The following is a 230,686-nucleotide window of genomic DNA, read 5'->3' on the forward strand; positions in this document are numbered from 1 at the left end:
GCGTGGTCCGAGCTTGGGGATGTATCTGCACCATCACGAAACCTCATCAGCAAGAGCAGCAAAGCGCCACGCGTGATCCGCGATAGCGCTCTTTACCATATCCCAATGATGTGTCGCAACCAGACAGCTAGAGCCGGTCGGGCGCGATCGGCCCCGTGGGTTCAGGCGGCGCTATTTCCCGGCACGACGCGCAGGAACAGGTTGCACGAGAGAATCTCGACATCGAGATGATAGCGATGACGCCTGGGCTGAAGCTGCGAGACGCGAAAGCCGCGTTCGGCGGCACAGCGTTGGGCGTTGGCTAGAACCTGCTGCGCCCATGGCAAGTCATCATCATCTGCGATGACCAGCAAGCTTTCGCCGCGATAATCGGTCGCTTCGAAACCACACCATTGTGCTCACCTCAGGGTGGATTGGTTTAGAAGCAATCATATCTGCCGGACTCGGGAAAGGGATCGAGCACGTTGCACCAGACGGCGTCGAGCACGCCGTCGATCCGTTCCTTTTCAGCAAAGCGTTTGACGGCGCTGACGATGCGCTCGTCGAAATCGAAGACGGTGACCTTCGAGGGGCCAAACGCGAGTATTTCGGGGCGGGATGACTGGCTCGCCGCCTTGCTCATAGATGAGATCATGCAGGCTGTCGGCGTCGTAGGCGCGATCAGCGAGCACTTTGTCGGCTGGGATGCCCCGGATGAGATCGCAAGCGGGAGCCATGTCGTTCTGCTGCCCGGGGCCGAGGAAGAAGCGGATCGGCAGTCCCAGCGCATCGACTACGCATGGACGTTGGTGCCGAACCCCCTCTCGCTCGGCCGAGAGCCTGGGCTTGAGCGCGCCCCCTTTTTACCCGTGCCCGGCGGCTTGAGCCTGAGCGCGGATCACAGTGGCATCGATCGCCAACCACTCTATGTCGGGATCATCCGACACATGGGGTAATCGCGGGAGCGAGTCGTTGAGATGCCTGTGCAAAGGAATTGAACAGGAGGTGGCTGCTCTCCGATAAGATGGAAGTACGGGCTCACGACTGGACGCCGGGCCCAAACATCTAGCGGAGAACAGCCATGGATGAGTATATCGGACTCGACGTTTCGATGAAAGAGACCGCCGTTTCTATCCGTAGTGAGGGCAAGCGGATTTGGCGCGGCAAGTGCGCGTCAAATCCCGCAGCTTTGGCAAAACTTGTTCGCAAGCGGGCGCCCTATGCGAAGCGAGTTGTGTTTGAGACCGGGCCGCTGTCGTATGGTTTTTCCATGCCTTGAAGTCCGAAGGGCTGCCAGCGATCTGTATCGATGTACGGCATGCCAAGGCGGCCCCCGACATGGCGCCGAACAAGACCGATGCTAACGATGCCGACGGGCTGGCACATCTGGCCCAAATCGGCATCGAGGCGCCCCTTATGCGCCCGACCGGGTGATGAGGATCGTCCCGTCGGCCAGCCGGGCGGAATAATTGCCGGCGGTCGCGGGCGCCAGGCCACGGGCATCCAGGCGGCGGCCGGCCTGGCAAGCGCATCCGCTGGATCAGGTAAATCAGGCACGGTGGCGGGCATATCCAGATCTGGAGAAAACCGCGGTTCGGCGCGGCGCCGGTCATCCCTGTCGGACGTCCCGGCTGGACAAGGGCGTTCGATGATCCTTCGATGACAAAGAACCATGGCGACCTTAGCGGGCGGAACGGAGGGCCGCAATCGGTCCTTTCACGACCCGGAGCGCGCGCAGCACGAAACGATCGGCGGCCGCGCGGCCATTCTCCCGTTCCGCCGGGCTCCGGCGACCGTGAAAACAGGCTTGCTCAACGCTTTATGAAATTATCTTGAGTGTCCTGCCGCATCCAGCGTCTAAGGAGAATGGACGGAGGCCAGCTTCATATAGGGATACGGAATGGAATATCGCACATTGGGACGCACCGGGATCGAGGTCAGCCTGATCTGCCTCGGCACCATGACATGGGGCTCGCAGAACAGCGAGGCGGAGGCGCATGAGCAGCTCGACCACGCGGTGGGCCACGGCGTCAACTTCATCGACACGGCGGAGGCCTATCCGGTGACGCCCGTATCCCGCGAGACGCAGTTCCTGACCGAAACCTATATCGGCAACTGGATCGCGGGCCGGAAGCGGCGGGACGACGTCATAGTCGCCACCAAGATCGCAGGTCCCACCCGCGACGCCGTGCGGGAATTTCGCGGCGGCAACAACCGGCTCGACCGGCGCAATGTCGAACAGGCGGTGGAGGACAGCCTGCGCCGACTGCGCACCGACTATATCGATCTTTACCAGGTGCACTGGCCCGACCGGCCGGTACCGTCCTTCGGCGCTCGCGGCCTCACGCGACTGGACGATACGCCCGACACCGTGCCCATAGAGGAAACGCTGGGCGCGCTGGCCGACCTGGTGCGGGCAGGAAAGATCCGCCATTTCGGCGTCTCCAACGAAACCCCCTGGGGCGTGTCCGAATATCTGCGCCTGTCGCGTGAGAAAGAATGGCCGCGCGTCGCATCGATCCAGAATGCCTATAATCTGCTCAACCGCACCTTCGAACATGGGTTGTCGGAATATGCGCTGCGCGAACAGGTGTCGCTGCTCGCCTATTCCCCTCTGGCCGGCGGCAATCTGACGGGAAAATATCTGGGCGGCCGCATTCCGGAGGGTTCGCGCAGGGACGTGAGCCGCCAGTTCGTGCGGTACGACCTGCCCGGACAACCGACCGCCAGCGCGCGCTATGTCGCCATCGCGCAGGCCCATGGCCTGCCCCCGGCGCAACTGGCGCTGGCCTTCGTCAACAGCCGGCCCTTCGTCACGTCGACGATCATCGGCGCCACATCGCTGGAGCAGCTCAAGATGGACCTCGCCAGCGTCGACGTCCGCCTGGATGCAGATGCGCTGGCCGCCATCGAAGCGATCCATCGCGAACTGCCCGATCCCTGCCCCTGATCGCGGGGATCGGCGGCGATCCTTTAGAAGGCGTGCCGACGGCGCGCTATCACCATATTCGTGCAAAATACCCCAAGCGGGGCGCGGCAGGAGCGATTCCGGCCAGGCGTTTCCCGCCATCAGTCCCACGACCCCTGCCGCGCCCGCTCGCGCATCGCCTCCAGGAACAGCCGCACAGCAGGCATTGCCGCGCGCCCGGCGTCGTAGAGCAGGCTCACCGGCACGGGCGGCGGCGCGTGGTCCTCCAGCAGCCGGACGAGCCGCCCGGCCGCGACCGCCTCCGCCGCCTGGTAGCTCAGGACATTGGCCACTCCCACCCCTGCCTCGGCCGCCGCGATCGTGCCGTCGATCGTATTGACGGCCAGGCGGGGAGCGACCTCGACCGTGCTTTCCGCCTTCCCGCCGAAACGCCAGGCGGCGCCGATCCTGATGCCGCTGCCGACGATGCAGCGATGGCCGGCCAGATCGGCCGGCGTCGCCGGAACGCCATGCGCAGCCAGATAGGCAGGGCTGGCCACGATGGTCTGCCGCACCGATCCGATGCTCATCACCCGCAGCGCGCTGTCGGCCAGCGGCCCGATCCGCACGGCCACGTCGATCCCTTCCTCGACGATGCGGACATTGCGGTCGATCAGCATCATGCGCGCGCTCAGCCCGTCATGAGCCGCCAGCAGCGCGCCGATGGCAGGCAGCACATGCAGTCGCCCGAACATCACCGGAGCGGTCACGTAAAGTCGGCCGCGCGGCGCCGACCGGCCGCCCATGACGATCTGCTCGGCCTCCCGCAGGTCGGACATGATCCGCCGCGCCCGGTCCAGAAAGGCCGCACCTTCGTCCGTCAGCGACACCGCGCGGGTGGAGCGGTGGAACAGCGTCACGCCCAGATGCCGCTCCAGCGCGGCGACGGCACGGGTGACGGCAGGCGGGGACATGCCCAGCTTGCGCGCTGCGGCGGCGAAGCCGCGCTGGTCGGCCACCGCGACGAAGGCGGACAGGGCATCGAACCGATCCATTATTCCCCGAACTGAAACAGTGAAAGCCAATCATCGACCATTATCATGCAGCGCGCAATGGCTTAGCTTGCCCGGCATGGCACAGGTCTATCTCCACACCATGTTCGGCAACGGCGCACGCGCCATGCAGGAAGCCGCCGGTTCGCGCGCTTCCTATGCGCGCATGGAGGCGAATGCGGGCGCGGCCGACATGCTCACCGACCGGGAGGCGGACTTCATCGCCGCCCGCGACAGCTTCTACATGGCCAGCGTCAGCGAGGATGGCTGGCCTTACGTCCAGCATCGCGGCGGCCCGGCCGGCTTCCTGCGGCGGATCGGGGACAACCGGATCGGCTTTGCCGATTATCGGGGCAACCGCCAATATCTCTCGGCCGCGAACCTCGCCGCCGACGACCGGGTGTCCCTGTTCCTGATGGACTATCCCAACCGCCGCCGCCTGAAGCTGATCGGCCATGCCCATGGCAGCGACGATCCGGCGACCATCGCGGCGCTGATGACGCCCGGCTATGGCGCCGAACCTGAGCGCGCCTTCCTGATCGATGTCGTGGGCTTCGACTGGAACTGTCCGCAACATATCACCCCGCGCTTCACGCAGAAGGAGATCGAGCGCCTCACCGCGCCCCTGGTGGACGAGCTCGACCGGCTTCGCGCACGCATTGCCGAACTGGAAGGATAGAAATCATGAAAGACAAACTCACGCGCGGCGTCCATCATGTCGGGCTGACGGTGCCCGATCTCGACCAGGCGCGGGCCTTCTTCTGCGGCCTGCTCGGCTTCGACGAGGTGGGCGGCGTTCCCGATTATCCCTCCATCTTCCTGTCGGACGGCGCGATCCTCCTCACCCTCTGGCGCGCCGCCGATCCGCTGAGCGCCCGGGCCTTCGACCGGCGGGCCAATATCGGGCTGCACCATCTCTCGCTCGCGGTGGCCGACGATGCAGCGCTGGACACCGCGTGGGAGAAGGTGCGCGCCCATCCGGAGGTGGTGGTCGACGCCCCGCCCGGCCCGATCCGCGCCGGATCGGCCACCCGGCACTTCCTGGTCTTCATTCCCGGGGGCATCCGCCTGGAATTCGCCACGCCCTTTTCCTGAACCGCCATCCTCCGACGTGCAAAGGGCTCCGGAGCATGCATGCTCCGGAGCCCTTCCCATGCGACCCGGCGAAGGGATTACATGCGGATGCGCAGGCCCACCGAAACCATGCGCCCGATCGGGTTCGACACGAAGCCGTTATAGCCCCATGCGCCGCCCAATATGCCGTTGGTGTTGCCGTTGTAGAAGGGCGGGTTCTTGTCGAAGATGTTCTGGGCGTCGACATAGATCTGCCATCCCCGGGCGAAGCTTTCACCCTGAAATTCATATTGCAGGTGCAGGTCGAACGTATCGTTGGCCTTGACCTTGTCGCCGCCGCCGATCGGGTTGCCGATCGAATTGACGATGATCGGTTCCACCGTCGTGCTGATCCAGTTGCGGTAGGAACCCGTATGGTTCCAGAACAGATCGGCGGACAGTCCATCCTTGGCCCAGCCCAGTTGTGCGCGGTTCTTGAACCGCACCGACGGGAAGGTGGTGTTGTAACCGGAAGTGTTGAGGATGCTGAAGTCCGTGCCGCCGCCGAAATTCTGCCGGAACTTCGTGAAGTAGGTGAAGCCCGTGCCGATCACGAAGCTGCCCAGTTCACCGATCTCCGTGCGATAGTTGAACTGCCCGTCGATCCCCTCCACCGTCAGGTTGAGCGCATTGCGGCTGCTCTGGTCGATCAGGAAATAGACTTGCGGCGGGATCGCGCCCGACACCGTCGCGCCATTGGCGATATTGGCGAACTCGTCGATCTGCGCCTGCGAACAGGTCTGCGGACAGATGGTCAGCAGGTTGCGCAGCCCCGCCGAGTTCACGATGGCGCTGGGGCTGGGAGAGGAGACGCCGCCGATGAACTTGTTGTGGAAATAGGTGAAGGCGGCGGTGAAGCCGGGCAGGAAGCGCGGCGCCAGGTCGATGCCCGCCGACCAGCTGCGGCCCTTTTGCGGGGTCATGTTGGAAAAGCCGCCGCCAAGCTGGCGCCGCATGCCCTGGATCGCCGGCGTGCCGATGGTGCAGGTGGTCGCATTGCACTGCACGCCGGGGATGTTCGCCACATCGGGATAGTTGGCGATGGGCACGGCGATCTGCGTGCCGTTCACGCCGACGCTGCCGGATGCGTAGAGATAGCCCTGCGTCGGATCGCCGATCACCGCGGTCGGCGGCGCCACGAAGGCGCGGGAATAGTTGCCGCGCAGCTTGACGCCCTCCACCGGCTCCCAGTTCGCGGCGAACTTCGGATTGGTGGTCGATCCCACGTCGCTATAGCTGTCGTAGCGGCCGGAGATGCTGAGGTCGAAACTGTGGACCAGCGGAATGCCCATATCCGGTGAAACGACCGGAATATAGAGTTCGGCGTAAAGCGACTTCACGTCGCGCTTGTAGTTATAGACGCGGAAGTTCGAACCGGTCGTGGTCGGGCCGGTATTGTTGGAGCCCGTGATCTTCTGGGTCTGTTCATACCAGAGATATTCGCCGCCGACCGCGATCTTGAGCTTGCCCGCGGGAAGATTGAACAGCGACCCGTTGAGGTCGAGCTTCATCTGGTTGAAGGTGTTGTAGTTCGTATTTTCGCTATTGTTGCGATAGAGCGAGCGGATGACCGCTTCGGAAGTCCGGTTGGTGCCGTCGAAGGGCCGCCAGACGTCCAGCGCGTTCGCCGCCGTCAGCGGCAGGTTGAGCGCGATGACGTTCTGGCCCGGAATGTCGGTCGCCGTGGTGCTGCCGCTCAACTGCGCGGTGCCGTTCAGCGCCAGCAGGGCGCAGGCGGAACAGAAGCCGTTGACGGTGTTGAGCGCCGAGCGGTTCCAGCCGAAGGCGTCGCTGAAGGTCAGCGTCCAGTCGTCATTGACATGATATTCCGCGACGGCGGTCGAATAGATCGAATCCGACTGGGATTCCTGTTCGCCATAATCCGCGTCGGGCAGCAGGGCGAGCCATGTGACCGTCTGCTGCGTGGCGCCGGGCGCGCCCGCGGGCGCCTGGTAGAAGGGGTTGATCTGGCCGCCCCGGCCCGATCCGGGACCGAATACGGTGGCGTTGGTCAGGCCGCCGGGTCCGGACGCATTATGCGTTTCCTGGCGGTTATAGTTCATCATCGCGGTGACGGTGAACTTGTCCGAAAAATCGTTCGTGACCTTGATCATCGCATTCGCGCGGAACTGCGAAGGCAGAAGATTGGCGTAGACCGAATTGTTGCAGGGCGCGTTCGCCTGAATATTGGGAACTGTCGTCGTCGCGCCGGGCGAAAGGAAGACGCCGCTGACCCCCGGCGCGATGATCGTCGCGGGGCTGCACTGATAGCTGTTGGTGTTGGTGCCGCCGACCGGACGATAATCGCCCAGGCTGGAAAAGCGGCGGTCCCTGTTCTTCAGTTCCGACTGGTCGGAATAGGAGCCCGCGACATAGACGCCGCCCGTGTCCCACTTCTTGCCCCAGATGAAGTTGAAGTTGGTATTGTGATAGCTGTCGGCAAAACCCGCCTGCGCATTCGCCTCGAACCCGTCGAAGGTCCGCCGGGTGATGAAGTTGACCACGCCCGCGACCGCGTCCGACCCGTAAACGGACGATGCGCCGTCGGCCAGCACCTCGACCCGCTGGATCGCGCTGACCGGGATGATGTTGGGGTCGGTCTGGGCGAACTGCGTGCCGCCGCCGGGCAGGCGCAGGCCGTCAAGGATCACCAGCGTGGTGTTGGACGACGATCCCGCAAGGCTGTGGATCTGCGGCGAATAATAGGAATAGGCATTCTCGCCCTGCGCGACCGAACCGGCCGTGGAAATGGACGGCACGGTGTTGACGAGTTGCGACACGTTGACGGGCGCGGTCTTCTCGATCGTATCCTGGCCCACCGAAATCAGGTTGGACCCGACGGGCGCCACGCCCCGAATGGCGGAACCGGTGACGACGATGTCGCTATCCGTTACCGACTGGCTGTTCTGGGGCGGCGGCGCGATCGTCGCATTGTCCTGGGCCAGCACGGGCTGGCCGGCCACCATCACCGCCGTGATCGCGATCAGCGAACTGTTCAATCGTGCAGGCAGATATTCTCCCAACATGGCTCTCTCCCTCATTATCATATACTATAGGATTTTTATGCGAGTTTATGGCTGTCCGGAGGCTGAAAGTCTCCGGATTCCGGGGTATTTGGCGATGGCCCCCCAAGGGGCGCGGTTCAGTGCGGCTGGAAGCTGTGCAAGCCGCGGGGATAAGGGTTGATCGCGACGCGCGTGGCCATCTGCCCCGGCTGCCCGCCGAAGCTGGCGCGATGCCACCGGCCCTGGGCGGCGGTCACGACGTCGCCGGGCGACGCGGTGAAGAACGGTACGCCTTCGATCTGGTAATCGACATTGCCTTCCATGATGAACCAGAATTCATCATAGCCGAAGTGGAAATGGCCAAGATCGCTGGTCGGCGGAGTCTTGATGCCCTTTCCGCGAATATTGTTCACGAACAGATGATCGCCGGCAATGAAGGCGCCGGCTCTTTGCCCGCCGGTCACCACATCCTTGTAATAATCGAGATAAGGCCGGTCGGCGGCGCCATAATGCCCGTCGCCGCCCATCAACGCGGCCTTCACATAGGTGAAGCCCGGCACGTCCCTGGGCTTGTCCGGCCTGGTCGCGGCGGGATAGAGCGGCACGTCGTCCGCGCCGTGCACCTCCAGCCACAGCGCCGGCTCGTCGCCCACGCTTTCCAGGGTGAAAGGCAGGCGGAAGGGAATATTGACCTCTCCGCCCTTGACCGCGACGAAGGGTTCCTGCCCCTTGATGCTGACCCGAAGCTGCCCGCCCCAGACGATGAGGGCGGTCGCATTGTCGGCATACATCAGCGGTTCGGTGCGCTGCCCGGCCGCCATCTGGTGCCAGTCCGCCTCCAGATCGCGGTTGCGGACGATGGCGTGCGTCCAGCTTTTCTGGCCCTTGTGCGCGGCAAGGATGTCGGCGAGCTTCCACCAGGGACGATTGGGCGCGTCATAGGCGCGCGGCGGCGTCCGCTTGGGCGACCAGGCATTTTCCATGGGCGGGCGGGCGGGCGGCGCAGACGGTGCCGGCGCAGATGTCTGGGCCGACGCCCCCAGGATGAGCAGGGCGGGCGAACACAGATAGAATGCGGCCTTTATGATTGCCATCAATCCTCCCCTTGAGCAGACTTTTGCGTCTTGCATTTGATCATATAGGATATGATGTTAGAGCATTAGTCAAACAAATTATGACATGAAAAGAGGAGAAGGGCGTGAAACACATCTGGAAACTGGCCGTGATCGGCGGGATTGCGTTGTTTCCGCAATGTGTCGCGCTGGCGCAGGAAGATGGCTGCGCGCGTCTGGACGACCCGTCGGAACGCCTGGCCTGCTATGATCGCCGGTCTGGCCGGGCCGCGCAGGACAGCCGCCCGATTCCCGTCCCCGCGCCGCCCGCCGCGGCATCGGCGGCTGCGATCAACAGCTATCAGGACCGTCGCGACGCCCTCAAGAGCCGCACGGATTTCGACAGCCGCTTGAAGGCGGCGATCCCGTTGCGGCACGGCTATCACCGGCTGGAGCTGGAGGACGGCACCGCCTACGACACGACGACCGTCGCGCCGCCGCCGCCCGTCGGGGCGGTGATCCATGTCCGCCGCACGCCGTTCGGCACCACCTTCTTCGACATGGAAGGGCGCAAGCCCTTCACCGTCAGGCTGTCGCGCCGCCAATAGGCGTCCGGGCGCCCTCCCCGGCCGGCTGCTCCAGCAGCCGGTTCGGGTCCACGATCACCCAGGCGAGCACGCCCGCCAGCACCACGGCGGCCCCCGCGATGAAGGCGGCGGTCCAGCCGAATTGCGCGGCGATCATCGGCGTCAGGGTGGAGGTCAGCGCCCCGCCGATCTGGCACCCCATGTTCATGAAGCCGGACACGACGCCGCTATGCGGGCCCGCTATGTCCGCCGTCACCGACCAGAAGGAGCTTTGCGAGAGGTAGATCGCCCCCGCCCCCCCGGCCAGGATCAGCACCGCGAGCCACGCATTGTCCACCATCGATCCGCTGGCGAGGAACAGGCCGGTCAGCACGAAGGAGAGCACCCCCAGCCCGGAGCGTCCCCAATAAAGGCCGTAGCGCGCCGACACCCGGTCGTTGATGACCCCGCCCAGCAGGCAGCCGAAGGTCATGCACAGGAAGGGCAGCATGGAGAAGACAGCGCTGGATTTGACATCCAGATGCCGCGCTTCGGCAAGATAGATGAAGAACCAGCTGAAGAAGATCCAGATCACATATCCGAAGGCGAAATAACTGACGAACAGGCCCCAGACATTGCGGCTGGAAAATATGGCGCCCCAGGGAATGGGTCCGGCCGACGCCGTTTTGGCCGGGGGCAGGCCCGCCTCGATATGCGCGAGTTCGGCCGCGTTCACCGACGGATGCTCCTGCGGCCGGTCCCGCGCGAGCCAGAACCAGACGGCGGCGGCGGCAAGGCCCATTGCCGCGCAGGCATAGAAGGATGCGCGCCAGCCGCCCCACAGGATGATCGCGGTGATCAGCGGCGGCGTGATGCCGGAGCCGGCGCCCACTCCGGCGAAGATCCACCCGTTCGCCTTGCCGCGCTCCTGCGCCGGTATCCAGCGCGACAGGAACTGGTTGCCGCACGGATAGACGACCGACTCGCCGATGCCGAGCGCGAAGCGGGTCAGCGCCAGCAGCAGCAGCGCGGCGCTGCCCTCCGGATGGATGAGCGCCGTCGCCGCGGTGAACACGCCCCACCAGAGCAGCGCGCCGGTCAGCACGATGCGGGGACCGTAGCGCGCAGCGAGCCAGCCCGCCGGCACCTGGAACAGCGCATAGCCGATCAGGAAGGCGCTGAAGACCCAGCCCAGCTGCACCTGGTCGATGGCATATTCCTTCCGCATCTCCACCCCCGCGACGGAGATGTTGGTGCGGTCGAGAAAAGCGATCGCACTGATGATGAACAACAGGAAGATCAGGCCCAGCCTGACCCTGGACCGCGCGGCTCCATTCATAACCATCCCTCCCGCTTGGCTTCTGCGCCAAACAATATACTATATGATTCGTGATAAGATGATGTATGTCGGCATAAGCAGGCAAGAGCAAGCATTGGAGAGGGGAAGATGGGCATGGGCACGCCGCGCATGGCGCTGGTCGCAGCGCTGATGGCCTTTGGCGGAACGGCCATGGCGCAGGGCGCGCCGCCGCTGGCGCAACGCATCGGCCACAGCGATCCGGACAAAATGCGGGGTGCGAACGGCGTCCATGGCGGTGCGGGATCGATGAAGTTCGGGCCGCTGCTCGGCACCAATGCGCTCAGCACCAACCTCATCTTCGTCCATCGCGGGACGATCGCGCCGAAAAGCGGCATCGGCCAGCATTTCCACAATGATTGCGAGGAGATGTTCATCATCCTCGACGGCGAGGCGGAGTTCACCATCGACGGCCGCACCTCGCGCCTGGCCGGGCCTGCCGGCGTGCCCGACCGCAAGGGGCATGCCCATGGCATCTACAATCCGACCGACAGGCCGCTGCAATGGCTGAACATCAATGTCGGCATGACCAAGAGCTATGACAATTTCGATCTGGGCGACCCGCGCACCGATGCGACGCTCGATCCCGTGCCGCAGTTCATCAGCATGCGGCTGGACCGCGCCCTCCTGAAGCCGGCGGCGGCTGCCTTGCCCGATGCGACCGGCGGCGTCCTCTTTCGCCGCGCGCTGGGACCGGCGGTCTTTTCGACGCCCTGGTCCTATGTCGATCATGTCCTGCTGCCCGCAAATGCGGCGCTCGGCCGCCGGGTGCAGGCGGATATGAGCGAGGTCTATTATGTGATCTCCGGCACGGGCGAAGTAACGCTGGACGGGGAAACCGCACCGATCAGCGCGGGCGACGCCGTGCCCGTCGACCTTGGCGAGGCGCGGGCGATCCGCCAGACGGGGGCGCAGCCGCTCGAACTGATGGTGATCGGCGTGGCGCGCGATCTGGCGGCGAAGGCCCGCTACCGCGCCGAAGCCGAAGCGCGCATCCAACCGCGGCGGTAACATCGCGCCGATCCTCCCGCGTCCCTCCTTTCGATCATCCAAGAAGGAACCAAAGCCATGTCATCCCGCCTTCGCGCCGCCCTGCTTGCCGCTGCGCTCTGCCCCCTGACCGCGCCATTGCTGGCGCAGGAACCCGCCGCACCGGCCGCCGCGCCATCCTTCGAGCGGCTGGACCCGGCGCTCGACGCGATCATAGCGCCGGGCACGCCGATCGAGCGGGTGGCGACCGGCTTCGGCTTTACGGAGGGGCCGCTATGGCATGAGGGCCGGCTCTGGTTCTCCGACGTCACCGGGGACAGGATGCGGGCCGTCAGCCCGGATGGAAAGGTGGAGGAACTGGTGGCCAATTCAGGCGGCCTGCCCAATCCCCCGGCGGGCGCCAGCATCGGCTCCAACGGCATGGCCCCCGCCCCCGACGGCACGGTGCTGATGACGCAGATGGGCGCTCGCCGCATCGTCAGGGTCGGCAAGGACGGCAGCCTGCAACCCTTCCTGTCGGAATATCAGGGCAAGCGGCTGAACAGCCCCAACGACCTCGTCTACGACAAGAGCGGCGCGCTCTGGTTCACCGATCCGCCCTTCGGCCTGTTCAACGGCATGGACAAGGACCCGGCCAAGGAACTGCCCTTCAACGCCGTGTTCCGCTATGCCGACGGCAGGCTGACGCCGGTCATCACCGACATGACGCTGCCCAACGGCATCGGTTTCTCCCCCGATTTCAAGACCCTCTATGTCGGCAATTACGGCCCCGAAATGTATATCCGCGCCTATGATGTGCGCCCGGACGGCAGCCTGTCCGCGCCGCGCGAGCTGATCCGCTTCCCCGGCGGTCGCGGCGGTCCGGACGGGCTGAAGGTCGACACGGCCGGCAATATCTGGATGACGGGCCCGGGCGGCATCCGCATCGTCACGCCGCAGGGCAAGGTGCTGGGGCAGATCAGGCTGCCGGAAACCGCGGCCAATCTGGCCTTCGCGGAGGATGGGCACATGGTCTATATCACCGGCAGCACCAGCATCTATCGCCTGCGCAGCAAGGTGAAGGGAATGCTGCCGCTCTACGCCGGGGGTCAATGAAGGGCAGCGGGCGGCGACGCGCCGCCCGCTTTGGCCGAACCGCGTTTAACGGCCGCCCGCGCCCGGCCCGGCACCGGGCGCGGGGGCGTAATTTTTCGCCAGATAGGCCGTGATCGTCTTGACCTCCTCCGGCGAGACCTCGGCCCCGCGATCCGCCATGCCCTGCACGGTCGCCGCCCATTCCGCCTCGCTCCGCCGCTTCTGGAAAACCTGCCCGGTCGTGTGGCAGAAACCGCAGCGTTCGTTGATCAGGTCCAGGCCAGGGCCGGGCGGCGGCGGCGCCACGGCTACGGTCGCAGGCGCCTGCTGGGCCAATGCCCCCGCCCCGATCAGGGGCAGGGTCAGGGCCATGATCATCAGTCCGACTTTACGCATGTCATGTCCTCAAGGAAGCGCATAGGCCACCACCTCGTCGCTGGTGGCCGGTGAAAAGGCGAAGCCCCCTGTCGCCACGACGGCGACCATCTGCCGTTTCCCCACGGCATAGGTCATCGGCGTTCCGTAGCTGGAACCGGGCAGTTCCGCCGTCCAGAGCAGCTTGCCCGTCTTCGTTTCGAACGCGCGGAAGCGCTGGTCCTTGGTCGCGCCGATGAAGGTCAGCCCGCCCGATGTCGTGAATGGCCCGCCCGCGCTGGTGATCCCCGCATCCTTGAGCGCGGGATGGCCGGTGTCGCCCAAGGGCCGGCGCCACGCCACCGTGCCCTTGGCGACATCTACGGCCACCAGCTCGCCCCATGGCGGCTTGTGACAGGGGAAGCCGGTTTCCATGTCCGCGAAATAGGCGTAGCCGCCCTTCATGCCCCAGCTTCCGTCGGGCTGCTGCTCCAACTGCTGTGGGCTGGCGAGTTCGTTGAGGTTGATGACGTAGAGGCCCAGATCGGGGTCGAACGCGCCCCCGCCCCAGTCCACGCCTCCCAGGCTGCCGGGAAAGAAATTGATCGCGCTGTCGGCGCGCAGCGGCTGGAACGGCTTGCTGGGGGTGATGTTCAGCTTCTTGACCAGCGCCTCGCACCGGGCCTTCAGCTCCGGCGTGACATCCAATATGTCCTCGGCATTATAGGACAGGCGGGTGAGCGGCGGCGGCGCGACCGGCATGGGCTGGGTCGGCCAGGGCTGCTCGCCCGGCACGTCGGTCTCGGTCGGAACCGGCACTTCGCGCACGTCGAACAGCGGCTTGCCGGTCACGCGGTCGAGGATGAACATGATCGCCGTCTTGTTCATCGCCACCAGCGCGGGCGTGACCCGCCCGCCGCGCTTGATGTCGACCAGCGTCAGCGTCGGCAGGTCGAGGTCCCAGATGTCGTGATGCACGGTCTGGAAATGCCAGAGATATTTGCCGGTCGCCGCGTCCACCGCGACCACCGAGTTGGAATAGAGATTGGCGCCCTTTCGGTCAGCGCCCCAGCGGTCGAAGGTCGGCGCGCCGACCGGCAGATAGGCGATGCCGCGCTTTTCATCGACCTGCACGAAGGTCCAGACATTGGTGCCCGATCGCGCCTTCGCGCTGTCGCCCTCCCAACTGTCCGCGCCCTTCTCCCCCGCCTGCGGGATGGTGTGGAAGGTCCAGACCAGCTTGCCCGTGCGCGCGTCCCAGGCCCGCACATCGCCCGCCGCGCCCTTGACCGGCATCTCCTGCACCCGCGATCCGGTGATGACCAGGTCCTTGTAGATGGCGGGCGGGCTGCTCATGCCCAGCGGCGCGGCGCGCAGGCCGTTCATCACCTCGGGCGTCTTCATGTTGACGATTCCCGCCTCCCCGAAAGCGGCGGCAGGCTGGCCGGTCGCGGCATCGAGCGCGATCAGCTTGCCGGACCGGGTGCCGAAGAAGATGCGCGCGCCCTTCCCCCTGGCTCCGGGCCAATAGGCGACGCCGCGAGTCGAGGGCTGGTCCTTGTTCGCGAGCGTATAGGCCCAGCGTTCCTTCCCCGTGGCGGCATCCAGCGCGACGACGCGATTATAGGGCGTGGCGAGATACATGACGCCGTCGACCACCAGCGGCGTCGCCTCCGACGCTGAGAATCCGGTGGCGAACTTGGCGCGCATGCCGTCCGGCATCGGTCCCACATCGGCCGTCACGCCGGGCGGGCGCATATGATATACCCAGGCCTGCCGCAGCGTGCCCACATTGGCGGTCGTGATCTGCCTGAGCGGCGAATGGCGCGCGCCGCCGGGATCGCGGCCATAGGCGGCCCAGTCGGCATCTGCCGACGGCGCCGCCGTGGCTGCGCCGTGCAAAGCGCCGGCGGCAACGGAAATCAGGGAAGCCAGCGCGATGGACCGGCGGAACGAAGATGTGATTTTCAACGACATGCCTCTCCTGAAGGCGGGGTTTGACCTTTGGTCGACAAGCCCGGTTGTTCTTTTGTCAGGGGAATGCTAGCAGAGGGTCAAATCATATACAATATGATCTGTGACCGAAAATCGGCGCCCCCATATGGCGCATAAGGGAGAAGGAATATGGCGACGCTGCCATTGGCGGGCATCAGGGTACTCGACATTTCGCAGGTCATGGCAGGCCCGTTCTGCTGCATGCTGCTGGGCGACATGGGCGCCGACGTCATCAAGATCGAACCGCCGGTTACGGGCGATTCGACCCGGCATTCGATGGGCTTCCGCCTGAAGGGGGATGACAGCCCCGGTTTCCTCGCGCTCAACCGCAACAAGCGCAGCATCGCCCTCAACCTGAAGGACGATGCCGATCGCGAAGTGCTCTATGCGCTGGTGAAGAGCGCCGACGTGCTGGTGGAAAATGCCCGCCCCGGCGTCGCGGCGCGGCTGGGCATCGACTATGACACGCTGGCGAAGATCAATCCGCGCCTCGTCTACGCCAGCATTTCCGGCTTCGGCCAGACCGGCCCATGGGCGCAGCGCCCCGGCTTCGACCTGATCGCGCAGGCGATGTCGGGGATTTTGAGCTCCAACGGCTTTCCCGGCATGGAACCGGCGAAGAACAGCATCGCCGTGGCCGATCTGGGGGCCGGTCTTTTCTCGGCCTATGCCATCCTCTCCGCCATTATCGGCCGGGAAAAGAGCGGGCAGGGCCAATATATCGACGCCTCCCTGCTGGAAGCGGCGCTGGGCCTTTCGATCTGGGAGACGACGGAGCTTTGGGGCACGGGCAAGTCGCCCACGCCCATCGGTTCGGCGAACCGCATGTCCGCCCCCTATCAGGCGATGCAGGCGTCGGACGGCTGGTTCGTCATCGGCGCGGCCAATCAGGGATTGTGGCTGACCTTCCTCGACGTCCTCGGGCGTCCGGAGCTTCAGCACGATCCGCGCTATTCCAGCAACGCCGCCCGCGTCGTCAACCGGCTCGCGCTGATCGATGATCTAGCGCCCACCTTCCTCACCCGCACGCGGCAGGAATGGATCGACGCCCTGCTGGCGGCGGGCGTTCCCGCCGCGCCGATCCTCGACTATGGCGAGGCGGTGACCAGCGAACAGGCCGTCGCGCGGGAGATGGTGATGCAGGTGCCCCATCCGGTGGAAGGCGAATTCAAGGCGCTGGGCTTCCCGGTGAAGATGCGGGGCACGCCGCAGGAGGTCCGCCTGCCCCCGCCGCTGCTCAACGAACATAGCGACCTGATCCGGCAGGAACTGGTGGAAAAGGGCCTGCTCGCCCCGCAGCGGGAAGCCGCGAAATGAGCGAGGCGCGCCTCATTTACGAGAAGCGGGGCAATCAGGCCCATATCCGCTTCGACAATCCCGCCGCCCATAATGCGCTGACCGGCGCGATGTGGCACGACCTGCGCGACGCGGCGCGGGACATAGCGGCCGACCCCTCCATCCGCGTCGCGGTGTTCCGCGGCGTCGGGGGGAAGGCGTTCATATCCGGCACCGACATTTCCAAATTCGCGGATTATACGACCGGCCGGCAGGGCGTCGATTATGAGCGCGACATCGACGAATGCATGGGCGCGGTCGACGCCATCCCCTGCACCACCATCGCGGTCGTGGAGGGTTGGGCCGTGGGCGGCGGCATCAACATCTCCTCCGCCTGCGATTTCCGGATCGCGACCCGCGATGCGCGCTTCGGCTCTCCCATTGGCCGCACCATAGGCAACTGCCTCTCCGCCGCCAGCGTCGCTCGGATCGGCGCGGCGGTCGGCGTGCAACGGGCGAAGCGCATGGTGCTGCTGGGCGAGATGCTGACGGCGGAGGAGCTGCTCGCCAGCGGTTTCCTGCTGCGGATCGTGGAGCGGGAGACGCTGGATGCGGAGGCCGACGCGCTGGCGCGGCGGGCCGCCGAAAATGCGCCGCTCACCACCCGCGCGACGAAGGAGACGATCCGGCGCATGGCCTTCGGGGCTTTGCCCGATGTCGAGGATCTGATTGCGGAAGTCTATGGCAGCGCCGATTTCCGGCGGGGCGTGTCCGATTTCCTGGCGCGCACGAAGAAAGTGCCGGACTGGACCGGCGCCTGATGGGGAGGCGGGCGGCGGGACGCCGCCCGGCCCTCATTTACCGCATTTGCATTCCGGCGCGGGCTTGGCCGGTTCGGGCCTTTGCGCCACGATCCTGACATTGGGCATCAGCGCCGCATTGGGCGGCAGTGCCAGGTCGCCGGCGGGAAAGCCGTTGGCTTCGAACATATAGGCTTCGATGTCCGCGACCTTCCGCCCGCCCAGGCTGCCCGGCGCGTTGAGCGGCATGGTCGCCTGGATGCGCGCGAACAGATCGCCGGCGGACGTGTTGTTCCAGTTGTTGAGGAAGGTCGGCCCGACCAGAGCGGGCGCGACGTCGATCCCGGCCAGCGTTTCGCCATGGCAGGCCGCGCAATTCTCCGCATAGGCGGCCTTGCCGCGCTCGGCCTGATCCTTCGTATAGACCCCGGTCCAGACATGGCGCTCGGGCGCCTGCGCGCGCGTCACGACCGCGCCGCCCGCAAGCAGCAGCGCGCCCGCCAGCCAATATCCCCGCGTCACCTTGCCCATCGAGCCACTCCTGCCATCAAGCCATTCCTGGAAGTCGGAACGCCACCAGTTCGGCGCTGTAATTGCCGCCGCCAATGGCGACGACGATATATTGGCGGTTGTTCAGCATATAGGTCATGGGCGATCCGCTCTGCGGCGCGGGCATGTAGACCGCGCCCTTCTCCTCGCCCGTGGCCTTGTCATAGGCGCGCAGCATCGCGCCCCTGATGCCATATTCATTGGTGTAGAAGCCCGCCTCGCCGCAGATCACCAGGCTCTTGGTGCACAGAGGCCCCAGATTGCCTGCCCGGCCGGTGCGGGGAATCTTCAGGCCCTTGAGCGCCGGGTGGTTGCGGACATTGTCCGGCGTCTCGCCATGGGCGACCTGCCATTTGAGGTCGCCCTTGCCAAGGTCGATGGCGGTGATGCGGCCATAGGGGGGCTTGAGCAGCGGCAGGCCCTGCACGGTCAGGAAACCGGGCGGCGGCCCCGAACCGGGCTTCGCCGCCGGGGGCCGCATGAAGGGCGTCGGCGCCGCCGCGCCCATCGCCACCTGCGGTCGCACTTCGGACCCGGCAATGCCGTGCACATGCGGAAATTCGGAGACGCTGGGGTCTTCGTTCGGGATGATGCCGATCACGGAGGGCTGGGTCTTCGAATAGACGAAGACGGTATGGCTTTCCGGATCGTAGCAGCCGCCCGGCCAGTTGGTCCCGCCCTGGATGCCGGGCGCGGATATGGTGCCCCAGCGGCCGGGCTTGCTGACCACGGGCGGCGTGTAGAGCGGCCCGATCTTGTACTGCTTCACCAGTTCCACCGCCTGCGCGCGCAGTTCCGGCGTGAAGTCGATGAGGTCGTCGATGCCGACGCCCTGCACGTCATAGGCGGGGGGCTTGGTCGGGAATGGCTGGGTCTTGGCATACCATTCGCCCGGCACGTCGCCCGCCTCCACCGGCCGCTCGACAATGGGCCAGATCGGCTGGCCGTTGGTGCGGTCCAGCACATAGAGGAAGCATTGCTTGGTCGGCTGCGCCAGCGCCTTCACCGTCCTGCCGTTCACCGGAATGTCGCACAGGATCGGCGCGCAGGGGATGTCCCGGTCCCACAGGCCGTGATGGACGAGCTGATAATGCCAGCGCCGCACGCCCGTCTCCAGGTCCAGCGCGACCAGCGACTCCCCGAACAGGGCGTTGCCGCGCCGGAACATGCCCATCTCGTCGCCGGTGGGCAGCTCCACCGGCACATAGACCAGCCCCAGTTCCTCGTCGGCGGACATTTCCGCCCAGACGCCGCCATTGCCGGCTTCGTCGGCGTCGCCGTTCAGCCAGCTGTCATAGCCATATTCGCCCTTTTTCGGGATGGTGTGGAATATCCACTTGCGCTTGCCGGTGCGCACGTCGAAGCCGCGCACATAGCCCTTCACATTCTTGCGCACCGCCGGCACGTCGCCCGCCGTATGCGCCGCGCCCACCACCACCGTGTCGCGGGCGACGAGCGGCGTCGCGTGCAGCCCGACATCGGCGGTTTCCGGATCGATCTCCTGATCGAAATCCTTCTTGAGGTCGACCACGCCGTTCACGCCAAAGGCCGGATCGGGGATGCCGGTCGCCGCATCCAGCGAGACGAGCTGATAGCCGATGGTTACGAACAGGATGCGCTCCTGCTTGCCGTCGGTCCAATAGGAGCAACCATGGCCCGAAAGCTGGCGCGGGGAATTGAGCGCGCGCTGCCCCTCGTCCTTGCGGAACATCCAGAGCAGTTCGCCCGTCGCCGCGTCGATGCAGACGCAGTCGCGGCGCGACCCGGCGGTCAGGAACAGCCGCCCCTTGACCAGCAGCGGCGTCGGTTCGAACTGATATTCCTTGCGCGCCCCCAATATGTCCGTCTTGAAGCTCCAGGCCACCTGAAGATCGCTGAAATTATCGGCGTTGATCTGGTCGAGCGGCGAATAGCGCGTATTGGCCTGGTCGGCGGCATAATGGCGCCATTCGGTGTCCGGCCCGCCGGGCAGATCCTGCGCCATGGCGCGCCGCATCGGGGCCGTGCCGATGCTTGCGGCGACGGCGACCGTCCCGCCCAACAGCCTGCGTCGGGTCATCTTGAACATCGCGCTTTCGGCCCCTTCCCTCTCTCTTTTCCGTGCCGTCGACCGGCTGCGGCTTACCAGCTCACCGCGATATATTTCGCCTCGCAATATTCGAGCAGGCCGTGATGTCCGCCCTCCCGCCCGAGGCCGCTCTGCTTGACGCCGCCGAAGGGCGCCGCGGCGTCCGACACCAGGCCGCGATTGACCGCCACCATGCCGGCCTCGATCCGCTCGGCCAGTTGCAGCCCCCGCTTGAGGTCGGCGGTATAGACATAGGCGGCCAGGCCATATTCGGTCGCATTGGCCAGCGCCACCGCCTCCGCCGGATCGTCGAACGGGATCACCGCCGCGACCGGGCCGAACACTTCCGTCGTCAATATCTCCGACCCCGGCTGGACGTTCGCGATCACCGAGGGCGGGTAGAAGAAGCCCGCACCCTCCGGCGTCCGGCCGCCCAGCCTGACCTCCGCGCCGCGCGCCACGGCATCCGCCACCAGATGCTCGATCTTGTCGATCGCCTGCCGGTTGATCATCGCGCCGCACTGGGTCGCGCTCTCCAGGCCGGGGCCCATCTTCATCGCGCCCATGCGCTCTGCCAGCTTCGCGACGAAGGCGTCATGGATGCCGCGCTGGACATAGAAGCGGTTGGCCGCCGTGCACGCTTCCCCCGCATTGCGCATCTTGGCGACCATCGCACCCTCGATCGCCTCTTCGATGTCGGCATCGTCCAGCACCAGGAAGGGCGCGTTGCCGCCCAGTTCCATGGAGGAGCTGATGACCTGGTCCGCCGCCTGGCGCAGCAGGATGCGGCCGACCTCGGTCGATCCGGTGAAGGACAGCTTGCGCACGCGCGGGTCGTGCAGGATGCCGCTGCACAGCGGGCCCGGATCGCTGCTGTTGACGACATTGACCACGCCCGCGGGCACGCCCGCCCGGCGCATGATCTCCGCCACGGCGAGCGCCGTCAGCGGCGTTTCCTCGGCCGGTTTCAGGATGCAGGTGCATCCCGCCGCCAGCGCCGGGGCGATCTTGCGCGTCGCCATCGCCGCCGGGAAGTTCCAGGGCGTGATCAGCAGGGCGATGCCGATGGGCTGATATTGCACCATGATGCGGTTCGCGCCGGAGGGCGAGACGGCCAGCTCCCCGTTGATGCGCACCGCTTCCTCCGCATACCAGCGGAAGAATTCGGCGGCATAGGCCACCTCCCCCCGCGCGTCGGGCAGCGCCTTGCCATTTTCCAGCGATATGAGCTGCGCCAGCCATTCCTGCTCCGCCATCATCGCATGGAAGCAGGCGAGCAATATGTCGGCGCGCTTGCGCGGCGGGGTCGCGGCCCAGGCCGCCGCTGCGGCGGCGGCGGCGTCGACAGCGGCGATGCCCTCGGCCGGGCTTGCGTCCGCGACGGAGGTCAACACCGCCTCCGTCGCGGGATTGAGGATGTCGATGCGCTTGCCGCTGGCGGCGGGCACCCATGCTTCCCCGATCAGCAGGTCGGTCGGGATGGCGAAGGGACCGGCATGGCCGTCGGTCGTCGTGCAGCTATAGCTTTGCGTCGTCATGGGAAACCTTGTTCGAGAAGTCAGGCGGACTTGAGCGCCGCCCGCTCGCCGGAAAAGGCGGCGCGGGTGATGCTCTGCATAGCCGGGAGATCGAGGGGACGGGGATTGTTCTTGACCAGCCGGGCGGCGTTCAGGGCGTTTTCCGCCACGAAGTCCTGCTGGTCGGCCTTCAGCCCCAGCGCCGCGAGCGAGGGTGGAATGTTGACGCGGCCAAGCAGGTCCGCGACCGCATCGATGAACGCCTGCGACATGTCCTCTTCCGCCGCATCGGACAGCCCCACCGTCCGCGCCAGTTCGGCGAAGGCGGGGGCGCAGAAGGGCCGGTTGAACTGCATGACATAGGGCAGCAGCGTCGCCACCCCGTCGCCATGCGCGGTGTGCGTCAGGTTGCCGACCGGATATTGCAGCGCATGCGCCGCCGCCGTACCCGCCGTACCGAAGGCGCAGCCCGCCGCCAGCGCCGCCAGCATCAGCCCTTCGCGCGCTTCCATGTCGCTGCCGTCGCGATAGGCCCGCTCCAGGAAGCGGAAGATGTTGTCGACCGCCAGCCGCGCGAAATGATCCGACAGCAGGTTCTTGCCCACGAACACATGATCCTGCGTCAGCATCGGGTCGGCGGGGCGCGCCAGCGTCGTATAGGCCTCCACCGCATGGGTCAGCGCATCGGCGCCGGAACAGGCGGTCAGGGCGGGCGGGCAGGTGGCGGTAAGTTCCGGATCGCAGATCGCGACCAGCGGGATCAGATGCGGGCTGGCGATGCCGACCTTCACCCCGCGCTCGTCGTCGGACACCACCGCGACCGGCGTCACTTCCGATCCGGTGCCCGCCGTCGTCGGCATGGCGATCAGCGGCATGACCGGGCCGGGCACGGCGAATTCGCCATAATAGGACCGGATGTCGCCGCCATGGGTCAGCAGCACGGCGACGACCTTGGCCATGTCCATCGAACTGCCGCCGCCGATGCCGACCACCAGATTGGGGGCGAAGCCGCGCATCTCCTCGACACAGGCGTTGATCGATCCGATCGGCAGGTCGGGGATCGTCCGGTCGAAGACCCGGACCTCCAGCCCATGGGCCTGGAGGTCCGCGACCATGGCGTGGAATTCAGGCTGGGCGGCCTGCCGTTCGTCGGTGCAGAGCAGGGCGCGCTTGCCCAGCTTGCCGGCGGCGGAGCCGAGCGCGTGGCGCTGCCCGCGTCCGAACAGGACGGAGCGGGGCAGGCGCAGCGCGCCGAAGGCGGGAGGGAGGTCGCTCACTTCTTGCCACCATCCGCGCCATATTGTTTCAGATAGGCGATGATGTCGGCGCGATCCTGCGCGGCGGCCATGCCGGGGAAGATCATCTTGGTGCCCGGAACCAGCTTCGACGGACCTTGCAGCAGCTTGTCGATGCTGGCCTCGTCCCATCTGATGCCCGACGCCTTCATCGCGGGCGAATAGCCATAGCCGCCTTGACTGCCCGCCACGCGGCCGACGACGCCGTTCAGCGAAGGCCCCATGGAGCGCGCCGGGTTCGGCCCGACCTTGTGGCACGCGGCGCAGCGCGCGAAAAGCTGCTGCCCATGCGCGGCATTTCCCTTCGGCACGGGGGCGGCGACCGCCGTGCCGGCGATGACCGCGCCGATGCCCACAGCGAATATCCAAGTCTTCACCTAAACAACCTCCTGTCGTGCGCGCCATGCGCGCGATGTCCGAACCGAAGCGCCGGGGCGCTGCGGATGATTTCCGGCGATGGCATCACGCCTGGGCCCCCTGCCCGTCACGCAGCTTGCGCGAGGCGTCGATGCGCAGGAACAGCGCCGCCGCGATCAGGCAGAGGACGGAGAGGACCGCGAAGGCGGCGAACCAGCCGCTCATGCTGACGATATAGCCGGTGACCGCCGCCGCGACCGCCGCGCCGCTGTTGCCGAGCGTGTTCATGACCGCCGATACCGAGCCCGCATATTCGCCGCCAATGTCGAGCGTCACCGCCCAGGATACGCCGACCGTCAACTCCAGCCCGAACAGCGCGATGCAGAAGCAGAGGATGCTCGCCACATGCCCGTCCATGGCGGCCGCCAGCGGGATCATCGCCGCGGCCGTCAGGAAGCCGACCACCGCGACCGAGCGGCGCGCCATCTTCAACCCCGCGCCGCGCTTCACCAACAGGTCGGACGCCCATCCGCCCATCAGGTCGCCCACCACGCCCGCCATCAGCGGCAGGCTGGCGAACAGGCCCATCATGGCAATGTCGAACCCGCGCGCATCGTGCAGATATTTGGGGAACCAGGTCAGGAAGATGTTGATGCAATAGGCGTAGCAGAAATACATGGCCGACAGCACCCAGAGCTGCGAATTGGCCAGCAGGTGCCGCCATGGCACGCTCACCCGCGCCCGGCCCGCGCCCAGCGCGCCCTCGATCATCGCCAGTTCGGCGCTGTTGACCGAAGGATGCTCGCGCGGCGTGTCGCGATAATAGAAGAACCACAGGGCCGCCCAGCCGATGCCGACCAGCGCGAAGGCCATGAAGGGCATGCGCCAGCCGAACTGGACGATGAGCAGCGCGACGAACACCGGCGTCACCGCCCCGCCCAGCCGCGCCCCCGCATGGGTGAGGCCCTGCGCCCAGCCCCGTTCCGACGGCAGCATCCAGCGCGAGAGCGATCGGGTGGCGATGGGAAAGGCCCCCGCCTCCCCCATGCCGAAGAGGAAGCGGCACACCATCATCGACCCGGCCGACCAGGTCAGCGCCGTCGCGGCGGTGAAGGTCGACCACCAGAGCACCACGCCGGTCAGCGCCCGGCGCGGCCCGAACCGGTCGCCCAGCCAGCCCCCCGGAATCTGGAACAGCGCATAGGCGATGGAGAAGGACGCGAAGATCCAGCCCATCGTCACCGGCGAGAAGCCATATTCCTTCTCGATCACCGGGGCCGCCGTGGCGATCACGACGCGATCCATATAGGTGATGAGATAGGCGAGCACCGTCAGCCACAGCACGACATGGCGCGCCCGCGTCGGGCGCGCCGCACCGGCTCCGGCGGCCGCGTCGCGCGGTTCTGCGACGCCTGCCTCGCCGGTCACGGGCGGGGCCCGCAGGCATCGGCCGCGCGGCCGGTGCAGGTCTGCCAGATGGTCGGCACCTTGTTGCCGGCGATATAGACGGCGTCGATGGCGCGGGTGTTGCGGATGTCCGCCGTGGGATCGCGGTCCAGCACCAGTAGGTCGGCCCATTTGCCCGGCGCGACGGTGCCGATGTCCCTGGCGCCCATGAACTCCGCATTGGCGCTGGTCGCGGCCGTGATCGCCTGCATCGGCGTCACCCCGGCCTTCACCATCAGTTCCAGTTCCCAATGCGCGAAATAGCCGGGAAAGCGCGCCGTCGGGCCGCTGTCCGTGCCCATGCCGTAGCGGATGCCCGCCTTCGCCTCCCGCGCGAAATTGTCCATCGCATATTGCAGGGTCGGCGCATATTTGGGGAAATTGGGCGCCGCGCCCAGCTTCGCCGCCCGCTCCGGACTGGCCAGTTCCTTCAGCACGGCGGGCGTCACCCCCCGCGCGAAGAAGGGATCGTCCAGGAAGGGCAGCGTCCTGTAGGTGAAGGACGCCTCGCGGCTCAGCGTCGCCGCCATCTGCCACACGCCCTTCGCCTTCATCTGGCCGAGCAGCGCGTCGTCCACGGCGCGGTCGCGCACGGAATGGGCGAAGGCGTCCACCCCTTCCCGCGTCAGTTCGGCGGCGTTGGAATAATAGAAGATGTGGGCGACGGTCTTCTTCCCGTCCTTGTGCGCCTGGTCGATCACGGCGCTGCTGATCCGGGGCGGCATGCGTTCCTCCAGCATGCCGAATTCGTCGTCGACCCACAGCTTGATGAGGTCTGCGCCCTTCGACGCCTCCTTGTCCACCATCGCCCGCGCCTCTTCCGCCGTGGCGACCGACTGGTCGAGGCCGGGGACGCCGCCATAGCTGCCCTTGAAGACCACGCCCTGCCCGACGGTATAGACCCGTGACATCGCCGTGGGCCCCTTGCGCCTCTGCTGGATCGGGAAGATCAGGTCCTTCTCCGTCCCCAGCGTCTGGACGGTGGTGACGCCATAGGCGGCGTAGATGCGAAGCTGCTTCTCGATATTCTCAGCCGTCTGATATTGCAGGTCCTGGGTGATGCCGTCGACCAGCCCCAGATGGACATGGCTGTCGATCAGGCCGGGCATCAGATATTTGCCCTTCAGCCTTTCGACCTTCGCCCCGGCCGGCGCCTTCAGCTTCGCGGACGGCCCGACCCAGTCGATCCGCCCATCCGTCATGACCAGCGCCTGGTTCGCCGCCGGCGCCTTGCCGGTGCCGTCGATCAGCGTGAAGTCGCGCAGCACCCTGGTTTCGGCCAGCGCCGCCGCCGGAAGTCCGGCAAGCATCGCAACCGTCAGGCTGACAAGTGAAAAACCGGCTTTCATGGCTGACCGCATTACCCATCCTCTCCAGGATCTATTTCATATCCTATATGATCCTGTGCGACCGTGGTAGGTGGTTGCCGCGGGCCCGTCAAGGGGCTTTCCCACGTCGTTGAACGTTCGGCCAACACGTGATGCCTCCCCCATCCGGGGGTTGCGCGATCAGCGTCGAGACGTGCCGTTCGCCCGGTCCATCCGCTGTTGCGAACAGGTGAGATGGTCGCGCACCGACTGCTCGGCCGCGACGGGATCATGCGCCAGCAGGGCGGCGATGATCGCCTGATGCTCCCGCGCGGCCACTTCGGGCGCATTGGGCTGGGCGCTGTTCTGGTAGAGCGATCGGAATATCTGGAGATGCGCGTGCAGCCGCTCGATCGTCTCCTCGATCAGGCGGTTCCCGCTGCCCTTCGCGATCAGCCGGTGGAGCTGCGCATCCGCTTCCGCAAAACGGGCATAGGCCTGCTCGTCGCGCTCGACCACGGCGTCCATGTCGGCTTGGATCGACTGCAGGACGGAAAGCGTCTCATCGTCGATCTGCTCGGCTGCCCGGGCGGCGGCATAGGGTTCGATCAGCAGGCGCAGCGTATAAAGGTCGTGCACCTCCTCCGGCGTCATCTGCGGGCTGGCGCGGTAGCCGACATTGGTGGTCTTGTAGACCAGCTTCTCCGCCTCCAGCTGGCTCAGCGCCTCGCGAATCGGCGTCTGCGAGATGCCGAGCTGGCGCGCGACGGTGTCGATGGGAATGCGTTCGCCCGGCGCGATCTTCACCGTCATCAGCATGGAGAGAAGATGCTCATAGGCACGCTCCACCAGCGTCGGTCCGGAGGCGGCGCGTGCCGGGGAACCAAGGGCGCCCGCGGGCTGTGACATGTTGTGAAGGTCGGACATGGAGGCCGCTTATAAGGTCAGATGCGGAACATATAGGATATTTTCGTCGCAATGGCGATGGCCATCTTGCAGGAGACAGGGCCGGCGCGACGATCCGTAACCGTCCTGCTACAATGAAGGTGCAATATCGATTATGCTCCATTGGACCAGCCGGCCGCTTAGGCTGTTCTAGAATTTGGAACGAATAGGTAGATTTTATACGCCTGTTTCGCAGAAGCGAGGGAAAGTAGACCGACATCAGCCCGAACGACGGGCCCCTGCACTTTCAAGGAAGGAGACCCGCCATGTCGATCACCGCCATTCCCACCCCCGCCGATGCGCTGCTGTCCCCCGACGACCACGCCCTGATCCTGATCGACTTCCAGTCGCAGATGGCCTTCGCCACCAAGTCGATCGCGCCCGAAATATTGCGCAACAATGCCGCCCTGGTCTCCAATGCCGCGGCCGGATTCCACGTCCCCACCATCCTCACCACCGTTGCGGAGAAGAGCTTTTCCGGCCCGATGTTCAGCGAGATCGCCGACGCCTTTGGCGACCAGCCGATGATCGACCGCACCAGCATGAACAGTTGGGAAGACGCCGCCGTGATCGGGGAGGTGAACCGCATCGGCAAGGACCGCCTGGTCATCGCCGGACTGTGGACCAGCGTCTGCATCGTCGGCCCGGTGCTCTCCGCGCTCGAACAGGGTTTCGAGGTCTATGTCATCACCGACGCCAGCGGCGACATTTCCGAGGAAGCCCATGACCGCGCCGTGGAACGCATGATCCAGGCGGGCGCGCGCCCGATCACGGCGCTGCAATATCTGCTCGAACTGCAACGCGACTGGGCGCGCGCCGAAACCTATGCGCTTACCACCGGCATCGCCCGCCAGTGGGGCGGCGCCTATGGACTGGGCATCACTTATGCCAGCACCATGTTCGGCGCCTCCGAAGGCGGCCACTGATCCCCCCTTCCCCACAGCCGGGCCGCCCCTTTGGCCCGGCTGCCCCTTCTCCCGCACCCCCAAGCCAGAGCGATGAAAGGATTTCCCGATGAGCAATTTCGTCACCACCCCGGACGGCGTCGACATCTTCTACAAGGATTGGGGCAGCAAGGATGCCCAACCGATCATGTTCCATCATGGCTGGCCGCTTTCCGCCGACGACTGGGACACGCAGATGCTGTTCTTCCTTGCCCGGGGCTATCGCGTCATCGCCCATGACCGGCGTGGCCATGGCCGCTCGCAACAGGTCGATTCCGGCCATGACATGGCCCATTATGCCGCCGACGCGGCCGCCGTGGCCCGGCATCTCGATCTGCGCGACGCCATCCACATCGGCCATTCGACCGGCGGCGGCGAAGTGGCCGCCTATGTCGCCCGCCACGGCCTGCCCGAAGGGCGCGTCGCCAGGGCGGTGCTGGTCAGCGCCGTGCCGCCGATCATGGTGAAGACGGACCGCTATCCCGGCGGCCTGCCGATCGATGTGTTCGACGGGCTGCGCGCGGGCCTTGCCGCCAACCGCGCGCAATTCTTCCATGAGGTTGCGGCCGGCCCCTTCTACGGCTTCAACCGCGAAGGGGCGGAGGTGAAGCCCGCCGTCGTCGACAATTGGTGGCGGCAGGGGATGATGGGCAGCGCGCTCGCCCATTATGAAGGGATCAAGGCCTTTTCCGAAACCGACCAGACCGACGATCTGAAGGCGATCACCGTCCCCACGCTCGTCCTGCACGGCGACGACGATCAGGTCGTGCCCTACAGGAATGCAGGCCTGCTCCAGGCCGAAATCCTGCCCAACGCCACGCTGAAAATCTATGAGGGCTATTCGCACGGCATGCTGACGGTGAACGCCGATGTCCTCAACGCCGACATTCTGGCGTTCATCAAGGCCTGACGCAGCGAAGGAACGGACCCATGAAAGCCTATATATTCTCGCTGGGCGCCGGGCTGCTGGTCGGCATCGTCTACAGCCTGCTTGGGTTCCGTTCCCCAGCCCCGCCGGTCATCGCGCTGGTCGGGCTGGCAGGCATCCTCGCCGGCGAACGGGTCGTGCCGGTCGCCGGCAGCCTGTTGCGCGGCAAGCCTTTCACCCCCGCGCAACAAAGCGCCGCCGCCCTGCCGCCAAAGCCGGAGCAGGAGCAGTGATCACCCGCCGCCGGGCGCTTGCCGGCGCCGGCGCCACCACCCTGTTCACCGCCACGGAAAGCTTCGCCATGACCGCCAGGGACGTCATCATCATCAATGCCAGGGTCACGACGCTGGACCGGGAAAATCCGGTAGCGCAGGCCGTGGCGATCCGCGACGGCACATTCCTGTCCGTCGGCGGCGAAGGCGAAGTCCGCGCCGCCGCCTCCCCCGACGCGCAGGTCATCGACGCCGGGGGCCGCCGCCTCATCCCCGGCCTGATCGACAGCCACATCCATGTCATCCGGGGCGGCCTCAACTATAATATGGAATTGCGCTGGGAAGGCGTTCCGACATTGGCCGACGCCATGGCGATGCTGAAGCGCCAGGCGGAAATCACGCCGCCGCCGCAATGGGTGCGCGTCGTCGGCGGCTTCACCGAGCATCAGTTCGCGGAAAAGCGCCTGCCGACCCTTGAAGAGATCAACGCCGCGGCGCCCGACACGCCGGTCTTCATCCTCCATCTCTATGACCGCGCGTTGCTGAACGCGGCGGCGCTGCGGGCGGTGGGCTATGCGAAGGATACGCCCAACCCGCCGGGCGGCGAGATCGTCCGCGACGCGCAGGGCAATCCGACCGGCCTTTTGCTGGCGCAGCCCAATGCGACCATCCTCTACGCGACGCTGGCGAAGGGCCCGAAGCTGCCGCCCGAATATCAGCTCAATTCGACCCGGCATTTCATGCGGGAACTGAATTCGCTGGGCGTCACCAGCGTGATAGACGCAGGCGGCGGCTCGCAAAACTATCCCGACGATTATGAGATCGTCGAGAAGCTGCACAGGGACGGCGATCTCACCCTGCGCATCGCCTATAATCTCTTCACCCAGAAACCGAAGGAGGAGCTCAGGGACTTCGCCAACTGGTCGACGAAGATCAGGCCCGGCGACGGCGACGACAGCTACCGCCACAACGGCGCGGGCGAGATGCTGGTCTATTCGGCCGCGGATTTCGAGGATTTCCGCGTCGCCCGCCCGGACATGCCGCCGGAAATGGAAGGCGATCTGGAACCTGTCATCCGCCTGCTGGCCGAACGCCGCTGGCCCTGGCGCCTGCACGCCACCTACGACCAGACCATCGGCCGCGCGCTCGACGTGTTCGAGAAGGTGAACAGGGATATTCCGCTGCAGGGCCTCAACTGGTTCTTCGACCATGCCGAAACGATCAGCGACCGCAATATAGACCGGATCGCGGCGCTGGGCGGCGGCATCGCCGTGCAGCACCGCATGGCGTTCCAGGGCGAATATTTCGTGGACCGCTACGGCGCGAAAGCCGCAGAGGCCACGCCGCCGATCAAGCGCATGATGGCGGCGGGCCTGCCGGTCGGCGCGGGCACCGACGCGACCCGCGTCGCCAGCTACAATCCCTGGGTGTCGCTGTCCTGGCTGGTGACGTCGAAGACGGTCGGCGGGCTGGCGCTTTATCCGGTGCGCAACCGGCTGGACCGCGAGACGGCGTTACGGCTGTGGACGGAGAAGAACACATGGTTTTCCAATGAAGTCGGCAAGAAGGGGCAGATCAAGGCCGGGCAACTGGCCGACCTGGCGCTGCTGTCCGACGATTATTTCACCGTGCCGGAGGATGAGATCGCCCATCTGCGGTCGGTGCTGACCGTGCTGGGCGGCAGGATCGTCTATGGCGAGGGCGATTATGGCCCGCTTGCCCCGGCCGCGCCCAAAGCGATGCCCGACTGGTCGCCGGTCGCGACCTTCGGCGGCCATTACCGGAAGGATGCGACGGCCAGGAAGATGGCGTCGGCCTGCGGTTGCCATTCCGCCTGCGCCGTCCACGGTCATGACCATGCAGCGGCGCTGGGCGCATCGGTTCCCGCCGCCGATGTCCAGAGCTTCTGGGGCGCGCTCGGCTGCGGCTGCTGGGCAGTGTGATTTCGCCTGCCGACCGGATAAACGCGCCCAGCCCCCTTTAACAGCCAAGCGATTCGAGGACATCATGACCGCTCCCAACGGCCCCGCCGCGCCGCTGCCCTGGCTGCTCCTCCTGCTCTCCGTCACCACAGGCCTGGTCGACGCGATCAGCGTGCTGGGCCTGGGCAAGGTGTTCACCGCCAATATGACCGGCAATATCGTCTTCCTGGGCTTCGCCGCCGTGGGTACGCCGGGGTTCCACGCGCTCTCCTATCTGGCCGCCATCGCCGCCTTCCTAATCGGGGCGCTGGTGGCGGGGCGCGTGGGCAGGCATCATGTCGGGCTGCCGCTGCGCCGCTGGCTGATGGTGGCCGCACTGGTAGAGGCTGTGCTGCTCTGGATCGCGGCGGGCGTCGCCACCGGCTTCGACATCGCCAGCCAGTCGCCCGGCAGCGCGCTCTATGCGATCATCGCGCTGACCGGCCTTGCCATGGGCTTCCGCAACGCGACCGTCCGCCAGCTCAAGGTGCCGGACCTCACCACCACGGTTCTCACCCTCACGCTCACCGGGCTGGCGGCGGATTCGGCGCTGGCGGGCGGCAGCAGCCCCAATCGCGGCCGCCGCATCGGCGGCGTCGCCGCCATCCTGCTGGGCGCGGCCATCGGGGCCTTGCTGGTCAATCGCGCCGGTCTCGTCGCGCCGCTGATCCTCTCGGGCGCGCTGGTCCTCTTCGGCACCGCCGCCTGCGCCCTGCACCCGGACGCCAAGGCGCCCGCCTGATCAGATGTCGCCCATGCCCTCCACATCCCGGTCCAGCGCGCCCAGCGCCACGAACTGATCGAGCAGCCAGGAGGCGGCCGGCCCCGGCGGCGTGTCGCGCCGCCAGATGGCGGAGAAACGGTACATGCCCCCGTCATGGTCGGGCATGGCGAGCCGCACCAACGTCCCCGCGACCAGATCCGGCTCGATCATCGGCAGCGGCATATTGCCCCATCCGATGCCTTCCCGCAGCAGCGCATGCTTGGCGCTGAGGTCGGCAAGGCGCCAGGTCTTGGGGCTGCGCACCGAATAATCCCGCCCCTCCGTAAATCGCGAACGGTCCGTCAGCACCAGCTGTATATGGTCGCGTCCGGCGCCCGGCGCGATGGCCTCCATCCGTCCCAGCGGATGATCGGGCGCGGCGACCGGCACCATCGCCACTGCTCCCGCCGTCCGGCTCTCGATCCCCTCGACCCCTGCGGACAACGGCCCGGATATGCCGACCACCGCCGCGCGGTCCAGCACCATGGCGGTGATCGCGCCCAGCGCCTCGGCATGCAGGCGAAGCTGGACCGTCGGGAATTCGCGGGCGAAGGCGCGCAGCACGCGGCCCAGGCGCTCCGACGGCAGCATCACGTCGACCGCCAGGTCGACCTCCGCCTCCAGCCCGTCGAGCAGCCCCTTCACCTTCGCGCGCAGGCCGTCCACGCCGTCGGCGATGCTGCGCGCCTCCGCCAGCAGGGCGCGGCCGGCGACGGTGAGTTGCGGTTTGCGCGTCCCCTCCCGGTCGAACAGCGTCAGGCCAAGCTGCGCCTCCAGATTGGCGATGCCATAGCTGATGACGGACACGGCGCGGTTCAGCCTGCGCCCCGCCGCCGCGAAACTGCCGCTGTCCACGATCGTCAGGAAGATGCGGAGCTGGTCGAAGGTCGGCATGCCCGGATTGTTCACTGTTCCATTTCCTCGAACGGTTCGATGCAATTTATCCCACTGAACGGGAAAGCCGCACGCCTGTAAAGAGATGTTCAACAGGGCAAGGCCATTTCCGGCCCCCGCCCGATGAGGAGACAAGACATGATCGAACTGCGTCCCTTCGACAGCCTCGGCGGCGCCAATCACGGCTGGCTCGATGCCAAGCATCATTTTTCCTTCGCCGGCTATCACGATCCCGCCCGCATGCACTGGGGCAATCTGCGCGTCTGGAACGACGACACCATCGCGCCCCAGACGGGCTTTCCGCCGCACCCGCACCGCGACATGGAAATCATCACCTATGTCCGCGAAGGCGCGATCACGCATCAGGACAGCCTGGGCAACAAGGGCCGGACAGAGGCCGGCGACGTCCAGGTGATGAGCGCGGGCACCGGCATCCGCCATTCGGAATATAATCTGGAGGATGTGACGACCCGGATCTTCCAGATCTGGATTCTGCCCACCCGCGACGGCGAAGCGCCAAGCTGGGGCGCCCGGCCCTTCCCCAAGGGCGACCGCGCCGGTCAGTTCGTCACCCTTGCCTCCGGCTACGACAATGACAATGACGCCCTGCCGATCCGCACCGATGCGCGGGTGGTGGCGGCGACGCTGAAGGCCGGGGAGAGCGCGGAATATCCGATCGGCCGCGACCGCAAGGCCTATCTGGTGCCGGCGACCGGCGCGATCCGGATCGACGACGTGCGCGTCAACGCCCGCGACGGCGCGGCGATCAGCGACATGGACGTGATCCGCGTCACCGCGATCGAGGACAGCGAGATCGTCCTGGTGGACGCGGCATAACGAAAGCAGGAGCGGACGCGGCCCTTGGGCCGCGTCCCTTCACCCTGCGCAAGAGGAGGACGACCATGCTGAATATCGCCCCGCCCGAGCTCAGCCCCGCAGAATGGCACGATGTGAAGGCTGCCCTGATCGCGGTGGCCGATTGCGGCTGCGGTGATCCGGCGCCCGCCGGACCGCTGCGCGCGCGCCTTTCCCATGCGCTGAACGCGATCATCGGCGCGCCCCGGACCGCCCGCACGCCGCCCGCCGATCTTCTGCCCCTGCGCGATTTCCTGTGCGAGACCGGCCGCACGCGGCAGATTGCCGAACGGCACATGCCCGCCCTTTACGAAAGAGGCTTTTCCCGGCGGCAGATCGATGCGCTGGCGCTCCTGGGCGCCTGATTTCGTCGCAACGGCCCACAGCGGGAGCGCGGTCGAACCGGCGATGAAAAGCGCGTCCGAGCGATAGAGACACAACGCGGCCCCCAGATGAGAGGGGTGGCCGCGACGAAGCCGTTGCGGCTGCCCTTCAAGCCGATCCTGCGATGCACCGGCGAAACGCCCTGCCCTGTCACGCCGCAACGACGCCGCCCGCATGGCGGCGGACACCCGGCGCAACCGCTTGCGAAAAATGCATTGACATGCACTTTTTATGCTTCTAGCGAATTATGCATCACAGTATATATTTGAATAACAAACCCTTCCAGCGAGAGGAGACTTGGGATGAAGCTGTCCGTTGCGTCCGCCACATGCGTCGGTGTGAGCTTGCTGGCACTTGTCGCTCCGGCCATGGCGCAGACCGCTCCCCAGGTCGACGGCGCCCAGCTCCGGTCGGAAGACCCGGCCGACGCCGGCACGGACGCCGGCGCCAGCGACATCATCGTCACCGGATCGCGCATCGTGCGCGACGGCTATACCGCGCCCACCCCCGTGACGGTCGCCACGACGGAGGATCTGGTCAAGGCGACGCCCACCAACGTGCCCGATGCGCTCAACAAGCTGCCGCAGTTCCAGAACAGCTCCAGCCCCTCGCGCAGTTCCCACAACTTCGCCAACAGCGCCAGCCATGGCAATGTCCTCAACCTGCGCGGCGTCGGCGGCAACCGCACGCTGATCCTGTTCGACGGCATGCGCGTGCCGCCCACCACCTATCAGGGCACGGTCGACACCAATGTCATCCCCAACGCCCTGCTCCAGCGCGTCGACATCGTGACGGCGGGCGCATCGGCCGCTTATGGGTCGGACGCCGTGGCGGGCGTCGTCAACTTCGTCCTCAACCGCAAGTTCACCGGCCTCACCGGCAGCGTCCAGGCCGGCGTGTCGCAGCGCGGGGACAATGGCAATCAGCGCATCAGCCTGGCCGGCGGCATGGACCTGTTCGGCGGGCGCGGCCATCTGCTTCTGTCGGGCGAATATTATAATAATGACGGCATGCTGCGGTCCGACCGCAAGGGCGGCAACGCCAATTACGTCTATGTCGGCAGCGTTCCGGGCAGCACAGCGGCGCCGGGCTCCAACGCCAATCCACGCATCCTTCAGGACAATATCCACCTGATCTTCGCCAGCGACAACGGCAAGATACTGGACGGCCCCTTCGCCAATTACCAGATCAACGGCGACGGCACGATCCGGCCCTTCGACAACGGCACGCCGACCGGAACGGCGGCGTTCAACATCGGCGGCGACGGCTTCGTCATCCCGTCGGACGTCCATGCGGTCGCGCCGCTGCGCACCTACCAGACCTTCGGCCGGTTCAGCTACGATGTGACGGACGACATCAATGTCTTCGTGCAGGGCAATTTCACCCGCAGCGAACTCAGCTATATCAGCCAGTCCAATGCCTGGGTCGGTACGCAGAACGCCCCCGTCTTCCAGGGCAACCCCTTCATCCCCGCCCGGATCGAGGCGGCGCTGACCCCCGGCCAGCAGTTCAACATCGGCAAATATTCGGGCGACAGCGCGAAAAAGCCCTTCACCCAGGAACGCACCGATTTCTGGATGGCGACGGCGGGCCTCGAAGGCAATCTGGGCGACGGCTGGAAATGGTCGGTCAACTATACCCATGGCAGTTCCAGGCACAGCGTCGACCAGCATGGCCTCTATGACTATCAGAAGGCCTATGCCGCGCTGGACGCCGTGCGCGACACCAACGGCAATATCGTCTGCCGCCCGACGCTGAGCGCCGATCCCGTCATCCGGGCGCGCTTCGCCGGATGCCAGCCGCTCAACATCTTCCTGACCGGCGACGCCTATACCAACCAGCCGGGCTATGATTATGCGACCGGCACCATGTCCTATGACGCGCGGATCAAGCATGACGCCGCCGCGCTGCAGTTCCAGGGTTCGCCCTTCGAACTGCCGGGCGGTCCGGTAGACATCGTGGTCGGCGGCGAATGGCGCAAGCAGTCGCTGGACCTCACCAGCAACAGCGACCCCTCGCGGCTCGACACCGCCGCTGAACGCAGCGAATATTTCGCCGGCCTGCGCGGCGTGTCCTCGACCTCCCTCTTCTACTGGCTGACCAATGTGGGCCAGGCGCAGGGCAGCGTGACGGTCAAGGAAGCCTTCGGTGAAATCAACCTGCCGATCGTCAGGGACATGCCGTTCCTCAACTCGCTGGAACTGAACGGCGCGGGCCGCATCACCGACTACAGCACGTCGGGCCAGGTCGAAACGTGGAAGGTCGGCCTCACCTGGAAGCCGGTACAGGACATATTGCTGCGCGGCACCATCTCCCGCGACATCCGCGCGCCCACCTTGTTCGACCTGTTCGCGGGCGACCAGAGCGGCATCGGGCTGCTGACCGATCCGGTGTCGGGCCAGAGCGGGAACGTCTCCACCGTGTCGGGCGGCAACCGCCTGCTCGATCCGGAAAAGGCGAAGACCAGAACCTTCGGTTTCGTGCTGACGCCGCGCTTCCTGCCCGGCTTCAGCCTGTCGGCAGACTATTTCAACCTGAAGATCGACGGCGCCATCGGCACGCTCGACACCACGCGGATCGTGCAGAACTGCGTCGCCAATGCCTCTGCGCCCGAATGCGCGCTGATCACCCGGCCAAGCCCGACCGCCTTCCCCAGCCTGGTCCGCATCGCGGCCGCCAATATCGCCAGGCTGGAAACGGCGGGCGTCGACATCGACGCCAGCTATGCGACGCGCCTTGGCAACGGCAATTTCAGCGCCCGCGCCTATGTGAGCTGGCTCGACAAATATGTGACGCGGCAGAGCGCGGCGGTGCCCGCCTATGACTCCGCGGGCTACGGCATCAACAATGGTCCCATCGCCCGGCCGAAATGGCGCGGCACGCTGAACCTCAACTATGTCAGCGACGGCGGGCTCACCATCTTCGTCTCCGAACAATATACCGGTCCGGTGAAGGTGGGATCGCGCGAACCGAACAACAATTATTCCGGGGCGAAGGCGCCTTCGGTCTGGTACACCGACCTCACCATCAGCCAGAAGATCGAGGGTTGGGGCGGCAGCCTGGAACCGTTCATCACGATCAACAATCTGTTCGACCGCGATCCGCCGCTGGTGGCCGCCGATATTCCGGGCGTGAACCTGCCGACGATCATCTCCACCTATGACACGGTGGGACGGGCGTTCACCGCCGGCGTCCGGTTCAAATTCTGATCACGGGGCGGGCGGCGCACCGAAGGGACGCCGCCCGCCCTTCATGGGGAGAGATGGGGTGAAGGCAGCAGCATTTCTGGCGGGCGCCGCCTGCCTTTCGCTGGTCGGCGGCAGCCTGGTCGCGGCGGCTCCGGCAGGTCCGGTGGTGGCGACCGCATCCGGACCCGTGCGCGGCGTGGCGCAGGGCGAAGGCGGCGTCTTCAAGGGCATCCCCTTCGCCCGGACGACCGGCGGCGACCATCGCTGGACGCCGCCGCACCCTGCCGCCCCCTGGACCACCCCTCGCGACGCCTCCCGCTTCGGCCCGATCTGCCCGCAGCCCGAGACCCCCCATGAACGCGGCGCTCCGCAAAGCGAGGACTGCCTGTCGATCAATGTCGCCACCCCCTCGTTCGACGGCAGGATGCCGGTTCTGGTGCTGATCCATGGCGGCGCCTTCTTCGTGGGTTCCGGCGCGGAACTGTTCGACGATGCCGCCCGGATCTATAACCGGCGCGGCATATTGGTGGTGTCGCTCAACTATCGGCTGGGGCGGCTCGGCTTCTTCTCGCACCCCGGCCTGCGCGCGGAGCAGCCGGGGGCGCCGACCGGCAATTACTGGCTGATGGACCAGGTCGCCGGTCTGAACTGGGTGCGCGACAATATCGCGCGCTTCGGCGGCGATCCGGACAAGGTCACGATCATGGGCTGCTCGGCGGGCGGCTCCAGCATCAACGCGCTGGTCGCCTCGCCCCAATCGCGCGGCCTGTTCGCCCGCGCCAGCGCGCATAGCGGCGGCGGCATCAACAATGCGACCCGTCTGCAGGCGCAGGCGGAGCGGGAGGGGGTCGCCTTCGCCGCGCGCGCGGGCGTGACCGGCGAGGGCAAAGAGGCCATCGCCGCCCTGCGCAGGCTCGATCCGGCGGCAGTCATGGCGGCCGATCCCGGCCCCCCCAATTTCGGCGCGGTGGTCGACGGCGAGATGATCCCGGAGGAAACCGCCATCGCCTTCGCCAGGGGGCATATCGCCCGCGTCCCCTATATCGCCGGCTCCACCAGCAATGAAGCGAGCATCTTCGGCCTGATGGGCTTTGACGAAAGGGTGCTGAAGGACCGCTTCGGCATCGACATGGCGGCGGTGCGGAAGGTCTATGATCCGCAGGGCAGGCTGCCCCCGGCGGAACTGCTGCGGCAGGTGCAGACCGACTTCATCTTCACCGCGGCGGCGACCGCGACGGCGGCTCTCGCGGGGCGCTGGCAGCCAAGCTGGTCCTATCATTTCGCCTATGTCCCGCCCGCCGAGCGCGGCAAGGCGGCGGGCGCGCCGCATTGCGCCGATTTCGGCTATACGCTGGGCGCGGCCAAGGCGTCGCAGGGCGCCGAAAATGCGCGTCTGGCCGCGATGATGCAGGATTATTGGGCGCATTTCATCAAGGACGGCGACCCCAACGGCCTTGGGTCGGGCAACAGGGCTCTGCCGCGCTGGACGGAATATGAAGGCCCTCATCGCGGCCCGCTGCTGATCGACCGCAGGACCGCCGTCGCCCCCGATTTCCGGGCTGGGCAGATCGCCTATTGGTGGCGACTCTGGGCCGACCGCACCGGCCAGACCCTGCCCTGAGCGAAGGAAGACGATGGCGCGTCGTCCGATCTGACGCAGCGTCCTCCTGGCCTCAGCCAATGGGTCCGATGCGGACGGACCCGCCGGTGGCAGGAGCCGCGCCAAGGCCGCGATAGTCGACAATGGCGGGATGCGGGGTCTCCATCGGCCGGTGATGGGTCGCGGTGACGACCAGGATGCTTGCGCCCGCACGCTCCGCCGCCATGATCCCCGCCACCGAATCCTCGATCACCAGACAGCGGTCCGCCGTCGTTCCCAGACGCTCGGCGGCCAGATGGAAGCAGTCCGGGGCGGGCTTGCCGCGTTCCACATCCTCCGCCGCGATCAGCAGCGGCGGAACGGGCAGCCCAGCGGCCAGGATGCGGCGCAGCGCAAGCTGCCGCGGGGCTGAGGTGACGACGGCCCAGCGGCAATCGGCCAGCGCCGCGAGAAACGCCGCCGCGCCCTCGATCGCCTCGATCCCGTCGACCGTATCGATCTCCGCCTGGGTGACGAGCGCCGCCTCCGCCACCGGATCGACGCCGGGCAGGCCCAGCCGCCCGATCGTCTCCACCGACTGCACGCCATGGACGGTCGGCAGGAAAGCGTCGACATCCAGTCCATGGCGCAGCGCCCATTCGCCCCAGACCCGTTCCGCCACCTTGATGGAGTTCAGGATCGTGCCGTCCATGTCGAGCAGAACCGCATCCACGGACCTGTGTTCCATCGGCACCGCCATCCTTGCGAAAAGACCATGCGGGCGGACCGGCATCCGCCCCCCGACCGCCTCCTACACAGGACCGCCGCGAAACGCACGCCCGTTTCGATCCGGCGGCTCGCCGCCGGATCGCCAGGTCACTTCGCCGTCGTCTCGACCCTGGCGTGGCTGCCCTCCTCGCTCGGGCGTATCCTGCCGCCGAACAGCATCTTGAGCTTTCCGGTCAGCGACACGTCCGCCTCCCACAACTCCGCCTCGTCGATGTCGAAGCGCAGCAGGGCCAGATTGGGGTCCGACCTGCCGCCCGGAAACCACGCTTCGACCGTCGTCGACCACAGCTTGTCGATCATCGCCGGATCATTGTCGATGCGCGCGCGACCGGCGAAACAGGCGAAGAAATCGTGCCCCTTGGAAACGAACTGGCCCATCGCCGCGCCGCCGCCGGCCAGACGGTTGTCCTTGCCCACGAAGAACCACAGCGTATCCACCTGGTCCTTGTCCAACTGGACGGTCAGCGGCTCGCTATGCTGCCCGCTGCCGGTCAGGCCCAGCATCATGAAGGGGCTGTCCGACATGCGATCCCACAGATGTTCCTTCAGCTTATGCGCATCGCTCATGATCATCATCTCCCGATTATGGAACGGACTATACGAATGGCGGGCGCGAAGGGTCCGCCCGCGCGGCGGGATGAAGCCGATCCGCCGCCCGGGCGTTGTCCCTCCAATGCAGGGAAGAAGGGAAGGAGAAGAAGTCAGATGACGATCCGCTGGCCCGCCCAATTGATCATCGCGCGCCATGGCCAGAGCGCTGGCAATGTCGCGCGGGACGCCGCTCATGAAGCGGCGGCCGACCGCATCGCCCTGTCCATCCGCGATGCCGACGTGCCGCTGAGCGATCTGGGGCGGGAACAGGCCGCTTCGCTCGGCCGCTGGTTCGCGCGCCAGCCAGAGGATTGCCGTCCGGATGTGCTGCTGTCCTCCCCCTATTTGCGCGCCTGCCAGACCGCCCGGCTCTTCCGCGACCATGGCGGCGCGGCGGGGGAGGAGCCGATCTGCTTCGACGAGCGGCTTCGCGAAAAGGAGTTCGGCATATTGGACGGCCTCACCACCGGCGGCATCCGCAACATCTTCCCCGACCAGGCCGAATTCCGCCGCCTGCTGGGAAAATTCTATCATCGCCCGCCCGGCGGAGAGAGCTGGTGCGACGTCATCCTTCGCCTGCGGTCGGTGATGGACACCATCTCGCTCCACTATGCCGGGCGGCGGGTGATGATCTTCAGCCATCAGGTCGTGGTGCTGTGCATGCGCTATATATTGGAGAGCCTCACGGAAACCGAGATTCTCGCCATCGACGCGAAGGGTGACGTCGCGAACTGCGCCGTGACCGATTATCGGCTGGAGGCGGATGCGGGCCGCGACGGCCGGCTGGTCCTTCAGCGCTACAATGTCACCGCGCCGATGGAGGAGGACCGCACGCCCGTCACCAAGGCGCCCGACGCCATTGCGGGAGCGCGCGGATGAGCCCGCCACGGATCGATCGCCGCTGGCTGCGCGACCATCCGCTGCCGGGGCTCGCGGACGCATCGGACAAGAATGAGCGCGGCCGCGTGGTTGTGATCGGCGGCGCCGAATTCGTCCCCGGCGCCCTGCGCCTGACGGGGGAGGCAGCGCTCAGGGCGGGGGCCGGCAAGGTGCAGCTGGCGACGGTCCAGTCGGTCGCGACCGCGCTGGGCGTGCTGGTGCCCGAGGCGTCGATGCTGGCGCTGCCGTCCGACCGCAATGGCGAGATCGCCGCCCAGGCCGTGGCCATGCTGGAGGACCATGTCGGACGATGCGACGCCATGGTCCTGGGACCGGGGATGAGCGTCAGCGACCGCACCGACACGCTGGTGGCGCGCCTGCTCGCGTCCCCGCGCCAGGGCCTTGGCGTCGTGCTGGATGCGGCGGCGCTGACCTCCGCCCGCGACCTGGCCCCCGTCATCGCCAGCCATGAGGGCCGCGTGATCATGACGCCCCATCGCGGGGAGATGGCGATCTTCGCGGGGATGGATGAAGCCGCCGTCGCCGCCGATCCCGAAGGCGTCGCAGCCGACATGGCCGGCCGCTTCCGGTCGGTCATCCTGCTCAAGGGGCAGGAAAGCATATTGGCCGATCCGTCCGGCCGGCTGCTCCGCTTCGACGGGGGCTGCGTAGGCCTGGCCACGGCGGGATCGGGCGATGTTCTGGCGGGCATCATCGGCGGCCTGCTGGCGCGTGGGGCCGATCCGTTCCGCGCCGCGGCCTGGGGCTGCTGGCTGCACGGGGCGGCGGGACGGGCGCTGTCGGAAGAGATCGGCAGGATCGGTTTCCTGGCGCGCGAACTCGCCGCCGTCGTCCCCCGCCTGCTGGATGAGACGATGACCGCGCCGCAGAATAGGTGAGACGGAAGCGGACTTCGCTTCGCTGCCGCCGTCCCGCCTCATCCCGGCCGGGCCATGGGACCAAAGGCCGGAGAGAAGAGGCTGGCCGCCGGCAGGCCCTGCTGATAAGCCATTGGCCGGGCCTCCATGCCCTGGGGAGACATGCTGCCGATGATCTTTGCCGACTTCCTCCGCAATCGTCGCCGCGAGCAATTGTCGGATCAGGATCTCGCGGCGCTGGAGGCCAGCGTCAGCCAAGTCCGCAAGACCCATGCGCGCCAGCTGCTCGCCCATGCGGGCGAACCGATCGCATGCAGCACTTACCTGATGGAAGGGTTCATCTGCCGCTACATGGACGACCGCAACGGCCTACGCCAGCTCGTCGCCGTCCACGTCCCCGGCGATTTCGTCGACCTCCACGGCTATCCGCTGGGGCGGCTGGACCATGATGTCGCGACCCTCAGCGCTTCCAAGATCGCCATGGTCCCGCATGAGGCGCTGGACGGCCTGCTGGCCCAGCGGCCCAATCTGACGAAGCTGCTGTGGTTCAGCACGCTGCTGGACGCCGCCATGCACCGGGAATGGATATTCCGCCTCGGCCGGCTCGACGCCGTCGCGCGGATCGCGCATTTCTTCTGCGAGATCGAGGCGAAGCTGCGCGCCGTGGGGCTGAGCGACGGCAGCCGGTTCGCGCTGCCGCTGACCCAGGCCGATCTGGGCGAGGCGTGCGGCATGACGTCGGTGCACATCAATCGCATGTTGCGGGAACTCCGGGAACGGGAACTGCTCCAGGTCCAGCGCGGCAGGGTCACCATCTCCGATCTCGCCGCGCTGCGGCGGCTGTGCGATTACGACCCATCCTACCTGTTCATCGGCGGCTGAGGGAACCGCATCCGTCTGCGGAGCGTCCTTCCCACATGAACGGAAGAGGATGGTCCATGCCCCGAGACGGCGTTTTCGATGAATCCGGCAAGGCCTATGCAGAGGAAGGACAGGTGATGCTCGACGGCCCGGACGGTGTCGCCATCAGCATGACGCCGGATGCCGCGGAAGAGACGGCGAACGAACTCATCAGGGCAGCGTCGGAGGCGCGGCAACAGATCGACGACAGGGAAAGCGGCGCGTCCGGCTCGTGACGCGCATCGGATAGGCCTGACTTGATCGAAGTCAATCTGCGACGCATTCAGGGCGGCCGCTTCCCATGGTAATCGCCGATGCTCCTGCCCTGAAAGGAGATGACGTGGAGACCTATTCGACCGAACAGGCCCTGGCGGGGGTGGATGGCCTTGACGACATTCTCTCCGGCGGGCTGACCCGCGGCCGGGTCTTCCTGCTGGAAGGCAGTCCGGGCACGGGCAAGACCACCATCGCGATGCAGTTCCTGATCGAGGGCGCCCGGCGCGGCGAACGCTGCCTCTACATCACCCTGTCCGAAACCGAGGACGAGATGCGCGAGAGCGCGGCATCGCATGGCTGGACGCTGGAGGGGGTGGACCTGTTCGAACTGGTGCCGCCCGAAAGCCTGCTGGACGAGCAGCAGCAGCAAAGCCTGCTCTATTCGTCCGACCTGGAACTGGGCGAGACCACCCGCCGCATCTTCGATGCGTTCGAGCGGGTCCGGCCGGACCGGGTGGTGCTGGACAGCCTGTCGGAAATCCGCCTGCTGGCGCAAAGCTCGCTGCGCTACCGCCGCCAGATACTGGCGCTCAAGCACTTCTTCTCGAAACAGAATGCGACGGTGCTGATGCTGGACGACCTGACGGCGGAGGTGGCGGACAAGACCGTGCACAGCGTCGCCCATGGCGTCATCCGGCTGGAGGAACTGTCGCCCGGCTACGGCCCGGAGCGCCGCCGGATGCGCATCATCAAATATCGCGGCCGGCATTTTCGCGGCGGCTTCCACGATTTCGTCATCGAGAAGGGCGGCGTCCGTGTCTTTCCCCGGCTGGTGTCGGCCGAACACAAGACCAGCTTCGTTCGCGACGTGCTGAAAAGCGATTCCGGCGAACTCGACGCCCTGCTGGGCGGCGGGATCGAGCGGGGCTCCAGCGTGCTCGTCCTCGGCCCGGCGGGCACCGGCAAATCCCTGCTCGCCCTCACCTTCGTCACGGCGGCGATCCGGCGCGGGGAAAAGGCGGCGATGTTCGTCTTCGACGAGGAGATGGGCCTGCTCTTCAACCGCGCCCTGGGCCTTGGCATCGACATGCAGGCCATGGCCGGGAGCGGCGACCTGATCGTCGAGCAGGTGGACGCGGCCGAACTGTCCCCCGGCGAATTTGCCCAGCGGGTGCGCAACTGCGTGGAACGGCATGGCGTGAGGACCGTCGTCATCGACAGCCTGAACGGCTATCAGTCCGCCATGCCGGAAGAAAATGCGCTGGTCCTGCACATGCATGAGCTGCTGCAATATCTGAACCGGCAGGGGGCCACCACCTTTCTGACGGTCGCGCAGCATGGGCTGGTGGGCGACATGAAGACGCCGGTCGATGTCACCTATCTGGCCGACACGGTCATCCTGCTGCGCTATTTCGAAGCGCTGGGCCGGGTGCGCCGCGCCATGTCGATCATCAAGAAGCGGACCGGATCGCATGAGGACACGATCCGCGAATTCCGCATCGGGTCTTACGGCATTCGCCTGGGCGAACCGCTGGTGGGCTTCCAGGGCGTGCTGCGCGGGGTTCCGCATTTCGTCGGCAGCGCGCCGGCGCTGCTCGAAGACGAGAAGGCGTGATACCGCATCTTTCCGAACGGGCGCTGATCCTCGCTCCCGTCGGGCGCGATGCGGAGATCGCCGCATCGATGCTGGCCGAGGCGGGATTGCGGTCGCAGATCTGCCGGGATCTTCCCGCCCTGCTGAACGGCATCGACCATGGCGCCGGCTTCGCGCTGGTGACGGAGGAGGCGCTGCACAATCGCGACCTGCACCCGCTGGTCGGCTGGTTGCAGGATCAGCCGGAATGGTCGGACTTCCCCTTCATCCTGTTGACCCGCCGCGGCGGCGGGCTGGAACGCAACCCGTCGGCGTCGCGCTATCTGGAGATGCTGGGCAACGTCAATTTCCTGGAGCGGCCCTTCCACCCCACCACGCTGATCAGCCTCGCCCGTTCGGCGCTGCGCGGCCGCCGGCGGCAATATGACGCCCGCGCGAGGCTGGAGGAACTGCATCGCGGCGCGGAGAAATATCGCACCCTGTTCGATTCGATCGAGGCGGGCTTCTGCATCATAGAGATGATCTTCGACGAGGCGGGGAAGCCGGTCGACTATCTCTTCATAGAGACCAATCCCGCCTTTGCGCGCCATACCGGGCTCAGCGATGCGGTGGGAAAGCGGATGCGCTCGCTCGTGCCGGAGCATGAACAGCATTGGTTCGACATTTACGGCCAGGTCGCCTGCACCGGCGAGGCCGTCCGCTTCGAGGACGCGGCCGATGCGCTGGGCGGCTATTGGTACGACGTCTATGCCTTTCGCGTGGGCGACCCCAGGGCGCCCCAGATCGCCGTGCTGTTCAACGACATCACCGAACGCCGCCGCATGGAGGCAGCGCTTCGCCAGAGCGAGGAGCGCCTGCGCGCGCTCAACGAAACGCTGGAGGAGCGAGTGCAGCAGCGCTCGCATGAACTGGAACTGGCGCAGGAGGCGCTGCGCCAGTCGCAGAAGCTGGAATCCATGGGCCAGTTGACCGGCGGCGTCGCCCATGATTTCAACAACCTGCTGACGCCGATCGTCGGCAGCCTCGACCTGCTCCACCGCCGCGGCCTGGGCACCGATCGGGAGCGGCGACTGATCGAAGGCGCCCTGCAATCGGCCGACCGGGCGAAGATGCTGGTGCAAAGGCTGCTCGCCTTCGCGCGGCGGCAGCCCCTGCAACCCACCGCCATCGACATTGGGGGATTGGTGCGGGACATGCGCGACCTGATCGTCAGCACGTCGGGCCCGCGCGTGCAGGTCGAACTGGCGGTGGCGGACGACCTGCCGGCCGCCCATGCCGACGCCAACCAGATCGAAATGGCGTTGCTGAACCTGGCGGTGAATGCGCGCGACGCGATGCCGGACGGCGGGCAGCTTCGCATCGGCGTGAACTGCGACAGCATGGCGGCCGACAACCGGCTGCATCTGCGGGAGGGGCGATATGTAAGGCTGTCGGTGGCCGACACCGGCATCGGCATGGACCAGCAGACAGCTGAAAAGGCGATAGAGCCCTTCTTCACGACCAAGGGCGTGGGCCAGGGGACCGGCCTTGGCCTGTCGATGGTGCATGGCCTGGCCGCGCAGCTGGGCGGCGGCCTCACCATCGAAAGCGCCGTGGGCCATGGCACGACGATCAGCCTCTGGCTGCCGACCAGCGAGATCGAGGCCGGGAAGGAAGCCGCCGGGCCGGACATCGCCCCGGTCAAGCTGGACCATGGCATGGCGCTGGTGGTGGATGATGAGGAACTGGTGCGCGCCAGCACCGTGCACATGCTGCGCGAACTGGGATATGACGTGCTGGAGGCCAGCTCCGCCGAACATGCGCTCGCGATCATGAGGACAGAGCCGGGCATCGACGTGCTGGTCACCGACCATCTGATGCCCGGCACGACCGGCACCGACCTGATCGAGCAGGCGAGGGCGCTGAAGCCGGAGATCAGGGCGCTGCTGATTTCCGGCTATGCCGAAAATGCCGGAATTTCGGCGGAACTGCCACGGTTGACCAAGCCTTTCAAGCAGATCGATCTGGCCAAGAGCCTTGCGGCCCTGTGAAGGCGGCGTGCGGCTGCCGGCGTCCGACCGTGGGTTTCAGGCACATTATGCATGGAATTGCGGAGGTTGGCGTGGAACTTTTCTGACGCGGCTGCGTAACGACTCCACGATGCGCGGGCGATCCTCGCGCCGGGGGCAAGCGCAATGGGCAGCGCAGGGGGATGAACGAAAATGGCATGGGCTTTTGGCGGCGCGGCGTTCGGCGGAGTGGCCGTGGGCCTTCTGTCCCTATACGGTACGGCCGCCCAGGCGCAGAGCATCGAAGAACTGCGCGACATGCCGATCGCCGCGCTGTCGAAGCTGGACGTCACGTCCGTCACCCGGTCGGCGGCTTCGCTGGCCGACTCCCCGGCATCCATCTATGTCATCACCCATGACGACATCGTCCGTTCAGGCACGCTGACGCTGCCCGGCATTCTCCGGCTCGCCCCCAATCTGCAGGTCATGCGCGGCGGCCCCAACGATACGGTCGTCGCCGCCCGCGGGCTTGGCGGCAACGACGCCGCTCAGAATTTCTCCAACAAGCTGCTCGTGCTGATCGACGGGCGCAGCGTCTATTCGCCGCTTTATTCCGGCGTCTATTGGGACATGCAGGACATATTGCCGGAGGATGTCGACCGCATAGAGGTGATCTCCGGCCCCGGCGCCACGCTCTGGGGATCGAACGCCGTCAATGGCGTGATCAACATCATCACCCGCGACGCAGGGGCGACACAGGGCCTGTACGGCACCGGCGTGGTCGGCAACAGCACCTATGATCTGGGGCTGCGCTATGGCGGCCATGCCGGCGGCAACGCCAGCTATCGCCTGTTCGTGAAGCGCCATGAGAATTTCGAAAGCGCGTCGAACGCGGACGACGGCAACCGCCGGACCCAGGGCGGCTTCCGCTTCGACTGGAACGCGACCCCCGCCGACGCGCTGATGGTGCAGGGGGACGGCTATTACGGCTCCCGCTCGCGGGGGACCGCGTCCGACGAGAGCCTGCACGGCTACGACCTGCTTGCCCGCTGGCGCCATGGCGCGGCGTCCGGCGCGACGCTCCAGCTCCAGGCCTATTACGACCACACCGCCCGCAAGATCGAGGATGACGGCGGCCGCTTCGCGCTCGACACCTTCGATGTGGAGGGGCAGCACAGCTTCACCCTGGGGCGCAACCACAGCATCGTCTGGGGCGGCGGGGCGCGCCTCGGCCGCTATGTGATCCGCGACATTCCCGGCCTGGACTTCGTGCCCGAGCGGCGAAACCTTTTCGTCGGCAATCTGTTCGCGCAGGACAGCATCGCCCTGACGCCGTCCATCACGGGCACGGTCGGGGCCAAGCTGGAGCAGCGCAGCTACATGGACCTGACCTTCCTCCCCAGCGTTCGCCTGTCCTGGAAGCCCGACCCCGGAACCCTGGTCTGGGGCGCGGTCTCCCGCGCGGTGCGTTCCCCCACCCCCTTCGACGAGGATGTGGTCGAATCCATCGAAGGCACCGTCTTCCTGACCGCCCTTCCAAGCTTCCGCTCCGAAAAGCTGACCGCCTTCGAACTGGGCACGCGGCTGATGCTCTCGCCCCGCGCGTCGCTTTCGGTCTCGGCCTTCTACAATGTCTATGACGACCTGCGGACGGTGGAGCCGGCGCCGGAGGGGCTGCTGCCGCTGCGCTGGGGCAATGGGATAAAGGGCGACAGCTATGGCTTCGACGCCTGGGCCGACATCCGTCTGGCAAGCTGGTGGCGGCTCAAGCCCGGCTACAGCCTGCTGATCCAGAAGTTCCGCTTCAAGCCGGACTCGGTGCCCCTGCTCGGCGTGTCGCAGGTCGGCAACGATCCCAAACACCGCGCGACGCTGCGCTCTTCCATGGACATCGGGCCGGAGGTCAATGTCGATTTCGACCTGCGCTATGTGTCCGCCCTGCCCGACCCCCATGTGCCGGGCTATGTGGAGCTGGGGGCAAGACTGGGCTGGCAATTCGATGAGCGCGCCGAACTGTCGGTATCGGGCTTCAACCTGCTGCACCGCCGCCACCGTGAGCTTCCCGCTTCGCAGGCGACGCCGCTCCGCCGCAGCGTGTTCGTGGCGCTCAAATGGACGATCTGAACCCTTCACCGCGCGGCAGGCGGGCACGACGCCGGCGATGGGCCGCCCTGTCCTGTCTCGCGGCGGCCGCGATCGTCGTTCCGGCGCCGGTGCCGGCCAATTCGCCGACGACGCTGGAACGCGCGATCCAGGCGAATTTCCTGTTCAAGTTCGCGCCCTTCGTGGAATGGCCCCCGGCGGCATTTTCCGGGACGGAAAGGAATTTCGTCATCTGCGTCGTCGGAGAGGACCCGTTCGGCACCCTGCTCAACGAGGTGGTGCGAGGCCAGAAGATGGTCGGCCGGCCGGTGGTGGTGCGGCGTGCTGGCGGCGAAGCGGGCCCGACCGGCTGCCACATCCTGTTCGCCGGACACTCGACCGATCCCGGCTATGCGCCCTTCGCGACGACAGAGGGGCAGCCGGTGCTGACGGTCGCGGACAAGAGCGCGGGGCCCAGCGGCGCGATGATCGAATTCGTGCGGCAGAGCGGCCGGGTGCGGTTCCAGATCGATGACGGCGCGGCCCGGGCCAACGGCCTCAAGATCAGTTCCAAATTGCTGGGCCTTGCCATCGCGGTGAACCGGAAATGAAGCAAGCGACCCCAAGCCGGCTCAGCCTGGGCAAAGTCGTCGGACAGATGGCGACGCCCCTTTCCGCCGTCCTGATCGCCTTCCTGCTGCTGGCCGCGGGGCTGGCCGCCGCCATCCAGCTCGAACAGCTCGGCCGCGTCGAAAAGCTGCGGCAGACGACCGTCCAGGCGCAGGTTCTGGCCAATGGGATCGCCGCCCCGCTGGCGTTCGAGGACGATGTCGCGCTCCAGGAATATCTGAACGCGCTGAAGGCCGATCCCCAGATCGTCGCGGTCGCCGCCTATGACGGCAAGGGCGCCTTCGCCGCCGGCTTCGCGCGCCCTCCCGCCCGGCTGCCCAAGCGGGCGGAGGAGGCCAGCCGGGACGCGCCGCCCGCCGCGCTCGCCGTCACCGTCCCGGTGAAGCAGGGCGGCACGCGGCTCGGCTCCGTCTATCTCCAATCCACCATGGACAGCCTGTCGCGCCGCCTGACCCGCTATCTGGGCATCGCCGTCATCGTCATCGCGGCGGCGGTGCTGATCGTGATGCTCGCCGCCTCCTATTCCTCGCTGCGCCGCGCGCACCAGGCTCTCCAGGCGGAAATCGCCAGCCGCCAGCAGGCCGAAGAGGCGCTGCGCCAGTCGCAGAAGATGGAGGCGATGGGCCAGTTGACCGGCGGCGTCGCGCATGATTTCAACAATCTGCTGATGGTCGCTTCCGGCGGTCTCGACCTCATGGAACGCACCCAGGACGCGGCCAGGCTGGAGAAGCTGCGCGCCGGGATACGCCAGGCGCTGGACCGGGGCGCGAAACTGACGCGGCAACTGCTCGCCTTCTCCCGCCGCACCCCGCTCAACCCGGAGGTCGTCGACCTGCGGGAGCGGATCAGGGGCATGGATGCGCTGCTCGAACGATCGCTGGGCGAAAGCATAGGGGTGACCATGCACCTTCCCGCGGACCTCTGGCCGGTGGAGGTGGATGCGTCGGAACTGGAGGTGGCGATCCTCAACATCGCCCTCAACGCCCGGGACGCCATGCAGAAGGGCGGCACCATCGTCATCGAAGGCGCGAACCGCCCGGTCCATGGCGACCTGCCCGACCGGGTGCAGATCGCGGTGACGGACAGCGGCGCCGGCATCGCGCCGGAACTGGTCAACAAGATCTTCGAACCCTTCTACACGACCAAGGCGGTCGGTCAGGGCACGGGGCTTGGCCTCAGCCAGGTCTACGGCTTCGCGCGGGCGTCGGGCGGGGAGGTGCTGGTCGACAGCATCGTCGGTAGGGGGACGACCATCACCCTGCTGCTGCCGCGATCCCTGCTCGCGCCCCGGGAAAGCGACAGGCCGGCCGAACCCGTCGGCGCCTCCGGCAGGCAGCGCATCCTGCTGGTGGAGGATGACGACACGGTGGCCGACACGGTGGGCGGCATGCTGACGACGCTGGGCTATGAGATGGAGCGGGTCGACAATGGCGACGCGGCGCTGCGCCGGCTGGAGCGAGCGGACGATTTCTCCCTGATCCTTTCCGACATGATCATGCCGGGCGAGGTCGGCGGCATGGAGCTGGCGCTGCGGATCAGGAAGCACTGGCCGCATCTGGGCACGATGCTGATGACGGGCTACAGCGCCGCGGCGGCCTCCGCCGCGAAGGAGGGCGTGCCGCTGCTGGCCAAGCCGTTCACGATCCAGGACCTGTCGGTCCACCTGATGGCGGCGCTGGACCACAGCAAGGCGTGACCGCCGTCCCGCCACAAGCCGCGCCCTCACCCCCCTCAGCCCGGCAGCTTGGCCAGGATGATCGCGCAAATCGCGATCACCAGTCCGAACGACAGCGTCGCCAGAAAGACGACATCCAGCGATTGCCTGACCCGATCCACCATCGACATCTTGTTTCTCCCTCATCGAAAACCCGCTTCGCGCCGCCATTCTGGAGCGCGCCGCGGTGAACCGGACGCAAGATCGCGCGCGCCGGATCTTTATCGCCGCATCCCTTCAGGCGGAAAGCCGGTTGCCGCCTTCGACCGGCTCAGGGCGTGATCAGGACCTTCAAGGCCTGGGTCTTCGCCGCCCGCCCGAAAACGTCATAGGCGTCCAATATGGCGTCCAGCGAAAAGCGGTGGGTGACGAGCTGCCCGGCGTCGATCTTCTCCGCAGCCACCGTCTTCAGCAGCATCGGCGTGGTCACCGTGTCCACCAGCCGGGTCGTCACCGTGATATTGTGCGACCAGAGCCGTTCGAGATGCAGGTCTGCCTTCCTGCCATGCACGCCGATATTGGCGATCACCCCGCCCGGCGCGACAAGGTCCTGGCAAAGCTCGAATGTGGCAGGGACGCCGACGGCCTCTATGGCTGCGTCGACGCCCTGTCCGTCCGTCAGGCCCCTGACGATCTCCACCGGGTCTTCGGACCGGCTGTCGATGGTGCGTGTGGCGCCGAACCGCCGCGCCACGGCCAGCCGGTTGGCGTCCATGTCGATCATGATGATCTGCGCCGGAGTATAGAATTGCGCGGTCAGCAGCACCGCCAGCCCGATCGGCCCCGCGCCCACGATCGCGACGCTGCTTCCGGGCGCGACCTTGCCGTTGAGCACGCCGCATTCGAAGCCGGTCGGCAGGATGTCGCTCAGCATCACCAGCGCTTCCTCGTCCATCCCCGCCGGAATGGGATAGAGGCTGGTGTCGGCATGGGGTATGCGGACATATTCCGCCTGCGTCCCGTCGATCTCGTTGCCCAGCAGCCAGCCGCCGGTCCTGCAATGGGAATAGATGCCGCGCCGGCAATAGTCGCACCGTCCGCAGGCAGTGATGCAGGAAATGAGGACATGGTCGCCGGGCGTGAAGTTGGTGACGGCAGGCCCGACGGAATCGATCACCCCGACGCCTTCATGCCCCAATATGCGGCCGGGCGCGCAACCCGGCACATCGCCCTTCAGGATATGAAGATCGGTGCCGCAGATGGTGGTGTGCGTCACGCGGACGATCGCGTCGCCGCCCTCCGCGATCTGCGGCTTGGCCCTTTCGCCCAGGCTCTTCTCGCCCGGTCCTCCATAGATCAAGGCTTTCACGATGGCCGATCCCTTCCAGATGGTTCGCCTCAGTGGCGATCCCCCGGAAGTTCCTCTCACCGGCCCTTCATTCCTATCCGTAGATTCCCGGACGGCGCCTGCCTGAACGCGCAAGCGGTCCTTGCCTCATCCTCTTGCCCGCCGGCCCGTGCCTAGAAGGCGACATTGTCGGCGCCCTTGAGGTCAAGGATGGCGCGGGTCTCCTCCGCCGTCGCGACCTCCAGCGACAGAAGTTCGAGGATGGACCGGATCAGCGCGACCTGCTCCGCATTGGATGTCGCCAATTTCCCCTTCCCTGCGAACAGCGAATCCTCCAGCCCCACCCGGACATTGGCGCCGTTCAGCGCCCCCATGGTGACGAACGGCAATTGAGCCGCCCGCTCGCCATCACATCTTCCGCTATGGCGGGCGCTTCCTGACGGACAACTTCCCCTGTTCCCGAATCCGGATCGTGCCGCTGGACCGCGACCGGATGGTGGGGCTTTTCAACCTCGGCATCGAAATACCGTTAGCGCCCTTCTTCGGCAGCATGGGCGTGGCGCGGCCGACCGCACGCGGCAGGGTCGATTCCTCGCCGCCCGCCATCCATCGTGGTAATATGGACAGCCACGCCACGCGCAAGGCGCTTCGCAACATGATCGACTTTCTGGGCGAGGCAGCGTTGCGGGCGATGGCTCGTCGACCGCAACAAGGGCGTGCATGTCGTGCTGCCGAAACGGTTGTTCGCGCAGTAGCGGCCGCTTCCCTGCGCGACAGGGCCGCTCCCTACAACGCCCGCAAGGCGCGGGCCGGCCGCACCGACATCAGCGGGATCGACCCCAACAGCCCGATCCCCAGTGTAAGCACCGCCCCCGCGCCCAGGGTCGAGAGTACGAGCAGCCAATCCGGCGCCCAGTGGAAATCGAATATCCGCACGATCACGAACCAGCCCGCGCCAAGGCCAAGGCCAAGCGCCACCAGCGCCAGCACACCGGCCAGCAGCGCATATTCAATGCCCTGCGCGCCCAATATCTGCCAGCGGGTCGCGCCCAGCGTCTTCAGGATCACACTGTCATAGGCCCGCGCCTGGCGCGACGCCGCAATCGCCCCGATCAGCACCGCGATCCCTGCCAGGATCGCGACCGATCCCGCCAGCACGATGGCCGTGGACATCTGCCCCAGCAGCACCGTGACCTGCGCCACCACCTCGCCCACGGCGATGATCGAGACGGAGGGGAAGGCCGCCAGCAGCGTGCGCGTCATCGCCCCTTCCGACGCGCCCTTCATCGTGATCGTCGCCGACAGGCTGTGCGGCGCGCTGCGCAGCGTGTTGGGGGAGAAGACCATGATGTAGTTGAAACCCATCGTCTCCCAATTGACCTGCCGCAGGGAGGCGATGCGCGCCTCGATCTCGCGCCCCAGCACGGACACGGTGAGCGTGTCGCCGATGCCGACGCCCATCACCTCCGCCGCCTCGCGGTCGAGCGAGACGAGCGGCGGCCCGGCATAGTCGCGGGGCCACCATTGCCCTTCGACCAGTTCCGACCCCTCGGGCAGAGCCTCGCTATAGGTGACGCCCCGCTCACCGCGCAGGAACCAGGCGCCCTCGGGCAGTTCCTTGAGGTCCGCCACCCGCTGCCCGCCATAGGCGACGATCGTCCCGCGTAGGGTCGGCACCATATTGACCTTGGCACCCGGCGCCTCCCTGCCGACCAGCGCAAGGAACCTGTCCCTGGCGGCGATGGGGATGTCCAGCACGAACTGGTCCGGCGCGGTGCGGGGCACGGTGTTGCGGATTTCGGCGCTGAGGCTCGACTGGATCGCCGCCAGCGTCACGAACAGCGTCAGGCCCAGCCCCAGCGCCACCACCAGCGCCGACGTCTGCGCACCGGGCCGATGGAGATTGGCGACCGCCAGCCGGGCAAGCGGACGACGCGGCGCGGGCAGCCGACGCGCGACGCGCCGGACCAATAGGCCGATGCCGGTCAGCAGCGCCAGCATGGCCGCGACCGCGCCCAGCATCGCCGCCGCGAACCAGGGCTCCCGCGCCGAGCCCAGCGCCAGCGCCACGGCGGCCGCCCCCGCCGCGCCCACCGCGATCATGCTCAGCCGATCGACCCCGCGCCGCCGGTCGACCGTTTCGCGGAACAGGGCAGCGGCGGGCAGGGTCCGTGCCCGCGCCAGTGGCGGCACGGTGAAGATGAAGGCGATCAGCAGTCCGTAAAGCGCGCTGGTGACGAGCGGCCAGGGCGCGATGGCGAAACCGGGCTGCACCGGCAATATGTCCCGCATCGCCGTCACCAGACCCAGCGGCAGCACGACCCCCGCCGCCAGCCCGCAGCCGATGGCCAGCACGGCCACCGCGCCGATCTGCATCAGATAGATGCGGGCGATGTCGGCGGAGGAAGCGCCCAATATCTTCAGCGTCGCAATGCCATTGCGCTTGATCGCCAGATAGGAGGCTACCCCGTTGCTGACCCCGATCCCCGCTATGGCGAGCGCCGCGAGGCCGATCAGCGACAGGAATTGCCCCATCCGCTCCAGGAAACGGCTGGTCCCCGGCGCCGCGCCGTCGCGGTCCTTGATCTCGAAACCGGCAGAGGGGAAGGCGCGCTTCAGCCGCTCGCTCTCAGCCCCGGCATCCCTGCCTGCGTCCAGGCGGATGCGATATTTGCTCTCATACAGGCTGCCCGGCTGGATCAGGCCGCTGCGCCTGATGCCCTCTATGGAGGTGAGCGCGACCGGCCCCAGGGTGAAGCCCTCCCCCACCCGGTCCGGCTCCTCCGCGATGATGTCGCGGATGCGGAAGGTCGCCGCGCCATAGCGCAGGCCATCGCCCGGCTTCACGTCCAGCCGGTCCGCCAGCGCCTGTCCGATGACCAGCTCGTCGGCGCGCATAGGCCCGGCCCGCCCGCCTTTCAGCGCCAGCGCGCCATAAAGCGGGTAGGCCCCGTCCACGCCCTTGAGTTCGGTCAGCACGGCGGAGGGTCCGGCGCCCTCCCCCACCCGCTGCGCCATGGCCCGCAGTCTGATCGTCTCGCTCAGCACGCCCTCGCGCCGGAAGGCCGCCTTCTCCGCCGCGCTGGCCTCGCGCTGGGACATCGCCACCTCGACGTCGCCGCCCAGCAACACCTGCCCCTTGCTCGCAATCTCGCCGGTGATCGCGGCGGTCAGCCCGCCGATGGTCGCCAGCGTCGCCACGCCCAGGAACAGGCAGATGAACAGCAGCCGCAAACCCCGGAAGCCGCGATGCAGGTCGCGTTGGGCGATCCGCCAGCAGCCGCGCCAGCCCAGCGCAGTTTCGGGCCCCGTCACAGCCTCCGGTCCGCGACAATCAGCCCATCCCGCATCTCCACGACTCGGTCGCACCGCTCCGCCAGTCCGGGGTCATGGGTGATGATCACCAATGTCGCGCCATTCGCTTCCCGCCGGGCGAACAGCAGTTCGACGATCGCCCCGCTGGTCGCGCCGTCCAGATTGCCCGTCGGCTCGTCCGCGAAGATGATGTCCGGCCCCGGCGCGACGGCGCGGGCGATGGCCACGCGCTGCTGCTCGCCGCCCGAAAGCTGGGCCGGATAATGGTGCAGCCGGTGCCCAAGTCCCACCGCCTCCAGCTCGCTCGCCGCGCGCGCGAAGGCATCCCCGAAGCCCGCCAGTTCCAGCGGCACGGCGACATTCTCCACCGCCGTCATGGTCGGCAGCAGGTGGAAGCTCTGCAACACGATGCCCACGCGCCCGCGCCTCGCCCGCGCCAGCGCATCCTCGTCCAGCGGCCCATAATCGATCCCGGCAACCCGAACCTCCCCGCCGCTGGCGCGCTCCAGTCCCGACAATATCGCCATCAATGACGACTTGCCCGATCCCGACGGCCCGAGGATCGCCAGACTCTCGCCCTTTGGGATGGAGAGGTCGACGCCCTTCAAAATCAGCGTCGGCGCCTCGCGCGTGCCAAGCGAAAGGGTGACATTGCGCGCTTCAATCGCAATATGGGCAAGGGAGGACGAGCCGTGCATCAGCGAAAGGAACCCCATGAAGGCGGGAAGATGGTCGATATATGTGGGCGCCATGGCGATTGTGCAATTGCTCACCGCCTGTTCGGGCGAACCCGCCGCCAACAATAGCGCCGCGCCGACGGCCGAGGTCCGGAACGCCGCAGCCCCGATGGCCGACGGCAAGCTGGTCCTCGCCTTCGGGGACAGCCTCTATGCCGGCTATGGCGTGGCCCAGAATGAAAGCTTCCCCTTCCGCCTCGAACAGGCGCTGAAGGCAAAGGGACTGGCGGTTCAGGTCCGCAATGCCGGGGTTTCGGGCGAAACCTCTCTGGGCGGCATGCAGCGTCTCGCCTTCACGCTCGACGGCCTGCCGCGCAAGCCCGACCTGCTGCTGCTCGACCTGGGCGGCAACGACATGCTGCGCGGCCTCCCGCCGGAGGACAGCGAGAAGAACCTGCGCGCCATATTGGACCAGCTCAGGCAGCGGCAGATCCCCGTGCTGCTCACCGGCATGATGGCCGCGCCCAATATGGGCAAGGATTATGGCGCGAAGTTCGACGCCATCTATCCCCGGCTGGCGAAGGATTACGGCCTGCCGCTCTACCCCTTCTTCCTCGACGGGGTGATCGGGAATCCCAGGCTGATGCAGGCCGATTCCATCCATCCCAATCCGGCCGGAGTGAACATCATCGTCGGCAAGATCGCGCCGGTCGTGACGGGCTTGCTGAAGAAAAGCTGAGCGTGACCTGCTCCTGCGAAGGCGCGCTTTAGCCTCTTACCCGATCATCATCAGGCTGGCATTGCCCCCCGCAGCGGTCGTGTTGATGGAGGTCGACACCTCCTCCAGCAGCCAATCGAGCGGGTACCCCCCATCCGCCCCCGCCGCATGGACGCTGACGACCGGCCCCGGCATGACTGCCACGTCCCGAACCACCGCACCGATCTGCGCGGCATCGCCCTCGACCAGCACCGCCCCAAGCAGCCCATCCGCCTGCGATGTGAAATGCGCCGCAATATGCGCGGGCAACCCCAGCGGCAGTTCCATGTCCCACAGCACCCCGCGATTGCCCGTCGCCAGTACCGCCGCCATCTGCTGCAACAACCCCTGCCGCGTCGCGGGCCGCATCCCGATCAGTCCTCGCGGATGCAGCGCATAGAGGTTGCGCTCCCCCACCGGCCCGGGCAGGGTCATCTCAACGCCCAGCGCCGAGGCATCGCCACAGCGCCGCGCCATGGCCGAAGCCTCCGCCTCGCCCTTCGCCGCCAGCCAGTCGGCAAAATCGCTGAGCGGCGACCGGAGCGAACCGGCCCGCTCCGCAAAGACCGGCGGCACCGCCACCAGCCGCCCCAGATAAAGCGGCCCGCCCGCCTTCGGCCCGGTGCCCGACAGGCCCCGCCCGCCAAAGGGCTGTACGCCCACGATGGCGCCGATCACATTGCGGTTCACATAGAGATTGCCCGCCTTCACCCGCCCCGTCACCTGCGCGACGGTATCGTCCAGCCGCGTATGCAAACCGAAGGTCAGGCCATAGCCGGTCGCGTTGATCGCATCGACCAGCGCGTTCAACTCGGTGCGAGGGAAACGGATGACGTGCAGCACCGGCCCGAACACCTCGCGCCGCAATTGCGCGATGTCGTCGATCTCGATGATCGTCGGCGGCACGAAGCTGCCATGCGCGGTTTCCTGCGGCAGCGGCTGCTGCTCCACCGCGCAGCCCAGCGCCCGCATCGCCTCTATATGCCGTTCTATCCCTTCCTTCGCCTCGTCCGTGATGACCGGCCCGATGTCGACCGCCAGCCGGTCGGTCCGCCCGATCTGCAATTCCCTGAGCGCCCCCTTCAGCATCGCCAGCGTCCGGTCCGCCACATCCTCCTGCAGGCAGAGGATGCGCAGCGCCGAACAGCGCTGCCCCGCGCTGTCGAAGGCGGATGCGATGACATCCGCCACCACCTGCTCCGCCAGCGCGGAGCTGTCGACGATCATCGCATTCTGCCCGCCCGTCTCCGCGATCAGCGGAATGGGCCTGCCCGAAGCAGAGAGGCGGGCGGCCAATTGCCGCTGGATCAGCCGCGCCACCTCGGTCGATCCGGTGAACAGCACCCCGGCGGTCTGCGGCGCCGCCACCAGCGCCGCACCGATCTCCCCAGCGCCGGGCACAAGCTGCAACGCATCGCCCGGCGCCCCAGCCTCATGCAGCAGCCGCACCGCCTCCGCCGCGATCAGCGGGGTCTCCTCAGCGGGCTTGGCCAGCACCGCATTGCCCGCGACCAGCGCCGCCGCGACCTGCCCGGTGAAGATCGCCAGCGGGAAATTCCAGGGCGAAATGCACACGACCGGCCCCAGGGCGGTCTGCGCCGCGCCGAAAGCCGCCCGCGCCTGCGCCGCATAATAGCGCAGGAAATCGATCGCCTCCCGCACTTCGGCTATGGCGTTGGGCAGCGACTTGCCCGCTTCCCGCACGATCAGCCCCAACAGGATCGGCATGCGCGCCTGCATCGCGTCGGCGGCCCGCTCCAGCATCGCGGCGCGCTCCGCTACCGGCACCAGCGCCCAGCCGCTTCCCTCCGCGCGCAGGACCGCCGCCCGCGCATGGTCCGCCGACGCCTCGAACACCGTCCCCACGACATCGCGCCGATTGGCGGGGTTCAGCACCAGCCGCGCCGTGCCTTCCTCGCCCTGCGGCGCCGCCGTCCAATTGATTTGCGCGCTTTCCGCCAGCGTCTGCGCCAGCATCGCCAGCGCATTCTCGTCGCTAAGGTCGATCCCGTCCGAATTGCGCCGGTCCGGATACAGTTCGGATGGCAGCGCGATCTCCGCATGCCGCGCGCCCGGATGCGGCATCGCCAGCACCTGCTCGACCGGGTCCGCGATCATCTCCTCCACCGGCACCGCCGGATCGGCAATACGGTGCACGAAGGAACTGTTCGCGCCATTTTCCAGCAGCCGCCGCACCAGATAGGCGAGCAGCGTCTCATGCGTGCCGACCGGCGCATAGATGCGGCAGGGACGGTCCAGATTCCCCGTCCCCACCACCTGCTCATAGAGCGGCTCGCCCATGCCGTGCAGGCACTGAAACTCATAGTCGCCCAGCGTGAAACCCGGCTCCGCCAGATGATGGACCGTAGCCAGAGTCTGCGCATTATGCGTCGCGAATTGCGGGAACACCCGGTCACGCGCCGCCAGCAGCTTCTTCGCGCAGGCGATATAGGCGACGTCCGTATGCACCTTCCGCGTATAGACCGGGAAGTCGGCCATCCCATCGACCTGCGCCCGCTTGATCTCCGCGTCCCAATAGGCGCCCTTGACCAGCCGCACCATGATCCGCCGCCCGGCGCGCTGGGCCAGATCGACGATCCAGTCGATGACGAAGGGACAGCGCTTGCCATAGGCCTGCACCACGAAGCCCAGCCCGTTCCACCCCGCAAGCTCCGGGTCCAGCGCCAGACTCTCCAGCAGATCGAGCGACAATTCCAGCCGATCCGCCTCCTCCGCGTCGATATTGAGGCCGATGTCATAGCTTTTGGCGAGCAGCGCCAGCTCCTTCACCCGGGGCAGCAATTCCCCCATGACCCGCTCCGCCTGGGCGCGGGAATAGCGCGGATGCAGCGCCGACAGCTTGATCGAGATGCCCGGCCCGGCATAGACGCCGCGCCCATCCGACGCCCGCCCGATGGCGTGGATCGCCTGCCGGTAATCCTCCAGATAGCGGGCCGCGTCCGCCGCCGTCGCCGCCGCCTCCCCCAGCATGTCATAGCTGTACTGGAAACCCTTTGCCTCCTCCGTCCGCGCCCGCTTCAGCGCTTCCCCGATGGTCTCGCCGGTCACGAACTGCTCGCCCATCATCCGCATGGCGAGGTCCACGCCGCGCCGGATCACCGGCTCGCCCAGCCGCGCCACCAGCCGGGTCAGCGCCGCGCCCAAACCCCGGTCGTCCACGCTGCCGACCAGCTTGCCCGTCACCACCAGCCCCCAGGTCGCCGCATTGACGAACAGCGACTTGCCGCCGCCCAGATGCCCGCCCCAGTCGCCGTCAGCGATCTTGTCGCGGATCAGCGCGTCGCGGGTCGCATCGTCGGGAATGCGCAGCAACGCCTCAGCCAGGCACATCAGCGCCACGCCCTCCTGGCTGGAGAGCGAATATTCCTGCACCAGCGCCTCGACCCCGCTGCCCTTGCCGTTGGCGCGTAGCGTCGTCACCAGCCTGCGCGCCATGTCACGCACCCCCTGCCGCATGGCGTCGGGCAGCGCGGCGGCTTCCAGCAGGGGCGCCATGCACTCTGCTTCATCGCGGCGATAGGCGGCCGTAATGGCCCGGCGGAGCGGCGATTGCGGCCGGATGGCGGGGGCGAAATCGGTGAAGGGGGGCGGGTTCGTCATGTGCGCCATGATAGGGAAATCATGGCATGCAATCCGACTTATAAACAGCTCATATTAAGGCAATCTGCCTTATTAATTGCGATTATCCAGTCAAATCATCCACCGTATCCACCCCAAAAGGGCGAAAATCCGCCTGCCGTCAATCCGCGTCGATCAGGATGCGCACAGCCGCTCCATCCGTATCCTCGAACTGGCCATTGCCCAGCGCCCAGAAAAAGGCCGCCAGCCCCAGCAGCCCCAGCCCAAGCGCAATCGGAATCAACAGGCTGAGACCGGTCATTTCACGACTCCTTTCAGACGCAGGGCATTGGCGATGACGATCAGCGAGGATGTCGACATCGCCACCGCCGCGACCAGCGGCGTCACCTTCCCCGCTATGGCCAGCGGCACCGCCAGCACATTATAGCCGATCGCCAGCGCGAAATTCTGCTTCACCACCGCGACCGTCCGCCGCGCCGCATGCACGGTCAGCGCCACTGGCGCCAGCCTGTCGCCCAGGAATACGGCGTCGGCGGTAAGCTGGCTCGCATCGCTGGCGGAGGCGGGCGCCATGCTGGCATGACCCGCCGCCAGCGCCGGGCCGTCGTTCAGCCCGTCCCCGATCATCAGCACCTTCTCGCCCCTGGCCTTCAGCCGGTCGATCAGCGCCAGCTTGTCGGCGGGGCGCAGATGGCCGATGGCGGTAGTGCGGGTTTCGCGGGCAATCTCCTCCAGCGCTTCGGGCCGGTCGCCGCTGGCGATCAATATCTTCATCCCCATGCCGCGCAGCACGTCCAGCGTTTCCGCCGCATCGGGCCGCAACGCGTCGGTGAAGCCCAGCAGCAAGGCCTGATCCCCGCGCCGATATTCCGCCGCCAGCCCGAACAGGTTGATCAGGCTGCGCGGACGCGCCAGCGACACGGCCACGCCTTCATAGTCCGCGAACACGCCCTCCCCCGCCACTTCGCGTACATTGTCGAGCGCGGCGGGCGTCGCCCCCCGCGCCTCCAGCGCCTGCCGCAAGGCGACGCTCAGCGGATGGCGAGACGCCCGCGACAGGGACAGCAGGATCGACCGGTCGTCGCGCCACAGACGGCGCAAGCCCTGCGGCACCGGACGGCCCAGCGTCAGCGTGCCGGTCTTGTCGAACACCGCTTCGCTGACCTCCGCCAGCCGTTCCAGCGCCGACCCGTCCTTGACCAGCACGCCCCGCCGCATCAACGCGCCGCAGGCGACGATCTGCGCCGCGGGCACCGCCAGCCCCAAGGCGCAAGGACAGGTGATCAGCAACACCGCCACCGCGATCAGCAACGCCTGATGCACCCCCGCCCCGGCGATCATCCACCCCGCGAAGGACAGCGCCGCCAGCAGATGGACGCAGGGCGCATAGAGCCGCGCCGCCCGGTCGGCCAGCCGCACATAGCGCGACTTGCCCTGCCCCGCCTCCTCCATCAGCCGGGCGATGTCGGCAATAACGGTGTCGGCCCCCGCCGCCGTCACCTCCACCCGGATCGGCCCGTCGATATTGAGCGCGCCCGCCTGCACATCGTCGCCGGGATGCACCCGCACCGGCGCGCTTTCCCCGGTCAGGAAGGCGATGTCGAGCCCGCTTTCCCCCTCCGTCACACGCCCGTCGGCGGCCAGCCTTTCGCCCGCCGCCGCCAATATCGTCATGCCGGGGCGCAGCACGTCGGCCCGCGTCCACCGGCTGCTCCCGTCCGCCTCCAGCACCAGCGCGCCCGGTGCGGTCTGCTTCAGCAGCGCCGCCACGCCCGCCCGCGCCCGCCCACGCATCATGCTATCGAGCGAACGCCCCGCCAGCAGGAAGAACAGCAACATCACCGCCCCGTCGAACCAGGCATGCGCCCCACTGGTGACGGTCTCATAGAGACTCATCCCGGTCGTCAGCAGCACGCCGATGCTGATCGGCACGTCCATATTGGTCCGCCCCTGCCGCAACGCCGCCCAGGCCGAACGGAAGAAGGGCTGGCCCGCATAGGCCACCGTCGGCAGGGCGATCAGGGCGGAGAGCCAGTGGAACATCTCCCGCGTCGCCCCCGCCGCCCCGGACCAGACAGACACCGACAGCAGCATGATGTTCATCGCCGCGAAGCCCGCCACCACCAGCGCCCGCGTCAGCCGCCGGCTTTCGGCCGCCGCCACGTCCAGCCCCGCATCGGCCAGCGGCTCCGCCTCGAACCCCAGCGCGGCGATGGCGGCGCGCAGGTCGGGCGGGGTCAGCGCCGGATCGTGCCGGATGGCGACCCGCTTCGCCCCCATATTGACCCGCGCCGACAGGATGCCGGGCTGGCGCGGCAATCCCTCCTCGATCTTGGCGATGCAGCCGACGCAATGGATGCCGGGGACGGCGAACAGGCTTTCGACCGTCTCTTCCGCCACCGGATCGGGGATCAGCGCCTTCGTGGCCATCAGTCGACCTCCCTCAACAGATGCTCCTCGCGCCCGGTCAGGCGCAGGTCGAAGCGGATCTGCCACCGCCCCTCCGGCACGGCCCGGTCGCTGGCATAGACGCCCGGCGCGGTCTCGCGAAAGACCAGCGACAGGTCCGGCGTCCGCCCCAGCGGATGCTGCGCCACCGCCGTCACCTTGCCGCCCGCCACTGGCGCGCCCCTGGCGTCGGTAAGGGCCAAGCCGACATGCCGCGCCGTATCCAGCGTCACCGCGTCCCGCCATCCCAGCCGCTTCTGCGCCCGCGCCTCGGCCAGCCAGCCGTTGAATTTCTGGCTGGCGACATAGCTGTTCTCGACCACCGTACCGCCGAAGGATCGCACCGCAACGGTCGCCATCAGCATGTTGACCGCGATCACCACGGCGAAGAACGCCGCCAATATCGCCGTCATGTGCCAGCCGGTGAAGCGGCGGATGGGGGATGGAGCAGGGGTCATGCTTCAGGGCCTTTCAAATCGGGCGGGTTCGCTGGCGCTGCCGCCTTCGCGATCGATGGCGCGCACGGTGAAGCGGAAATCCTGCCGCGCCGGGCCGCGGGACGGCAGCGTCAGGAAGATGCGCAGCTTCGCCACGCTGTCGGCGGGCACGGTCGTGCGCACCGTCGTCGCGGCGGTTTCACGCAATCCCGCATCGGTCCACATCCGGCCGCCGGGCAGGCCGGTGAGGCCCACCTCCATCGGCCGGGGCCGCGCCTGCATATTGCGCAGCTTGACCGTATAGGCGTTGCGGATCGCGCCGTCAGACAGGCGCACGAAGATTGGGTTGCGGTCCTGCTGCGCGCTGATCTCCAGCCGCTCGCGCGCGCCCAGCGCGAACAGCATGGCCGCGCCGATCCCCGCCCAGACCGCGAAATAGGCGATGGTGCGGGGCCGCAACAGCGTCTTCAGCACCGGTCGCGGCGCCGCGCCCTTCTGCTCCGCCTCCGCATCGTCCTGCGTGCAATAGTCGATCAGCCCGCGCGGCCGCCCGACCTGCGCCATCACCTTGTCGCAGGCGTCGATGCAGAGCGCGCAGGTAATGCAGCCGATCTGCGGCCCTTCGCGAATGTCGATGCCGGTCGGGCAGACCGCGACACACTGGTTGCAATCCACGCAGTCGCCAAACGCGCCCGGATGCGCCTGAGCCTTCTTCAGACTCCCGCGCGTCTCCCCGCGCCAATGCTTGTAGGTGACGATCAGCGACTTCTCGTCCAGCATCGCGGTCTGGATGCGCGGCCAGGGACACATGTAGATGCACACCTGCTCCCGCATGAACCCGCCCAGCACGAAGGTCGTCGCGGTCAGCACGAAAGTCGTCGCATAGGCTTGCCACGCGGCGGTCCCGCTCCAGAACTCCCGTTGCAGCGTCGGGGCGTCCGCGAAATAGAATATCCACGCGCCTCCGGTGACGAAGGCGATCCCCAGCCAGACCGACCATTTGAAAAGCCGCCGGGCAATCTTCGCCGCCCCCCATGGCGCCTTGGCGAGCCGCAACTGCGCATTGCGGTCGCCGTCCACGAAGCGTTCGACATGCTGGTAGAGGTCGGTCCACACCGTCTGCGGACAAGCATAGCCGCACCAGGCCCGCCCCACCGCCGACGTGACGAGGAACAGCCCGATCCCCGCCATGATCAGCAGGCCCGCGACATAATAAAATTCCTGCGGCCAAATCTCGATGGAGAACATGTAGAAGCGCCGATGGGCCAGATCGACCAGCACCGCCTGATCGGGCGCATAAGGCCCCCGGTCCCAGCGCAGCCAGGGCGTGCCCCAGTAGATGGTCAGCGTCACCGCCATGATCGCCCATTTCAGGCGGCGGTAGAAGCCGTCCACCGCCTTGGGATAGACGCCCTTGCGCTTCTCATAGAGCGAGGCGGAGCCGGACATGAACATGGCTTATCGACCTGCCCCCGCACCAGCGGGAGGGGCCGCCTCACCCCCGCCCAGGCTGTGCACATAGGCCGCCAGCATCCGGATGGTCGCCTTGTCCAGCTTGTCGTCCCAGCGCGGCATCACGCCATGGCGGCTGTTCCAGACGGTCTCGTGGATGGTCCCCGCATCGCCCCCGTAAAGCCAGATCGCATCGGTCAGATTGGGCGCGCCCAATTCCCGGTTGCCCTTGCCCGCCGGGCCATGGCAGACCGCGCAATTATCGGCAAAGACCTTGTCCCCGCGCCGCGAAGCCGCGCTTGGCCTGTCCTGCCCGCTGATCGCCCGGACATGCGCCACCACATCGTCCACCTGCGCCGCCGTCAGCAACTGGTCCTTGCCGAAGGCCGGCATCAGCGACTGCCGCGTGGCGTCGTGATCGGGATTGCGGACGCCAGCGGTGATCGTCTTCTCGATCGTTGCCAGATCGCCGCCCCACAGCCAGTCGTCGTCATTGAGGTTGGGATAACCCCTGGACCCCGCCGCGCCCGACCCATGGCACTGGACGCAATGCACCCGGAAAGCCGCGCGCCCGCCCTCGACCGCCTGCTGCATCAGTTCCGGCCGCCCCGGCAGCGCCGTGACCGGCGTCTCCGCAATCGCCCGGCGGATCGGCGCAATCTGCCTTTCCCGCGCCGCCAATTCCTTGTCCAGCGCCCCCCGGCTAGACCAGCCCAGCATGCCGCCGGTCGCCCGGTCGATCATCGGGATAGCCGGATAGGCGATCATATAACCGATGGCGAACAGGATCGTCGCATAGAAGGTCCACAGCCACCAGCGCGGCAGCGGCGTATCCAGTTCCTGGATGCCGTCCCATTCATGATGCTTGATCTCCGTCCCGGTCGCGGGATCGATGCGCTTGTCGTCAGCCATGCCCGGCCTCCGTCTGATCGTCGAAAATGGCGAGCGCGGCCTCCGCGATGCGCTGCCGCCCATGGGGCAGGAAATGCCAGCCGATGAGGGCCACATAGAGCACCCCCATGAACACCAGCCCCCAGCTATCGGCAAAATGCCGCAAGGCGTCGTAGCTCATCTGTCGACCTCCTGCGGTTTCGCGCTCTCCACGTCGACCAGCGTGCCCAGCATCTGGAGATAGGCGACCAGCGCGTCCATCTCCGTCAGCTTGGCCGGATCGCCGTCGAAATCGCGCGCCTGCGCCTTGGGATAGCGTTTCAGAAGGTCGCTGCTGTCCGCATCCGGATCGGCCTGCGCCTTCAGGTCGTCATTCGCCCTGTCGATGTCGTCCTTCGTATAGGGAACGCCGACATCATTGAGCGCCGTCAGGTCCTTGCGCATGTCGGGCAGCTTCAATTCCCGCTCCGCCAGGAAGGCATAGCCAGGCATGATCGATTCCGGCACCACGGCGCGGGGGTCCTTCAGATGCTGGACATGCCACTCGTCCGAATAGCGGCCGCCCACCCGCGCCAGATCCGGCCCGGTGCGCTTCGATCCCCACTGGAAGGGATGATCGTACATGCTCTCTGCCGCCAGGCTGTAATGGCCGTAGCGTTCCGTCTCGTCCCGGAAGGGACGGATCATCTGGCTATGACAATTATAGCAGCCCTCGCGGATGTAGATGTTCCGCCCCGCCAGCTCCAGCGGCGTATAGGGCCGCACGCCCTCCACTTTCTCGATCGTATTGTCGATCCAGAAGAGCGGCGCGATCTCTACAATGCCGCCGATGGCGACTGTAATCAGGGCAGCGATGCCCAGCAGCGAAACATTCCGCTCCAGCCTGCCATGGTCGAAGAATTTACCCTTGGATGGTGCAGTCATTATCCGGTTCCTCAAAGGAAAACCTCCGTTCGCCCTGAGCCTGTCGAAGGGCTTTTCTTCTTCTTGAAGGCCCAGCCCGAACGGAGAGGGGTTTCAGGTCGCCGCGGGCACCAATGGCCGGTCGGCCTCCACATCATAGGCCGCATCGTTCATCGGCTTTTCCACACGCAACGGGCTGCCCGCGATGGTCTTGCCGATGTTCCAGGCCATGACGATCGCGCCGCTCAGGTACAGAAGACCTCCCGCCGCCCGGATCAGGTACAAGGGGAACATGGCGCTCACCACTTCGGAGAAGGCGTAGACCAGATAACCGTCGCTGCCATATTCGCGCCACATCAACCCCTGCATGATGCCCGCGACCCACATCGACGCCGCGTAGAGGACGATACCGACGGTCGCCAGCCAGAAGTGCCAGTTCACCAGCCGAAGACTGTACAGCCGCTCCCGCTTCCATAGTCGTGGCGTCAGATAATAGAGGCAGGCGAAAGTGATCAGCCCATTCCACCCCAGCGCACCACTATGCACATGGCCGATGGTCCAGTCGGTATAGTGGGATAGACTGTTGACCGCCTTCACCGACATCATCGGACCTTCGAAGGTCGACATGCCGTAAAAGGCCAGCGCCATCACCATCATGCGGATGATCGGATCGGTGCGGATGCGGTCCCATGCCCCGTTCAGCGTCATCAGCCCGTTGATCATCCCGCCCCAGCTCGGCATCCACAACATGACCGAAAAGACCATGCCCAAAGTCTGCGCCCAGTCGGGCAGCGCGGTATAATGAAGATGGTGCGGACCCGCCCAGATATAGAGGAAGATCAGCGACCAGAAGTGAATGATGGAAAGCCTGTAACTATAGACCGGCCGCTCCGCCTGCTTGGGTACGAAATAATACATCATGGCCAGGAAACCGGCGGTCAGGAAGAAACCGACCGCATTATGCCCGTACCACCATTGCGTCAGCGCATCCTGCACGCCCGCGAAGGCGCTGTAGCTCTTGGACCCGAGCCAGCTCACCGGCATGGAAAGATTGTTGACGATATGCAGCATCGCGATCGTCAGGATGAAGCTCAGGTAAAACCAGTTCGCCACATAGATATGCGGCTCGCTGCGGCGCAGGATGGTGCCGCCGAACACGACCAGATAGGCGACCCAGACGATGGTCAGCCACAGGTCGACATACCATTCCGGCTCGGCATATTCCTTGCCCTCGGTAATGCCCAGCAGATAGCCGGTCGCCGCCAGCACGATGAAAAGCTGATAGCCCCAGAAGACGAACCGGGCGAGCGCCGGAAAGGCCAGCCGCGCCCGGCATGTCCGCTGCACCACGTAGAAGCTGGTGGCGATCAGCGCATTGCCCCCGAAGGCGAAGATGACGGCGGAGGTATGCAGCGGCCGCAGCCGCCCGAAACTGGTATATTCGATCCCCAGGTTGAGCGCCGGAAAGGCCAGTTGAAGCGCGATGTACAACCCCGCGAGAAAGCCCGCCAGCCCCCAGAAGACGGTCGCGATCACGCCCCAGCGGATCGGGTCGTCGTCATATTTCCCCTGGGATGCGGGCATCTTCAGCAGCCCGCGGGTGATCGCCTCATAATCGGCGTGCCGCATCGTCAGCACGGCGACGGCCAGCGCGGCCGCGCACACGATCCCCATATGCACGGCAAAGCCGAAGTCCGCCGCCGCCAGCGCCGCCAGAAAGGCCAGCGTCGCGAGCGCGAACCAGCCGCCCGTCTTCCAAACCAGTTGCTCCATAGGATTTCCCCGTCAAAGGCTTTGCGGCGTCCTTCGTCCGGGAGCCGCCCTTATGCATTGACCTCTGTCAAAGCCCGCACCGCAGGTATGTAGGGGAATGTCCGTATCGGGTGGATTGCGGCAATTCCCCCTCCCGCAGGCGGGAGGGGGCTAGGGGGTGGGCTGGCGCGACATCAGCGTGAATTTTCAACGGCTAAGCTGGAAGCTCGCTACGCTCGCACCCACCCCTAACACCTCCCGTTTACGGGAGGGGAAGGTCCTGAATTGGCCAAAAACAGCCCCCTCACTCCCCCTCGGCCATCCCCTCCAGCCGCCCGGCATCCACGATCCGCACCCCGCGCCGCCCGGCGAGCGCGATCACGCCCATCCGCTTCAGATCGCCGATCTGCCGCGACACCGTCTCTATGGTCAGCCCCAGCACGTCCGCGATCTGCTGCCGCGACAGGGGCAGTTCGATCACCCCGGCCCGGTCCGCCCGCAACCGCCGGTGCATGTCGAGCAGCAGGGTCGCCACCTTCTCCCGCGCATTCTTCCGCCCCAGCAGCAGCATCCACGCCCGCGTCCGATCCAGATCGTCCAGCGTCCGCTGCAACAGCCGGTGCTCCAACGCCGGATGTTCCCGCGCAAAGCCGTCGAACGTCCCCCGCGGATAAAGGCACAGCCGCGCATCGGTCAGCGCCGTGACACTGTGCGGCGTCCGCGCGCCGAAGGGGCGGCCGATGAAATCCGATGCATAGACGACGCCGACGATCTGCTCGCGCCCGTCGCCGGTGGAGGTGGACAGCTTCAGCGTCCCCTCGATCACATTGGCGACCAGCGTCGAACTGTCGCCTTCCCACATCACGGTCTGCCCGGCCTGCAGCGACACCCGCCGCCCGATCCGGTTCAGTGCCACGCGCTGCTTTTCGTCGAGATCGGCGCAGATCGCCTGATCGCGCACCTCGCACCGGTCGCAATATTGCCCACCGCAGCCCTTGGCCGGCGGCGTCGCCGCCATGACGAAGGCCCCATCGTCCTGCGCCTTTTGCGCCAGATCAAATCGCATATCCATGCGCCGACCCATGCCGCCACCGCACGCCGCAACCTATCCGTAATTGTCCCTAAGAGGCGAAAGTGGGTGGATTGCGGACATTCGCCCTCCCGCAGGCGGGAGGGGGCTAGGGGGTGGGCTGGCGCGACATCAGCGTGAATTTTCAACGGCTAAGCTGGAAGCTCGCTACGCTCGCGCCCACCCCTAACCCCTCCCGTTTACGGGAGGGGAAGGTCCTGAATCGGCCAAAAGCCGCCACCCCTTCCCATCAGAACCTCATTCCCACACCCACGCCGAAGACAAAGGGATCAAGCTCCAGCTTCACCTTCTGCACCCCGGCAGCAGCAGTCGACAGCCGCGCCGTCGTATCGATGTCGATATATTTGAGGTCCAGATTCAGGAACACCCGCTCGTTAAGGTCGATGTCGACGCCGACCTGCCCCGCCCAGCCGAAGCTGTCGGACATATGCACCTTGGTCGCGCCCACAGCGCCCTCCAGCGCGTTCGACGCCTTCTCATTATAAAAGAGCGTATAATTCACCCCCGCCCCGACATAGGGCCGGATCTTTCCTTCGGGCAGGAAATGATATTGCGCGGTCAGCGTCGGCGGCAGCACCCAGGTCGACGCAAGCCTGCCGATGCCCCCGGTCGTGCCGGTCCGCCCGCTCGCGCTATGCTTGGTGGTCGCGGCGATCAGCTCGAAACCGATATGGTCGGTCGCCATATAGGTGACGTCCACTTCCGGCATCACGCTGTTGTCGACCTTCACTTTCTCGCCCGGAAAGGCGGGCAACACGCTCCCGCTCTTCTCGTTGGGCGCGACCATGATGCCGCGCAGCCGCACCAGCACATCGCCCTGCGCCGCCTGCGCCGGCGCGGCCAGAACGGCGCAGCCGGCAGCCGCCCCCAGCAGGATCGTCTTGAGGGTCATGTCCTTGATCTCCATCCCTGTTTGTCGGTGCCGCCCTTCTGCCGCGCCCGAACGGACCCGGCATTGATCCTGCGCAACCGGCAATTTGACCTGCCTCAATGCCTCGGTCGCTCGCGTCCCTTCTTATGCCGACGGCGCAGTGATGGCCCGGACGACGGTGCTGTCGATCATGTCGGCCGATCTCTCTCGGCCCGCCATTTCGGCCAAGGGTTTCAGGCATGGCGTCGAACGCCAGACATGCATCCGGTGACAACGCATTTGCAGTGGGCCGACAGCAGCCATGCCTCCCGTCACCGAACAGATTCCGGTCTCCGGATCAGGCAAATGCGAGGCATTTCTACAAGCTGAGACCACCTGAAACGACCAGGACCTGCCCGCTGATGTAATCACTCTCGGGAACGCACAGCAGGTAGATGCTGTCCGCGGCCTCCCGCGCCGTTCCTGCCCGTCCCAACGGCACGCTGTCCAGCAGGGCGTCCCGTACCGCGGAAGGAATACCGGTGTGCAGGGGCTGCCCCCCGATCGGGATGGATGCCTCCGACCCCGAAATGGGCTGCGTCAACCGCGTGTCGATGATGCCGAAGGCCACGCAATTCACGCAGACTTTCAGGCGCCCCCATTCCTTGGACAGCGTCTTGGTCATGCCCACCAGGGCGGATTTGGCCGCGGAGTAGTTGATCTGTCCGGCATTGCCGTGCGTGCCGGCCATGGATGATATGTTGACGACCTTGCGGATAACCTCGCGGCCTTCGGCGGCTTCTTTTCGGGCCATCGTTCGCAGAGGCTCCGCAGCTGCGCGCAGGATGCGAAACGGGGCCGATACGTGCACGTCGAGCATTGCCTGGAACTGCTCGTCCGTCTGCTTCTGGATGACGCCGTCGCGCGTGTAGCCGGCATTGTTGACGATGATGTCGAGCCCGCCGAACGTCTCGAGAGCCGTGCGGACGAAGCGCTCGCCGAACTCATCGGCCGTGACATCGCCAACGCAGGCGGTCGCTGTCCCGCCCGCATCCCGGATCTGCGTGACAACCTCATTGGCGGGCGCCTCGTCGAGATCGTTGACGACGACGCTTGCGCCCTGTCCCGCGAGCTTGAACGCCAGTTCACGGCCGATGCCGCGACCCGAGCCGGAGATGATCGCGACCTTGCCATCCAGTCTGCGCATGAAAGTCCCTTCGATGATTGATCGCCGAGCGGCCCGTCAGTCCGCCCGGCCGTACAGCGTCACTACGCACGCGCCGCCCAGACCGATATTATGCTGCAAGCCGAAGCGAATGCCGTCGACCTGCCGCTGCTCCGCCGTTCCCCGCAATTGGTGGGTCAACTCGTAACATTGGGCGAGGCCGGTAGCGCCCAGCGGGTGCCCCTTGGACAACAGGCCTCCCGAAGGATTTGTGACGTGCTTGCCGCCATAGCTGTTCAGCCCGTCGCAAATATATTGCTCCGCCGTTCCCTCCGGCGTGAGGCCAAGCGCCTCGTAGGAGATGAGCTCGTTCGGCGTGAAGCAATCGTGCAGTTCCACGGCCTGAATATCGTCCGGACCAACGCCCGCGGCCTCATAGACCTGCCGGGCCGCCTCCCTCGTCATGTCATGGCCCACCACACTCATCATGCCGCGCTCCTCGAACGTGCCGGGCAGATCGGTGGTCAGCGCCTGCGCGACGATCTCCACCGAAGCGCTCAGCCCGTGCCGGGCGGCGAAGGCTGGCGAGACCAGGATAGCGGCGGCAGCGCCGCAGGTGGGCGGGCACGCCTGAAAGCGGGTTATCGGCCCATAAAGATGCTTGGAGGACATGACCTCTTCCAGGCTGATCGGTTCCCGCAGCAGCGCCAGCGGATTATTGGCCGCATGCCGTCTCGCCTTCACGCTGATGCGGGCGAAGGCTTCGTCGCTCGCGCCATAACGCGCCTGATAGCCCAGCCCCGCGCCACCGAACTGCTGGGCGGCGAATGGGGCGTTGTCGTCGGCCGCCTGCAACTGGCCCTGGCGCGTCAGCGCCATCTCCAGCGTGCCCTTGCGGTCATTGAATATCATGCCAAGCGCGCCCGGCAGCATCTGCTCGAAGCCGACCGCCAGCACGCAGTCTGCCACGCCCGCTTCCACCATCTGGCGTGCAAGATACAGCGCGGTCGAGCCGGTGGAGCAATTATTGTTGACGTTGACGATGGGTATGCCGGTCAGTCCGACGCGATAGAGCGCGGACTGGCCGGCGGTGGAGTCGGCATAGACATATCCGGCATAGGCTTGCTGGACCTGCCCGTAAGCGATCCCGGCGTCCGCCAGCGCCAGGCGGATTGCCTGTTCGGCCATGACGTCCCAGTCATCGCTTCGCCCCGGCTTGGTGAAAGGAATCATGCCGACGCCGGCAATGCGCGCCTTGCTCATGTCATTCTCCTGCGATGTCGGACGTGGGGGCTATGCCGCGAGCGTGGCGGCACCGATCTCGCAAAGCGCTGCCGCCGGCGCGTTCGCCGCGGCGGAGAACCGATCTCGCCAGGGCTTGCGATATGATCGAGGACGAAGCGCCGTTCTGCAATGGCAGGTTCGAAAGTCATACCCGAATATTCCAGTGATCGGTCGAAGGGCGTCAGCCCATGGGAAGAAGCGCCTGCAGATCCAAAGTCGCCACAGTGACGCCGCGTTCGCGCAGATCCGCCTTCTTCACCTTTTCGGTGCCCGTCCGTGGCAGGTCCGTCAGGAATTCGATGTAGCGGGGCTGCGCATAGCGCGGCATCCGCGCCCGGGCGTGGGCAGCCAGCGCGGCGGGATCGATCTGGCCGTCGGCATGCGGCACGACGGCGCACATGATCTCATCCTCGCCGCCCGGAATGTCGGAAGGAACCGCAAAGGCGGCCACCTCCTTGACGCCGGGCAGTTCCGCCAGCGTGCGCTCGATGTCGGTGGCGGAGATATTTTCGCCCCGACGGCGGATGCAATCCTTGATGCGGTCGACGAAGGTGACATAGCCGTCGGCATCCATCCGCCCCGCGTCGCCCGTGTGGAACCAGAGGTTCCGCCACGCCTCCACGGTCCTGTCGGGGAGGCCGAGATAACCGGCCATGAAGCCGTAGGGCACGCAAGGGCGAACCAATATTTCCCCCACTTCGCCCGGCCCAACCGGAATGTCCGTCGCCGGGTCGGCGATCCGGACCTCGAAGCGCTCATAGGGGCGGCCACAGGTTCCGGGCCGCGCTTCGCCCCGGCGGCCGTAGAGCGGGATGTTGATCTCCGTCATGCCATATCCGCCCAGCACTTCGGCAATGCCGAAGCGTTCGCGCCATATCCTATCGTGATCGGGATGATTGGGGGCGGAGGCGATCGCCCGAAGCTTGTGGTTTCGATCCCGCCCGCCCGGCGGCTGTGCGATCACGAACGCGCTGATCGCGCCCAGCGTGTTGGTCACGGTCGCACCCGAACGATGCAGGTCCGACAGCCAGCCACTCGCGGAAAACCGCTCCCGCACGGTAGCGGTGGCGCCCGCGATCAGCGTCGCGCCGAGCTGCATGAGCAAGCCGTTCGCATGGGAGAGGGGAAGGCAGACATAATAATGGTCGTCAGCCGTAACCCCCAGATTCTCCACCACGCCAAGGCCGAAGAGGAAGCAGTGGGCATGGGGCATCAGAACGCCCTTGGGAGCGCCGGTCGTACCTGAAGTGTACATGATGCAGGCAATGTCGGCGGCGCCCGGAAGCGGAGCGTTCAGGGCGGTTGCGGAGCGCCATCGATCGAACATGTCCCCAGCGGGCCGTTGGTCGGCGCCCGCGACGAAGATCTTCCGGACGCTCGACATCGCCGCATCCAGCCCGTCGAGCCGGGAGACATATTGCGCGTCGACGATCAGGACGGACGGGGCGGAGTCCGCGAGCGGATGGGCCAGGAACGCGCCCGTCAGTTCGCTGTTCAGAATGACCGCCGTCGCCCCCAGCCGGCCTATACCCGCCCAGGCGCGCAGGAAGTCGAGTCCGCTCGGCAGCATGAGCGCGATCCGGTCTCCCGCCCGAGCCCCGGCCGCCGCCAGCATGCCGGCGACCTGCGCCGCGTCGTCCCGCAACTGCCGGTAGGTGATGCCCTCTCCCGTCGTCATGGTGACGAACGGCGCGTCGCCCAGCACCGCCGCCTGTTCCTCTATGACGAACGGAAAGGTCCATCGCCGCTGATCGGACAGGCCGGAATACATGGTCAGCGCGCTCCCGCGTTCAGGCGGGCCTTCAGGAACCCCGCCATCAGCGCGTTCGCCTGCTGCGTCTCGGGAATGTCCATATAGGCCCAGAAAGCGTGCGGCAGGCCGTCGAAGACGACAAGGCGGGCATCGACGCCCCGCTCCAGAAGGGCGCGGGCAAAGATCGATGTGGGGCTGAGCAATATGTCGCGGGTGCTGGTCACCAGCAACGTTGGCGGAAAACGGGAGATGTCGCCCTTGAGCGGAGACAGGACGGGATCGGCCGGCGGGGTCTTGCCGACATAGCTCGATACGCTCTCAGCCATGGTCCTGGCGCCGCCCGGCAACGGCATCCAGGATTCCGAATCCCCGCTGGTGGTGAGATCGGCGCTGCCCGAGAAATAGCCCATGGCCGCGGGCATCGGCTTGCCAAGCTGCGTCAGGCGCGCGATCAGCTGCCCGCTCAGCGCCGCACCCGCCGAAGTGCCGTAGACGGCGATATGCGAAGCCGAACGGTCCTTTTCCAGCGCCTGATAGACGGCGAGCGCGTCGTCCAGCGCAGCGGGATAGGGATGTTCGGGCGCGAGCCGGTACAGCACGGCCACCACGGGAATGCCGGTAAGGGCGGCGATCGGGATCGTTTCCGTCAACGACCCGGAATCGAGCTGAAAGCCGCCGCCATGCAGATTCATCAATATCGGGGCCTTGCCCAGGGACGTCACGCCCTTGGGATAGACGATCCGCACCGGCACGCCGGCGATCGACGACTGCTCCACGCGAACGCCATAGCGTTTGACCAGTTCCCGGCCCATGCCAGCCTGAAGATCGTCGACAAATTGTCGCTGCGCTTTCAGCGGCGGCTCAGGGTCCGGAACCGGCGCGGCGGCGATGGCCGCCGCCATGGCGCGGCCTTCCGGGCTGAGGGTGTTGGGCAGCGACCATTTGGCGATATTCTTCTGGTCCGTCGGCGCCGTTTGCGCGGTGGCCGACGCTTTTGCCGCGGCCGCCACCATGGCTGCCATCATGGCCTTGTGGATCAGGTAGCGAAGCTTCGAAAGCATGCGTGTCTAACTCCTTTCCGGCGACGCAGTGATCCCGCCGGGTTCAGCGGCAGGAGCGGCGCCCGGATCGCGCCGCGAAAAGAGAGGCCAGGCGAGCACGCCGGCAAACGCCGCCAGGACCGCCATGGCAAGATAGGAGAAGGCGACGCCATGCGGCCACAGCCATCCCGAACCGGCGGTCGTCACCGACAGCGCGAGGCCCAGCAGCACCGCGTTCAGGCCCTGCGCCGCCGCGCTCGACTGCATCGGCACCCATCTGGCGATGGTCAGCATGGCGCCAAGGATAGCGCCTGTCGCCGTCAACCCCTGTAAAAGCTGGACGACGAACAGCGGGGCGACGCCCGGATTGCCGGCCATGATGATCCAGCGCAGCGCGGCGAAGCAGGCGGCGATCCAGATCATCCATCTCGGGTCCCTCCGCCCCAGCAGCTTCGATCCGAACCAGAAGGCCAGGATTTCGGCGCTGACCGCGCAGGCCTGCAGCAGGCCGATCGTGCCCGTGCCGATGCCCCGCGCGCTCCATTGGATCGCGCCGAAGCTGGTCAGCACGCCATGGCTGGCCATGACAAGTGCGGAGGCGGCCATGGCGCGGATGAGCGCGCGGTCGGCCATGACCTCGCGCCAGCGTCCGCCGCGCACGGCGCTGGCCTGTATCATCCGCCGGTCGGACGGAACCAGGGCGGCCATCATCGCCGGCAGCAGCAGCAGCGCCGCCACGACCAGCGGCAGCGCTTCGATGCCGAGCAGGTCGAAGGCCCAGCCTGCGCTCGCGCTGGAGACGACCGCGCCGATGGAACCCCAGACGCGCATGCGGCCGAAATCCAGTCCCCGGCTCCGCGCCGCCATCACCGCATAGGCGTCGGTCAGCACCGGCACCTGGTCCCAGACGATGGCGAAGGCCAGCACGATGGCGATCCGGCCGATATGACCGGGCTCCAGGATCAGCAACGCGACCAGCGCGGCTGAACTGAGCGCCGTGACGAGGATCGAATCCCGCACCCGCCCGCTCTGGCCGGCCCAGGCGGAAAAGGGCGCGACGGTCACGAGCCGCAGGACCAGCGGGATCGCCATCAATATCCCGATCTCCCCGGCCGGCGCGCCCATTTTCGCGAGCCAGAGCGGCAGGAAGGCGAAGAAGCCGAAATGAAGGTAGAGCGCCAGATAGAGGCCCGACACCTCCAGCGACAGGCGCTTGCCATCGGATAGGGGCGGGGCCGCGGGCATGGCGTCCGCGCCTGACAGGATGGGCTGTTCAATCATCGGCCGCCTCCTTTACATCCGCCGGTCCAGTTGGGCCGCCAGTTCGTCCCGGAAGCGGGGGTGGGCGATGCCGATCAGCGCCTTTCCGCGCTCGGCCAGAGACTTGCCGCGCAGATCCGCCCAGCCGAACTCGGTGACGATGATGTGCACGTCGTTGCGCGGCGTCGTGACCGGCCCATTGAGGCGCGGCACGATGCGCGAGACGGTGCCGCCCACCGCGGTGGCATGGCACGCGATGATGGATTTGCCCCCCGGCGAAGCGCCCGCGCCGCGCACGAAGTCCAGTTGCCCGCCTGCCGCGCTATATTGACGGCCATTCACCACCTCCGAATTGCAGGCGCCCTGCAAATCGACTTCCAGGGTCGCGTTGACCGAAACCGCCCTGGGATTGCGCGCGATAATCGCGGCGTCGTTGACATGATCGACCGGATGCCCCTCCAGATCAGGATTGCCGTCGAGGAATTCGTAAAAGCGGCGATCGCCCATGGCGAAGGTGAAGATCGTCTTGCCCGGATGAACGGCCTTGCGGCTGTTGTCGACCACCCCCGATGCCATCAACCCGGCGAGCCCCGGGGTCAGGAGTTCGGTGTGGATGCCCAAATGGCGATGCCCCTTCAGGGCGGCGCACACCGCTTCGGGCACGGCGCCGATCCCCATCTGCAGGCAGGCGCCGTCATCGACGAGGCCGGCGATGATCGCCCCGATCGCATCGTCCTCCGGCCGCCGCGACACTGGCATGATCTCGGGCAGGGGCTGGTCGTGCTCGACGATCGCCGTCACCGCCGATAAGGGGACGACGCTCGCGCCGCCGGTCCGGGGCATGTGGCGATTGACCTCCACGATCACCCGCGTGCAGCACCGCGCGGCAGCATGTGCATAATCGACATTGGTGCCGAGGCTGAAATTGCCATCCTCATCCGGGGGCGCCACCTGCGTGACGAGCGTATCCACCCCTATGTCGTCGCGCAGCATCTGCGGAACCCGGCTGAAGGCGACCGGGATGAGGTCGACCGGCCTGCCGCCCAGCGCCGATGCTTCCTTGTCGAGGGCACGTTCCACCGCGCTGTGAAAAAGGGACATGGGGCGGAGCCGCTCGCCCAGCCCACGCCGCAGCACACTCGTCCCGGCAATGGCGGTGGAGAGCAGATAATAGAGGCTGGCGCCTTCGATGTCGCCGATTTCCGCCCGCCTCGCCAGAGCCTGCAATATGGCCGGCGGCTGTGCCACGCCCAGCCCCATGCAGATGCGCGCGCCATGGGGGATGGAGGCTGCGGCCTGCTCAGGGGACATCAGCTTGCTGCGATAGGCATCGGTATCGCGCGTCATTCGATCGGTCCTTCCGGCATGGCCGCAAAGCGGTCGGGCACGCCATGCACCGTTACCGGACCCCGGCCTTCCCGGCCTGATGAATGGATCCTCAGCAAGTCCATGAACGCCGCCGTCACGCCGTTCGTCCAGCCGAAGCCCAGTTGCGGCGTATATTCTCCGCCTCCGCCGCCGATACCCCGCTCGACATCATATTTCTCGTGAATCCAGCCTGTGCGCTGGAACACCGAATCCACGGTCTCGACCCATCGCGCCGCGATGATGTCGGCAAGGCGGCGATGGCCATATCGGCGCAGGCCCATGAAGGCGATCCATTGCAGCGGCGCCCAGCCATTGGGCGCATCCCATTGCTCGCCCGTTTCGATCAGCGTCGTGCGTAGCCCGCCGGGGGCGATCAGGTGGTCGGACGTCAGCCTTGCCACGGCGGCCGCCTGGGCCTGGGTCGCTACGCCGGTAAATAGCGGGGCATGGGTCGCCGCCGTCAGCTGCCCGCAAAGTTGCCCGCTCTCCAGGTCGAAGTCGCTGAAATAGCCAGCCTCGCACCACAGCCAGCGGTGGATCGCGGCGCGCCGGCGCTTCCTCGCCCCGTCAAACTGCCGCGCGATCCTGTCTTCGCACAGCTCGTCGGCAAGGCGGACGATGGCGCTCTCCATCCCGTAAAGAAAGGCGTTCAGGTCGACGGCGACGATGTGGTGGGTGCGAATGCTGTCCAGCGCGCCGCCCGGCGTGAACCACCGCGACGAAAAGTCCCAGCCGCTCTCGGCCCCGGCGCGCAGGGCGCGGAAGACATCTTCCGGCGGTCGCATCGTCGCGTTGGCGGTCGCGACATCTTCCAGATAGGATTCGTCCCGCGGCGTGTCGCGATCGTCCCAATAGCGGTTCAGCAGCGCGCCGTCGGGCATCCGCACGACGCGCTTCGCGCACTCGCCCGGTCCCAGCGCCGCCGCGCCGTCCATCCAGAAGCCATGTTCGATCAGAAGGGCGTCGAGCCGCTGACGCATCACCGCCGGTCTGGCGTCCGGCACCAGGTCCAGCATGGCGAAATAGAGCGGCGGCTGCGATCGGCTGAGATAATAGCTGCGCGTGCCGTTGGGAATCCGCCCATAGCGTTTCAGCAGATCGGCAAGGGCTGTGACGATCCCCTGCGCGACATGTTCGAACCCGTCGCGCAGCAGGCCAAGGATGCTGAAATAACTGTCCCAATAGTAAAGTTCGACGAAGCGGCCGCCCGGAACGACATAGGGCCCGTTCACGGGAAGAAGCGAGCCGTTCTCAGGCGGATGCGCGCCATCCCGGTGCAGTTCAGGCCAGATCGAACGGATGTAATGGCGCAGGTCCGGTTCACCGTGCGCCGGGTGCACACCGGCGGGATCGGGCAGGTCGAAATGGGCGATGACGAAGTCGCGAAGGCACTGGCTGTCGTGCGGCAGGGCCTCGAAGGCTCTCAGAATATCGTCGGTGCTCCTCCGGGGCACGGCATCGACGAAGGTCTTGCCGTCCTCAAACAGCTGATTGAGCTGCACCTGCGCCAGCATAGCCCCGTAAAGGTCGGCGGGCGTCGCCACATATCCCGCCTTGCCGCTGGGCGGCTTGCGGCCATGTTCCAGGCCGCAAGCCGTTCCGGATTGTACAGGCTCCGGAAAATAATCGATGAAGGTCGGCGCCGAACGCAAGGTCGTCACCAGTGGAACCGCAATTGCGCGCCATAGGTGCGGGGTTCGTTATAGGTGTAGGTGACCGTGCCGCCGCCGACATTATACAGATCCTGCAACCCCGTCGCGAAGCTGTTGTCGGTCGCATTGGCCATGAACAGGTTGAGGTCCAGGTTCGACCCGCCGATGCCGTTGACCCCGGCCCGCAGCGCCAGCGTGTCGTAACCCGGCAGATTGCGCACCTGGGCAAGGTTGTTCTGCGCGGTCGAGAATTTGCTTTGATAGGCCCAGTTGGCCGACAGGGCCAGCGTCCCGACCGAGCCCAGATCGGCCTGGTAGCTGCCACCGAGCGTCACCTTGTGCCTGGGCGTATAGGGGAAAGCCGATCCCGTCAGGATCGCGCCGGCCGACGCATCGGCGACCCTGGTATATTTGGCGTCGATATAGGAATAGCTGCCGTTGAGCGTCAGGCCGCGCACCGGCTCGACAGCGGCCGTGACCTCGACGCCCTGGATGCGCCCCTTCGCCGCGCTGCGCGTGACGTTGATCAGCGCTCCCTCGATCAGTTCGGTCGTGGTGCGCTGGATATTCCTGTAGTTCCCCCGATAGGCCGCGACATTGAAGCGGGTCGGGACGCCTGCGATCCTCATCTGGCTCTTCAGGCCGATTTCCACGTCTTGCAGCTTTTCGGGCGGGAAGGTGCGGAAGGAGGAACCTTCCGGCACCGGGCCGTTGACGCCGCCTGCCTTGTACGCGTTCCGGCTGGTGGCATAGACGTGCACGCCGGGCGAGATCACATAGTCGGCGCTGAGATTGTAGCTCGTATAGTCGAACTTCGCCGTCCCGCCCGTCGCCGGGAGTACGGAAATCTGGGTGAAGTTCGCCGTTTCGTCCCAGGTGTGGCGCAGGCCGCCGGTCAGGCTGAGGCCGGGGATCACGCCTGCCTTGCCAAGGTCGATCGTGGCCTGGCCGAAGACCGCATAGCTTCTTGCCGTCGTATTGATGACGGCGGGTATCTGGCCGATCAGCAGGCTGAGCGGATATTGCGTGAAGAGCCCGCCCTGATCCTTGTGATGGCCGAAGCGATCATAATAGCCGCCCACGCTGAAATTGAGCGCGTCGTTCCAGAGCTTGCCCTGCAACTGCAATTCTTCGGTCAGATAGGTGGGCGCCTGCGTGGGATTGCCCGTCCGGCTGGTCTGGCCGCCGATCGGAAAGGGGCTCGCATCGTAATCATAGGCGTAGCGATAGGTCATTTCGGAATAGCTGACGATGTTCTTGAGCGTCAGTTCGTCCGTCAGATCGACGCGCGCCTGATTGAGGACCTGCCAGTAGGAGGTGGAGGAAAACTGGTCGAGATCGTAGGAAACCTGTCGCGGCCCACGGTCCTGCTGATCAGCCACCGCAGTGGCGAGGCCGGGGAAGAGGAGGAGCGCTGGCGCGGCGGGAACGCCGAGGGCCGGGTTGAACTGCGTGAGGACGGTGCCCGGACCATTGGTCCTGGAATGATAGTAGCGCGCGACGGTATAGAGTTCCACATTGTCCGTCGGGCGGACGATCAGGCTGGCCCGGACACTTTGATAGTCCAGATTGTCATATTTCTTGCCCGGAAAATAAGGGCCGACATCCCTGGTATAACCGTCTCTCCGGCCTTCTTCGCCAGCGATACGGAACAGTATTTTGTCGCTTACGATCGGCAGGTTGACGGCAAATTCTGCCCGCACATCCTGCAGATTGCCGACCTCCAGTTGGAGATAGCCTTCCTGCCGGTCGGTCGGCCGCTGGGGTTCGAAGAGGATGTTGCCGCCGGTCGCGTTCTTGCCGAACAAGGTGCCCTGAGGGCCGGACAGAACCTGCACATTCGCCAAATCGAAATAGGAACCGACGCGGCCGTCGATGCCGACCAGTGCCGGAACTTCCGCGAAATAGTTGATCACGCCGGGAACGGAGCCAAAGGCCGGCCCCTGCCCGCGCAAGGCGAAGAAGGCAAACTCGCTCGGATAGCCGCCGGTGATCGTGATAAGAGATGGCGTGTAGTTGGCAAGGTCGGTCCGCCCGACAATGCGGCTCTCGCTCAGCGCCTCGGGCGAGAAGGCGGTTACGGAAAGGGGAACATCCTGAAGACGCTCACTTCTACGCCGCGCGGTGACTACGATGTCGCCGAACGTCGTCTCGCCGCCCCCGCTCGCCTCATCAACGGACTGGCTCCTCGCCTGAGTCGCGCCCGCGCCGGAAGCCGCTGCCGTTTCACTATCGGCAAGGCCGGCAAGCTGCTGCGCGTGAGCAGGCGATATAAGCGCGATCGCCGAAGTGCTCGCCAGTATCAACATCCAACCCTTCACGCTCACCCTCCCAAAAATTTCATTTGTGCGAACCGGCACTATCGGGCAATGGTATCGATGTCAATCGGAGATCATCACGCGTGAAAAAGTCTGTAGAAAAAGAGGATGAGGGGTTTGGCACCGATAACAATTGGGATGGCGCCGCGGTGCCGCCGCCTCCGTTCGCCCGCTGGGTCAGCGGCATGGCCGGGGATCGGTTTGAGGCGATCAGGGCGGACGATGCGCCGCCGATCGAAAGCGTCGATGAATTGCGCCGTCACTACGACCGCATCAACTCAGCGCGCCTGGAAGTGGCAAGCCGTCACTATCCGGTCGAGACAGAGGCTCTCGTCATCAACGGGATACCGGCGCAGTTGGTGCGGCGTCCATCGGCGCCCCCGGACAAGATCCTCATCTGCCTTCATGGGGGCGCTTTCATGTGGGGGAACGGGGCGGGAGCCTTGATCGAGGCAGTGCCGGTCGCGGCGGTTGCGGATATGGCGGTTCTGGCCGTGGAATACCGCCTCGCGCCGGAACATCCTTATCCCTGCGCCGTGCTGGACGTGCTCACCGTCATCGATGATCTCCGGTCGAAAAACCCTGCCCTCAAACTGGGCATCTATGGCTGCTCCGCGGGCGCGGTGCTGACGGCGCAGGTCGTGTCCCGCATGATCCAGCGCGGCGACCGGCTTCCGGAGGGGATAGCCATGCTCCATGCGGCCGGCGTCGATCTCGGCGGCGATTCGCTGGAGATGGCGGCGCTGCTCAACGGAACGGCGGATGCGGCGGCCGTCCAGCGGCTTCATGATCTGCCCTATTTCGCCGGTACCGATCCGAAGGACGCTTTTGTCTTTCCCGGTGAGCACCCCGCTGTTCTGGCACGATTCCCCCCCGCCCTGCTTGTGAGCGGGACCAGGGACTTCGCGGCCAGCTCCGTCACGGTCATGCATCGGCGGCTGAGGGCGGCGGGCAGGGAGGCTGAATTGACGATGTTCGACGGCATGTGGCATGCGCACCACGTCGACGTTGACCTGCCGGAATCGCGGGAGGTATTCGCGCTTCTGGCGGCATTCTTCCAAAAACGCCTCTGCTGAGCAGAAGCGGGTTCCTCAGCTGCTCTGCCGGACAATGAGTTCCACGGGAAGGATCGTGGAGGAAAAGCCTTTTTCTTCCCCCGCGACCGACTGCAGGATCGCCTCGCCCAACAGCCTGCCGGCAGCCGACCAGTCCTGGCGAATCGTGGTCAGGGGCGGCCGGTTGCTTGTGGCCACCGCAATATCGTCGAAACCGGTGATCGCGACCTCATCGGGCACTCGCATGCCTCTGTCGATAAGAGCGTCGCAAGCGCCGGCAGCGATAAAGTCGCTGGCCGCGATGATCGCGTCGAACTCCATATTCTGGCTCAACGCCTGTTGCACGGCTGACGCACCCGCCACGCGCGAGAATTCGCAAGCGATGCTGCCGACGAGCGCCGCCGTCGTGGCGGCCACGACATCGCGAACCCCTTCCAGGCGTTCGCCCACCTCCGGGTGGCGATGATCGCCCAGGAAAAGAATTTTGCGCCGGCCCCTTTCCACCAGATGCCCGGCGGCGAGCCGTCCACCCTGCCGGTTATCGCTCCCGATGACGGTCAGGCCATTTGCGGCAGTGACGGCGCCCCATATCACCATGGGCAAGCCCAATGCGGCGATCGGCTTCACCCTTTCCCCCTTCAGGCCCTGTCCCAGCATGATGATGCCGTCCGCATCGATGGCGTTATGATCAAGATAGTGATCGCTGGTGGTCAGAAGCATGGCGTAGCCGGAAGGGGTCAGGATTTCCAGCAGGCCGCCGATCATCGCAAGCAGCAGCGGATCGGATATGGGGCGGTCGCCGGCGATCAGGCGTTCGATGACCATGGCGATGGTATGCGACCGCCTCGTCCGCAACGACCGTGCCGCAGAGTTCATCCGATAGCCGGCCTCACGGGCAATCTCGACTATTTTTTCGCGCAACTCGGGCCGCACAAGGGCACTGCCGCCCAGAGCGCGGGACACGGTGATCTTGGATACTCCCGCCATCTTTGCGACCATCGCCATGGTGGGGCGGGCTGGGGCGCTCTCTTTCTTGGGTGGCGTACTCATCTGTCACCGAAATAGGATTTGAGGCATTGTGCCAACTGGTCGAATGCACGATCTACCGCCTGAAGGGACGTCGGCAAGACCATAAAGCCATGCGGCAGCCCCGGCAGACGCTGAATCAACACTTCGGTCCCGGCCCGGGCAAGTGCCAGGGCGTAATTCTCGCCATCGTCGCGAAGCGGGTCGACCTCCACGGTATAGATGACGGAGCGGGGAAGATTCGACAGATCCGGGCATCGCATGGGAGAAATCCATGGGTGCGACGCATCCTGGTCCCCAACATATATTCGCACGCACGCTTCCAGATATGACCGCGTCATGCCGGGAAGCGAGACATCATCGATACTGGATTGGCCCAACAGCAGGTCCGTTGCCGGATGAACGAGGAACTGGAAGGCGGGCTGGTCCTGGGCCCGATCGCGAAAGCGGATGGTCAGGGCGGCGCAAAGATTGGCGCCGGCGCTCTCTCCGCCAAGGGCGATCCGATCCGCGTCGCACCCCAAAGACCCGGCATTGGCCAACGCCCATTCAAAGGCATTGGCGCAATCGTCGAGCGCCGCGGGAAAAGGATGTTCGGGCGCGAGACGATAGCCTACGGCCAGCACCGCGCATTGCGCCCTGTCCGCAAGGACTCTGCACGGCGCATCGTGGCTTTCGATATCGCCAAGCATCCAGCCGCCCCCATGAAGGAAGACCAGGAGTGGCGTTGGAACATGCTGCATGCCATGCGGCTTGTATAACCGCACCGGAACGCCATTGGCTTCGTGATCCTGGATCTCCAGCGTCGGCGCCGGCAAAGCGGCCCCGGCCATTCGCATTCCTTCGCGCATCGCGGAAATCCCCGACGCGTCGAAAATGGGATGAGCATCCGATCCCGGGCCCAGGAACTTGGCAATTTCTTCATTGAGCATCCGGCGCCTTTCCCAAAATGACATCGATAGCATTTTTCGGGCTCATGCGCATTTTTTAATGCAAGTGCAAACAGGCGAATGGAATACGGTCCATCGCCGCTTCAGCCGTCGGTGCCATGCCGGGCTATGGGAGGGGGTATTGGAGGCACCGACCGCCCCTCCACGACTTCATTGACGCGTACGACTTTGGCCGCCGCCTCAAAACCCTGCGCGGCCTCACGCCATACGAACATATCTGCAAAAGAGCCGCAGCGGTTTACGCTCGACCCACACCATCAGATGCAGGGACTAAACAATCAGGCAGTTCCGCCAACGACCATCTCATCGATCCGAATGGTCGGCTGGCCGACACAGACGGGAACAGTCTGCCCTTCCTTGCCGCAAACGCCATCAGCGAAACGCAGATCATTGCCGATCATGGACACATGCTTGAGCGCCTCGTGGCCGAGGCCGATCAACACGGCGCCCTGGATCGGGGCGGTCACCTTTCCATCTTCGATCAGATAGGCTTCGGTGGCCGAAAAATTGAACTGGCCACTCGTAATGTCCACCGTGCCACCGCCAAAAGCGACGGCATAGACACCGTGTCTGACCGACCGGATAATCTCCTCCGGCTCCTTGTCGCCGGGGGCAAGGTAGGTGTTGGTCATCCGCGGCATCGGCAGATGAGCATGGCTTTGGCGCCGGCCGTTGCCAGTGGGCGCCCGCCCCATCAGACGAGCGCTTTTCCGATCCTGCATCAAACCGGTGAGATGCCCGTTTTCGATCAGGACGTTGCGTGAGGTGGGCACGCCTTCGTCATCCACGTTCAGCGAGCCGCGATGTTCGGCCAGGGTGCCGTCATCGATCACCGTCACGCCCTCCGCCGCGATCCGCCCGTTCATTCGTTCCGTAAAGACCGAGGACCGCTTGAGGTGCGCGTCCGCTTCCAGGCCGTGGCCGACCGCTTCGTGCAGCAGGACACCGGGGAAACCATTGCCCAGCACCACCGACATCACACCCGACGGCGCCGGCCGGGCGTCGAGGTTCACAAGCGCTATTCTCACGGCGGTGCGCACCAGCCGTTCCAGCCGCTCGCCGTGGAACTCGGCCAGGGTGAAGCGTCCTCCCTCCACGCCGGTGCCCATGGCCCGGCGCGTCCCGGACTGGGCGATGACGGTGACGGCCAGCTGCACCAATGGCCGCACATCGGCCGCGACCGATGCGTCGCTGTCCATGACCAGGATAATGTTGTGCGAGGCTTCCAGCCGGCCTGATACCTGAACGATACGCGGATCGGCCTCGCGGCAGCGACGATCGAGTTCCTGTAGGAGCAAAATCTTCCCGGCGTCAGGCAACGACTCCAGCGGATTGTCGATGCCATACAGCAGCGGGCGCTTGTTGCCGGTGTCGATGGCCACACCCCCGCTCCGTCGCGCGTCATCGCCATGCAGCAGCATGCTTCGCACGGTACCGGTGGCCGCCTCGATCGCCTTGGGCGTCATATCGCCGGAATATGCGAAGGCTGTCTGCTCTCCGGTGACCGCGCGTGCGCCGAAGCCTTGCGAGATGGAGAACTGTCCCGCGGACACCTTGCCGTCGTCAAGGCTCCAGCTTTCGGCCTGGCCTGCCTCGAAGTAGAGATCGGCATGGTCGGCACCGTTGCCGAGCAGCCTGTCGACAGCGGCAGCCACTGTCCCGCGCACCAGTCCGGCGGGTTCCAGCAACCGGTGCTCCGCGATCGACACCGCATCCTGTTGCGACATTTCCTGATAGGCCGACATGGTTTCTCCTGCTCCGCGATCACCGGCCCGCGATGCGCATGGACTCGATCAGAACGGACCCGGTCCGCACCGCGCCGCTGCGATGAACATCGCCGCCGATCGCGACGATCTGCCGCAGCATCACCGGCAGTTCACCGGCAATCGTGATGTCCTGCACCGGAAAGGCGACGGCGCCATTCTCGATCCAGAACCCCGCGGCTGCCTTCGAATAGGTACCCGTGACCGGGTCGACGGCCCCCCCGATCAACTCAGTGACCCAAAGTCCCCGATCCAGAAGACGCAGCAGCGCCGCTGTCGATCGGGGGGGATGGCGGCTGGTGAAATGCAGGTTGCGGACGCCATCGGCATTGCCCGTCGGTTGAAGGCCGAGCTTGCGCGCGTAGAAGCACGATAGAAAATAATCCTCCACGCGCCCACCTGAAATCACGAAACGGTGGATGCTCGCGACGCCCTCGCTGTCGCACACGCCGCTGCCAAGGCCATAAGGTTCGAACGGGTCCTCAAGCAGATCGACATGGCCGGAAAGTGCCTGCGCGCCCTTGCCCCCGGTCAGGAACGTCGCGCCCCTATATTGGGCCGCGCCGGTCAGTGCCCCGACAATATCGTACACCAGGCTCGCGGCGACCGGCGCGTCGAACAGGACGGGGCATGTTTGCGTGTCGACTGTGCGACCGCCCCGCTTGCGCAACGCGCGGTCCGCCGCCGTCCTGCCGACCATGAAGGGCGGCAGGAGCTGCGATACGCGCCGATCGGAACTCGACCAGCTATCCTGCACCATCATCCCGTCTTGCTCGGCGATGGCGCTGCACCAGATATCATGTCTGGACGCGACGAGCGAACGATCGAAATCGCGCCCGATCGCCATGGCGGCGCTGGCGTCGATGCTGGCGGCGCCGGCGTCATTGACGCGGACCGACCCGCCGCCTGTCGCCAGGGCCGCCTCTTCGATCTCCAGCGCCATGCCGCCAAGATCCTGCGCGGTGAGGTTCGAAGGCTCGAACATCGGCACCTCGGACGCGGACCGTGCAAGCCACTCGTCCGCGGCGGGAGCGGCGTCGGGATCGGGCTCGACCGTGCGGGCGATCGCGATGGCGCGTTCCGCCGCGAGATCAAGGCCCGCCCGGGTCAGGGCGGAGGTGGTCGCCGTTCCGGTACGGCCGCGATCGAATACCCGAATGCTGACGACCTGCTTGCCTTCGCGGACCGCGCTGCCGAACACGCCGCCGCGCGCGCGCATGACGATGCCTGCGACTTCGTTGGCGGAAGCAACGACCTGCTGCGCGCCACGCTGCATGGCGCGGTTTGCTGCGTCTCGCGCGATCTGCGCCAAATCTTCCCTGCTTTTCAGGAGATAACCGTCGCCTGAGCCACGCACGATCCCGTTCCTCCTCACCCAGTCCAGTCGCTGTACGGCCGATGACATCCTGTTGATCCTGCCCCGTCGCCCATACGGCCCGTCACCGCCGTTTCAGGCGCTCACCATCGAAGCCGGCGCGGTGGACAGAGAGGCGACCTGGCGCAACAAACCGTCTCGACCGAGGCGGTACATATTGTCGACCGCGGCCCGCGTCCGCTGGCCATAAAGATCGAGGTCGGAAGGATTGGCGGCGATGAAGTCGGCCACACCCTTGTTATAGGCGTCGCGATAGAAGGGCGTCGTCTCGATGGGCCCTCCTTCAGGCGCTACGTCAGTGCCTTCCGCTCTTGCCTGCTGCACGGCGGCGTCTGCGTTTGCACGGGCGGAGGCGGCCATGCGATCGAAGCGCTCGTTGGCCGCGGATTGCTTTTCCGCGGTCCACTCCAGGTCCCGGCCCACTTCAGCGAACAGCATGGCCTTCCAGGCGTAGATCATGTCGGCCGCTGCGCCAGGCGCGCTGCCAAGGTCCCAGGCTGCCGCGGCAATCCCCTCAATCGCTGCCGCCTGCACGTCATCGCCGCCATCGCGGCTCGCCAGCCTGATCCGCACCTGTCGCCAGTCGCTGCGAGCCACGTCCTCGCCCGCAGCGGCACGGCGCTGGAGGTCGCAGACCCTGTCCCCGCTCGCCCGCAGCACGGCATCGCCAACCCGATTTCGAAGTCCGGTCTCCGCATCCGTCCATAGCCATTCGATCCAGCGCGCAGCGGCAATCCGGCCGTCCGCGCCTGGCGGCAGTGCTTCAACGACCTGGCGCCAGAAGCCCACGTCGCCGGTCGCGAAGGTCATGATCAGGTTCAGGAAACTAAGGTCGAGATCATATCGGGCTGCAAAAGCCGAGACCTCCGCCGCCGGCGTTGCATAGAATGGCAATGCCGCCGCATCGCCGTTCCGCTCGGCCTCCGCGATCAGCGTCAGCAGAGCGCGCCTGCTCGCGATGCTCACTGGGCGGCCTCGATGGCGGCTTCCAGCGCCGCTGCCAATTTCGACCGGCTCATGCTGCCGGTGAACCGTTCCACCAGTTCGCCGCGGTTGAAGATCATGAACGTGGGGACGCCCATGATGCCCTGGGCATGACGGGTGTCGGGATTCTCGTCGATGTCGACCAGATAGACTGCCGCCTCGCCCTCATATTCGCGCGCAAGGTCCTCGATCGCCGGCGCCATCGCCTTGCACGGCCCGCACCAGGCCGCCGTAAAGTCGACAAGCACGGGAATGTCCGACTTCAGGACCTTTTCCTCGAAGGTTGCGTCGGTGGCCGATGGGATATTTGCCATGATATGTTCCTCAATGGTGGCCGATCTTCGCCGTTCTCAAACGGGAAGAAGGGGCGTGATGTGTTGGGTGAAGGGGTCAGCGGCTGACGATGCCGCACAATCCGGCCCGCAATTCTTCAACGCGCGCGGTCATGATCTTCTGCCGCTCCGCCTGCCAGGTCCGCCAATTGTCGAAATCGTCCGAGCTGAGCGGGACGGGGTTCTCCAGCGTGTATCGCTGCAGGCGTTCACCGAAGGCGGCATCGTCTTCGCCGGGCAGCCTGCGGTTATGATGCGCCTGCTCGATGCCATAGGCGTCCCAGGTCGATTGCACCCGATGATGCTCGGCTGCCGTCCAGCCTGCCGGTTCAAAGGCATCCGCAGCGCTGGATTGGACTATCCAGGTGCTGGCGACGTCGGCCACGGCTCCCGGCGTCGCATGGAGGTCCCACATAGACGACATGATCGCTTCGACCGCTGCCTCGGGAGCGTCCGGCGTCATCGCCGCTGCGAACTGCCGGCGGGCCGCGCGCCAGACCGGGTTGCTGACCGCCTCTCCGGCAAGCACGCGCCGGTGGATCTCCATGACTTCCTCGACCGCCCGAATGTCGCGCTCTTCGGACAGGCGGGACCGTATCGGCGTCGGCGCATCGTTCCACAACCACAGCAACCAACGCAGCCCGTCCCCCGGCTGGATTCGCGCTTCTTCCACAATGGCCGTGACGAAAGCCGCCTGTCCATGCTCGTCCATGCGGGACAATTCGCCTGCAAGCAGGATGGTGGCCGCATCAATGCCTCGCGATCCTGCCCATTCGATCAGCGCCGCAGAGCGCGAACCGTCAGTGAAAAGCGGGGCGACCGGGTCGGCGGCGGCGGCCACGTCCTGTAACCTCTGATTGTGCTCAGTCATTATGGGATCTTTCAGACTGGTTGATTAGCGCCCCCTCGGCAGCCCCCTTGAGCTCGGCGATCGTGACCCCACCATTCTCGATCTGCAGCTGATGGCTATGATATCGAGTCAGCCGGTCGGTATGGGCGATCGTGACGAGCGACGTGTCGGGCAGTCGCCGGGCAAGCACGTCGAACATCGCCGCTTCCGTCTTGGGATCGAGCGAGCTCGTCGCCTCGTCCAGGAACAGGAAATCGGGCTTTTGCAGCAGCGCCCGGGCGAGCACCACGCGCTGCTGTTCCCCGGGAGAAAGCCGTTTCGCCCAGCTCCGCGCGGCGCCGATGTCGCCGATCAGGCGCTCAAGCCGAATGTCCGTCAGCACTGCACGATAGTCCGCCGGGGCGAACGCATCGGAAGGACTGGGATAGCTCAGCAGCTCCGCCAACGTGCCGTTCGGCAGATAAGGCTTCTGCGGCAGGAACATGACCCTCGATCCTTGCGACGGATGCTCTACCGTGCCCGATCCAAACGGCCAGATGCCAGACATGACCCGGAAGAAGGTGCTCTTGCCCGATCCGGACATGCCCCGCACCAGCCAGCGCTCTCCGGCGCCGATCGTGAGCTTGTCGATCGAGAACAGCTTATGGCCGGCCGCGGTTCGTACTTCCAGGTCGCGCACCGCAAACTCAGGCCTGTCGGCAGCGGCGTGCACGAAGCCCGAGGACTGCTCATATGACAGCGACTCGTCCATCAGCTGGATACGCTGCGACGCCGATCGCAGGAGCGCAAATCCGTCATAATTTGTTGAGATGCTGCCAAATGCGTGAAACACCGCGCCGAATGCCACCCCCGCGATGGTAAGGTCGCCGACCTGCATCTTGCCGGCCAGAACGAGTGGGAAGAGAAGGACAGTCGGAATGACCGACGCCAACAGGGTGATCAGCACCCGCACCGCCTCAAGGCTCGCGGCACTCCCCGTGTACGGTCGCCAGTTCCGCCGGATCAGTGCATAGTCGTGCCGGGCACGGGCTTCCTCGAGCGCCTGCCCGCCGCCCAGAACGATCTGTTCGGCAAATTCGCGGGCCTGACCGAGATCGTGGCGGAAACCTGCCTCGATCCGCTGCCGCACCACGTCCAGCCGCGTATAGATCCGGCCGATCAGGTGAGCGCTGAGCGTCGCAACGATCGCCGTCGCGATCGCCAGAACATAGAGCGCCCGTGGTATGATGATCTGCCCGCCGGACGGCATGGAGACTGGCAGCGGTGAAGACAGCAGCCATAACTGGTTGGAGTAAAGGTAGAACGTCGTGGCCGACGTAACCAGCGCGGGAGCCAGCTGAATAAGATACAGGCCAAAATTATAGACATCTTCCTGGACCCGCTGTTCGGGATGGTCGAGCGCGTGGTCCTGCAACGGACGATAAAAGCCGCGGCCGCCCAGCCACCGCCTCAATAGCTCGCCCGTGAGCGCCGTCCTGATGCGGATACGCAGGGTATAGGCGAGTGCCGATTGCAAGCCATGATGGATTGCGGTCAGGACGATGAAGACCACCGCGCCTGTCAGCGCGGCGACCACGGCAGGACGATTGCTGACGACCAGACCGTTGGTGACGTTTGCAAGCTCCCTGATGTACCGCAATTGCAGGTAAGAGCCGACCGCGCCCGCGCCTAGCAAAAGAACCCACAAAGGCACGGCAAAAATCCAGTCCCGCCTGACGTGAAACGCAAGGAGGCGGACCATGTAGGCGACGTCTCCCCAGACATTGCGATGTGCAAAATCCGGGGGACATTCGGTCGCGACTACGGCATCAGCACCAATGTCGGATACGCTCGCGGTCACATTCTACCTCGATTTCGGCAAAGCCGCGGTGAAGACGAGCCGAAATTCCCGGCCGACCCCCTGGTAAAGGCTGTTGGCCACCAGCGGCGTATAAATATTGAACCGATCGAACAGATTGTTGACCGTCAGGTTCAGCTTATATGGACCGTAGGTATAACCGACGGCGGCATCGAAACGAACATATTTAATCGGAAACTTCGGATAAGTGGTTATGCCGGTCAAGGAATCGGTCTTAACCAGATTGACATTGCTCTGATAGTTGCCGCCAAAGCCGATGTCGAGTTGCTGCCTGTCGCCAAGCGTGAAGGACTTCAGCAGCCAGGCATTTGCCTGATAACGCGGCGCTGAAACAAGGGGTGTTGCGCTTCTGGAGGTGGTGTAGGCAAATCCGCTCTGCAGGAACAGCGTTGGCGTGATCTTCCCACTTTGATTGATCTCGAAACCCTCCGACTTCTGCCCGGGACCGGGAATGTAAAAACCCGGATGCGCCGGATCGATCAGGGGATAATTGTTGTTGTCCTTTCGGAAATAGTCGCCGGTTACCGAAAGGCGGCCACCGAAAAGCTCCAGCTTGACGCCGGCTTCGTGCCCTGTGCTGATGGCGGCCGGAAATGGCGCCCCCCGATAGGTCCGGACCCCCAAATTAGGGGGGGTTACGGCCTTCTGATAGGTGTAATAGATCGACGCCCATTTCGTGGCGCTAAAGACCAATCCGCCGGTCGGCAGCAGCTTGCTGATGCGCTGATCCGCGTCGTTGTTGATAAGATAGGGGTAAAAGACCTGCCGACTTGTCAAATCGTACCAGGTCTGGCGCGCACTGAGGAGGGCATGAAAGGGCCCCCAGCTTATCTGGTCCTGAACCACGAGGCCGTAATCCTTGCGGGTTGCCCGCAGCTCATTCCTGTTGGGATTGCTGCTGTCGGGAATAGACCCAAGCGAAGGAAGCGGCTGGAAGGGGACCAATGCGCTATAACCGGATGCGATCTGGTTGATCTTCTGCCATGAATAATCGAAAGCGACGATAAATTGCTGCGTGACCGATCCGGTCTCAAGCTTGGCGTAAAGGTCGCTCGATGAGCTGAACTGATAGTTTTTCGAGAAACTGTTGTTGCCTGTCACCAAGTCGATGATGCCGATGGCGCCGCCGAAATTATACTTGCCCTGATAAAGCTGGTTTTGAAGGGTCTGCTCGGCATATTGATACCGCATTCGCGATCGCAAGCGGAGCGTGAACGCCTCGGACGTGACAAGATCGCGTTCGACGCCCAGATTCTGCGACAGCGACCGGGTTTTATAATAGTTGTTATCGTTGGAAAAAATTGTCACCGGCTGAACGGTGTTTGTCGTCGGGTCTGCATAATATAGTTTGCCGTAGACAATGCGAGTGTCGTAGACTTGGGAACTTGCGTCGATCTTCCATCCATTGTCCCGGTAACCGAAGATCGCGGAAGCCGCATAGGAATGTGGATTTTGCCCTCCATTGCTTTGCCGGTCCGCATGCTCCGACAAGCCGACAAAACGCCAATACAGCCGGTCGGATTCGGAGATCGTTCCTCCGACATCCACTGAACCACGAATATAGTCGTTGCTGCCCACGCCGAAGTCGAATTGGGGAAGGCTTGTCCCCGTCGCCCTTTTCGGGTTGAGATTGACCAGGCCGCCAGCCACCGAGGTCCCGGTCAGAACGGATGACGGTCCTTTCAAAACCTCGATCGACTCCACGTCGATCGTAGGCGCGTCTCCCCCCGCAATCGAGTTTCGGAGGCCGTTGGTGAACGAAGCGCCCCGCGTGCTGTCCCCACGTGAACTGATCTGGCTCGGCGGACCTGGGGTATAAGTCACGCCCGGCAGGTTCCGAATAGCTTCGTTCAATGAAGTCGTGTTCTGGGTTGCGAGCACCGATTGCGTCACCGACACGATCGTTCCCGGCGTATCCTTCAAGGGCGTGTCGGAGCGGGTGAGAAGATTGGAGTCCTCCTTGCGAAGAGGATCGCGCCTGCCAGTGACGATGATGTCCGCGTTTCCGCCGGAGCGGGCGATACGAACCTGTCCGTTACCCGCCGTCTCGACGAACCACTTGCTGCCTGCCAGCGCCTCCCGAAGGGCTTGCGCAAGTGTCAAATTACCGCGTACAGGCCCCACGACCTGATCGAGCCCCTTGTCGGCCGCGTCAGCGAACGATACGTCAGCACCTGCGATACCGGCGATTGTCTGGATGACCTGCCGCCGCGGGCCTGCCGCAACATCGAAGTCGTAGCGCGTGACGGTCTGCCCATAAGCCTGTTGCGCGCCGCACACGGCCAGCGCCACCACAGCGGTTGTAGTTCCCCACCTCATTCCGAGTCCTCCCTTTCGTGCCTCGACGCCCGGGATCTGTTTCACCGAACATCGCAATCCAGGCTGGCATGACCATCTCCGCAGCTGCCGCGCTCCTTGCAGCGCATTTGTCGAGTTTGCGCTGAAACGGAAGAAGAAGGGGCGAGGTGACGGCGAATCGTTATCCCATCTCGGGTTGGCAGGAGCGACATTAATTCGCCATATTGATATATTCAAGGGATTATGTTCGCTTTATATGACGAATAATCTAATTTTCTTTATCACGCGGAGTTTGCGGTGGTTTTTCGTTTCGCTGTCTCGTCGTCCCGGCAGCCTTCAGCTATGGTGCCATGCCACATTCAGCGCCGATCTTGGCTGATCTATTGACCCGAAATCGCTATGCCCTCACGGCAAAATCGACGCCGGGCATTAAGGAGAGCGACGTGCACGATTTCGACCTTCACGACATCAAGATATTGGGGATTGTGCAGGATAATGCCAATGTAACGATCAAGGAGGTTGCCGAACTCGTGGGGCTGTCCCAGAATGCCTGCTGGAAGAGGATCAAATCTTTTGAAGACCGCGGCGTCATCAAGAGGCGAGTGACCGTATTAAATCCGTCTTCATTGGGGTTTCATCTGATAGCCTTTGTCAACGTCAAGGCAGCGGAGCATTCCGAGGAATGGAACACCAGTTTTCAACAGGCGGTTTTAAGCATACCGCAGGTCATCGAGTTTTACAGGCTTGCCGGCAGCGTTGATTACATCATCAAGGTCCTTCTGCCCGACATTGCGGGTTTCGACTCATTCTACAAGGTGCTGACCAGCAAAGTTCGCCTCACCGAAGTTTCGACGTCCTTCGCAGTGGGGGAATATCGCAATTCAAGCGCCATTCCCCTGCCTTTGCCATTGAACACGTCCCCGGACGCGGCTGAGTAATCCATTTCGGCATGCGCTGGTTTACAGGGGCATCGTCCGCCTCAACGGTGCTCCACGATCAACCCGTGCCGCTTCAGGATCGCGCTGTTGTCGGGGTCCCGGCCGCGAAAGGCGCGGAAGCTGTTGGCCGCCGGGCGGCTGGCTCCCCTAGAGAGGACCTCGTCGCGAAACAACTCGCCGGTCGAGCGATCGACAAGGCCGGCTTCCGCGAACCTTTGAAACCCATCGGCTGCGAGTATCTCTGCCCAGAGATAGCTATAGTAGCCCGCAGCATAGCTTCCCGCGAAGATATGCGTGAAAGCATGCGGGAAGCGGTGCCACGCGGGCGGGCGAACGACGGCGACCTCTTCGCGGACCGCCTCGATCACCTCCATCGGATCGGAGCCCATCGTACCCAGATGCAGCAGGATGTCGAACATCGACAACTCCACCTGCCTGACGATGAACATGCCCGACTGGAAGTGCCGGGCTGCGGACAGCCTGTCGAACAGCGACTGCGGCAAAGGTTCGCCGGTCACATGATGACCCGACATGCCGGTCAACACATCGCGATCCCAGGCGAAATCCTCCATGAGCTGGCTCGGCAACTCGATCGCGTCCCACTCGAAGCCCGTCGTTCCCGCGATGCTCGGCCGATCGACCCGCGTGAAGAGGTGGTGGAGGCAATGTCCGGTCTCGTGAAGGAGCGTCAGCACATCGGTATGAGACAGCAGCGAAGGCGCCGCTTCGCTTTTCGGCGTGAAGTTGCAGACCATATAGGCGACCGGCACGCCGATCATATCGCCATCGCTCAGCCGAGGACGCGCTGGAGCCATCCACGCGCCGCCGCGCTTGCCCGTCCGCGCGTGCAGATCGAGGTACAAACCGGCAATCGCCACGCCGCTCTCGTCGGCTACATCGAAGTAGCGGGCGTCCTCATGCCACAGCGCGACATCCTGACGTTCGATCAGGCTGATGCCGAAAAGGCGCTTGAGAAGCGTTCCCCAACCCTGGAGGACACGCTGAACCGGGAAGTATGCGCGCACCGCCTGTTCATCGACCGAGTAACGCGCCTGCCGCAAACGGTTTGCGGTGAAGCCGATGTCCCATGGCTGGAGGGTTTCGATGCCCAGTTCGGCGGCGGCATGGTCGCGCAATTCCGCAAGGTCGCACTCTGCCACCGGCTTGGCGCGCTTCGCCAGGTCTCGCAGGAAGGCAAGAATCTCGCCGGCGTCGCTCGCCATCTTGGTGGCAAGCGACCAGTCGACCGGATCGGCGAAGCCCAACAGATGCGCTGCCTGGTGCCTCAACTCCAGAATTCGCGCGATCCTCGCGGAATTGTCGAACTTCCCGGCCTGCGGTCCCTGATCGGAGCCGCGCGTGCCATAGGCTTCGTACACACGAGCGCGAAGTTCGCGATTTTCGGCGAAAGTCAGCACGGCGTTGACGCTCGGTTGCTGCAATGTGACCAGCCACCCCTCTCGTCCCATTGCGAGAGCGGCCGCACGGAACATATCCTTGTCCGTGTCGGAAATCCCGGCGAGCAGCGCTTCATCGGTCACCAGTTCGGACCAGGCATCGGTCGCGTCGAGCACGGCGCTCGCAAATTCGGTCGAAAGCCGGGACAGTTCGACCGACATCTCGGCGTAGCTTGCCCGTGCCTCTGGTTCCAGCGCCACGCCGGACAGCCTGAAGTCGCGCAGGGCATGCTCGACCGCGACCCGATCGGCAGCCGGCCGTTCTGCGAAGCCGGGCGATGTGGAGAGCGCCGTCAGAACATCGAACAGATCGCGATTCTGTCGCTTGCGCATATCGGCTTCGACCAGCCTGGCCTCGCCTGCGGCATAAGCAGCGCGAAGTTCCGACGTGTCCGCCACGGCATGCAGATGATAAACCGCTGACCAGAGCGCCTCGATCGCAACCCCGGCCCGCTCAAGCGGAAGCCATGTCTCCGTGAACGCGGTGGGCCGGTGCCGGACCAGCGCTTCGATGACCGCATCCTGCGCCGCAATGGCGACATCCAGCGCTGATCCGATCGCCTCCGGCGTGATCGCCCCGAACGGAGGCAGTTCATTCGCTTGCAGCAGCGCGTTGATCGGCATGGGTACCTCTTCGAAACAGAAAGGACATGGCAGCGTGGCGCCCGGCCTGTGCCGCACGCGCCGACGCGCTCAGACAGTGACGGGAGCCCCGGGCTCCGCGGCGATGGCGTGAGGCATATGGCCTGCAAGATAGCGCTCGGCCTCCAGCGCCGCCATGCAACCCATGCCGGCGGACGTCACGGCCTGACGAAACAGCTTGTCCTGCACGTCACCGGCCGCGAATATGCCGGGCACGCTGGTGGCGGTCGAACCGGGGGTCACCAGAATATAGCCCTCCGCATCCATCGCGATCTGACCGGCGAACAGCGACGTGGCGGGATCGTGCCCGATCGCCACGAACAACCCATCGACGGCCAGCGCACGCGCTTGCCCATTACGGACATCGCGAAGCTCGACACCCGTCACGACGCGGCCATCGCCCCGGACCTCGGCCACTTCGGCATGCCAGACCATCTCGATCTTGGGATTGGCATGGAGGCGCGCCTGGTTGGTGCGGTCGGCGCGCAGTTCGCCCCTGCGATGGATCAAATAGACCTTTTCAGCGAAATTGGTGAGGTACAGCGCTTCCTCGACCGCGGTGTTTCCGCCGCCCACCACGGCAACCACGCGGTCGCGATAGAAGAAGCCATCGCAAGTCGCGCAAGCGGATACGCCCGCGCCGCGATACCGCGTCTCGCTGTCGAGCCCCAGCCAGCGTGCCGACGCCCCTGTCGCGATGACGACGGTATCGCCCGTATAGCGCGCGCCGCTGTCCCCAACCGCGACGAACGGCGTTGCGGCAAGATCGACCTCAACGATCGTGTCGGAAACGACCTCCGTGCCGACATGCGCCACCTGGGCAGCCATCCGCGCCATGAGGTCGGGACCCAGCACGCTCCTGTCCCCCGGCCAGTTCTCGACATCGGTGGTGATGGTAAGCTGACCACCGGGCTGCATCCCTTCGATCAACAGGGGCTTCAGCGCGGCACGCGCCGCATAGACTGCCGCGGTGTAGCCCGCCGGCCCCGAGCCAATGATGAGCACCTTGCTATGGCGATCACGCGGCATTCCTTACCCCTTGCCAATATTCGTCGAACCAGTCGCCGCGGCCTATTACACAGTTTCATAAATAAAGAAACAGACAAGATGCCGCTGTGATCGGACCCGCCATCGCGCAATCGGCCGCTCCGCCGGGAAGTCGCCCACTGTTCCGACCCCGCAACGTCAGGCCCCCTCCCCTTTCTTCACGTTCCGGCTGCGCGGGCGGCGATGGTTTTCGATTGGCGCGCGACTTCGATGCAGCCGCCAGGCGCATCGCACATGATGGGTCATGACGCTGACCGGATCTCCAGCCTCAGCTTCTGTCCACCACCGCGAACATGGCCGCCGATCCGACATGAGCGCGCCGTGCGGGAGCATCCTCGCGCCTTATCCCGGCTTCGAGCGGATCGTTGCTGCCGAAGGCGGCGACTACGATCCGCACCACAGCGGCGGTCCGCTCGTCGATCAACCGGTAAACGACGGACTTGGCATCCCGCCGCTGGGCGACGAGTTCTGCACGCCGAAGCTCGCCCAATTGTTGGCTCAGGGCCGGCTGGCCGATCCCCGTGGCGGCATCGATGGCGGCCACCGACTGTTCGCCTTGAAGAAGGGCCGTCAGGATCGCCAGTCTTTGCGGCTGGGCAAAGACCCGCAATCGCTCCACGATCTCGGTCGCTGTCGCCCGGTCGATCGGATCAGCCATGATCGGGACGCTCGCGATAAAACCAGAGCTCGTCCCCCGCCTCGCCCAGCGCGCTCCCATGCTGGGGCGCGGGCAGGAGGACCGATCGCCCGGGCCGCCATCCCTCGGGCGCCAGCACCTCTCCCGTGGCCGTCTTCTGGAGCGCGTCCAGCATGCGCAGCAGCTCGTCCACGGAGCGGCCGACCGACAAGGGATACCATATCATCGCCCGAACGATGCCGTCCGGATCGATGAAGTAGACCGCGCGCACCGACGAGCTGTCGGGGTCGCTGCGATCCACCATGCCATAGGCTTCCCCGATCGCCATCGACGGATCTTCGATGATGGGAAACGATATGGTCACGCCCAGGCGCTGGCGAATGACGTCGATCCAGGCCAGATGCGAATACAGGCTGTCGACCGAGAGCCCCAGTAGATCGCAATCGCGCCTGGCGAATTCGTCGGCAGCGCGAGCCAGCGCAATGAACTCGCTCGTGCAGACGGGCGTGAAGTCGGCCGGGTGGGCGAACAAGATCAGCCAGCGGCCACGGAAGTCGCGAAGCTGGACTTCGCCCATGGTGGTACGGGCGCGAAAATTCGGCGCCGCATCGCCGATGCGCAAAGCCGTCCGTCGCTGCACGGAGCCGGGGTCGGGAAGGCACGGGCTGGAGGTCATCACCCCTCCTACAAAAGCTTGCGGCGCGAGCAAAGAGCGGTTCGCGCGACAGGGCGCAAGTTGCGGCTATTTCCGCGATCAGGCCGCCACATGGCCATCGTCCGCCGTCAGGGCGAGGACAGCGAAGGTCGCAAGCCAGTGCTCGCCCATATAGTCGTCGGCAAGGTGGGGCAGCGCCGAACCCAGATGGATCGAGGCGATGTCCCTTATCCGTTCGGGCAGGGGCAGAAAGGGCGCCAGCGAGAACCAGCACCATGCGCGCGAAAGATTGAGCCCGTCCATATGTGCCAGCCGCCCGTCGGTTCGGTCGGTCACCGTCGCGGGGGACGTGAGGGCGCGCATATCGTCCCCGAACGGGTCCGGCATGAACGCGGCCAGCCAGCCGGCAAATCTCTCGCCGCCCACCTCGCGCATCAACATGGCTTCGCATAATGTGGGCGACAGGAAGTCCTCGCCGCTCGGCTCCCATGGCCGTGCCGCCCGGTCGCCGCCGAACCAGCCGGTCGCCCGCTCCTCGATCAGCAATGCCAGATCCGCTCTGCGGCGTCGTGCCCAACGAAGCGCGTGCACCAGGGCAAAGGCCGTATTATCGTGCTTGCCGCTGCGCACCGGGTAGCAAAGCCGGGGCAGGTAGGCGGCAAGACGGTCAGCGATCCGTTCGGCCAAGGGCGCCAAAGCCTTCGCCCACGGCCGTGCAGGCCGGAAGGCGAGTTCGTCGTGAAGCGCGAGAAGCCATCCCCAGCCATAGGGCCGCTCGAAGGCGGCGGCCATGGGACGATCGAGCGACATGCACTCGCCCATGATCGCCTCTTGAGTCAGCGTGCCGTCGGCAAGCGCGTCGACCGCCTGGACCTCGGGAAGATGCGGGAACAGCCGGCAGAGCCGCATGACCTGCCACCAGCCATGGACGCAGCTGTGCCAATCGAAACTGCCGTAGAACGCCGGATGGAGCGAACGTGGCGTCGCCAGATCGTCCGGCGAGGCAAGTATCTGATCGAGCTTGTACGGCCATTCGCGCGTGAGGTGCCCCAGCGTCAGCCGAAGGAAGCGGCCCGCCATGGCCTCGTCCAGCCTCATGGCAATCGACCAAAACCGCCGCCGCCCGGCGTCTCGACGACCAGCACGTCGCCTGTCTGCATATCGACTTCTGCCGTCGAGCCAAGCGGCTCGATATGTCCGCTGGCCCGCTCGATCCGCACGGCGCCGGCTGCGCCGTTTTTCCCGCCGTCAAGACCGAACGGGGGCACCCGATGCCGATTGGCGAGCAGGCAGGCGGTCATCGGGCGAAGGAAACGAATTCGCCGCACGGCGCCGTCGCCGCCGCGGTTCAGGCCTTCGCCGCCAGAACCGCGGCGTATCGCGAAGGCCTCGACGAGACAGGATGTCCGCCCCTCGAATATCTCGGGGTCGGTCATGCGGCTGTTGGTCATGTGGGTCTGGATCACGGATGCACCGTCAAACCCCGGTCCGGCCCCCGCGCCGCCCGCGATGGTTTCATAATATTGGTATGCGTCGTCGCCCAGGGTAAGATTGTTCATCGTGCCCTGCGAAGCGGCAACCGCGCCCAGCGCCCCGAACAGCGCGTCGGTGACCACCTGGCTGGTTTCGACATTGCCGGCGACCACCGCCGCGGGATGGCACGGCTTCAGCATCGAACCTTCGGGAATATGAATGTCCACGTGACGCAGACAGCCGTCGTTGAGCGGGATCGCATCATCCAGCATCGTGCGCACGACGTACAGCACGGCTGCCCGCACGATGGCAGCAGGCGCATTGAAGTTATTTTGGCGCTGCGCACTGGTGCCTGTGAAATCGACCGACAACCGCTCCCGCTCGCGGTCGATCCTTATCTGGACCCGCACGACCGCGCCATCGTCCATCTCATAGGCGAACGCCCCATTCGCCAGCGTCGGCAAGAGCCGGCGAACCGCTGCGTCCGAATGTGCCTGGACATGCTCCATATAGGCGGTGACGACATCGGCTCCATGACTTTCGGCCATGTGAGCCAGACCCTCCGCCCCCCTTGCACAGGCGGCGAGTTGAGCGGTGAGATCGGCGATGTTCTGGTCGATATTCCGCGCCGGATACGGGCCAGCGGCAAACATCAGACGCAGTTCGGTTTCAAGGAACCGTCCCTCATCGACCACCAGGACATTGTCGAGCAGCACGCCCTCCTCCTGAAGGGTGCGACTGTTGGGCGGCATCGATCCCGGCGTTACGCCGCCCACATCGGCATGGTGACCGCGCGCGGCCACGAACCAGGTCGGCTTGTCCGCCGCTTCGTCTGCGAACACGGGCATGATGACGGTGATGTCGGGCAGATGGGTGCCGCCACGATAGGGTGCGTTGAGCGCATAGGCGTCACCCCGGCGCATACCCCGTCCGTCGCGGCAGTCGCCACGGTCAGCGATGATCGTGCGGATGCTGTCCCCCATCGAGCCGAGATGCACCGGGATGTGCGGCGCATTGGCGACGAGATTGCCGCTGGCATCGAATAGCGCGCAGCTGAAATCCAGCCGTTCGCGGATGTTGACGGAGGTTGCCGTGCGCTGGACCGCCGCCCCCATTTCCTCGGCTATGTTCATGAACAGCCCGGCGAAGATCGCGAGACGGACAGGATCCGCTTGCGTGGCGTCGGCCACGACCTCGTTCGTGCGGGGTTCGACGCGGTCCAGGATCAGGCTGCCCTGCGGATCGACACTGGCGCTCCATCCCGGCTCCACGACTGTTGTGGACACGGCGTCGATGATCAGGGCGGGTCCTTTCACGATCGCGCCGGCCGGCAGCCGCTCGCGCGCGTGCACCGCCGCCTCCCGCCAGGCGCCGGCCATGCGGACAGGCGCTGAATCCAGCGGCGGCGACGGCTCGCGCGGCAGGGAAACCACAGCGTCCTGGGAAACATCCGATGCCGAAATCGCCTCCGCAACCATACGGTCGACAATCAGGGCCGCGCGGGCGTCGAAGCCGAACTGCGCACGGTGCGCCGCATCGAACGCGGCGGCCATCGCGTCTGTCTCGCCGAAGGGAATCTCGATCGTATGCTCCGTATCGCCGCGACGCAGATGAACGCGCTGATCGACCTTGATCGACGCCGGATCGACGCCCTGCCGCCGCAGCGCCTCGCGCGCCTGCTCGGTCAGCGCGTCCAGCGCACTGACCAGCGCTGCCCGATCGGACGCCGGCGTGCCGAGGCTCGCCTCCCGAACCTCGCGCCGGTCCGCAAGTCCCATGCCATAGGCGGACAACACCCCCGCGAGAGGATGGATCATCACCCGATCCATCGCCAGCGCATCAGCGACAAGGCAGGCATGCTGCCCGCCCGCACCGCCGAAGCAGGCCAGGACATACCGGGTCACGTCATGGCCCCGCGCGACGGAAATGGTGCGGATCGCATTGGCCATGTTCGCGACCGCCACGGCGACGAACCCCTCCGCCGCGCTTGCCGGATCGAGCGGAAGCTCCGCAAATCGCGCTTCCACCGCTTCGCGGTCGGGCGGAAGGCTCCCGTCGGGTCCGAACAGCGCCGGGAAATATTCCGGGCGGAGTTTCCCCAGCAGAAGGTTGCAGTCGGTGACCGTCAAGGGGCCGCCGCGCCTGTAGCAGGCAGGACCCGGCACCGCCCCGGCGCTTTCAGGCCCCACGACAAGGCGCCCGTTGTCGAGGCGGCAGATCGATCCGCCGCCCGCCGCGACGGTGTGGATGCGGAGCATCGGGACCCGAACGCGCACGCCCGCGACGATCGTCTCCGAATCCCGCTCGAACTCGCCGGCATAGTGGGAGACATCGGTCGAGGTCCCGCCCATGTCGAAGCCGATCACGCGGTCGAAGCCGGCCTGGGCCGCAGTGACCGTCATGCCGACGATGCCGCCCGCCGGGCCGGAAAGGATCGCATCCTTTCCCCGGAAAGCCTTGCCGGCAACCAGACCCCCGGAAGACTGCATGAACAGCGCCTCCCTTTCAAGGGCGGCGGTCAACCGTTCGACATAGTTCCGGACGACAGGCGACAGATAGGCGTCGGCGACGGTCGTGTCGCCGCGGCCGATGAGCTTCACCACGGGCGCGACGCGATGACTGACGGAAATCTGCGTGAATCCCTGCCGTTCCGCCAGCGCCATCAGCGCCGCCTCGTGCATCGGGAAACGCCACCCGTGCATCAGCACGATGGCGATGGCCCTGTATCCCGCCTCGAACGCCTGCCTGAGATGCTCTGCCGCTTTCACCCTGTCCAGCGGCTGCAAGACCCGGCCGTCTTCGGCGACCCGTTCCTCGACCTCTATCGTCCGGGAAAAAAGGGGCGGCGGCCGGTGCGGATCGCGCGCGAAGATGTCGGGCCTTTCCTGATGGCCGATCAGCAACGCATCACCAAATCCGCGCGTGATGGCCAGCACCGTCGGCTCGCCCTTGCGCTCCAGCAGAGCATTGGTCGCGACCGTCGTGCCGATCCGCAGCTCGAAATCGACAGGCGCGCCTTCCGTCAGCCGCCGGATCGCTTCAACCGCGGCATCCTCGTAGCGTTCCGGGTCTTCCGACAGGAGCTTGGCCGTGACGATTTCACCGCCCGGCTTCCGCGCCACGACATCGGTGAACGTGCCGCCCCGATCGATCCAGAACCGCCAGCCAGTCATGCCGCATCCTTGCCATGTCGGCGCACGATCGGCCACAGGCGATCGCATCGCGCCCGTTCGGTGCGCCTGTTGTGGCCAGCGACGCTCATGTCAGTGCGCCATCAGCGGTCGAGCGCCAGAAACGACGCCAGCCGGGCGGCAGATGGCGCCCAGCAAATGTCACGTTCGGCCATCCAGTCATCGTCATAATAGGTGCAGCCATAGCGGTCTCCGCTGTCGCACAGCAGCGTCACGACGCTTCCTGTTTCGCCAGCAGACGCCATTTCCCGGATCAGCGCCTCGCACGCCACCAGATTGGTTCCCGTCGAACCGCCGACCCGTCGGCCGAGCCGGTCGGACAAGGCGCGCATCGCCCCAAGGCTGTCGGCATCATCGACTGCGAGCATCCGGTCGATGACCGAGGGCAGGAAACTGGGCTCCACCCGCGGCCGCCCGATCCCCTCGATGTAGGACGCGCAACCTTCGGGCAAGGCGACCACATCGGCGGCATCGAAATGGCGATGGAAGACCGAATGGAGCGGATCGGCGACGCACAGCCGGGTGGTGTGACGCTGGTAACGGATGAAGCGGCCGATCGTCGCGGAGGTTCCACCCGTTCCCGCGCCGCAAACGATCCAGGATGGAACGGGGTGTTCCTCATGCGCCATCTGCGCGAAAATCGATTCGGCGATATTGTTGTTGCCGCGCCAGTCGGTCGCCCGTTCCGCATAGGTGAACTGGTCGAGATAGTGGCCGCCGGTCTGGGCCGCCAGCTCATGCGCCACCTCATAGACCTTGCGCGGATCTTCAACCGGATGGATCTCGCCACCATAGAAGCGGATCGCCTCCAGCTTGGGCGCGGCCGTGCTGGCCGGCACGACGGCGATGAAGCGAAGCCCGAGCATGCGTGAAAAATAGGCCTCGCTCACCGCGGTCGAGCCGGAGGAAGCTTCGATCACGCACGTATCGGGCCCGATCCAGCCGCTGCAAAGCGCATAAAGGAACAGCGAACGCGCCAGCCGATGCTTCAGGCTGCCGGTGGGATGTGAGCTCTCATCCTTGAGGTAGAGGGTGATACCGGGATAGCGGGGCAGATCCAGGCGGATCAAATGCGTGTCGGCTGAGCGATTATAGTCCGCCTCGATCCGACGTACCGCCTCCGCGCGCCATTCACGAACGTCCTGCCTCATCATGCCGCGACGTTCCCGCCGGCTCGACACTTGCCGTGCAACTTATCGATCGTGCCACCAGCGGTGATTGGCGATATGCCGCTCATCAGCCCGTTCCCTCCACTTCCAGCTCCGCCAGCGAAACCCCAGCGAAATTTTCATTACACGATTCAGGTAATATTGAAAGTGTTTGCGTTCGGTCAGGATCAACTACGGCTATCCAGACCACACCCCCCAAATGCGAGAGACCGCTTTACGATAATCCCGATAGATAGGCAGCCATCAGAATGCGAAGGCTTCGGTGATCCGCCGCTCCGCAATCAGGAAGGCGTCGGAGACAAGCCGTAGCGGCCTTATATCCACATCGCTTTGCCCCGCTGCGATCAACTCCGCGAACCGGGCGTAGAGGCGTGCATATTCCCGGTCCGCCGCAATGCTCTCCGGTTCGCCGGGAAGTTGCAATATGCTGCCGCCCATGGCGAGGCGCAGGGTGCCGGCGTCGGTATCGACTTCTATGGACCAAATCTGCGGGCCGGTTTCGAGAAAGTCGAATATCGCGTGCACTACGGCATCGCCGCAGCGCATCCTGAGGTCGGCGGCGATGGGAGACATGCGTCCTGCCGGCACATCCAGGCTGGCCTGCTCAAGCAGCAGTTCGTGCGGCAGGATCTCGGTCGCAATCGACAGGGCGTTGATGCCGGGGTCGAATACGCCAAAGCCCCCCGAACCGAGGATCCATTCCTGATCCGGATGCCAGCGGCGGATGTCTTCGCGCCAGTCGATCCGGACGGCGAGAATGCGTTTATCGGCAAGCCACGCGCGCGCTGGAGCCACACCCGCCGCCTCGCGCGAATGCCAGGTTGCAAAGAGCGTCACGCCTGCCGCACGCGCGGCCTGCGTCAGTGCCGCGATATGCGAAAGCGTCACCGTCGGCGGCTTTTCCAGCATGACATGCAGCCCGGCTTCCAGGGCGGTCAGCGCCTGTGCGTAGCGCCCATCCGGCGGCGTGCAGAGTGAAACCGCGTCCAGTCGGCAGGCTCTGATCATATCCTCAATGTCATGATAGCCGTCGATCCCCTCCACGCGGCCCTGACGACTGGCAGTGGCGGCAAGGCGGAAGCGGCGGTCGGCGGCGATGGCGGGCAGATGCTGGTCCCTGGCGATCTTGCCGATGCCCACGAGACCCAATCGGACAGGCTCCACGGTAAATCCTCTTGTCTGGACAGGATGCAGGCTGAACGCCTGGCCGGCCATTGGCGCTGGTCTAGGGCAACCGATCCTCGATAAGGAGGAGCACATCGCCAATGATCCGCCGCATGGCGATCCGCGCCCCGTCGGGATCGTGCAGGACGATGGCATCGCGCACCTTGGCATGCTCGACGACGTCGGCGGTGCGGCCCTTGATACGATTGGTGAAGCGGATCGAGGTGCGCAACGCGGTACTCACCACATCCCGCAACTGGATGTAGAAGGGGTTTTTCGACGCGCGGAGCACGGCGACGTGAAAAGCGATATCCGCTTCCAGCGGGTCATCCAGCCCGTTTTCCGCCGCCTGCATACGCTGCAGGCCATCGTCGATGCGCTTGACATCGTCCTCCCCCGCGACTCGCGCGGCCAGGGCGGCCGCCTCCGGCTCCACCGCCACGCGCAGCTCGTTGAACTGGCGCAGCAGGTTCACCGAAAGCTGGCGTTCCAGCATCCAGCGCAGCACGTCGGTGTCGAACAGATTCCATGAGGAGGTCGGCTGCACGGTCGTGCCCTGGCGCGGGCGGGCGCTCAGCAGACCCTTGGCGGTGAGCATCTTGACCGCTTCCCGCGTGACGGAGCGGCTGACGCCATGCTGCTTGGCAAGTTCCCCCTCGGTGGGGAAGACGACATCGTCGAACCGGCCGGTAACGATGGCGCGGCCGATGCTGTCGAGCAGGCCATAGGTCAGATTGCGGCCAAGCTGCGCTGCCGGTTCGTCCACGATGAGATGAGATGCCTCTGCCAAGACGCTGTCCTTGTCCTTACCCGCTCCGATGCCATGGCAATCCATGTTAATGCCCGCTCCAGCCCAGGCAAGGTCCTTTCATATGATAAGTCAATTCATATGATAATTCCGACAGGCATTGGACGCCCCTTTGCGCACCTCTATGGGCCGGATCGTGCCGCAGGTGAGCGCGGCACGAGCACGGCCGCCTCTCACCTGCGGTTCGGAAACGCCTTCACCAGCCTATCATATTGCTCCTTGCTGATCTCGACCATGGAGCCGTGGCGCAGTCCGGCGGGCATCTCGAAGCGGTTCCATTCCGGCACGCCCGAATTGCCCGAGACCTGGAACCAGGGGCCCGTCAGGCGCGGCGCCTTGGACAGGCCATAGCTCGTTCCCGCATATTGCTCATAGTACATCAGCCAATCCTCGCCGTTCGGCGCGCGGATGACGGTCGGCGCTTCGCGGAAATTGGGGCTGACCGGCGGTCCCGGCGGCGGATAGGGACCAAGCAGGTCCTTGGCGCAGGAGATGCGCACCGTCTTGCCGGTGGTCCAGTTGTAGCTGGGATAGCGCTCATCCTTCACGATAGCGCAATAGGCGCTGCCATCGGCCTCCGGCCGGATGAAGGTGTCGATCGTCGCCATGTCCCAGTCGAACAGGCGGCGCGGCGGCTTCGCGAAGCGCTTGAGATCGGGCGAGAGGACGTAGAGCGTGCGCTGGCTCGCCCAATAACGCTCCGGGTCTTCGGGAACGCCGGGGACGGTGGCGGTGTGCCACGTCAGCAGGAACTGTCCCGACGGCTTGTCGAAGAACAGCTTGGGCGCGCCGATCCGCTGCATGGCGTGCGGCAGGCCGGGGATGTTCGACAGGTCGGGACGATAGGTGCCATAGGGTTTCCAACCGACCAGATCGTCGGAGACCCAGAAGCGGATATAGGGGTCTTCGTCGCTCTTGTTGCCGACCAGATAATAGCGCCCGTCGCCCCCGCGCGCGATCGAGGCGTGGCCGTGATAATCCTCCGACACCGGCCTGCCGCCGTTGATCTGCTCCCAGTGCAGCCCGTCCCGGCTGACCGAATAATAGAGCACGCCATAGCGCTCCTTGGTCATGTGGGCGAAGAGATAGGCCTTGTCCGGATCGACATAGGGCGTCTCAGGCGCGCCGGGCACGACCTCGGCGCGCACCGGTTTCGACTGGGCTGCGGCGGGAATTTGCATGAATGAAAGCGTGATGGCGGCCGATGCCGCAGCAAGCGCGAAAAGCGATTTGCCCCGAGCCAATTTCCGTCTCCCTTGATTGTTCGGCGGAAGATAGACCTCTCCATCGAAATATTGTCAAGATTGATATTATAAATATGTGTTTTATGAAGAAGCAGATCGGCAGGCCCGGATCACGCGATTCGCGGCCATGCGACCGGCACGTCCGTTGCTGGAAGATTGGGGAGACGAGATGGGACTGGCGACGATCGACATCAGCGTGGTCGTGATCTACGCAATCGGCATATTCGGCCTCGCGCAATGGGTCAGCCGCGACAAGGCGGGGGCCGGGCCGAAAAATTCGACCGACTATTTCCTGGCGTCGAAGAACCTGCCCTGGTGGGCCATCGGCGCCTCGCTGATCGCGGCGAACATCTCGGCGGAGCAGATCGTCGGCATGTCCGGTTCGGGCTATGCCATCGGCCTCGCCATCGCTTCCTATGAATGGATGGCGGCGGCGACGCTGCTGATCGTCGGCAAATTCTTCCTGCCGATCTTCCTGCGCAACGAGATCTACACCATGCCGCAATTCCTGGAACGGCGCTACGGCAACGGCATCCGGACGCTGATGGCGATATTCTGGCTGGTCCTCTACGTCTTCGTGAACCTGACCAGCATCATCTGGCTCGGATCGGTCGCGGTGATGAAGGTGGCGGGCGTCAACCAGGACGTGGCGCTGGTCGCGCTCGGCGTCTTCGCCTTGCTCTACCAGCTTCGCGGCGGGCTGAAGGCGGTGGCGCTGACCGACATCGTGCAGGTGACGCTGCTGGTTCTGGGCGGCCTCGTCATCGCCGTGCTGACACTGGGGGAGATCGGCGGGGGCGCAGGCGTCATCGCCGGTTTCTCGCGCCTGGTCGAACGCGCGCCCGACCATTTCCACATGATCCTCCAGAAAGGCGACCCGCATTATATGGACCTGCCCGGCCTTTCGGTGCTGGTCGGCGGCATGTGGATCGCGAACCTCAGCTATTGGGGCTTCAACCAATATATCATCCAGCGCGCCCTGGCGGCGAAATCGGTGGACGAGGCGCAGCGCGGCATGCTGTTCGCGGCCTTCCTGAAGCTCATCATGCCGATCATCATCGTGCTGCCGGGCATCGCCGCCGTCGTCCTGGCGCCCGACCTCGCCAAGCCGGACGAAGCCTATCCGACGATGATGCGGCTGCTGCCGCCGGGCCTGCTCGGCCTCGTCTTCGCGGCGCTGGTGGCGGCGATCATCGCGTCCACCGCGTCGAAGATCAATTCGATCGCCACCATCTTCACCCTCGACGTCTGGGCAAAGTTCCGCAGGATGGAGGAACCCGGCGAAAGGCGGGAACGCCATCTGGTGCTGGTGGGCCGCGTCGCCGCCGCGATCGCGATCCTCATCGCCATCCTCACCGCCCGGCCACTGGTGGGCTCCAGCGAACAGGCGTTCCAGTTCATCCAGGAATTCACCGGCTTCTTCACGCCGGGCATCACCGTGATCTTCCTGCTCGGCCTGTTCTGGCGGCGCGCCAACGAGCCGGGCGCGATCACGGCGGCGGTGGCATCGGTGGCGCTGTCCTGGGGCTTCAAGCTCTGGGCGCCGGGCGTCCCCTTCCTCGACCGCATGGGCCTGGTCTTCCTCGCGGCGCTGGCGCTGGCGGTCGCCGTCTCCCTCGTCACCCCGGCGCGGCGCGACAAGGACAGCATAGCGACCGGCGACGTGCGCTACGCCACCTCGACCGGGTTCAATGCAGGAGCGATCGCGGTGATTCTGGTGCTCTGCGTCCTTTACGCGGTGTTCTGGTGAGCGGCGCGGCGTTCATCGCGGTCGATTGGGGCACGACCAACCGCCGCGCCTATCTGATCGAGGGCGGCGAGGTCGTCGCCACCGAGCGCGACGATATGGGCATCCTCTCGGTTCCGCCGGGCGGCTTTCCCGCCGCCGTGGCGGGGCTGCGCGAGCGCCATGGCGGGCTGCCGATGCTACTCGCGGGCATGGTCGGCTCCAACCGGGGATGGCATGATGCAGGCTATGTGCTGGCTCCTGCCTCGCTCGCGGACCTTGCGGCGCGCCTTGTCTCGCCCGAAGAGGGCGTCGCGATCGTGCCGGGCGTCTGCCGCGACGGCGACGAGCGGCAGGACGTCATGCGCGGCGAGGAAGTGCAGCTTCTGGGCGCGGTTGCGGCGGGGCTGGCCCCCGGCGACGCGCTGCTGTGCCAGCCGGGCACCCATGCCAAATGGGCGCTCATGAAGGACGGCGCGCTTGCCGACTTCATCACCGCCATGACCGGCGAGATGTTCGCGCTGCTCAAGGGTCATGCGCTGATCGGCAGCGAAATGACCGGCGAGGTCGAGGCGGATGCGGATTTCCGCAAGGGCGTCGAAGCCAGCGCCGACCGGGACCTGCTTTCCGCCCTTTTCGGCGTGCGCGCCGCGGCGGTGCTGGGCAGACGCGCGCCCGGCGCGGCGGCCGCCTATGTCAGCGGCCTGCTGATCGGCAGCGACTGCCGGGCACGGATCACGCTGCCGGGGCAGCAGGTCCATCTGCTGGCTGACGGCCTGCTTGCGCGACTTTATTCCGCCGCCATCGCCATCGCCGGAGGACAGGCTGTCGTCGTCGACAGCCACGCTTCCTTCGTCGCCGGCATCACCCGCATCTGGGACATCAAAGCATGATCGATTTTTCCGACGCCTTCTCGCAACTCCCACTGGTCGCCATCCTGCGCGGCATCCGCCCCGATGAGGTGGAGGCCGCCGCCGACGCGCTGGTCGAGGCGGGCTTCCGCCTGATAGAGGTTCCGCTCAATTCGCCCGATCCGCTGCTCAGCATCGAAAGGCTGGCGCGCCGCGTCGGGGATGCCGCCATCGTCGGCGCGGGCACGGTGCTGACCGTCGATCAGGTGGCGCAGGTGCAGGATGCGGGCGGCGCGATGGTGGTTTCGCCCAACACCGACATCGCCGTCATTGCCGAAACCGCCAAGCGCGGCATGGTCTCGCTGCCCGGCTATTTCACGCCCAGCGAAGCCTTTGCCGCGCTGGCGGCGGGCGCGAGCGGGCTCAAGCTGTTCCCGGCGGAGGCGGCGACCCCCGCCGTGGTCAAGGCGCAGCGGGCGGTGCTGCCCAAAGAGGTGCCGCTGCTGGTGGTCGGCGGCATCACCCCCACCAATATGGAACCCTGGCGTCAGGCAGGCGCGGACGGTTTCGGGCTGGGATCGGCGCTGTACCGCATAGGCGCCACCACGGAAGAGATCGCCGCCAGCGCCCGCGCCTTCGCGCAAGGCTGGGCCGGACTGGAGGGCCGCTCATGATCCGCGCCTTCGCTCCCCTGACTCTGGCTCCCCTGACTCTGGCCGCCCTGCTGGCGCTTGGCGGCTGCGCCACCGCCAGCACGCAGCAGGCCGCCCCGACGCTCGCCAATCCGCTGCTATCGAGCGGGCCTGACCCGTGGATCGTCCATCATGGCGCGACCTTCTATTTCCTCGGGACCAAGGGCGACCGCATCGCCATCCGCCAGACCGACGATCTCGCGAAACTGGCCGACGCGCCCGAGCATGTGATCTGGACCCCGCCCGCCAGCGGCCCCAATGCGATCTCGATCTGGGCGCCGGAACTGCACCGGCTCGACGGCAAATGGTATGTCTATTACACCGCCGCGGAGGCCGGGCATGATGACGACGCCCATCGCGGCGTCTTCGTGCTGGAAAATGCCAACGCCGATCCGCTGAAAGGCGAATGGATCGATCGCGGGCGCGTCAACACGCGCATGACCGGGCTGGACGGCACGGTGTTCGAGCATGGCGGCAAGCGCTATTTCGTCTATTCGGCCTATGACGGGCCGGACAGCGTGCTCGCCATCGCGCCGATGACCAATGCATGGACGCTCGGCCCCGGCGAAACGGTGATCGCGCGCCCCGACCAGCCGTTCGAGCGTCAGGGCGGGCGGCAGATATTGGAGGGCCCGGAATTTCTGCCCGGCCCCAAGGGCGACCTGTTCCTCACCTATTCGGCCAGCGCCTGCTGGTCGGACGATTATGCGCTCGGCCTGCTTCACGCCCGGCCCGGCAGCGATCCCATGAACCCGGCAAGCTGGACCAAGGCGCCGCGCCCGGTGCTGGCCAAGGCGCCGCAGAACAATGTCTATGCGACCGGCCATAACGGCTTCTTCACGACCGATGGCGGCAGGCAGACATGGATCGTCTATCACGCCAATGACGGGGCGGACCGGAAATGCACCGCCGCCCGCTCCCCCCGCGTGCAGCGCATGGAATGGAGCAGGGACGGGATGCCGATCTTCCCTGTGCCCTCGCGCGCGGGCGAGGCTGTGGCAGCCCCAAAGCCGTGAAGAAGCTGCGGATTCTCCGCCCGGATCAGTTTGCCGGGCGGAGCGCCGAAAGATCCACCGCATCCCCCATGGCGCGCAGACCCGCGTCATTGGGGTGGAGGTGGTCGCCCGGATCATAGTCGGGCCGCAGGTCGGCGGGCGAGGCCGGATCGCGCACCGCTGCGTCGAAATCGACGACATCGTCGAAAATCGCCCCGGTCCGGATCGCGGCGTTCACCGCCTGCCGCGTCCGCTCCTTGGCGGGCGACATATAGCCCGCATGAAGCGCGGGCGTCATGGTCCCGCCGATCACCCTGATCCCCAGCGCATGGGCCCGCGCCACGAACTGGCGATAGCCCTGGACGAGCTGGTCGGGCGCCGTCGCCTCCGGACCGCTGTCCTTGCCCGCGCCGATGTCGTTTATGCCCTCCAGGAAGATCACATGGGTAACGTTGGGCACGCTCGCCACGTCGCGCCAGAAGCGGTCGAGCGCGGACGTCGCCCGGCCCCGGCGCAGCACGCGGTTGCCGCTGATGCCCATGTTGACGACGCCGCAGCGCCGGGCAGAGGGCAGCGCCGCCAGACGCTCGGCCAGACGGCCCGGCCAGCCGCGGGTCTGCGGCGAAAGGCCAAGGAAGCCGTCGGTGATCGAATCCCCGAAGGCGACCACGGTGCAGGGCGCCCGCTTTGCCCGCACCGACGCGAGCGAGAGATAGGATCGCACCTTGATCGGCGTGAATAGCGGCTCGGCCCCGGCGGGCGCGAACGCCATCTCCAGCCCCAGATTGGTGCGCGCCGGCCGCGTCGGCGTCGTGAAGGTGACGCTGACGATCACGTCCTGCCCGACACGGAACGGCGCGGCCAGCGGATCGCTGACGACCGTATGTCCTTCGGGCAGCGCGATCCCCGACTGGCCTGAGAAAGTGAGCGGACGGAGCGGATTGGCGCCGATCTCCGTGCCGGTGGCGGCCGAAGGATCGGCAATGCCGACCGTCGCGATCGCCAGCGGCCTGTCCCCTTCCGCATTGCTGAAACTGAGCTGCAAGGCGTCGCCGGCCTGCGTCAGCCTTACCCGGTACCGATAGGTGCCGGGCGGCTGTTCGGGCTCGCGGGCATCGCTGTCGGCCGGAGCATAGCCCCATGCCCCTGCCCACACCGACGCGGCATGGGCGGGAACGGACAGCGCAAGACCGCAGAGAGCGGTCAATAGCGGGACGGTGCGCATGCAGCTCTCTCCTCGAACCGGCTGACCGGCTTATTTCTTCGCGGGCACCACGCCCTTGGGCGCCTTGGCCAGCGAACGTATCAGGTCGGTTTCGGCCTGGCGATAGGGCGTGCCGTCGTTGCGGAAGACCTCATGGAACCAGATGGTCGGCTCATCCTGCGTATAGGGTTTTTTCCAGCTATCCCAGGGCAGGCGGGTCTGCGTCCTGCCGTCGACGAAGCCCCAGTTCATCATCGCCACATTCTCGCGCTTGCCGATCGGCAGCGATCCGTCGAAGGTCGAGCCATTGCCCCGCGCCATATATTCGGTGCACAGGATCGGGCGGCCATAGACCTTGAGCTGGTTCACGCGGTCCTGGAATTTCTCCGGCCAGTTATAGTCGTGGAAGGAGATCACGTCCGACTGGCTGAGTTGCAGCTTCTCCATCGGCGTCAGCGCGCTTTCGGTCTTCCAGTCGTCATGCTGCCACACGCCCGAGGTGAGCGGCTGCGTCGGGTCCACGTCGCGCGCCCAGCCATAGACTTTGGTGAGCAGGGCCAGGACCAGGGGCTGCTTGCCTTCCTGGCCCTTATACTGGTCGGCGCCATTGTCGGGCTCGTTCCACAGATCCCAGCCAAGCACGCGGTCGTCCTTGGCGAAGGCGCCGACGACGCCCTGCACATAGGCCTTCAGGCGCGGTTCCTGCGCGGGGTCGCGCAGCGCGGGCAGGCCCGGGCTCTGGACCCAGCCGGAATTATGGACGCCGGGGATGGGCGGGCGCTGCGGCCCCAGCACCGGATTGGGGTCCCAGCAACTGTCGAACAGCACGAACAGCGGCTTGATCCTGTGCTTCGCCGCGATCGTCAGAAACTGGTCGATGCGCTTCCTGAAACCCTCGGCATCCTGCTGCCAGAGCTGATCGTGCAGGAACACGCGCATCGTGTTCATGCCGATGCCCTCCGCAAGGCCCAGTTCGTGATCGATGCGCGCCGGGTCCCATGTCTCCGCCTGCCACATCTCAAGCTGGTTGATGGCGTTGGCGGGCGCATAGTTGGAACCGACCAGCCAGGGCTGCTTGGCATACCACGCCTTGGCTTCCACAGGCGTCCATTGCGGGCGCGCATCGGCGGGCATGGCGGTCAGCGCGGCGACGGAGGCCAGCAGGCAGGTGGTGAGAGCTTTCACGAACAGTCCCCTCTATTGTGCGACGAAGAATTTGTAGGTCATGACATTCCGGTAGGTCTTGCCCGGATCGAGGCGGACCGACGGGAATTGCGGCTGGTTCGGGCTATCCGGGAAAAGCTGCGGCTCGAACACCAGCGAGTCGCCCTCGCGGTAGATCTGCCCGCCCTTGCCGACGATCGTGCCGTCCATGAAATTGCCCGAATAAAATTGCAGGCCCGGCTGGTTCGACCAGAGTTCGAAGCCGCGGCCGGACGCCGGTTCGGTGACGCGGGCCATCAGATGCTGGTCTTTGGTGACGGCGTTTCCGACCACCCAATTATGGTCATAACCGCGCCCGTAGCGGATCTGCTCGTCGCCGCCTTCGCGCACGCGCGCGCCGACCGGGGTGGGCTGGCGGAAATCGAACACGGTGCCCGCGACGCTGCGGTGCTGGCCAAGCGGAATGGAGGTCGCGTCGGTGGGCGTGAAGCGATCCGCCGGAATGGTCAGCACATGGTCCATCGCCGTGCGGCCCGGCCCTGCGAGGTTCCAATAGGCATGATTGGAGATATTCACCACGGTCGGCTTGTCCGTGGTCGCGGTATAGCTGATCGTCAGATTGCCCTGCTCATCCAGCGCATAGGTCGCGTCGGTGGTCAGCGTGCCGGGATAGCCCTGATCGCCGTCGGGGCTGACATAACGCATGGTGACGCTGGCCGATCCGCCGGATTTCCGGCCCTGCTTCACCTCGCGGATGGTCCAGACGACCTTGTCGAAGCCCTTCGTCCCGCCATGCAACGAATTGGGACCGTTGTTGACGGGCACTGCATAGGCCTTGCCGTCGAGGCTGAATCGGCCCTTGGCGATGCGGTTGGCGACCCGGCCCACCGTCGCGCCGAAGAACTGGCCGTCCTTCGCATAGCCTTCCAGGCTGTCATAGCCGACCGCGATGTCCACGGCCTTGCCGTCGCGGCCCGGCATCATCACCGACTGGATCGACGCGCCCAGCGTCATCACGCGCACCGACATGCCCTTGGCGTTGGTGAGCGTCACCGCCTCCACCGCCGTGCCGTCCGGCATCCGGCCGAAGGTCTCGCGCCGGGCCTCGGCCGCCAAAGCGGAAGTCGACACCGCGCCCAGCAGGGCGACGGCGGTCATGGTCCTCAGCATCGTCTCTCCTCTCGAAACTTCAGTCTTGATACAGGAACGGGGCCAGCCCGCGGCAACCCGGATCGATCTCGAACAGCGCGCCGCCCTGCGCTTCCTCGACGCCATCGGCGGCGCTCGTGACATAGATCCGGTCGAGGTCCGGGCCGCCGAACACGCAATTGCTGATCTGGCTCGCGGGCAGCGCGATGCGACGGACCGGCGTGCCGTCCGGCGCGAAGCGGGTGACGCAGGAGGCGCCCCAGCACGCGACCCAGAGATACCCTTCGGCATCGAAGGTCATCCCGTCCGGCGCGCCCCAGCCCGCCTCGAAGCTGATGAACGGTTCGCGCTTGCCAAGCAGGCCATCCTCCAGCGGATAGCGGAAGATCACGCCCATCGCGCTGTCCGTATGCAGCAGGAAGCGCCCTTCGGGATCGATCGCGGGACCGTTGGGAATCGTATAGGGCGCGGCGTCGGCGCGAGTGAACGAACCCTTCGCGAAGCGGTGGAAAGCCCCTGTCGGCCCATCGCAGGCGAAGGGCATGGTGCCCAGCCAAAGGCGGCCCTGCGCATCGGCGGCGGCGTCGTTGACGCGATTGGCCTCCGGCTCGCCGGGGATCGTCGCCAGCGTCTCGCAGGAAAAGGGATCGAGCGACACGCTGGCGACCGAACGGCCGATCCCGGCCACGAAGCCGCCGCTGGCCCGCCCGATGATCCAGCCGACGACGTCCGGCGCTTCCCAGCTCTCGACCTGCCCCGTGGCCGGCGTCAGGCGGTTGATCCGCTTGCCCAATATATCCGTCCACAGCAGCGCGCCGTCGCGGACCGACCAGAACAGCCCCTCGCCCAGAATATCCACGCGGTCGCGGGCGATGACGCGCACGGGGTCCATCAGTGGCTGTCCCTCGGCAATCCGCGCGTCTGGGCGATGCGCTGATATTTTTCGGAACCTTCCAGGATCGCGCCGGTCGCGAACTGGCCCACCAGGCTGCGCTGGATTTCCTGCCAGGGCGTCTGCGATTCGGGCGTGACGGCGCGTTCGATCTCCGCAAGTTCCTCCCGCCGGCGGGCGATCTCCGCATCATCGACCAGCATGTCCGCGCTGCGGTTCTTGAGGTCGATGCGCACCCGATCCCCCGTGCGCAGCAGCGCGAGGCCCCCGCCCACCGCCGCCTCCGGCGAGGCGTTGAGGATGGAGGGGCTGCCCGACGTGCCGGACTGCCGCCCGTCGCCGATGCAGGGCAAGGCGTGGATTCCGGCGCGGATCAGCGCTGTGGGCGGGCGCATGTTCACCACTTCGGCGCCGCCCGGATAGCCGACCGGCCCTGCGCCGCGAATGACGAGGATGCAATTTTCGTCGATGCCAAGGTCCGGGTCGTCGATGCGCCGGTGATAATCCTCCGGCCCGTCGAACACGACGACGCGGCCTTCGAACCTGTCGGGATGCTCGGGATCGGAGAGATAGCGGCTGCGGAACTCCTCGGAGATCACCGACAGCTTCATCACGGCGCCCTCGAACAGATTGCCGCTGAGCACGGTCAGCCCGGCCGCCTGCTTCAGCGGGCGCCCGAACGGCCGGATCACATCCTCGTCATGGATTTTCGCGCCCGCCAGATTCTCCGCGACGGTGAGGCCATTGGCGGTCAGAGCATCGCCGTCGATCAGGCCCGCCTTGAACAATTCGCCCATCACGGCTGGCACGCCGCCCGCCCGGTAATAATCCTCGCCCAGATATTCGCCGGCAGGCTGGAGATTGACCAGCAGCGGCACGTCCGCCCCCTGCTCCTCCCAATCCTCCAGCGTCAGTTCGACGCCGACATGGCGGGCGATGGCGTTGAGGTGGATCGGCGCGTTGGTCGACCCGCCAATGGCCGAATTCACCCGGATCGCATTGAGGAAAGCCGGGCGGGTGAGGATGTCGGAGGGCTTGCGGTCGGCCTTCACCATCTCGACAATGGCGCGTCCCGTCTCCCAGGCGCATTCCTGCCGGTCGCGATAGGGCGCGGGGATCGCCGCCGATCCGGGCAGCGACATGCCCAGCGCTTCGGCCAGCGAGTTCATCGTCGTCGCCGTGCCCATGGTGTTGCAATAGCCGGTCGATGGCGAACCCGATGCGACCAGCTTCAGGAAGCCCTGATAGTCCAGCTCCCCCTTCGCCAGCATCTCGCGCGCTTTCCAGATGATGGTGCCCGCGCCGGTGCGCTTCCCCTCATGCCAGCCGTTGAGCATCGGACCGACCGACAGCGCGATCGCGGGAATGTTCACCGTCGCCGCCGCCATCAGCGCGGAGGGCGTGGTCTTGTCGCAACCGATGGTCAGCACCACGCCGTCCAGCGGATAGCCGTAGAGCAGCTCGACCAGGCTGATATAGGCCAGGTTGCGGTCAAGGCCCGCCGTCGGCCGCTTGCCGGTTTCCTGCAACGGATGGCTCGGAAATTCGATCGGGATGCCGCCCGCGTCCCGGATGCCCGCCTTGATCCGCTCGGCAAGGACCAGATGATGGCGGTTGCACGGCACCAGATCGCTGCCCGACTGGGCGATGCCGATGATCGGTCGGCCCGACTGCATCTCCTCGATCGAGAGGCCGTAGTTCAGATAGCGCTCCAGATAGAGCGCCGTCATGTCAGGATGGCTGGGATCATCGAACCATGCGCGGGAGCGCAGCTTCAGGGCCGGTTCGATCTTGCCCTCATCAGCAGAAGAAATGTTCGCCTCCCATCCATTTTACCCGATTCGGCCGCTCGCCACGCAAAGCAGCATCTCTCGGGAATGTTAAGGATGCCGCTACCATCGGCTTTTCATACAGGCAACCTATTTATCCTACAAATATGTCTTGTCCGATCAGACCGCGAGGGTTATGAGCCCCACCAAGGCCCAACACAGGGCCGAGCTGCTGTTCGAAGGGGAGGACCATGAACCGTATCGCCCGCTCACTTATCTGGACGTCTTCCGCACTGGCGATCTTCGCCGGCATACCGGCCCATGCGCAGGACGCGGCCGCGCCGGCCGACGATAGCGCCGACATCATCGTCACCGGCCAACGCGCCAGCCTTGAAGCCGCGCGCAATGTGAAGAGGAATTCCGACCTCGTCGTCGACTCGATCGTGGCGGAGGACATCGGCAAGCTGCCCGACACCTCGGTCGCCTCCGCGCTTCAGCGCATCGCGGGCGTGCAGGTGCAGAACGGCTTCAACAACGAAATCCAGAATCCGATCATTCGCGGCATCGGGGACATATTGACCACGCTGGACGGGCGGGAGATCTTCACCGGCGTCGGCCGTGGCTTCTCGTTCCAGGACCTGCCCGCCGAAGCGATCGGCGGCATCGACGTCTACAAGTCGAACTCAGCCAATCTGATCGAAGGCGGCGTCGCGGGCGTCATCGACATGAAGCTGCAGAAGCCCTTCAATTTCAGCAAGGGCTTCACGGTCGCCGCCAACGGCCGCGTCTATCGCGGCGACATTTCCGGCGAGACCAGCTATACCGGCGGTCTTCTCGTCTCGAACCGCTGGGATGCGGGCGACGGCGAAATGGGCCTGCTGGTCGATGTTTCCTATGGGCGCAACAATTTCAGCCGCCCGATCTCCTCCAACTGCGATCCGCGGTCGAGCAACCATGGCCCGGCGGGCGCCGCGAACATCGTCCTGCCCACCTGCGTCGGCGGCCTGACCGATACCGGCCACAACACCCGCCCGCAGGTCAACGCCGCCTTCCAGTGGCAGATCACGCCGGAACTGCAATTCTATCTCGATGGCCTCTACACCGGCTATCGCTCGACCTTCGCGACGAACTTCATCTTCTCGGACCTGTTTGCGGGCAGTTCGATCACCAATGCGGTCGCAGGCAATGACTGCTTTTCCGGGCTGGTCGATTCCGGAGGCTTTCCGACGACCGATGCAGAAAACCCCAATAACAGGATCGAAAATCTTTGCATTGGCAAGTCGGCCACCTTCAACGGCGTGGACGTGCTCACCAGCACCCAGGCGAAGAAGCAGCGCACCGACCAATATGTGTTCGGCGGCGGTCTCAAATGGGACAGCGACACGGTGCATCTCGTCTTCGACGGCAGCTACATCCAGTCGAAGAACGCGAACCGCACGATCATCGTCGACACCGCCAAGCATGGCGCGTCGGTGGACATCATCGTCAATGACGGCGGCCACGGCACCACCGTCATGCAGGGCGATCCGCTCGGCAATCCCGACGGCTTCGTCTTCGCGAACTCGCTGTTCCAGGATCTGAGCAAATCGAACAGCCGCCAATATGCGTTCAAGCTCGACTCGGCCTTCGACATCGAAAGCAATTTCCTGCGCCAGTTCCAGGTCGGCCTGCGCTATTCCGACCGCACCGGAACGTTCCGCGCGGTTGCGGGCGGTCCGAACTTCCCTGGGGCGAACCGCGCCACGCTGGTCTCCTCGGTGGGCCTGCCGTCGGACTTCATGGTGCTTTCACCGGACTCGATCCCGTACATCAACAACGGGGCCCACTGGTACACGCCGAACCCGGACTATCTGCTCAGCAACACGGATGACCTGCGTGCACTCTATGGCGCCCCCGCCGGCGATCCCGCCTGGGATCCGACGCGCAACTATGAAGCGGCCGAGAAGACCTGGGCGGCCTACATTCAGGGCAAGTATCAGATCGACCTCGGCGGGTCCTCGTTGATCGACGGCCTGGTCGGCGTTCGCCTGGTCGACACCAAGCGCACGCTGGACGGCACCTCGCGCGTGATCGGCGCAGGTCCGAACAATACCGACCTGTTCAATCCGATCAGCCGGGGCACCCGTGACTTCTACGCGCTTCCGAACGCCAGCATCCGCTTCCGCGCCACGCCGAACCTGCAGTTCCGCGCGAGCTACGCCAAGACCGTCGCGCGGCCGACCTTTGGCGACCTCAACCCCGGCCTGTCGCTGGCGGCTCCCGGTGGCAACCCGAACGTCAGGCTGGCCGGTTCGGGCGGCAACCCGGACCTCAAGGCGCAGATGTCCGACAATTTCGACGTCACCGCCGAATATTATTTCGGCCGGTCAAGCTATGTCTCGGTCGCCGGCTATTACCGCAAGCTGAAGGATCGCGTTGCGCCCTCCAACTCGGTGCAGGTCATCAACGGCCAGACCTACCTGATCACCCAGCCGCGCAACCTCGGGTCCTCCAAGCTCAAGGGCATCGAAGTCGCGGGCCAGGCCTTCTTCGACTTCCTGCCGGAAGGTTTCGATGGCCTGGGCGTGATGGGCACCTTCACCCTCGCTGACAGCGAGGTGACGACCCCCGGCGATCCGCTGGAAGGCAAGGAACTGCTCGGCGTCTCCAAATATAGCTACACCGCCGGTGCGCTCTACGAGAAGTACGGCATCACCGCGCGCGTCGTCTATACTTGGCGCTCGGGTTACAACGAGTCGCTGTTCGGCGCCGGCACCCTTACCAGCCCGGATTACGACAGCCAGTTCAACAAGGTCAAATCCAATGGCCGCCTCGACTTTTCGGTCGGCTATGACGTGACGCCGAACATCACCGTGACGGTGGACGGCGTGAACGTGAACGGCGGCAAATATTACAGCTATTTCGACTCGCCGGCCTTCCCGCACGACATCCGCATCGATGACAAGTTCTACGGTGCGAGCGTCCGCGTGAAATATTGACGCCTCCCTTCCGGGGGCGGGGCGGACTGCACGCCGCCCTACACCTCCAATGCCCCCGGTGGATCGGGCGGGACGGCGATGGCCGTTCCGCCCTTTTTTTTCCAGATCATGCGCCGCAACTTCACCGTCCACCTTTGCCGTGGAATTCGCCGATCGATAGTCAGGTAGGACCTCCGTCCCTGCCTTGCGTGATGCCGACCGCCGCGCACCGTCCATAAACGAAGGCTTCCCAAAGTATCGCCGTTGATTTTGAGGCACATCAAGACGCGCTGGCGATCATTGGGCTACATGGCTTTCAACGCTTGTGACCGATACCAGCTGAAGCGTCAGACATCTCTTCGACGGAGCTATCGCCATGTTCATCGCGCATCGTGCCGCGAAATCCCCTCCGCTGGTGAACAGAGCGCGGCCACAAGCCGAAAGCTGCGGAAATCCGTGGCTTTCGGTAGGACATTCGGCGCGTTCCTGAGTGGAAATGATGTGGACCTACCATCCCGACCTGCTCGCCCGGCCCGTGCCGCGCTACACCAGCTATCCCACCGCCGCGCAGTTCAGCGGCGATGTCGGCGCGGCGGAGCTTGCCGCCCGGCTGGACGGGGTGGAAAGGAACGACCCGCTCTCGCTCTACGTCCACATCCCCTATTGCCACGACATATGCTGGTATTGCGGCTGCAACACGGGCGCGGCGAACCGCGTCCAGCGCCTCACCGCCTATGTCGAATCGCTGGAGCGGGAGATTGCCACGGTCGCCGGGCGGCTGAACGGCAAGGGCCGGGTGCAGCGCATCGCCTTCGGCGGCGGCAGCCCCAACAGCCTGCCGCTGGTCGATTTCGTCCGGCTGCTCCAGCAATTGCTGCTCTGCTTCGATGCGCATCATGCCGAACTGTCGGTCGAACTCGATCCCCGCCGCCTCGATGGGCCATGGATCGCGACCATGGCCGCCATGGGCGTCGACCGGGCGAACCTCGGCGTCCAGACCTTCACCCCCCATGTCCAGGCGCGGATCGGCCGCGTCCAGCCGCTCGACATGGTGGAGCGCGCCGTCGACCGGCTTCGCGCCGCCGGCATCGCGACGGGTTTCGACCTGATGTACGGCCTGCCCGGCCAGACGCCGGATGACCTCGCCGCCACGCTGGAGGCCGCCATCGCCATGCGGCCCGCCCGCATCGCCCTGTTCGGCTATGCCCATATGCCCCGGCTGCTGCCCCGCCAGCGCCGCATCGACGCCAGCGACCTGCCCGATCTCGCCGCCCGCTTCGCCATGGCGGCGCAGGGCCATGGGACGCTGACCGGCGCGGGCTATGTACCCATTGGCTTCGACCATTTCGCCCTGCCTGAAGACGGCATGGCCCGCGCCGCCCGCCAAGGCACGCTGCGCCGCAATTTCCAGGGCTTCACCGACGACCCGGCGGAGATATTGCTGGGTCTGGGCGCCAGCGCGATCAGCCAGTTCCCCGACCTCATCGTCCAGAACGAAAAGCAGGCCGGTCCCTGGCGCGAACTGGCCGATGCGGGCCGATTATCCGCCACCCGCGGCACGCCGCGCACGCCGGAGGACCGCCGCCGCGGCCGCATCATCGAAGCCCTGCTCTGCCAGGGCGAGGCGCATGTCGGCACCGCCCATCCCATGCCCGATTTCAGCCGCTTCGAGGAACTGGGCCTTGTCCGCGTCAGCGAGGGCCGGGTGGCGCTGACGCGGGACGCGCTGCCCTATGCGCGCAGCATCGCCGCCTGCTTCGACGCCTGGCTGGAACCGGCGGAAAAGCGGTTCAGCCATGCGGTCTAGCGCGCTGGCCCTGCTGGCCGTCATCCCGCTGACGACAGTCCATGCGCCCGCCGCCGCCATGCCGAACCCCTGGTATTGCGGCTCCGCGCCGCCGGGCTGGACGCCCCCCTGGCAGCGCAAGCCCGTCAATCCGGACGACAAGAACGCCCCCTGTCATGTCATCCCCTGCGACCGGAAGAAGATTCGCGAAACCCGCCAATAAAGCGGATTCCATGCTCCCGCGAAGGCAGGAGCACGGACCGCTCAATGGCAACCGCCAGCCAAAGCCGAACAAATTCAGGCCAAAGCCAGCACGCTCGTCAGAATATAGCGCACCAGTTCCGCCTGCCCCCGCGCCCCCGTCTTGGCGTAGATCTTCTTCGAATAATTCCGCGCCGTCTCCACCGTCAGCCCCAAATCGGCGGCCGCCTCGCTGATCGACATGCCCTGCGCGATGGCCCAGGCCAGCCGCGCCTCGCTGGGCGACAGGCCGAACAGGTCGACCAGCTGGTCGCACCGGTCCGCCTGCGACCAGCGGTCCCCGCTGATATAGGCGATGGCGACGGGCGCCGACTGGGCGGACAGCGACCGGTCCTGGATCGGCCGCACCAGCATGTCCATCAACGGATCGCGGCTCAGGTTGATCGCCCTCGGCCGCGCATCCCGATCCGCCGCGAAGCTCTTGACCAAGGCGGTCAGTTCCCGGTCGACCGCCGGGGAAGCCGGCGTCAGCCGGTCATAACGCCCCCGGCGCAACAGCCGCGACCGCTGGAAAAGCTGCTCCAGATGCGGCGTCATGTCGACGATGCGGCACTGGGCGTCCAACGTCAGCCAACCGAAATTGAGCCGGCCGAACGCCTCCGAATTGACCGAGGAACGGAACTTCTCCCGCTCGAACGCGACGAAGCTGCGCAGCGCGATCCGCAGATGCGGCACCAGCGCGGTCAGCAGCGCGCCGACGCCCGACCCCACTTCCCGCCCCCCCGCGCAGCTCAGCCAGGCGTCCATGCCGCTCGGCTCGGTGACGCGGACCGAACGCATGTTGGTGATGCCCAGCGGCTCCAGAAACTCGGCGCGATAGCCTTGCTGCACCCTGTCGCCGGGGTCGAGCAGTTCGTCCAGCGTATAGACCCGCGCCTCCCGCATCCGCCGGTAGGGCAATGGATCGCGCCCATATTTCTGGTTGAACAGCCGGTCGAGATGCAGCGGCGTCGGCGGCCCGGCATAGAGTTCGACGATCCGCTCCTCATCCACCGGGCGGAAGGCCAGGCTGGCATAGGCGGCCCCCGACCGCGCGCGCAGCCTGTCGAGGAACCCGTGCCAAAGGGGTTGCTCGAACATACCCTCATGGAGAGCCGCCAATAATCCGCCGTCGTCCAGTCGCATGGCTAATATGTATATCCTCCCATATGGGAGGTCCAGAGCTTCGCCACTTCTGCCATCAGGCAGTCACGAAACAAGGCGGTGAACATGATCGATTCGAAAAGGCTGACGCATTTGGAGCGTCTGGAGGCGGAAAGCATCCACATACTGCGCGAAGTGGTGGCGGAGGCCGAAAAGCCGGTGATGCTGTACAGCGTGGGCAAGGACTCGGCCGTGATGCTGCATCTGGCGCGCAAGGCCTTCTACCCCTCGCCGCCGCCCTTCCCGCTGCTGCACGTCGACACCACCTGGAAATTCAGGGCGATGTACGAGCTGCGCGACCGCATGGCGCGGGAATCGGGCATGGAACTGCTCGTCTATCAAAATCCCGAAGCGCAGGAACGCGGCATCAACCCGTTCGACCACGGCCCGCTGCACACCGACATGTGGAAGACGGAGGGGCTGAAGCAGGCGCTCAACCTCTACGGCTTCGACGCGGCCTTCGGCGGCGCCCGCCGCGACGAGGAAAAGAGCCGGGCGAAGGAACGCATCTTCTCCTTCCGCACCGCCTCGCACGGCTGGGACCCGAAGAACCAGCGGCCGGAACTGTGGAACCTCTACAACGCCCGCAAGAACAAGGGCGAGAGCATCCGCGTCTTCCCGATCAGCAACTGGACCGAGCTGGACATCTGGCAATATATCCACCTGAACGACGTCCCCATCGTGCCGCTCTATTTCGCGGAGGAACGCCCGACGGTGGAGCGCGACGGCATGCTGCTGATGGTCGATGACGAGCGCTTCCCGCTGAAGCCGGGCGAGGAGCCGGTGATGCGCTCCATCCGCTTCCGCACGCTGGGCTGCTATCCGCTGACCGGCGCGGTCGAGAGCGAGGCGAAGACCTTGCCGGAGGTCATCCAGGAAACGCTGCTCACCACCACATCGGAACGGCAGGGCCGCGCCATCGACAAGGACGCAGGCGGCGCGGGCATGGAGAAGAAGAAGCAGGAAGGGTATTTTTGACGAGCCGCCACCCCAAGCCGTCATCCCAGCGAACGCTGGGATCTCAGGCCCCATGGCAGACCCTCTCGCAGACCGACCCTTCGACCCAGATCAACCAGATGCCAGCCTCCGCTGGCATGACGGGACAGATGACATGACCGACACGCTCGACGAACCCATCTACAAGACCGACGCCCTCATCGCGGAGGACATCGACCAGTATCTGGAGGTGCACCAGCACAAGACGATGCTGCGCTTCATCACCTGCGGGTCGGTGGACGACGGCAAGTCGACGCTGATCGGCCGCCTGCTCTACGACAGCAAGATGATCTTCGAGGATCAGCTCGCCGCGCTGGAAGCGGACAGCAAGCGCGTCGGCACCCAGGGGCAGGAGATCGACTTCGCCCTCCTCGTCGACGGCCTCGCCGCCGAGCGCGAACAGGGCATCACCATCGACGTCGCCTACCGCTTCTTCGCCACCGAAAAGCGCAAGTTCATCGTCGCCGACACGCCCGGCCATGAGCAGTACACCCGCAACATGGTGACCGGCGCGTCCACCGCCGACCTTGCCGTCATCCTGATCGATGCGCGCAAGGGCGTGCTGACCCAGACCCGCCGCCACAGCTATCTGGCGCACCTCATTGGCATCAGGAACATCGTCCTCGCCATCAACAAGATGGATCTGGTCGATTACGATCAGGCGGTCTATGACGGCATCGTCAAGGATTATACCGATTTCGCCCATAGCATCGGCATCAAGGCCTTCACGGCCATGCCCATTTCCGGCTTCAAGGGCGACAATATCACCGGCCCGTCGGCAAACACCCCCTGGTACAAGGGGCCTGCGCTGATCGAGCATCTGGAAACGGTCGAGGTCGATCAGGTCTCCGACCAGCTCAAGCCCTTCCGCATGGCGGTGCAGTGGGTCAACCGCCCCAATCTCGATTTCCGCGGCTTTTCCGGCCAGATCGCCACCGGCACGGTGCGCAAGGGCGACGCCATCCGCGTCCTGCCGTCGGGCAAGACCAGCACCGTCAGCCGCATCGTGACGCTGGATAGCGACCTTGACGAAGCGGTCGCCGGCCAGTCCGTCACGCTCTGCTTCACAGATGAGGTCGACTGCTCGCGCGGCGACGTGATCGCGGCGTCCGACAATCCGCCCCAGGCCGCCGACCAGTTCGAGGCGACCATCGTCTGGATGGCGGATGAGGAAATGCTGCCCGGCCGCCCCTATTGGCTCAAGATCGGCACGCAGACCGTCACCGCCACGATCCAGCAGCCCAAATATCAGGTCAACGTCAACACGATGGAGCATCTGGCGGCCAAGACGCTGGAGCTGAACGCCATCGGCGTCGCCAACCTGTCCACCGACCGCCAGATCGTGTTCGAACCCTATGAGACGAACCGCACAAGCCCCAACAAGGTGCTGGGCGGCTTCATCCTGATCGACAAGATCACCAACGCCACCGTGGCGGCGGGGATGCTGCACTTCAGCCTGCGCCGGGCGCAGAACGTCCATTGGCAGGCGACCGACGTCACCCGCGAATTCCATGCGGGCCTCAAAAACCAGAAGCCCGCCGTGCTGTGGTTCACCGGGCTTTCGGGGGCAGGCAAGTCGACCATCGCCAACCTTGTCGAAAAGAAGCTGGCGCGGATGAACCGCCACACCTTCCTGCTCGACGGCGACAATGTGCGCCATGGGCTGAACAAGGATCTGGGCTTCACCGACGCCGACCGGGTGGAGAATATCCGCCGCGTGGGCGAGGTGGCGAAGCTCATGACCGATGCGGGCCTGATCGTCATCACCGCCTTCATCTCGCCCTTCCGGGCGGAACGAGAGATGGTGCGCCAGATGATGCAGCCGGGCGAGTTCATCGAAGTGCATATCGACACCCCCCTCGCCGATGCGGAGGCGCGCGACGTCAAGGGCCTCTACCGCAAGGCGCGGTCCGGCGAGCTCAAGAATTTCACTGGCATCGACAGCCCCTATGAAGCGCCCGAAGATCCGGAAATCCGGATCGACACCACCGCCATGACCGCCGAAGAAGCGGCCGAAGCCATCATCGCGAGGCTGATCCCATGAGCATGACCGACGCCGATCTCGCCGCCCATCTGGCCGACATTGCGGGGCGCCTGCTGCTCACGGTGCGCGACAGCGGCCTGTTCAGCGCCGGGGCGCTGGGCAAAGCGGGCGACCAGACCGCCAACCAGTTCCTGGTCCATGCCCTGCGCGAACAGCGTCCGGAGGACGGCCTGCTGTCGGAGGAGATGAAGTGCGACGGCTCCCGCCTCGGCAAGTCGCGCGTCTGGATCGTCGATCCGGTCGACGGCACGCGCGAATATGGGGAGGAACGCGCCGACTGGGCGGTGCATGTCGGCCTGTCGGTGGACGGCGGGGCGACGGTGGGCGCGGTGGCGCTGCCCGGCCTCGACGGCGGCATCGTGCTGCGCACCGACCAGCCGCACACCATTCCGCCCGCACCGGAAAAGCTGCGCATGGTGATCAGCCGCACCCGCCCCGCCGCCGAAGCGGTCGCCGTCGCGGAAAGGCTGGACGCCGAACTCGTCCCCATGGGCAGCGCGGGCGCAAAGGCGATGGCGGTGATCCTGGGACAGGCCGACATCTATCTCCATTCGGGCGGCCAATATGAATGGGACAGCTGCGCCCCGGTCGCCGTCGCCCTCGCCCATGGCCTCCATTGCAGCCGCCTCGACGGATCGCCGCTCCTCTACAACCGGGAGGATGTCTATCTGCCGGACCTGCTCATCTGCCGGAAGGACCATGCGCGCCAGGTGCTGGACCTGATCGCCGATCTGGCCCCCACCGGCAACTGAAGTCCCCGCCGCAAAAGGACGAAATGGCGGGAGGGGGCCGGAATTCCCCCTCTCCCGCAGGCGAGTGTCCCGCCCGTTATCCCCTGAACGGACGCGCCGCCCAGTAAAGATGACATGGCGGCACATTGCGCCATTCGAAACCCGTCTCGACCGTCTCGAACCGCCGCTCCAGCAGGGGCTGCACGGCCTTCCGCATCTGATAGGCGAGGAACCGTCCATCCGGCGCCAGCGCCCGCGCGCTCGCCTCCATCAGCCGCTCCGCCCGGTCCGGCGCCAGAGTGGAGAAGGGCAGGCCCGACAGGATGCAATCCGCCTCGTCCAGCCCATGATCGGCCATGATGGCGCGCACGGCATCGGCGGAACCGGTAACGGCGATCAGCCGCCTGTCGGGCGTCGCCTCGCGCAGATGATCGATGAAGCCCGCGCTGGTGTCGATGGCCAGCAACCGCGCATGGCCCGGCAGCCGGTCCAGCAGGGCGCGGGTGAAAATGCCCGTGCCCGGCCCATATTCGACCACGCAATCCATCCGGCCCCAGTCGATGGGGGACAGCATGCGCTCGACCAGATAGCGCGAAGCGGGAAAGGCGGAGCCGACCGCCATCGGATTCCTGAAGAACTCCCGAAAGGCGAGAGCCAGATATTCCGGACCGCGGCCCTCGGCGGCGCCCCATGCGCCCCGCGCCACCCTGTCTTCGAACGATGTCGCCACGATTGCTTCACTCTCCCGTCCTGTGATGCCGCAATGCCCGCGCATCGAAGCTTGCCCGGAAAACCCATGGGATCGGAGGCGGGTTCCTCGAAAACCGCCTTACATGGATCAGGAACCGGCCGCCGCCCGGCGGAAGAAGGGTGACAGCGCGCACCATTGCGCTATCGCAGGGATCGACTTTAAGGACTCGGGCGTCATCGCCGGAAGGCAATGGAGACAATCGACATGCGGCAGGTGGACCCGATGAGCGTGGCGCTGGGCTATTGGAGCCTCGGTCTAGAGGCGGCGATGGTGATCGGCCTTCGCCTGCCCCGGCTGTTGGCCGGCAATCCGGCAGCGGCGCTGGAGGCGCAGAAGATGGTGGCGGAGAAGATCGAAGCCGCCGCCCTGCTGCAGTGGAAGGCGATGACCGGCGCGCTCGGCACGACGCCGCTTTCCGTCATGCACGCTTCCACCGCCCATTATCGCAAGGCCGTGGGCAAGAACCGCCGCCGCCTGACCCGTCGTTAGGACCGACCCCTCGGTGAAGCAGGGCGCCGTCCACGCAGGACGGACTTCGGCTCAGCCAAGAAACGCCGTCACCGCCTCTGCAAAGGCCTGGGGCTGCTCGACATTGGCGAGATGCGCCGCCTCCAGCATCGTCAGCCGCGCCCCCGCTATCGACCGGCCCAGCGCCTCGCTGTGCGGCGGCGGGGTGGCCGGGTCCTTCGTGCCCCCGATCACGAGCGTCGGCGCCTCGATCAGCGTCACCGTCCGCCGCATGTCCATGTCGCGGATCGCCGCGCAGCAGCCGGCATAGCCCTGCGGATCGGTCGCCTGCAGCATCGCGGCGACAGGCGCGATGGCGTCCCCGCCGCGCGCGGCGAAGGCCGCGGTGAACCAGCGCTCGACCGAAGCCTCCGCCAACGGCGCCATGCCCCGCTCGCGCACCAGCGCGATCCGCGCGTCCCAGGCGGCGGGCGGCCCCATGAAGCTCGACGTGTTGGCCAGCACCAGCCGCCGCAGCCTGCGCGGCTCCCTTATGCCCAGCCATTGCCCGACCATCCCGCCCAGCGACAGGCCGCAAAAATCCACCGCGTCGATCCGCAAAGCATCGAGCAGCTCGATCGCGTCCCGCCCCAGCCGGTCGATGGAATAGCCGCCCGCCGGCGCATCCGACGCGCCATGGCCGCGCTGGTCGTAGCGCAGCACACGGAAGGCCCGCGTCCACGCCGCCATCTGCGGCGTCCACATCTCCAGCCCGGTGCCCAGCGAATTGGACAGCAGCAGGACGGGCGCATCCTCCGGTCCGTCCATCCGCCATGCGATGCGGCATCCGTCGCCGGTCGTGACGAACCGCTTCTCCATCAGACCCACTCCACCGCCAGCGCCAGCCCCTGGCCGACGCCGATGCACAGCGTCGCTAGGCCAAGCCTGCCGCCCGTCCGTTCCAGACGATGCACCAGCGTCATCGCGATGCGCGCGCCCGACATGCCCAGCGGATGGCCCAGGGCGATCGCCCCGCCATGGGCGTTGACGCGCGGGTCGTCGTCGGCAAGGCCCAACCCCCGCAACACCGCCAGGCTCTGGCTGGCGAATGCCTCGTTCAGCTCGATGGCGTCGAACCGGTCGATGGACAGGCCCAGCCGCGCCATCAGCTTCCTCGTGGCCGGCACCGGCCCGATGCCCATGACGCGCGGCGGCACGCCGGCGCTCGCCATGCCCAGGATGCGGGCGCGGGGCGTCAGTCCATGGGTCTTCGCCGCCGCCTCGCTGGCGACGATCATCGCCGCCGCGCCGTCATTGACTCCCGATGCGTTGCCCGCCGTCACCGTGCCGTCCGGCCGCACCACCGGCTTCAGCGCCGCCAGCATCCCCATCGTCGTGTCCGGGCGGGGATGTTCGTCCGCGTCGACCATGGTTTCGCGACCCTTGCGGTCCGCGACGACGACCGGCACGATCTCCTCGGCGAAATAGCCCGATGCCTGCGCAGCGGCGGCCGCCTGCTGGCTGCGCAGGGCGAAGGCGTCCTGATCGGCGCGCGATATGCCGAAGTCGGCCGCCACATTCTCGCCCGTCTCAGGCATGGAATCGACGCCGTAGAGCGCCTTCATCCGGGGATTGACGAAGCGCCAGCCGATGGTGGTGTCATGGATCGCATTGCTGCGCGAATAGGCGCTCTCGGGCTTGGGCATGACGAAGGGGGCGCGGCTCATGCTCTCCACCCCGCCCGCGATCATCAGTTCGGCGTCGCCCGCGCGGATGGCCCGCGCGGCGGAGCCCACGGCGTCCAGTCCGGACGCGCAGAGCCGGTTGACGGTCGATCCGCCGACGCTGTCGGGCAACCCCGCGAGCAGCGCGGCCATGCGCGCGACATTGCGGTTGTCCTCCCCCGCCTGGTTGGCGCAGCCCAGGATCACGTCGTCGACGGCGGCGGGATCGACGCCGCTCCGCCCGATCAGCGCGCGCAACGGGATGGCGGCGAGATCGTCGGCACGGACGCCCGCCAGGCTTCCGCCATAGCGGCCGATGGGGGTGCGCACCGCATCGCAGAGGAAGGCCTCGCTCATGCGGCGGCAGCCACGCCGGCGATGTCGATCGGCGCGCCGGTGCCCGCCGCGATCTCCTGCACGGTGACGCCCGGCGCCGTTTCGACCAGCCTCAGCCCGCCCGCCCTGCGGTCCACCGCGATCACGCCCAGATCGGTGACGATCAGGTCGACCACGCCCCTGCCGGTCAGCGGCAGGGTGCAGCGCTCCAATATCTTCGGGCTGCCGTCCTTCGACCTGTGGTCCATCACCACGACCACGCGCTTGACGCCCGCGACCAGGTCCATCGCGCCGCCCATGCCCTTCACCATCTTGCCGGGGATGGTCCAGTTGGCGAGGTCGCCGTTCGCCGCCACCTCCATCGCGCCCAGCACGGCCATGTCGATATGCCCGCCCCGGATCATCGCGAAACTGTCCGCGGAGGAGAAGAAGCTGCTGGTCGGCAGCGCGGTGATCGTCTGCTTGCCGGCGTTGATCAGGTCCGGGTCCGCCTCCCCCTCATGGGGAAAGGGGCCGATGCCCAGCATGCCGTTCTCGCTCTGCAGCGTGACGTTCACCCCTCGGGGCACATGGTTCGCCACCAGCGTCGGAATGCCGATGCCCAGGTTCACATAATAACCGTCGCGCAGTTCCTTCGCGGCGCGGGCCGCCATCTCGTCGCGGGTCCAGGGCATCAGGCCGCCCCTCCCACGGTCTCTCGCGCGCCCCCGGTTTCACGCGCCCCCCCGGTCTCACGCGCCCCCCCGATCTCACGCGGACGCGTCGTCAGCTTCTCGATCCGCTTCTCGTTGATGGTGCTCAGCACGATGCGGTCGACATAGATGCCGGGCGTATGGATGCAGTCGGGGTCGAAACCGCCCTCGGGCACGATCTCCTCCACCTCCGCCACCGTGACCCTGCCGGCCGTCGCCATGTTCGGGTTGAAGTTGCGCGCCGTCTTGCGGAACATCAGGTTGCCCGCGGGGTCCGCGCGCCACGCCTTGATGATGGAAAGGTCGGCGCGCAGCCAGGTCTCCCGCACATATTCCTCCCCCTCGAAGGTCTCGACCGGCTTGCCCTCCGCCACCATCGTGCCCACGCCCGTCTTGGTGTAGAAGGCCGGGATGCCCGCGCCGCCCGCCCGGATGCGCTCGGCCAGCGTGCCCTGAGGGTTCAGCTCCAGCTCCAGTTCTCCCGAAAGATACTGGCTCTCGAACAGCCTGTTCTCCCCCACATAGGAGGAGATCATCTTGCGCACCTGGCGGCTCTCCAGCAGCATCCACAGCCCGAACCCGTCGGCCCCCGCATTGTTGGAGATGATGGTGAGGTCCTTCACGCCCGATGCCCGGATCTCGGGGATCAGGCTTTCGGGATTGCCCGAAAGCCCGAATCCGCCCGACATGATCGTCATGCCGTCGAACAACAGGCCTTCCAGCGCGCGCCTCGGACTATCGACAATCTTCTGCATGGAAAAGCCTCTTGCTCAAACCGCTGCGCGGGCCCGTAACGAAAAACCCTCCTCGGTGGAAGCGCCGGCCTTCTGCAGCTCGAAATCGAAGACGATGGTGGCGGCATCGCCCTGCCGGTTCGGCACGGGCAGCAGGCCTTCCCGCGTGGCGAAGGCGAAATCGTCCGCCGCGAACGGATCGTCCCCGAAGTTGATCTGCGTCGTCAGCGTGCGATAGCCGGGCGCCTCGACGAAGAAATGCACATGGGCCGGGCGGTTGCCATGGCGGCCCAGCGCCCGCATCAGCCGGTCGGTCGCCCCGCCGGGCGGCACGCTATAGCCGTTGGGCATCTTCGAATGGAAGCTGTAGCGCCCGTCGCTGCCGATCCGGATGCGGCGGCGGTTGTTGAAGGGCGTCTGCTCGCCGGTCGGGTCGAAATGCGAATACCAGCCCTGCGAATTGGCGTGCCAGACGTGCAGGATCGCACCCTCGACAGGCTCCCCCCCGGGCCCCCTGATCACGCCGCTCATGTACAGCGTGCCGGTATCGTCGGGATCGTCGCTCAGGTTGACGTCCCCCTCCACCAGCGGCGCGCCCGCGACATAGAGCGGCCCTTCGATGGTGCGCGGCGTCCCCCCGGTCCTGCCCGCCTCGGCATCCCGGGCGTCCATCAGCAGGTCCATGAAATGCTCCAGCCCCACGCCCGGCACGATCAGGCCGAATTCGGCGGCGCCTTCCTGGAAATACTGGATCGCGGCCCAGAATTCGCTTTCGCTCACATCATGGCGGACGATGGTCCTCATCACCGCTTCGGCCAGCTCGCGGACGATGGCCTTCAGCCGCCCGTCGCCGCCTTCGGCATCGAGGCCGCTGGCCCGGTCGAGCAGGGCCTGGACCGCTGCGCCGTTCACGAAATCTTCGGTCATGTTCACCTCTCCGGAAGTTTGAATATCAGCGATCGTCGTCATGGAGCGAGGAAGGATGGCGGCACAGCGCCGTCACCTTCACCTCCATGAAGGGATAGAGCGGCAGGCTGGTCAGCAGGTCGTGGAGCTGCGCATTGTCCTCCACATCGAAGATGCTGACATTGCTGTACCGGCCCACCACCCGCCAGATGTGCCGCCATGTCCCGTCCCGCTGCAACTGCTGGAAACGCGCCTTTTCCGCGGCCTTCAACTGCTCGAAGCGCACCGGGTCGCAACCGTGCGGAACATGGACATCCATGGTGACGTGAAACAGCATCGGCCTATCCCTTCGCCTGTCCGGAAAGAAGGACGGTGGTGCGCGCGGGCGCGTCGCGGCGGAAGGCGGCGACCGCGTCGGGGTTCAGCGCGATGCCAAGGCCCGGCCCGTCCGGCACGGCAAGGCTGTAGTCCGAATAGTCCAGCGGCTGCGCCAGCACCTCCTCGGTCAGCAGCAGCGGCCCGAACAGCTCCGTCCCGAAGGCGAGATCGGCGAAGGTCGCGAACAACTGCGCCGACGCGACCGTCCCCACGCCCCCCTCCAGCATGGTGCCGCCATAGAGCGCCACGCCCGCCGCTTCGGCAATGGCCGCCAGCCCCCTGGCGGCCGTCAGCCCCCCGGCCTGGGCGATCTTGATCGCGAACACGTCGGCGGCCCCGGCGGCGGCATAGGCAAAGCCCGTCTCCGGCCCGTACAGCGCCTCGTCCGCCATCACCGCCAGGCGGCCCATCGCGGTCAGCCGCGCCATGCCCGAAAGGCTGCTCGCCCTGATCGGCTGCTCCACCAGGTCGACGCCCGCATCGGCCAGCATCGCCAGCCCGCGCTTGGCCGTCACCTCGCTCCACGCCTGGTTCACGTCGACCCGCACGCTGGCCCGGTCGCCCAGCGCCTTCTTGATCGCCGCCGCATGCGCGACATCGGCCTCCAGCGGGCGCTTCCCGATCTTGAGCTTGAAGGCGTCGTGGCGGCGCGACGCCAGCATCGCTTCCGCCTCCTCTATGTCGCGCGCCGTATCGCCGCTGGCCAGCGTCCAGAGCACCGGCAACCGGTCGCGCACCCGCCCGCCCAGCAATTCGCTGACCGGCACGCCCAGCCGCTTGCCCTGCGCGTCGAGCAGCGCCGTCTCCACCGCATTCCTGGCGAAATGATTGGCGGCGATCTCCCTGCGCAGCCGAGCCATGATCGCGGCCGGGCGCGTGGCGTCCGCCCCGGTCAGGACCGGCGCGAAATAGGTGTCGACGGCCAGCTTGATGCCCTCTGGACTTTCCGCGCCATAGCTGAGGCCGCCGATGGTCGTTCCCTCGCCTATCCCCTCCACCCCGTCGGAACAGACCAGCCGGACGATGACCATCGCCTGCGACCGCATCGTCGCGACCGACAGCACATGCGGCCGGATGGTCGGCACGTCGAGTATGAAGGCCTCGACGCTATCGATGGTGATGGAGGACGCCATGAATTCTCCGTTGCAGTCCGGAACAGATAGAAAGGCCGAGCGGCAAGGGAAAATGCCGTTTCGGTTCGATTTCATACCGGCAAGGTATCAGACACCCGGCTCGATGCTCTCGACGCGCCGCACCAGCCGGGCGGCCATGGACGACCGGACCGGCCGCCCCGCGATGATCTTGCGCCAGCTATTATAGCTGATGCCGAACCGCGCGTTCAGCGCCTCGTCGGTCCGGCCGGTCTCCAGATGCAGCATGCGGTCCACGACATCGCGGCCGATGACGACCGATCCCGGCATTTTCGCCCCGCTCATGGCGATCACGCCTGCGTGCCATATTGCCGCCGCACCAGCTCCGCCACGCCCATCCGCTCCAGGATCGGCGTCGGACAGAGGAAGGTGACGCGCACCACGCCGGGCAACCGGCTGATCTCGATCGATCCCGCGATGGTCGCCCGGTTGAGGATCTCGTCATAGGGCAATCCCGTCACCTCGGCGGCGCGGGTCAGCCCGTTCCTGGTCGCGTCGTTCAGCGTCGGCCCCGAACCGATGAAGGTGATCGGCGCATTGTCCTCTATCACCTTCTGCCCATGGCGCTCGGCCAGCCGCCCGACCGCCGCGCGCTCCTCCCGGCTCATCGGCTGCGCCAGGAAGGGCAGGTCGTCGCGATGCTGCAACAGGATCGGGCCGTCCAGCTTCAGCCCCTTGATCACCTTCACTTCCAGCTCGACCACGCCCGACACGTCGGTGGCATGGCCGGCAATCTCGCCATTGCCCTGCTGCGCATGCATGTCGCCCATATAGACGCCGCCGCCGGGCACCTTGACCGGGCAGATGAGGATCGCGCCCTCCCGCACCGAATTGGTGTCCATATGCCCATCGGTCTTGTGCCGGTCCAACTCCTCCTGCGTGAAGCTGTAGCCATGGGGCGCATCGATCAGGAACGACCCGAAATCCCCCGCATTATGCGAATCCGGCAGGTCGCGGGACGGCATCGTGCCGATATTGCCCAGAAAAGGCCGCATGCGGCTCGCCAGGCCCGCAATATCCGCCCGCGCCAGCGCCAGGATCGAATGCTGGTCCGCCCCGTCCGGAATGGCCGCAATATTCCGCGCGTCGCCTGCGATCCGTTCCGCGACATCCTTGCTCACGGTCAGCGACACATTGTTTTCCCGGTCCAGCACGATGACATAGCCGTTGGAAAAGCGGAACGCATTCACCTCCGCCCCGCAATTGTCGCAGCGCACCGCCTCGTCCCCGATCCCTTCGATATGGCTGGACGGCGCGGTCGTGCCACAGCTCGGGCACAGCTTCGCGACGAAGGGATCGCCCACATAGCGCCCCTCGACAAATTCCATCACGCCCGAAGAGGTGGCGAGCGACGTCACCCGCACGGTCTTCAGCGTGATGGCAATGGCGTCCCCGACCTCCGCCCCTTCAACCAGCACGGGACGGGTGACTTCATGCCCGCCCTGGAATTTCGGCGTGATCATCGGCCCCCAGCAGCCCGGCGGCGTGCCGGTGCGGATGGTGCCGCCGTCGCGAACGGTCCCGGCCGGCGCGATGCCCGGCCCGACGATCCCGCCGCTATAGTCATGAACCTCGATATGCGAACGCGCGTCAGACATTGGAACTACCCTTTGTTGCTATGGGACCGCTCAAAGCGCGGCATCGCCATCCATGCGCACGAAGCGCCGCGCATCGAAGCTGAAGGGAACGGCGCTGCTGCCCCCATAAAGCTCATGATGCGGCGACGCCTCGGCAAAGGCGCAGGCCAGCAGGAAGAGATTATGGACATCCTCCGGCATGCCGCTGGCCGGATGCTCCGACAACAGCCGCAATATTGCGTCCAGACGCGGCATCATCGCCTCATACAGCGCCCTGAAATCGGCGGCGCTGGCGCTCCAGCGTATCTCGCTGCGCTCATTCTCGCTGGGCCGCGCCCAATGAGCGGCCAGCGGCGCCAGATCGACAAAGGGCGCGGGGAGTATCGGGTCGGTCATGCTAAAGTCCTCAAGCCGCGAGATAAGTGTCGAGCGTGCGCGCCGCGTGGCGGATCAGGAATTCCTGGTCCATCAACTGCATCGCGTCGATCGATCCGGACATGATGCCGGCGAAAGTGTCCTCCATGGTGGCGGTATCCTCCAGCCAGGCGTTCCGATGCAGCGCATTCACATGCTGCTGCGCCACCTGCTCCGCCGCATTCTGGGCTGGCCGGAAATAGTTGATCCCCTCCCACAGCGTCCGCCCATGGTCGAGCGGCCAGAATTGATGCGTGAAGAAGGACATGCCCGGATAGCCGCAGCCCGACGCCAGATGGATGATGAAATTGGGGAAGAGATTGGGCAGTTCGAACTGGAAATCCGCCCGCCGCTCCGGGTTGATCGCGGGCGGCAACTGGTCGGGCCGCGGCCGGTGGCGCTCGGTCGTGCTCAGCATCGACGCGAAGGCCAGCGTCGAGGGCGCCGTGTCCATCCCCGCCCCATAGATGGTGGAGGAGGCATGCGGCCCCATCAGCTTGAAATCGCCATGCTCCACCCCCTTGAAGCCCGGCAGCGATCCGGCATGGATGGTCGGCACATGATAGCCTTCGCTGAAGGCATAATGGGCGACCTTCCAGTTGCAGTTCAGCACCGTCGAATAGCGGAAGGCGGTGGTCGATTCCGCATAGGGATAGCCGCCGAACAACCGGCCGAAATCGCCCAGATAGTCGGTCAACGTCTGCGCCGGTTCGGGGTCGAAATGGATGAAGACGAAACCTTCCCAGCTATCGCAATGGATTTCGCGCAGGCCAAGACAGGCGGTATCCAGCTTGCCGAACTTCTCCTTCATCGGCACGGAACGCAGCGGCCCGTCGGTCGAAAACACCCAGCCATGGAAGCGGCAGGTGACGACATTGGCGCGCGACCGCCCGAAGGTCTCGAAACCGCTGCTCGGCACGACCTTGTTCCCGCGATGGGTGCAGACATTGTGGAAGGCCCTGATCCGCCCGTCCTTGCCCCGCACGATCAGCACGGATGCGTCCGCCACCGGCAGTTCCTTGACCTTATAGTCGCCGGCATGGGGCAGTTCCCAAATTGTCGCGACCTTCAGCCAGGTTTTGCTGAAGATTTTCTCCCGCTCCAGTTCGTAAATGGCCGGATCGCTGATCGCCCGCACCGATACCGGATCGACGCCCAGTTCTTCGCGAATATCATCGACGCTGCGGTTGATATGGCGCAAGTCTTCCGCCGTGCATGTCGTGGTCATCCTACTCTCCGATATTTCCCGTAAACTCTATCGCTTCTTCGCCACAGGACCCAGGGCAACAGCGTGCCGACCCGCCCCCGTTCGGGCTGAGCCTGTCGAAGCCCTCCTCTTTCCTGACAGGACATGCTCCAACTTCACGCATCTCCCAAAGCCTCCGGCTTGTCCCGCCACCCATCGGGATAGTGGGAGATCAGATCGGCCCGCAGTTCCAGCGCACCGAACCGCCAGCCGCCCGCCATCTTCCGCACGTCCGCGACATAGCGCCCGCCGATCCAATAGGCCCGCCCGCTGGCTGAGGTCGCAACCTCCCACAGCATGAATTCCACGCCCGCCCGCTCATAAGCGGGATCGAGCGTCACCTTGGGCGAAACCAGATAATGCAGGGTCCATCTGAACCCCTGCTCCGCATTGCCCGCCACGCCCTCAGCGATGGCTTCCCCGCCCGACAACAGCCCGTATCGGTCGACCCGGAAGACCGCATCCTCGGTGAAAAGCGGCCGCAGCATCTCCGCCGAAGGCCCCGCATCGAAGGCCCGCGAAAGGTCGACGATCAGCGCATCGATGTCGCGCAACGCCTCCAGCCGCTCGACCCTGCGTTCCCATATTTCCGCCATGCCGTCCTCGCCCGCCAGGGCGGACGCCGGGAAGACCGGCGCCCGCATGATTGTCAGAAGGTCCGCCGCGCGCTCAGGAACCATTCGCGGGGCCGCCCGAACGCCCCCTCCGTGATCCCGCCGAAGGAATCCACGAAGCCCGATCCCAGATAGACTTGCTTGGTCAGGTTCTTGACGCCCAGCGTGATCAGCCAGCTTTCCGGCTCGTCGCTATAGCCGATGGAGGCGTTCACCAGATGATAGCCCTTCTGGATCAGCAGCGGGCTGTTCACCGCGTCATTATAGACCTTCGACCGGTAGGACCAGTCGACCCGCGGCGTGAACCGGCCCACCCCGTCGACCCGGATGTCGTAGGAAGCCCCCGCGCTCAGCGTCCATTTGGGCGCATTCTGCAAATGGGAATCCCTGGTCACGCCGCTGTTGAGCGCCCGAATGTCCACCTGCCGATATTTCGCGTCCAGATAGCCGAGCCCCGCCTCCAGCTTCAGCGCCTCGGTCGGCCGGGCCTGCACTTCCAGCTCCAGCCCCTTGATGCGCGCCTTCGCCGCATTCTGGATGATCGGCGCGAAACCCAGACGCGGATCGTTCACGGTGATCTGCAGATCGTCATAATCGTTGACGAAGGCCGCGCCATTCACCCGCAGCCGCCGGTCGAACAGGTCGGACTTGAAGCCGACTTCGTAGGTGGTGCTGGTCTCCGGCCGGAAGGACGGAATATTGGCGAAGGGCGGGAAGACGCGCTGGGTGAAGCCGCCGCCCTTGAACCCCTGCGAATAGGATGCGTAGGTCAGGAATTCGGGCGACCAGCGATAGGAAAGGCTGGCCATCGGCGTCCAGGCGCGGTCCTTGATCGTCGTCCGTCCGGGCGGGCCCATCAGCGGATCGCCGTCCTGCAACCCCGACCCGTCGGGATTGAAGGGCTGCCCCGTCAGGAAGCCCGCCGCCACGACATATTGATTGCCATTGTCGAATGTCTTCTTGTCCTCGGTCCAGCGTATGCCGCCGGTCAGGCTGAGATTATGGACGATCTCGAACGTCGCCTGACCGAAGGCGGCAAGGCTCCGTCCATCGAGGATCGCACCGCTCATGAAGACGGCGTCGACAATGTTGACCAGATCCTGGTGATTGCCGCTTTCCTTCGAATAATAGCCGCCGACGACCCAGTTCAAACGACTGTCGAGCGCATCGCCGATCAGTTGCAATTCTTCCGAAAACTGATCCTGCTTCCAGTCGCTCTTGGTCTGGACGATGCTGGCCGGGCTATGATCGGAATCGCGGGTCCAGAAACCCGTCACCTTGCGGTAGGCGGTGATGGACTTGGCCGACACATTCTCGCCCAGCCGCCATTCCACCGTGCCGGAAACGCCCCAGATATTGAGGTCCGACGCCGACTGGTAACGGCGCTTCCCGAAATTGTCGAAGACGCTCGACACCGCCCGGAACGTGCCGCCATGGCGATAGGGCGCCTGCGCCCACTGGCTGTTGTAACAGCGCGTGTCGGACAGCCGGGCCGGGTTGGACAGGTCGGTGCAGATGCCCGCCGCGCCCGAATAAAGGCCGTTCCACACCTGCGCCGCCGGCGCGTTCTCATCGACCGCGAGCATGACGTTGGGCGCGGTTTCCTCCCGCGACCGCGTGCCGTCGACGGCGATGTTGATGGAAAGCTTGCTCGTCGGCTCCAGCCGCAGCGCGAAACGCCCCGCCATCGTATTGGTGTCGCCCAGGTCCGGCGCCAGCGGCACCGTGCCTTTCACATAGCCGTCGCGCATATGATAAAAGCCCGAAAGGCTGGTATAGACCCCCTCGGCCAGCGGCACGTCGATCGAGCCCTTGATCTGCACCCGGTCGTAGCTGCCGGTCGTCAGCTCCAGGCTGGCCCCCGGATCGTCGGCGGGCTTCTTCGTGACCACGCTCACCGCGCCCCCGATGGTGTTGCGGCCGAACAAAGTCCCCTGCGGCCCGCGCAGCACCTCGATCCGCTCGACATTGAGGACGTCGAGCACATTGCCGACCCCCCGCGAAATATAGACGCCATCCAGATACAGTCCCACGCCCGGATCGGCGGAAAGCTGATAGTCATTCTGCCCGATGCCGCGAATGAAGATCGCCGCCGTGGCGTTGCTGGCCGATACCGGCACCGAACTGTTGAACTTCACATTCGGCGTGAAGTCTCCGATCTGCGTGACATTATCGATCCCCCGCTGCGCCAGACCTTCCGAAGTCACCGCCGAGATGGAGATCGGCGTATCCTGAAGCGACTCCGCGCGGCGACGGGCGGTGACGGTGATTTCCGCGATACCGCTATTCTGGCTCGCAGCCGGGTCTTCCGGCGCCTGCTGCGCCAGAACGGGCGCTCCGGACGCCAGCGCCAGCCCGGCGACCAGCGCGCGCACCGAACCCGATTGCAGACGCCGGGCCGCGCGGCCGGACGATATGGGTTTGCAGCTTTCATCTTCCATATTTGACTCCCCGTCTCGATTGGCATTTTGTTTTTCTGGTACCGCCATAATCGAACCCAGATCGGCCAGCCGCGCTAGCCTGATCCCGCGAAGTTCATCATCTGAGCGCGACGGAGTGAGGAACCGCGAAAAAGCCCTTCCGCACCGCTTCCGTCCCCCCGCGCCTTTGATGCGCCCCCAGGCTAAGGCGCACCGGATCGGGCTAGCGGGGCATGGCGCGCGCCGACATCATCCATGCCGATTTCACGCATTCGGAAGCCGCAACGACAACCGATGCAACGGCAAGGACAGGATGATGAACGACGCGCATCGCTGGTTACACGAACATCCCGAACTGGGATCGGGCCCCATCTCCATCGAACCCTATATCGACCCGGACTGGTATGAACGGGAACGGGAGAAGATATTCAGGAAGGTCTGGCTCTGCGTCGGCCGCGTCGACGAAATCCCCGACAGGGGCGATTACAAGGTCAAGCGCCTCGCCGCCGCCGACACGTCGGTCATCCTGATGCGCGGCAAGGACGATGTCGTGCGCGCCCATCACAATGTCTGCGCCCATCGCGGCAACACCGTCGTCACCGAAACCGGCCCGGAAACCTTCGGCCGCAGCAAGGCGGCCATCGTCACCTGCCGTTTCCACGGCTGGGTCTATGGCGCGGACGGCGCGCTGAAACATGTGCCGAGCGAGGAACGCTTCTACCCATGTTTCGACAGGCAGCGGAACGGCCTCACCCCGATCCATACCGATGTCTGGGAAGGCTTCATCTTCGTCAACCTGGCCGAAAATCCGGACAACAGCCTGACCGATTTTCTGGGCGACTATGCCGCGCATTTCGCGGGCTTCCCCTTTGCCGAACTCAGCTACCAGTTCACCTACCACACCGAACTGGAATGCAATTGGAAGGTCGCGCACGACGCCTTTGCGGAGGCCTATCATGTCGACACCATCCATGCCGGCTCCTTCCCCAACACCTTCTCCACCGGGCTGCAAAATGTGAAGCTGATGGGCCCGCACCGCAGCTGCGCCGTCTGCCTGACGCTGGGCGCGAAACCCACCCCGGTCGCGGGCATCGCCAATAGCATCGCCGGCGCCTCGCTCGTCACCCAGCGCGCCGAAACCATGCTGCCCCCCGCGATCAACCCGGACAAGCGCGACGATTTCGCCTTCGAACTCAGCGTCCTCTTCCCCAACACGCTGATCCACGTGTCGGAAGGCATCTGGTTCACCCACCAATTCTGGCCCATCGCCCATAACCGCACGCTCTGGGAGGGCCGCTATTATGTCCGCCCGCCAAAGACCAACGCCGAACGCTGGGCCATCGAACATGCGATGACGCTCCAGCGCAACGCCTGGCTGGAGGACACCGCCACCATGGAGGACACGCAAAGGGCGATGCAGTCCCGCGCCAAGCTCGTCCAGAATCTCCAGGACGACGAAATCCTCATCCGCCACAGCGCCGCCGTGGTCGACCGATATGTCAATGCGTGAGGGGGAAAAGACCATGACGCAACCCACTTTGCCCACCGGCTTCGAAGACCTCTCCCTTTGCCTCGACTGGAACCTGCCGACGGCCGACCAGCGCCAGCGCAAGCGGCAGGCGTCGAACGCGGCGGAACTGCGCGCCTTCTACGACCGCATGCTGCCCCGCCTGCCGGACGCGCTGGCGGAGGTCGACCGCTTCCCGCTGGGCGCGCTGCCGGAAAGCCACCACCCCCTCTACAATCTCGCCCTCTCGCTGGCCGAGGTCGCCCCGCATATCGAACTATATTCCGGCTCCCCCGGCGTCCCCTATGCGTTCGAGGAGGCGCGCTTCGTCGCCGTCCATGGCGGGCAGGAGACATGGCGCGGGCTGCGCCCGATGGCCGCCTGAATATGGCCCCCCTGCCCATGGAGGAACGGCTGTTCCGCATCGAAGCGCGCCAGGAGATGGAAGGTCTCGTGGCGCGCTACGCCCACGGCGCGGACCGAAGGAACGATCCGGCGATCATGCGACCGCTGTTCCACGCGGACGCCACCTGGTCGGCGGAGGGCTTCGCCACCTTCCACGGCGCCGCCGCCATTGCCCAGGGCCTCGCCCGCATCGCCGCCGAACAGGTGCTGTGGTCGATCCACTATATGGTCGCCCCCCATGTCGAATTTATGGAAGACGCCCGCTCGGCGCGCTGCCGCTGGTATCTTTGGGAACTGTCCACCATGGCCGGGGACTCCGGCCCGGAAGATCGCTGGCTGGGCGGCTGGTACGACAGCCTGACAATATATGAGGAAGAAGAATGGAAATTCACGTCCGTGAAGCTGGACCTGCGCGTGCAGGGCGTGGCGACGCCCCCCTGGGCGATCAAGAAAGCGTTCGCCCCATGATCCGCCTCTGCGCAATCGACGATCTCAGCGAAGACGAAGTGCACCGCGTCGAACTGGACGGCGGCCACGGCATCGCCGTCTATCTGCTGGACGGGGAGGTGTTCGCCACCGACGACCTCTGCACCCATGGCGAAGCCTCGCTGGCGGAAGGCGAGATAGAGGATGGCAAGATCGTCTGCCCCTTCCACCTCGGCAGCTTCGACATCAAGACCGGCGCGGCCTGCGCGGCCCCCTGCTCCATCGCGCTCAAAACCTATGCGGTAGAGATCATCGACGGCGCGGTGCATATCGCGCCCTGATGGTCGGTGCAGCGCTTAAGTCAAACCTCCACCCTGTTCCTGCGAAGGCAGGAACCCAGTCCCGCCGCTGGAACTGGACTCTCACGAGCCACTCGTCTCGTTCGAGTGCCTTCGCAGGAGTACGCTGCGCCTCAATCCCACCGGAACAGAACTGACACGCGCCCGCCCCTCACCCCTTCAACTGCCGCAACGTAGCCGAGGGCCGCTCCCCGAACCGCTCCGCATAGTCACGCGCGAATTTGCTCAAATGGCTGAACCCGCAGGCCAGCGCGACATCGGTCACGCTATGCCCCTCCTCCACGCCGCCCAGCAGCATCTTGCGCGCCAGGTCCAGCCGCACATTTTTGAGGTAAACCATCGGCGTCACCCCGCGAAACCGCCGGAACCCCGCATGCAGCGACCGCGCGCTGACCCCGGAAATCTCGATCATGTCGATCAGGGAGATCGCCTCGCACGCATGGCCCCGCACGAAATCCTCGACGCGCCGCACATAATAGGGCGCGGGCCCGGATGGCGCGCTGTCGAACAGTTCGGAATGATTGTGCGGCACCGCCGCCAGCAGCAGGCGCTTCAGCGTATCCTCCACCGCGCCGCTCGCGCGGGGATGGGTATAGCCCGTCAGCCCGTAATCGATGTCGTCGCAGATAGTACGGACCAGATGGGCAAAGGCCTGCGCCGCCCCCACCAGCGGCACCGGCCGGGTCGAAAAGACCAGATCGTCCGGCCGGAACCCCAGTTCGCTCGCCAGCACCTGCTCCAGATCGGCCTTGGGTATCTTGATGGTGAAATGCTTGTAGCCCGCCTCGAACGTCTGGCGGAAATGCGAATCCGGGGCCAGCACGCACATCTCGCCGGGCGCCAGGCTGAAACTGTCCCTGTCATGGGTGATGAAGGACGTGCCCGTCAGCGAGAATTGCACCAGATAGATCTGCCCCATCTGCGGCACGTCGATGGAAATCCGCCCGAAGGGATTGCCATAATCCTGCGCGTTGAAGGTCAGCGCCTTGAGCTGCGCCTGATTGTGGCGGAAATCGATCGGCGGCCGCCCGCCCTGCACGTCCAGCCTGTGGGGGCAGAACATCCGGCTCATATGCGCCTCGACATCGCCCGCGTCGGTGCTGCTGAACCTGTTCCACTGAACCAGCGGAAGCGCCTCGCCATTCCAGAAGCGGCTCGGCGCAGCCATTTGCGTCAACATGCTCGTCCTCCCTGGCCCGGTCCCCGACCCGGCTTGAAACGCCTGCCTCGCTCCGGTGGACGCTGCCCACCCCGGCGACGGATCATCGACACGGCCCTCCCTCGGCTGCATCGACATCCGGAAAATGACGCGCCGGACATGGCGGTCCCGCGATCCGGAACGCAGCGTGCCGGAAGCGCGGACGACCGCCATTTGCAGGCCGTCATGGCTGGATGTCGTTACAGCCTCGTCCCTTTCGCGATGACACTCTTATTACAGGGCCGGGTCAAGCCTGCCGCCCGAAAAGACCGCGCGATCAGGGCAAGGCCTGCGCTCAGGGGATAGTTGCCGCGGCGATTTTGGCCCAGCTTCGAAGCATCGGCATGGGCTGTCGCCGGCCCGAACGATCCGCAATGTCGATGAGAAACAGGCCGTTGCCCCTCGCCGCCCGGCAATCCGTTCGCGCGGCGCGGCGGCGGCGCGCCCGCGACGGCCCGGAAACGCGCCGGATCGTCGCCCGGCGACCGCGCACAGGGGAGGAGAATCGCATTGAACGAGCAAACGGACGTCCTCATCGTCGGCGGCGGCCATGCGGGCGCGCATCTGGCCATTGCGCTGCGGCAGAAGGGCTTTGCCGGCAGCATCGCCGTGGCGGGCGAAGAGGACTGCCTGCCCTATGACCGCCCTCCCCTCTCCAAGGCCTATCTGGTCGGCGCCGTGCAGATCGACCGGCTGCTGCTGCGGGACAGCGGCTATTGGGACGAACAGCGGGTCCGGTTCGAACTGGGATGCAGGGTCCGTTCGCTCGATCCCGCCGGGCGGCGCGCCGAACTGGACGATGGCCGGACGATCCGCTTCGGATGGTGCGTGCTGGCGACCGGCGGCAGGGCGCGCACCCTGCGCTGCCCCGGTTCCGGCCTGCCGGGCATCCATCATCTGCGCACCGTCGCGGATGTGGACGCCATTCGGGCGGGGCTTCGCGGCGGCGGCCGCGTCGGCCTCGTCGGCGCGGGCTATGTCGGGCTGGAGGTCGCGGCGGCGGCGCGCGAAATGGGGCATGAAGTCGTCGTCATCGAGGCGCAGCCCCGCGTCCTCCAGCGCGTCACCTCCCCCCTGCTCTCCGATTTCTTCGAACGGCAGCATCGCCGCCGGGGCGTCGACCTGCGCCTGGGCGAACGGATTGCGGACTTTTCCGGCGCGGATCGCGTCTCTGCCATCCGCCTGGCCTCGGGCGGGGAAATCCCCGTCGACATCGCCATCGTCGGCATCGGCATCGATGCGGAAACGGCGCTCGCGGAACAGGCGGACATCGCCTGCGACGGCGGCGTGCTGGTGGACGGATATTGCCGGACCTCGGCGGAAGGCATATTGGCGATAGGCGACTGCGCGCGGCACCCCAATCCCCATGCGGGCGGGCTCTGGCGGCTCGAATCCGTGCAGCATGCGATGGATTCCGCCGCCACCGCCGCCGACACCATATTGGGGGCGCCGGCCGAATATCGCGCGCTGCCGACCTTCTGGTCCGACCAGTATGACATCAGGCTGCAATCCGCCGGCCTCAACCGGGATGCCGACGACATGGTCGTGCGCGGCGATCCGGAAAACGGTCCGTTCACCGCCCTCTATCTGCGCGGGGGCCGGGTGATCGCGGTCGACGCCATCAACAGCCCCAGGGATTTCATGGGCGCCCGCACCCTGATCCTGAAGGGCGTCGCGGTCGACCGGACAAAGCTGGCCGATCCCGCCATCCCCGTGAAGATGGCGGCCTGAACGCCCGATCTCCCGCCGAAGGCGGCGGTCGGGGATCGGCCCGCGCCCCTATAAGCGCTCCCGCATCTCCCGCGTCACCTCCTCCAGAAAATCCGCCGCCGCCCGCACCCTGGGCAGCCTCTGCAGATCGGCATGCATCACCAGCCAATAGCTGCGCCACACCTCCATCGACTCCGGCATCGACTCCGGCATCGACTCCGGAAACAACTGCACCAGCCGCTCGTCCTCCGCCGCCGCGAAGACGTGCAGCACGCCCAGCCCCATCCCCGCCGCCACCGCCGCATGCTGCGCGGCGCTGGAACTGGCGCGGAAGACGATGGCCGCGCCGGGCAACAGCTGGTCCAGCGCGATCATCTCCGCGAACCCGGCCAGTTCCTCGATATAGGAAACGAAGACATGACGGCTCAGGTCGCCCCGCCCCGTCGGCACCCCCTCCCGCGCCAGATAGGCTTTCGACGCATAGAGGCCCAGGCGGTAATCGGCCAGCTTGCGGGTCACGAACCGTCCCTTGGGTGGCGGTTTCAGCATCACGGCGATCTCCGCCTCCCGCCGCGACAGGCTGGCCGCCTTGCTTTCGGACGCAAGCTCCAGCGTCAGGCGCGGATGGCGCTCCCGCAACTCGGCCACGCGCGGCGCGATCAGATGGCTGGCAAAGGCCTCCGGCGTGGCGAGCCGCACCGTCCCCTCCACCTCCCGGTCGCGCCCCGCGACGCTGCTCATCGCGGCGAGCAGCTCGCTCTCGATCCGCTCGGCATGGGAAACCAGCGCGAAGGCGGCGGGCGTGGGCGTCACCCCGCGCGGGCTGCGGTCGAACAGCCGCGCGCCCAGCGTCGCCTCCATATTGGTCAGGCGCCGGGCGACCGTGCTATGATCCACCCCGACCCGGCGCGCGGCGGCCAGCATGTTGCCCTCCCGCATCACGGCCAGGAACAGGCGCAGTTCGTCGGAATTCAGCATGGGCAAATCCGCACAACCAATGTGTCCACATACCCGTATATCTGCAAAGCTGACCCGTCTATACCAAAGCCATCCACCGGCAGGAGAGGAAACCGGAAAAATGCGTTCAATTACTCATTTCATTCATGGACAATCCGCCCCGCTCGCCGGCGCCCGCCTGTCCGACGTGCTGAACCCCGCCACCGGCGCGGTCCAGGCGCAGGTCGAACTCGCCACCGCCGCCCATCTCCAGAAGGCGGTGGATTCCGCCCTCGCCGCCCAGCCCGAATGGGCCGCCACCAACCCGCAGCGCCGCGCCCGCGTCATGTTCCGCTTCAAGGAACTGATCGAACAGAATATGGACGAACTGGCCGTCCTGCTCTCCTCCGAACATGGCAAGGTCGTCGCTGATGCCAGGGGCGACATCCAGCGCGGCCTGGAAGTCGTCGAATTCGCCTGCGGCATCCCCCATCTGCTGAAGGGCGAATACACCCAGGGCGCGGGTCCGGGCATCGACGTCTATTCCATGCGCCAGCCGCTGGGCATCGCCGCTGGCATCACCCCCTTCAACTTCCCCGCGATGATCCCCCTCTGGATGAGCGCCATGGCCATCGCCTGCGGCAACGCCTTCATCCTCAAGCCCTCGGAACGCGACCCCTCCGTCCCGGTGCGCCTCGCTGAACTCGCCATGGAGGCAGGCATGCCCGCCGGCATCCTGAACGTCGTCCATGGCGACAAGGAGATGGTCGACGCCATTCTCGACCATCCCGCCATCAAGGCGGTCAGCTTCGTCGGATCGTCCGACATCGCCAATTACGTCTATGCCCGCGGCGCGCAGAACGGCAAGCGCGTGCAGGCGATGGGCGGCGCCAAGAATCATGGCATCATCCTGCCCGACGCCGACATGGATCAGGCAGTGGCCGACATCGTTGGCGCGGCCTATGGTTCGGCGGGCGAACGCTGCATGGCGCTGCCGGTGGTCGTACCGGTGGGCGAGGCGACCGCTGACGCCTTCCGCGCCAAGCTGCTGGACGCCATCGAAACGCTGCGCCCCGGCATCCCTACCGATCCCGACGCGCAATATGGCCCGCTCGTCACCGGCGTGCACAAGGCCCGTGTCGAAAGCTATATCCAGATGGCCGCCGACGAAGGCGCGGAGATCGTGGTCGACGGGCGCGGCTTCTCGCTTCAGGGCTATGAGGAGGGCTTCTATCTCGCCCCGACGCTGATCGACCGGGTAACGCCGCAGATGAAAAGCTATCAGGACGAGATTTTCGGCCCGGTGCTCCAGATCCTGCGCGCCCAGAGCTTCGAGGAGGCGCTCAGCTATCCGTCGAAGCATCAATATGGCAATGGCGTCGCCATCTTCACCCGCAACGGCGACTATGCGCGCAAATTCGCCGCCGATGTCGAAGTCGGCATGGTCGGCATCAACGTGCCGATCCCGGTGCCGGTCGCCTATCACAGCTTCGGCGGCTGGAAGCGTTCGGGCTTCGGCGATCTCGACCAGTATGGCATGGACGGCGTGCGCTTCTACACCCGCACCAAGAAGATCACACAGCGCTGGCCCGATGGCGGCGCGGTGATCGACCAGAGCTTCGTCATCCCGACGATGCGATAGGCTTCTGCCCGGCAGGGGAACGGAAGCGCCCGCTTGTCCGTTCCCCAGGGTGATGAGCCAGTACCCCGTCACCTTCGATCCCCCGCCGGAGGCTGCCGAATTCTACGCCGAAAGCCTTGCGCATCTGGTGGAATCCGGCATCCCGTTCATGCTGTCGGGCACCTATGCGCTGGGATGCCATACCGGCATCATGCGGCCGACCAAGGATCTGGACGTCTTCTGCAAGCCCGGCGACGCGCCCCGCATCCTCGCTTATTTCAAGGCGCTGGGACATCGCGTCGAATTCGAGGATGAACGCTGGATCGGCAAGGTCTGGCGCGACGGCAATTTCTTCGACGTCATCTACAACATCTCCTCCGCCAGCCTGCCCGTGACGGAGGAATGGTTCCGCGATGTCTCCCATGCGGAGGTCTATGGCACGACGGTGCGGATCACGCCGCCGACCGAATTCATCCTCTCGAAGGTCTTCATCCAGGACCGCTACCGCTATGACGGCGCGGACGTCGCGCATATCATCCTGCGGCAGCATGAACATATCGACTGGCAACGCCTGCTGGACGCGATGGAACTGCACTGGGAAGTGCTGCTCATCCACCTGCTGAACTTCCGCTTCATCTATCCGACGGAACGCCATTGCATTCCGCTCTGGCTGTTCGAGGAATTGCTGGGGCGCTTGCAGACCCGCGCCGAACTGCCTGTCCCCAATCTGCGGGTGTGCCGGGGACGGCTGCTGTCGCCGCGCGACTATCTGGTCGACATCACCGATTGGGGCTTTGCCGACGTGGTCGGCAAGGGGCTGGAGGAGAGCCATGATCGCAACCAGTGAGCCGCGGCCCAAGGACAGCCTTGTCCTCGCCGCCGTCGGGGACCTACATGTCACCGATGCGTCCGAACATCGCTACCGCGCCATGTTCGAGGAGATTTCGGCTCAGGCGGACATATTGGCGCTATGCGGCGACCTCACCAATTTCGGCAAGACGCGGGAGGCCGAAATACTGGCCGAAGACCTGCGAAGCTGCACCATTCCGACGGTCGCGGTACTGGGCAATCACGACCATGAATGCGGCCAGCCTGAGGTCGTGGCGCAGATATTGCGCGGCGCGGGCGTGACCGTGCTGGACGATCAGGCGGTCGAGATAAAGGGCATCGGCTTTGCCGGGGTAAAGGGCTTTGTCGGCGGTTTCGGCCGGGGGGAGCTTGGCGCTTTCGGGGAAAGCGCGATCAAGGGCTTCGTCGAGGAATCGATCAACGAGGCACGCAAACTGGAAAATGCGCTGCGATCCCTGCGGACGGAACGGACCGTGGCCGTGCTGCACTATGCGCCGGTGGTGGACACGGTGCAGGGGGAGCCGCAGGAGATTTTCCCCTTTCTCGGTTCCTCACGGCTGGCCGAGGCGATCGACAGGTTCGACAATGTCCGCTTCGCCGTCCACGGCCACGCTCATCGCGGCGCCTTTGAGGGGAAAACGCCCGGCGGCGTTCCGGTCTATAATTGCGCGCAGTTCGTCCTGTCGGAGCGGTTCGACCGTCCCTACGCGCTGATCGCCATTTGACGAGCACGCGCCGGTTTTACGGGACGCCTGAACCAGAAGGTCCAGACTGTCAGCGTGCCGAGCAGCGTCATCGCCAGGCCCGACAGGGTCATGACCAGCCTGAACGCCAGACCGCCGACCTTCGCCGCGTGGAGCGGGTAGAGCAGATTATAGCCCTTCACCGCCATCGGCAGCGTCGCGGCATCGCGCGCCGCAACCAGCGCGCCGCTGTCCGCCGCGAACCAGAGGGTGGTGCGGCCATTGGGCAGCCATTCCTGCGGCCGCCGCATGCGGATTGCGATCAACCCATTATCCTTGCGCGGCAGGCTGAGGCTGCGCAACTCCGCATCGGGAAAGCGCGCCTTGGCCGTCATGACCATGGCCGCCCAGTCAAGCCCTTCGCCGAGTTTGGCGTCGCGCGGCGGCGGTGGAGCGAGCGCCTTGTCGATCTGCGCTGGCGCCCCCGGCCCGAACAGCAGCGCCGCCATCGGCCGGAACACCAGCACGGCCCCTGTGACCAGCGACAGCAGCAGCAGCGGCGCGACGACGACGCCCAGATCGCGGTGATGCCGCACGATCGCAGGGCGGCTCATCCGCGCCGGCCATAGGCGCCATTCGAAAGTCCGCCGCGTGCGCCACCAGAGGATGAGGCCGGTGAACACGAAGAACAGGCCGCAAAGCGCGGCGATGCCGATCACCCAATCGCCCGTCTCGCCGGAAAAGAGATGATGGTGGAAGTCGAACAGCCAGAGTTCGGGCCGCTCCCACTGGCTGCTCCACCGCGTCACCATGGCACCCCGCTGGTCTGCATAGGCGCCGCCGCCATTGTCGAACAGCAGCTTCAGCAACCCGAAATCATCGGACGCATAGCTGATCGACTGGGGCCGTCCCGCCGGATCGGCCATGATGCGCTGCGTCGTCTCGGCCAGTTGGCGGACATCCTCCACGCGCGGGTCGCCGGCATGGGGCGCCAGGGTCCAGGCATTTTTATGCACCAGCAACGCGCCGCTAAGGCCCAGAAGGGCGAGCAGCAGCCCGATCAGCCCGCCGGTCCAGCGATGGAGGGTGTCGATCAGCTTCACTAGAACCTATAGTCCCATGAGAGGGTGAAATTGCGGCCGCGTCCCGCGAAATAATGGGCGTTGTCATTGGGCCGGACGGTCTGGCTGTAATAATCGATGTAGAATGTGTCGAAGATATTCTGCGCCGCGAGCGTCAATGCCCCGAACCGGGTCTGGTAACGCAGCGACAGATCGGTCACGTCATAGCCGTCGAACCGGTAGAGCGGCGGATAGGCGCCCGGCGTCCGTTCGAACTGCCGGGACAGGAAGAATTGCGTCTGGATGCGCGCTGAAACCGGACCGTGCACATAGCTGGCGGCCAGGTTCAGACGGTCAGGCGAGATATTGGCGCCGTCCAGATCGCGATCCACCTTGTCGATGCCATTGTCCGATCCGTCGGTGCGACCGATCAGATGGGCATAGCCGGTCGAGAGGGTCAGCCCCGGCAAAGGCGTCCTGGCCGACAGGTTCAGTTCCAGCCCCTGTATTTCCACCCGCTGACGCTGGACCTCAAACACTCCGCCGCTCTGCACCAGCAGCGATCCGTTCTTGCTGGTCGACCAGAAATAGGCCGCGCTGGCGTCGATCGGGCCTCGCTTCACTTCGAATCCGATCTCCCGGTTGTTGGAGACGATCGGGCTGATATTCACATAATCGTCGATGTCGACGCCGGGCGTGGCGACTGCCCGGGCGATCCGGCCGACATCGGGCACGGTATAGCCCTCGGCATAGCTGGCATAGGCGCGGATGCCGGCCCAGGGTTCCAGGATCACGCCACCATTGAGCAGCGTATCGCTGAAAGTCGGCCTGCCGCCCGCGACGTCGACGCCCCCGCCATAGGTCCAGAGGGTATGATAGTCGTCGATGCTGATGCGCACATCCTCATGACGCAATCCGCCCGCCACGCGCAGCTTCTTGTCGAACAGCGCCAGATTGAACTGGGCGAAGGGCGCGAGGCTGCGATAGTCGGTCGGCGGCACCCAGGTCCGACCGGTCGCGATCAGCCGCTGTTCGGTCAGGTCATAGAGCGCGTCGAAGCCGATGGTGGCGGTCAGCGCCTCGAACCCCGGCATCGCGCGTTCATAGCTGATCTTGCCGCCATATTTGCGGCTGCGGTTCTGCGACTGGTCGAACAGCGTATCCCTGGGCGCGATGCGCGGGTCCTGGAAGCTGGCGATCGGCGCCACCTCCCCGCCATAGGTGTCGCGCGAGCGGTTGAAGAAGAGCTGGGCGATGAAATTGCCGCCCCACAAATCGCTGTCGGTCAGTGTCACCGCCGCGCTTTCGGTACGGTTGGTGGCGGGAACGCCCGGCGGCGTGCCGCGCACAGAGGTGGTCGGCCGGTCGACGCGATAGTCACCGTCCGCTGCGACATAATCGCCCTCTCCCTTCAACTGGAAGCGGCTCATGGTCAGGTCCAGCCGGGCGCTGTCGCTGAGCGCATAGCCGAAGCGGCCGAACAACGACCAACTCCGGCTATCCTGCGTCTCGCCCTGGGTCAGGTCGGTGCCGACGCGATTGCCATGGCCGTCGTAAAAGGCGCCGCGCTTCTCATAGGCTGCGCCCACCGTCGCATCCCACCGCCCGGAACGCCAGCCGATCAGCCCCGCCACCTTGCCCCCGATGCCGTCGCTGCGAAAGCCGGTGTCGGCATTGCCCTGCACCAACATCCGGCCGGTCAGTCCATCCGCCTGGGGAGGCGCAACGGTCACCTGGTTGACGATGCCGCCCGTGCCGCCGATCCCCTGCAGCGCATTGGAGCCGTAGATCAGCTCCACCCGGTCGATGAAGAAAGGATCGATGGTGAAGCCATCCCTCGCTCCGTCGCGCAGCGGAGCGGTCTGCGGAATGCCGTTGATCGCATAAAGCGGCGAGCGGCCGCGCAGCGTCTCCCCCGCGCCGGACAGCTTCTGCCGCGTCGGCGAGAAGGAGGGGGTCAGCGCGGACACCGCATCGACGATGGACCCGCCGATTGCGACCTGCTGGTTGAGCGTTTCCTGATCGATGACGTCGATGGTCAGCGGCAGGGCGTTGGCGGGCAGGATCGTGCGCGCCGCAGTCACGATGATCGGGCCGGCATCCTCGGCTGCAGGTTCGGACTGGGCCAGCGCAGGCTGGCTCAACAGCGCGAGCGCGCTGGTGGCGAACAGGACAGACGAGCGGATATGCATTCTTTCCCCCATAAGGCTGCTCGTCCGCTAGCCAAATGAGCAGGATGTTGCAAGTCATTAGCAGCATAAGAAGGGTGTTTTGCGGGTCGGGCCTGCGTGCACCCTAGCTTTCGATCAACGCTTTCAAGGCCTTCAGGTCGCGGTTGATCCAGCGGATGTCGGCGGCGAATCGGTCATCGTCCATGTCCGGTTGGCGGAACAGCGTGAGCATGACTTCCGCCCCTTCGCCATTCTGCACGACGCGCAGCGGGACAAACACCTCCTCGCCGTTGCCCAGGTCGACATGATGATCCATCACGCCATAGACATTATGCGGCGTGAAGCGGATGCGGATCGGCCCTTCAGGGCCATCGGCCAGCCAGTGCGCGCCTTCCTGCCGCAAGCCGGATTCGGCAAGGCCCGACGCCCAGCGCGGGAAATATTCCGGCCGCCAGATGATTTCGTAAAGTGCGCGCCAATCGCGGGCGATGGTGATGCTGAAGGTCCGGGCGGGCAGCATGTCGCTCTCCAATGAATCGTTGCGCGGGGCCATAGCATGGGATGGACGATCTCGCCCTTGCGTTCCGGCCGATATGGGACGAACATCCCTGCTTCCAAGCGACCGGCTTCATCAAGAGAGACGGATGGATTGGAGGAGAGCCAGGATGAGCGGCTGTTACACCCGGGCCATCGCGCTCGTCGGACCCGCCGGGGCGGGCAAGACCAGCCTTGCCGAAGCGATGCTGTTCATAACCGGCGCGATCCCGCGCCAGGGATCGGTTCAGGCGGGAAACAGCACGGGCGACGCCAGCCCGGAGGCGCGCGAACGGGGCAGTTCCACCGAACTCAACCTGATGCATTTCGAATGGATGGGCGACCGGTTCGCGCTGATCGACGTGCCCGGCGCGCCGGGCTTCGCCGCGGATGGGGCATCTGCGCTCGACGTGGCCGACCTTGCCGTCGTGGTGATCGATCCCGATCCCGAGCGCGCCGCGCTGGCCCAGCCGGTGCTGCGCAGGCTGGAGGGCGCGGGCATCCCGCACGCCTTGTTCGTCAACAAGATCGATCAGGCGCGGGGCAGCATAGAGGAACTGTTGACGGCGCTCGCGCCGATGAGCGCCGCCGCTCTGGTGGCGCGCCAGATCCCGATCCGCGCCGGGGAACGAGTCGCGGGCTTCGTCGACCTCGCGCTGGAGCGCGCCTATCATTATGAGACGGGCAGGAAATCGCAGCAGGTCGCGCTCGCCCCGCATGTGAAGGACGATGAAAGCGCGGCGCGTTTCCACATGCTGGAACAATTGGCCGACCATGACGACCTGTTGCTCGAACAATTGCTGTCCGACGAACAGCCCAGCCTGGAAACCGTCTTTGCCGATCTGGCGCGGGAGACCGCCAGCGGCCTGATCGTCCCGGTGCTGTTCGGTTCCGCCTCCAACGGTTTCGGCATCCGACGGCTGTTGAAGATGCTGCGCCATGACACGCCCGCGCCCGCCCGGACGGCGGAGCGACTGGCGATCAGGGGCGAAGCGGCGCAGATCTTCAAGATCTCCCATGCGGCGACGGTCGGCCGGCTGGCGCTGGCCCGCATCTTCGGCGGCGCGCTTGCCGACGGGGCGGAGATGGCCGACGGCAAGGGGCGGCCATTAAGGCCCGGCGGATTGTTCGCGATCCAGGGCATGGCGACGGCGAAGATCCCGGCAGCCGAAGCCGGCTCCATCGTCGGCATCGCCAAGGTCGAGGCCGTTCAGGCAGGCGAGCTGATCGGCATGGCCGGCACGGCCCCGCAGAGCGGCCTGCCGGTGGAGAAGAGGGCGGCGAACTGCGCGCTGGCGATCGCGGCGAAGGACCATAAGGACGAGGTGCGGCTTTCCACCGCCCTCAACCGGCTGGCCGAAGAGGATGCCGGACTGCACTGGGACCAGGATGAAGGTTCGCGGGAGACCCTGCTGCACGGCATGAGCGAGGACCATCTCGCCGTCGCAGTCGACCGGCTGAAGCGGCGTTACGGCGTCGCTGTGTCCGTTCAGGCGCCGACGATTGCCTATCGCGAATCGATCCGCAAGGCCGTGACCCAGCGTGGCCGCCACAAGAAGCAATCCGGCGGCCATGGCCAGTTCGGGGACGTCGTGCTGGAAGTCCGTCCTCTCGAACGGGGCGAGGGCGTGCGTTTCGAGGAACGGATCACTGGCGGCGCGGTGCCCCGGCAATATATTCCGGCGGTCGAGAAGGGCGTGATCGACGCCGTCGCAAGGGGGCCGCTCGGCTTTCCCGTCGTGGATGTCTGCGCGGTGCTGGTGGATGGATCGTTCCACAGCGTCGACAGTTCCGAACTCGCCTTCCGCACCGCCGGGCGCATCGCCATGGCCGACGCCCTGGCGGCGGCGTCACCCTATCTGCTGGAACCGGTCGCCCATGTGACGATCATGAGTCCGGGCGCCGCCACGTCCCGCATCACATCCGCCATTGCGAGCCGCAGGGGCCAGATGTTGCGGATGACGACGCGGGACGGCTGGCACCATTGGGACGTGCTGGAGGTCCTCCTCCCCGAGGCTGGGTTGCAGGGGCTGGAAGCCGAGATCCGCTCGATGAGCCAGGGCATGGCGCGTTATGAGGCGCATTTCGATCATCTGGCGGAGGTCAATGCGAAGCTGGCCGACAGCATCGTGCAGCGGGCGAAGGAGCCGGCTTAGAGCCAATCGACATTCAGATGATGACGAGCCGAAAATGGCGGTTTTACGTCGAAGTTCACAGTGTACGCGCGCGCGCGTGCGAGCGCGCGCGTATGCGAAGGCGGGATTTTGATCGGACGTTTCAAAGAGGGACGCGAGATAGCGCGGCAGGGACGGAATAGGACAGGCCGAATGGGCCCTGTTGGAGAAATAGGATGTTTTTGGAGGAAGCTGTTGCGGTTGGGTGACGCATTTGAGGATGGATACGCGCAGACGCAATGGGGACGGGCTCTAGGCTCAGGACCCAAAGCGGCGGTCCGGCGCGCCTGCGATCAGGCCGGGCTGAGCCCCTTCACCACGAAGGGCAGGCATTCCCCGTCCGGATCGGTCAGGGTCAGATAGGCGCCCGGATGGATGGCATGCGCGTCCAGCCGGTAGATTTTCTCGTCATCCGCCTCCCCCGGCTCATAGGACAGCGCCCAGCCATGCCGGGTGTGCAGCAGCGTACCGTGCCGGTCCGGCTCATTGGGCCAGAACCGCCGCGCCGTCGCCAGTTCGGGATGGATGCGATATTCCCTTTCGTCGATCACGCCGCCGCTGCCGAGCGGCAGGCGCAGGACATAGCTTCGCGCCGCCGATCCGTTGGGAAAGGCCGGCGTCCGGGCAAGTTCAAGGCGTATGGTCGTCCAACTCATGACCATTGCAATCGGATTCCGCGGCGGAAAGAGATATAAGGATTATTCCTGATGGCGACCGCGCCGGGGCAGTCCTAGCCAGAGGGTGAAGAGACGCTTGCCGGGAGACAGACGATGAAATCGGTCCTGCTGCACATTCATGAAGATCATGGCGCGGAAAGCCGCTTGCAGGCGGCCTGCGATCTCGCCCGCGCATCGGGCGCGCATATCCATTGCGTGCAGGTGACCGCCATGCCGGATTTCGTGGCGGCCGACATGTATGGCGGCGCTTCCATGGCGCCGGCGATGATGGCGGAGCTTTACGACATCGACGAAAAGGCGCGAATGCGCACCGAGGACCGGCTGCGCCGCGAGGACGTGAGCTGGGACTGGCGCCATGTGGAGGGCGACGTCGTACATGGCCTGCTGTCCGCCGCGACGCTGACCGACGGCATGATCGTCACCCTGCCGTCCGGGCCGCGCCGGGAATTCGCCGACCCGCTGCACCTGGCCGCCGATCTGGCGCTGGCCGGGCGGGTTCCCGTGATCGCCGTGCCGCAGGAGGCGAAGTCCTTTCCGGTGACGGGCCGCGCCGTCGTGGCGTGGGAGGGCTCGCAGGAAGCCTCCGCCGCGCTGCGCCTGTCCGTGCCGCTGCTGAAGCTGGCGGAGGAGGTGCATGTCGTGACGGTCGAGGAAGCGGGCAAATATCCCTTCCCCGCGACCGACGCGCCCGAATATCTGGCCCGCCATGGCATCAAATGCCAGTTCCATAGCTGGCCGCAGGATGGCCGGACCGTCGAAGCGGCACTGAAGGCTGCGGTCGGCACGCTGAAGCCGGACTGGGTGGTGATGGGCGCCTTCGGCCATAGCCGGCTCAGGGAAATGGTGTTCGGCGGCGTCACCCGCGCCATGTTGCGCGAGATACATGTTCCGCTCTTGCTGGCGCACTGAAGCCACGGCATGGTGGGAGCATGGCGGTAGCGGACGATGAGACGGAAGGCTTGACGCAGCGCGAGCACAGCCTGGAACAGGCGCTGCTCGGCTCGATCCTGGCGACCGTGCCGGACGCGCTGATCGTCATCGACATGCACGGGCAGATCGTGTCCTTCAGCGCGGCGGCCCAGCGCATGTTCCAATATGCCGAAAGCGACGTGCTGGGCGAGAATATCTCGATGCTGATGCCCTCCCCCGACCGGGAGAGGCATGACGGCTATATCGGCCATTATCTGTCCACGGGCGAAAAGCGGATCATCGGCATCGGCCGCCTGACCAGCGCGCGGCGGCGGGACGGGTCGACCTTTCCCATCGAACTGTCGGTGGGCGAGGTGCAGGACGAGGGGCGGCGGCTGTTCACCGGCTTCATCCGCGACCTGACCGAGAGCCAGCAGGCCGAGCGGCGCGTGGCGGACCTGCAGGCGGAACTGGCCCATGCGGGCCGCGTGACGGCGATGGGCACGCTGGCGTCGGCCCTTGCGCATGAACTCAACCAGCCGTTGACCGCCATCGCCAATTATCTGGAGGCGGGGCGCGACATGCTCGACGCCGAGGGTCCGGTGGACCGCGATCTGCTGCGCGAGGCGATGGCGGAAAGCGCGTCCCAGGCGCTGCGCGCGGGGGAAATCATCCGGTCCCTGCGCGAGTTCATCAAGCGCGGCGAGACGATGCGCCAGCCCGAACCCCTGCGCCTGTTGCTGGCGGAGGGGGCGGCGCTGGCCTTCATCGGCGTGGACAGCCGGGGCCTCGACATGGACATCAGCGTCGATCCGCGCGTCGACAAGGTGCTGGTCAACCGGGTGCAGTTGCAGCAGGTCATCATCAACCTCACCAAGAACGCCGTGGAGGCGATGGCCGGCAGCCCGGCGCGCATCCTGCGCCTGTCCGCCATCCCCGGCGAAAACGGCAGGGTCGAGGTGATCGTCGCGGACAGCGGGCCGGGGCTCGCGCCGGAGATGTCACGCACCCTCTTCACCCCGTTCACCACCACCAAGCCATCCGGCATGGGCGTCGGCCTGTCGATCAGCCAGACCATCGTCGAAGGTCATGGCGGGCGCATCTGGGCCGGACCGTCGCAATGGGGCGGCACGGCCTTCCACTTCACCCTGGACGCAGCGGACTAGAGCGTTTGAAGTCGGCCGGCACGGCTGACGGGCTCGCAAAATGCCGCCAACAAGAAGGACCATAGCATGAGCGAGCCATTCCCCATCTATGTCGTGGACGATGACGAGGCGATCCGGCGGTCGTTGTCCTTCATGCTGAAGACGAGCGGTTTCGCGGTGAAGCTGTTCGACGGCGGCCTGCCCTTTCTGAAGGAGGCTGCCGACCTGGAGCCGGGCTGCGTGCTGCTGGACGTGCGGATGCCCGACATGGACGGGCTGGCGGTGCAGCGCGAGCTGCGGGCGCGGGGCATCATGCTGCCCGTGGTGATCATGACGGGCCATGGCGACATCGACATGGCGGTGACGGCGATGAAGGCAGGCGCGAGCGACTTCATCGAAAAACCGTTCGAGAAGGCAGCGTTGCTGGGCTGCGTCGATGCCGCGCGGCGGGTGGCCGTGGCCGACCGTGGCGCGAGCGCGCGGGCGGACGATGCGCGGGCGCGGCTCAACATCCTGACGGAGCGGGAGCGCGAGGTGCTGGACGGGCTGGTGGAAGGGCTGCCCAACAAGACCATCGCCTATGACCTGGGGATCAGCCCGCGCACGGTGGAAATCCACCGCGCCAACCTGATGCAGAAGCTGGAGGTGAAAAGCCTGGCCGAAGCGCTGAGGATCGCATTCCATGCGGGAGCGGAGAAGGACGAGGCGTAGATTGGGCTGGCGGCCGGCATGGCCCCGGCCGAAAACCGTCAGCCCGTCAATATCGCCCATGCCAGCAGGATACAGCCCATGCCCGCCGCCACGGAGACCATGCGGCCCCAGGGCAGCAGCTTCTCCAACGCCACCAGCAGCGTCAGCAAAGCGATCCAGGCCAGGTTCATGGTCCCGCCCACGAACAACAGCGTCATCAGCATCCAGCAGCAGCCGACGCACCAGGCGCCATGCATCATCCCCATCCGCAAAGCGCCGGTCCACCCCGGCCGGTAGTGGCGGCTGAGGAATTGCGCGGGATTGCGGCACTGGCGCAGGCAGGCGTCCTTCCATGGGCTGATCTGATAGGCCCCCGCCCCGATCAGGAGCGCGGCCGCCAACGGGCGGCTGGATGTCGCCATCGCCATGGGGGACAGCATCGCCATTGTGGCCAAGCGCCACTGCGCCAGCGTGGCTGTCAGGGAGAAAAAGCCCCAGACCAGCAGATAGCCCAGGGTGAAGCTCTCCGTCGCGGGGCGCGTGGAGGCGGGGGCGGCGCGAGCGTAGAGGAGGACCATCGGCGCGGCGGAGGGGAGCATCATCGCGATCATCATCACCCACCACATGGCGAACGTCACGACGAACTGCGCGGCTGTCCATGGCATGTCGCCGGGCATCATCATCGCCAGCATCGGGTCTTCCGCCAGGCCGGCCGGAAGCAGGGAGGCGGTCGGCGCCATGCCCATGCCCGCGCCCGAAAGCAGCCAGCCCCAGGCCACAAGGATCAGCACCGCGAGCGCGACAAGCGAAATCAAGCGGTGCCGGGCGAGCACCGCGCCAAATGCCGGCACCGTCAGCCCCTGACGACGCCGTGGCTGTCGAGGTGGAGATAGGCGAACTGGCCGTAGCTCGCCGCATGGTCGAGCCGCATCGGCGCAATCGAGCGGCTGGCGCCGGAGCCGACCTCCGCCACTTCATATTCGAAGCCGTCGGGCAAGTGGATCTGGGCGCGGATTTCCGATCCGTCCACCGGGCTGCGGATCGGTTCGCCGTCCATTTCCAGATGGCCCGGGATGCGCAGGCGGCCCTTGCGTCCTTCCACGTCGACCTCAAAATCGACAGGAACGAAGCTGGGTTCGTGCATGGTGGCGATGGTGGAAGCGAAGACGGCGAAGACCGTCGCCATCGGAGCGGTGTCGCCGCCGGTCATGATCGTCAGCAGGGCATTGCGTTGCGCTTCTGTCGCCCGTTCGTCGACGAAGGCGGCACATTCCCCCTGCCCTTCATGGATCGGGCCGGGCCAGCGGAAGACTGCGGCGATATTGAGGCCCGACAGGTCGGTACTGCCGTGGCGCCCCTCATCGATGGCGAAGCCGAAGGCGGCCTGGCAATGCCCCTTGTCGGGCAGACCGCCAAACTGGCAGTTGCAGCCATATTCACAGTTGCAGTTGGCGAATTCGCGGCCCTTGAGCATCCAGTAGACCATGGTCCGACTCCCCTGACAGCCGGAAGACCATAGCAGATTCACGCGGCCGCGTCGCGCTTTCGGCGGAAGGGATAGAGGAATTGCGCGCGATAGCCCTGGGGCACCTGTTCGGGCACGCCATAGCCGGTCGGCCATGCGCTGTCGGGCAGATGGTGGGTGCCGAACAGGCGGTCCAGCAAAGGGAAGTGGATCGCGAAATTCTTGTCGACCGCGACCTCCTCTATCGCATGATGCCAGTGGTGGAAGCGCGGCGTCGCGACGATGCGGCCGAGGCGGTTGAAGTCGCCGCGCAGATTGGCGTGGAGCAGCGAGGAGTAGATGTAGACGAAGCCGATATAGGCCTGCATCACCGATGGCGAGAAGCCGAAGGTGAGCAGCGGCAGCGATGTCACGCCGCGCAGGGCGATGATCTCGAAGAAATGCATGCGCGCGCCTGCGAGCCAATCCATGGACCTGGCCGAATGGTGCACGGCATGGAAACCCCAGAGGAAGGGGATGCGGTGGAAGGCGCGATGGAACCAATATTGGACGAAATCGGTCAGCAGCACCACTTCCAGGAACTGGAGCGGCCAAGGCTGGCCAGCGATCATGGCGCGGATGCCTGCGAGGCCGGCGGTGTTGGCGTTGATGAAGCTGGACGGCGCCAGCGCGAGGAAGGTGATGAGCTGCACCATCATCGAGCTGATCAGATAATAGAACAGGTCCTCCCGCCATTCCTGTCGGAACAGGCGCTGCTGCGCCCTATGTGGGAAGAGGCGCTCGATCGGAGCGAACATCAGGCCGGTGGCGACCATGTTGACGGCGAAGAAATCGACGCCGAAGAATACGCCCCAATCATGGGTCTCACGCGGCTGGACTTCCGCTCCGCCCAGCAGGGTGGCGAGCAGCGCGACGATGAGCGCGGTGGCGCCGATGGCTTTGCGTGTACGCAAAAGCAGGCTGAGCAATGCCAGGGCATAGCCGCCGATCAGCAGCGCATGGACCATGGGACGCAGCCCGCCCCATGCATGCAGCGCCGCCAGTTCGGGCGTCGAAAACCAGTCGGGCCAGCGTAGCGCCATGACCAGACAGAGCCCGGTGATGCTGAGCAACAGCGCGAAGAAGCCGGAGAACCAACCGCTGCCGAGGCGCCGCACGGCAAGGGGCGATTGCAGGTCGCGTTCCAGACTGTCGAACCAGTTTGCCATGATATGTCCCCTCTGCCTCCGGCTTGCCCCGCCTGCCGTGCCTGCTGCCTATGTTAAAGCTTCGCCCCTGCCGCCCTCAAGCTTTCCTTGACCCGCGCGGTGGCCATTTCGAGAGGGGCCGTCTCGCCCAAAAGGGCGAAGCTGCCGTTGAGCGCGAAGGTGCAATGGCCATGCACCGTCGCCACCAGCGAGCGGGCAAGGCGCGGGGCCACGTCCTTCGCATCCGGCGGCAGGACAGCCGCGACTTCGCGCACGACGACCTCCGTAAGGCCGGCGCGCTGCCGGGCATAATCATCCGGCATGGGCACGCCAGGCGGCAGGCGATGGTCGTAGATCGCCATCCAGATGTTCGTGTTTTCCGATGCGAAGCGGAAATAGCCCTCCACCAGCGCGGCGATCCTGTCCTGCGGCCGGCTGGCGAGGCGCTGTTCCAGAAAGGCGGCCCAGAGGTCGAAGGTACGTGTGTTGATGGCGACGATCAGCCGGTCATAGCTGCCGAAGACATTGTAGAGCGTGCCCACCGAATAGCCGATGCGCTTCGCCACCTCACGCGAGGAGAATTTGGCGAAACCGGACTCGGCCATGTGGCGATGGCCTTCCTCCAGGATGAGCGCCTCCAGTTGTTCGCGGCTATGGTCGGATCGTCTGCCCATGGACAAGCGGATAGAAGATCAATTGAACGCTGTCGAATTATTTTATTGAACAGTGTGTAATTTTTGGGTAGCTGAGACTCCATTGGCTGGGTTTGCAGGGGTTCGACTCATGCTTGTGACGCTGGTTCTGCTGGTTTTCGGAGTGATGCTGTTCGACATGCGCGGGCGGTTGAAGGCGGCCGAGCATAGGTTGGCGCTGCTGGAAGGGATTGGAGACGCGCCCTTCCCCGCTCGCTACCGGCACGCCGACGGGGATGGAGATGACGATGCCGGGGGGAATACGGCGGCGCCCGCAAGCGTCGTGGAGCGGCGGGTGGCCATGGACACCGCTCCCCCGCACCCCATGCCTGCGGTCGTGATCGACCGTCGATCCAGCGAAGGCGAGACCCACTCTCCTGCGCGGTCCGCTTCGGATGAGGTTCGGGAGATCGATGCCCCCTTTCCCCCGGATGACGTGGAAAAGGCGGAAGGCATCGATATGGCAGCCGAGCGCCCGGCCCGCCCCTCCTTCAGCTTCGAGGACCTGTTCGGCCGCCGCCTTCCGATCTGGGCGGGCGGGGTGACGCTCGCCGTGGCTGGCGTGCTGCTGGTCAAATATTCGATCGATGCAGGGCTGCTCGCGCCGCTGGTGCGCGTCGTTCTGGGGCTGCTGTTCGGCGGAGCGCTGATCGGCGGGGCCGAGGCGGCGTTGCGGCTGGAGGATCGGGTCCGCGACGCGCGGGTGCGGCAGGCGCTGGCGGGCGCAGGGCTGGCGACGCTCTATGCCGCGATCCTGGCGGCGCACATGCTATATGGGCTGGTTGGACCGGGCATCGCCTTTGCGGGGCTTGCGGGGGTGACGGGGCTGGCCATGGCGCTGTCGCTGCGCTTTGGCGCGCCGAGTGCGCTGCTGGGGCTGGTCGGCGGTCTGGCGGCGCCCGCCCTGGTCGAGGCGGGGCAGCCCAATGTGCCCCTGCTAAGCTGTTATCTCGCGCTGGCGGTCGGTGGGCTATGCGTGCTGTCGCGCACCCAGCGCTGGATGTGGCTGGGGGTGAGCGCGCTGGTCGGCGGGGCCGGCTGGGGCGTCGTCATGCTGGCGATGGGCGCGCTGGATTGGGCATCGTCGCTGTCGGTGGGGTTGCTGGTGCTGATGCTGGGGATGGCGTTGCCGGTCCTGGCCTTTTCCGGAACGCGGGCCGCGCTGCTGCGCATGGGCGCGGCCGTGGTGGCGGCGGGCCAGATGGCGGCGCTGGTGGCGACGGGCGGCTTCGGCCTGCTGCAATGGGGATTGTTCGGGCTGCTGTCGCTCATGCTGGTGTGGCTGGGGCGGGACGCGGCCTTGCGGCCGCTGGCGGCGATCGGCGCCGGGGTCGCGCTGCTGCTCGCGGCGGTGTGGCCGCGGCCGGAAATGGGCCACTTCGCCCTGGTGATGCTGGGCATGGTGACGATTTATGGCGGCGCGGCCCTGCTGCGGGTCTGGCGCGGCGCTTTGGTCGAGGCGGGACAGATCGCAGGACTGGCGCTGGGTGGATTTGCCGTCGCGCTGGGGCAATGCTGGCGGGTCGGGCTGGACGGGGAATTCGCCCTGCTGGCGCTGGCGGCCGCCGGATTGCCGGGCGCGGCCATGGCGATGGGCTGGCGATGCGGGACCCGGCGGGAGGATGCGCGCTTCGTGACGCTGGCGAGCGCCGCGGCGCTGCTGCTGGTGGTGGCCGGCGGGCTGGGGCTGCCGGAGTGGAGTCTGGCCATGGTGATCGCTGCGGTTGCAGCCGGGCTGCTGAGGTTGGCGGCGCTGGCGGAGGACCGGCGGGTCGAATGGAGCGGCTGGGGCTTCGCCTTCGGCGCGCTGGTGGTTCTGGCCGGATCGGACGATGTCGTCCGGCTGTGGGGAGAGGCGGCGGATGAGCCGGACTGGCAGGGCGTGATGCGTTGGGCGGCGGGAGCGGCAATGGCGGCGCTGTTCGCCTGGCGGGCGCGCTTTGCCGAGGGGCGGATGGTCGCGCAGGGCGTGGCGGTGCTGCTCGCCTATGGGGCCGTGGCGCAGGCGGTGCCGGCGCTCTGGGTGCCGGTGGGAGTCGCGCTGGGGCTGGCCATGCTGGCGGAAGGAGCGCGGCGGCTGGCCGTCGGGCGAATGGCGCCCGCCCTGGGGGTGGCCTTGGCGCTGGTGGCGCTATGGGCCGCCTGGCCCCTGGGGATCTGGCTGGGCCGGGTGTTGCTGTCGCTGGTGGGTGAACCCGTGCTGGTGCGGGACTTGCCCGGAATAGGCGAGGTGGCGCGGCGGATCGCCTTGCCGGCGATGGCGCTGGGCCTTGCCCTGTGGCGGGGCGGTTCCGCCGTGGATGCGGTCGGGCGGCGGATCGGCTGCTGTGTCGCGGCGGTGCTTGGCGGAGTGGCGGCGCATGTCGCCTTCAAGCAGCTTTTCGCTTTGGGGAGCCTGGCGGAAGTGACGCGCCTTGCCCTGGCGGAGCGCACGCTTTGGGAGGCTGTGCTGATGGGCCTGGGTTTCGTTGCGTTGCGGGGCCGGATCGCGCTGGCCCGATTCCATTCGTTGCGGAAATCCGGGGAGAATGTGGAGCGCGCGGTCGGGACATGCCTCATCGCGGCGGGATTGGGGCATTTGCTGGTTTATTCGGTGGTGCTGCACAATCCGCTCTGGTTCCCGCAGGCGGTGGGGCATTGGCCCCTCCTCAATCTGCTGCCGGTGGTTCTGGCCCTTGCCTTCGTGGCGCTGAAGGTGGCGGATGGCTGGTCACGGCGTATGGCGGATGGCGTGCGAATGGCCTTAATCGCGCTGTTCGGCGTGGCGCTGCTGCGGCAGCTTTTCGTCGGATCGCTGCTGACCGTGCGCGGAGTAGGCCAGGTGGAGGATATTCTCCGTTCGGTGCTCGCATTGGCGCTCGCCATCGGCTTCCTGCTCTGGGGCATCCGCGGGCAGGCGCAGGCCGCAAACGCCAGGGACTGGCGCATCGCTTCGCTGCTGCTGATGCTGTTCGCCGTGGCCAAGGTGTTCCTGTTCGATGCGTCCGGGCTGACCGGGCTGCTGCGGATCGCATCCTTCCTTGCCCTGGGCTTCAGCCTGATCGGCATCGGATGGCTCTATAATCGCCTGTTGCGGGAGCCGGTTAACAACTCCGCGACTATTGCTGCATAATGCGTGAAGGACGGGGGTAAGAAAATGTCCGCACCTGATCTGTCTTTGCTGGGTAAACGCCGTTTCGCGCCCTTGTTCGTGGTGCAGTTCCTGGGCGCGTTCAACGACAATCTGTTGAAGTTCGCGCTGCTGTTCCTCGCCAATTTCAGCCTCTATCGGGCCGAGCCCGACAAGGCGGAGATGCTGGCGACCATCGCCACAGGCCTGTTCATCCTGCCCTATTTCCTCTTTTCCGCGCTGGCCGGGCAATTGGCCGACGCCTGGGACAAGGCGAAACTGGTGCGGGCGGTGAAGGCGGCGGAGATCGTCATCATGGCCCTCGCCGTCACCGGATTCTGGCTGGAATCGGTGCCGGTTCTGCTGTCCTGCCTGTTCCTGATGGGGCTGCATTCGACCATCTTCGGGCCGGTCAAATTTTCCATCCTGCCGCAGCATCTGCGTGCCGACGAGATCATGGGCGGCACCGGCCTGATCGAGGCGGGCACCTTCCTTGCGATATTGAGCGGGCAGTTGCTGGCCGGGGTGATCCCGCCCTGGGAAGCAGGGCTGGTGGCGGTGGGGCTGGCGACGCTTGGCTTCCTGGCCAGCCTGGCGGTGCCGGCCGCGCCGACCGTGGTGCCGGGCCTTCGGATCGAGCGGAACATCTTCAGGAGCACCTGGCATATATTGAAGGCGGCGCGGCATGGGCGCGGCGTGTGGCTGTCGATCCTGGGGATAAGCTGGTTCTTCGCCGTGGGCGCGGTATTGCTGGCGGAGTTCGCGCCGCTGGTGAGCGGGGTGCTGAAGGCGAAGCAGGAGGTCGCGACCTTCTTCCTGCTGATCTTCTCGGTCAGCGTGGCGCTGGGGTCGATGCTGGTCAACCGGCTGCTGGGCGGGCAGGTTTCGGCGCGCTTCGTGCCGGTATCCGCGCTGGCGCTGGCCGGGTTCATGATCGACCTGTGGCTTTCGACCGGTTCCTATGCGCCCATGCATTCGGGCGCTGGCATAGCCGAATTCGTCGGGTCGCCGGGAAGCTGGCGGATCATGGTCGATCTGTTCGGCATCGCCTTTTCAGGCGGCATGTTCATCGTGCCGCTCTATGCGATCCTCCAGACGCACAGCCCGCGCGAGGAACGGTCGCGCACCATTGCGGCCAACAACATCGTCAACGCGGCGGTCACGGTGGCGGTCGTCACGGCGGTGACGGCGATGCTGGCGCGGGGCGAGAGCGTGCCCGGCGTGATCGGGGTGATGGGCTTTGCCACGCTGGCGGTGGCGCTGATCAGTTGCTGGCTGCTGCCGGAGACGGTGATCAAGGCGATCGTGCGCGGGATGCTGCGGCTCTGCTATCGGGTGGAGGTGCTGGGCGCCGGGAATATGCCCGGCGTGGGCGAACCGGCGGTCGTCGTGGTCAACCATGTGTCCTTCCTGGACGGCCTGCTGCTGGCGGCCTTCCTGCCGGGGAAGCCCACCTTCGCGGTGCATACGCGGATTGCCAGGGCGTGGTGGGTAAAACCGTTCCTGTCGCTGTTCGACGCCTTTCCGGTCGATCCCACCAATCCGCTGTCGGCCAAGGCGATGGTGAAGGCGGTGCGCGAGGGGCGGACGCTGGTGATCTTTCCGGAGGGGCGGATCACCGTCACCGGCGCTTTGATGAAGGTGTTCGACGGCCCCGGCATGGTCGCGGACAAGGCCGACGCGCCGATCATTCCGGTCCGGATCGACGGCGCGCAGTTCACGCCCTTCTCGCGGCTCAGGGGCAAGGTCCGGCTGCGGCGCTTTCCCAGGATCACGCTCACCGTCCTGCCGCCACGCCGCTTCGCCATCGAGGGCGAGATGACGGCGCGGGCACGGCGCGCGATCGCGGGGCGGCGGCTCTATGACGAGATGAGCCAGATGATGTTCGCGACATCCGACACGGACAGGACATTGTTCGAGGCGCTGCTGGAGGCGTGCCATGTGCATGGGCGCGGGTCGGCCATCGTCGAGGATGTGAAGCGCGAACCGCTGAGCTATGGGCGGCTGGTGACGGGGTCGCTGGTGCTGGGGCGGGTCATGGCGCGTTCGACGCGGCAGGGCGAGGCGGTCGGCGTGCTGCTGCCCAATGTCGCCGGGGTGGCGGTGGCCTTCTTTGCCTTGCAGGCGGGTGGGCGGGTGCCGGCGATGCTGAACTTCACCGCCGGGCTGGCGAACCTGAAGGCGGCGTGCACGACGGCCGGCATTCGGACGGTGGTGACGGCGCGGGCCTTTGTCGAGCAGGGCAAGCTCGGCGACGTCGTCGCCGGGCTGGAGGCGGAGGGGATCGCCTTCCTCTGGCTGGAGGATGTGGCGGCAGGAGTTGGAACCGGGGCAAAGCTGCGCGGGTTGATCGCCAGCCGCTTTGCCAGGCGGGCGCATGGGCGGCTCAAGGTTTCGCCGGACGATGCGGCGGTGATGCTGTTCACCAGCGGGTCGGAGGGGCTGCCCAAGGGCGTGGTGCTGACGCATCGCAACCTTCTGTCCAACTGCCGGCAATTGGCGGCGAGGATCGACTTCAATTCGGCCGACGTGGTGCTGAACGCCCTGCCGGTATTCCATAGTTTCGGCCTGACCGGCGGGACGTTGCTGCCGATCTTCCATGGGGTGAAGACGCTGCTCTATCCCAGCCCGCTGCATTACCGGATCGTGCCGGCGCTCGCCTATGACGCCAATGCGACGATCCTGTTCGGGACCGACACCTTCCTGTCGGGCTATGCGCGGATGGCGCATGGCTATGACTTCTACTCGCTGCGCTACATCTTCGCGGGCGCGGAGCGGGTGCGGGACGAGACGCGGAAAATCTATGCCGAGAAGTTCGGGCTGCGCATCCTGGAGGGCTATGGCGCGACCGAGGCGGGGCCGGTGATCGCGGTCAACACGCCGATGCACTTCCGCGCCGGGTCGGTCGGGCGGCTGTTGCCGGGGATAGAGGCGCGGCTGGACGATGTGCCGGGGATCGAGGAAGGCGGGCGGCTTTCGATCCGGGGGCCGAACATCATGGCGGGATATATGAAGGCCGATGCGCCGGGCGTGCTGCAACCGCCGGAAGGGGGCTGGCACGATACCGGCGACATCGTGACCATCGACGATCAGGGCTTCGTGACGATCCGGGGGCGTGCGAAGCGCTTTGCGAAGATCGGCGGCGAGATGGTCTCGCTGCCCGCCGTGGAGGGCTATGCCTCTGCCGTGTGGCCGGATGCGGACCATGCGGTGGTGACGCGGCCCGATGCGCGCAAGGGGGAGCAACTGGTGCTGTTCACGACCGCGCGGGATGCGAAGGCGGCCGCGTTGCAGGCCTGGGGGAAGGCGCATGGGGTGGCGGAGCTGGCCCTGCCGCGGGACATCCGCGTGCTGGATGCGCTGCCGCTGCTGGGAACCGGGAAGACCGACTATGCGTCCATGACCCAGATGGCGGCCGGGTAGGACAGATCCTTCCTGCGCCGAAGGCATGGGAAGGATTGGGTGTTGGTGGAACGGCCTTCTCATCTGGTGCGGCGGTTGCTGGTGCGCCAGGTGCGGGGCGTGTTCCATGACAGCGCCCGGGGAGAGGCGCCGGTCGTCGCTTCGGACCGGGCGCTCTATCCGCCGGGGTCGGTGATCCGGCGGGTGCATGGCGACGTCACCGGCATGATGATCGGCGGGGTCAGTGCATTGCTGCTCCAGATGCTGCATCCGGCCGCCCTTGCCGGCATTTGGGACCACAGCCGGTTCCGTGACGACATGCTGGGGCGGTTGCGGCGGACGGCGCGGTTCATTGCCGTCACCACCTATGCCGAACGGGCCGAGGCGGAGGAAGCGATCGCGCGGGTGCGACAGGTGCATGAGCATGTGCGCGGGACGCTGGCGGACGGGACGGCCTATGCGGCGGGCGATCCCCGGCTGCTGGCCTGGGTGCATGTCTGCGAGGCGACGAGCTTTCTCGACGCATGGATGGCCTATGGCGAGCCGTTCATGCCGCTGGCGGAGCAGGACCGCTATTTTGCCGAGGCGGCGCTGGTGGCGCGGGCCCTGGGGGCCGATCCGGTGCCGGACTGCAGGGCCGAGGCGATGGCGCTGATGGCGCGTTTTCGCGGCGAGCTGGCGGCGACGGAACGGACGCGGGAGGTGGCGCGGATCGTGCTGCGGCAGCCAGCGCCCTCGCTGGGGCTGATGCCGGCGCAGGCGATGATGATGCAGGCCGCGGTGGCGCTGCTGCCGGGTTGGGCGCGGCGGATGCACGGCTTTTCGATGCCGGTCCTGGCGCGGCCGCTGGTCCGGGCGGGGGCCTTTGCGCTGGCGGGAACGATGCGCTGGGCGTTTCGCGGCGAAGATTGATCGCAGCCCCCCATGGGGGCTGGAATGACGGAAGCGGGGTTCAGGCGTTGAAATGGGCGACGAGGGCGTAGCGTTCGCCGGGGTAGAGCAGGCGGGCGTAGGTGATGCGTTCCCCGCCGCGCCAGGTCCAGCGTTCCAGCGCCAGGCAGGCGGCGTTTTGCGGGACGTCGAGGGCGTCCGCCGTCTCTGGACCGGCGTTGAGGGCGGTGATGCGATGTTCCGCCTCCGTCCAGGGAACATGGGCGAGCAGCCAGGAGCCGGGAGGTTCGGCGCTGAAATCCACCTCGGCCGCTTCGGGAACGGCGCGCAGGTTGATGAGGCGGGTTTCCGTCGCATAGGGCAAATCCTGGACGAAGTGGCGGCATTCCAGAGCGAGCAGATCGCCGTCTGGCACGCGCAGCAGCGCCTTGTCTTCCGCGCTTGCCCGGCGGCGCTCGCGACGGATGAGGTCGAGGCGGTAGCTGAGGCCCTGCCCTTCCACTTCGGCGCGGATGTCCGGGATTTCCAGCGCGGCACGGTGGAAGCGGGGCGCGGCGACGAAGGTGCCCGCGCGCTTTCGGCTTTCGAGCAGGCCCGACTGCACGAGCGCGCGCAGCGCCTTGTTCACCGTCATGCGGGAGCAGCCATAGGCGTCCATCCATTCCGCCTCCGTCGGGATGCGGTGGCCGGGGCGCCATTCGCCCGACATGATGCGGCTTTCGATGTCGCGGCGGATGCGGCGGTGGAGCGGGGTCAATCGAGCAGGGCCTTGAGGAGTTGGGTGTAGCGCGCCTCTATGGCGGGGCGGGCGTGGTGGAGGCCTGCGGTAACGCGCCTGACGCCGGCGCACCAGACGCTATCGATCTGGGCGCGGGCGAAGATCCAGCTGTCGAGCAGGCGGTCGCCGGAGCGGGCCGCGGTGGTGGGCTGGCCGGGGCGGAGGGTGACGATGTCGGCGCGGGCGCCCGGCGTGAGGGTGGCGGGGGGATGGCCGAGCGCCTGGGCGCCTTTCCGAGCGTGATGGTAGAGGCTGGCGCCGGTTGACTGGCCTGGGGCGGTGAGGAGGTTGCGGGCCTGGTGGGTCAGGCGCTGGCCATATTCGAGCAGGCAGAGTTCGGCGGCGGCATCGATCCGGATATGGGAGTCTGAGCCTATGCCGATGCGGCCGCCCTGGGCAAGGAAAGCGCGGGCGGGGAAGAGGCCGTCGCCCAGATTGGCTTCGGTGATGGGGCAGAGGCCGACGGTGGCGGCGCTTTTCGCGATGGCGTTCCGTTCGCTGTCGGCGATGTGGGTGGCGTGGATCAGGCACCAGCGTTGATCGACCTCCGCATGGTTCATGAGCCATTCGACCGGGCGCTGGTTGCTCCAGGCGAGGCAGGCTTCGACCTCCGCACGCTGTTCCGCGATGTGGATGTGGATGGGGCCGTCCGGTGTCAGGGCAGTGATGGCGGCGAGTTCCTGCGGGGTGACGGCGCGCAGGCTGTGAGGAGCGACGCCCAGGGTCGCGTTCAGGGGTTTCAGGGCTTCCAGCAGGCGGGCGTAGCTGTCGGGGGTGTGGAGGAAGCGGCGTTGGCCTTCGGTTGGGGGGACGCCGCCGAAATTCGAGTGGGCGTAGAAGACCGGGAGCAGGGTGAGGGCGATGCCGGTGTCGTCGGCTGCCTGCGCGATGGCTTCGGCCATGGCGGCGGGGTTGGCGTAGGGCGCGCCGCTGGGGTCGTGGTGGAGATAGTGGAATTCCCCGACGCTGGTGAAGCCGCTTTCGAGCATTTCGGCATAGGCCAGGGCGGCGATGGCGCGGAGGCCTTCGGGGTTCAGGCGGTCGAGGAAGCGGTACATCGCCTCGCGCCAGGTCCAGAAGCTGTCGCCACCCTCCCCTGCTCTTTCGGTGAGGCCGGCCATGGCGCGCTGGAAGGCGTGGCTGTGGACATTGGGCAGGCCGGCGAAGGCGGGGCCGTGGCGTTCGTCGCCGGGTTCGGGGGGAATTCCATGAACGATCCGGTCAATGAACCGGCCTTTCAGAATCATGCGGACGGAAGGACGCCAGCCTTCGGGGAGGAGAGCCTGTTCGAACCAGAGCGCCATTTCGATTTCCCCTCTCCAAAGACATGGGATTGGCCGGAGATGGCTAATCCAAGACATTCCCCTCCCGTAAACGGGAGGGGTTAGGGGTGGGCGCGAGCGTAGCGAGCTTCTGACTTAGCCGTTGCAAAACAGCGCAGATGCCGCGCCAGCCCACCCCCTAACCCCCTCCCGCCTGCGGGAGGGGGAATGTCCGCCTTCCACCCTGTTTCCGTTTCCAACCTGAATCCTTGCGCGCTCTGGACAATGGTGATCTGCTCCATTTATGTATATACATTATTGAGTCGGCGCCAGTGGAAATGACGATGCGGCCTGCCTGCGACAGAATCTGGACCCATGCGCGTCTTGCGACTTTGCGGGATGGGGTGGGTGTCGTCGAAGACGGCGCGGTGGGGGTGCGGGATGGCTTGATCAGCTATGTCGGCAGTGCGGACGGCGCGCCGGATGCGGTCGAGACGATCGATTGCCAAGGGCGGTGGATCACGCCGGGGCTGATCGATTGCCATACGCATCTGGTGCATGGCGGCAACCGGGCGGCGGAGTTCGAGATGCGGCTGGCCGGGGCCCGCTATGAGGACATAGCGCGGGCTGGGGGTGGGATCATCTCCACCATGCGGGCCACGCGGGAGGCGAGCGAGGAGGCGCTGGTCGAAAGCGCCCTGCCCCGGTTGGATGCGTTGATCGCCGAGGGCGTTACGACCGTCGAGGTGAAGTCGGGCTATGGTCTGGACCTCGACAATGAGGTCAAGATGCTGCGGGCGGCGCGGCGGTTGGGGAGCGAGCGGGCCGTTTCCATCAGGACCAGTTTTCTGGGCGCGCATGCCCTGCCGCCGGAATTTTCAGGCGACGCGGACGGCTATATCGATCTGGTCTGCGGCATGTTGCCGGAGATTGCGCCGCTGGCCGACGCGGTGGATGGGTTTTGCGAGGGGATCGGCTTTTCCCCGGCGCAGATCGGAAGGCTGTTCGAGGCGGCCGGGCGGCTGGGGCTGCCGGTGAAATTGCATGCGGAGCAATTGTCGAACAGCCGGGGGGCGGAACTGGCGGCGCGGCATGGGGCGCTTTCCGCCGATCATCTGGAGCATCTGGATGCGGCGGGGGTGGCGGCCATGGCGCGGGCGGGGACCGTCGCGGTGCTGTTGCCGGGGGCCTTTTACTTCATGCGCGACACGCAGGCGCCGCCGGTCGAGGCCTTGCGGCGGGCGGGCGTGCCCATGGCGGTCGCGACCGACTGCAATCCGGGGACCGCGCCGCTGACGTCGCTGCTGCTGGCGATGAACATGGGGGCGACCCTGTTCCGGCTGACGGTCGAGGAATGTCTGGCCGGGGTGACGCGGGAGGCGGCGCGCGCGCTGGGGATGCTGGAGCGGGTCGGGACATTGGAGGTCGGCAAGCGGTGCGACCTTGCCGTCTGGGACATCGAGCGGCCGGCGGAACTGGTGTATCGCATGGGGTATAACCCGCTCCATGCGCGTGTGTGGAGAGGAATATGAAGCTGGTTCCGGGCGCGGTTTCGCTGGGGCAATGGCAGGCGATTTACGAGGGCGCGGCGGTGGCGCTGGACCCGGCCTGCGCGCCCCGCATCGCGGCCGGGGCGGCGGCGGTCGAGCGGATATTGGCGCGGCATGAGCCGGTCTACGGGATCAATACCGGCTTCGGGAAGCTGGCGAGCGTCAGGATTGGCGACGATGATCTGGCGGTGCTTCAGCGCAATATCGTGCTGAGCCATGCGGCGGGGACCGGTGCGCCCTCCCCCGTGCCGGTGGTGCGGTTGATGATGGCGTTGAAGCTGGCGAGTCTGGCGCAGGGCGCTTCGGGCGTTCGGCCGGGGACGGTGGCTTTGCTGGAGGCGATGGTGGCGCGAGGCCTGATTCCTGTGGTGCCTGCGCAGGGGTCGGTGGGGGCCAGCGGGGATCTGGCTCCCCTGGCGCATATGACCGCCGCGATGATCGGGGTCGGGGAGATCTGGGTTTCGGGCGAGCGGGTGCCTGCCCTTGAAGCATTGGCGCGGGCCGGGTTGGGGCCGGTGGAACTGGGGCCGAAAGAAGGGCTGGCGCTGCTCAACGGGACGCAGTTTTCGACCGCGAACGCCCTTGCCGGACTGTTCGGGGCGGATCGCCTGTTCCGGACGGCTTTGGTGACGGGGGCGCTCTCGACCGAGGCGGCCAAGGGGACCGATGCGCCGTTCGATCCGCGCATTCACCGGCTGCGGCGGCATGCGGGGCAGATGGCTGTGGGCGAGGCTCTGGCGGCGCTGATGGCGGGGTCGGCCATTCGCGCTTCGCATCGGGACCATGATCCCCGCGTGCAGGACCCATACTGCCTGCGCTGCCAGCCGCAGGTGATGGGCGCGGCGCTGGACGTGATGCGGTCGGCCGGAGCGATGCTGGAGACGGAGGCCAATGGGGTTTCGGACAATCCCCTGATCTTCGCCGAGACGGACGAGGCGCTTTCGGGCGGGAATTTCCATGCGGAGCCGGTGGCTTTCGCGGCGGACATGATCGCCATGGCGGTCTGCGAGATCGGATCGATCGCCGAGCGGCGGATCGCGATGCTGGTCGACCCGGCCCTGTCGGGACTGCCCGCCTTTTTGACGCCCCGGCCGGGGTTGAATTCGGGCTTCATGATTCCACAGGTGACGGCGGCGGCCCTGGTGTCCGAAAACAAGCAGCGGGCCTTTCCGGCGAGCGTGGACAGCATTCCGACTTCGGCCAATCAGGAGGATCATGTGTCGATGGCGGCGCATGGGGCGCGGCGGCTGGCGGAGATGGTGGCGAATGCGGAAGCCGTGATCGGGATCGAGCTTCTGGCGGGGGCGCAGGGGTGCGATTTTCATGCGCCCTTGCGGTCTTCGCAGGCGCTGGAGCGGGTGCGGGCGAGGCTGCGCGGGCAAGTGCCGCATCTGGAGGAGGACCGGCATTTCCATGCCGATATGGAGGTCGCCAATCTTCTCGTGCGCGGCGGGGCGGTCGTGGAGGCGGCGGGGCTGGACCTGCCGGGCGTGCTGTGACGGACTGGCTGACGGTCGAGCGGGGCGAGGCTCCGCTGGTGGTGGCCCTGCCGCATGCGGGGACCGATCTGGTCGATGTGGAGGGCGCGTTTCGTTCGCCGGAAGTGGCGCGGCGGGATGCGGACTGGTGGGTGGACCGGCTTTACGGCTTTGCCGGGGATTTGGGCGCGACCGTGGTGCGGACCGGGGTGTCGCGCAGCGTGATCGATGTGAATCGCGATCCTTCGGGGGCTTCGCTTTATCCGGGGATGGCGACGACGGAATTATGTCCGACGACGACTTTCGATGGGGAGCCGCTTTATCCGGGGGATGAGCCGGACGAGGCGGAGATCGCGCGGCGGCGGGAACGGTGGTTCGATCCCTATCATGCGGCGCTGGCGGGGGAGATCGATCGGCTGCGGGCGCGGCATGGGCGGGTGGTGGTCTATGACGCGCATTCGATCCGCAGCCATGTGCCCCGGCTGTTCGAGGGGGAGTTGCCGCTGTTCAATATCGGGACTTTCGATGGGGTGAGTTGTTCGGCGGAACTGGCCGAGGCGGTGCGGGCTGTTTGCGTGGGGAGCAGCCATGTAGTGGACGGGCGCTTCAAGGGGGGGTGGACGACGCGGCATTATGGGGCGCCGGAGCGGGGCATTCATGCGATCCAGATGGAATTGGCGATGCGGGGCTATCTGGATGAAGGCGCGGGGTGGCCGCCGGTTTTCGATGCCGGGCGGGCGGCGGGGACGATCGCGGTGCTTCGGGAGGTTTTGGGGGGATGTTTGCGGTTTGCGGAAGGGGGTGGGTGAAGGTGACGTCTCACCCTCACCCTTCCGCCGCGCTTTGCGCGGCTCCCTCCCTCTCCCGGTGGGAGAGGGAATATGGAAGGATGTTCGATGACTCGGATCGATAATGGGCGTGTTGTTCGGGCGGATATTGGCACCGTTCTGCGGGCGAAGAGTTGGTTGACCGAGGCGCCTTTGCGGATGCTGATGAACAATCTGCATCCCGATGTGGCGGAGCGGCCGGAGGAGTTGGTCGTCTATGGCGGGATCGGGCGGCCCGCGCGGGATTGGGAGAGTTATGACCGGATCGTCGAGACGCTGACGCGGCTGGAGGAGGACCAGACGCTGCTGGTGCAGTCGGGGAAGCCGGTGGGGGTGTTCCGGACGCATGCGGATGCGCCGCGGGTGCTGATCGCCAATTCCAATCTGGTGCCGCATTGGGCGAATTGGGCGCATTTCAACGAACTCGATAGGCGTGGCCTCGCCATGTACGGGCAGATGACGGCGGGGTCGTGGATCTATATCGGCACGCAGGGGATCGTGCAGGGCACCTATGAGACTTTCGTCGAGATGGGGCGGCAGCATTATCAGGGCGATCTTTCGGGCAAGTGGCTGCTGACCGCCGGGCTGGGTGGAATGGGGGGCGCGCAGCCTCTGGCGGCGGTGATGGCGGGGGCTTCCTGCCTCGCGGTGGAGTGTCAGCCGAGCCGGATCGAGATGCGGTTGCGGACGGGATATCTGGATGTGGCGGCTTCCTCGATTGACGAGGCCTTGGCGATCATCGGGGAGAGTTGCCGGGAGAAGAAGCCGGTTTCGGTGGGGTTGCTGGGCAATGCGGCGGAGGTCTTGCCGGAACTGTTCCGGCGGGGGGTGCGGCCCGATCTGCTGACCGACCAGACCAGCGCGCATGATCCGGTGAACGGCTATCTGCCCATCGGGTGGACCGTGGCGGAGTGGATCGAGCGGCGGGAGCGGGAGCCTGAGGCGGTGGCTAGGGCGGCGAAGGCGAGCATGGCGGTGCATGTGCGGGCGATGCTCGACTTTCAGGCGGCGGGGGTGCCGACGACCGATTATGGCAATAATATCCGGCAGATGGCGAAGGATGAGGGGGTCGAAAACGCCTTCGATTTTCCGGGGTTCGTGCCGGCCTATATCCGGCCCCTGTTCTGCCGGGGAGTTGGGCCGTTTCGCTGGGCCGCGCTGTCGGGCGATCCGGAGGATATTGTCCGGACCGACGCCAGGGTGAAGGAGTTGCTGCCCGATGACGCGCATCTGCATCGGTGGCTGGACATGGCGCGGGAGCGGATTCGCTTTCAGGGACTGCCGGCGCGGATTTGCTGGGTGGGACTGGGGGACCGGCATCGGTTGGGGTTGGCCTTTAACGAGATGGTGGCGAAGGGAAAATTGAAGGCGCCGGTGGTGATTGGGCGGGATCATCTGGATTCGGGGTCGGTCGCCTCGCCCAATCGGGAGACGGAGGCGATGATGGACGGGTCGGATGCGGTGAGCGACTGGCCTTTGTTGAATGCGATGTTGAATGTGGCTTCGGGGGCGACATGGGTTTCGCTGCATCATGGCGGCGGGGTCGGCATGGGCTATTCGCAGCATGCGGGCATGGTGGTCGTTGCGGATGGAACCGAGGCGGCGGCCAGGCGATTGGAACGGGTGTTGTGGAACGATCCGGCGACCGGCGTGATGCGGCATGCGGATGCGGGCTATGAGATTGCCCGGACTTGCGCGCGGGAGAAGGGGTTGGACCTGCCGGGAATATTGGGATGACACTGTTTCAGATTTTTGGGTGATGTGATGATCCTGTTTCAGGAAAACGGGGAATGGGCGCGGAATTGAAACCCCTTTTCCCGTCTGGCGTGCGATAAGGCTTTCCTATGGCACATGCGGAACTGACACTTCCCGAAGGCGCGGCTGCGGACTGGACGGTTCCGCAGGACTGGGCGGCCTATACGCCCGACGAGCATGCGATGTGGGACCGGCTGTTCGAACGGCAGGCGGCGATGCTGCCCGGGCGGGTGGTGCCGGAATTTCTGGATGGGCTGGATATTTTGCGGATGACGAAGCCGGGGATTCCCGACTTTGCCGAATTGTCCGAGCGGTTGATGAAGCGGACCGGCTGGCAGGTGGTGGCGGTGCCGGGGCTGGTGCCGGATCGGGTGTTCTTCGAGCATCTCGCCAATCGGCGCTTCGTGGCGGGGCGGTTCATCCGCAAGCCGGAGCAGATCGACTATCTGCAGGAGCCGGACATTTTTCATGACGTGTTCGGCCATGTGCCCTTGCTGACCCATCCGGCCTTTGCCGATTACATGCAGGCCTATGGCGAAGGCGGGTTGCGGGCCGACCATATGGGGGCGATCGATCATCTCGCGCGGCTTTACTGGTACACGGTGGAGTTCGGGCTGATGCGGCGGGGCGACGACCTGCGGCTTTATGGCGCGGGGATCGTTTCATCCTTTGGCGAGTCGGTGTTCGCGCTGGACGATGCTTCGCCCAACCGGATCGGATTCGATCTGGAGCGGTTGATGCGGACCGAATACCGGATCGACGACTATCAGCAGAGCTATTTCGTCATCGACAGTTTCGAGGATCTTTTGCGCAGGACTTCGGACGTCGACTTTGGGCCGATCTATCGCGCGCTGGAAGGGGCGAGCGATCTGGCGCCCGATGCGGTGCTGGCGGAGGACCGGGTCTATCATCGCGGCACGCAGGACCATGCGCGGGCGAAGATGGCATGCTGACGCGGGAGACCGATCCTGTTTTCGCTGCGGGCATCGCGCCTTTTCCATAATCGAGAGGATTGCCTTCATGGCTGACATCATCAATCCGCTGGGCCTGAACGGCTTCGAATTCGTGGAATTCACCTCGCCCGATCCCGAAGCCATGGGGCGGCAGTTCGAACAACTGGGCTTCGTCGCGAGCCATCGGCATCCGACCAAGAATATCACCCGCTACAGGCAGGGGCGCATCAACCTGATGCTGAACCGCGACGATGCCGGGCGGGTGGCGGCTTTCCGGGGCGAGCATGGGCCGTCCGCGAGCGCCATGGCCTTTCGCGTGGCCGATCCGGAGGCGGCGATGCAATGGGCGCTGGAGCATGGCGCGAAGCCGACCGATGAGGACGATACCGTGATCCAGGGGATTGGCGGCTCCTATCTCTATTTCATCAAGGATGGGGAAGACCCGTATGCGGGCTGGGCGGAGTTTGCCGGGTGGCGGGAGGCCGAGGCGGCGAACAATGTCGGTCTCGATCTGCTCGACCATTTGACGCATAATGTGCGGCGCGGGCAGATGCGGGTGTGGAGCCAGTTCTACCGCACGCTGTTCGGGTTCGAGGAGCAGAAATATTTCGACATCAAGGGGCAGGCGACCGGGCTGTTCAGTCAGGCGATGATCGCGCCGGACAAGGCCATTCGCATTCCGCTGAATGAAAGTCAGGACGACAAGAGCCAGATCGAGGAGTTCATCCGCCAATATCATGGCGAGGGAATTCAGCATCTGGCGCTGACCACCGACAATATCTACGATACGGTGGAGAAGTTGCGGGCGCGGGGCGTCAGGTTGCAGGATACGATCGAGACTTATTATGAGCTGGTCGACAAGCGGGTGCCGGGGCATGGCGAGGATTTGGAGCGGTTACGGAAGAACCGGATATTGATCGACGGGTCGGTGGAGAATGGCGAAGGGATTTTGCTCCAGATCTTCACCGAGAATATGTTTGGGCCGATCTTCTTCGAGATCATCCAGCGCAAGGGGAATGAGGGTTTCGGGAACGGAAATTTCCAGGCCCTGTTCGAGAGCATCGAGCTGGATCAGATACGGCGCGGAGTGATTTCGGTCGATGCCTGAGGGGGCGAACTCCCCGGTTTGATTTGCTTTGTGCTCCTGCGGCCCGAAGGGGGGCGTAAGCCAGGGCAGGAGCACGGGGGATTGTGGGGCAATCGGAACCGGTTCGGATCAATCGCGGCTGCTTTTGCGTAGCAGGCGGACGCAAAATCCCGGCGGCACCATATGCAAAGCGTGCTTTTCGCGACCTGTCCGCACTCCATGACTTTGCACCGTTCCGGTTGCTTCTTTCATGCCCTGACAATCGCCCAAAGCCTATGAATTCCCTCGGTCGAAGCATTTTGCGTTCACGCAATATGCGCATGGGGGAAAGCGATGCGTTTGGGTTTGAGGGCCAGGCTGACGATCGCCATCGGGCTGACCGCCGCTTCGGCTTTTCTGCTGCTGGGCGTCAGGGAATTGCGGAACGCTTCCGCCGCGACGGTTGAGGGCCGGGACGCGCCCGCGAGGGTGGCCGCGCCGGTCGCGCTGCTGGTGCAGGCGGCGCGGGCGATCAGGACCGGGGAGACGATCAGCGCCGCCATGATCCGCAATGCGGCGGGCGATCCGGCGCGCTTTCCCTATGCCGCGACCTCCGCCGAAGTGGTGGGGAAGGTCGCCACGCGGGAGATTCCGGCCGGGGCGCTCATCGCCCGCGACGCGGTGGGGATGGAAAGCAAGCTCGCCATTCGCGTGCCCATGGGGATGCGCGCCATCAGCATCGACACGACGGCGGAGATCGCCGTGGCCGGGCTGGTCCGGCCGGGCGACCGGGTGGATGTGCAGGTCGTCTATCCGGGGGCGGACGCCATCAGCGGGGCGCGGGGAGCCGGACGCAGCCGGGCGCAGACGCTGTTGCAGATGGTGCAGGTTCTGGCCGTCGGTGAAGTGGTGGTGGGGACGCAGCAGGCGTCCGGAGCCAATGACGGCGTGGAGGGGGCGCTGGCCGCCCCTCCCCCGCCTGCGCGGACGGTGACGCTGGCCTTGACGCCGGAGCAGGTGTCGACGCTGTCGCTGGCGAAAAGCACGGGCGCGCTGACGCTGTCGCTGCGCAATCCGGCGGATAGCGCGCAGGTGGCGGTGGCCGTCGCGGCTTCGGCCGGGTTGGAGCCGGGGGTCGCGCCGGTCGCGCCTAGGGTGGTGGCGGTGCCTGCGCCGCGTGCCGTGGTCCGCCCGGCGGCGCATGCCATCGAACTGGTCGTGGGCGACCGGCGCGAGACCATCTATTCGGGGAGTGGCGGGCGTTGAGGAATTCCGGGCATTTTGGGTTGAGCCTTTCGATCCGGTTCAGGGACGCGGATTGGTCTTGTTTTCAGTCATCCCGGCGGAAGCCGGGATCTCCGGCGATAGGGCGCGGTCTGGCCTCACGAGATCCCAGCTTACGCTGGGATGACGGTGTTTATGGGCGGCGCGCTGCTCTATGGCCGGTCGCCGGGTTGATCGCGCTGGCCTTGCCCTTGGGGGCGATGGCGCAGACGGCGTTGCGGGTGAAGGAGCAGCATGTCCTGTCCTACCCCCGCGCCATCGGGCGGGTCGAGGTGGATCGGGAGGGGGTGCTGGCCGTCGCCGCGCCTTCGGCCCGGTCGCTGCGGCTGACGGCGATCGGCGAGGGAGAGGCGACCGTCAGCGTCTATGGCGGCGATGGCGGGTTGATCGCGCGAGAGCCGGTGCGCGTGGGGGCCGATGCGGCGGCGAGCGCGCCGGTGGTCCGGGCGGGCGAGCAGGTGGTGGCGGTGGATGTGCAGTTCGCCGCCGTGTCCGCCACGACGCTGAAGGCGCTGGGGTTCAATTTCTCCAGGCTTTCCGGCGATATTCAGGGGGCGATCGTTTCGCCCAGCAGTCTGGGGAGCGCATCCTTCAATCCCGATGGGCTGTCGCTGGAGGCGAGCGCGCCGATCCAGAATGCGTTCAACCTGTTCCTCTCCGCCCCCAATCGGGGGATCGGGGCGGTGTTGAGCGCGCTGTCCTCCAACGGCCTGTCGCAGCTGCTGGCGCAGCCGACCCTGCTGGTGCGGTCCGGCGAGCAGGCGAGTTTCCTGGCCGGGGGCGAGTTTCCGGTGCCGGTGCCGCAGGTTTCGGGGTCCGGCAATACGCTGTCCATCCAGTATAAGGAATTCGGGGTGCGGTTGTCGGTGACGCCCTTCGTGTTGTCGAAGGAGCATATCGTGCTGAAGATCGCGCCGGAGGTCAGCGAACTCGATTATAATAATGGCGTGCAGTTGCAGGGCTATGTCGTGCCGGGGCTGCGGCGGCGGTCGGCGGAGACGACGGTCGAACTGGGCAGCGGGCAGAGCTTCGTCATCGCAGGCCTCAGCTATTCCAGCCAGACGGTGACGAAGGAGAAGACGCCCCTTCTGGGCGATATTCCGGTGCTGGGCGCCTTCTTCAAGCGGCAGCAGAACCAGAAGGAGAAGCAGGAGCTGATCATCGTCGCCACGCCCCGGCTGGTGGGGCCGGTGAAGCCGGAGGAGGTGCCGCCCCTGCCCGGCGCGGCGACGGCGGGCATCGATCCGGGGATAGGCGACATGATTTTGGGCACGGACGGGCTGGACCAGTCCAGCGCGCCCTTCGGCGTGGTGCGGCGGTGAGCATGGCGAAGATCCTTCTGCTGTCGGTCGACCGGATGCTGGCGCAGCGCATCGAGGAAGCGGCGGGCGGCCGCGCCACGGTCGAGCTGGCGCAATCGGTCGAGAGCGAGGCGCTGGACGGGCCGGCGCTGATCGTCATCGACCGCGCCGCCATTCCGCCCGAGCGCGCCCTGTCGGTCGCGATCGGCGCCGTGGTGGCGGGCGCGGGCGGGCGGCCCGTGCTGCTGGCGACGGATGAGATGGAGGCGGGGCCGCTGCTGCGCGCCATTCGCGCCGGCGTGCACGACGTCGTTCCGCGCGACGGGGAGCGCGGGGAGATCGCCCCCATATTGGCGCGGCTGTTGAACGAGGCGGCGGCGGACCGGGGCAGCCGGGGACGGCTGACGCTGCTGCTGGGAGCGGATCGCGACGCCTGCGCGATGGTGGCGACGGACATGGCCGTCGCCACGGCGGCGCGGGGATCGACGCTGCTGATCGACTGCACCCTGCCGACGAGCGCGGCGGCGACCTATCTGGACCTGGGCGTCGATTATGGGCTGGCGTCCGCGATCAGCGACATGGACCGGCTGGACGCCAGCCTGCTGGCCAGCACGGTGGCGCGGCATGGGCCGAGCGGGTTGATGCTGCTGACCTTCGACGGCGGGACCGGCGCCGAACCGGCAGGACTGGGCCCGGGCGACCTGGCGGCGCTGATCCGGCGGCTGCTGGGCTGTTGCGGGCATGTGGTGTTGAATGCGGGGAGCCTGCGCCATGGCGGGCTGCTGCGCGAGGTGGTGGCGGAGGCGGATCGGGTCGAACTGCTCTGCGGCCAGACCATTTGCGAGATCGAGGCGTGCCGCCGCCTGCTGGACAGGATCGGGACGGAGCGCGAGCGGATAGAGGCGATGCGGCTGCTGGTGTGGGACCATCTGCCCGGCGTGCTGCTGGATGGGCGGCGGATGGCGGATGCGCTGGGGGTCGGCGCGGCGCTGGCGCTGCCCATCGACCGGGCGCGGATGCGCAATGCGCTGAACGCCGGGCGGCCGATGGCGATGGAGGCGGATGGCGGGGCCTATATGGCGGCGATCCGGCGGGTTTGCGGGGTCGCGCCGAAGCCCGGCGGGATCGACCGGTTGCGGGGGGCGATGCTGCGCGTCGTCCAGCGTGCGTCATGAGCCTGCTGACCGGCGAAGAGGGCTTCATTCCGGCGCGGGAGGTGCGGATGGCGCCTGTCGCGCAGCCGGCGGCGCAGCGGATGAGCGACATCTATCAGATCGCCAAGGCGCAGACCTGCGCCCAGTTGATCGAGCAGCTGGAGGCGCGGGGCGATACGGCGGAGACGCTGGGGCCGAGGGCGCTGCGCGAGGAGATAGAGCAGGTCGTCGCCAGCCGCAGCCGCCGTGGGCAGATGGCGCTGAACAGCGCGGAGCGGCTGCTGCTGATCGAGGATGTCGAGGATGAGGTGGCGGGCATGGGCCCGCTGGCGCCGCTGCTGCGCGATCCAGGGGTGGACGACATCATCGTCAACGGGCCGGGGCATATCTATGCCGAGCGGGGCGGGTTGCTGGAGAAGGTCGAGACGCGGTTTCGCGACGACGCGCATCTGATGAACATCATCCAGCGGATCGTCGGGCCGATCGGGCGGCGGGTGGATGAGGCCAGTCCCTATGTCGATGCGCGGCTGGCGGACGGGTCGCGGGTGAATATCGTCATTCCGCCGGTGGCTCTGGATGGGCCGACGCTCTCTATCCGCAAGTTCCGGTTGCAGAGCATGACCATCGAGGACTGCGTTTCGGCGCAGATGATGAGCGCGGACATGGCGGCTTATCTGAGCGCGGCGGTGCGGTCGCGGCTGAACATATTGATCTGCGGCGGGACGGGGGCGGGCAAGACGACTTTGCTCAACATGCTGTCGACCTTCATCGGCGACCGGGAGCGGCTGATCACCATCGAGGACGCCGCCGAACTGCAGTTGCGGCAGAGCCATGTGGTGCGGCTGGAGACGCGGCCGCCGACGGTCGACGGCAGCCGCGAGGTGAGCAGCCGCGAACTGGTGCGCAATGCGCTGCGGATGCGGCCGGACCGGATCATCCTGGGCGAGGTGCGCGGCGTCGAGGCCGTGGAGATGTTGCAGGCCATGTCGACCGGGCATGACGGGTCGATGGCGACGCTGCACGGCAATAGTCCGAGGGACGCCTTTGCGCGGCTGGAGATGCTGCTGGGCTTTGCCGGGGTGCAGAGTGACGTGCGGGCGATCCGGCGCTTCATCGCCAACAGCGTGCATGTGGTGGTGCAGTTGCAGCGGCTGTCCAACGGCAGCCGGCGGGTGATGTCGGTGAGCGAAGTCACCGGGCTGGAGGGAGACGCCTATTCGCTGAATGAACTGTTCGCCTTTCAGGAGCAGCCCGCGCTGTCGGGGACGGGGGAATTTCGCACTTTGTCGTTGCGGCCCTTTTTCGCGGGGCGGCTGAGGGATTATCGGGGCGCGCGGCCGTGCTGAGCGGGGCGGCCTTTCTGATATTGTCGCTGCTGATCCTGATGGGGATCGGCTGGCCATTGCTGGCGCGGCAGGCGCGGCAGCGGGCGGCGATCGACCGGCGGCTGGGACTGGCCCCGACCGCGGCGATGCCGCGCCCGGCGGTGCTGGCGCCGCCGGACCGGATGGCGCCGCTGCTGGCGCAGGCGCAGATCGACGTGACGGCGCGGGCGCTGGGCATGGTCGGCGGCGGGCTGCTGCTGATCGCGCTGTTCGCCCTGCTGGCGGCGGGGCCGGTGGCGGCGCTGGCGGTGGTGGCGGGCGTGCCGATGGCGCTGGTCGGCTGGGTGCGGCGGCGGGCGCAGCGGCGCGTGGAGGCGCTGATCGAGGCATTGCCCCATTATATCGACGCGGTGCGGCAGATGCAGGCGGTCGGCAATTCGCTGGCGCAGGCGCTGGACCGGGCGCTGGCCGACGCGCCCGCCGTGGTGCGGAGCTATATCGCGCCGGTCGCAAGGCGGCTGGAGCTGGGCGCGCCGGTGGCCGATGCGATGCAGGTGCTGGCGGAGCGGCTGCGCGTTCCTGAAATATCGATGCTGGCCGCCGCGATCCGCACGAACATGCGCTATGGCGGGTCGATTTCGGCGGTGCTGCTGAACCTGGCCAACATCCTGCGCGAGCGCATCCGCATCAAGCGCGAGCTGAAGGCCGCCATTTCCGAAGCGAAGATCAGCGGCCGGGTGCTGATCGTCATGCCGCTGGTGGCGATGGCCGTGCTGGTGGCGATGAACCCCGATTATATCGGTTTCTTCCTGCGCGATCCGCGCGGGCATCGGCTGGCGGCGATCGCGCTGGTCTTGCAGGGCATGGGCATGCTGGTGATGCGGCGGGTGATGAGGCTGGCCTTCTGATGGGGGCGCTGTTCCTCCTTTGCGCGGCGCTGGGCGTCGCCTGCGCCGCGATGGGCGTGCGGATGCTGCTGGCCGACCGGCGGCTGGAGGCGCGGCTGGGCATGGCGGGCGACCGGCCGGGCTTCCGCCTGCCCGTGGCCTTCGCCGCCAGGGGGCGGGACCGGTCGGAGATTGCCGACAGGCTGATGCTGGCGGGGTTCCAGGATGCGCGGGCGGCGGACCGGTTCGTCTGGGCGCGGATGGCGGCGACGGTCGGCGCGGGGCTGGCGGCGATGCTGGTTTCGCGGATCGGCTGGGGCGGATTCCTTGCCCGGCCCCTGCTGATCGTCATCGCCGCCGGCCTGACCTATGTCGGGGCGAAGCAGGCGATCCATCTGCTCGCGGCGCGGCGGGCGCGGGCGATCATGGCGGAATTTCCCTTCCTGCTGGACCTGATGCTGATGATGCTGGAAAGCGGCATCTCGCTGGACCAGTGCTTCCGCGCCATTGCGCGGGACGAGGCCATTGCGGTGCCGCACCATGCGCGGCTGATCGCGATGCTGGTCGCCGATCTCGACCGGGGCATGCGCTATGAGCAGGCGCTGGACCGCTGGGCGGCGCGGGTGGCGGTGAACGGGGCGAAGGAACTGGCGGCGCTGTTCCGCCAGGCGCTGTTCCAGGGGGTCGAGCTGGCCCCCGCCCTGCGCGAATTCGTGCGGGAGTTCACCCAGCGCCGCGTCGCCAGCGCGCGGGAGGCGATGGGCGGCATCACCGTGCGCATGGTGGTGCTGATGATCCTGTTCTTCATGCCCGCCCTGTTCGTGGTGCTGGGCGGGCCGCCAGTGGTGGCGATCTTCGATACTTTGCGGGGGGTGTCGCAATGAGGCGGTTGATGCTGGCGGCGATGCTGATGGCGGCCGCGCCGGGGGAAGCGGAGGAAGCGCCCGACACGCGAGGGCTGTATCTGCAACTCATCCACCAGGCGCGGGCCGACGGGCGGCCACGGGCGGCGCTGGCCTATCTGGACGATTTCGAGCGGCGCTATCCGGGCGATGCCGAGGCGCGGCTGCTGCGGGTCAACAGCCTGATCGACCTCGGGCAGATCGACGCGGCGGAAGTGGTGGTCCTGCCGCCGGAGACGGCGGGCGGTGGGGTCAGCGCGGTGCGCGGGCATCTGCTGGCGGCGCGGGGGCGGTGGGACGAGGCGGCGGCCTGGTACGAGCGGGCGAGCCGGGCGAGTCCGGCCGATCCGCTGCCGCGCAATGCGCTTGGCTATGCGCTGTTGCGGGCCGGGCGGGTCGGCGCGGCGATAGAGGCGTTGCGCGGGGCGAGCGATCTGGGGCCGCAACTGGCGGTGGTGCGCAACAACCTGCTGCTGGCGCTGATCATCGGCGGGCGGCGCGACGAGGCGGAGGCCGGGTTGCGCCGGGCGGGAGACGGGGCGCTGCGGCAGAAACTGGCGGCGGAAGCGGCGCGGATCGGCAAGGGAGGATGAGATGGTGGTGCTGTTGCTGATGGCGGCTGCGCCCGCGCCGGCGCCGGCGCCGGCGGGCGAAGCGCGGCGGGTGGTGGAGGCGCAGCTGAAGGCCCCGGTGCGCGAGGATGCGGGGCTTTCGGCGGAGGAGGCTGCGGTCATTCGGCAGCGCTATCTGGAGTCCATCGGCCGGCGGGTCGAGCGGGCGGTGGACGGGGCGCGATGATCCGGGCGCTGTGCATCGCGTTTCGTCGGGCATGGCTTCGGCGGCTGGCTGGCGACCGATCCGCCGCCGTCGCGCCGCTGATCGCGGCATTGGGGGCGGTGTTGATCGGGGCGGCGGGGTTCGCGCTGGATGGGGGGCTTTATTATGTGAGCCTGCGCAATCTGCGGGCGGCGACCGATGCGGCTGCGCTGGCCGCCGCGCAGAATCCGGCGCAGGCGGCGGCGCGGGCGCGCGATAGCCTGAGCCGCAACGGATATGATCCGGCCATTCTCCGATCGGTCGAACTGGGCCGCTATTGCGCCGATGCGGGGCTGGGCGCGGCGCAGCGCTTCGACGCGAGCATGGCGCTTTGTCCCGGCAATGGGCGGGTCAACGCCGTGCGCATCCGCACCGGGAAGCCGGCGCGCCAGTTCCTGATGCGCGTGCTGGGTCCGGCCAACCCCCTGCCCGACCTGTCGGCCAGCGCCACGGCGGCGCGTATCGACGAGGCGGGGATCGGCATCAGTTCCGGCGTGCTGACCGTCACCAATGCGCTGGTGAACAGCGTCAACGACCTGCTGAGCGCGCTGCTGGGGATCAAGCTGCGCCTCTCCACCGCCGATGTCGAGGCGTTGATGGCGAGCCATGTCGATGCCGGCCTGTTCTTCGACGCGCTGGCGCAGCGGGTCGGGGAGAGCGGCAGCTATGGCGCGCTCACCGCGCGCACGGTGGCGCTTCGCGACCTGCTCGCCGCCGCCGCCAGCGCGGCCGACAACAGCGCGACCGCCGCGACCCTGAACCTGCTGGCCGGGCAGGTCGGCAATGGATATGCCGTGCCGCTCAACGGCCTGTTCGGCCTGGGCGTGTGGAAGAACATGCCGGTCGGCGGGGCGGACGAGAAACCGGCCCTGCGCGCCGGGATCAATGCCTATCAGCTCTTTTCCTACGCGGTGCAGGCGGGCAATGGCGCGGTGGACCTGTCGGACGCGGTCGGCACCGTGGCGCCGGGCAGCAGCGTCCTGCTGGCGGCGATGGCGACCGGGCCGATGGACCGGCCCCGCTTCTCCTTCGGTCCGGCGGGGGAGACCGGCGTTTCCACGTCCGCCTTGCGGCTGCAACTGGATGTCGGGATCAGGAATGTCAGCCTGCTGGGCGTTCCGCTGATCGTCGTCAACCTGCCGGTCACGATCGACATTGCGGCGGCGCAGGGGCAGGTCAGCGCCATCGATTGCCCCGACACGGCGGAACAGGCGCGCGACACGCGGGTGACGGTGCAGGCCGGCAGCGGCCTCGTCAACGCCTATATCGGCGCCTTGCCCGCCGGCGCCATGACGCGGCCGATGCCGCCCCTGTCCGCCGCCGACGTGCGTCCGGTCCAGATCGTCAATGTGCTGGGCGTCGTCGCGGTGGACAGCCGCGCGGTGGCGCAGCCGGTCATGGGCGCGAGCGGCGCCGTCGTCTTCGGCCCCGGCGGGCAGGGCCGCATAGGCCGTCCCGGATCGCCCGGCACGCCCGCCAGCATCGGCAACGGGGCGCAGGTCGGGCCGCTGCTGACATCGCTGGTGGGCAGCCTTGGCGGACAGGACGGGTTGCAGGTGACGTTGCTGGGATCATGCCTGCCGATCGTCTGCGACGCGACCCGGGCGCTCGCCCGGTCCCAATTGTCGAGCGCGGTGGTCAATCCGGTCGCCGGGCTGGTCGGCACCACCATCGATCCGCTGGTCACCAATCTGCTCGCCGCGCTGGGCGTCCAGCTTGGCCATGCGACGCTCTGGGCGACGGGCGCGCGCTGCGGGGTGCCGGTGCTGGTGTGAGTTTTCATGGCGGCGCGCGGTTCCCCCTCGCCATGCGCCGCCGGTCCTTTGCGGAGGGGATTGGAGGACAAGCATGAACAAGTTTCTGGGTTCGCTGATCGCGAAGCTGGCGCGGGATGAGAAAGGCCTGACGGCGGTGGAATATGCCGTGCTGGGCGCGGTGGTGGTCGCCGCCATCGTCGCGGTCGGCGCCAATTTCCGCACGCAGCTGGGCGCCGCCTTCACGACGATGTTCAACAGCGTCAATCCGGGCTGATCGGGATGCGCGCGGCGCGGCGGCTGCGGACATGCGAGCGGGGGCTGGCGGCGCTGGAATTCGCGCTGCTGGCGCCTGCGCTGCTGATGCTGGTCTTCGCGGTCGTGCTCTATTCCTTCTACTTCGCCGCGCTGATGGGCGTGCGCCATGCCGCGGTGGAGGGCGCCCGCGCCGCCGTGGCGGGGCTTTCCACGGCGGAACGCACGGCGCTGGCGCAGGGCCGGGCGCAGGCGGTGATCGGCGGCTATGGCACGCTGCTGGCGGCGGGGGGCGGGCCCGTCGTCACGGCAGGGCCCGATGCGACCGGCACGTTCCGGGTGCGGGTCAGCTATGACATGAGCGGCAGTCCGATGATGCGTTATGCGGCCTTCATACCCATGCCCTCCCCCACGGTGAGCGCCAGCATCGTCGTCACCAACGGGAGCTATTGAAGGGAACGCCCCTTAAACCTGTGTTAGCGGCCTTCCGCTTTGGCCCGCCGTCCAGGAACCGGGGGCGCGGTGCGGCGCTTGCATGGGAGTCACGCCCATGAGCAGAGGAGCATCCCATGTCCGTCATCGACAGGATCGTCGCAGCCGTCACGCCGCCGGAATCGGAAGAGGACCGCGCCCGCGCGCGGGAGAAGGCGCGGGCGGCGGCCATGGCGGGGGACTGGCTCGACCAGATCCTCCAGCACCACCAGCAGATCGAAATGGCCTTCAGCGAGGCGGAGGCGGCGATGGACGCATCCAGCCGGACGCGCGCCCAGAGGAAGCTCGCCGCGCTTCTGACCGCCCATTCCAGCGCGGAGGAGGCGGTCATCTACCCGCAGCTTTCCCACGGTCACAAGACGCATATGGCGATGGCCTATGAGGAGCAGCAGGCCGCCAAGGTCCAGCTTGCGCTGCTGGAAGCGCTCGATCCGCTGAGCGAGGATTGGAGCGAAAAGCTGGAGCATATCAGGGGCGCGGTCGCCCATCATGTCTATGAGGAGGAAAATGACCGCTTCCTTCATCTGAAGGAGGAAATTCCCCCGGCGGATCAGGAACGGATGACCGCGCGCTATCGGGAGGAGATGGCGCGTTACGACAGCGGGCTTTAGAGCCAATCGACATTCAGCCCTGACGGCCTGCAAATGACGCTTTTCCGTGCTTCCGGTGCCCACCTACTTTGAGTAGGCTGCGCGCCGGGTCACGGAAAACCGCCATTTTACCTTCGGTGGCCTTCGGCTCGGCTCGTCATCATCTGAATGTCGATCGGCTCTAGGGCGTTTTCCAGGCCGACAGGATCATCGGCCGACTTGGAGAGGGCGGTAGAAAAAAGACCTGAAGCGGCCGATCCGATATAATCGGCTCGGCCGCTTCAGGGTCGGTCCTGTCCAGCCTGTGGCGGGTCAGCCCGCCGAAGGGCGGGGCTGCGCGGCGGCGGCGAGGTGGGCGGGCACGGTGCGGATGGCGGGGGCCCTGGTCATCCGGCGGTAGGTCGCCAGCGCCTGTCCCACCACCTGGTCCATGTTGTAATAGCGGTAGGTGGCGAGCCGCCCGACGAAGGTGACGTCGGTCTGCACCATCGCCAGCGCTTCATAGCGTTTGAAGAGCTGCTGGTTTTCCGGCCGGGGGATGGGGTAATAGGGGTCGCCGTCCGCAGCGGGGAATTCATAGGTGATGCTGGTCCCCGGCACCTGCTGCCCGGTCAGATGCTTATATTCGGTGATCCGCGTGTGCGGCACGTCGGGGGACGGATAGTTCACCACCGCCACCGGCTGGAACCGGTCGACGTCCAGGCTGACATGCTGGAACCGGAGCGAGCGGTAAGGCAGCTTGCCATGGCGATAGCCGAAATATTCGTCGATCGGGCCGGTGAACACCAGATGATCGTGCGGATAGGCGTCGCGCGCCTCGCAATAGTCGACGCCCAGCAATATGTCGATATTGGGATGGTCCAGCATCCGTTCGAACATGCGCGTATAGCCTTCGAGCGGCATCGCCTGGAACCTGTCGGTGAAGTAGCGATCGTCCTTATTGGTGCGCGTCGGCACGCGCGAAGTCACCGCCTTGTCCAGTTCCGACGGGTCGAGACCCCATTGCTTGCGCGTATAGCCCTGGAAGAACTTCTGGTAGAGTTCCCGGCCCACGGCGGAGATCACCACATCCTCCGACGTGCGGACGACCGACACCGGCTCCGCCTGCGCGGCGAGGAAGGCGGCGGCCTCCTCCTCCGTCCCCAGGTCCAGGCCGTAGAGCATGTTGAGCGTGGTCCGGTTGATCGGCATCGGCACCAGCAGGTCGTCCACCGCCGCCAGCACGCGATGTTCATAGGGCCGCCATTGGGTGAAGCGGGAGAGATAGTCGAATATCTCCTGCGAATTGGTGTGGAAGATGTGCGGCCCGTAGCGGTGGATGAGGACCCCGGCATCGTCCAGCTCGTCATAGGCATTGCCGCCGACATGCGGCCGGCGGTCGACCAGCAGCACCTTCCTGCCGCCGTCCGCGGCCAGCCGTTCGGCCATGACGGCGCCCGCGAAGCCCGCGCCGACGACCATCACGTCATAACGCCGCGGCGGGCCGTCCTTCCAGCTGGTGGGCGACACAATGGGATGGGCATGGGCGCCGCGCGAGATCGCTTCCCTGATGAGGCGGCTCATCTGCTGGAAACTCTTGTCCCAGGACATGCCGGCCAGCACCTTGTCCGCCTCCGCCAGCCAGTCGCCGCCCGAGCGGGACAGGGCCAGCGCCGCGTCGCAGGCGCGGATGAAGGCTTCGCCGCGCTCCGCGATGCGCACCGCGCCGATCCCACCGTAATGGCGGATGACGTCGGCGATCGGCGTCGACACGACCGGCTTTCCCGCCGCCAGATATTCGGGCGTCTTGGTCGGGCTGATGAAGCGGGTCGCGTCGTTGATGGCGAAGGGCATCAGGGCCACGTCCCAGCCCGCGACGCAGCCGGGCAGATCGTCATAGGAGCGGCCGCCCAGGAAATGGAGATTGGGCCGTCGCGGCAGGTCCGCCTCGCCGATCTTCACGACCGGGCCGACAATTTCCAGATCCCAGCCGGGGCGCGCATCGGCCAGCGCCGCCAGCAGTTCGACATCCATCCTTTCATCGACGACGCCGTAGAAGCCGAGGCGCGGGCGGGCGTCCTGCGCAGGTTGCGTTCGGGCGGAGCGGGCCTGGGCGAAATGCGCCGCGTCGACGCTGGAGGGAAAGGGATAGACATGGCCGTGCCTGTCCTTCTTCGCTTCATAGAGGCTGTAGCCGCCGGTGAACACCAGGTCGGCCTGGGAGAGCAGGCGCTGTTCCAGCGGCAGCAGTTCGGGCGGCGCGCCCCTGAAATTGGCCAGCTCGTCCATGCAGTCGTAGACGATGCAGTCGGCCATGACATGCTCCGAAAAGGGCAGCATCATGGGGGTGTAGTACCAGCGGACGAACGGGCCGGATTCGCCCGCCAGGAACAGGTCGAGCAGGCCCTTCAAATTCTCCCCATCCTGTTCGCGCGCGCCGTCGGCGGGCAGTTGCGGCGTGATGACGGTGACGCCGCTGGCGGCGCAGACGTCGATATGCAGGTCGGGCTCCGCCAGCTTTTCGACAAGGCAGGGTTCTTCCCAGAAGAGGACGCGGGACTGGGCGGCGAAGCGACTCATCAGGTGCTGGGGACGTTGAAAGACGAATTTCCACCGCAAATGACTGAAGCAGAGGATGGTATGCGTGCCGTTCGACGGAATTGATCCAGATTCATGCCAAGGGGAAGACTGGGGCTGGACCATTATATGCAACCTTTCTGCGGGATGAACATTGGTCAAACCGCGGCGGAGAACGATCCGTTCCTTCTTCTCCACTGATCCAGGTTGCTGGCATGTCGCAATTATCCTGCTTTCACTTGATCGAAGTTCAACGAGCCAAATAATCGCGCCCATCATTGCAACGGAGACCGGAATGACCATGCAGCCGCAGCTATGGGGTGGTCTGGAATGCACCGTGAACCGCGTCCACGACAGTTACCGCGACCAGATCCGCGCGACAGGGCATCAGGATCGGGCGGACGACCTGGACCGGCTGGCGACGCTGGGCATCCGGGCGATCCGCTATCCCGTCCTGTGGGAGAGGGTCAGCCCGCGCGATCCGGACGAGCGCGACTGGCAATGGACCGACGAACGGTTGAAGCGGCTGCGCGACCTTGACATCCGCGTCATCGCCGGGCTGGTCCATCATGGCAGCGGCCCGGCCCATACCGGCCTGCTGGACGAGGGGTTCGCCGCCGGGCTGGCGCGTCATGCCGGGGCGGCGGCGGAGCGCTATCCGTGGATCGCCGACTGGACGCCGGTCAACGAGCCGCTGACCACCGCCCGCTTTTCCGCCCTGTACGGCCATTGGTATCCGCATCACCGGTCCGAACCATCCTTCTGGCTGGCGCTGTTGAACCAGACCGACGCCATTCGCCTGTCGATGCGGGCCATCCGCCGCGTCAGTCCCGGCGCGCGGCTGATCCAGACCGACGATCTGGGCCGCACCTATGCCACCGCCTCCCTTCGGGAACAGGCGGGGTTCGACAATCTGCGCCGCTGGGCGAGCTGGGACCTGCTCTGCGGCATGATGACGCGCGAGCATCCGCTGTGGGAGCGCCTTTCGGGCTTCGGCTTCGCGGACCGGCTGCGCGCCATTGCCGACGATCCCTGTCCGCCCGACGTCATCGGCATCAACCATTATCTGACGAGCGACCGCTTCCTCGACCATCGGCTTCACCGCTATCCCGGGCATAGCCATGGCGGCAGCGACACGCAGCTTTATGCCGATGTGGAAGCCATCCGCGTGCTGGAGCCGCCGCCCCAGGGGCTGGAGGGTGCGCTGCGCGAGGCATGGGCGCGCTATGGGCGGCCGCTGGCCGTCACCGAGGTCCATAATGGCTGCACGCGGGAGGAGCAGTTGCGCTGGATCGCGCAGGCCTGGGACGTCGCCGGCCGATTGTGCGCCGAGGGGATAAAGGTCGAGGCGGTCACCCTCTGGTCGCTGCTGGGCAGTTCGGGGTGGAACAGCCTGCTGACGCAGCCGGGTCATTATGAGCCGGGGCTGTGGGACGTCAGCAGCGGAACGCCGCGCGCCACGGCGCTGCTGCCTCTGGCGCGGGCGCTGGCGCGCGGGGGCGAGCGCCCGATGCTGGCGGAGGGCGCCGGCTGGTGGCAGCGCCCCGTGCGGATCGCCCATCCCGGCGTGGCGCGCCCCGCATCGATGAAGGCGCATCTGGCCGGGCGTTTGCATCCCTCTCCGGCCCGTCTCTCTCCGGCACGGCCGCTGCTGATATGCGGCGCGACGGGGACGCTGGGGCGGGCGATGGCGCGCGCCTGCGCGTTGCGGAACATTCCCTTCGTCCTCACGTCGCGGGGGGAACTGGACCTGTCGGCGCCGGGGACGATCGCCGCCGCGCTCGACCGCATCGCGCCCTGGGGCGTCGTCAACGCCGCCGGCTGGGTCCGGGTGGACGAGGCCGAAACGGCACGCGACGCCTGCCTGACCGCCAATGCGCGGGGGGCCGTGGCGCTGGCGAAGGCATGCGGGGATCGCGGCATCGCGTCGCTTTCCTTCTCCAGCGATCTCGTCTTCGATGGGGAGAAGGGCGCGCCCTATGTGGAGGATGACGCGGCCGCACCGCGCAATTGCTATGGCCTCAGCAAGGCGGAGATGGAGGAAGGGATCGCCGCGCTTGGGGTGCCCAATCGCCACCTGATCATCCGCACCGCCGCCTTCTTCTCGCCCCATGACGATCATAATTTCGCGGTCGCCGTGGTGCGGGCGCTGAGCCGGGGGGAGACCATATTGGCGGCGGAGGACCTGATCGTGACGCCCACCTATGTGCCGCATCTGGTCGCGACGTCGCTGGACCTGCTGATCGACGGCGAGGTCGGGCCGTGGCACCTGACCAATGGCGAGGCGCTGTCCTGGGCCGATTTCGCCCGCCGGATCGCGATGCGCTGCGGCGGCGACCCCTCGCGCATCCGGGGCGTTCCCCACCGGACGCTCGGCTGGGTGGCGGAGCGGCCCGCCAATACGGCGCTGGCGAGCCGTCGAGGGGCGCCGCTGCATTCGCTCGCCACGGCGATCGATCATTTCGCGGCGCATCTGCCGGGGGAGATGGTCCGGGAAGCGGCGTGAGACCGCATCCCGTCCCATGCGGTTGGTCGTTTCGGACCTGTATTATTTCGATTTCATAATCAAAGGGCGCGTTTCCATACTATAACGATCATGTAACGAAGACGGGTTGGGACAATCTTCGAAAAGATCGAAATTTCCTCTTACTCAGATCATATTAATCTTCTTGTCCTATAGATGACCGATGTTAATGGCCGCCTTCAGGGTGACAGTAGAAGCGGGTCTTGAGCGGGTATATGGGCAATCGTTGGACGCCGGAAGCGGCGCATCGCTGGTTCGAACGGCAACCGTGGCTGGTGGGGTGCAATTTCACGCCCTCCAACGCCATCAACCAACTGGAAATGTGGCAGGCGGGCAGCTTCGACCTTGCCACCATCGACCGCGAGCTGGAGCTGGCGGCTTCGGTGGGGATGAACAGCGTCAGGGTCTATCTGCACGACCTGTTGTGGCTGGACGACGCGGCGGCCTTTCTGGACCGCATCGACGCCTTCCTTACGGTGGCGGATCGGCATGGCATCCGCGTCATGCTGGTGCTGTTCGATTCCTGCTGGCATCCCGAACCGGCGCTGGGGCCCCAGCCCCCGCCGCGCGAGGGGGTTCACAACAGCGGCTGGGTCCAGTCGCCGGGCGTCGCCGTGCTCCGGAATCCGGCCGAGCATGCGCGGCTGGAGGATTATGTGCGGGGCGTGGTCGGCCGCTTCGGGCAGGATGAGCGCGTGCTGGCCTGGGACATCTGGAACGAGCCCGACAATGGGCCGGAGGTCGCGCTGTGCGATCCCGCGGCGCTCAGGGCGAAGGCAGACCTGGTCGTGCCGCTGCTGGTCGCGGCGTTCGGCTGGGCGCGGGAAATGCAGCCGATGCAGCCGCTGACCAGCGGCATCTGGCTGGGCGACTGGTCGGCGCCCGACCTGCTCAGTCCGATCCAGCAGGCGCAGACATCGCATTCCGACGTCATCTCCTTCCACAATTACGGCATTGCGGAGGATTTTGCGCAGCGCGTCAAATGGCTGAAGACCATGGGCCGCCCGCTGCTCTGCACCGAATATATGGCGCGGCCGGCGGGCAGCACCTTCCAGGCGATCCTGCCGATCGCGAAGGAGGAGCAGGTCGGCACCTTCTGCTGGGGCCTGGTGAAGGGGAAGACGCAGACCCATCTGCCGTGGGACAAGTGGGAAAACCCCAATCTGGAGGGGCTGAAGGAAAAATGGTTCCACGATATTTTCGATGCGGACGGCACGCCGCATGACGAAAGCGAGGTGGCCTTCCTGCGGCTCATCAACCGGCTGGACGAAGTGACCGCCTGAAGGAGGCTCTCTTCCTGCGGGCGACGGCTCGGGAGAGGCGGCATCGAGAGACGAGAGCGTTTTCCGGGCAGGCAGAATCATCTGCTGGCCCGGAAAACGCGGTAGAACAAAGGCCGGGGGCGGCCGATGATTCTGGCTGCTCTATATGGGGTTGCGATCCACCTTGCGGAGCGCGTCCAGAATCTCGTCAATGGGGATCGGCCGATCGTGCCGCGGCGGGCGCCTGACGGCGGGATTGCCCTCCACGGCATTGGCGTCCGAAGCCCAGGATGCGAGGATCGCGCGCTTCACTTCAGGTTCCAACTGGGGATGATGGGCCACTTCGAAGGGGCCTTGAAAATGGGAGAGGGACATGGGCTTGCCTCCTTTCTTCCAATCCTCTCTTCCTTCCGGCGGCGACCGCCACGCGCCAAATTAGGGACAGGGCGGAGGCTGTTCAAGATGGTTTTGCGGGGCGGGGCTTCGCTAATGATGATCGTGCTTCCATCCTGCCGAGGCAGCTCCGCACCTCCCGGATTGACTGGCCCGCCGCCGCATCCTACCCACAGCGGATCGGCGTTGCCCGACCCTGGGGCGTCGGGGCGGCGAGAGAAACAAAGCCAGACCGCGCACCGGATCACCGGCCGCATTCCGATCATCAGAGTGCAGGAAGGTGCAGGCAGGACAGCCATGGCGGACGGACGGACCATGAACGGGGTGGATCGGCGCGGCCTTATCGCCGCCATGGCGGGGGCGATGTTGCCGGTACCCGGCTGGGCGCGGGCCGGTGACGGCCACGCCGCCCTGCCCTTCGGCAATGGCGAGCGGCCCTTGGTCCGCTATCCGCAGAAGCGGGCGCTCATCGGCCTTACCGCGCGGCCGCCGCAACTGGAGACGCCGTTGGCGCTGTTCGACGGGCCGATCACGCCCAATGATGCCTTCTTCGTGCGCTACCATCTTTCGGATTTGCCGCTCGACATCGATGCGCGGCGGTTCCGGCTGGCGCTGGGCGGTCATGTCGAGCGGCCGCTGTCCCTTTCGCTCGCGGAATTGAAGCGCGACTTTCCCGTGCAGGAGATCGTCGCGGTCAACCAATGTTCCGGCAATGGGCGCGGCTTTTTCGAACCGCGTGTCGGGGGCGGGCAGCTGGGCAATGGCGCGATGGGCAATGCCCGCTGGCGCGGCGTTCCGCTTCGCGCGCTGCTGGACCGCGCGGGGGTGCGCGCGGGGGCGCGGCAGGTTGCGTTCAACGGGCTCGACAATCCGCAGGCCAACGGCATCCCGGACTTCATCAAGGCGCTGGACGTCGACCATGCCCGCGATGGCGAGGTGATGGTGGCCTGGGCGATGAACGGCGCGGACCTGCCCTTTCTCAACGGCTATCCGTTGCGTCTGGTCGTGCCGGGCCATTACGGCACCTATTGGATCAAGCATCTGCATGAGATCAACGTCGTGGACGCGGCCTATGACGGCTATTGGATGAAGACCGCCTATCGCATTCCCGACAATGATTGCGCCTGCGTCGCGCCCGGCGGCAAGCCGGACAGGACGCGGCCCATTGGCCGGCTCAACATCCGGTCCTTCCTCACCAGCCATATGTCCGGGGCGCAGGTGGCGGCGGGCAAGCCGGTGGCGCTGTCCGGCATCGCGTTCGACGGCGGATCGGGAATCGCGCGGGTCGACATCTCCGCCGACGGGGGCGCAAGCTGGCGGCAGGCCGAACTGGGCGAGGATCTGGGCCGCTACAGCTTCCGGTCATGGCGGTCGGCGCAGAGGCTGGCGCCCGGCCGCCATCGCATGCTCGTCCGCGCGACGGGCCGGTCGGGAGAGGTCCAGCCGTTCGATCCGCTCTGGCAGCCCGCCGGCTATATGCGCAATGTCGTCGAAGCCGTGGAGGTCGTCGCCCTGTGAAAGCGCTGCTGCCCATCGCCCTTCTCGCCGCGAGCGGCGCGGCTGCCGCGGGCTATCGCCTGCCCGACGAACGACCCATTGTCCTGCCGCCCGGCGACGGCGCGGAACTGACGGCGGCGACCTGTTCCGCCTGCCATTCGCTGGATTATGTCACCACTCAGCCACGCGGCAAGGGGGCGCAATTCTGGCAGGATAGCGTCGGCAAGATGATCAAGGTCTATGGCGCGCCGATCGAGCCTGCCGATGCCGAGCGGATCGCCGCCTATCTGGCCGCCACTTACGGCCGGAAGGAGGCCGCCGGGCCTTCATAGAGCGCCGGCATCAATGGTCGCGGGCTTTTTGCGTATACGCAAAGTCGCCTGTTGAGGCTCCGGAAACGATCGCGATCCTATTGCATGACGGGCGCGGCGCGGGCCGCGACGATGGTTTCGCGCAGCCGCGCCAGCAGTTCGTCCAGATCGGCATCCTCCGATATGCTGAGGTCGATGGTCAGGCCGCCGCTTCGACCGGGCCGGGGGCGGCCGATGCGCGCGCCGCCCGCGACGATCGCCATGTCGCGCGCTTCCTCCAAAGGCTGCGGCGTGGCGGCATCGCGCAGCCGGGCCAGCACCGTCGCGGGGGAAAGCATGCGGCCGCCATCCCGCGCGAGCGCCTGTTGCTGTTCCCCGATGGACTGCGCTTCGGCAATCATGCGCGCCCGCTGGTCCGGACGGCGCAGCAGCGGGGTCAGGATTTCGGAATAGCGCACGCGCAATTCATCGGGAGTGGCGAAGGCGTTCACCACCTCCTCCGGCAATTGCGCCAAGGCGAGCAGGCGGCTTAGCTGGCTGTTGGAAAGGGTGAGCGCTTCGGCCATGCGCGATTGCACTCCGCCGTAGAAGCGTTCGACCGCATGCTGATAGCTGCGCGCCCGGTCCAGTTCGCTGATGTCCGCCCGCTCGCGATTTTCGATGTCGGCAAGGCGGAAGGCTTCCTCGTCCGACAGGTCGACGACCAGGGCCGCCAGCCGCATTTCCGGCCGCCCATTATGGTTGAGCCAGTCCACCGCGAAACGGCGGCGGCTGCCGACCAGAAGCTGATAGGGCCGGTCCGAACCCGGCGGATTGAGGCGCACGAGGACGGGGATGCGGTTGCCGCCTTCGCTGGCGATGGAATCGATCAGCGACCGGCAGCCGTCCGCCGTCAGTCCCGGCTGGTCGCGCGGATTGCCGTCCCAGACCGAACATTCGTCCGGCTGGATCGAAATCGTGCCGCGCGATCCCGGCCCCTTGTCCGCGAAAGGCGCGAGCCGCTGGTCGAGGCGGCTGAGCGCCTGCTGATCGGGCGGGCCCCTGCCGGCGGGTTCGTGGGAAAGGGTCGCCAATATGTCGCGGATGAAGCGGGCCATGGATCACTTCCTTTGCGTGAGCAGGCCCACGCAATAGCGGGATATGCACGATTGTGGCGCGGAATCCGGTTCGTTTCGGAGCAATCCCTTTTGCCTAGAAACGCCGTCCGACCGTCAGCGCCGCCGCGTGGACATGGCGGTCGGAACCGAACTCGCCCGCATAGCCCAGGCGGAACGTGGTGCGGTTGTTCCAGGTCGCGCTGATCCCGGCATTCACCAGGCCCGCGTCACGCGCCAGCCGGGTGGGACGCAGCGTGAAGATGGGCAAGTCGCGGGTGGCGAAGCGGGCCTCTATTCGGCTGTCGGGGCGGCTGCGCAGTTCGCGCTGCCATTGCGCCTCGACCGAGGGGCGAAGGGTCCAGCCGCCTTGCGTCGCATTGGCGGAGATGCGCGCGCCCAACGCGCCGCGAAGCGATCTGGTGCGGAAGGCGGCGACCTCCAGCGCGGCGGGTCCGCCATTTTCGACGAAGCCGCTGACATCGGCATAGCGATGGTGCAGGCCGGCGAAGGGCTGTATCCGGACCGGGCCTGCGCGCAGCATCGCGCCCGCCTCGCCCGATGCGGCCCAGCCGTCGCCGTCCACGGGCGCCACCAGCCGCCCGGTAAAGCCCGCCCAGCCGATTTGGCGCCGCAGCTTATATTCGGAGAGCGTATAGGCCGCCGTCGCGTCGACATAGAAGCGGCCGTCGCTATAGCTGGCATAGGAACCGATCTGGCTGTTGAACTGGCTGATGCGGGGGCGCCGCGCCGGGTCGAGCCGCGCATCGATGCCGTCGATGCCCAGGGTCGCGCCGACGATGAGGCCGGGCACGGGCTTCACATCGACGGCGAAGCGCAGCGACCGGCTGTCGGATTCCGCTTCGGGGCGGTCGACGCGCGCCTTATAGCTCGCCCGCTTTATCCCTCCGCTCAGCATCATGGTGATGGTGCGGTCGCCGCTGGCCGGAACATCGGCCGGCGCATCGATGGCGATGCTGCGCCGTTCGGCCAGCCAGGAGCGGATTTCCCGGTCGGCGGCGTCCATCGACTGGATCGACAGGCGGGGCAGCAGCGAATAGCTGCGCGGCGAGAGCTGGCCCAGCGCATCGGCACGCGCCGCGGCCGTCGGCAGGGCGTCGATCGATGCGAGCATGGCCGCGCGGTCGCCGCCGGGTGCGTGCGTCGCCGCGTCCAGCATCGTTCCCACCGCGGTTTCGCCCGGCGTTACGGCATAGGGCGCGTAGGGACCGGCCATGGCGGGCTGGGCATTGAGCAGCAGCAGGGCCGCAGCGCCATCGATCAGGCGGCGGATGAAGAAAAGGCGGTTCGGCAAGATGATATTCCCCTTTGGCGAAGATTTTTGCGTGAACGCAAAGCGTGCCGGCCTGCGTTCGGAATCGGTTTGAGGAGGCAGTGCGCCAACTGCCTCCTCGCCCCCGCCCTTCCCCCGGGGGCTATGGGGGAGAGCATCGTCGGCGTGCGGCCCGCCATGCATGAGGACCATGGCGGGCCGCGCCGCCGCGTCAGTTGCCGCCCCCGAGCAGCCCGCCGAGCAGGCCGGTCACGGGCGCCGTGGCGGAACCCGATCCGGTCGCCGGGGCCAGCGCGCCGTTCAGCAGGCCGGTGACGGGGGCCAGGGCATTGCCGCCGGTCCCCTCCCCTGCTCCCAGCAGGCCGCCGGCCAGGCCGGTCACGGGCGCGAGCGGGGAACCGCTTTCTCCTCCGGGCAGCGCCGGGGCCAGGCTGTTGACGGTGTCGAGCAGGGGCGCGGCGACGCTGTCGACCGTGCTGGTGGCGGCCGCGACCACGGGGGCGACGGCGCTGGTGACCTGAGTGACGGTCGCTTCGGCCTGCGGGCCAAGGAGACCCCCGGCCAGGTTGCCGACCGGTTGCAATCCGGCCTCTACCCCGGCCGCGGTCGTCGGCACGGCGATGTCGACCAGATTGCCCTGCGTCAGGACATCGACCGTCGCCAATTGTCCGGCAGCCGCGCCGCCGTCCGACGGCAGCAGGTTGACCCCGACAAGCGTGCCGGGCGTAGAGGCGCCGGTCAGGACATTGCCGCCGACATTCGCGCCGACAAGCGGTCCGCCCAGTGCGGCGGAAGGATCGCCGCCGACGCCGCCCAGAGCGCCGGTCAGGCCGCCCACCGCATTTTCGACCAGCCCCGTCACGGGCGCGAGGACGCCATTGTCGCCCACCAGCGGACCGGTGACGGGCGAAAGCGCGCCGTTGACCGTATCGAGCAGCGGCGTGGTGAGCTGGCCGACCGTCGAGGTGACGGCCGCCACCGTGGGGGAGAGACCGTCGGTGAGCTGCGTCACCGCTTCCCCCGCCGGTGCGCCGAGCAGGCCGCCTGCGAGCGTGCCGACCGGCGCCAGCCCCTGCTGCACGCTCTGGGGCGTGGTCGGCAGGGCGAGCTGGGCGACGGTGCCGTCGCCTGTCAGCAGATCGACGGTGGCCACGCTGCCGGTCGCCTGGCTGTCGCCCGGCAGGACGTTGACGCCGATCAGCGATCCGGGACCGGTGGGCCCGACCACCGGCAGATTGCCGATGGAAGCCCCGATGATCGATCCGCCGCTGGTGGGGCTGGTCGGACCGGTGGGTCCGGTGGGTCCGGCAGGACCAGTCGGGCCGCCGGGACCGGTGGGTCCGCCGGGGCCGGTCGGGCCAGTGGGTCCAGTGGGGCCGCCTGGGCCGGTCGGACCGCCGGGGCCCACGGGACCGGAGGGGCCGGTCGGGCCTGCTGGGCCGGTTGGGCTGGTGGGACCGGCGGGGCCGCCCGGACCCGTGGGGCCGCTGGGACCGGAGGGACCGGACGGGCCGGATGGACCCGAGGGACCGGACGGGTTGGTCGGGCCGGTGGGACTTGTCGGACCTGTCGGGCCGCTGGGACCGGAGGGGGACTGGCCGCCGCCCGCCCCTATGTCGAAGCCCACGCCGTCGGCGCAGGCGCTGAGCAAAAGAAGAGGTATCGCCGTGGCGCACAGCAGATAGTGCCGTCCCGACCGGACCGATCCATAACGTGGCATTGCAAGACTCCCTGTTTTCCTGCGAGCAGATCGCAACGGGAGCAAGTTAGGCCCGGCAGTCCTTATCGCCGCGTCAAGAAGAAACCGGTCTGGTCAGAACGGCCGGCTTTGCCGATATTGGTCCCGGTTCAGCGCGCAAAAGCCTGTTGCCGCCTGCGCAAAGCTGGTCGAAAGATCAGGGAATCCGCATATCCGGCGGCTTTTGGCGGCATCCTTAAGGTCCCTCGTCCGCAAAGCCGGGTTCAGGGCAAGCAAATCGTCCTTCGCGGAATTGCTTCCGATATGGTCCATTTTCCTTCGAAGCGGCGACGGAAGGCATGGGTTGCGGCTGCGGTCGGCGCGCATCCATGCGGGCCGCGCCGATCGTGGTTCGATCGCCGGAAGATCAGAGATCGGAGGATCGGACCGTCAGCGGCGGCTTAGAGCCAATCGACATTCAGATGATGACGAGCCGAGCCGAAGGCCACCGAAGGTAAAAGGGTGGTTTTCCGTGACCCGGAGCGCAGCCTACTCAAGGTAGGTAAGCACCGGAAGCACGGAAAAGCGTCATTTGCAGGCCGTCAGGGCTGAATGTCGATTGGCTCTAGCGCCACCGGGGCCCTTCGATCCAGCTCACCAGGCTGCGGCGGACGCCTCTGGTCACCGGCAGGACGCGATGCTGGAGGAAGGAGGGGAAGATCAGCATGCTGCCGCGTGGCGCGAAATTGACGCCCGGCTGCTGAAGGCCGAAAAATTCGAAGGCGCCGCCCTCATACTCATCCGGGTCGGACAGTTGCACCACCACCGACAGCTTGCGGTCGAAGGGGCGGGAGGATTCCAGCCACACATCCTGATGCCAGTCATATTTGCCCTGAGCCCGCCCATGATATTCGGTATATTGCAGTTCATAGGGGCCGGCGATGTCGATCCCGAAATTGGTGCGGTTGGAAGAATGGACGAACTGCATCAGCCGGTCGACAATGTCCTTGTCGCGATGAACGTCCAGCCAGCTTATGGTGGACGAGCGATATGCATGATCGCTGCGCACCGCCTGCGCGAAGCCGACGGTCGCGCTTTCCGGCTGATAGAGCGCCGCGCGCTTGACGATGGCGTCGCATTCGGCCCCGGTCAGGGCCGAGGGCCATACCTCCCACACATTGTTCATGTCTTGCTTCCCATTTTCTTGTTTTTGCGTATTCGCAAAAGGATGGATCAAAATGCCCGCCCCACCCCGAAGAAAAACCGCGCCTTGCGGCTGAGGGTCGGGTCGGGCCGCTTGACCGGCACGGCCACTTCCGCGCTGACCCGCCATTTCGCGCCCAGGCCCAGCCGCAGCCCGCCCCCCGCCGATGCAAGGCTGTAGTCCCGCGCCGCGAGGCGGTAGGCGGGCCGCGCCGTGCCATGCGCCAGCGCACCGTCAAGCGCGACGAACAGCGCGCTGGCCTTCAGCACAGGCGACCGGGCGGGCAGCGACCAAGAGAGTTCGGCGCTGCCGGCAAGGGCCTGTTCCGCCGTCAGCGTTCCGGTGCGAAAGGCCATGCCCGCGCCCCGGCCGCCCAGCGGAAAGCGCTCCGTCACCGGAAGATCGTCTTTCGAATATTGGCCCTTGACCGAAGTCCGGAGGCTGAGCCTGCTGCTGATCCCCTTCACTGCGATGGCCTGAACATTGACCTTGGTGAAGCCGGTTTCGGAAAAGCCGGTGAAGGGCCGGGCGCCCAGCGCGTCGATCCCCTGGCTGACGACCGTGGAAACCGCATAGCCGTTCCTTGCGTCGGCGCGGGACCAGGAGGCCCCCAGGCGCAGCGCCCGCGACCGGTAATCCCCGAAGCGGATGTCGAGGAAATAATTGTCGCTGTCGATGCCGTCGAGGGACGCCGTGACGGACAGTTGGGACTTTGTCGACCGCAGCACGGGATAGCTGAGCGTCAGGCCGGCCAATGTCGCCTCACCCGTCGTCCTGCTGTCGCGCGAACGGGTTTCGACATGGGCGGCCTGCGCGGCCAGGGTCAGGCCATTGCTGCCGATGGGCGTGCTGTGGCTGAGCGAATAATATTGATAGCGGTCGGGATAGAAGGGCAGGTAGCCGGCGATGCGCGTGCTGTCGCCTTCGCGCGCAAGGCCGTTGACCGTGACCGACATCTGCGCCTGCACGCCCTGCACGACATTGCTGACCCCGCTATTGTCGATCGTGAGGCCGATCTGCACCTGCTTGCGCTTGACGATGAGGTCGATCAGGAGATCGCCGGGCGCGCCCGACTGGCGCAGCCGGGCGTCGACCGTCTGCCCCGGAATGTCGCGCAGCAGCGCCAATGTCCGTTCCAGACGGCTCCTGCGCAGCGGCGCGTCCCGCATCAGCCGGCGCATATGCGCGGCGATCAGCCCGGCGGGCATGCTGGGCGACATGCCCGCGAGGCGATAATCCCTGACCCGCCCCTCGACCAGACGGACGGTCAGGACGCCGCCGCCAGGCAGCTGGGGCGGAATGGAGACGGAATAGAAGGCGATGTCGCTCTTCGCATAGGTCGCACTGATCGCATGAGCGATGGCCTGGAGCGTTTCACCGGTCAGCGGCCGACCGATAAAGGGGGAAGTGGCGGCATCGAGCCGGGATTTGGGCAGCGTCGTTCCGCTATAGATAAGCCGCGTCAGCAGCGTCTGGGCCGCGGAGGAAGCCGCGGGCGCGACCTGGACCGAGGGCGCCGGGCGCGGCGCGGCGACAGGCGGAGGCGCGATCTGCGGTTCGAGCCGGTCGGTGCGGTCGCGGTCGATGATCGGGGCGGCGCTTTGCTGGCCGGGCGCTGCGTCCTGCGCCGCCGCAGGGACCGCCAGCATCAGCCCGAGGCCCACCGCGACCGCCCGCGCCGCGCGCCTGCACCACCCCATCCCCGCCATGCTCTGCCGCCACATCGTCCCACGCCATTCCGGCCGCAAGGGGCCGCCGTGCAGGAAGGATGGGAGAAAATGACGCGGCCTTCATCTGCAACCGCGACCGGATCGGTTCTATCCGCAAGCTTTTGTAAAAGGGCTGCGCCGGGCCAAAGTCCCGCCCTTGGCGGTCCACCCCCGGCACGGCGCGGGCGGGGCGCGCGACAATTGCGACCATTTTGGCGGAACAGCCGCCCGGAGGGCCCTTTTCACGGGCGAAATGCCTGCTCGTGCGGCGGATCGGAACCCGGGCGGAGGAGTTGCCGCCGGCGGGAAAGGCGGCCCGAAGGCTCCGGTCGGGGTCATTTTCCCATCCGAAAGCGCCAATAACGCGATTTTACTGCCGATTTTCGCTGTTCGCCGGTCGCAAAGGGGCTAGTTGAGTGCGAAGAGACAGGTTAAGACCATCCGTCCACGAAAGGGAGATCATCATGAACAATACTGAACTCGCCGAAGCACTGGCCGCCGACCATGGCCTGACCAAGGCCGACGCGCGCAAATATGTCGACGGCGTCTTCTCCGCCATCGCCGGTGCCGCCGCGAAGGGCGAGGAAGTTTCGCTGAACGGATTTGGCAAGTTCAAGGTCAAGGACCAGCCCGCTCGCGAAGGCCGCAATCCGTCGACCGGCGCCGTGATCCAGATCGCCGCCTCGAAGAAGCTGACCTTTACCCCGGCCAAGGCCGTGAAGGACCAGCTGAACGGCTGAAGACGATCTTCGGCGGCCGCGCCTGGCCGCCCAAGTCTTCATCGATGCAAGATCGGAAGGATCGGCCCGGACGAACGGGCCGCCATCCCTTCCTTGATCGAATGGCGCGCCCCTGTCGTACCGGCGAGGCGCGCGCCAGTCTGGCGGGATGGACCCCCGCCCTGCCCTTTTCAGACATATGCGCGATCTTTGCCGGGTGCGTCGCACGCGGCATGGACGTTCGTCGCGAAGCGTTCGCCCTGAACGATGCGCCGTCCGTGGCAGGGCATTCCGACATGGTGCGATATGAAGCCGGCGCCGGGAATTGCGCGCAACGCAATCACATCGCCGCGCTTCGCATTTGCCATTGGAAGTCCGGCGCGCCATTTGGCGGGTGCCTTTCAGGCATCCTCTCCTAAACTCAGTAGGCCGGTCGAAAGACCGGCCTTTTTTTTGTGCAGAACAGGTTTCGCTGTCGACAAATATTGTCGCCCGCCGGTCGAACACTGGTACTGGGCAGGCGAATATAGATGAGCGCCCTGCCTATGCTGTTCAAGGCGCCCTGCCTTCGCGCCGTTGACTGGCGAATGATATGGCGAAGATGGTTCCACCCCGGCGGACGGAATTGCGCGGTCAGGCTGTCCCATCTCGAAACAAAATGAGCTTGTTTGTTCCTGTTCGACAGCATGCGGACGGGCTGTCAAGTCGTTTCGGATTTACATTTAACGCAAAACCGCGCAAAAGGCCGCTTCTATTACTCAAAGATGGGAAGCGGGGCCAATGTCTGAAAACAACCAGCCTGACATCACGACGCTCACTGTTCAGCTGGTGAGTGCCTTTGTCTCCAACAATAATGTAGCGAGCGAAGGTCTTGCCGACCTCATTCGGACCACGCGTCTGGCCTTGACTGATGATCTTGCCGCAAAGCCCCAGGAGGAGGCGGCGCCGACTTACACGCCGGCCGTGTCGGTCCGCAAAAGCCTGTCTTCGCCCGAACATATTCTGAGCATGATCGACGGCAAGCCGTACAAGACGCTGAAGCGCCACCTGGCCAGCCATGGCCTGTCGCCCAATGACTATCGCGAACGCTATGGCCTGCCGAAGTCCTATCCGCTGGTCGCGCCCAACTATTCGGAAGCGCGGCGCGCCGTCGCGACGAAGCTTGGCCTTGGCCGCAAGCCGGTGAATGCCAAGAAGCCGGCCGAAGCGGCTCCGAAGGCGGCCGCTGCTCCCAAGGCTGCGCCTGCAACGGCAGCACCTGCAAAGGCAGCGCCTGCCAAGCCGGCGGCGGCCAAGGCCCCTGCGAAGACGTCCGCTCCCAAGCCTGCGGAAGCGAAAGCCCCGGCGGCAAAGGCCCCTGAGGCAAAGGCGCCCGCAACGAAGCCTGCCGAGGCGAAGCCGGTTGCTGCCAAGGCGCCCGCCGCCAAGGCTCCGGCTGCCAAGCCCGCCGCATCGCGCAAGCGCCTCTCCATCGCTACGCCATCGGCGCCCGCGCCGAAGAAGGACGCTGCCGCTCCGGCTGCTGCCAAGCCTGCGGAAAAGGCAGCGGCGGGAAGCAAGGCGGCAACGCCTGCCAAGGCGCCCGCCAAGGCCGCTCCCAAGAAAAAGCCGGCAGCCAAGTCCGCCAAGGCGCCTGTGGCCGAAAAAGCCTGATTGTACGTCTGGCCGGTTCGGACGATCCGGACCGCCGACCAAGATCACGCCCCGAACGACGCAAATGTCGTTCGGGGCGTTTTCCTTTCAAGGATGCGGCCGATGAGGGCTGGACTTTATTGATGGCGGCGGGGTCAAGGCTATCGGAAAATCGCGCTGTGCAATCGCAATTACCGGGAGGCGGCGAGAATGGTGGCAGCGGCTTGAACTGTTGATCTATCCATCTCCATTACCACAATTGAGACGCCCTTGCCTTGCGATGCAATGTTCGAGCTTTGCCAGCAATGCAAGATGATCCGATGGGTGAAAGTCTTCGCTGGATGATATCGCTCCGTGCCTCTCGGGATAACGGGCTCTTCGATTGGGATGCCCTATAATGGTCATGGACGGGCTTTGGTCGTGCCTGACTCCGTTTTGCGATTGTCAAAGGCCGGATGCCGGTGAAGATTGCTGCACTGGATCATGAATATATCCCATGATCCTCTGCGGGGACTTTCAGTTGTCCGGTCGATCAGGCGGTGCCCTTGCCTGCTCCCGTCGGGGGCGATCGAATATAGGCCGGGCGTGTTGCGGCATCCGTTCCTGTTCCTTTGATATGATGATGAGTTTCTCCGCAGCAGGTCATCGTGGGGTGAATCGATGCCGCCCTATCCATCGCGTGCGGCTCTATGACGTTCGCGATCCCCAGCAGGATAGGAGCTACGGCAGCCGGCGCATTGTTCCTGTGGGACGGGAGAACAGATCGATGGGCCTAGTGCCTAAAATTTGGGCAGGCTGGGAAGCTCTCTGAAAGGCAAAGGGCGGTGTCGATGAGCTTGTCTATATTTGACTGCCCACCGGTGCCTGACGGGCTTCCCAGGGCAAAATAGCACTATTTCCTCTTTTGTTCCCGTTTTGCGGATCGGTTGGATGCCCTCCCCTTTCGCCTTTACCCGACGGACGTGTCCGAGAGGGGCGTCGTCTTATTTCAGGGCTTTTGTTCGGGTCCCCACTTTGGATGTTCGATTGACGCTGGCGGGCGTTACTGCATTATGGCATAAGAAAGAGCGTGGCCATTCGCCGTCGATCAGACGGAGCAGCTGCCTTCCCCACCATCATAGCATATACAACCAACTCGCCTCTTTGGTTGTAGTCCATCTTGCGCTATCCATGGGAAATGCAGGATTTTTCAGCTTCGCCGGATCATGCCCTGCTTCTTCTCGGGCGGCTCGACGGGCGGCTTTGCAACAGCCCGGCGACCGATGTCTGGCTGGCCAGGGCAAGGCTGAAGGGCGCCTCCATGCTGTCGGGCTTTGCCGGCGTGCCGGTGTCGGTTGCGGAGCTTCAGAACTGGATTTGCGGGCGGACGCCGCCGCCGCGCCATAGCGAGGGGCTCAACGATCCGCTTTCCGTCGCCGCGCTCTTCCATTTTGCGCTGTCGGCAGGCGATGACCGGGACCCGGTCGCGCGCGCGACCCTCAACATCTCCCGCACCTTGCTTGACGACCGCAAGGAGGTGGGATTGTGGGCGCCCGAGGATCTGGTCCGCTTCGGCCCGGCGTGGCGCATGGCCCAGATGCTGCTGGACGCCCCCTACGCTGCCGGCACCCTGCCGGCGGTCGCGCAGCGGCTGATCGATGCGAGGGGGAGCCTCGATACGCCCGTCACCGAGGGGCATCTGGTGACGACGGCCGACGGGCGGCAATGGCGCATCGATCCGCGACGGTTTGATATGGGCTGGGTGCTTGCCTGCCACCTTCCCGGCGCCTTCGTGGCGGCGGGGCTCAGCCTGCGTCACCTGCCCTGCCTTGTCGGGTTGCCGCGCTTCCTGCCGGACGATGCCGCTTCTTTGGCGGGAGAGATTGCCGCCATGGTCGCGCGCCAGGCGGCGCAGGGGTTGATAGAACTGGATCGGCTGGAGGCGAAGCTGGCTCGGCTGCCGGTGGAACTGGAGGTGACGCGGCGGAGCAAGGCCCCGTTGCTGATGCGGCTTGAGCTGGCCTATCCGGGGCTGAGCAAGATGGCGGTCGCGCGGCTGCTGGGCGTTTCGCACCAGGGCGCGACGAAACTGGTAGCGCAGGTCGAAAGACTGACAGGGCGGCATTAGACGGCGCTGCCCAAGGCTTCTCATCCAGTTTCTTGCCAAAAATATGTCTCGCCCAGGTTATAAGGTTTCTAGGAAAGTTAAAGAGTTACTGGGCGGGGATGCGGGAGGCGAATCGCCATAAGAGCACGAGTCGGCGTTGGATCGCTGTTCCCATAGGATCGTTGGTCCGTTCCTATAGTGTCGACGCTGGCGTTCCTGAAATGTCGGGGAAACGTTCCTAAAGGGGCGAAGGGTGTTCCCGGAGTGTCGAAGCATGCGATTTGCTGTTGTCGGTGGGTGGGGGATTGAATCATATTGGAGGGGGGTGTTGGAAAGGACGTTCAAATTCCGGGGCGGATTGAGGTCCGCTATCGGGGTGTTTGACGGGTTGTCCTTTCCCATCAGCGCTACCCGACACTTCGGGAACGCCCTCCCCGGCATTTCGGCGTTGCATGGGCATGGGGTGCGTCGGCTGAATTGCAGGGTCGGGATATGGCGCGAGTTTTGGGCCGGTTTTGGTCAAGCGGTTTGGCCTTTTGGGATGCGGCTCGGCATCGCAGGGCCGGTTTTCTGCTTGAAAGGATGTGACGACCTGCGTCCGGTTAATGCAGCGCGCTCTGGAGCGATTTCCAGGCGACCGGTTCCGAATCTGGCGGGAATCGCGGAAGACGGGGAATGTGGAGCGGCGACCTGATGGAATCGGAGCGAAACCCGCTCTGGAGCGCGCTGCGTTAAATCATACGCAGGCCGCGCGCTCCAGGCTTTTGTTGTCGTATCCTTTTAAGCGCAAAACCGGTTCCCGCTTTTGCGCACGATGCTCTAGAGGCGGTGGCGGTTCTTCTCGTGGAAGCGGCGGACGAAGCCGATGAACGCCTTCTGATAATTGACAGGCGTGCGGGTGGGGTCGGCTTCGAGCCAGTCGCGAAACTCCTGATGGAGCGTCTGATAGTCCCAGCCGGGATAGTCGGCGCGCAGGGTCGCCATGGTCGCGTCCGTGATCTCCCCGGCGCTGGCCTTGGCGGACATTCCGGCCAGGGTCCGGCGGATCATGCTGCCGGCATCGACCAGCATGTCGGCGTCGGTTGGTGCGGGGGACGGCGTTGTCTTGGGAGGGGTGGATTGCGAGGCCGTCGCCGGTCGGCGGGCGACGGTTGCCGGGAGCGGATCGGCCTGGGGGCGGCGGCGCATGCGGAGCGACGGTTCACGCTTGCCGTCGGGCTGTTCCAGTTCGACCGTATAGCCGGGCAGGGGATCGCGTTCGGCGATCTTGGCGATTTCGAATTTGAAGCGGCGATAGGCGCCTTCGGCCCCAGACTTTTCGAAGAGGGTGGGCATGGAGATGGCGAAGCCCCCCTCCCCTGCCCCGCCGGCATGTTTGCGCGCGACCTTGTAGAGCCAGCGTTCGCGGCCGCCGGTCAGGTCGAAATAGGCGCGGTCGATGCTGAGCACCCCGCCCTGCATCAGCACGCCTTCATAGAACCAGTTGCTGAGTTCGATGGTCATGCCGCGGGAGCGTTCGGTGCGTTCGTCGACCAGTTGGGTCCAGCCGTCGAGCCAGCTGAAGGTCGCTTCGCGGCGGTTTTCGGCGCGGATGTTGGTCTTGATCGTGGTGGAGACGAGCCGGTCGAGCGACTGGCCGAGCAGTTCATAGGCGCGGCCGGTCGTCGGGCGGTGGATGGCGCGCAGCAGGTCATAGGGCATGAGGTGCAGCTTGCGCGGGATGTCGTTGAGGCCGCGGCGCGCCATGTCGGCCAGGACGGAGGCGCAGTAGATCAGTATGTCGGCATCCCAGATGGTGGCCATGCCATAGTCCGGATTGGCCGAGACATGGACCCAGGCCTTGCCGTCGGGGGAGGTGTAGTCGATCGGCTTGACCCGCTTGGACTTGGCGAGGCTGAAGAAGGGGCGCTCCATCATCTCGCGCTGGTCGCGCAGGGGCATGTCCGCGATATAGGGGAGGAAGAGTTCGAACTGGTCGGTGATCTCGGTCCTGGAAGCGCGGGTCATGGGCGGGTCCTGAAGATGAGCGTCAGCCCATGGCGTGATGCGGCAGAGGAGGGGAGGGGCGCGCGGGGGCTATTCCAAGAACGTTCCGGAGAATGGACGGGAGTTATGGAATGAGGGGCGCATGTCGGGATGGGAGCCGATGCGTGGCTGCGGCCGTGCGGCGACCAGGCCAAGCTGGCGGCGCTGGCCGGGGATGCCGGCGAGGGCGGGCTGGTGGCCGGGGGGATGGGGGATCGGCTGTTTCCCCGGGGAAACAGCGGACGTGTTTCCCATGGGGCGGCGGGGACAAGGGGCTGATGTTTCCCCGGGGAAACGGGGGGCAGGGCGGAAGCCGCCGGTTCGACCGGCCTTTCGCTTCCGTCATATGTCCTGTGCCCCCCGCTTTCCATCAGCGCTGGAGCCCCATGCCCTGCCGTTCGAGATGTTCGAGCGTGTCGCGCAGCGCGGTGGCGAGCGTTTCCATGTCCGCGCCCGAACCGGCGTGGAGGCGGATGGTGACGCCCTGGCGGTTGACCGACTGGACCGTCAGCGCCGGACGGCCATAGTGGGTGGTCCAGGTGAAGGGTTCTTCCCTGGGGGCCGACTGGGCGGCGCGGGGGGCGTCGAGCAGGCGTTTGAGCACATCCGAGGCCGGGATGGGCGCGGCGCCCGCCGACCGCAGCGCGCGCTGTTCGGAGGCGAGGCGGTTCGCCTCCGCGCGGATGGCGGGCGCGCCCTTGGGGTCGTCGAGCGATTGGGCCAGCGCATAGGCGGGCTTCAACTGGACGTCGGCCGGGGAGGCGAAGGCGTCGATCACCGCGTCCTCGATGCCCGCCACCTTGATCATCTTGCTGAGCCATCCCTTGGAGAGCTTCAGCCGTTCGGCCATGCGGGTCAGGTGGCTGCCATAATGGGCCTTGAGCGCATCGGCATAGTTGCGCGCGCGTTCGAGGTCCGAGACGTCCTTGCGGGCGCGGTTTTCGAGGTCGGCGAGGCGGAAGGCGGCCTCATCGTCGAGCTGGGCGACCTGCGCCACGAACATCATGTCGGAATAGCTGTTGGCGCGCAGCCAGCTGATCGACCAGTGGCGGCGGGTGCCGGCGATCACCTCATAATCATGATCGGGATCGCCCTCTATCCGGCGGACCACGGCGGGCACCTTCTGCCCGCCCTCCGCGATGATCGAGTCGATCAGTTCGCGGCAATTTTCCTCATTGAGATGCGCATAGAGGCGGGCATTGCCGCTCCAGATCCGGACTTTCGCCGGGTCGAGCAGCAATTGCGTGACCTGCCGCACCTCGCCCGAGGCCAGGCGGGCAAGGGCGGATTCGCGGCCGAGCAGGGTGGTGCCGCGGGCGCGATCCTGGCGCGGCGCGGCCGGGCCAGAGGAGGGGGAGGAGGAGGGGGAGAGGGGCGATGCGGGCGGGCCTGCCTCCTCCGGCTCGACGGGCGTTGCCGCTGCCGCCTCGGGCTCGTCGGAGAGAAGGGCGGCCAGATAGTCGGATTGCTTACGCGCCATGGCATTCCCTTTCGGCAAACCGGGAACATATCATGAACATGCGGAAAGGGGCTTCATGCCGCATTGACGATGTCCTCTTCCCGCGCAGGGGCGACGCGGCCCCAGCCCTGACGCACCAGCGCCTCGATCTGGCCCATGGCCTCGTCCAGATTGGCGCGGCAGCGCTTGTGGGTGCGCGGCGTGCCGATCGGCTTTTCCAGTTCATAGACGGTCATCATGCGCAGCGCGGCATGGCTGATTTCCGCGCTGTCGAGGATCGGAATGGGCAGGAGAGCCGGGCCGAAGCTCTGTTCCATGATCGCGCGGACCATCGAATGGCTGGGATCGTTGCTGTCGAATTTCGAGCAGAGCAGGCGGACGAACTGATAGTCGACCTCTATCCCCGCCTGCTGCAGCTGGCCGATCACCTGATCCATCATCGAGAGGAACTGGACGGTCGAGCAGAAGTCGGGCGTGGTCGCGGCCAGCGGCACCAGCAGGGCATTGGCCGCCTGCATCACGGCGAGGCTGATCGTGCCCAGCGCCGGCGGCGGATCGAGCAGCACCACGTCATAATGGCGGGCAAGGTCCATCAGGCCCTGCTTCAGCTTGCGGAAGCGCGCCGCAAGGACGGAGCCGCCGTCGCTGCCCGCCGCCGCCAGCTCATATTCCACGTCGAACAGTTCGAGATTGGATGGGATGAGGTCGACATTGGGCCAGGCGGTGTGCTTGACCGCGTAGAGCAGGTCGACCTGCGTCGGGTCGATGGAGAGATAGGGGTAGAGCGTTTCTTCCCGCTGGATGTTGAAATGCGGGTTGAAGCCGAACAGCGTGGTGGTGGTGGCCTGGCTGTCGCAGTCGACCACCAGCACGCGATAGCCCTGCACCGCGAAATAATGGGCGAGATGGGTGGTGACGGTCGACTTGCCGACGCCGCCCTTGAAATTCTGCACCGCGATGATGGCGGGAATGTCCAAGGGGGCGCGTTCGGGCGAGGCGCCCAGCACCTGCCGCATGTTCAGCAGTTCCTCCACCTTGTAGCCGGGGCGGCGGCCGTTTTCGGTCGGCGGGGCAGGGGGAAGGCGTCCGTCCTCCTCCGCCATGCGGATGCGATTCGTGGAGCAGCCGAGCAGTTGCGCGGCTTCAGCGATGCCGAAGCGGATGTTGAGTTCCTTGCGGCTATCCGGCAGAAAAGCCTTGCGCCGCAGGCGTTCGACCATCTTTTCGCCGGCCTCCGCCAGATCGCCGATCTGGGTTACCACTGCGTTCATTCCTGCCCTCTTGCGCGAAGTTGAAGCTTGTTTGGGATAGATGTGGCATAAATAGTTCAAATAGGCAAATGAGGGCGGGGTGGGATGAGGATCGGCATGGAGGAAGCAGCATGAACCGGTTTTCCTGCGCCTGCGCGGGAGAAGCGGCCTATATTCCGGCCAAGCGACAGGCGGTCGGGATTCGCCGGAGAAGAGTGGCATGAACTGGTATGAACGGCAGGAAAACTGGCAGGCGCAGAGCGAGGACGCCCGCAATGAAGCGGATGTCGACTATGCGCGGGTCATCCATTCCGCGTCCTTCCGCCGCCTGCAGGGCAAGACGCAGATCCTGAACCTGGGCGACAGCGATTTCTATCGCACGCGGCTGACCCATTCGCTGGAGGTCGCGCAGATCGCGGGCGGCATAGCGCGGCAGTTGCGGCAGGATTTCCCCGACCACCCGGCGATCCCGCATCTGCCCGACCACAGCCTGATCCAGGCCATCGGCTTCACCCATGACTTGGGCCATCCGCCCTTCGGCCATGGCGGGGAAGTCGCGCTGAATTACTGCATGCGGCAGGCGGGCGGGTTCGAGGGCAATGGCCAGACGCTGCGCATCCTGGCCCGGCTGGAGAAATTTTCGGCCGGGGCGGGGGCCAATCTCATGCGGCGGACGCTGCTGGGCGTGCTCAAATATCCGGTCCCCTATGCGCAGGCCTGCAATCCCGCCTGCGCGCCCCGGCTGAGCGGCAGGCCTTCTTCCATCCGCATCATCGACCGGGCCGCCAGCAAGCCGCCCAAATGCTATCTCGATACGGAGCGGCAGGCGGTGCAATGGATATTGGCGCCCTTGTCGAGCGCCGACCGGGAGGCGTTCACGGCGATCGAGCCGCAGGTCGGCAGGCACCACCGGGCGATCCACAAATCCTTCGATTGCAGCATCATGGACGTGGCCGACGACATCGGCTTCGGCGTCCATGACCTGGAGGATGCGCTGGCGCTGCGCCTGATCGGGGAGGAGGCCTTTCGCAGGCTGGTGCCGGAGGAGGAATGCGCGTCCTTCCTGGTCCACCTCAAGCGGAAATATCCCGGCGAATCCGAGAATAATGTCTATGAGCGGCTGGTCGGGACGCTGTTCGGCGAGGGCGGCGGGCGCAAGCGCTGCATCGGACGGATGGTGCATCACCTGATCACCCATTGCCGCATCGACACGCGGGAGGAGTTCGAGGAGCCGCTGGTCCGATACCGCGCGGGGATGCAGGAGGGGCCGGCGCGGTTCCTGGGCGCGCTGAGGAACGCGGTCTATCAGGAGGTGATCCGCAGCGCCGGGGTGCAGCAACTGGAGTTCAAGGGACAGAAGATGGTGGTGTCCGTCTTCGAGGCGCTGGCGTCGGAGCCGGAGACCCTGCTGCCGGCCGAGCAATGGGCGCTGGTGCGGGCGGGGGAGGAGGCGCCGCGGGTGATCTGCGACTATATCGCCGGGATGACCGACGGGGCCTTGCTGAAGGCCTATGACCGGCTGTTCAGTCCGCGCATGGGGTTGATCTTCGATCAGTTCTGAGGGGCGCGGTCTTCCCTATCCGTCGCATGCTCCCGCGCGGGGCGGGAGCATGAAGGCGGAGGGGTTGCCGAATATCCGTCGGGCCCGGAACGGGGGTGGGATGGTCGGGCCTGGCCGCGCGACGCCTTCGTTCAGCCCCCGTCCGCATAGACCTTGATGTCGCGGACGATCATGTCGCCGGTGCCGTCCGCATAGTCGCCGGTCGTCTTCACCGCGACGTTCATGATCGGGTACCAGCGGAAGCCGGCGAAGGGATTGACCGCCTGATAGGTCTCCTTCCCGTCGATGAACCAAGTGATATAGTCGGGCTGGATGTCGACGGCGAAGCTGTGGAAGCCCGTGGTGAAGCCGCCGATGCCGTAGACCTCTTCGGTGTTCATGAAGACGCCCTGCTGGAAGGTGCGGGTGATGTTGGCGCCGCCGTGCAGCGTGTTGGCGGTGTAGCGGTCGAAATCCCACCAGCTTTCGAAGCCGAACCCTTCGTAAATGTCGATTTCCGGCGGCCAGCCGGCGGTCGAGATCAGCCAGAAGGCGGGCCAGGAGCCGCGCCGGTTCGGCATCTTCGCGGTGAATTCATATTGGCCGTAGCCGATCTGCACCGGCCGGGTGTTGTGGCCGCTGAGCACGACCGCGCCATAGTCATAGGGGACGCCGTCCCAGGCGATGGGCTGCTTCAGCTTCTGCGTGTGCATGACGAGCCCATCGTCCGTGTAGCGCAGGGGCGCCTCTATGCCATAGTCGCGATAGACCCAGCCGTCGAGATAGATGCCGGTTTCCTGATTGCCCGGTTGCGAGCGGCCATTGGGCAGCTTGGTCGACCAGGCCTTGTCATGGCCGGCGTCGGACCATTTGAGGGTTTCGCGGCTCATCCTCCACTGGAGCGTGCCCGTGGGCTGGAAGGCGCGGGGTTCGCGCCCCGCGACCTGTTCCGCCGTCGGTTCCTGCTGGAAATCGCATTGGACGAAGGCGCGGTCGGTGCCCATCTTGCCGCCCCATGGAGCCTCCACGAAGCGGACGATGAAGTCGGCCTGCGGCACGCCGAGCAATATGGGGACGGAGACCGTCTTGGTCAGCGGGTCGCCGGGGCGGAAGATCACCGCCTTGTAGATGCTTCGATAGTTGATGCCCGCCACGCCGCGGACGAGGCCCGGTCCATCCTCCGTCATCACCCGCGCGATCACGGTGTTGGGCGTCGGGCGGTCGAGCGTGATCGGCACATAGGCGACGGTCGCGCCGGGGCGGTAGAAGGCGGGGCCGACCGACGCGGTCGCCTGTTCAGGGTAGCGGGTGCCGCCGGCGAAGTCGAAATTGGCGAAATCGCCTGCCTGCGCGGCGGTGGCGGCGGTGGAGAGGGCCAGCATGGTGCTGACCGGCGCCATCGGTCCGGCGGCGCGCCCGGCCGGGCCGCCGGTTCGGGCGGCGGCGGCGGTGGTGGGAAAGAGCGCGGCGGGATTGCTGCTGCCCAGCGCCGTGGTCCAGGGGCTGGGGGAGGGGCGGGAGAAGTCGATCTGTGGCGTCGGGTTGGCGGTCCGGCCGAAAAAGCCGTTGGTGAGGATGGAGGCGATGCCCGGCGGGTCTTTCGCCGCTGGCGTGGGCGCGGAGATTTTTTCCGTGTCGGCGGTGAGGGACAGGCCCCATTCGCTCATGCAGAATATGAGCACGCACGCGAACAGCACGCCCGCAAGCGGGCGAAGAGAGAAAATGCGCATGGTACGACCCCGTTGTTGAGCGGCCCTGTGCCGCCTTTGTTGAACCTCCTTCCCGGAACGGCGGATTGCCCCGGCGCCGTTGCGGGTTCGCAAGATGGTTGGTGCGGATTCGTCCGCTATGGCTTTGAATAATAATGGATTTTCATGGCCGTGAAAAGGCTGCGGACGTCATGTGTCGATGTTCATGCACATATCGGCTCAAGGGGGATGGCGGTCATGCGCGGGGGCGCGCCACCGGCGGGCCGGTTGTGCGGCGCGCCGATGGGGGGGCTTGCGGTGGGGTTTGGGGGTGGGGGGAAGAGCGGCGGACGGCTATGGCGCGCGATGGCTCAAATCGGGCGCGGGCCGCGCGCTGCGGGTTTCTGTCGCATCGGTTTGAGCGGAAAACCGGTTCCCACTTTTGCGCACGATGCTCTAATTATTGCCGCCGATCAGGTCGCCTAGGCCGCCGAGCACGGAGCCTTCGCCGCGATTCTGGCCGCCGCGGCTGCCCGCCGCCGCCAGCATGCGGCCGGCGAGGCGCGAGAAGGGCAGGGACTGTATCCACACCTTGCCCGGCCCGGTCAGGCGCGCGAAGAACAGGCCTTCGCCGCCGAACAGGATGCTGCGCACGCCGCCCGCGCGCTCCAAGTCGAAATCCACCGTGTCGGTATAGGCGGCGACGCAGCCGGTATCGACGTGAAGCTGTTCGCCGGGGGCCAGTTCGCGCTCCACGATGGTGCCGCCCATCTGGACGAACACCCAGCCGTCGCCCTCCAGCTTCTGCATGATGAAGCCTTCGCCGCCGAACAGGCCGGTCATGATCCGCTGCTGGAAATGGACGCCGATCGATACGCCCTTCGCGGCGGCGAGGAAGCTGTCCTTCTGGCAGATCAGCCGCCTGCCGACCTGGTCGAGGCGAATCGGCAGGATCGCGCCGGGGGTGGGGGAGGCGAAGGCGACCCGCGCCTTGCCCCGGCCATTATGGGTGAAGACGGTGGTGAACAGGCTTTCCCCCGTCACCAGCCGCTTTCCCGCGCCCAGCAGCTTGCCCATGAAGCTGCCGTCGCTGCCGCCGCTGCCGTCGCCGAAGACGGTGGTCATGCCGACGGCCGCGTCCTTCCAGACCAGGGCGCCGGCCTCCGCCACGGCGCTTTCGCCGGGATCGAGTTCTATTTCCAGAAATTGCAGTTCCTGGCCCTTGATCTCGAAATCGATGTCGTCGGCCAGGCCGGCTTGACGATGATGTTGCCAGGGACTGGGGTTCGGCATGGTCGCGGGCTCCTGAATGGTTCCGGCCGATCATAGCCGTTCCCGGCCGGGTTGGGCCAGTCTTTGCGTGTACGCAAAGCTCTGCCGGGGGAGCGTGGCCCGGAAGGCAGGCGCGCGGGATTACCGGTCGAAGATGATCTTCAGGCTCTTGATCAATCCGGAAGTCTCGCTGAATTCGAAGAGGTCGACAAGATCGGTGTCGATCCTGACATCGTCCTTGCGTACCCATTCATAGGCGAAATGGGCGGCCCAGCGGCCCGGCAGTTGGAGCCGACCTTGCAGAGCGGCTTCCGTCCGGGCAGCTTGTTGCTGGAGGTGGAGGTTTTCGGCTGCCATTCTGCCGATCTAGACGTTCGAGGCGGGGGCGGCGCGATCCGGCTGGCCAATGACACCGAATATCGGCTGGTCGCCTAATGTCTTCAATCCGATCTGGCCCGGATGCAACGATTGACAGCGGAGTAGGTCGCTCCTTGGGAAAACCCCTTGAACTGAACGGCCATAATATTATGTTGGCTGCAAACAGTCATTTGGGAAAGAGGCGCGTTTTTTCCTGTAAGCGGCTGTGGTCAGGTCACTTATGGGATTATGCATGAGATATCCAAGCGACCATAAGGCGCGTACGCGGGAGCGCATCCTGACGGAGGCTTCGCGGGCGATCCGTTGCCAGGGTATTGACCGGGTGGCGGTGGCGAATGTGATGTCCGCGGCCGGGCTTACCGTCGGCGGCTTCTATGCCCATTTCGCGTCCAAGGACGATCTGGTCGCCCATTCGGTCGAGCATATGTTCCACGAACGCTATGAGCGGTTCTTGGGCCTGCTGGATGTCGGAGAGCCCCGCGCGGCGATCGCCAAATTCTTCGACGGCTATCTGTCGATGACCCATCGCAGCCATCCGGAGACGGGGTGCCCGATCCCGTCGCTCACCAGCGAGCTGGCCCATCTTTCGGAGGATGGGCGTGGGCGGCTGAGCAATGGCATGCGCGGACTGATCGACGGCGTGACCCGGCTGCTGGAGCGCGCCGGGGTCGACGATCCCGAGGAGGCCGCGAACGCCGCCTTTTCCGAAGCGCTGGGCGCGCTGGTAATGGCGCGGATGACGACCGACCTGAAAACCGCGGAGAAAATCCTCCAGCGGGCGCGGAAATCCGTCAAGGAACGGCTGGGCGTCGCGGATGTCGATACCCGCATTCCCTTGCGTCGCCGCTTCGCCAACAGTTCAGAGGCGGAGTCGGGAAAGACCGAAACGAGCAACTGAAGAAGTCAGGGTGGCTTGCCTTCGCCTTCTTGGCCTTCTTGCTCCGCCAGATGGGAACTGCCCATCGGGGGAAGCTTTAGCCGCGGGAAGGCAATGGTCTCCACCGCGCCCGATTCCTTCCGGGTGATCGCCGCCACGCAGTGAAGTTCCGGCCCGCCCGCGATCCTCGCGTCATATTCCGCGAAGCTCCTGTTGCCGATCGCTTCATGATAGGTCGGACGCATATGGTCATAGGACGCGCCGGCCGCCTGGATCGTCCGCAATATCCTGTCGCGGCCGACAATCGGTTTGCGCGTGACCGTGGAGTGGAGGACGGACTGATCGTCCAGATCGTCGCGGAACGGATGCTTCGGTTCAGCATGCGATGCTCCTGAAAGATGGTGCGCCCCGCGTTCAGCGGGGAACGACGCAGGTGGACGTGCCGTGCGCGAAGATCCGGTTGTCGAGGCTTTCGATGCGTCCGTCCAACGCGACAAGGGACCGGCCGCGCGAGATGACGGTGCCGATCACCCGCATTTCCCCGATATTGGCGGGGATGGGCCGCAGGAACTTGACGCTGGTTTCATAGGTGGGGGCGAAACCGCCCTCGTCCAAGGTGGTTGCCGCCGCGAGGCCCATGGCGGAATCCAGCATGGTCAGCGCCCAGCCGCCATGGACGACGCCGCCAAGGTTGAGGAAGCGTTCGCCCGGCGTCGCCCTCAGCTCCACGCGCCCCATTTCGGGCGGAAGAAGGGTGAAGGGCACGGTATCGGCCATGGGCGGGCGGGGCAGTTCGCCCCGCGCCAGAGCGCTTATCGTATCGTGACCGATCTTTCCCCCGCATCCGTGCCGCCGTCACAGCGTTTCCAGTGCGAGCGCTATACCCTGGCCGCCGCCGATGCAAAGCGTGACAAGGCCCCGCCGCACGCCGTCCCGCTTCATCGAATGCAGCAGCCGGGTCGTCAGCACCGCGCCGGTCGCGCCGATGGCATGGCCATGGGCGATCGCGCCGCCCTCCACATTGACGATGTCCTCCGGCAGGCCGAGTTCCTTGATGATGGCCAGGGGTACGGCGGCGAAGGCTTCGTTGATCTCGAACCGCTCCACGTCCGGCAGCTTCCAGCCGGCGCGTTCGACCGCCTTCACCACGGCAGGGACCGGCGCGAGGCCGAAGAGGCCCGGCTCCAGCGCGGCGACGGCGTAGGAGACGATCCGGCCCGCCGGTTCGACGCCGTTCGCCTCGGCCCAGGCGCGGGTGGCGACCAGCATCGCGGATGCGCCGCTGTTGAGGCCGGGGGCATTGCCGGCGGTGATCGTGCCGTCCGGGCGGAAGGCGGGCTTCAGCCGGGCCAGTCCCTCCAGCGTCGTATCGGCGCGGGGCGCCTCGTCGCTGGCGAAGCTGACGTCGCCCTTGCGGCCCTTGATGGTGACGGGGGCGATCTCCGCCGCGAACCGGCCTTCCGACTGCGCCTGCACGAAGCGCTTCTGCGAGCGTTCGGCCCAGCGGTCCTGCGCATCCCGCGAAATCTGGGAGCGGGTGACGAGATCCTCCGTATGCCAGCCGGAATGCTGGCCGGAAAAGGCGTCGTTCAGGCCGTCATGCAGCATGGAATCGATGATCGCGGCGTCGCCCATGCGATAACCCCAGCGGCCGCCGGTCATCAGATAAGGCGCGCGGTCCATATTCTCCATGCCGCCGGCGATGGCGACGTCGTGCAGGCCAAGCTGCACTTCCTGCGCGGCGGTCACGATCGCCTGCGCGCCCGATCCGCAGACCCGGTTGACGGTGAGGGCGGGGACCGAGACCGGCAGCCCGGCGTGGATCGCCGCCTGGCGCGCCGGGTTCATCCTGTTGCCGGCCTGGATCACATTGCCCATGGTGACCGCGCCGACGGCATCCGGCGACAGCCCTGCGCGGCGCACGGTTTCCCGGATGGCGACGGCGCCCAGTTCGGCCGCCGGCACGTCCTTGAGCGTGCCGTTATAGCTCCCGATCGGGGTGCGGACGGGATGGGCGAGGATGATTTCCGCGGTCACTCTGGCATTTCCTTCTCTTGTCGTCCGCACCGGTAGCGGCGGACCATCACATGATGTCTATAATATCATTGATCGTGATCGTCGCCTGTCTTTTCAAGGGCGGGGCGCGAATCGAGCCACGGATTCCGGGCCGGCCGATCCGGCGCTATCGACGCGCGGGCATCAGAAGGCGACCTTGTCCCCGCCCTTGAGGCCGAGCCGGGCGCGCGCTTCATCGGCGGTCGCTATCTCCAGGCCCAGATCTTCGATGATCGCGCGCACCTTGCGCACCTGTTCGGCATTGCTGGAGGCGAGCCGCCCCTGGGCGATGTTCAGATTGTCCTCCAGCCCCACGCGCACATGGCCGCCCATCAGCGCCGCTTGCGTCGCGAGCGGCATCTGATGGCGTCCCGCGCCCAGCACCGACCAGTGATAATCCTGTCCGAACAGGCGATCGGCGGTCCGCTTCATGAAGAGGAGGTTGTCGACCTCCGCCCCGATCCCTCCCAATATGCCGAAGATGAACTGGATGAAGACCGGCGGCTTGAAGAAGCCGCGGTCGATGCAATGCGCCAGATTGTACAGATGACCGACGTCATAGCATTCATGTTCGAACTTCACGTCATGGGCATCGCCCAGCGCATGGGCGATCTTGCCGATGTCGCGGAAGGTGTTGCGGAAGATATAATCGTCCGATTCCCGCAGATAGGGCTCCTCCCAGTCATGCTTCCATTGCCGGTAGCGATCCGCCATCGGATAGAGCGCGAAATTCATGCTGCCCATGTTGAGCGAGCACATTTCGGGCGACGCCAGCAGCGGCGCGGCCAGGCGCTGCTCGACCGTCATGGTGAGGCTGCCGCCCGTGGTGATGTTGCAGATGGCGTCGCAGCCCTGCCTGATGCGCGGCAGGAATTCCATGAACAGGGCGGGGTCCGCCGAGGGTCGGCCGTCCCTGGGATCGCGCGCATGGAGATGGAGGATGGCGGCGCCGGCCTCCGCCGCCTCTATCGCCTGTTCCGCGATTTCGGACGGCGTGACCGGCAGCGCGTCCGACATGGTCGGCGTGTGGATGGAGCCGGTGACGGCGCAGGAGATGATGACCTTGTCTTTCATGCTTGATCCCGATTCCAGCCGACGAGTGGTCGGCCATGTCATGCCATTTGCCCGTTCGCGGTCCCGGCCCGAAACCGGCCCCGGGGGAGGCGGGCGGTCGCGCGGACGATGTGCGAGTATTGTCCATGAGTCAACAGAAAGTGCACTTTTTGTTATAACGGTTGTAGATGGGGGAAAAGTGAACTATCAAGGGCGAATGGCAGAGAAATCACCGGCGCCCAGCCGCACCCACCGCGTTTACGAGCAGATCCGGTCCCGGCTGCTGAACGGCGCGCTTCCGCCCGGTCAGAAGCTCGTCATTTCCGACCTGTGCGAGAATCTGGGGGCGAACCAGAGCGCGGTGCGCGAGGCGCTGGCGCGGGTCACCGCAGAAGGGCTGGTCACCGCCGAACCGCAGCGCGGCTTCCGCGTGAGCGAGATCGCGGCCGAGGACCTGCATCATCTGACGGATGTGCGCCTGTTGATCGAGGAGCCCTGCATCCGCTCCGCCATCGCGAACGCCACCATCGCCTGGGAAAAGGGGATCGTCGCGGCGCTGCACGGCCTGCTGCGGACGCCGCGCAACGACGATGACGGCAAGGTGACGCAGGAATGGGCGGACGCGCACCACGCCTTCCATCACGCGCTGGTCGCCACATGCGACAATCCCTGGCTGCTCCGGGTGCGCGACATGCTGCTGCTGCAGAGCGAGCGCTATCGCTGGCTCTCCATCTCCTCGCCGTCCAAGCGTTCGAATCTGGAGAAGGAATATAGCAAGCTGGCCGACGCCTTTCTGGCGCATGACGCCGATCTGGCGATCAAGCTGATGCGCGAACATTATCTGATGACGACGAAGATCGTGCTGGGCAAGGACCAGAAGCCTGCCCGGACCCGCAAGGCCTCCGCCAAGGTGACGGAAGGGGCGTAGGGGATTGCGGCCGGGCGCGCTTCCCGCCCTGCCGCCCCCGCGCATGACAGGAAGAGGAGAGGACCGTCCATGCCCGCTTATGTCGTCATGATCCGCGACCGGCTGAACGATGCCGGGGAGATGGCCGCCTATGCCGCGCTGGCGGTCAAGGCGCGGGGGGAAAAGCCGGCCCGGCGGCTCGCCTTCTATGGGGAGCATGATGCGGTGGAAGGGCCCGATCCCGACGGCGTCGCCATATTGGAGTTCGACGATCTGGATGCGGCGCGGGCCTGGTACCACTCGCCCGCTTATCAGGAAGCATTGCAGCATCGGCTTGCCGGTGCGGAATATCGCGTGATCCTGGTCGACGGCGCTCGCTGAAGCGCCGCAAGGCACGCCCGCCAAGAGGCGCGCCGGACAGGACTTATTGTGGGAGGATGCCGATGAAGGACAAGTCGCATATTTTCCGCGCGCTTTTCCCGGGGGGCTGGCAGGCGGTGCGGTCGCTGGAAAGCCTGCTCGCCGGCTATGGCGACATCATGCTGCTGCTGGGGGAGGAGGAACGGCCCCGGAAATGGCGGCGGCCGGGCGCGCGCCGCTGACGAAATCCCGCGCCCCCGGTTGGCCCACCCGGGCAGTCCCATCCATTCACCCGAGCGGATGCACAGCCGGACAGAATCCCATTGTCCGGAATCCGGCGCTCGGCTTGGGACGGGGACGGTTCGTTAACTATAAGGAGAATGGAGATGTCGCGGTCTTTCACGAAATTCGCGCCTCTGGCGGTGATTTTGGTGGGTTCGCTGGCGCTGGGGGGCTGTGCCACCAAGGGCTTCGTGCGGGAACAGGTCGCCGCCGTGAACCAGCGCGTCGATGCGCTCGACTCGCGCCTGCAGGCGACGGACGCCACCGCGAAATCGGCGCTGGCGGAGGCGCAGGCGGCATCCGGCCAGGCGCAGAACAATGGCCAGCGGCTGGACCAGATCAATGCCCGCGTCGACGGCATCGAGCAGCGCATGCAGGAAAATCAGCGCAAGCGGCCGCGCAACTGACGCCCGGAACGGGGCCGAATCCGGTGTTCCCGCGCCGGCGTCCGTCCTGGGCGCCGGCGCTTTCCTTCGAGTGCATTGAGCGATGATCCCACTGTTCCTGGCGCTGGCGGTGCTTGCGCCGGCCATTCCCGCGACGGAGGGCGTCCGGGCGGCGGAGCCGGCGAAACCGCAGGCGGACATGCCGCAGGAGGCGGGAGCGAAGCTGTCCGGGGAAGCGGCGCGCGTGGCCGACTGGATCGCCGCGTCCCGCGACAATGGCGCGCTGCCCTATATCATCGTCGACAAGAAGGCGGCGGTTCTCTCGCTCTATGACGCCAGCGGGAAATCGCTGGGTCATGCGCCGGTCCTGATCGGCGTGGCCGTCGGGGACGAGGCGAGCCCCGGCATCGGATCGAAGAATCTGGCGGAGATCGGCCCGGCGGAAAAGACGACGCCCGCCGGGCGCTTCCTGGCGAAATTCGGGCTGGCGGCGGGGCGGCAGAAGGTGCTGTGGGTCGATTATGCCACGTCGGTGGCGCTGCACCCCATTCCCAAGGGCGCGCCGAAAAGGGAACGCCGCCGCGAGCGGATGCTCTCGCCCACCGGCGACGACAATCGCATCACCTTCGGCTGCATCAACCTGCCCACCGCCTTTTACGGCAAGAACGTCAGCCCGCTGTTCCGGAAAAAGGGCGGCTATGTCTATGTGCTGCCCGACACCAAGCCGCTGGAAGCGGTTTTCCCCCGGTTGCGGGTGCAGGCGGCGATGAATGGCGGCGGGGGTTGAGCGTCCCGGTTTTCCGGCTTCATGGGCAGGCCCGACCCAAGGTCTAATTGTCCATTTGTCCGAAAGGTTCATCCTGTCCCTCAACTTTCAGACGAGTCCGGGAGAGGATGATGTTACAGCAGGCAATGGCGCGGTTCGCGGGGAAGACGCTGATCCGCGATAAATATGAGAATTTCATCGGCGGCCAGTGGGTGGTGCCGGTTCGCGGGGAATATTTCGACAATCTTTCGCCGGTGACGGGGCAGAGCGTGTGCAAGATCGCCCGTTCGACGGCCGAGGACATCGAGCTGGCGCTGGACGCCGCGCACAGGGCCAGGGAAGGCTGGGGCCAGCGTTCGGCGACGGAGCGGGCCAATATCCTCAATCGCATCGCGCAGCGGATGGAGGAGAATCTCGACCTGCTCGCCATGGCGGAGACGATCGACAACGGCAAGCCGATCCGCGAGACGACCGCCGCCGACATTCCGCTCGCCATCGACCATTTCCGCTATTTCGCGGCCTGCGTGCGGTCTCAGGAAGGCTCCATCGCGGAGATCGACCATGACACGGTGGCCTATCATTTCCATGAGCCGCTGGGCGTGGTGGGGCAGATCATCCCCTGGAACTTCCCGATCCTGATGGCGGCGTGGAAGCTGGCCCCGGCACTGGCGGCGGGCAATTGCGTGGTGCTGAAGCCCGCCGAGCAGACGCCGATGTCGATCATGGTGCTGATGGACCTGGTGGGCGACCTGATCCCCGAAGGCGTGCTGAACGTCGTCAACGGCTTTGGCGTGGAGGCGGGCAAGCCGCTCGCCACCAACAAGCGGATTTCGAAGATCGCCTTTACCGGGGAAACCACCACCGGGCGGCTGATCATGCAATATGCGAGCGAGAATCTGATCCCGGTGACGCTGGAACTGGGGGGCAAGTCGCCCAACATCTTCTTCGCCGACGTGATGGATGCGGACGACGATTATTTCGACAAATGCCTGGAAGGCTTTGCGATGTTCGCGCTCAATCAGGGCGAGGTCTGCACCTGCCCCAGCCGGGCGCTGGTGCAGGAGAGCATCTACGAAAAGTTCATCGAGCGCGCCGTCGCCCGCGTGCAGAAGATCGTGCAGGGCAGCCCGCTCGACCCCGCGACGATGATCGGGGCGCAGGCGTCGAACGACCAGTTGGAGAAGATCCTTTCCTATATCGACATCGGCCGGGACGAGGGCGCGAAGGTGCTGACCGGCGGCACGCGGGCGCATCTGGGCG

Annotated in this window: 199 protein-coding genes and 3 pseudogenes (1 of these 202 cut by a window edge); 90 read left to right on the top strand and 112 right to left on the bottom strand. The window is 66.2% G+C overall.

From position 1 onward, the window contains the following. Positions 1-161: 161 nt before the first annotated feature. The 3 genes and pseudogenes from EWH10_RS16065 to EWH10_RS16070 all read right to left on the bottom strand — a co-directional run. Positions 162-353, bottom strand: a complete 192-nt coding sequence (locus tag EWH10_RS16065; RefSeq protein ID WP_065846305.1) for a hypothetical protein — start codon at positions 351-353, stop codon at positions 162-164. A gap of 65 nt (positions 354-418) precedes the next feature. Continuing rightward, positions 419-622: a bis-aminopropyl spermidine synthase family protein gene (locus EWH10_RS21800; protein ID WP_053085689.1), complete on the bottom strand. Its 204-nt coding sequence runs from the start codon at positions 620-622 to the stop codon at positions 419-421. Then, positions 543-926 (bottom strand): annotated as a pseudogene (locus EWH10_RS16070) (transposase); the annotation flags it as partial. The gene EWH10_RS21800 and the pseudogene EWH10_RS16070, both read right to left, overlap by 80 nt. A gap of 134 nt (positions 927-1,060) precedes the next feature. Between EWH10_RS16070 and EWH10_RS16075 the strand changes: the two are divergent. Beyond that, positions 1,061-1,380, top strand: a pseudogene (locus EWH10_RS16075) (IS110 family transposase); the annotation flags it as partial. A gap of 13 nt (positions 1,381-1,393) precedes the next feature. Here the strand turns inward: EWH10_RS16075 and EWH10_RS16080 are convergent. Then, on the bottom strand, positions 1,394-1,486 hold the full coding sequence (locus EWH10_RS16080) for a class II aldolase/adducin family protein (protein ID WP_371873093.1): 93 nt from the start codon (positions 1,484-1,486) through the stop codon (positions 1,394-1,396). A gap of 393 nt (positions 1,487-1,879) precedes the next feature. Here EWH10_RS16080 and EWH10_RS16085 point away from each other — a divergent pair, with 393 nt between their 5' ends. Beyond that, on the top strand, positions 1,880-2,929 hold the full coding sequence (locus tag EWH10_RS16085) for an NADP(H)-dependent aldo-keto reductase (RefSeq protein WP_065846307.1): 1,050 nt from the start codon (positions 1,880-1,882) through the stop codon (positions 2,927-2,929). A 119-nt stretch (positions 2,930-3,048) separates the two neighbouring features. Here the strand turns inward: EWH10_RS16085 and EWH10_RS16090 are convergent, their stop codons facing one another. After that, complete coding sequence (locus tag EWH10_RS16090) at positions 3,049-3,942, bottom strand: LysR family transcriptional regulator (protein ID WP_065846308.1); 894 nt, start codon at positions 3,940-3,942, stop codon at positions 3,049-3,051. A gap of 76 nt (positions 3,943-4,018) precedes the next feature. On the opposite strand from EWH10_RS16090, the gene EWH10_RS16095 reads away from it, so the two are divergent. Together EWH10_RS16095 and EWH10_RS16100 are read left to right on the top strand one after the other, a co-directional pair. Continuing rightward, complete coding sequence (locus EWH10_RS16095) at positions 4,019-4,618, top strand: pyridoxamine 5'-phosphate oxidase family protein (protein WP_025550667.1); 600 nt, start codon at positions 4,019-4,021, stop codon at positions 4,616-4,618. A 5-nt stretch (positions 4,619-4,623) separates the two neighbouring features. After that, complete coding sequence (locus tag EWH10_RS16100) at positions 4,624-5,034, top strand: VOC family protein (protein ID WP_048576748.1); 411 nt, start codon at positions 4,624-4,626, stop codon at positions 5,032-5,034. Between the two features lie 77 nt (positions 5,035-5,111). Here EWH10_RS16100 and EWH10_RS16105 read toward each other — a convergent pair whose 3' ends face one another. Together EWH10_RS16105 and EWH10_RS16110 are read right to left on the bottom strand one after the other, a co-directional pair. Next, the gene (locus tag EWH10_RS16105) at positions 5,112-8,078 is read right to left on the bottom strand and encodes a TonB-dependent receptor domain-containing protein (RefSeq protein ID WP_065846309.1); all 2,967 of its coding nucleotides are present in this window, start codon (positions 8,076-8,078) and stop codon (positions 5,112-5,114) included. A gap of 116 nt (positions 8,079-8,194) precedes the next feature. Continuing rightward, positions 8,195-9,151 (bottom strand): cupin domain-containing protein, encoded by a 957-nt coding sequence (locus tag EWH10_RS16110; protein WP_065846310.1) that lies wholly within the window; start codon positions 9,149-9,151, stop codon positions 8,195-8,197. A 104-nt stretch (positions 9,152-9,255) separates the two neighbouring features. On the opposite strand from EWH10_RS16110, the gene EWH10_RS16115 reads away from it, so the two are divergent. Further along, positions 9,256-9,717: a hypothetical protein gene (locus tag EWH10_RS16115; protein ID WP_025548688.1), complete on the top strand. Its 462-nt coding sequence runs from the start codon at positions 9,256-9,258 to the stop codon at positions 9,715-9,717. On the opposite strand, the gene EWH10_RS16120 is transcribed toward EWH10_RS16115, so the two are convergent. After that, on the bottom strand, positions 9,695-11,014 hold the full coding sequence (locus EWH10_RS16120; protein WP_065846311.1) for an MFS transporter: 1,320 nt from the start codon (positions 11,012-11,014) through the stop codon (positions 9,695-9,697). The two genes, EWH10_RS16115 and EWH10_RS16120, sit on opposite strands and share 23 nt — an antisense overlap. A 114-nt stretch (positions 11,015-11,128) precedes the next feature. Here EWH10_RS16120 and EWH10_RS16125 point away from each other — a divergent pair, with 114 nt between their 5' ends. After that, positions 11,129-12,043, top strand: coding sequence for a cupin domain-containing protein (locus tag EWH10_RS16125; RefSeq protein ID WP_229742675.1), 915 nt, complete (start codon positions 11,129-11,131; stop codon positions 12,041-12,043). A 57-nt stretch (positions 12,044-12,100) separates the two neighbouring features. Further along, the gene (locus EWH10_RS16130; RefSeq protein WP_025548693.1) at positions 12,101-13,117 is read left to right on the top strand and encodes an SMP-30/gluconolactonase/LRE family protein; all 1,017 of its coding nucleotides are present in this window, start codon (positions 12,101-12,103) and stop codon (positions 13,115-13,117) included. A 45-nt stretch (positions 13,118-13,162) separates the two neighbouring features. Here the strand turns inward: EWH10_RS16130 and EWH10_RS16135 are convergent, their stop codons facing one another. Beyond that, positions 13,163-13,492, bottom strand: a complete 330-nt coding sequence (locus EWH10_RS16135; RefSeq protein WP_065846312.1) for a c-type cytochrome — start codon at positions 13,490-13,492, stop codon at positions 13,163-13,165. 9 nt (positions 13,493-13,501) lie between these two features. Then, positions 13,502-15,427, bottom strand: coding sequence for a pyrroloquinoline quinone-dependent dehydrogenase (locus EWH10_RS16140; protein ID WP_065846313.1), 1,926 nt, complete (start codon positions 15,425-15,427; stop codon positions 13,502-13,504). A gap of 147 nt (positions 15,428-15,574) precedes the next feature. Here EWH10_RS16140 and EWH10_RS16145 point away from each other — a divergent pair, with 147 nt between their 5' ends. Continuing rightward, positions 15,575-16,762 (top strand): CaiB/BaiF CoA transferase family protein, encoded by a 1,188-nt coding sequence (locus EWH10_RS16145; RefSeq protein WP_065846314.1) that lies wholly within the window; start codon positions 15,575-15,577, stop codon positions 16,760-16,762. Next, entirely contained in the window at positions 16,759-17,541 is a 783-nt protein-coding gene (locus EWH10_RS16150) for an enoyl-CoA hydratase (RefSeq protein WP_025548697.1), read from the top strand. The genes EWH10_RS16145 and EWH10_RS16150 overlap by 4 nt, the downstream gene beginning before the upstream one ends. A 33-nt stretch (positions 17,542-17,574) precedes the next feature. Here the strand turns inward: EWH10_RS16150 and EWH10_RS16155 are convergent, their stop codons facing one another. The 8 genes from EWH10_RS16155 to EWH10_RS16190 form a co-directional block, all read right to left on the bottom strand. Continuing rightward, entirely contained in the window at positions 17,575-18,051 is a 477-nt protein-coding gene (locus EWH10_RS16155) for a c-type cytochrome (protein ID WP_065846315.1), read from the bottom strand. A gap of 16 nt (positions 18,052-18,067) precedes the next feature. Then, complete coding sequence (locus EWH10_RS16160; RefSeq protein WP_044660931.1) at positions 18,068-20,137, bottom strand: outer membrane protein assembly factor BamB family protein; 2,070 nt, start codon at positions 20,135-20,137, stop codon at positions 18,068-18,070. 53 nt (positions 20,138-20,190) lie between these two features. Beyond that, positions 20,191-21,675 carry an NAD-dependent succinate-semialdehyde dehydrogenase gene (locus tag EWH10_RS16165; RefSeq protein WP_065846316.1) on the bottom strand — a complete coding sequence of 495 codons (1,485 nt, stop codon included), beginning with the start codon at positions 21,673-21,675 and terminating at the stop codon, positions 20,191-20,193. Positions 21,676-21,695: 20 nt separating this feature from the next. Further along, positions 21,696-22,931, bottom strand: a complete 1,236-nt coding sequence (locus tag EWH10_RS16170; RefSeq protein WP_044660933.1) for an iron-containing alcohol dehydrogenase — start codon at positions 22,929-22,931, stop codon at positions 21,696-21,698. Then, complete coding sequence (locus EWH10_RS16175) at positions 22,928-23,326, bottom strand: c-type cytochrome (protein ID WP_044660934.1); 399 nt, start codon at positions 23,324-23,326, stop codon at positions 22,928-22,930. The genes EWH10_RS16170 and EWH10_RS16175 overlap by 4 nt, the downstream gene beginning before the upstream one ends. A gap of 85 nt (positions 23,327-23,411) precedes the next feature. Continuing rightward, complete coding sequence (locus EWH10_RS16180; RefSeq protein ID WP_065846317.1) at positions 23,412-24,734, bottom strand: MFS transporter; 1,323 nt, start codon at positions 24,732-24,734, stop codon at positions 23,412-23,414. After that, complete coding sequence (locus tag EWH10_RS16185; protein WP_025548704.1) at positions 24,731-26,101, bottom strand: amidohydrolase family protein; 1,371 nt, start codon at positions 26,099-26,101, stop codon at positions 24,731-24,733. The genes EWH10_RS16180 and EWH10_RS16185 overlap by 4 nt, the downstream gene beginning before the upstream one ends. A gap of 159 nt (positions 26,102-26,260) precedes the next feature. Further along, complete coding sequence (locus tag EWH10_RS16190) at positions 26,261-26,986, bottom strand: GntR family transcriptional regulator (protein ID WP_052628168.1); 726 nt, start codon at positions 26,984-26,986, stop codon at positions 26,261-26,263. A gap of 284 nt (positions 26,987-27,270) precedes the next feature. Here EWH10_RS16190 and EWH10_RS16195 point away from each other — a divergent pair, with 284 nt between their 5' ends. The 5 genes from EWH10_RS16195 to EWH10_RS16215 all read left to right on the top strand — a co-directional run bounded on the left by EWH10_RS16195 (position 27,271) and on the right by EWH10_RS16215 (position 31,791). Then, entirely contained in the window at positions 27,271-27,930 is a 660-nt protein-coding gene (locus EWH10_RS16195) for a hydrolase (protein WP_044660935.1), read from the top strand. Between the two features lie 88 nt (positions 27,931-28,018). Then, the gene (locus EWH10_RS16200) at positions 28,019-28,858 is read left to right on the top strand and encodes an alpha/beta fold hydrolase (protein ID WP_061939141.1); all 840 of its coding nucleotides are present in this window, start codon (positions 28,019-28,021) and stop codon (positions 28,856-28,858) included. A 20-nt stretch (positions 28,859-28,878) separates the two neighbouring features. Continuing rightward, positions 28,879-29,109: a DUF1427 family protein gene (locus tag EWH10_RS16205; RefSeq protein WP_083199016.1), complete on the top strand. Its 231-nt coding sequence runs from the start codon at positions 28,879-28,881 to the stop codon at positions 29,107-29,109. Then, positions 29,106-31,031, top strand: coding sequence for an amidohydrolase (locus tag EWH10_RS16210; protein WP_065846318.1), 1,926 nt, complete (start codon positions 29,106-29,108; stop codon positions 31,029-31,031). The genes EWH10_RS16205 and EWH10_RS16210 overlap by 4 nt, the downstream gene beginning before the upstream one ends. Positions 31,032-31,095: 64 nt before the next feature. After that, positions 31,096-31,791 carry a YoaK family protein gene (locus EWH10_RS16215; RefSeq protein ID WP_044660939.1) on the top strand — a complete coding sequence of 232 codons (696 nt, stop codon included), beginning with the start codon at positions 31,096-31,098 and terminating at the stop codon, positions 31,789-31,791. On the opposite strand, the gene EWH10_RS16220 is transcribed toward EWH10_RS16215, so the two are convergent. Next, positions 31,792-32,721: a LysR family transcriptional regulator gene (locus tag EWH10_RS16220; RefSeq protein ID WP_025548711.1), complete on the bottom strand. Its 930-nt coding sequence runs from the start codon at positions 32,719-32,721 to the stop codon at positions 31,792-31,794. A gap of 123 nt (positions 32,722-32,844) precedes the next feature. On the opposite strand from EWH10_RS16220, the gene EWH10_RS16225 reads away from it, so the two are divergent. The 4 genes from EWH10_RS16225 (at position 32,845) to EWH10_RS16240 (ending at position 38,754) form a co-directional block, all read left to right on the top strand. Beyond that, entirely contained in the window at positions 32,845-33,543 is a 699-nt protein-coding gene (locus EWH10_RS16225; protein ID WP_025548712.1) for a pirin family protein, read from the top strand. A 65-nt stretch (positions 33,544-33,608) separates the two neighbouring features. Then, on the top strand, positions 33,609-33,926 hold the full coding sequence (locus EWH10_RS16230) for a hypothetical protein (protein WP_044660941.1): 318 nt from the start codon (positions 33,609-33,611) through the stop codon (positions 33,924-33,926). Positions 33,927-34,247: 321 nt separating this feature from the next. Beyond that, a complete protein-coding gene (locus EWH10_RS16235) occupies positions 34,248-37,154 on the top strand; it encodes a TonB-dependent receptor domain-containing protein (RefSeq protein WP_044660942.1) in 2,907 nt (968 codons plus the stop codon). Between the two features lie 58 nt (positions 37,155-37,212). After that, entirely contained in the window at positions 37,213-38,754 is a 1,542-nt protein-coding gene (locus EWH10_RS16240; RefSeq protein ID WP_083199017.1) for a carboxylesterase/lipase family protein, read from the top strand. 52 nt (positions 38,755-38,806) lie between these two features. Here EWH10_RS16240 and EWH10_RS16245 read toward each other — a convergent pair whose 3' ends face one another. Both EWH10_RS16245 and EWH10_RS16250 read right to left on the bottom strand, forming a co-directional pair. Beyond that, a complete protein-coding gene (locus EWH10_RS16245) occupies positions 38,807-39,460 on the bottom strand; it encodes an HAD-IA family hydrolase (RefSeq protein ID WP_229742677.1) in 654 nt (217 codons plus the stop codon). A gap of 128 nt (positions 39,461-39,588) precedes the next feature. Then, positions 39,589-40,068, bottom strand: coding sequence for a pyridoxamine 5'-phosphate oxidase family protein (locus EWH10_RS16250; protein WP_025548719.1), 480 nt, complete (start codon positions 40,066-40,068; stop codon positions 39,589-39,591). 138 nt (positions 40,069-40,206) lie between these two features. On the opposite strand from EWH10_RS16250, the gene EWH10_RS16255 reads away from it, so the two are divergent. The 9 genes from EWH10_RS16255 to EWH10_RS16295 all read left to right on the top strand — a co-directional run bounded on the left by EWH10_RS16255 (position 40,207) and on the right by EWH10_RS16295 (position 50,955). Then, positions 40,207-40,971, top strand: coding sequence for a histidine phosphatase family protein (locus EWH10_RS16255; protein ID WP_044660945.1), 765 nt, complete (start codon positions 40,207-40,209; stop codon positions 40,969-40,971). Further along, positions 40,968-41,870 carry an NAD(P)H-hydrate dehydratase gene (locus EWH10_RS16260; protein ID WP_065846321.1) on the top strand — a complete coding sequence of 301 codons (903 nt, stop codon included), beginning with the start codon at positions 40,968-40,970 and terminating at the stop codon, positions 41,868-41,870. The genes EWH10_RS16255 and EWH10_RS16260 overlap by 4 nt, the downstream gene beginning before the upstream one ends. Positions 41,871-42,020: 150 nt before the next feature. After that, a complete protein-coding gene (locus EWH10_RS16265; RefSeq protein ID WP_025548724.1) occupies positions 42,021-42,731 on the top strand; it encodes a Crp/Fnr family transcriptional regulator in 711 nt (236 codons plus the stop codon). Between the two features lie 56 nt (positions 42,732-42,787). After that, positions 42,788-42,985 (top strand): hypothetical protein, encoded by a 198-nt coding sequence (locus tag EWH10_RS16270; RefSeq protein ID WP_044660946.1) that lies wholly within the window; start codon positions 42,788-42,790, stop codon positions 42,983-42,985. A 104-nt stretch (positions 42,986-43,089) separates the two neighbouring features. Beyond that, positions 43,090-44,580 (top strand): ATPase domain-containing protein, encoded by a 1,491-nt coding sequence (locus EWH10_RS16275; protein ID WP_025548727.1) that lies wholly within the window; start codon positions 43,090-43,092, stop codon positions 44,578-44,580. Then, positions 44,577-46,589: a hybrid sensor histidine kinase/response regulator gene (locus EWH10_RS16280; RefSeq protein WP_065846322.1), complete on the top strand. Its 2,013-nt coding sequence runs from the start codon at positions 44,577-44,579 to the stop codon at positions 46,587-46,589. The genes EWH10_RS16275 and EWH10_RS16280 overlap by 4 nt, the downstream gene beginning before the upstream one ends. Before the next feature lie 171 nt (positions 46,590-46,760). Next, positions 46,761-48,671, top strand: a complete 1,911-nt coding sequence (locus tag EWH10_RS16285) for a TOL_0244 family TonB-dependent receptor (protein ID WP_065846323.1) — start codon at positions 46,761-46,763, stop codon at positions 48,669-48,671. Continuing rightward, positions 48,659-49,240, top strand: coding sequence for a TOL_0243 family YfiR-like periplasmic protein (locus EWH10_RS16290; protein ID WP_044660949.1), 582 nt, complete (start codon positions 48,659-48,661; stop codon positions 49,238-49,240). Before EWH10_RS16285 ends, EWH10_RS16290 begins: the two co-directional genes overlap by 13 nt. Further along, on the top strand, positions 49,237-50,955 hold the full coding sequence (locus EWH10_RS16295) for an ATP-binding protein (RefSeq protein ID WP_044660950.1): 1,719 nt from the start codon (positions 49,237-49,239) through the stop codon (positions 50,953-50,955). Before EWH10_RS16290 ends, EWH10_RS16295 begins: the two co-directional genes overlap by 4 nt. Before the next feature lie 289 nt (positions 50,956-51,244). Here the strand turns inward: EWH10_RS16295 and EWH10_RS16300 are convergent, their stop codons facing one another. The 4 genes from EWH10_RS16300 to EWH10_RS16320 all read right to left on the bottom strand — a co-directional run bounded on the left by EWH10_RS16300 (position 51,245) and on the right by EWH10_RS16320 (position 56,292). Then, positions 51,245-52,282 carry a zinc-dependent alcohol dehydrogenase family protein gene (locus EWH10_RS16300; protein ID WP_025548735.1) on the bottom strand — a complete coding sequence of 346 codons (1,038 nt, stop codon included), beginning with the start codon at positions 52,280-52,282 and terminating at the stop codon, positions 51,245-51,247. A gap of 152 nt (positions 52,283-52,434) precedes the next feature. After that, a complete protein-coding gene (locus EWH10_RS16305; protein ID WP_025548736.1) occupies positions 52,435-52,650 on the bottom strand; it encodes a 3-keto-5-aminohexanoate cleavage protein in 216 nt (71 codons plus the stop codon). Positions 52,651-53,047: 397 nt separating this feature from the next. Next, the gene (locus EWH10_RS16315) at positions 53,048-55,576 is read right to left on the bottom strand and encodes an ABC transporter permease (RefSeq protein WP_130030075.1); all 2,529 of its coding nucleotides are present in this window, start codon (positions 55,574-55,576) and stop codon (positions 53,048-53,050) included. Further along, a complete protein-coding gene (locus EWH10_RS16320) occupies positions 55,573-56,292 on the bottom strand; it encodes an ABC transporter ATP-binding protein (RefSeq protein WP_130030076.1) in 720 nt (239 codons plus the stop codon). The genes EWH10_RS16315 and EWH10_RS16320 overlap by 4 nt, the downstream gene beginning before the upstream one ends. Between EWH10_RS16320 and EWH10_RS16325 the strand changes: the two genes are divergently transcribed. Then, the gene (locus EWH10_RS16325; protein ID WP_065847769.1) at positions 56,291-56,992 is read left to right on the top strand and encodes an arylesterase; all 702 of its coding nucleotides are present in this window, start codon (positions 56,291-56,293) and stop codon (positions 56,990-56,992) included. The genes EWH10_RS16320 and EWH10_RS16325 overlap by 2 nt on opposite strands. Before the next feature lie 36 nt (positions 56,993-57,028). Here the strand turns inward: EWH10_RS16325 and putA are convergent, their stop codons facing one another. The 19 genes from putA to EWH10_RS16420 form a co-directional block, all read right to left on the bottom strand. Then, positions 57,029-60,631: a trifunctional transcriptional regulator/proline dehydrogenase/L-glutamate gamma-semialdehyde dehydrogenase gene (putA, locus tag EWH10_RS16330; RefSeq protein WP_065847771.1), complete on the bottom strand. Its 3,603-nt coding sequence runs from the start codon at positions 60,629-60,631 to the stop codon at positions 57,029-57,031. A 139-nt stretch (positions 60,632-60,770) separates the two neighbouring features. After that, a complete protein-coding gene (gene ccoS / locus EWH10_RS16335; RefSeq protein ID WP_065847767.1) occupies positions 60,771-60,911 on the bottom strand; it encodes a cbb3-type cytochrome oxidase assembly protein CcoS in 141 nt (46 codons plus the stop codon). Then, positions 60,908-63,040 carry a cation-translocating P-type ATPase gene (locus EWH10_RS16340; RefSeq protein WP_130030077.1) on the bottom strand — a complete coding sequence of 711 codons (2,133 nt, stop codon included), beginning with the start codon at positions 63,038-63,040 and terminating at the stop codon, positions 60,908-60,910. Before EWH10_RS16340 ends, ccoS begins: the two co-directional genes overlap by 4 nt. Further along, complete coding sequence (locus EWH10_RS16345; RefSeq protein WP_065846635.1) at positions 63,040-63,516, bottom strand: FixH family protein; 477 nt, start codon at positions 63,514-63,516, stop codon at positions 63,040-63,042. Before EWH10_RS16345 ends, EWH10_RS16340 begins: the two co-directional genes overlap by 1 nt. Positions 63,517-63,519: 3 nt before the next feature. Continuing rightward, positions 63,520-64,950 (bottom strand): cytochrome c oxidase accessory protein CcoG, encoded by a 1,431-nt coding sequence (gene ccoG, locus EWH10_RS16350; RefSeq protein ID WP_065846633.1) that lies wholly within the window; start codon positions 64,948-64,950, stop codon positions 63,520-63,522. 3 nt (positions 64,951-64,953) lie between these two features. Further along, positions 64,954-65,859, bottom strand: a complete 906-nt coding sequence (ccoP, locus tag EWH10_RS16355) for a cytochrome-c oxidase, cbb3-type subunit III (RefSeq protein WP_130030078.1) — start codon at positions 65,857-65,859, stop codon at positions 64,954-64,956. Continuing rightward, entirely contained in the window at positions 65,852-66,019 is a 168-nt protein-coding gene (locus tag EWH10_RS16360) for a cbb3-type cytochrome c oxidase subunit 3 (protein ID WP_130030079.1), read from the bottom strand. The genes ccoP and EWH10_RS16360 overlap by 8 nt, the downstream gene beginning before the upstream one ends. After that, on the bottom strand, positions 66,016-66,762 hold the full coding sequence (gene ccoO / locus EWH10_RS16365) for a cytochrome-c oxidase, cbb3-type subunit II (RefSeq protein WP_044660961.1): 747 nt from the start codon (positions 66,760-66,762) through the stop codon (positions 66,016-66,018). Before ccoO ends, EWH10_RS16360 begins: the two co-directional genes overlap by 4 nt. 93 nt (positions 66,763-66,855) lie before the next feature. Beyond that, complete coding sequence (gene ccoN, locus EWH10_RS16370; protein WP_044660962.1) at positions 66,856-68,514, bottom strand: cytochrome-c oxidase, cbb3-type subunit I; 1,659 nt, start codon at positions 68,512-68,514, stop codon at positions 66,856-66,858. Between the two features lie 283 nt (positions 68,515-68,797). Then, on the bottom strand, positions 68,798-69,565 hold the full coding sequence (locus EWH10_RS16375) for a Crp/Fnr family transcriptional regulator (RefSeq protein ID WP_065846630.1): 768 nt from the start codon (positions 69,563-69,565) through the stop codon (positions 68,798-68,800). A gap of 247 nt (positions 69,566-69,812) precedes the next feature. Then, positions 69,813-70,475: an OmpW/AlkL family protein gene (locus EWH10_RS16380; protein WP_065846646.1), complete on the bottom strand. Its 663-nt coding sequence runs from the start codon at positions 70,473-70,475 to the stop codon at positions 69,813-69,815. Positions 70,476-70,812: 337 nt separating this feature from the next. Next, positions 70,813-71,640, bottom strand: a complete 828-nt coding sequence (locus EWH10_RS16385) for an SDR family NAD(P)-dependent oxidoreductase (RefSeq protein WP_065846628.1) — start codon at positions 71,638-71,640, stop codon at positions 70,813-70,815. 36 nt (positions 71,641-71,676) lie between these two features. Beyond that, positions 71,677-72,861 (bottom strand): lipid-transfer protein, encoded by a 1,185-nt coding sequence (locus EWH10_RS16390; RefSeq protein WP_065846626.1) that lies wholly within the window; start codon positions 72,859-72,861, stop codon positions 71,677-71,679. A gap of 202 nt (positions 72,862-73,063) precedes the next feature. Beyond that, a complete protein-coding gene (locus EWH10_RS16395) occupies positions 73,064-74,653 on the bottom strand; it encodes an AMP-binding protein (protein ID WP_025551273.1) in 1,590 nt (529 codons plus the stop codon). 2 nt (positions 74,654-74,655) lie between these two features. Continuing rightward, positions 74,656-75,696 carry an alpha/beta hydrolase gene (locus tag EWH10_RS16400; protein ID WP_065846624.1) on the bottom strand — a complete coding sequence of 347 codons (1,041 nt, stop codon included), beginning with the start codon at positions 75,694-75,696 and terminating at the stop codon, positions 74,656-74,658. Between the two features lie 6 nt (positions 75,697-75,702). Continuing rightward, complete coding sequence (locus EWH10_RS16405) at positions 75,703-76,956, bottom strand: MFS transporter (RefSeq protein ID WP_065846622.1); 1,254 nt, start codon at positions 76,954-76,956, stop codon at positions 75,703-75,705. A 12-nt stretch (positions 76,957-76,968) separates the two neighbouring features. Then, positions 76,969-78,282 carry an acetyl-CoA hydrolase/transferase family protein gene (locus EWH10_RS16410; RefSeq protein ID WP_065846620.1) on the bottom strand — a complete coding sequence of 438 codons (1,314 nt, stop codon included), beginning with the start codon at positions 78,280-78,282 and terminating at the stop codon, positions 76,969-76,971. Beyond that, positions 78,279-79,964, bottom strand: a complete 1,686-nt coding sequence (gene treF, locus EWH10_RS16415; RefSeq protein WP_065846618.1) for an alpha,alpha-trehalase TreF — start codon at positions 79,962-79,964, stop codon at positions 78,279-78,281. Before treF ends, EWH10_RS16410 begins: the two co-directional genes overlap by 4 nt. After that, positions 79,961-82,282 carry a TonB-dependent receptor gene (locus EWH10_RS16420; protein ID WP_165363377.1) on the bottom strand — a complete coding sequence of 774 codons (2,322 nt, stop codon included), beginning with the start codon at positions 82,280-82,282 and terminating at the stop codon, positions 79,961-79,963. Before EWH10_RS16420 ends, treF begins: the two co-directional genes overlap by 4 nt. Positions 82,283-82,299: 17 nt before the next feature. On the opposite strand from EWH10_RS16420, the gene EWH10_RS16425 reads away from it, so the two are divergent. Then, on the top strand, positions 82,300-83,349 hold the full coding sequence (locus EWH10_RS16425; protein WP_130030081.1) for an alpha/beta hydrolase: 1,050 nt from the start codon (positions 82,300-82,302) through the stop codon (positions 83,347-83,349). Positions 83,350-83,364: 15 nt separating this feature from the next. Here EWH10_RS16425 and EWH10_RS16430 read toward each other — a convergent pair whose 3' ends face one another. Next, positions 83,365-84,378: a substrate-binding domain-containing protein gene (locus tag EWH10_RS16430; RefSeq protein WP_064232781.1), complete on the bottom strand. Its 1,014-nt coding sequence runs from the start codon at positions 84,376-84,378 to the stop codon at positions 83,365-83,367. Next, entirely contained in the window at positions 84,375-85,286 is a 912-nt protein-coding gene (locus EWH10_RS16435) for an alpha/beta hydrolase (RefSeq protein ID WP_158230072.1), read from the bottom strand. The genes EWH10_RS16430 and EWH10_RS16435 overlap by 4 nt, the downstream gene beginning before the upstream one ends. A gap of 149 nt (positions 85,287-85,435) precedes the next feature. On the opposite strand from EWH10_RS16435, the pseudogene EWH10_RS16440 reads away from it, so the two are divergent. Further along, positions 85,436-85,580: pseudogene (locus tag EWH10_RS16440) on the top strand (IS481 family transposase); the annotation flags it as partial. A gap of 2 nt (positions 85,581-85,582) precedes the next feature. Here EWH10_RS16440 and tldD read toward each other — a convergent pair. From tldD to EWH10_RS16475, 7 genes are all read right to left on the bottom strand, one after another. Further along, positions 85,583-87,049: a metalloprotease TldD gene (gene tldD, locus EWH10_RS16445; protein ID WP_229742678.1), complete on the bottom strand. Its 1,467-nt coding sequence runs from the start codon at positions 87,047-87,049 to the stop codon at positions 85,583-85,585. 19 nt (positions 87,050-87,068) lie between these two features. Then, a complete protein-coding gene (locus tag EWH10_RS16450) occupies positions 87,069-88,379 on the bottom strand; it encodes a TldD/PmbA family protein (RefSeq protein ID WP_207212591.1) in 1,311 nt (436 codons plus the stop codon). A gap of 138 nt (positions 88,380-88,517) precedes the next feature. Next, a complete protein-coding gene (locus tag EWH10_RS16455; protein WP_065846610.1) occupies positions 88,518-89,408 on the bottom strand; it encodes a hypothetical protein in 891 nt (296 codons plus the stop codon). Beyond that, a complete protein-coding gene (trxA, locus tag EWH10_RS16460) occupies positions 89,405-89,740 on the bottom strand; it encodes a thioredoxin (RefSeq protein WP_025551985.1) in 336 nt (111 codons plus the stop codon). The genes EWH10_RS16455 and trxA overlap by 4 nt, the downstream gene beginning before the upstream one ends. A 76-nt stretch (positions 89,741-89,816) precedes the next feature. Next, the gene (locus EWH10_RS16465) at positions 89,817-90,629 is read right to left on the bottom strand and encodes a hypothetical protein (protein WP_130030082.1); all 813 of its coding nucleotides are present in this window, start codon (positions 90,627-90,629) and stop codon (positions 89,817-89,819) included. Continuing rightward, positions 90,622-92,448: an ABC transporter ATP-binding protein/permease gene (locus EWH10_RS16470; protein ID WP_128830884.1), complete on the bottom strand. Its 1,827-nt coding sequence runs from the start codon at positions 92,446-92,448 to the stop codon at positions 90,622-90,624. The genes EWH10_RS16465 and EWH10_RS16470 overlap by 8 nt, the downstream gene beginning before the upstream one ends. Before the next feature lie 3 nt (positions 92,449-92,451). Further along, the gene (locus EWH10_RS16475; protein WP_130030083.1) at positions 92,452-94,785 is read right to left on the bottom strand and encodes a TonB-dependent siderophore receptor; all 2,334 of its coding nucleotides are present in this window, start codon (positions 94,783-94,785) and stop codon (positions 92,452-92,454) included. Between the two features lie 422 nt (positions 94,786-95,207). Here EWH10_RS16475 and EWH10_RS16480 point away from each other — a divergent pair, with 422 nt between their 5' ends. Further along, on the top strand, positions 95,208-95,702 hold the full coding sequence (locus EWH10_RS16480; protein WP_065846604.1) for an Lrp/AsnC family transcriptional regulator: 495 nt from the start codon (positions 95,208-95,210) through the stop codon (positions 95,700-95,702). 41 nt (positions 95,703-95,743) lie between these two features. Here EWH10_RS16480 and EWH10_RS16485 read toward each other — a convergent pair whose 3' ends face one another. The 10 genes from EWH10_RS16485 to EWH10_RS16530 form a co-directional block, all read right to left on the bottom strand. Beyond that, entirely contained in the window at positions 95,744-97,783 is a 2,040-nt protein-coding gene (locus EWH10_RS16485; protein WP_065846603.1) for a M3 family metallopeptidase, read from the bottom strand. 69 nt (positions 97,784-97,852) lie between these two features. Beyond that, complete coding sequence (gene trxB / locus EWH10_RS16490) at positions 97,853-98,830, bottom strand: thioredoxin-disulfide reductase (RefSeq protein ID WP_025550090.1); 978 nt, start codon at positions 98,828-98,830, stop codon at positions 97,853-97,855. A 286-nt stretch (positions 98,831-99,116) separates the two neighbouring features. After that, positions 99,117-99,506, bottom strand: a complete 390-nt coding sequence (locus EWH10_RS16495) for an ArsR/SmtB family transcription factor (RefSeq protein ID WP_025550089.1) — start codon at positions 99,504-99,506, stop codon at positions 99,117-99,119. Beyond that, a complete protein-coding gene (locus EWH10_RS16500) occupies positions 99,499-100,161 on the bottom strand; it encodes a peroxiredoxin (RefSeq protein ID WP_065846602.1) in 663 nt (220 codons plus the stop codon). The genes EWH10_RS16495 and EWH10_RS16500 overlap by 8 nt, the downstream gene beginning before the upstream one ends. A gap of 78 nt (positions 100,162-100,239) precedes the next feature. Beyond that, on the bottom strand, positions 100,240-101,220 hold the full coding sequence (locus EWH10_RS16505; protein ID WP_242495898.1) for a DUF2891 domain-containing protein: 981 nt from the start codon (positions 101,218-101,220) through the stop codon (positions 100,240-100,242). Positions 101,221-101,234: 14 nt separating this feature from the next. Beyond that, on the bottom strand, positions 101,235-104,786 hold the full coding sequence (locus EWH10_RS16510) for a hydantoinase B/oxoprolinase family protein (RefSeq protein WP_065846598.1): 3,552 nt from the start codon (positions 104,784-104,786) through the stop codon (positions 101,235-101,237). A gap of 101 nt (positions 104,787-104,887) precedes the next feature. Further along, positions 104,888-105,955, bottom strand: coding sequence for a PLP-dependent cysteine synthase family protein (locus tag EWH10_RS16515; protein ID WP_425281153.1), 1,068 nt, complete (start codon positions 105,953-105,955; stop codon positions 104,888-104,890). Between the two features lie 261 nt (positions 105,956-106,216). Beyond that, the gene (locus EWH10_RS16520; RefSeq protein ID WP_065846596.1) at positions 106,217-107,188 is read right to left on the bottom strand and encodes a Gfo/Idh/MocA family protein; all 972 of its coding nucleotides are present in this window, start codon (positions 107,186-107,188) and stop codon (positions 106,217-106,219) included. 10 nt (positions 107,189-107,198) lie between these two features. Further along, a complete protein-coding gene (locus EWH10_RS16525; protein ID WP_226870331.1) occupies positions 107,199-107,927 on the bottom strand; it encodes a FadR/GntR family transcriptional regulator in 729 nt (242 codons plus the stop codon). 191 nt (positions 107,928-108,118) lie between these two features. Then, entirely contained in the window at positions 108,119-109,126 is a 1,008-nt protein-coding gene (locus EWH10_RS16530; protein WP_065846640.1) for a family 43 glycosylhydrolase, read from the bottom strand. Between the two features lie 232 nt (positions 109,127-109,358). On the opposite strand from EWH10_RS16530, the gene EWH10_RS16535 reads away from it, so the two are divergent. From EWH10_RS16535 to EWH10_RS16550, 4 genes are read left to right on the top strand one after another with little or no spacing between them, the layout of a single operon-like run. Further along, on the top strand, positions 109,359-110,939 hold the full coding sequence (locus tag EWH10_RS16535; RefSeq protein ID WP_044662939.1) for a sodium:solute symporter family transporter: 1,581 nt from the start codon (positions 109,359-109,361) through the stop codon (positions 110,937-110,939). Beyond that, entirely contained in the window at positions 110,936-111,808 is an 873-nt protein-coding gene (locus EWH10_RS16540; RefSeq protein WP_229742679.1) for a 2-dehydro-3-deoxygalactonokinase, read from the top strand. Before EWH10_RS16535 ends, EWH10_RS16540 begins: the two co-directional genes overlap by 4 nt. Then, positions 111,805-112,440: a 2-dehydro-3-deoxy-6-phosphogalactonate aldolase gene (locus EWH10_RS16545; protein ID WP_044660966.1), complete on the top strand. Its 636-nt coding sequence runs from the start codon at positions 111,805-111,807 to the stop codon at positions 112,438-112,440. The genes EWH10_RS16540 and EWH10_RS16545 overlap by 4 nt, the downstream gene beginning before the upstream one ends. Then, positions 112,437-113,474: a glycoside hydrolase family 43 protein gene (locus EWH10_RS16550; RefSeq protein ID WP_065846595.1), complete on the top strand. Its 1,038-nt coding sequence runs from the start codon at positions 112,437-112,439 to the stop codon at positions 113,472-113,474. Before EWH10_RS16545 ends, EWH10_RS16550 begins: the two co-directional genes overlap by 4 nt. 25 nt (positions 113,475-113,499) lie before the next feature. Here the strand turns inward: EWH10_RS16550 and EWH10_RS16555 are convergent, their stop codons facing one another. The 5 genes from EWH10_RS16555 to EWH10_RS16575 form a co-directional block, all read right to left on the bottom strand. After that, positions 113,500-114,678 carry an SGNH/GDSL hydrolase family protein gene (locus EWH10_RS16555; RefSeq protein ID WP_065846594.1) on the bottom strand — a complete coding sequence of 393 codons (1,179 nt, stop codon included), beginning with the start codon at positions 114,676-114,678 and terminating at the stop codon, positions 113,500-113,502. Between the two features lie 30 nt (positions 114,679-114,708). After that, entirely contained in the window at positions 114,709-115,791 is a 1,083-nt protein-coding gene (locus tag EWH10_RS16560; RefSeq protein WP_065846637.1) for a cellulase family glycosylhydrolase, read from the bottom strand. A 63-nt stretch (positions 115,792-115,854) separates the two neighbouring features. Continuing rightward, a complete protein-coding gene (locus EWH10_RS16565; RefSeq protein ID WP_065846593.1) occupies positions 115,855-116,991 on the bottom strand; it encodes an aldose epimerase family protein in 1,137 nt (378 codons plus the stop codon). A gap of 19 nt (positions 116,992-117,010) precedes the next feature. Next, complete coding sequence (locus tag EWH10_RS16570; RefSeq protein WP_065846592.1) at positions 117,011-117,862, bottom strand: SMP-30/gluconolactonase/LRE family protein; 852 nt, start codon at positions 117,860-117,862, stop codon at positions 117,011-117,013. Continuing rightward, positions 117,862-119,652: an IlvD/Edd family dehydratase gene (locus EWH10_RS16575; protein ID WP_065846591.1), complete on the bottom strand. Its 1,791-nt coding sequence runs from the start codon at positions 119,650-119,652 to the stop codon at positions 117,862-117,864. Before EWH10_RS16575 ends, EWH10_RS16570 begins: the two co-directional genes overlap by 1 nt. 230 nt (positions 119,653-119,882) lie before the next feature. Here EWH10_RS16575 and EWH10_RS16580 point away from each other — a divergent pair, with 230 nt between their 5' ends. The 3 genes from EWH10_RS16580 to EWH10_RS16590 all read left to right on the top strand — a co-directional run bounded on the left by EWH10_RS16580 (position 119,883) and on the right by EWH10_RS16590 (position 124,597). Then, positions 119,883-122,609, top strand: a complete 2,727-nt coding sequence (locus EWH10_RS16580) for a TonB-dependent receptor (protein ID WP_130030084.1) — start codon at positions 119,883-119,885, stop codon at positions 122,607-122,609. A 478-nt stretch (positions 122,610-123,087) separates the two neighbouring features. Next, positions 123,088-124,395, top strand: coding sequence for an oxygen-independent coproporphyrinogen III oxidase (hemN, locus tag EWH10_RS16585; RefSeq protein WP_130030091.1), 1,308 nt, complete (start codon positions 123,088-123,090; stop codon positions 124,393-124,395). Further along, on the top strand, positions 124,385-124,597 hold the full coding sequence (locus tag EWH10_RS16590; RefSeq protein WP_065847777.1) for a hypothetical protein: 213 nt from the start codon (positions 124,385-124,387) through the stop codon (positions 124,595-124,597). The genes hemN and EWH10_RS16590 overlap by 11 nt, the downstream gene beginning before the upstream one ends. A 74-nt stretch (positions 124,598-124,671) precedes the next feature. Here EWH10_RS16590 and EWH10_RS16595 read toward each other — a convergent pair whose 3' ends face one another. After that, entirely contained in the window at positions 124,672-125,760 is a 1,089-nt protein-coding gene (locus EWH10_RS16595; RefSeq protein WP_025548512.1) for a helix-turn-helix transcriptional regulator, read from the bottom strand. 54 nt (positions 125,761-125,814) lie between these two features. Between EWH10_RS16595 and cysD the strand changes: the two genes are divergently transcribed. The 3 genes from cysD to EWH10_RS16610 all read left to right on the top strand — a co-directional run bounded on the left by cysD (position 125,815) and on the right by EWH10_RS16610 (position 129,570). Continuing rightward, positions 125,815-126,756: a sulfate adenylyltransferase subunit CysD gene (cysD, locus tag EWH10_RS16600; protein ID WP_255309042.1), complete on the top strand. Its 942-nt coding sequence runs from the start codon at positions 125,815-125,817 to the stop codon at positions 126,754-126,756. Between the two features lie 133 nt (positions 126,757-126,889). Next, positions 126,890-128,818, top strand: coding sequence for a sulfate adenylyltransferase subunit CysN (cysN, locus tag EWH10_RS16605; RefSeq protein WP_065847775.1), 1,929 nt, complete (start codon positions 126,890-126,892; stop codon positions 128,816-128,818). A gap of 2 nt (positions 128,819-128,820) precedes the next feature. Further along, entirely contained in the window at positions 128,821-129,570 is a 750-nt protein-coding gene (locus EWH10_RS16610) for a 3'(2'),5'-bisphosphate nucleotidase CysQ (protein WP_065847773.1), read from the top strand. Positions 129,571-129,646: 76 nt separating this feature from the next. On the opposite strand, the gene EWH10_RS16615 is transcribed toward EWH10_RS16610, so the two are convergent. Further along, positions 129,647-130,279: a class I SAM-dependent methyltransferase gene (locus tag EWH10_RS16615; RefSeq protein WP_229742681.1), complete on the bottom strand. Its 633-nt coding sequence runs from the start codon at positions 130,277-130,279 to the stop codon at positions 129,647-129,649. A gap of 210 nt (positions 130,280-130,489) precedes the next feature. On the opposite strand from EWH10_RS16615, the gene EWH10_RS16620 reads away from it, so the two are divergent. Then, the gene (locus EWH10_RS16620; RefSeq protein ID WP_157009792.1) at positions 130,490-130,789 is read left to right on the top strand and encodes a hypothetical protein; all 300 of its coding nucleotides are present in this window, start codon (positions 130,490-130,492) and stop codon (positions 130,787-130,789) included. A gap of 51 nt (positions 130,790-130,840) precedes the next feature. Here the strand turns inward: EWH10_RS16620 and pcaD are convergent, their stop codons facing one another. The 13 genes from pcaD to EWH10_RS16685 form a co-directional block, all read right to left on the bottom strand. After that, positions 130,841-131,626 carry a 3-oxoadipate enol-lactonase gene (pcaD, locus tag EWH10_RS16625; protein ID WP_171009923.1) on the bottom strand — a complete coding sequence of 262 codons (786 nt, stop codon included), beginning with the start codon at positions 131,624-131,626 and terminating at the stop codon, positions 130,841-130,843. Continuing rightward, positions 131,626-132,828, bottom strand: coding sequence for a 3-oxoadipyl-CoA thiolase (gene pcaF, locus EWH10_RS16630; RefSeq protein WP_130030085.1), 1,203 nt, complete (start codon positions 132,826-132,828; stop codon positions 131,626-131,628). The genes pcaD and pcaF overlap by 1 nt, the downstream gene beginning before the upstream one ends. Further along, positions 132,825-133,481 (bottom strand): 3-oxoacid CoA-transferase subunit B, encoded by a 657-nt coding sequence (locus EWH10_RS16635; protein WP_065847909.1) that lies wholly within the window; start codon positions 133,479-133,481, stop codon positions 132,825-132,827. The genes pcaF and EWH10_RS16635 overlap by 4 nt, the downstream gene beginning before the upstream one ends. Beyond that, positions 133,481-134,254 (bottom strand): CoA transferase subunit A, encoded by a 774-nt coding sequence (locus EWH10_RS16640; RefSeq protein WP_229742682.1) that lies wholly within the window; start codon positions 134,252-134,254, stop codon positions 133,481-133,483. The genes EWH10_RS16635 and EWH10_RS16640 overlap by 1 nt, the downstream gene beginning before the upstream one ends. Positions 134,255-134,269: 15 nt before the next feature. Further along, complete coding sequence (locus tag EWH10_RS16645) at positions 134,270-135,160, bottom strand: dioxygenase family protein (RefSeq protein WP_061937024.1); 891 nt, start codon at positions 135,158-135,160, stop codon at positions 134,270-134,272. Between the two features lie 25 nt (positions 135,161-135,185). Then, positions 135,186-135,476, bottom strand: coding sequence for a muconolactone Delta-isomerase (catC, locus tag EWH10_RS16650; protein WP_065847426.1), 291 nt, complete (start codon positions 135,474-135,476; stop codon positions 135,186-135,188). A 4-nt stretch (positions 135,477-135,480) separates the two neighbouring features. Next, complete coding sequence (locus EWH10_RS16655; protein WP_065847428.1) at positions 135,481-136,650, bottom strand: muconate/chloromuconate family cycloisomerase; 1,170 nt, start codon at positions 136,648-136,650, stop codon at positions 135,481-135,483. 87 nt (positions 136,651-136,737) lie between these two features. Further along, entirely contained in the window at positions 136,738-136,953 is a 216-nt protein-coding gene (locus tag EWH10_RS16660) for a hypothetical protein (protein ID WP_025548496.1), read from the bottom strand. Positions 136,954-136,958: 5 nt separating this feature from the next. Further along, positions 136,959-138,266, bottom strand: a complete 1,308-nt coding sequence (locus EWH10_RS16665; RefSeq protein ID WP_065847431.1) for an acetamidase/formamidase family protein — start codon at positions 138,264-138,266, stop codon at positions 136,959-136,961. Between the two features lie 30 nt (positions 138,267-138,296). Then, positions 138,297-138,641: a hypothetical protein gene (locus EWH10_RS16670; protein WP_065847434.1), complete on the bottom strand. Its 345-nt coding sequence runs from the start codon at positions 138,639-138,641 to the stop codon at positions 138,297-138,299. Between the two features lie 10 nt (positions 138,642-138,651). Then, the gene (locus tag EWH10_RS16675) at positions 138,652-139,887 is read right to left on the bottom strand and encodes an aromatic ring-hydroxylating oxygenase subunit alpha (RefSeq protein WP_065847438.1); all 1,236 of its coding nucleotides are present in this window, start codon (positions 139,885-139,887) and stop codon (positions 138,652-138,654) included. A gap of 134 nt (positions 139,888-140,021) precedes the next feature. Beyond that, positions 140,022-140,549 (bottom strand): nuclear transport factor 2 family protein, encoded by a 528-nt coding sequence (locus tag EWH10_RS16680; protein ID WP_229742683.1) that lies wholly within the window; start codon positions 140,547-140,549, stop codon positions 140,022-140,024. A 5-nt stretch (positions 140,550-140,554) separates the two neighbouring features. Beyond that, entirely contained in the window at positions 140,555-142,960 is a 2,406-nt protein-coding gene (locus tag EWH10_RS16685; protein WP_065847440.1) for a TonB-dependent receptor, read from the bottom strand. A 295-nt stretch (positions 142,961-143,255) separates the two neighbouring features. Between EWH10_RS16685 and EWH10_RS16690 the strand changes: the two genes are divergently transcribed. The 4 genes from EWH10_RS16690 to EWH10_RS16705 are packed head-to-tail and all read left to right on the top strand — an operon-like array spanning position 143,256 to position 145,618. Next, positions 143,256-144,449: an aromatic ring-hydroxylating oxygenase subunit alpha gene (locus tag EWH10_RS16690; RefSeq protein ID WP_025548488.1), complete on the top strand. Its 1,194-nt coding sequence runs from the start codon at positions 143,256-143,258 to the stop codon at positions 144,447-144,449. A 13-nt stretch (positions 144,450-144,462) separates the two neighbouring features. After that, positions 144,463-144,831 carry a hypothetical protein gene (locus tag EWH10_RS16695; protein WP_065847442.1) on the top strand — a complete coding sequence of 123 codons (369 nt, stop codon included), beginning with the start codon at positions 144,463-144,465 and terminating at the stop codon, positions 144,829-144,831. Further along, entirely contained in the window at positions 144,801-145,319 is a 519-nt protein-coding gene (locus EWH10_RS16700) for a nuclear transport factor 2 family protein (RefSeq protein WP_065847444.1), read from the top strand. The genes EWH10_RS16695 and EWH10_RS16700 overlap by 31 nt, the downstream gene beginning before the upstream one ends. Beyond that, positions 145,316-145,618, top strand: a complete 303-nt coding sequence (locus EWH10_RS16705) for a non-heme iron oxygenase ferredoxin subunit (RefSeq protein WP_065847446.1) — start codon at positions 145,316-145,318, stop codon at positions 145,616-145,618. Before EWH10_RS16700 ends, EWH10_RS16705 begins: the two co-directional genes overlap by 4 nt. 169 nt (positions 145,619-145,787) lie before the next feature. Here EWH10_RS16705 and EWH10_RS16710 read toward each other — a convergent pair whose 3' ends face one another. Continuing rightward, positions 145,788-146,816, bottom strand: coding sequence for an AraC family transcriptional regulator (locus EWH10_RS16710; protein WP_044660980.1), 1,029 nt, complete (start codon positions 146,814-146,816; stop codon positions 145,788-145,790). 528 nt (positions 146,817-147,344) lie between these two features. On the opposite strand from EWH10_RS16710, the gene EWH10_RS16715 reads away from it, so the two are divergent. Then, positions 147,345-148,565, top strand: a complete 1,221-nt coding sequence (locus tag EWH10_RS16715; protein WP_065847448.1) for an NAD(P)/FAD-dependent oxidoreductase — start codon at positions 147,345-147,347, stop codon at positions 148,563-148,565. A 48-nt stretch (positions 148,566-148,613) separates the two neighbouring features. On the opposite strand, the gene EWH10_RS16720 is transcribed toward EWH10_RS16715, so the two are convergent. Next, complete coding sequence (locus EWH10_RS16720; RefSeq protein WP_065847450.1) at positions 148,614-149,522, bottom strand: LysR family transcriptional regulator; 909 nt, start codon at positions 149,520-149,522, stop codon at positions 148,614-148,616. A gap of 100 nt (positions 149,523-149,622) precedes the next feature. Here EWH10_RS16720 and EWH10_RS16725 point away from each other — a divergent pair, with 100 nt between their 5' ends. From EWH10_RS16725 to EWH10_RS16735, 3 genes are read left to right on the top strand one after another with little or no spacing between them, the layout of a single operon-like run. Then, complete coding sequence (locus EWH10_RS16725; protein WP_065847452.1) at positions 149,623-151,122, top strand: CoA-acylating methylmalonate-semialdehyde dehydrogenase; 1,500 nt, start codon at positions 149,623-149,625, stop codon at positions 151,120-151,122. Between the two features lie 52 nt (positions 151,123-151,174). Continuing rightward, on the top strand, positions 151,175-151,948 hold the full coding sequence (locus tag EWH10_RS16730) for a nucleotidyltransferase family protein (RefSeq protein ID WP_065847455.1): 774 nt from the start codon (positions 151,175-151,177) through the stop codon (positions 151,946-151,948). Further along, positions 151,932-152,675: a metallophosphoesterase family protein gene (locus EWH10_RS16735; RefSeq protein ID WP_025548476.1), complete on the top strand. Its 744-nt coding sequence runs from the start codon at positions 151,932-151,934 to the stop codon at positions 152,673-152,675. The genes EWH10_RS16730 and EWH10_RS16735 overlap by 17 nt, the downstream gene beginning before the upstream one ends. On the opposite strand, the gene EWH10_RS16740 is transcribed toward EWH10_RS16735, so the two are convergent. The 3 genes from EWH10_RS16740 to EWH10_RS16750 form a co-directional block, all read right to left on the bottom strand. After that, positions 152,654-153,736, bottom strand: coding sequence for a PepSY-associated TM helix domain-containing protein (locus tag EWH10_RS16740; RefSeq protein ID WP_130030086.1), 1,083 nt, complete (start codon positions 153,734-153,736; stop codon positions 152,654-152,656). The genes EWH10_RS16735 and EWH10_RS16740 overlap by 22 nt on opposite strands. After that, the gene (locus EWH10_RS16745; RefSeq protein WP_065847631.1) at positions 153,736-155,886 is read right to left on the bottom strand and encodes a TonB-dependent receptor; all 2,151 of its coding nucleotides are present in this window, start codon (positions 155,884-155,886) and stop codon (positions 153,736-153,738) included. The genes EWH10_RS16740 and EWH10_RS16745 overlap by 1 nt, the downstream gene beginning before the upstream one ends. A 103-nt stretch (positions 155,887-155,989) precedes the next feature. After that, positions 155,990-156,385, bottom strand: a complete 396-nt coding sequence (locus tag EWH10_RS16750; protein WP_025548474.1) for a hypothetical protein — start codon at positions 156,383-156,385, stop codon at positions 155,990-155,992. A gap of 145 nt (positions 156,386-156,530) precedes the next feature. Between EWH10_RS16750 and EWH10_RS16755 the strand changes: the two genes are divergently transcribed. Beyond that, a complete protein-coding gene (locus tag EWH10_RS16755) occupies positions 156,531-158,555 on the top strand; it encodes an elongation factor G (protein ID WP_065847633.1) in 2,025 nt (674 codons plus the stop codon). Between the two features lie 311 nt (positions 158,556-158,866). Here the strand turns inward: EWH10_RS16755 and EWH10_RS16760 are convergent, their stop codons facing one another. Then, the gene (locus tag EWH10_RS16760; protein WP_025548473.1) at positions 158,867-159,229 is read right to left on the bottom strand and encodes a hypothetical protein; all 363 of its coding nucleotides are present in this window, start codon (positions 159,227-159,229) and stop codon (positions 158,867-158,869) included. 114 nt (positions 159,230-159,343) lie between these two features. Here EWH10_RS16760 and EWH10_RS16765 point away from each other — a divergent pair, with 114 nt between their 5' ends. The 3 genes from EWH10_RS16765 (at position 159,344) to fixJ (ending at position 162,015) form a co-directional block, all read left to right on the top strand. Continuing rightward, a complete protein-coding gene (locus EWH10_RS16765; protein WP_025548471.1) occupies positions 159,344-160,159 on the top strand; it encodes a universal stress protein in 816 nt (271 codons plus the stop codon). Positions 160,160-160,179: 20 nt separating this feature from the next. Beyond that, positions 160,180-161,325 carry a sensor histidine kinase gene (locus EWH10_RS16770; RefSeq protein WP_065847635.1) on the top strand — a complete coding sequence of 382 codons (1,146 nt, stop codon included), beginning with the start codon at positions 160,180-160,182 and terminating at the stop codon, positions 161,323-161,325. A gap of 66 nt (positions 161,326-161,391) precedes the next feature. Beyond that, complete coding sequence (gene fixJ / locus EWH10_RS16775) at positions 161,392-162,015, top strand: response regulator FixJ (RefSeq protein ID WP_025548467.1); 624 nt, start codon at positions 161,392-161,394, stop codon at positions 162,013-162,015. Positions 162,016-162,053: 38 nt separating this feature from the next. On the opposite strand, the gene EWH10_RS16780 is transcribed toward fixJ, so the two are convergent. From EWH10_RS16780 to EWH10_RS16795, 4 genes are read right to left on the bottom strand one after another with little or no spacing between them, the layout of a single operon-like run. Further along, positions 162,054-162,845, bottom strand: a complete 792-nt coding sequence (locus tag EWH10_RS16780; protein ID WP_065847637.1) for a DUF2182 domain-containing protein — start codon at positions 162,843-162,845, stop codon at positions 162,054-162,056. A 2-nt stretch (positions 162,846-162,847) separates the two neighbouring features. Beyond that, a complete protein-coding gene (locus EWH10_RS16785) occupies positions 162,848-163,480 on the bottom strand; it encodes a DUF1326 domain-containing protein (protein ID WP_025548464.1) in 633 nt (210 codons plus the stop codon). Between the two features lie 38 nt (positions 163,481-163,518). Next, positions 163,519-164,667: a sterol desaturase family protein gene (locus EWH10_RS16790; protein WP_065847639.1), complete on the bottom strand. Its 1,149-nt coding sequence runs from the start codon at positions 164,665-164,667 to the stop codon at positions 163,519-163,521. Positions 164,668-164,720: 53 nt separating this feature from the next. Next, positions 164,721-165,320 (bottom strand): TetR/AcrR family transcriptional regulator, encoded by a 600-nt coding sequence (locus tag EWH10_RS16795; protein ID WP_025548462.1) that lies wholly within the window; start codon positions 165,318-165,320, stop codon positions 164,721-164,723. 109 nt (positions 165,321-165,429) lie between these two features. Here EWH10_RS16795 and EWH10_RS16800 point away from each other — a divergent pair, with 109 nt between their 5' ends. The 3 genes from EWH10_RS16800 to EWH10_RS16810 are packed head-to-tail and all read left to right on the top strand — an operon-like array spanning position 165,430 to position 172,761. Further along, the gene (locus EWH10_RS16800) at positions 165,430-168,450 is read left to right on the top strand and encodes a DUF2339 domain-containing protein (protein WP_130030087.1); all 3,021 of its coding nucleotides are present in this window, start codon (positions 165,430-165,432) and stop codon (positions 168,448-168,450) included. Positions 168,451-168,474: 24 nt separating this feature from the next. Further along, the gene (locus EWH10_RS16805; protein WP_229742684.1) at positions 168,475-171,870 is read left to right on the top strand and encodes an acyl-[ACP]--phospholipid O-acyltransferase; all 3,396 of its coding nucleotides are present in this window, start codon (positions 168,475-168,477) and stop codon (positions 171,868-171,870) included. Between the two features lie 45 nt (positions 171,871-171,915). Then, positions 171,916-172,761: an oxygenase MpaB family protein gene (locus EWH10_RS16810; protein ID WP_065847813.1), complete on the top strand. Its 846-nt coding sequence runs from the start codon at positions 171,916-171,918 to the stop codon at positions 172,759-172,761. Positions 172,762-172,801: 40 nt separating this feature from the next. On the opposite strand, the gene hutC is transcribed toward EWH10_RS16810, so the two are convergent. Continuing rightward, positions 172,802-173,497, bottom strand: coding sequence for a histidine utilization repressor (gene hutC, locus EWH10_RS16815; protein ID WP_025548458.1), 696 nt, complete (start codon positions 173,495-173,497; stop codon positions 172,802-172,804). Further along, entirely contained in the window at positions 173,494-174,822 is a 1,329-nt protein-coding gene (locus tag EWH10_RS16820) for a formimidoylglutamate deiminase (RefSeq protein WP_130030088.1), read from the bottom strand. Before EWH10_RS16820 ends, hutC begins: the two co-directional genes overlap by 4 nt. Before the next feature lie 302 nt (positions 174,823-175,124). Here EWH10_RS16820 and hutI point away from each other — a divergent pair, with 302 nt between their 5' ends. From hutI to EWH10_RS16910, 18 genes are all read left to right on the top strand, one after another. After that, a complete protein-coding gene (hutI, locus tag EWH10_RS16825) occupies positions 175,125-176,312 on the top strand; it encodes an imidazolonepropionase (protein WP_170825658.1) in 1,188 nt (395 codons plus the stop codon). Next, positions 176,309-177,829, top strand: a complete 1,521-nt coding sequence (gene hutH / locus EWH10_RS16830) for a histidine ammonia-lyase (protein WP_065847679.1) — start codon at positions 176,309-176,311, stop codon at positions 177,827-177,829. Before hutI ends, hutH begins: the two co-directional genes overlap by 4 nt. Beyond that, a complete protein-coding gene (hutG, locus tag EWH10_RS16835; RefSeq protein ID WP_025552217.1) occupies positions 177,826-178,617 on the top strand; it encodes an N-formylglutamate deformylase in 792 nt (263 codons plus the stop codon). Before hutH ends, hutG begins: the two co-directional genes overlap by 4 nt. Before the next feature lie 87 nt (positions 178,618-178,704). Continuing rightward, positions 178,705-180,372 (top strand): urocanate hydratase, encoded by a 1,668-nt coding sequence (gene hutU / locus EWH10_RS16840; protein WP_065847677.1) that lies wholly within the window; start codon positions 178,705-178,707, stop codon positions 180,370-180,372. 107 nt (positions 180,373-180,479) lie between these two features. Continuing rightward, entirely contained in the window at positions 180,480-181,343 is an 864-nt protein-coding gene (gene phhA / locus EWH10_RS16845) for a phenylalanine 4-monooxygenase (protein WP_025551576.1), read from the top strand. 67 nt (positions 181,344-181,410) lie between these two features. Further along, positions 181,411-182,451 (top strand): 4-hydroxyphenylpyruvate dioxygenase, encoded by a 1,041-nt coding sequence (gene hppD / locus EWH10_RS16850; RefSeq protein WP_025551574.1) that lies wholly within the window; start codon positions 181,411-181,413, stop codon positions 182,449-182,451. A gap of 312 nt (positions 182,452-182,763) precedes the next feature. After that, complete coding sequence (gene cpaB / locus EWH10_RS16855; RefSeq protein WP_065847675.1) at positions 182,764-183,675, top strand: Flp pilus assembly protein CpaB; 912 nt, start codon at positions 182,764-182,766, stop codon at positions 183,673-183,675. A gap of 218 nt (positions 183,676-183,893) precedes the next feature. Beyond that, the gene (locus tag EWH10_RS16860; RefSeq protein WP_044662947.1) at positions 183,894-185,015 is read left to right on the top strand and encodes a type II and III secretion system protein family protein; all 1,122 of its coding nucleotides are present in this window, start codon (positions 183,894-183,896) and stop codon (positions 185,013-185,015) included. Between the two features lie 2 nt (positions 185,016-185,017). Continuing rightward, positions 185,018-186,169, top strand: coding sequence for a CpaE/TadZ family protein (locus tag EWH10_RS16865; RefSeq protein WP_103001776.1), 1,152 nt, complete (start codon positions 185,018-185,020; stop codon positions 186,167-186,169). Beyond that, a complete protein-coding gene (locus EWH10_RS16870) occupies positions 186,166-187,494 on the top strand; it encodes a TadA family conjugal transfer-associated ATPase (RefSeq protein ID WP_025551566.1) in 1,329 nt (442 codons plus the stop codon). The genes EWH10_RS16865 and EWH10_RS16870 overlap by 4 nt, the downstream gene beginning before the upstream one ends. Next, positions 187,488-188,381 (top strand): type II secretion system F family protein, encoded by an 894-nt coding sequence (locus EWH10_RS16875; RefSeq protein ID WP_130030089.1) that lies wholly within the window; start codon positions 187,488-187,490, stop codon positions 188,379-188,381. The genes EWH10_RS16870 and EWH10_RS16875 overlap by 7 nt, the downstream gene beginning before the upstream one ends. Continuing rightward, positions 188,381-189,244: a type II secretion system F family protein gene (locus tag EWH10_RS16880; RefSeq protein WP_025551563.1), complete on the top strand. Its 864-nt coding sequence runs from the start codon at positions 188,381-188,383 to the stop codon at positions 189,242-189,244. Before EWH10_RS16875 ends, EWH10_RS16880 begins: the two co-directional genes overlap by 1 nt. An 8-nt stretch (positions 189,245-189,252) precedes the next feature. Next, on the top strand, positions 189,253-189,855 hold the full coding sequence (locus tag EWH10_RS16885) for a tetratricopeptide repeat protein (protein ID WP_025551562.1): 603 nt from the start codon (positions 189,253-189,255) through the stop codon (positions 189,853-189,855). Between the two features lies 1 nt (position 189,856). Beyond that, entirely contained in the window at positions 189,857-190,060 is a 204-nt protein-coding gene (locus EWH10_RS16890) for a hypothetical protein (RefSeq protein ID WP_103001658.1), read from the top strand. Further along, positions 190,057-191,853 (top strand): TadG family pilus assembly protein, encoded by a 1,797-nt coding sequence (locus EWH10_RS16895; protein ID WP_025551560.1) that lies wholly within the window; start codon positions 190,057-190,059, stop codon positions 191,851-191,853. Before EWH10_RS16890 ends, EWH10_RS16895 begins: the two co-directional genes overlap by 4 nt. Positions 191,854-191,926: 73 nt before the next feature. Continuing rightward, on the top strand, positions 191,927-192,109 hold the full coding sequence (locus EWH10_RS16900) for a Flp family type IVb pilin (RefSeq protein WP_025551558.1): 183 nt from the start codon (positions 191,927-191,929) through the stop codon (positions 192,107-192,109). Between the two features lie 5 nt (positions 192,110-192,114). Continuing rightward, complete coding sequence (locus EWH10_RS16905) at positions 192,115-192,540, top strand: TadE/TadG family type IV pilus assembly protein (protein WP_025551556.1); 426 nt, start codon at positions 192,115-192,117, stop codon at positions 192,538-192,540. A 116-nt stretch (positions 192,541-192,656) separates the two neighbouring features. Next, positions 192,657-193,190, top strand: coding sequence for a hemerythrin domain-containing protein (locus EWH10_RS16910; RefSeq protein ID WP_025551554.1), 534 nt, complete (start codon positions 192,657-192,659; stop codon positions 193,188-193,190). Positions 193,191-193,481: 291 nt separating this feature from the next. Here the strand turns inward: EWH10_RS16910 and glf are convergent, their stop codons facing one another. Further along, positions 193,482-195,728, bottom strand: a complete 2,247-nt coding sequence (glf, locus tag EWH10_RS16915; RefSeq protein ID WP_065847779.1) for a UDP-galactopyranose mutase — start codon at positions 195,726-195,728, stop codon at positions 193,482-193,484. Between the two features lie 292 nt (positions 195,729-196,020). Here glf and EWH10_RS16920 point away from each other — a divergent pair, with 292 nt between their 5' ends. Beyond that, entirely contained in the window at positions 196,021-198,231 is a 2,211-nt protein-coding gene (locus EWH10_RS16920) for an SDR family oxidoreductase (protein WP_044661008.1), read from the top strand. A 233-nt stretch (positions 198,232-198,464) separates the two neighbouring features. After that, positions 198,465-199,532: a cellulase family glycosylhydrolase gene (locus EWH10_RS16925; RefSeq protein WP_025550482.1), complete on the top strand. Its 1,068-nt coding sequence runs from the start codon at positions 198,465-198,467 to the stop codon at positions 199,530-199,532. 141 nt (positions 199,533-199,673) lie between these two features. On the opposite strand, the gene EWH10_RS16930 is transcribed toward EWH10_RS16925, so the two are convergent. Then, positions 199,674-199,886, bottom strand: coding sequence for a hypothetical protein (locus tag EWH10_RS16930; RefSeq protein ID WP_025550480.1), 213 nt, complete (start codon positions 199,884-199,886; stop codon positions 199,674-199,676). A gap of 315 nt (positions 199,887-200,201) precedes the next feature. Between EWH10_RS16930 and sorA the strand changes: the two genes are divergently transcribed. Beyond that, positions 200,202-201,422: a SorA family sulfite dehydrogenase catalytic subunit gene (gene sorA / locus EWH10_RS16935; protein WP_025550478.1), complete on the top strand. Its 1,221-nt coding sequence runs from the start codon at positions 200,202-200,204 to the stop codon at positions 201,420-201,422. Next, complete coding sequence (sorB, locus tag EWH10_RS16940) at positions 201,419-201,733, top strand: SorB family sulfite dehydrogenase c-type cytochrome subunit (RefSeq protein ID WP_007684475.1); 315 nt, start codon at positions 201,419-201,421, stop codon at positions 201,731-201,733. Before sorA ends, sorB begins: the two co-directional genes overlap by 4 nt. A 77-nt stretch (positions 201,734-201,810) precedes the next feature. On the opposite strand, the gene EWH10_RS16945 is transcribed toward sorB, so the two are convergent. The 5 genes from EWH10_RS16945 to EWH10_RS16970 all read right to left on the bottom strand — a co-directional run bounded on the left by EWH10_RS16945 (position 201,811) and on the right by EWH10_RS16970 (position 208,706). Beyond that, a complete protein-coding gene (locus tag EWH10_RS16945; RefSeq protein WP_025550476.1) occupies positions 201,811-202,809 on the bottom strand; it encodes a ParB/RepB/Spo0J family partition protein in 999 nt (332 codons plus the stop codon). A 94-nt stretch (positions 202,810-202,903) separates the two neighbouring features. After that, complete coding sequence (locus tag EWH10_RS16950; RefSeq protein WP_044661009.1) at positions 202,904-204,121, bottom strand: autotransporter outer membrane beta-barrel domain-containing protein; 1,218 nt, start codon at positions 204,119-204,121, stop codon at positions 202,904-202,906. A gap of 190 nt (positions 204,122-204,311) precedes the next feature. Further along, on the bottom strand, positions 204,312-205,820 hold the full coding sequence (locus tag EWH10_RS16955; RefSeq protein WP_037483438.1) for a hypothetical protein: 1,509 nt from the start codon (positions 205,818-205,820) through the stop codon (positions 204,312-204,314). 583 nt (positions 205,821-206,403) lie between these two features. Then, on the bottom strand, positions 206,404-206,964 hold the full coding sequence (locus EWH10_RS16965; protein ID WP_025550470.1) for a 2OG-Fe(II) oxygenase: 561 nt from the start codon (positions 206,962-206,964) through the stop codon (positions 206,404-206,406). Positions 206,965-207,011: 47 nt separating this feature from the next. Then, entirely contained in the window at positions 207,012-208,706 is a 1,695-nt protein-coding gene (locus EWH10_RS16970) for a ShlB/FhaC/HecB family hemolysin secretion/activation protein (protein ID WP_242495899.1), read from the bottom strand. A gap of 449 nt (positions 208,707-209,155) precedes the next feature. Between EWH10_RS16970 and EWH10_RS16980 the strand changes: the two genes are divergently transcribed. From EWH10_RS16980 to EWH10_RS16990, 3 genes are all read left to right on the top strand, one after another. After that, complete coding sequence (locus EWH10_RS16980; protein ID WP_007684484.1) at positions 209,156-209,431, top strand: HU family DNA-binding protein; 276 nt, start codon at positions 209,156-209,158, stop codon at positions 209,429-209,431. 759 nt (positions 209,432-210,190) lie between these two features. Next, entirely contained in the window at positions 210,191-211,063 is an 873-nt protein-coding gene (locus EWH10_RS16985; protein WP_037483436.1) for a Ros/MucR family transcriptional regulator, read from the top strand. 1,156 nt (positions 211,064-212,219) lie between these two features. Then, the gene (locus tag EWH10_RS16990; protein ID WP_025550466.1) at positions 212,220-213,149 is read left to right on the top strand and encodes a hypothetical protein; all 930 of its coding nucleotides are present in this window, start codon (positions 212,220-212,222) and stop codon (positions 213,147-213,149) included. A gap of 798 nt (positions 213,150-213,947) precedes the next feature. Here the strand turns inward: EWH10_RS16990 and EWH10_RS16995 are convergent. The 3 genes from EWH10_RS16995 to EWH10_RS17005 form a co-directional block, all read right to left on the bottom strand. Continuing rightward, on the bottom strand, positions 213,948-215,135 hold the full coding sequence (locus EWH10_RS16995) for a replication initiator protein A (RefSeq protein ID WP_025552294.1): 1,188 nt from the start codon (positions 215,133-215,135) through the stop codon (positions 213,948-213,950). Positions 215,136-215,523: 388 nt separating this feature from the next. Continuing rightward, the gene (locus EWH10_RS17000; protein ID WP_044661012.1) at positions 215,524-216,633 is read right to left on the bottom strand and encodes a ParB/RepB/Spo0J family partition protein; all 1,110 of its coding nucleotides are present in this window, start codon (positions 216,631-216,633) and stop codon (positions 215,524-215,526) included. A gap of 53 nt (positions 216,634-216,686) precedes the next feature. Further along, entirely contained in the window at positions 216,687-217,883 is a 1,197-nt protein-coding gene (locus EWH10_RS17005; RefSeq protein WP_013054122.1) for an AAA family ATPase, read from the bottom strand. Positions 217,884-218,082: 199 nt separating this feature from the next. Here EWH10_RS17005 and EWH10_RS17010 point away from each other — a divergent pair, with 199 nt between their 5' ends. Next, entirely contained in the window at positions 218,083-219,423 is a 1,341-nt protein-coding gene (locus tag EWH10_RS17010; RefSeq protein WP_025551434.1) for an anti-phage deoxyguanosine triphosphatase, read from the top strand. 131 nt (positions 219,424-219,554) lie between these two features. Here EWH10_RS17010 and EWH10_RS17015 read toward each other — a convergent pair whose 3' ends face one another. The 3 genes from EWH10_RS17015 to EWH10_RS17025 form a co-directional block, all read right to left on the bottom strand. Then, complete coding sequence (locus EWH10_RS17015; protein ID WP_025551435.1) at positions 219,555-221,132, bottom strand: glycoside hydrolase family 16 protein; 1,578 nt, start codon at positions 221,130-221,132, stop codon at positions 219,555-219,557. A 414-nt stretch (positions 221,133-221,546) separates the two neighbouring features. Beyond that, positions 221,547-222,383, bottom strand: coding sequence for a TIGR00266 family protein (locus EWH10_RS17020; RefSeq protein WP_065847325.1), 837 nt, complete (start codon positions 222,381-222,383; stop codon positions 221,547-221,549). A 120-nt stretch (positions 222,384-222,503) separates the two neighbouring features. Further along, positions 222,504-222,719, bottom strand: coding sequence for a hypothetical protein (locus EWH10_RS17025; RefSeq protein WP_025551439.1), 216 nt, complete (start codon positions 222,717-222,719; stop codon positions 222,504-222,506). Between the two features lie 253 nt (positions 222,720-222,972). On the opposite strand from EWH10_RS17025, the gene EWH10_RS17030 reads away from it, so the two are divergent. Further along, positions 222,973-223,638 (top strand): TetR/AcrR family transcriptional regulator, encoded by a 666-nt coding sequence (locus EWH10_RS17030; protein WP_025551441.1) that lies wholly within the window; start codon positions 222,973-222,975, stop codon positions 223,636-223,638. A gap of 5 nt (positions 223,639-223,643) precedes the next feature. On the opposite strand, the gene EWH10_RS17035 is transcribed toward EWH10_RS17030, so the two are convergent. The 4 genes from EWH10_RS17035 to kce all read right to left on the bottom strand — a co-directional run bounded on the left by EWH10_RS17035 (position 223,644) and on the right by kce (position 226,746). Then, positions 223,644-223,901: a hypothetical protein gene (locus EWH10_RS17035; protein ID WP_044661013.1), complete on the bottom strand. Its 258-nt coding sequence runs from the start codon at positions 223,899-223,901 to the stop codon at positions 223,644-223,646. Between the two features lie 130 nt (positions 223,902-224,031). Further along, positions 224,032-224,394, bottom strand: coding sequence for a PaaI family thioesterase (locus EWH10_RS17040; RefSeq protein ID WP_025551445.1), 363 nt, complete (start codon positions 224,392-224,394; stop codon positions 224,032-224,034). A 78-nt stretch (positions 224,395-224,472) separates the two neighbouring features. Next, the gene (locus EWH10_RS17045) at positions 224,473-225,654 is read right to left on the bottom strand and encodes a thiolase family protein (RefSeq protein WP_025551447.1); all 1,182 of its coding nucleotides are present in this window, start codon (positions 225,652-225,654) and stop codon (positions 224,473-224,475) included. A 162-nt stretch (positions 225,655-225,816) separates the two neighbouring features. Then, positions 225,817-226,746, bottom strand: coding sequence for a 3,5-dioxohexanoate:acetyl-CoA acetone transferase (kce, locus tag EWH10_RS17050; RefSeq protein ID WP_044661014.1), 930 nt, complete (start codon positions 226,744-226,746; stop codon positions 225,817-225,819). A 196-nt stretch (positions 226,747-226,942) separates the two neighbouring features. Between kce and EWH10_RS17055 the strand changes: the two genes are divergently transcribed. The 6 genes from EWH10_RS17055 to adh form a co-directional block, all read left to right on the top strand. Then, complete coding sequence (locus tag EWH10_RS17055) at positions 226,943-227,653, top strand: GntR family transcriptional regulator (protein WP_025551449.1); 711 nt, start codon at positions 226,943-226,945, stop codon at positions 227,651-227,653. A 69-nt stretch (positions 227,654-227,722) separates the two neighbouring features. Further along, complete coding sequence (locus EWH10_RS17060) at positions 227,723-228,013, top strand: DUF1330 domain-containing protein (RefSeq protein ID WP_044661015.1); 291 nt, start codon at positions 227,723-227,725, stop codon at positions 228,011-228,013. Positions 228,014-228,075: 62 nt separating this feature from the next. Beyond that, a complete protein-coding gene (locus tag EWH10_RS21805; RefSeq protein WP_157009794.1) occupies positions 228,076-228,234 on the top strand; it encodes a hypothetical protein in 159 nt (52 codons plus the stop codon). 144 nt (positions 228,235-228,378) lie between these two features. After that, on the top strand, positions 228,379-228,681 hold the full coding sequence (locus EWH10_RS17065; protein WP_025551453.1) for a hypothetical protein: 303 nt from the start codon (positions 228,379-228,381) through the stop codon (positions 228,679-228,681). 82 nt (positions 228,682-228,763) lie between these two features. Then, positions 228,764-229,447: a hypothetical protein gene (locus tag EWH10_RS17070; RefSeq protein WP_025551455.1), complete on the top strand. Its 684-nt coding sequence runs from the start codon at positions 228,764-228,766 to the stop codon at positions 229,445-229,447. Positions 229,448-229,557: 110 nt separating this feature from the next. Continuing rightward, positions 229,558-230,686, top strand: partial view of an aldehyde dehydrogenase gene (gene adh / locus EWH10_RS17075; RefSeq protein WP_044661016.1) — the 5' portion only. Its footprint extends 392 nt past the window's final position; 1,129 of the gene's 1,521 nt are visible here — the first part of the coding sequence; its start codon is at positions 229,558-229,560; its stop codon lies off the right edge, out of view.

The organism is Sphingobium fuliginis (genome assembly GCF_004152845.1).
Lineage (GTDB): Bacteria > Pseudomonadota > Alphaproteobacteria > Sphingomonadales > Sphingomonadaceae > Sphingobium > Sphingobium fuliginis.

What these genes read in the sequence shown, in the direction of transcription:
- EWH10_RS16465 (WP_130030082.1), bottom strand. Translation starts at nt 90,629, where the DNA reads ATGACTGAGCACAATCAGAGGTTACAGGACGTGGCCGCCGCCGCCGAC.
- EWH10_RS16290 (WP_044660949.1), top strand. Translation starts at nt 48,659, where the DNA reads ATGGACGATCTGAACCCTTCACCGCGCGGCAGGCGGGCACGACGCCGG.
- EWH10_RS16700 (WP_065847444.1), top strand. Translation starts at nt 144,801, where the DNA reads ATGGCGCGGGCTGCGCCCGATGGCCGCCTGAATATGGCCCCCCTGCCC.
- EWH10_RS16185 (WP_025548704.1), bottom strand. Translation starts at nt 26,101, where the DNA reads ATGAAAGCCGGTTTTTCACTTGTCAGCCTGACGGTTGCGATGCTTGCC.
- EWH10_RS16090 (WP_065846308.1), bottom strand. Translation starts at nt 3,942, where the DNA reads ATGGATCGGTTCGATGCCCTGTCCGCCTTCGTCGCGGTGGCCGACCAG.
- EWH10_RS16985 (WP_037483436.1), top strand. Translation starts at nt 210,191, where the DNA reads ATGTCTGAAAACAACCAGCCTGACATCACGACGCTCACTGTTCAGCTG.
- ccoG (WP_065846633.1), bottom strand. Translation starts at nt 64,950, where the DNA reads ATGTTCATGTCCGGCTCCGCCTCGCTCTATGAGAAGCGCAAGGGCGTC.
- glf (WP_065847779.1), bottom strand. Translation starts at nt 195,728, where the DNA reads ATGAGTCGCTTCGCCGCCCAGTCCCGCGTCCTCTTCTGGGAAGAACCC.
- EWH10_RS17055 (WP_025551449.1), top strand. Translation starts at nt 226,943, where the DNA reads ATGGCAGAGAAATCACCGGCGCCCAGCCGCACCCACCGCGTTTACGAG.
- EWH10_RS16925 (WP_025550482.1), top strand. Translation starts at nt 198,465, where the DNA reads ATGGGCAATCGTTGGACGCCGGAAGCGGCGCATCGCTGGTTCGAACGG.
- EWH10_RS16250 (WP_025548719.1), bottom strand. Translation starts at nt 40,068, where the DNA reads ATGAGCGATGCGCATAAGCTGAAGGAACATCTGTGGGATCGCATGTCG.
- cysN (WP_065847775.1), top strand. Translation starts at nt 126,890, where the DNA reads ATGACCGACACGCTCGACGAACCCATCTACAAGACCGACGCCCTCATC.
- EWH10_RS16400 (WP_065846624.1), bottom strand. Translation starts at nt 75,696, where the DNA reads ATGCTTTCGAAGCTTCGCTACCTGATCCACAAGGCCATGATGGCAGCC.
- EWH10_RS16140 (WP_065846313.1), bottom strand. Translation starts at nt 15,427, where the DNA reads ATGTCGTTGAAAATCACATCTTCGTTCCGCCGGTCCATCGCGCTGGCT.
- EWH10_RS16430 (WP_064232781.1), bottom strand. Translation starts at nt 84,378, where the DNA reads ATGAGTACGCCACCCAAGAAAGAGAGCGCCCCAGCCCGCCCCACCATG.
- EWH10_RS16790 (WP_065847639.1), bottom strand. Translation starts at nt 164,667, where the DNA reads ATGGCAAACTGGTTCGACAGTCTGGAACGCGACCTGCAATCGCCCCTT.
- EWH10_RS16685 (WP_065847440.1), bottom strand. Translation starts at nt 142,960, where the DNA reads ATGGAAGATGAAAGCTGCAAACCCATATCGTCCGGCCGCGCGGCCCGG.
- EWH10_RS16665 (WP_065847431.1), bottom strand. Translation starts at nt 138,266, where the DNA reads ATGTCTGACGCGCGTTCGCATATCGAGGTTCATGACTATAGCGGCGGG.
- EWH10_RS16360 (WP_130030079.1), bottom strand. Translation starts at nt 66,019, where the DNA reads ATGAGCTACGACGCCTTGCGGCATTTTGCCGATAGCTGGGGGCTGGTG.
- ccoP (WP_130030078.1), bottom strand. Translation starts at nt 65,859, where the DNA reads ATGGCTGACGACAAGCGCATCGATCCCGCGACCGGGACGGAGATCAAG.
- EWH10_RS17010 (WP_025551434.1), top strand. Translation starts at nt 218,083, where the DNA reads ATGAACTGGTATGAACGGCAGGAAAACTGGCAGGCGCAGAGCGAGGAC.
- EWH10_RS16145 (WP_065846314.1), top strand. Translation starts at nt 15,575, where the DNA reads ATGGCGACGCTGCCATTGGCGGGCATCAGGGTACTCGACATTTCGCAG.
- kce (WP_044661014.1), bottom strand. Translation starts at nt 226,746, where the DNA reads ATGAAAGACAAGGTCATCATCTCCTGCGCCGTCACCGGCTCCATCCAC.
- EWH10_RS16570 (WP_065846592.1), bottom strand. Translation starts at nt 117,862, where the DNA reads ATGGACCCCGTGCGCGTCATCGCCCGCGACCGCGTGGATATTCTGGGC.
- EWH10_RS16560 (WP_065846637.1), bottom strand. Translation starts at nt 115,791, where the DNA reads ATGCCCGCCGATGCGCGCCCGCAATGGACGCCTGTGGAAGCCAAGGCG.
- EWH10_RS16150 (WP_025548697.1), top strand. Translation starts at nt 16,759, where the DNA reads ATGAGCGAGGCGCGCCTCATTTACGAGAAGCGGGGCAATCAGGCCCAT.
- EWH10_RS16995 (WP_025552294.1), bottom strand. Translation starts at nt 215,135, where the DNA reads ATGACCCGCGCTTCCAGGACCGAGATCACCGACCAGTTCGAACTCTTC.
- EWH10_RS16390 (WP_065846626.1), bottom strand. Translation starts at nt 72,861, where the DNA reads ATGAGCAAGGCGCGCATTGCCGGCGTCGGCATGATTCCTTTCACCAAG.
- EWH10_RS16880 (WP_025551563.1), top strand. Translation starts at nt 188,381, where the DNA reads ATGGGGGCGCTGTTCCTCCTTTGCGCGGCGCTGGGCGTCGCCTGCGCC.
- fixJ (WP_025548467.1), top strand. Translation starts at nt 161,392, where the DNA reads ATGAGCGAGCCATTCCCCATCTATGTCGTGGACGATGACGAGGCGATC.
- hemN (WP_130030091.1), top strand. Translation starts at nt 123,088, where the DNA reads ATGTGGACCTACCATCCCGACCTGCTCGCCCGGCCCGTGCCGCGCTAC.
- ccoS (WP_065847767.1), bottom strand. Translation starts at nt 60,911, where the DNA reads ATGACCGGTCTCAGCCTGTTGATTCCGATTGCGCTTGGGCTGGGGCTG.
- EWH10_RS16245 (WP_229742677.1), bottom strand. Translation starts at nt 39,460, where the DNA reads ATGGAACACAGGTCCGTGGATGCGGTTCTGCTCGACATGGACGGCACG.
- EWH10_RS16230 (WP_044660941.1), top strand. Translation starts at nt 33,609, where the DNA reads ATGCTGAATATCGCCCCGCCCGAGCTCAGCCCCGCAGAATGGCACGAT.
- EWH10_RS17005 (WP_013054122.1), bottom strand. Translation starts at nt 217,883, where the DNA reads ATGAACGCAGTGGTAACCCAGATCGGCGATCTGGCGGAGGCCGGCGAA.
- EWH10_RS16095 (WP_025550667.1), top strand. Translation starts at nt 4,019, where the DNA reads ATGGCACAGGTCTATCTCCACACCATGTTCGGCAACGGCGCACGCGCC.
- EWH10_RS16885 (WP_025551562.1), top strand. Translation starts at nt 189,253, where the DNA reads ATGCTGGCGGCGATGCTGATGGCGGCCGCGCCGGGGGAAGCGGAGGAA.
- EWH10_RS16200 (WP_061939141.1), top strand. Translation starts at nt 28,019, where the DNA reads ATGAGCAATTTCGTCACCACCCCGGACGGCGTCGACATCTTCTACAAG.
- hppD (WP_025551574.1), top strand. Translation starts at nt 181,411, where the DNA reads ATGGCTGACATCATCAATCCGCTGGGCCTGAACGGCTTCGAATTCGTG.
- EWH10_RS16890 (WP_103001658.1), top strand. Translation starts at nt 189,857, where the DNA reads ATGGTGGTGCTGTTGCTGATGGCGGCTGCGCCCGCGCCGGCGCCGGCG.
- EWH10_RS16535 (WP_044662939.1), top strand. Translation starts at nt 109,359, where the DNA reads ATGGGACTGGCGACGATCGACATCAGCGTGGTCGTGATCTACGCAATC.
- EWH10_RS16635 (WP_065847909.1), bottom strand. Translation starts at nt 133,481, where the DNA reads ATGCCCTGGACCCGCGACGAGATGGCGGCCCGCGCCGCGAAGGAACTG.
- EWH10_RS17000 (WP_044661012.1), bottom strand. Translation starts at nt 216,633, where the DNA reads ATGGCGCGTAAGCAATCCGACTATCTGGCCGCCCTTCTCTCCGACGAG.
- EWH10_RS16520 (WP_065846596.1), bottom strand. Translation starts at nt 107,188, where the DNA reads ATGGCCGGCCAGGCGTTCAGCCTGCATCCTGTCCAGACAAGAGGATTT.
- catC (WP_065847426.1), bottom strand. Translation starts at nt 135,476, where the DNA reads ATGCTGTTTCACGTCACCATGGATGTCCATGTTCCGCACGGTTGCGAC.
- EWH10_RS16190 (WP_052628168.1), bottom strand. Translation starts at nt 26,986, where the DNA reads ATGTCCGACCTTCACAACATGTCACAGCCCGCGGGCGCCCTTGGTTCC.
- cpaB (WP_065847675.1), top strand. Translation starts at nt 182,764, where the DNA reads ATGCGTTTGGGTTTGAGGGCCAGGCTGACGATCGCCATCGGGCTGACC.
- EWH10_RS16980 (WP_007684484.1), top strand. Translation starts at nt 209,156, where the DNA reads ATGAACAATACTGAACTCGCCGAAGCACTGGCCGCCGACCATGGCCTG.
- EWH10_RS16970 (WP_242495899.1), bottom strand. Translation starts at nt 208,706, where the DNA reads ATGTGGCGGCAGAGCATGGCGGGGATGGGGTGGTGCAGGCGCGCGGCG.
- EWH10_RS16805 (WP_229742684.1), top strand. Translation starts at nt 168,475, where the DNA reads ATGTCCGCACCTGATCTGTCTTTGCTGGGTAAACGCCGTTTCGCGCCC.
- EWH10_RS16435 (WP_158230072.1), bottom strand. Translation starts at nt 85,286, where the DNA reads ATGCTCAATGAAGAAATTGCCAAGTTCCTGGGCCCGGGATCGGATGCT.
- EWH10_RS16645 (WP_061937024.1), bottom strand. Translation starts at nt 135,160, where the DNA reads ATGACCGAAGATTTCGTGAACGGCGCAGCGGTCCAGGCCCTGCTCGAC.
- EWH10_RS16670 (WP_065847434.1), bottom strand. Translation starts at nt 138,641, where the DNA reads ATGACCGACCCGATACTCCCCGCGCCCTTTGTCGATCTGGCGCCGCTG.
- EWH10_RS16225 (WP_025548712.1), top strand. Translation starts at nt 32,845, where the DNA reads ATGATCGAACTGCGTCCCTTCGACAGCCTCGGCGGCGCCAATCACGGC.
- EWH10_RS16590 (WP_065847777.1), top strand. Translation starts at nt 124,385, where the DNA reads ATGCGGTCTAGCGCGCTGGCCCTGCTGGCCGTCATCCCGCTGACGACA.
- EWH10_RS17040 (WP_025551445.1), bottom strand. Translation starts at nt 224,394, where the DNA reads ATGGCCGATACCGTGCCCTTCACCCTTCTTCCGCCCGAAATGGGGCGC.
- EWH10_RS16695 (WP_065847442.1), top strand. Translation starts at nt 144,463, where the DNA reads ATGACGCAACCCACTTTGCCCACCGGCTTCGAAGACCTCTCCCTTTGC.
- EWH10_RS16410 (WP_065846620.1), bottom strand. Translation starts at nt 78,282, where the DNA reads ATGACGCGCGATACCGATGCCTATCGCAGCAAGCTGATGTCCCCTGAG.
- EWH10_RS16795 (WP_025548462.1), bottom strand. Translation starts at nt 165,320, where the DNA reads ATGGGCAGACGATCCGACCATAGCCGCGAACAACTGGAGGCGCTCATC.
- EWH10_RS16955 (WP_037483438.1), bottom strand. Translation starts at nt 205,820, where the DNA reads ATGCCACGTTATGGATCGGTCCGGTCGGGACGGCACTATCTGCTGTGC.
- EWH10_RS16680 (WP_229742683.1), bottom strand. Translation starts at nt 140,549, where the DNA reads ATGCGGGCGCCGGTCTTCCCGGCGTCCGCCCTGGCGGGCGAGGACGGC.
- EWH10_RS16910 (WP_025551554.1), top strand. Translation starts at nt 192,657, where the DNA reads ATGTCCGTCATCGACAGGATCGTCGCAGCCGTCACGCCGCCGGAATCG.
- EWH10_RS16395 (WP_025551273.1), bottom strand. Translation starts at nt 74,653, where the DNA reads ATGTATTCCGGCCTGTCCGATCAGCGGCGATGGACCTTTCCGTTCGTC.
- EWH10_RS16755 (WP_065847633.1), top strand. Translation starts at nt 156,531, where the DNA reads ATGAGCGGCTGTTACACCCGGGCCATCGCGCTCGTCGGACCCGCCGGG.
- EWH10_RS16475 (WP_130030083.1), bottom strand. Translation starts at nt 94,785, where the DNA reads ATGAGGTGGGGAACTACAACCGCTGTGGTGGCGCTGGCCGTGTGCGGC.
- EWH10_RS17015 (WP_025551435.1), bottom strand. Translation starts at nt 221,132, where the DNA reads ATGCGCATTTTCTCTCTTCGCCCGCTTGCGGGCGTGCTGTTCGCGTGC.
- EWH10_RS16555 (WP_065846594.1), bottom strand. Translation starts at nt 114,678, where the DNA reads ATGCGCACCGTCCCGCTATTGACCGCTCTCTGCGGTCTTGCGCTGTCC.
- EWH10_RS16800 (WP_130030087.1), top strand. Translation starts at nt 165,430, where the DNA reads ATGCTTGTGACGCTGGTTCTGCTGGTTTTCGGAGTGATGCTGTTCGAC.
- EWH10_RS17025 (WP_025551439.1), bottom strand. Translation starts at nt 222,719, where the DNA reads ATGGCAGCCGAAAACCTCCACCTCCAGCAACAAGCTGCCCGGACGGAA.
- EWH10_RS16705 (WP_065847446.1), top strand. Translation starts at nt 145,316, where the DNA reads ATGATCCGCCTCTGCGCAATCGACGATCTCAGCGAAGACGAAGTGCAC.
- EWH10_RS16510 (WP_065846598.1), bottom strand. Translation starts at nt 104,786, where the DNA reads ATGACTGGCTGGCGGTTCTGGATCGATCGGGGCGGCACGTTCACCGAT.
- EWH10_RS16580 (WP_130030084.1), top strand. Translation starts at nt 119,883, where the DNA reads ATGAACCGTATCGCCCGCTCACTTATCTGGACGTCTTCCGCACTGGCG.
- EWH10_RS16120 (WP_065846311.1), bottom strand. Translation starts at nt 11,014, where the DNA reads ATGAATGGAGCCGCGCGGTCCAGGGTCAGGCTGGGCCTGATCTTCCTG.
- EWH10_RS16610 (WP_065847773.1), top strand. Translation starts at nt 128,821, where the DNA reads ATGACCGACGCCGATCTCGCCGCCCATCTGGCCGACATTGCGGGGCGC.
- EWH10_RS16530 (WP_065846640.1), bottom strand. Translation starts at nt 109,126, where the DNA reads ATGCAAATTCCCGCCGCAGCCCAGTCGAAACCGGTGCGCGCCGAGGTC.
- EWH10_RS16285 (WP_065846323.1), top strand. Translation starts at nt 46,761, where the DNA reads ATGGCATGGGCTTTTGGCGGCGCGGCGTTCGGCGGAGTGGCCGTGGGC.
- EWH10_RS21800 (WP_053085689.1), bottom strand. Translation starts at nt 622, where the DNA reads ATGAGCAAGGCGGCGAGCCAGTCATCCCGCCCCGAAATACTCGCGTTT.
- EWH10_RS16745 (WP_065847631.1), bottom strand. Translation starts at nt 155,886, where the DNA reads ATGCATATCCGCTCGTCTGTCCTGTTCGCCACCAGCGCGCTCGCGCTG.
- EWH10_RS16105 (WP_065846309.1), bottom strand. Translation starts at nt 8,078, where the DNA reads ATGTTGGGAGAATATCTGCCTGCACGATTGAACAGTTCGCTGATCGCG.
- EWH10_RS16495 (WP_025550089.1), bottom strand. Translation starts at nt 99,506, where the DNA reads ATGGCTGATCCGATCGACCGGGCGACAGCGACCGAGATCGTGGAGCGA.
- EWH10_RS17070 (WP_025551455.1), top strand. Translation starts at nt 228,764, where the DNA reads ATGATCCCACTGTTCCTGGCGCTGGCGGTGCTTGCGCCGGCCATTCCC.
- EWH10_RS16165 (WP_065846316.1), bottom strand. Translation starts at nt 21,675, where the DNA reads ATGACGACGCAAAGCTATAGCTGCACGACGACCGACGGCCATGCCGGT.
- EWH10_RS16760 (WP_025548473.1), bottom strand. Translation starts at nt 159,229, where the DNA reads ATGAGTTGGACGACCATACGCCTTGAACTTGCCCGGACGCCGGCCTTT.
- EWH10_RS16205 (WP_083199016.1), top strand. Translation starts at nt 28,879, where the DNA reads ATGAAAGCCTATATATTCTCGCTGGGCGCCGGGCTGCTGGTCGGCATC.
- EWH10_RS16945 (WP_025550476.1), bottom strand. Translation starts at nt 202,809, where the DNA reads ATGGCCCGCTTCATCCGCGACATATTGGCGACCCTTTCCCACGAACCC.
- EWH10_RS16235 (WP_044660942.1), top strand. Translation starts at nt 34,248, where the DNA reads ATGAAGCTGTCCGTTGCGTCCGCCACATGCGTCGGTGTGAGCTTGCTG.
- EWH10_RS16215 (WP_044660939.1), top strand. Translation starts at nt 31,096, where the DNA reads ATGACCGCTCCCAACGGCCCCGCCGCGCCGCTGCCCTGGCTGCTCCTC.
- EWH10_RS16195 (WP_044660935.1), top strand. Translation starts at nt 27,271, where the DNA reads ATGTCGATCACCGCCATTCCCACCCCCGCCGATGCGCTGCTGTCCCCC.
- EWH10_RS16660 (WP_025548496.1), bottom strand. Translation starts at nt 136,953, where the DNA reads ATGAGCGGGGCGAAAATGCCGGGATCGGTCGTCATCGGCCGCGATGTC.
- EWH10_RS16320 (WP_130030076.1), bottom strand. Translation starts at nt 56,292, where the DNA reads ATGGGGTTCCTTTCGCTGATGCACGGCTCGTCCTCCCTTGCCCATATT.
- EWH10_RS16595 (WP_025548512.1), bottom strand. Translation starts at nt 125,760, where the DNA reads ATGCGACTGGACGACGGCGGATTATTGGCGGCTCTCCATGAGGGTATG.
- putA (WP_065847771.1), bottom strand. Translation starts at nt 60,631, where the DNA reads ATGACGAACCCGCCCCCCTTCACCGATTTCGCCCCCGCCATCCGGCCG.
- EWH10_RS16155 (WP_065846315.1), bottom strand. Translation starts at nt 18,051, where the DNA reads ATGGGCAAGGTGACGCGGGGATATTGGCTGGCGGGCGCGCTGCTGCTT.
- EWH10_RS16485 (WP_065846603.1), bottom strand. Translation starts at nt 97,783, where the DNA reads ATGCCGATCAACGCGCTGCTGCAAGCGAATGAACTGCCTCCGTTCGGG.
- EWH10_RS16515 (WP_425281153.1), bottom strand. Translation starts at nt 105,955, where the DNA reads ATGAGGCAGGACGTTCGTGAATGGCGCGCGGAGGCGGTACGTCGGATC.
- EWH10_RS16295 (WP_044660950.1), top strand. Translation starts at nt 49,237, where the DNA reads ATGAAGCAAGCGACCCCAAGCCGGCTCAGCCTGGGCAAAGTCGTCGGA.
- EWH10_RS16785 (WP_025548464.1), bottom strand. Translation starts at nt 163,480, where the DNA reads ATGGTCTACTGGATGCTCAAGGGCCGCGAATTCGCCAACTGCAACTGT.
- EWH10_RS16110 (WP_065846310.1), bottom strand. Translation starts at nt 9,151, where the DNA reads ATGGCAATCATAAAGGCCGCATTCTATCTGTGTTCGCCCGCCCTGCTC.
- EWH10_RS16990 (WP_025550466.1), top strand. Translation starts at nt 212,220, where the DNA reads ATGCAGGATTTTTCAGCTTCGCCGGATCATGCCCTGCTTCTTCTCGGG.
- EWH10_RS16345 (WP_065846635.1), bottom strand. Translation starts at nt 63,516, where the DNA reads ATGACCCCTGCTCCATCCCCCATCCGCCGCTTCACCGGCTGGCACATG.
- ccoN (WP_044660962.1), bottom strand. Translation starts at nt 68,514, where the DNA reads ATGGAGCAACTGGTTTGGAAGACGGGCGGCTGGTTCGCGCTCGCGACG.
- EWH10_RS16640 (WP_229742682.1), bottom strand. Translation starts at nt 134,254, where the DNA reads ATGCAGAAGATTGTCGATAGTCCGAGGCGCGCGCTGGAAGGCCTGTTG.
- EWH10_RS16675 (WP_065847438.1), bottom strand. Translation starts at nt 139,887, where the DNA reads ATGACCACGACATGCACGGCGGAAGACTTGCGCCATATCAACCGCAGC.
- EWH10_RS16865 (WP_103001776.1), top strand. Translation starts at nt 185,018, where the DNA reads ATGGCGAAGATCCTTCTGCTGTCGGTCGACCGGATGCTGGCGCAGCGC.
- EWH10_RS17060 (WP_044661015.1), top strand. Translation starts at nt 227,723, where the DNA reads ATGCCCGCTTATGTCGTCATGATCCGCGACCGGCTGAACGATGCCGGG.
- EWH10_RS16565 (WP_065846593.1), bottom strand. Translation starts at nt 116,991, where the DNA reads ATGCTGAGGACCATGACCGCCGTCGCCCTGCTGGGCGCGGTGTCGACT.
- EWH10_RS16905 (WP_025551556.1), top strand. Translation starts at nt 192,115, where the DNA reads ATGCGCGCGGCGCGGCGGCTGCGGACATGCGAGCGGGGGCTGGCGGCG.
- EWH10_RS16770 (WP_065847635.1), top strand. Translation starts at nt 160,180, where the DNA reads ATGGCGGTAGCGGACGATGAGACGGAAGGCTTGACGCAGCGCGAGCAC.
- sorA (WP_025550478.1), top strand. Translation starts at nt 200,202, where the DNA reads ATGGCGGACGGACGGACCATGAACGGGGTGGATCGGCGCGGCCTTATC.
- EWH10_RS21805 (WP_157009794.1), top strand. Translation starts at nt 228,076, where the DNA reads ATGAAGGACAAGTCGCATATTTTCCGCGCGCTTTTCCCGGGGGGCTGG.
- phhA (WP_025551576.1), top strand. Translation starts at nt 180,480, where the DNA reads ATGGCACATGCGGAACTGACACTTCCCGAAGGCGCGGCTGCGGACTGG.
- ccoO (WP_044660961.1), bottom strand. Translation starts at nt 66,762, where the DNA reads ATGACTGCACCATCCAAGGGTAAATTCTTCGACCATGGCAGGCTGGAG.
- EWH10_RS16870 (WP_025551566.1), top strand. Translation starts at nt 186,166, where the DNA reads ATGAGCCTGCTGACCGGCGAAGAGGGCTTCATTCCGGCGCGGGAGGTG.
- EWH10_RS16405 (WP_065846622.1), bottom strand. Translation starts at nt 76,956, where the DNA reads ATGATTGAACAGCCCATCCTGTCAGGCGCGGACGCCATGCCCGCGGCC.
- EWH10_RS16125 (WP_229742675.1), top strand. Translation starts at nt 11,129, where the DNA reads ATGGGCACGCCGCGCATGGCGCTGGTCGCAGCGCTGATGGCCTTTGGC.
- EWH10_RS16965 (WP_025550470.1), bottom strand. Translation starts at nt 206,964, where the DNA reads ATGAACAATGTGTGGGAGGTATGGCCCTCGGCCCTGACCGGGGCCGAA.
- EWH10_RS16085 (WP_065846307.1), top strand. Translation starts at nt 1,880, where the DNA reads ATGGAATATCGCACATTGGGACGCACCGGGATCGAGGTCAGCCTGATC.
- EWH10_RS16385 (WP_065846628.1), bottom strand. Translation starts at nt 71,640, where the DNA reads ATGCGCAGACTGGATGGCAAGGTCGCGATCATCTCCGGCTCGGGTCGC.
- EWH10_RS16325 (WP_065847769.1), top strand. Translation starts at nt 56,291, where the DNA reads ATGAAGGCGGGAAGATGGTCGATATATGTGGGCGCCATGGCGATTGTG.
- EWH10_RS16735 (WP_025548476.1), top strand. Translation starts at nt 151,932, where the DNA reads ATGATCGCAACCAGTGAGCCGCGGCCCAAGGACAGCCTTGTCCTCGCC.
- EWH10_RS16340 (WP_130030077.1), bottom strand. Translation starts at nt 63,040, where the DNA reads ATGGCCACGAAGGCGCTGATCCCCGATCCGGTGGCGGAAGAGACGGTC.
- EWH10_RS16690 (WP_025548488.1), top strand. Translation starts at nt 143,256, where the DNA reads ATGAACGACGCGCATCGCTGGTTACACGAACATCCCGAACTGGGATCG.
- EWH10_RS17020 (WP_065847325.1), bottom strand. Translation starts at nt 222,383, where the DNA reads ATGCCGAACCCCAGTCCCTGGCAACATCATCGTCAAGCCGGCCTGGCC.
- EWH10_RS16655 (WP_065847428.1), bottom strand. Translation starts at nt 136,650, where the DNA reads ATGGCGTCCTCCATCACCATCGATAGCGTCGAGGCCTTCATACTCGAC.
- trxA (WP_025551985.1), bottom strand. Translation starts at nt 89,740, where the DNA reads ATGGCAAATATCCCATCGGCCACCGACGCAACCTTCGAGGAAAAGGTC.
- EWH10_RS16895 (WP_025551560.1), top strand. Translation starts at nt 190,057, where the DNA reads ATGATCCGGGCGCTGTGCATCGCGTTTCGTCGGGCATGGCTTCGGCGG.
- EWH10_RS16725 (WP_065847452.1), top strand. Translation starts at nt 149,623, where the DNA reads ATGCGTTCAATTACTCATTTCATTCATGGACAATCCGCCCCGCTCGCC.
- EWH10_RS16930 (WP_025550480.1), bottom strand. Translation starts at nt 199,886, where the DNA reads ATGTCCCTCTCCCATTTTCAAGGCCCCTTCGAAGTGGCCCATCATCCC.
- hutH (WP_065847679.1), top strand. Translation starts at nt 176,309, where the DNA reads ATGAAGCTGGTTCCGGGCGCGGTTTCGCTGGGGCAATGGCAGGCGATT.
- EWH10_RS16720 (WP_065847450.1), bottom strand. Translation starts at nt 149,522, where the DNA reads ATGCTGAATTCCGACGAACTGCGCCTGTTCCTGGCCGTGATGCGGGAG.
- pcaF (WP_130030085.1), bottom strand. Translation starts at nt 132,828, where the DNA reads ATGAGCGAGGCCTTCCTCTGCGATGCGGTGCGCACCCCCATCGGCCGC.
- EWH10_RS16130 (WP_025548693.1), top strand. Translation starts at nt 12,101, where the DNA reads ATGTCATCCCGCCTTCGCGCCGCCCTGCTTGCCGCTGCGCTCTGCCCC.
- EWH10_RS16380 (WP_065846646.1), bottom strand. Translation starts at nt 70,475, where the DNA reads ATGACCCTCAAGACGATCCTGCTGGGGGCGGCTGCCGGCTGCGCCGTT.
- EWH10_RS16545 (WP_044660966.1), top strand. Translation starts at nt 111,805, where the DNA reads ATGATCGATTTTTCCGACGCCTTCTCGCAACTCCCACTGGTCGCCATC.
- tldD (WP_229742678.1), bottom strand. Translation starts at nt 87,049, where the DNA reads ATGTCGGCCTATCAGGAAATGTCGCAACAGGATGCGGTGTCGATCGCG.
- EWH10_RS16820 (WP_130030088.1), bottom strand. Translation starts at nt 174,822, where the DNA reads ATGGCGCTCTGGTTCGAACAGGCTCTCCTCCCCGAAGGCTGGCGTCCT.
- EWH10_RS17065 (WP_025551453.1), top strand. Translation starts at nt 228,379, where the DNA reads ATGTCGCGGTCTTTCACGAAATTCGCGCCTCTGGCGGTGATTTTGGTG.
- EWH10_RS16375 (WP_065846630.1), bottom strand. Translation starts at nt 69,565, where the DNA reads ATGGATATGCGATTTGATCTGGCGCAAAAGGCGCAGGACGATGGGGCC.
- EWH10_RS16920 (WP_044661008.1), top strand. Translation starts at nt 196,021, where the DNA reads ATGACCATGCAGCCGCAGCTATGGGGTGGTCTGGAATGCACCGTGAAC.
- EWH10_RS16620 (WP_157009792.1), top strand. Translation starts at nt 130,490, where the DNA reads ATGGAGACAATCGACATGCGGCAGGTGGACCCGATGAGCGTGGCGCTG.
- EWH10_RS16730 (WP_065847455.1), top strand. Translation starts at nt 151,175, where the DNA reads ATGAGCCAGTACCCCGTCACCTTCGATCCCCCGCCGGAGGCTGCCGAA.
- EWH10_RS16135 (WP_065846312.1), bottom strand. Translation starts at nt 13,492, where the DNA reads ATGCGTAAAGTCGGACTGATGATCATGGCCCTGACCCTGCCCCTGATC.
- EWH10_RS16710 (WP_044660980.1), bottom strand. Translation starts at nt 146,816, where the DNA reads ATGTTGACGCAAATGGCTGCGCCGAGCCGCTTCTGGAATGGCGAGGCG.
- EWH10_RS16100 (WP_048576748.1), top strand. Translation starts at nt 4,624, where the DNA reads ATGAAAGACAAACTCACGCGCGGCGTCCATCATGTCGGGCTGACGGTG.
- EWH10_RS16255 (WP_044660945.1), top strand. Translation starts at nt 40,207, where the DNA reads ATGACGATCCGCTGGCCCGCCCAATTGATCATCGCGCGCCATGGCCAG.
- EWH10_RS16765 (WP_025548471.1), top strand. Translation starts at nt 159,344, where the DNA reads ATGAAATCGGTCCTGCTGCACATTCATGAAGATCATGGCGCGGAAAGC.
- EWH10_RS16860 (WP_044662947.1), top strand. Translation starts at nt 183,894, where the DNA reads ATGGCGCAGACGGCGTTGCGGGTGAAGGAGCAGCATGTCCTGTCCTAC.
- EWH10_RS16500 (WP_065846602.1), bottom strand. Translation starts at nt 100,161, where the DNA reads ATGACCTCCAGCCCGTGCCTTCCCGACCCCGGCTCCGTGCAGCGACGG.
- EWH10_RS16260 (WP_065846321.1), top strand. Translation starts at nt 40,968, where the DNA reads ATGAGCCCGCCACGGATCGATCGCCGCTGGCTGCGCGACCATCCGCTG.
- hutU (WP_065847677.1), top strand. Translation starts at nt 178,705, where the DNA reads ATGACTCGGATCGATAATGGGCGTGTTGTTCGGGCGGATATTGGCACC.
- EWH10_RS17030 (WP_025551441.1), top strand. Translation starts at nt 222,973, where the DNA reads ATGAGATATCCAAGCGACCATAAGGCGCGTACGCGGGAGCGCATCCTG.
- hutI (WP_170825658.1), top strand. Translation starts at nt 175,125, where the DNA reads ATGCGGCCTGCCTGCGACAGAATCTGGACCCATGCGCGTCTTGCGACT.
- pcaD (WP_171009923.1), bottom strand. Translation starts at nt 131,626, where the DNA reads ATGGAGAAGCGGTTCGTCACGACCGGCGACGGATGCCGCATCGCATGG.
- EWH10_RS16270 (WP_044660946.1), top strand. Translation starts at nt 42,788, where the DNA reads ATGCCCCGAGACGGCGTTTTCGATGAATCCGGCAAGGCCTATGCAGAG.
- EWH10_RS16505 (WP_242495898.1), bottom strand. Translation starts at nt 101,220, where the DNA reads ATGGCGGGCCGCTTCCTTCGGCTGACGCTGGGGCACCTCACGCGCGAA.
- EWH10_RS16750 (WP_025548474.1), bottom strand. Translation starts at nt 156,385, where the DNA reads ATGCTGCCCGCCCGGACCTTCAGCATCACCATCGCCCGCGATTGGCGC.
- EWH10_RS16160 (WP_044660931.1), bottom strand. Translation starts at nt 20,137, where the DNA reads ATGTTCAAGATGACCCGACGCAGGCTGTTGGGCGGGACGGTCGCCGTC.
- EWH10_RS16265 (WP_025548724.1), top strand. Translation starts at nt 42,021, where the DNA reads ATGATCTTTGCCGACTTCCTCCGCAATCGTCGCCGCGAGCAATTGTCG.
- trxB (WP_025550090.1), bottom strand. Translation starts at nt 98,830, where the DNA reads ATGCCGCGTGATCGCCATAGCAAGGTGCTCATCATTGGCTCGGGGCCG.
- EWH10_RS16550 (WP_065846595.1), top strand. Translation starts at nt 112,437, where the DNA reads ATGATCCGCGCCTTCGCTCCCCTGACTCTGGCTCCCCTGACTCTGGCC.
- EWH10_RS16900 (WP_025551558.1), top strand. Translation starts at nt 191,927, where the DNA reads ATGAACAAGTTTCTGGGTTCGCTGATCGCGAAGCTGGCGCGGGATGAG.